This is a genomic window from Alteromonas sp. ABV2_168 (genome assembly GCF_056161165.1).
This window is the reverse complement of sequence record NZ_JBSWYQ010000009.1, coordinates 1-230686: the sequence shown is the minus strand read 5'-3', so window position 1 is coordinate 230686 and position 230686 is coordinate 1. Positions and strand designations below refer to the sequence as shown.

Annotated in this window: 198 protein-coding genes, 1 other RNA gene, 1 pseudogene and 1 riboswitch (1 of these 201 cut by a window edge); of the genes and pseudogenes, 113 read left to right on the top strand and 87 right to left on the bottom strand. The window is 49.0% G+C overall.

What is annotated here, in order from left to right; genetic code table 11:
• Positions 1–3889 carry the 5' portion of a glutamate synthase large subunit gene (gene gltB, locus ACXAH4_RS14750; RefSeq protein WP_474882431.1) on the bottom strand. It extends 578 nt beyond the left edge of the window, so the window shows 3889 of its 4467 coding nt (coding positions 1–3889); it begins with the start codon at positions 3887–3889; its stop codon lies off the left edge, out of view.
• A gap of 738 nt (positions 3890–4627) precedes the next feature.
• Between gltB and arcB the strand changes: the two genes are divergently transcribed.
• From arcB to ACXAH4_RS14735, 3 genes are read left to right on the top strand one after another with little or no spacing between them, the layout of a single operon-like run.
• Positions 4628–6988: an aerobic respiration two-component sensor histidine kinase ArcB gene (arcB, locus tag ACXAH4_RS14745; RefSeq protein ID WP_474882429.1), complete on the top strand. Its 2361-nt coding sequence runs from the start codon at positions 4628–4630 to the stop codon at positions 6986–6988.
• Positions 6989–6996: 8 nt separating this feature from the next.
• Positions 6997–7542 (top strand): PH domain-containing protein, encoded by a 546-nt coding sequence (locus tag ACXAH4_RS14740; protein ID WP_474882427.1) that lies wholly within the window; start codon positions 6997–6999, stop codon positions 7540–7542.
• Entirely contained in the window at positions 7542–9107 is a 1566-nt protein-coding gene (locus tag ACXAH4_RS14735; RefSeq protein WP_474882425.1) for a PH domain-containing protein, read from the top strand. The genes ACXAH4_RS14740 and ACXAH4_RS14735 overlap by 1 nt, the downstream gene beginning before the upstream one ends.
• Before the next feature lie 8 nt (positions 9108–9115).
• Here ACXAH4_RS14735 and ACXAH4_RS14730 read toward each other — a convergent pair whose 3' ends face one another.
• The 8 genes from ACXAH4_RS14730 to ACXAH4_RS14695 form a co-directional block, all read right to left on the bottom strand.
• Entirely contained in the window at positions 9116–9274 is a 159-nt protein-coding gene (locus ACXAH4_RS14730; protein WP_474882423.1) for a hypothetical protein, read from the bottom strand.
• The gene (locus ACXAH4_RS14725) at positions 9271–9672 is read right to left on the bottom strand and encodes a hypothetical protein (protein WP_474882421.1); all 402 of its coding nucleotides are present in this window, start codon (positions 9670–9672) and stop codon (positions 9271–9273) included. The genes ACXAH4_RS14730 and ACXAH4_RS14725 overlap by 4 nt, the downstream gene beginning before the upstream one ends.
• Before the next feature lie 140 nt (positions 9673–9812).
• Positions 9813–10373 carry an HD domain-containing protein gene (locus tag ACXAH4_RS14720; RefSeq protein WP_474882420.1) on the bottom strand — a complete coding sequence of 187 codons (561 nt, stop codon included), beginning with the start codon at positions 10371–10373 and terminating at the stop codon, positions 9813–9815.
• A gap of 127 nt (positions 10374–10500) precedes the next feature.
• A complete protein-coding gene (gene prpF, locus ACXAH4_RS14715) occupies positions 10501–11685 on the bottom strand; it encodes a 2-methylaconitate cis-trans isomerase PrpF (protein ID WP_474882418.1) in 1185 nt (394 codons plus the stop codon).
• Positions 11686–11761: 76 nt separating this feature from the next.
• Positions 11762–14353: a Fe/S-dependent 2-methylisocitrate dehydratase AcnD gene (acnD, locus tag ACXAH4_RS14710; RefSeq protein ID WP_474882416.1), complete on the bottom strand. Its 2592-nt coding sequence runs from the start codon at positions 14351–14353 to the stop codon at positions 11762–11764.
• 54 nt (positions 14354–14407) lie between these two features.
• Positions 14408–15529 carry a bifunctional 2-methylcitrate synthase/citrate synthase gene (gene prpC, locus ACXAH4_RS14705; protein ID WP_119502274.1) on the bottom strand — a complete coding sequence of 374 codons (1122 nt, stop codon included), beginning with the start codon at positions 15527–15529 and terminating at the stop codon, positions 14408–14410.
• 64 nt (positions 15530–15593) lie between these two features.
• Positions 15594–16472, bottom strand: coding sequence for a methylisocitrate lyase (prpB, locus tag ACXAH4_RS14700; RefSeq protein ID WP_119502273.1), 879 nt, complete (start codon positions 16470–16472; stop codon positions 15594–15596).
• Between the two features lie 14 nt (positions 16473–16486).
• Entirely contained in the window at positions 16487–17158 is a 672-nt protein-coding gene (locus ACXAH4_RS14695; protein ID WP_119502272.1) for a GntR family transcriptional regulator, read from the bottom strand.
• Positions 17159–17402: 244 nt separating this feature from the next.
• Here ACXAH4_RS14695 and ACXAH4_RS14690 point away from each other — a divergent pair, with 244 nt between their 5' ends.
• Positions 17403–17948 carry a hypothetical protein gene (locus ACXAH4_RS14690; protein ID WP_303572795.1) on the top strand — a complete coding sequence of 182 codons (546 nt, stop codon included), beginning with the start codon at positions 17403–17405 and terminating at the stop codon, positions 17946–17948.
• Positions 17949–18030: 82 nt separating this feature from the next.
• Here ACXAH4_RS14690 and ACXAH4_RS14685 read toward each other — a convergent pair whose 3' ends face one another.
• The gene (locus ACXAH4_RS14685) at positions 18031–19440 is read right to left on the bottom strand and encodes an MFS transporter (RefSeq protein ID WP_474882415.1); all 1410 of its coding nucleotides are present in this window, start codon (positions 19438–19440) and stop codon (positions 18031–18033) included.
• A gap of 21 nt (positions 19441–19461) precedes the next feature.
• A complete protein-coding gene (locus tag ACXAH4_RS14680; protein WP_474882413.1) occupies positions 19462–20235 on the bottom strand; it encodes an IclR family transcriptional regulator in 774 nt (257 codons plus the stop codon).
• Between the two features lie 260 nt (positions 20236–20495).
• Between ACXAH4_RS14680 and ACXAH4_RS14675 the strand changes: the two genes are divergently transcribed.
• Complete coding sequence (locus ACXAH4_RS14675; protein ID WP_119502269.1) at positions 20496–21134, top strand: RpiB/LacA/LacB family sugar-phosphate isomerase; 639 nt, start codon at positions 20496–20498, stop codon at positions 21132–21134.
• 163 nt (positions 21135–21297) lie between these two features.
• Here the strand turns inward: ACXAH4_RS14675 and ACXAH4_RS14670 are convergent, their stop codons facing one another.
• The 4 genes from ACXAH4_RS14670 to ACXAH4_RS14655 are packed head-to-tail and all read right to left on the bottom strand — an operon-like array spanning position 21298 to position 24897.
• Complete coding sequence (locus ACXAH4_RS14670; RefSeq protein WP_119502268.1) at positions 21298–21885, bottom strand: BON domain-containing protein; 588 nt, start codon at positions 21883–21885, stop codon at positions 21298–21300.
• The gene (locus ACXAH4_RS14665) at positions 21885–22484 is read right to left on the bottom strand and encodes a phosphoheptose isomerase (RefSeq protein ID WP_119502267.1); all 600 of its coding nucleotides are present in this window, start codon (positions 22482–22484) and stop codon (positions 21885–21887) included. The genes ACXAH4_RS14670 and ACXAH4_RS14665 overlap by 1 nt, the downstream gene beginning before the upstream one ends.
• Before the next feature lie 54 nt (positions 22485–22538).
• Entirely contained in the window at positions 22539–22883 is a 345-nt protein-coding gene (locus ACXAH4_RS14660; protein WP_349588611.1) for a YraN family protein, read from the bottom strand.
• Positions 22884–22887: 4 nt separating this feature from the next.
• Positions 22888–24897, bottom strand: a complete 2010-nt coding sequence (locus tag ACXAH4_RS14655) for a penicillin-binding protein activator (protein WP_474882411.1) — start codon at positions 24895–24897, stop codon at positions 22888–22890.
• A 212-nt stretch (positions 24898–25109) separates the two neighbouring features.
• Between ACXAH4_RS14655 and rsmI the strand changes: the two genes are divergently transcribed.
• Both rsmI and ACXAH4_RS14645 read left to right on the top strand, forming a co-directional pair.
• Positions 25110–25952, top strand: a complete 843-nt coding sequence (gene rsmI / locus ACXAH4_RS14650) for a 16S rRNA (cytidine(1402)-2'-O)-methyltransferase (RefSeq protein ID WP_474843100.1) — start codon at positions 25110–25112, stop codon at positions 25950–25952.
• 102 nt (positions 25953–26054) lie between these two features.
• Positions 26055–26321, top strand: a complete 267-nt coding sequence (locus ACXAH4_RS14645; RefSeq protein WP_303572802.1) for a hypothetical protein — start codon at positions 26055–26057, stop codon at positions 26319–26321.
• A 128-nt stretch (positions 26322–26449) separates the two neighbouring features.
• Here ACXAH4_RS14645 and nspC read toward each other — a convergent pair whose 3' ends face one another.
• The 4 genes from nspC to ACXAH4_RS14625 all read right to left on the bottom strand — a co-directional run bounded on the left by nspC (position 26450) and on the right by ACXAH4_RS14625 (position 30325).
• On the bottom strand, positions 26450–27580 hold the full coding sequence (gene nspC / locus ACXAH4_RS14640) for a carboxynorspermidine decarboxylase (RefSeq protein WP_474882410.1): 1131 nt from the start codon (positions 27578–27580) through the stop codon (positions 26450–26452).
• Positions 27581–27594: 14 nt separating this feature from the next.
• A complete protein-coding gene (locus ACXAH4_RS14635) occupies positions 27595–28797 on the bottom strand; it encodes a saccharopine dehydrogenase family protein (protein WP_119502261.1) in 1203 nt (400 codons plus the stop codon).
• A 94-nt stretch (positions 28798–28891) separates the two neighbouring features.
• Entirely contained in the window at positions 28892–29293 is a 402-nt protein-coding gene (locus ACXAH4_RS14630; protein ID WP_119502260.1) for a hypothetical protein, read from the bottom strand.
• Between the two features lie 129 nt (positions 29294–29422).
• Positions 29423–30325, bottom strand: coding sequence for a 1-aminocyclopropane-1-carboxylate deaminase/D-cysteine desulfhydrase (locus tag ACXAH4_RS14625; RefSeq protein ID WP_474882408.1), 903 nt, complete (start codon positions 30323–30325; stop codon positions 29423–29425).
• Positions 30326–30436: 111 nt separating this feature from the next.
• On the opposite strand from ACXAH4_RS14625, the gene ACXAH4_RS14620 reads away from it, so the two are divergent.
• The 3 genes from ACXAH4_RS14620 to ACXAH4_RS14610 all read left to right on the top strand — a co-directional run bounded on the left by ACXAH4_RS14620 (position 30437) and on the right by ACXAH4_RS14610 (position 32375).
• Positions 30437–30967, top strand: a complete 531-nt coding sequence (locus tag ACXAH4_RS14620; RefSeq protein WP_474882406.1) for a chalcone isomerase family protein — start codon at positions 30437–30439, stop codon at positions 30965–30967.
• Positions 30964–31503 (top strand): DUF3833 domain-containing protein, encoded by a 540-nt coding sequence (locus ACXAH4_RS14615; RefSeq protein ID WP_474882404.1) that lies wholly within the window; start codon positions 30964–30966, stop codon positions 31501–31503. The genes ACXAH4_RS14620 and ACXAH4_RS14615 overlap by 4 nt, the downstream gene beginning before the upstream one ends.
• Before the next feature lie 167 nt (positions 31504–31670).
• Positions 31671–32375, top strand: coding sequence for a GNAT family N-acetyltransferase (locus ACXAH4_RS14610; protein ID WP_474882403.1), 705 nt, complete (start codon positions 31671–31673; stop codon positions 32373–32375).
• A gap of 156 nt (positions 32376–32531) precedes the next feature.
• Here ACXAH4_RS14610 and ACXAH4_RS14605 read toward each other — a convergent pair whose 3' ends face one another.
• The gene (locus tag ACXAH4_RS14605; RefSeq protein WP_474882401.1) at positions 32532–35003 is read right to left on the bottom strand and encodes a membrane-bound PQQ-dependent dehydrogenase, glucose/quinate/shikimate family; all 2472 of its coding nucleotides are present in this window, start codon (positions 35001–35003) and stop codon (positions 32532–32534) included.
• 443 nt (positions 35004–35446) lie between these two features.
• Here ACXAH4_RS14605 and ACXAH4_RS14600 point away from each other — a divergent pair, with 443 nt between their 5' ends.
• Positions 35447–36946, top strand: a complete 1500-nt coding sequence (locus tag ACXAH4_RS14600; protein ID WP_474867112.1) for a DUF3360 family protein — start codon at positions 35447–35449, stop codon at positions 36944–36946.
• Here the strand turns inward: ACXAH4_RS14600 and ACXAH4_RS14595 are convergent, their stop codons facing one another.
• The 4 genes from ACXAH4_RS14595 to ACXAH4_RS14580 form a co-directional block, all read right to left on the bottom strand.
• Positions 36947–38356: a HAMP domain-containing sensor histidine kinase gene (locus ACXAH4_RS14595; protein WP_474882399.1), complete on the bottom strand. Its 1410-nt coding sequence runs from the start codon at positions 38354–38356 to the stop codon at positions 36947–36949.
• Positions 38353–39033, bottom strand: coding sequence for a response regulator transcription factor (locus ACXAH4_RS14590; RefSeq protein WP_119502252.1), 681 nt, complete (start codon positions 39031–39033; stop codon positions 38353–38355). The genes ACXAH4_RS14595 and ACXAH4_RS14590 overlap by 4 nt, the downstream gene beginning before the upstream one ends.
• A gap of 141 nt (positions 39034–39174) precedes the next feature.
• Positions 39175–40893 (bottom strand): bifunctional isocitrate dehydrogenase kinase/phosphatase, encoded by a 1719-nt coding sequence (gene aceK / locus ACXAH4_RS14585; protein ID WP_474882397.1) that lies wholly within the window; start codon positions 40891–40893, stop codon positions 39175–39177.
• A 127-nt stretch (positions 40894–41020) separates the two neighbouring features.
• Entirely contained in the window at positions 41021–41695 is a 675-nt protein-coding gene (locus ACXAH4_RS14580; RefSeq protein WP_474843061.1) for an SDR family oxidoreductase, read from the bottom strand.
• 199 nt (positions 41696–41894) lie between these two features.
• Between ACXAH4_RS14580 and ACXAH4_RS14575 the strand changes: the two genes are divergently transcribed.
• From ACXAH4_RS14575 to ACXAH4_RS14545, 7 genes are all read left to right on the top strand, one after another.
• Positions 41895–42476 (top strand): RNA polymerase sigma factor, encoded by a 582-nt coding sequence (locus ACXAH4_RS14575; RefSeq protein ID WP_474882395.1) that lies wholly within the window; start codon positions 41895–41897, stop codon positions 42474–42476.
• Entirely contained in the window at positions 42473–43534 is a 1062-nt protein-coding gene (locus ACXAH4_RS14570) for a FecR family protein (RefSeq protein ID WP_474843057.1), read from the top strand. Before ACXAH4_RS14575 ends, ACXAH4_RS14570 begins: the two co-directional genes overlap by 4 nt.
• Before the next feature lie 140 nt (positions 43535–43674).
• The gene (locus ACXAH4_RS14565; protein ID WP_474843055.1) at positions 43675–46470 is read left to right on the top strand and encodes a TonB-dependent receptor domain-containing protein; all 2796 of its coding nucleotides are present in this window, start codon (positions 43675–43677) and stop codon (positions 46468–46470) included.
• Between the two features lie 64 nt (positions 46471–46534).
• Entirely contained in the window at positions 46535–48025 is a 1491-nt protein-coding gene (locus ACXAH4_RS14560) for an FG-GAP repeat domain-containing protein (RefSeq protein ID WP_474843053.1), read from the top strand.
• Complete coding sequence (locus ACXAH4_RS14555; RefSeq protein ID WP_474882394.1) at positions 48026–49399, top strand: amidohydrolase; 1374 nt, start codon at positions 48026–48028, stop codon at positions 49397–49399. It begins immediately after the preceding gene.
• Between the two features lie 62 nt (positions 49400–49461).
• A complete protein-coding gene (locus tag ACXAH4_RS14550; protein ID WP_474843048.1) occupies positions 49462–50646 on the top strand; it encodes an amidohydrolase family protein in 1185 nt (394 codons plus the stop codon).
• On the top strand, positions 50643–52787 hold the full coding sequence (locus ACXAH4_RS14545; protein WP_474843046.1) for an acylase: 2145 nt from the start codon (positions 50643–50645) through the stop codon (positions 52785–52787). Before ACXAH4_RS14550 ends, ACXAH4_RS14545 begins: the two co-directional genes overlap by 4 nt.
• 130 nt (positions 52788–52917) lie before the next feature.
• On the opposite strand, the gene ACXAH4_RS14540 is transcribed toward ACXAH4_RS14545, so the two are convergent.
• Positions 52918–53211 carry a DUF2845 domain-containing protein gene (locus ACXAH4_RS14540; protein WP_474843044.1) on the bottom strand — a complete coding sequence of 98 codons (294 nt, stop codon included), beginning with the start codon at positions 53209–53211 and terminating at the stop codon, positions 52918–52920.
• Positions 53212–53339: 128 nt separating this feature from the next.
• Entirely contained in the window at positions 53340–53882 is a 543-nt protein-coding gene (locus tag ACXAH4_RS14535; RefSeq protein WP_474843042.1) for an NUDIX domain-containing protein, read from the bottom strand.
• A gap of 358 nt (positions 53883–54240) precedes the next feature.
• Between ACXAH4_RS14535 and ACXAH4_RS14530 the strand changes: the two genes are divergently transcribed.
• The gene (locus ACXAH4_RS14530) at positions 54241–56805 is read left to right on the top strand and encodes a TonB-dependent receptor plug domain-containing protein (protein WP_474843040.1); all 2565 of its coding nucleotides are present in this window, start codon (positions 54241–54243) and stop codon (positions 56803–56805) included.
• A 68-nt stretch (positions 56806–56873) separates the two neighbouring features.
• Here ACXAH4_RS14530 and ACXAH4_RS14525 read toward each other — a convergent pair whose 3' ends face one another.
• Entirely contained in the window at positions 56874–58607 is a 1734-nt protein-coding gene (locus ACXAH4_RS14525; protein WP_474882392.1) for an alpha-amylase family glycosyl hydrolase, read from the bottom strand.
• 567 nt (positions 58608–59174) lie between these two features.
• On the opposite strand from ACXAH4_RS14525, the gene thrA reads away from it, so the two are divergent.
• From thrA to ung, 4 genes are read left to right on the top strand one after another with little or no spacing between them, the layout of a single operon-like run.
• Positions 59175–61640 carry a bifunctional aspartate kinase/homoserine dehydrogenase I gene (thrA, locus tag ACXAH4_RS14520; RefSeq protein ID WP_474882390.1) on the top strand — a complete coding sequence of 822 codons (2466 nt, stop codon included), beginning with the start codon at positions 59175–59177 and terminating at the stop codon, positions 61638–61640.
• 16 nt (positions 61641–61656) lie between these two features.
• Positions 61657–62607 carry a homoserine kinase gene (gene thrB, locus ACXAH4_RS14515; RefSeq protein WP_119502242.1) on the top strand — a complete coding sequence of 317 codons (951 nt, stop codon included), beginning with the start codon at positions 61657–61659 and terminating at the stop codon, positions 62605–62607.
• Between the two features lie 18 nt (positions 62608–62625).
• Positions 62626–63909 (top strand): threonine synthase, encoded by a 1284-nt coding sequence (gene thrC, locus ACXAH4_RS14510; protein ID WP_474847614.1) that lies wholly within the window; start codon positions 62626–62628, stop codon positions 63907–63909.
• Positions 63906–64562 (top strand): uracil-DNA glycosylase, encoded by a 657-nt coding sequence (gene ung, locus ACXAH4_RS14505; RefSeq protein ID WP_474882388.1) that lies wholly within the window; start codon positions 63906–63908, stop codon positions 64560–64562. Before thrC ends, ung begins: the two co-directional genes overlap by 4 nt.
• A 59-nt stretch (positions 64563–64621) precedes the next feature.
• Here ung and ACXAH4_RS14500 read toward each other — a convergent pair whose 3' ends face one another.
• From ACXAH4_RS14500 to tal, 3 genes are all read right to left on the bottom strand, one after another.
• Positions 64622–64798, bottom strand: a complete 177-nt coding sequence (locus tag ACXAH4_RS14500; RefSeq protein ID WP_303572827.1) for a DUF3545 family protein — start codon at positions 64796–64798, stop codon at positions 64622–64624.
• Between the two features lie 230 nt (positions 64799–65028).
• On the bottom strand, positions 65029–66678 hold the full coding sequence (gene pgi / locus ACXAH4_RS14495) for a glucose-6-phosphate isomerase (RefSeq protein WP_474882386.1): 1650 nt from the start codon (positions 66676–66678) through the stop codon (positions 65029–65031).
• Positions 66679–66708: 30 nt separating this feature from the next.
• Entirely contained in the window at positions 66709–67668 is a 960-nt protein-coding gene (tal, locus tag ACXAH4_RS14490; protein WP_474882384.1) for a transaldolase, read from the bottom strand.
• Between the two features lie 351 nt (positions 67669–68019).
• On the opposite strand from tal, the gene yaaA reads away from it, so the two are divergent.
• The gene (yaaA, locus tag ACXAH4_RS14485; protein ID WP_474882382.1) at positions 68020–68796 is read left to right on the top strand and encodes a peroxide stress protein YaaA; all 777 of its coding nucleotides are present in this window, start codon (positions 68020–68022) and stop codon (positions 68794–68796) included.
• Between the two features lie 21 nt (positions 68797–68817).
• Here the strand turns inward: yaaA and ACXAH4_RS14480 are convergent, their stop codons facing one another.
• Together ACXAH4_RS14480 and ACXAH4_RS14475 are read right to left on the bottom strand one after the other, a co-directional pair.
• The gene (locus ACXAH4_RS14480) at positions 68818–70005 is read right to left on the bottom strand and encodes a pyridoxal phosphate-dependent aminotransferase (RefSeq protein WP_474847620.1); all 1188 of its coding nucleotides are present in this window, start codon (positions 70003–70005) and stop codon (positions 68818–68820) included.
• Positions 70006–70414: 409 nt separating this feature from the next.
• Positions 70415–71413, bottom strand: a complete 999-nt coding sequence (locus ACXAH4_RS14475) for an NADP-dependent oxidoreductase (protein WP_474882380.1) — start codon at positions 71411–71413, stop codon at positions 70415–70417.
• Positions 71414–71559: 146 nt separating this feature from the next.
• On the opposite strand from ACXAH4_RS14475, the gene ACXAH4_RS14470 reads away from it, so the two are divergent.
• Positions 71560–72195: a glutathione S-transferase family protein gene (locus ACXAH4_RS14470; RefSeq protein WP_474882378.1), complete on the top strand. Its 636-nt coding sequence runs from the start codon at positions 71560–71562 to the stop codon at positions 72193–72195.
• 28 nt (positions 72196–72223) lie between these two features.
• Here ACXAH4_RS14470 and ACXAH4_RS14465 read toward each other — a convergent pair whose 3' ends face one another.
• The 4 genes from ACXAH4_RS14465 to ACXAH4_RS14450 all read right to left on the bottom strand — a co-directional run bounded on the left by ACXAH4_RS14465 (position 72224) and on the right by ACXAH4_RS14450 (position 74875).
• Positions 72224–72628, bottom strand: a complete 405-nt coding sequence (locus ACXAH4_RS14465; RefSeq protein WP_474882443.1) for a DUF4426 domain-containing protein — start codon at positions 72626–72628, stop codon at positions 72224–72226.
• A 115-nt stretch (positions 72629–72743) separates the two neighbouring features.
• Positions 72744–73289 (bottom strand): YggT family protein, encoded by a 546-nt coding sequence (locus tag ACXAH4_RS14460; protein ID WP_474882376.1) that lies wholly within the window; start codon positions 73287–73289, stop codon positions 72744–72746.
• A gap of 27 nt (positions 73290–73316) precedes the next feature.
• Positions 73317–74138 carry a pyrroline-5-carboxylate reductase gene (gene proC, locus ACXAH4_RS14455; protein WP_474882374.1) on the bottom strand — a complete coding sequence of 274 codons (822 nt, stop codon included), beginning with the start codon at positions 74136–74138 and terminating at the stop codon, positions 73317–73319.
• 50 nt (positions 74139–74188) lie between these two features.
• Complete coding sequence (locus ACXAH4_RS14450; protein ID WP_474882372.1) at positions 74189–74875, bottom strand: YggS family pyridoxal phosphate-dependent enzyme; 687 nt, start codon at positions 74873–74875, stop codon at positions 74189–74191.
• Between the two features lie 28 nt (positions 74876–74903).
• Here ACXAH4_RS14450 and ACXAH4_RS14445 point away from each other — a divergent pair, with 28 nt between their 5' ends.
• Genes ACXAH4_RS14445 through ACXAH4_RS14435 form a run of 3 tightly spaced genes read left to right on the top strand, consistent with a single transcriptional unit; the run spans position 74904 to position 77396 of the window.
• Positions 74904–75941: a type IV pilus twitching motility protein PilT gene (locus ACXAH4_RS14445; protein ID WP_119503450.1), complete on the top strand. Its 1038-nt coding sequence runs from the start codon at positions 74904–74906 to the stop codon at positions 75939–75941.
• A 10-nt stretch (positions 75942–75951) separates the two neighbouring features.
• Positions 75952–77067 carry a PilT/PilU family type 4a pilus ATPase gene (locus ACXAH4_RS14440; RefSeq protein ID WP_474843004.1) on the top strand — a complete coding sequence of 372 codons (1116 nt, stop codon included), beginning with the start codon at positions 75952–75954 and terminating at the stop codon, positions 77065–77067.
• An 8-nt stretch (positions 77068–77075) separates the two neighbouring features.
• Positions 77076–77396 carry a putative signal transducing protein gene (locus tag ACXAH4_RS14435; protein ID WP_303572837.1) on the top strand — a complete coding sequence of 107 codons (321 nt, stop codon included), beginning with the start codon at positions 77076–77078 and terminating at the stop codon, positions 77394–77396.
• A 9-nt stretch (positions 77397–77405) separates the two neighbouring features.
• Here ACXAH4_RS14435 and ruvX read toward each other — a convergent pair whose 3' ends face one another.
• From ruvX to ACXAH4_RS14405, 6 genes are all read right to left on the bottom strand, one after another.
• Positions 77406–77822, bottom strand: coding sequence for a Holliday junction resolvase RuvX (gene ruvX, locus ACXAH4_RS14430; protein WP_474882370.1), 417 nt, complete (start codon positions 77820–77822; stop codon positions 77406–77408).
• A 1-nt stretch (position 77823) separates the two neighbouring features.
• Complete coding sequence (locus tag ACXAH4_RS14425; RefSeq protein ID WP_119502223.1) at positions 77824–78390, bottom strand: YqgE/AlgH family protein; 567 nt, start codon at positions 78388–78390, stop codon at positions 77824–77826.
• A 6-nt stretch (positions 78391–78396) separates the two neighbouring features.
• A complete protein-coding gene (gshB, locus tag ACXAH4_RS14420) occupies positions 78397–79353 on the bottom strand; it encodes a glutathione synthase (RefSeq protein ID WP_474847633.1) in 957 nt (318 codons plus the stop codon).
• A gap of 101 nt (positions 79354–79454) precedes the next feature.
• Positions 79455–80885 carry a sensor histidine kinase gene (locus ACXAH4_RS14415; RefSeq protein WP_474842997.1) on the bottom strand — a complete coding sequence of 477 codons (1431 nt, stop codon included), beginning with the start codon at positions 80883–80885 and terminating at the stop codon, positions 79455–79457.
• Between the two features lie 69 nt (positions 80886–80954).
• A complete protein-coding gene (locus tag ACXAH4_RS14410; RefSeq protein ID WP_474847637.1) occupies positions 80955–81683 on the bottom strand; it encodes a 16S rRNA (uracil(1498)-N(3))-methyltransferase in 729 nt (242 codons plus the stop codon).
• A 94-nt stretch (positions 81684–81777) separates the two neighbouring features.
• Complete coding sequence (locus tag ACXAH4_RS14405; RefSeq protein WP_474842994.1) at positions 81778–82047, bottom strand: hypothetical protein; 270 nt, start codon at positions 82045–82047, stop codon at positions 81778–81780.
• Between the two features lie 396 nt (positions 82048–82443).
• On the opposite strand from ACXAH4_RS14405, the gene ACXAH4_RS14400 reads away from it, so the two are divergent.
• Positions 82444–83310, top strand: a complete 867-nt coding sequence (locus ACXAH4_RS14400) for a mechanosensitive ion channel family protein (RefSeq protein ID WP_474847639.1) — start codon at positions 82444–82446, stop codon at positions 83308–83310.
• Positions 83311–83425: 115 nt separating this feature from the next.
• Here ACXAH4_RS14400 and ACXAH4_RS14395 read toward each other — a convergent pair whose 3' ends face one another.
• Positions 83426–84223, bottom strand: coding sequence for a M48 family metallopeptidase (locus ACXAH4_RS14395; protein ID WP_474882368.1), 798 nt, complete (start codon positions 84221–84223; stop codon positions 83426–83428).
• Positions 84224–84520: 297 nt separating this feature from the next.
• Here ACXAH4_RS14395 and ACXAH4_RS14390 point away from each other — a divergent pair, with 297 nt between their 5' ends.
• The 4 genes from ACXAH4_RS14390 (at position 84521) to prsR (ending at position 91012) form a co-directional block, all read left to right on the top strand.
• The gene (locus ACXAH4_RS14390; protein WP_474882366.1) at positions 84521–86299 is read left to right on the top strand and encodes a choice-of-anchor I family protein; all 1779 of its coding nucleotides are present in this window, start codon (positions 84521–84523) and stop codon (positions 86297–86299) included.
• Between the two features lie 128 nt (positions 86300–86427).
• Complete coding sequence (locus ACXAH4_RS14385; protein ID WP_119502215.1) at positions 86428–87552, top strand: beta-ketoacyl-ACP synthase III; 1125 nt, start codon at positions 86428–86430, stop codon at positions 87550–87552.
• Between the two features lie 21 nt (positions 87553–87573).
• Positions 87574–89604: an XrtA/PEP-CTERM system histidine kinase PrsK gene (gene prsK, locus ACXAH4_RS14380; protein WP_474842985.1), complete on the top strand. Its 2031-nt coding sequence runs from the start codon at positions 87574–87576 to the stop codon at positions 89602–89604.
• A 46-nt stretch (positions 89605–89650) separates the two neighbouring features.
• A complete protein-coding gene (gene prsR / locus ACXAH4_RS14375; RefSeq protein ID WP_474842983.1) occupies positions 89651–91012 on the top strand; it encodes a PEP-CTERM-box response regulator transcription factor in 1362 nt (453 codons plus the stop codon).
• 10 nt (positions 91013–91022) lie between these two features.
• On the opposite strand, the gene ACXAH4_RS14370 is transcribed toward prsR, so the two are convergent.
• From ACXAH4_RS14370 to ACXAH4_RS14360, 3 genes are all read right to left on the bottom strand, one after another.
• On the bottom strand, positions 91023–92240 hold the full coding sequence (locus ACXAH4_RS14370) for a GGDEF domain-containing protein (RefSeq protein WP_474842981.1): 1218 nt from the start codon (positions 92238–92240) through the stop codon (positions 91023–91025).
• Between the two features lie 126 nt (positions 92241–92366).
• Entirely contained in the window at positions 92367–92699 is a 333-nt protein-coding gene (locus tag ACXAH4_RS14365) for a replication protein RepA (RefSeq protein ID WP_474847647.1), read from the bottom strand.
• Positions 92659–93354, bottom strand: coding sequence for an AAA family ATPase (locus ACXAH4_RS14360; protein ID WP_119502210.1), 696 nt, complete (start codon positions 93352–93354; stop codon positions 92659–92661). Before ACXAH4_RS14360 ends, ACXAH4_RS14365 begins: the two co-directional genes overlap by 41 nt.
• A gap of 95 nt (positions 93355–93449) precedes the next feature.
• Positions 93450–93539: riboswitch (cyclic di-GMP riboswitch) on the bottom strand.
• Positions 93540–93805: 266 nt separating this feature from the next.
• Between ACXAH4_RS14360 and ACXAH4_RS14355 the strand changes: the two genes are divergently transcribed.
• The 5 genes from ACXAH4_RS14355 to ACXAH4_RS14335 all read left to right on the top strand — a co-directional run bounded on the left by ACXAH4_RS14355 (position 93806) and on the right by ACXAH4_RS14335 (position 100422).
• Complete coding sequence (locus ACXAH4_RS14355; RefSeq protein WP_474882365.1) at positions 93806–94852, top strand: alpha/beta hydrolase; 1047 nt, start codon at positions 93806–93808, stop codon at positions 94850–94852.
• 253 nt (positions 94853–95105) lie between these two features.
• Positions 95106–95486, top strand: coding sequence for a YybH family protein (locus ACXAH4_RS14350; RefSeq protein ID WP_474867041.1), 381 nt, complete (start codon positions 95106–95108; stop codon positions 95484–95486).
• A gap of 163 nt (positions 95487–95649) precedes the next feature.
• Positions 95650–96027: a hypothetical protein gene (locus ACXAH4_RS14345; protein ID WP_474867039.1), complete on the top strand. Its 378-nt coding sequence runs from the start codon at positions 95650–95652 to the stop codon at positions 96025–96027.
• 59 nt (positions 96028–96086) lie between these two features.
• Positions 96087–98618 (top strand): protein translocase subunit SecD, encoded by a 2532-nt coding sequence (gene secD, locus ACXAH4_RS14340; RefSeq protein ID WP_474882363.1) that lies wholly within the window; start codon positions 96087–96089, stop codon positions 98616–98618.
• Between the two features lie 82 nt (positions 98619–98700).
• Positions 98701–100422, top strand: a complete 1722-nt coding sequence (locus tag ACXAH4_RS14335; RefSeq protein ID WP_474882361.1) for a potassium/proton antiporter — start codon at positions 98701–98703, stop codon at positions 100420–100422.
• Between the two features lie 354 nt (positions 100423–100776).
• Here the strand turns inward: ACXAH4_RS14335 and ACXAH4_RS14330 are convergent, their stop codons facing one another.
• Entirely contained in the window at positions 100777–101991 is a 1215-nt protein-coding gene (locus ACXAH4_RS14330) for a dipeptidase (protein WP_474882360.1), read from the bottom strand.
• A 489-nt stretch (positions 101992–102480) separates the two neighbouring features.
• On the opposite strand from ACXAH4_RS14330, the gene ACXAH4_RS14325 reads away from it, so the two are divergent.
• On the top strand, positions 102481–103251 hold the full coding sequence (locus ACXAH4_RS14325) for a SapC family protein (protein WP_119503449.1): 771 nt from the start codon (positions 102481–102483) through the stop codon (positions 103249–103251).
• A 70-nt stretch (positions 103252–103321) separates the two neighbouring features.
• Here the strand turns inward: ACXAH4_RS14325 and ACXAH4_RS14320 are convergent, their stop codons facing one another.
• Positions 103322–103648 carry a YkgJ family cysteine cluster protein gene (locus ACXAH4_RS14320; protein ID WP_474882358.1) on the bottom strand — a complete coding sequence of 109 codons (327 nt, stop codon included), beginning with the start codon at positions 103646–103648 and terminating at the stop codon, positions 103322–103324.
• A gap of 237 nt (positions 103649–103885) precedes the next feature.
• On the opposite strand from ACXAH4_RS14320, the gene modF reads away from it, so the two are divergent.
• The 34 genes from modF (at position 103886) to ACXAH4_RS14150 (ending at position 145449) form a co-directional block, all read left to right on the top strand.
• On the top strand, positions 103886–105334 hold the full coding sequence (modF, locus tag ACXAH4_RS14315; protein WP_474882356.1) for a molybdate ABC transporter ATP-binding protein ModF: 1449 nt from the start codon (positions 103886–103888) through the stop codon (positions 105332–105334).
• 78 nt (positions 105335–105412) lie between these two features.
• Positions 105413–106216, top strand: a complete 804-nt coding sequence (locus ACXAH4_RS14310; RefSeq protein WP_474882355.1) for a putative porin — start codon at positions 105413–105415, stop codon at positions 106214–106216.
• A 247-nt stretch (positions 106217–106463) separates the two neighbouring features.
• Positions 106464–107417 (top strand): pectinesterase family protein, encoded by a 954-nt coding sequence (locus tag ACXAH4_RS14305; protein WP_474882353.1) that lies wholly within the window; start codon positions 106464–106466, stop codon positions 107415–107417.
• A 330-nt stretch (positions 107418–107747) separates the two neighbouring features.
• Entirely contained in the window at positions 107748–108206 is a 459-nt protein-coding gene (mraZ, locus tag ACXAH4_RS14300; protein WP_303572868.1) for a division/cell wall cluster transcriptional repressor MraZ, read from the top strand.
• Positions 108203–109141: a 16S rRNA (cytosine(1402)-N(4))-methyltransferase RsmH gene (gene rsmH, locus ACXAH4_RS14295; protein WP_349588445.1), complete on the top strand. Its 939-nt coding sequence runs from the start codon at positions 108203–108205 to the stop codon at positions 109139–109141. The genes mraZ and rsmH overlap by 4 nt, the downstream gene beginning before the upstream one ends.
• Positions 109138–109479 carry a cell division protein FtsL gene (gene ftsL / locus ACXAH4_RS14290; protein ID WP_119502195.1) on the top strand — a complete coding sequence of 114 codons (342 nt, stop codon included), beginning with the start codon at positions 109138–109140 and terminating at the stop codon, positions 109477–109479. Before rsmH ends, ftsL begins: the two co-directional genes overlap by 4 nt.
• The gene (locus ACXAH4_RS14285) at positions 109476–111251 is read left to right on the top strand and encodes a peptidoglycan D,D-transpeptidase FtsI family protein (RefSeq protein WP_474842954.1); all 1776 of its coding nucleotides are present in this window, start codon (positions 109476–109478) and stop codon (positions 111249–111251) included. The genes ftsL and ACXAH4_RS14285 overlap by 4 nt, the downstream gene beginning before the upstream one ends.
• On the top strand, positions 111241–112767 hold the full coding sequence (locus tag ACXAH4_RS14280) for a UDP-N-acetylmuramoyl-L-alanyl-D-glutamate--2,6-diaminopimelate ligase (RefSeq protein WP_474847668.1): 1527 nt from the start codon (positions 111241–111243) through the stop codon (positions 112765–112767). Before ACXAH4_RS14285 ends, ACXAH4_RS14280 begins: the two co-directional genes overlap by 11 nt.
• Positions 112767–114170: a UDP-N-acetylmuramoyl-tripeptide--D-alanyl-D-alanine ligase gene (locus ACXAH4_RS14275; protein ID WP_474847670.1), complete on the top strand. Its 1404-nt coding sequence runs from the start codon at positions 112767–112769 to the stop codon at positions 114168–114170. Before ACXAH4_RS14280 ends, ACXAH4_RS14275 begins: the two co-directional genes overlap by 1 nt.
• Positions 114164–115246: a phospho-N-acetylmuramoyl-pentapeptide-transferase gene (gene mraY, locus ACXAH4_RS14270; RefSeq protein ID WP_474842948.1), complete on the top strand. Its 1083-nt coding sequence runs from the start codon at positions 114164–114166 to the stop codon at positions 115244–115246. Before ACXAH4_RS14275 ends, mraY begins: the two co-directional genes overlap by 7 nt.
• Positions 115247–115249: 3 nt before the next feature.
• Positions 115250–116560, top strand: coding sequence for a UDP-N-acetylmuramoyl-L-alanine--D-glutamate ligase (gene murD, locus ACXAH4_RS14265; protein WP_474847672.1), 1311 nt, complete (start codon positions 115250–115252; stop codon positions 116558–116560).
• The gene (gene ftsW / locus ACXAH4_RS14260; protein WP_349588434.1) at positions 116557–117879 is read left to right on the top strand and encodes a cell division protein FtsW; all 1323 of its coding nucleotides are present in this window, start codon (positions 116557–116559) and stop codon (positions 117877–117879) included. The genes murD and ftsW overlap by 4 nt, the downstream gene beginning before the upstream one ends.
• Positions 117872–118945 (top strand): undecaprenyldiphospho-muramoylpentapeptide beta-N-acetylglucosaminyltransferase, encoded by a 1074-nt coding sequence (gene murG / locus ACXAH4_RS14255; RefSeq protein WP_474842943.1) that lies wholly within the window; start codon positions 117872–117874, stop codon positions 118943–118945. The genes ftsW and murG overlap by 8 nt, the downstream gene beginning before the upstream one ends.
• Complete coding sequence (gene murC, locus ACXAH4_RS14250; protein WP_474842941.1) at positions 118945–120390, top strand: UDP-N-acetylmuramate--L-alanine ligase; 1446 nt, start codon at positions 118945–118947, stop codon at positions 120388–120390. Before murG ends, murC begins: the two co-directional genes overlap by 1 nt.
• The gene (locus tag ACXAH4_RS14245; RefSeq protein WP_474867011.1) at positions 120390–121334 is read left to right on the top strand and encodes a D-alanine--D-alanine ligase; all 945 of its coding nucleotides are present in this window, start codon (positions 120390–120392) and stop codon (positions 121332–121334) included. Before murC ends, ACXAH4_RS14245 begins: the two co-directional genes overlap by 1 nt.
• An 11-nt stretch (positions 121335–121345) precedes the next feature.
• Positions 121346–122074: a cell division protein FtsQ/DivIB gene (locus tag ACXAH4_RS14240; protein ID WP_474882351.1), complete on the top strand. Its 729-nt coding sequence runs from the start codon at positions 121346–121348 to the stop codon at positions 122072–122074.
• A 20-nt stretch (positions 122075–122094) separates the two neighbouring features.
• Entirely contained in the window at positions 122095–123324 is a 1230-nt protein-coding gene (gene ftsA, locus ACXAH4_RS14235; protein WP_119502184.1) for a cell division protein FtsA, read from the top strand.
• A 110-nt stretch (positions 123325–123434) separates the two neighbouring features.
• On the top strand, positions 123435–124598 hold the full coding sequence (gene ftsZ, locus ACXAH4_RS14230) for a cell division protein FtsZ (protein ID WP_119502183.1): 1164 nt from the start codon (positions 123435–123437) through the stop codon (positions 124596–124598).
• Positions 124599–124748: 150 nt separating this feature from the next.
• Positions 124749–125660 (top strand): UDP-3-O-acyl-N-acetylglucosamine deacetylase, encoded by a 912-nt coding sequence (gene lpxC, locus ACXAH4_RS14225; RefSeq protein WP_474842934.1) that lies wholly within the window; start codon positions 124749–124751, stop codon positions 125658–125660.
• A 198-nt stretch (positions 125661–125858) separates the two neighbouring features.
• Entirely contained in the window at positions 125859–128990 is a 3132-nt protein-coding gene (locus tag ACXAH4_RS14220; protein ID WP_474882349.1) for a ligand-binding sensor domain-containing protein, read from the top strand.
• A 139-nt stretch (positions 128991–129129) separates the two neighbouring features.
• Positions 129130–130011, top strand: coding sequence for a M23 family metallopeptidase (locus ACXAH4_RS14215; RefSeq protein WP_474882347.1), 882 nt, complete (start codon positions 129130–129132; stop codon positions 130009–130011).
• A 150-nt stretch (positions 130012–130161) separates the two neighbouring features.
• Positions 130162–132876, top strand: coding sequence for a preprotein translocase subunit SecA (secA, locus tag ACXAH4_RS14210; protein WP_119502179.1), 2715 nt, complete (start codon positions 130162–130164; stop codon positions 132874–132876).
• Positions 132876–133259 carry an 8-oxo-dGTP diphosphatase MutT gene (gene mutT, locus ACXAH4_RS14205; RefSeq protein ID WP_474847685.1) on the top strand — a complete coding sequence of 128 codons (384 nt, stop codon included), beginning with the start codon at positions 132876–132878 and terminating at the stop codon, positions 133257–133259. Before secA ends, mutT begins: the two co-directional genes overlap by 1 nt.
• A 409-nt stretch (positions 133260–133668) precedes the next feature.
• Entirely contained in the window at positions 133669–135579 is a 1911-nt protein-coding gene (locus ACXAH4_RS14200) for a methyl-accepting chemotaxis protein (protein WP_474847687.1), read from the top strand.
• A 36-nt stretch (positions 135580–135615) separates the two neighbouring features.
• The gene (locus ACXAH4_RS14195; RefSeq protein ID WP_474882345.1) at positions 135616–137145 is read left to right on the top strand and encodes a chemotaxis protein CheW; all 1530 of its coding nucleotides are present in this window, start codon (positions 135616–135618) and stop codon (positions 137143–137145) included.
• Between the two features lie 7 nt (positions 137146–137152).
• Positions 137153–138208 carry a chemotaxis-specific protein-glutamate methyltransferase CheB gene (gene cheB, locus ACXAH4_RS14190; protein ID WP_474882344.1) on the top strand — a complete coding sequence of 352 codons (1056 nt, stop codon included), beginning with the start codon at positions 137153–137155 and terminating at the stop codon, positions 138206–138208.
• A 9-nt stretch (positions 138209–138217) separates the two neighbouring features.
• On the top strand, positions 138218–138847 hold the full coding sequence (locus ACXAH4_RS14185; RefSeq protein ID WP_474882342.1) for a HEAT repeat domain-containing protein: 630 nt from the start codon (positions 138218–138220) through the stop codon (positions 138845–138847).
• Entirely contained in the window at positions 138844–139716 is an 873-nt protein-coding gene (locus ACXAH4_RS14180; RefSeq protein WP_474847693.1) for a CheR family methyltransferase, read from the top strand. Before ACXAH4_RS14185 ends, ACXAH4_RS14180 begins: the two co-directional genes overlap by 4 nt.
• Positions 139713–140078, top strand: a complete 366-nt coding sequence (locus ACXAH4_RS14175) for a response regulator (protein ID WP_119502172.1) — start codon at positions 139713–139715, stop codon at positions 140076–140078. Before ACXAH4_RS14180 ends, ACXAH4_RS14175 begins: the two co-directional genes overlap by 4 nt.
• A gap of 5 nt (positions 140079–140083) precedes the next feature.
• Positions 140084–142786: a chemotaxis protein CheA gene (locus tag ACXAH4_RS14170; RefSeq protein WP_474882340.1), complete on the top strand. Its 2703-nt coding sequence runs from the start codon at positions 140084–140086 to the stop codon at positions 142784–142786.
• Positions 142777–143037 (top strand): hypothetical protein, encoded by a 261-nt coding sequence (locus tag ACXAH4_RS14165; RefSeq protein WP_474842911.1) that lies wholly within the window; start codon positions 142777–142779, stop codon positions 143035–143037. The genes ACXAH4_RS14170 and ACXAH4_RS14165 overlap by 10 nt, the downstream gene beginning before the upstream one ends.
• Positions 143034–143777: a ParA family protein gene (locus ACXAH4_RS14160; RefSeq protein ID WP_474842909.1), complete on the top strand. Its 744-nt coding sequence runs from the start codon at positions 143034–143036 to the stop codon at positions 143775–143777. Before ACXAH4_RS14165 ends, ACXAH4_RS14160 begins: the two co-directional genes overlap by 4 nt.
• Before the next feature lie 14 nt (positions 143778–143791).
• Positions 143792–144154 carry a response regulator gene (locus ACXAH4_RS14155; protein ID WP_119502168.1) on the top strand — a complete coding sequence of 121 codons (363 nt, stop codon included), beginning with the start codon at positions 143792–143794 and terminating at the stop codon, positions 144152–144154.
• A gap of 8 nt (positions 144155–144162) precedes the next feature.
• Positions 144163–145449: a methyl-accepting chemotaxis protein gene (locus tag ACXAH4_RS14150; RefSeq protein WP_474882338.1), complete on the top strand. Its 1287-nt coding sequence runs from the start codon at positions 144163–144165 to the stop codon at positions 145447–145449.
• Positions 145450–145553: 104 nt separating this feature from the next.
• Here the strand turns inward: ACXAH4_RS14150 and ACXAH4_RS14145 are convergent, their stop codons facing one another.
• The 10 genes from ACXAH4_RS14145 to ACXAH4_RS14100 all read right to left on the bottom strand — a co-directional run bounded on the left by ACXAH4_RS14145 (position 145554) and on the right by ACXAH4_RS14100 (position 153311).
• Entirely contained in the window at positions 145554–146426 is an 873-nt protein-coding gene (locus tag ACXAH4_RS14145; RefSeq protein ID WP_474842905.1) for an aspartoacylase, read from the bottom strand.
• 73 nt (positions 146427–146499) lie between these two features.
• Positions 146500–146730, bottom strand: coding sequence for a DNA gyrase inhibitor YacG (gene yacG, locus ACXAH4_RS14140; protein ID WP_119503448.1), 231 nt, complete (start codon positions 146728–146730; stop codon positions 146500–146502).
• A 39-nt stretch (positions 146731–146769) separates the two neighbouring features.
• Positions 146770–147522, bottom strand: coding sequence for a cell division protein ZapD (zapD, locus tag ACXAH4_RS14135; RefSeq protein WP_474842903.1), 753 nt, complete (start codon positions 147520–147522; stop codon positions 146770–146772).
• A gap of 81 nt (positions 147523–147603) precedes the next feature.
• Entirely contained in the window at positions 147604–148218 is a 615-nt protein-coding gene (gene coaE, locus ACXAH4_RS14130; RefSeq protein ID WP_474842902.1) for a dephospho-CoA kinase, read from the bottom strand.
• Positions 148215–149093, bottom strand: a complete 879-nt coding sequence (locus ACXAH4_RS14125) for a prepilin peptidase (RefSeq protein ID WP_474882337.1) — start codon at positions 149091–149093, stop codon at positions 148215–148217. Before ACXAH4_RS14125 ends, coaE begins: the two co-directional genes overlap by 4 nt.
• Before the next feature lie 101 nt (positions 149094–149194).
• Positions 149195–150403, bottom strand: a complete 1209-nt coding sequence (locus tag ACXAH4_RS14120; protein ID WP_474842898.1) for a type II secretion system F family protein — start codon at positions 150401–150403, stop codon at positions 149195–149197.
• Between the two features lie 59 nt (positions 150404–150462).
• The gene (locus tag ACXAH4_RS14115; RefSeq protein WP_474882335.1) at positions 150463–150879 is read right to left on the bottom strand and encodes a pilin; all 417 of its coding nucleotides are present in this window, start codon (positions 150877–150879) and stop codon (positions 150463–150465) included.
• 420 nt (positions 150880–151299) lie between these two features.
• On the bottom strand, positions 151300–151716 hold the full coding sequence (locus tag ACXAH4_RS14110; protein ID WP_474842894.1) for a pilin: 417 nt from the start codon (positions 151714–151716) through the stop codon (positions 151300–151302).
• A gap of 242 nt (positions 151717–151958) precedes the next feature.
• Entirely contained in the window at positions 151959–152816 is an 858-nt protein-coding gene (gene nadC / locus ACXAH4_RS14105; RefSeq protein WP_474882333.1) for a carboxylating nicotinate-nucleotide diphosphorylase, read from the bottom strand.
• Between the two features lie 18 nt (positions 152817–152834).
• Positions 152835–153311, bottom strand: a complete 477-nt coding sequence (locus tag ACXAH4_RS14100) for a retropepsin-like aspartic protease family protein (RefSeq protein ID WP_474882441.1) — start codon at positions 153309–153311, stop codon at positions 152835–152837.
• Positions 153312–153456: 145 nt separating this feature from the next.
• Here ACXAH4_RS14100 and ampD point away from each other — a divergent pair, with 145 nt between their 5' ends.
• The 6 genes from ampD (at position 153457) to lpdA (ending at position 162374) form a co-directional block, all read left to right on the top strand.
• Entirely contained in the window at positions 153457–154005 is a 549-nt protein-coding gene (gene ampD / locus ACXAH4_RS14095; protein WP_474882331.1) for a 1,6-anhydro-N-acetylmuramyl-L-alanine amidase AmpD, read from the top strand.
• Positions 154006–154070: 65 nt separating this feature from the next.
• Positions 154071–154937, top strand: coding sequence for a regulatory signaling modulator protein AmpE (gene ampE, locus ACXAH4_RS14090; protein ID WP_474882329.1), 867 nt, complete (start codon positions 154071–154073; stop codon positions 154935–154937).
• A gap of 271 nt (positions 154938–155208) precedes the next feature.
• Entirely contained in the window at positions 155209–155967 is a 759-nt protein-coding gene (locus ACXAH4_RS14085; RefSeq protein WP_119502156.1) for a GntR family transcriptional regulator, read from the top strand.
• 160 nt (positions 155968–156127) lie between these two features.
• The gene (aceE, locus tag ACXAH4_RS14080) at positions 156128–158794 is read left to right on the top strand and encodes a pyruvate dehydrogenase (acetyl-transferring), homodimeric type (protein WP_474882328.1); all 2667 of its coding nucleotides are present in this window, start codon (positions 156128–156130) and stop codon (positions 158792–158794) included.
• A 20-nt stretch (positions 158795–158814) separates the two neighbouring features.
• A complete protein-coding gene (aceF, locus tag ACXAH4_RS14075; protein WP_474882326.1) occupies positions 158815–160812 on the top strand; it encodes a pyruvate dehydrogenase complex dihydrolipoyllysine-residue acetyltransferase in 1998 nt (665 codons plus the stop codon).
• A 143-nt stretch (positions 160813–160955) separates the two neighbouring features.
• On the top strand, positions 160956–162374 hold the full coding sequence (gene lpdA / locus ACXAH4_RS14070; RefSeq protein ID WP_474842882.1) for a dihydrolipoyl dehydrogenase: 1419 nt from the start codon (positions 160956–160958) through the stop codon (positions 162372–162374).
• 77 nt (positions 162375–162451) lie between these two features.
• On the opposite strand, the gene ACXAH4_RS14065 is transcribed toward lpdA, so the two are convergent.
• Positions 162452–163519 (bottom strand): LysR family transcriptional regulator, encoded by a 1068-nt coding sequence (locus tag ACXAH4_RS14065; RefSeq protein ID WP_303572906.1) that lies wholly within the window; start codon positions 163517–163519, stop codon positions 162452–162454.
• A gap of 130 nt (positions 163520–163649) precedes the next feature.
• On the opposite strand from ACXAH4_RS14065, the gene ACXAH4_RS14060 reads away from it, so the two are divergent.
• The 7 genes from ACXAH4_RS14060 to ACXAH4_RS14030 all read left to right on the top strand — a co-directional run bounded on the left by ACXAH4_RS14060 (position 163650) and on the right by ACXAH4_RS14030 (position 172045).
• Positions 163650–164894 (top strand): efflux RND transporter periplasmic adaptor subunit, encoded by a 1245-nt coding sequence (locus ACXAH4_RS14060; RefSeq protein ID WP_474842880.1) that lies wholly within the window; start codon positions 163650–163652, stop codon positions 164892–164894.
• Positions 164894–168061: an efflux RND transporter permease subunit gene (locus tag ACXAH4_RS14055; RefSeq protein WP_474842878.1), complete on the top strand. Its 3168-nt coding sequence runs from the start codon at positions 164894–164896 to the stop codon at positions 168059–168061. The genes ACXAH4_RS14060 and ACXAH4_RS14055 overlap by 1 nt, the downstream gene beginning before the upstream one ends.
• A 150-nt stretch (positions 168062–168211) precedes the next feature.
• Complete coding sequence (locus ACXAH4_RS14050) at positions 168212–168922, top strand: SIMPL domain-containing protein (protein WP_474842876.1); 711 nt, start codon at positions 168212–168214, stop codon at positions 168920–168922.
• A 106-nt stretch (positions 168923–169028) separates the two neighbouring features.
• On the top strand, positions 169029–169319 hold the full coding sequence (locus ACXAH4_RS14045) for a DUF1289 domain-containing protein (protein WP_474842874.1): 291 nt from the start codon (positions 169029–169031) through the stop codon (positions 169317–169319).
• A gap of 98 nt (positions 169320–169417) precedes the next feature.
• Positions 169418–170242: an HDOD domain-containing protein gene (locus ACXAH4_RS14040; protein ID WP_474842872.1), complete on the top strand. Its 825-nt coding sequence runs from the start codon at positions 169418–169420 to the stop codon at positions 170240–170242.
• A 59-nt stretch (positions 170243–170301) separates the two neighbouring features.
• Positions 170302–171123: a DUF481 domain-containing protein gene (locus ACXAH4_RS14035; RefSeq protein ID WP_474842870.1), complete on the top strand. Its 822-nt coding sequence runs from the start codon at positions 170302–170304 to the stop codon at positions 171121–171123.
• A gap of 172 nt (positions 171124–171295) precedes the next feature.
• On the top strand, positions 171296–172045 hold the full coding sequence (locus ACXAH4_RS14030) for a DUF481 domain-containing protein (protein ID WP_119503446.1): 750 nt from the start codon (positions 171296–171298) through the stop codon (positions 172043–172045).
• Between the two features lie 76 nt (positions 172046–172121).
• On the opposite strand, the gene ACXAH4_RS14025 is transcribed toward ACXAH4_RS14030, so the two are convergent.
• From ACXAH4_RS14025 to ssrS, 9 genes are all read right to left on the bottom strand, one after another.
• On the bottom strand, positions 172122–172925 hold the full coding sequence (locus tag ACXAH4_RS14025; protein WP_474842866.1) for a substrate-binding periplasmic protein: 804 nt from the start codon (positions 172923–172925) through the stop codon (positions 172122–172124).
• Between the two features lies 1 nt (position 172926).
• Entirely contained in the window at positions 172927–174042 is a 1116-nt protein-coding gene (locus ACXAH4_RS14020; RefSeq protein ID WP_474842864.1) for a hypothetical protein, read from the bottom strand.
• Positions 174043–174251: 209 nt separating this feature from the next.
• Entirely contained in the window at positions 174252–175481 is a 1230-nt protein-coding gene (gene serA, locus ACXAH4_RS14015) for a phosphoglycerate dehydrogenase (protein ID WP_119502144.1), read from the bottom strand.
• Between the two features lie 138 nt (positions 175482–175619).
• Positions 175620–176279 carry a ribose-5-phosphate isomerase RpiA gene (gene rpiA / locus ACXAH4_RS14010; RefSeq protein ID WP_474842862.1) on the bottom strand — a complete coding sequence of 220 codons (660 nt, stop codon included), beginning with the start codon at positions 176277–176279 and terminating at the stop codon, positions 175620–175622.
• A gap of 59 nt (positions 176280–176338) precedes the next feature.
• Positions 176339–176959 carry a 5-formyltetrahydrofolate cyclo-ligase gene (locus tag ACXAH4_RS14005; protein ID WP_474842860.1) on the bottom strand — a complete coding sequence of 207 codons (621 nt, stop codon included), beginning with the start codon at positions 176957–176959 and terminating at the stop codon, positions 176339–176341.
• Entirely contained in the window at positions 176943–178553 is a 1611-nt protein-coding gene (locus ACXAH4_RS14000; RefSeq protein WP_474842858.1) for a GAF domain-containing sensor histidine kinase, read from the bottom strand. The genes ACXAH4_RS14005 and ACXAH4_RS14000 overlap by 17 nt, the downstream gene beginning before the upstream one ends.
• 77 nt (positions 178554–178630) lie before the next feature.
• The gene (locus ACXAH4_RS13995) at positions 178631–179572 is read right to left on the bottom strand and encodes a nucleoside hydrolase (protein ID WP_474882323.1); all 942 of its coding nucleotides are present in this window, start codon (positions 179570–179572) and stop codon (positions 178631–178633) included.
• 18 nt (positions 179573–179590) lie between these two features.
• Positions 179591–180487, bottom strand: coding sequence for a ribokinase (locus tag ACXAH4_RS13990; RefSeq protein ID WP_474882322.1), 897 nt, complete (start codon positions 180485–180487; stop codon positions 179591–179593).
• A 22-nt stretch (positions 180488–180509) separates the two neighbouring features.
• A non-coding RNA gene (gene ssrS, locus ACXAH4_RS13985) (6S RNA) lies at positions 180510–180692 on the bottom strand.
• Positions 180693–181021: 329 nt separating this feature from the next.
• Here ssrS and ACXAH4_RS13980 point away from each other — a divergent pair.
• The 4 genes from ACXAH4_RS13980 to ACXAH4_RS13965 are packed head-to-tail and all read left to right on the top strand — an operon-like array spanning position 181022 to position 185288.
• Positions 181022–181588 (top strand): UPF0149 family protein, encoded by a 567-nt coding sequence (locus ACXAH4_RS13980; protein WP_119502138.1) that lies wholly within the window; start codon positions 181022–181024, stop codon positions 181586–181588.
• A gap of 2 nt (positions 181589–181590) precedes the next feature.
• On the top strand, positions 181591–182898 hold the full coding sequence (gene pepP, locus ACXAH4_RS13975; RefSeq protein WP_474882320.1) for a Xaa-Pro aminopeptidase: 1308 nt from the start codon (positions 181591–181593) through the stop codon (positions 182896–182898).
• Between the two features lie 3 nt (positions 182899–182901).
• Positions 182902–184098: a 2-octaprenyl-6-methoxyphenyl hydroxylase gene (gene ubiH / locus ACXAH4_RS13970; RefSeq protein ID WP_474847741.1), complete on the top strand. Its 1197-nt coding sequence runs from the start codon at positions 182902–182904 to the stop codon at positions 184096–184098.
• A 17-nt stretch (positions 184099–184115) separates the two neighbouring features.
• Positions 184116–185288, top strand: coding sequence for an FAD-dependent monooxygenase (locus tag ACXAH4_RS13965; protein ID WP_474847743.1), 1173 nt, complete (start codon positions 184116–184118; stop codon positions 185286–185288).
• Here ACXAH4_RS13965 and ACXAH4_RS13960 read toward each other — a convergent pair.
• From ACXAH4_RS13960 to ACXAH4_RS13945, 4 genes are all read right to left on the bottom strand, one after another.
• Positions 185251–185547 carry a hypothetical protein gene (locus ACXAH4_RS13960; protein WP_474842844.1) on the bottom strand — a complete coding sequence of 99 codons (297 nt, stop codon included), beginning with the start codon at positions 185545–185547 and terminating at the stop codon, positions 185251–185253. The two genes, ACXAH4_RS13965 and ACXAH4_RS13960, sit on opposite strands and share 38 nt — an antisense overlap.
• Positions 185548–185756: 209 nt before the next feature.
• Complete coding sequence (locus tag ACXAH4_RS13955) at positions 185757–186950, bottom strand: porin (protein ID WP_474847745.1); 1194 nt, start codon at positions 186948–186950, stop codon at positions 185757–185759.
• A gap of 86 nt (positions 186951–187036) precedes the next feature.
• Entirely contained in the window at positions 187037–187165 is a 129-nt protein-coding gene (locus ACXAH4_RS13950; protein WP_269748645.1) for a hypothetical protein, read from the bottom strand.
• A gap of 108 nt (positions 187166–187273) precedes the next feature.
• Complete coding sequence (locus tag ACXAH4_RS13945; protein WP_303572928.1) at positions 187274–188122, bottom strand: LysR family transcriptional regulator; 849 nt, start codon at positions 188120–188122, stop codon at positions 187274–187276.
• A gap of 139 nt (positions 188123–188261) precedes the next feature.
• Between ACXAH4_RS13945 and gcvT the strand changes: the two genes are divergently transcribed.
• From gcvT to gcvP, 3 genes are all read left to right on the top strand, one after another.
• A complete protein-coding gene (gcvT, locus tag ACXAH4_RS13940; protein ID WP_474847747.1) occupies positions 188262–189341 on the top strand; it encodes a glycine cleavage system aminomethyltransferase GcvT in 1080 nt (359 codons plus the stop codon).
• 32 nt (positions 189342–189373) lie between these two features.
• On the top strand, positions 189374–189763 hold the full coding sequence (gcvH, locus tag ACXAH4_RS13935) for a glycine cleavage system protein GcvH (protein WP_119502131.1): 390 nt from the start codon (positions 189374–189376) through the stop codon (positions 189761–189763).
• 90 nt (positions 189764–189853) lie between these two features.
• Positions 189854–192751, top strand: coding sequence for an aminomethyl-transferring glycine dehydrogenase (gcvP, locus tag ACXAH4_RS13930; RefSeq protein ID WP_474882317.1), 2898 nt, complete (start codon positions 189854–189856; stop codon positions 192749–192751).
• A gap of 248 nt (positions 192752–192999) precedes the next feature.
• Here gcvP and ACXAH4_RS13925 read toward each other — a convergent pair whose 3' ends face one another.
• Positions 193000–194769, bottom strand: coding sequence for a restriction endonuclease (locus tag ACXAH4_RS13925; RefSeq protein ID WP_474882315.1), 1770 nt, complete (start codon positions 194767–194769; stop codon positions 193000–193002).
• 597 nt (positions 194770–195366) lie between these two features.
• On the opposite strand from ACXAH4_RS13925, the gene ACXAH4_RS13920 reads away from it, so the two are divergent.
• The 5 genes and pseudogenes from ACXAH4_RS13920 (at position 195367) to ACXAH4_RS13900 (ending at position 202040) form a co-directional block, all read left to right on the top strand.
• Positions 195367–196542: a hypothetical protein gene (locus tag ACXAH4_RS13920; RefSeq protein WP_474882313.1), complete on the top strand. Its 1176-nt coding sequence runs from the start codon at positions 195367–195369 to the stop codon at positions 196540–196542.
• A 370-nt stretch (positions 196543–196912) separates the two neighbouring features.
• Positions 196913–197758, top strand: coding sequence for a hypothetical protein (locus ACXAH4_RS13915; RefSeq protein ID WP_474882310.1), 846 nt, complete (start codon positions 196913–196915; stop codon positions 197756–197758).
• Positions 197755–199560 carry a hypothetical protein gene (locus ACXAH4_RS13910; RefSeq protein ID WP_474882308.1) on the top strand — a complete coding sequence of 602 codons (1806 nt, stop codon included), beginning with the start codon at positions 197755–197757 and terminating at the stop codon, positions 199558–199560. The genes ACXAH4_RS13915 and ACXAH4_RS13910 overlap by 4 nt, the downstream gene beginning before the upstream one ends.
• Positions 199561–199829: 269 nt before the next feature.
• Positions 199830–200350: pseudogene (locus ACXAH4_RS13905) on the top strand (site-specific integrase).
• A gap of 337 nt (positions 200351–200687) precedes the next feature.
• Positions 200688–202040, top strand: coding sequence for a RelA/SpoT domain-containing protein (locus ACXAH4_RS13900; RefSeq protein ID WP_474882306.1), 1353 nt, complete (start codon positions 200688–200690; stop codon positions 202038–202040).
• A 139-nt stretch (positions 202041–202179) separates the two neighbouring features.
• On the opposite strand, the gene ACXAH4_RS13895 is transcribed toward ACXAH4_RS13900, so the two are convergent.
• Complete coding sequence (locus ACXAH4_RS13895; protein ID WP_474882304.1) at positions 202180–202725, bottom strand: hypothetical protein; 546 nt, start codon at positions 202723–202725, stop codon at positions 202180–202182.
• A gap of 160 nt (positions 202726–202885) precedes the next feature.
• Here ACXAH4_RS13895 and ACXAH4_RS13890 point away from each other — a divergent pair, with 160 nt between their 5' ends.
• Positions 202886–203698 carry a GIY-YIG nuclease family protein gene (locus ACXAH4_RS13890; RefSeq protein ID WP_474882302.1) on the top strand — a complete coding sequence of 271 codons (813 nt, stop codon included), beginning with the start codon at positions 202886–202888 and terminating at the stop codon, positions 203696–203698.
• Positions 203699–203711: 13 nt separating this feature from the next.
• On the opposite strand, the gene ACXAH4_RS13885 is transcribed toward ACXAH4_RS13890, so the two are convergent.
• The 4 genes from ACXAH4_RS13885 to ACXAH4_RS13870 all read right to left on the bottom strand — a co-directional run bounded on the left by ACXAH4_RS13885 (position 203712) and on the right by ACXAH4_RS13870 (position 206995).
• On the bottom strand, positions 203712–204803 hold the full coding sequence (locus ACXAH4_RS13885; RefSeq protein ID WP_474842813.1) for an MBL fold metallo-hydrolase: 1092 nt from the start codon (positions 204801–204803) through the stop codon (positions 203712–203714).
• A 16-nt stretch (positions 204804–204819) separates the two neighbouring features.
• On the bottom strand, positions 204820–205686 hold the full coding sequence (locus ACXAH4_RS13880; protein WP_474842811.1) for a lysostaphin resistance A-like protein: 867 nt from the start codon (positions 205684–205686) through the stop codon (positions 204820–204822).
• A 5-nt stretch (positions 205687–205691) separates the two neighbouring features.
• Positions 205692–206270, bottom strand: coding sequence for a YceB family lipoprotein (locus ACXAH4_RS13875; RefSeq protein ID WP_474882300.1), 579 nt, complete (start codon positions 206268–206270; stop codon positions 205692–205694).
• An 80-nt stretch (positions 206271–206350) separates the two neighbouring features.
• A complete protein-coding gene (locus ACXAH4_RS13870; protein WP_474882298.1) occupies positions 206351–206995 on the bottom strand; it encodes an MBL fold metallo-hydrolase in 645 nt (214 codons plus the stop codon).
• Between the two features lie 128 nt (positions 206996–207123).
• Here ACXAH4_RS13870 and ACXAH4_RS13865 point away from each other — a divergent pair, with 128 nt between their 5' ends.
• Positions 207124–209214, top strand: a complete 2091-nt coding sequence (locus ACXAH4_RS13865; protein WP_474882440.1) for a UvrD-helicase domain-containing protein — start codon at positions 207124–207126, stop codon at positions 209212–209214.
• A gap of 56 nt (positions 209215–209270) precedes the next feature.
• Positions 209271–210524, top strand: coding sequence for a DEAD/DEAH box helicase (locus tag ACXAH4_RS13860; protein WP_474842805.1), 1254 nt, complete (start codon positions 209271–209273; stop codon positions 210522–210524).
• 9 nt (positions 210525–210533) lie between these two features.
• Here the strand turns inward: ACXAH4_RS13860 and ACXAH4_RS13855 are convergent, their stop codons facing one another.
• A complete protein-coding gene (locus tag ACXAH4_RS13855) occupies positions 210534–211682 on the bottom strand; it encodes an AI-2E family transporter (RefSeq protein ID WP_474842803.1) in 1149 nt (382 codons plus the stop codon).
• Between the two features lie 267 nt (positions 211683–211949).
• Between ACXAH4_RS13855 and ACXAH4_RS13850 the strand changes: the two genes are divergently transcribed.
• The 4 genes from ACXAH4_RS13850 to ACXAH4_RS13835 all read left to right on the top strand — a co-directional run bounded on the left by ACXAH4_RS13850 (position 211950) and on the right by ACXAH4_RS13835 (position 216022).
• Positions 211950–213572, top strand: coding sequence for a PAS domain-containing sensor histidine kinase (locus ACXAH4_RS13850; RefSeq protein WP_474882438.1), 1623 nt, complete (start codon positions 211950–211952; stop codon positions 213570–213572).
• A 96-nt stretch (positions 213573–213668) separates the two neighbouring features.
• Positions 213669–214484, top strand: a complete 816-nt coding sequence (locus tag ACXAH4_RS13845; protein ID WP_474842801.1) for a mechanosensitive ion channel family protein — start codon at positions 213669–213671, stop codon at positions 214482–214484.
• 364 nt (positions 214485–214848) lie between these two features.
• Complete coding sequence (locus ACXAH4_RS13840) at positions 214849–215841, top strand: mechanosensitive ion channel family protein (protein WP_474842799.1); 993 nt, start codon at positions 214849–214851, stop codon at positions 215839–215841.
• Positions 215842–215854: 13 nt separating this feature from the next.
• Positions 215855–216022 (top strand): entericidin A/B family lipoprotein, encoded by a 168-nt coding sequence (locus ACXAH4_RS13835; RefSeq protein ID WP_474882295.1) that lies wholly within the window; start codon positions 215855–215857, stop codon positions 216020–216022.
• A gap of 25 nt (positions 216023–216047) precedes the next feature.
• Here the strand turns inward: ACXAH4_RS13835 and ACXAH4_RS13830 are convergent, their stop codons facing one another.
• Both ACXAH4_RS13830 and ACXAH4_RS13825 read right to left on the bottom strand, forming a co-directional pair.
• Positions 216048–216401 carry a Fis family transcriptional regulator gene (locus ACXAH4_RS13830; RefSeq protein WP_474882294.1) on the bottom strand — a complete coding sequence of 118 codons (354 nt, stop codon included), beginning with the start codon at positions 216399–216401 and terminating at the stop codon, positions 216048–216050.
• A gap of 1 nt (position 216402) precedes the next feature.
• Positions 216403–217299, bottom strand: a complete 897-nt coding sequence (locus ACXAH4_RS13825; protein ID WP_474882292.1) for a DMT family transporter — start codon at positions 217297–217299, stop codon at positions 216403–216405.
• Positions 217300–217410: 111 nt separating this feature from the next.
• On the opposite strand from ACXAH4_RS13825, the gene acuR reads away from it, so the two are divergent.
• Together acuR and acuI are read left to right on the top strand one after the other, a co-directional pair.
• Entirely contained in the window at positions 217411–218040 is a 630-nt protein-coding gene (acuR, locus tag ACXAH4_RS13820) for an acrylate utilization transcriptional regulator AcuR (RefSeq protein ID WP_474842793.1), read from the top strand.
• A 65-nt stretch (positions 218041–218105) separates the two neighbouring features.
• A complete protein-coding gene (gene acuI / locus ACXAH4_RS13815; protein WP_474842791.1) occupies positions 218106–219086 on the top strand; it encodes an acrylyl-CoA reductase (NADPH) in 981 nt (326 codons plus the stop codon).
• Positions 219087–219155: 69 nt separating this feature from the next.
• On the opposite strand, the gene ACXAH4_RS13810 is transcribed toward acuI, so the two are convergent.
• The 3 genes from ACXAH4_RS13810 to ACXAH4_RS13800 all read right to left on the bottom strand — a co-directional run bounded on the left by ACXAH4_RS13810 (position 219156) and on the right by ACXAH4_RS13800 (position 223083).
• Positions 219156–220061 carry an alpha/beta fold hydrolase gene (locus tag ACXAH4_RS13810; RefSeq protein ID WP_474882290.1) on the bottom strand — a complete coding sequence of 302 codons (906 nt, stop codon included), beginning with the start codon at positions 220059–220061 and terminating at the stop codon, positions 219156–219158.
• A 153-nt stretch (positions 220062–220214) separates the two neighbouring features.
• Positions 220215–222485 carry an Lcl C-terminal domain-containing protein gene (locus tag ACXAH4_RS13805; RefSeq protein WP_474882289.1) on the bottom strand — a complete coding sequence of 757 codons (2271 nt, stop codon included), beginning with the start codon at positions 222483–222485 and terminating at the stop codon, positions 220215–220217.
• Between the two features lie 118 nt (positions 222486–222603).
• Entirely contained in the window at positions 222604–223083 is a 480-nt protein-coding gene (locus ACXAH4_RS13800; RefSeq protein ID WP_349588277.1) for a DUF411 domain-containing protein, read from the bottom strand.
• Positions 223084–223397: 314 nt separating this feature from the next.
• Here ACXAH4_RS13800 and ACXAH4_RS13795 point away from each other — a divergent pair, with 314 nt between their 5' ends.
• From ACXAH4_RS13795 to ACXAH4_RS13770, 6 genes are all read left to right on the top strand, one after another.
• Complete coding sequence (locus ACXAH4_RS13795) at positions 223398–225314, top strand: CHRD domain-containing protein (protein WP_474882288.1); 1917 nt, start codon at positions 223398–223400, stop codon at positions 225312–225314.
• Between the two features lie 155 nt (positions 225315–225469).
• Positions 225470–225604, top strand: a complete 135-nt coding sequence (locus ACXAH4_RS13790) for a class IIb bacteriocin, lactobin A/cerein 7B family (protein ID WP_474842781.1) — start codon at positions 225470–225472, stop codon at positions 225602–225604.
• Positions 225601–225759, top strand: coding sequence for a hypothetical protein (locus ACXAH4_RS13785; protein ID WP_474842779.1), 159 nt, complete (start codon positions 225601–225603; stop codon positions 225757–225759). Before ACXAH4_RS13790 ends, ACXAH4_RS13785 begins: the two co-directional genes overlap by 4 nt.
• A 46-nt stretch (positions 225760–225805) precedes the next feature.
• Positions 225806–225979 carry a hypothetical protein gene (locus ACXAH4_RS13780; RefSeq protein ID WP_474847771.1) on the top strand — a complete coding sequence of 58 codons (174 nt, stop codon included), beginning with the start codon at positions 225806–225808 and terminating at the stop codon, positions 225977–225979.
• 94 nt (positions 225980–226073) lie between these two features.
• Positions 226074–227315: a YjgN family protein gene (locus tag ACXAH4_RS13775; protein WP_474882286.1), complete on the top strand. Its 1242-nt coding sequence runs from the start codon at positions 226074–226076 to the stop codon at positions 227313–227315.
• 3 nt (positions 227316–227318) lie between these two features.
• Positions 227319–228335, top strand: coding sequence for a M48 family metallopeptidase (locus ACXAH4_RS13770; RefSeq protein WP_474882285.1), 1017 nt, complete (start codon positions 227319–227321; stop codon positions 228333–228335).
• A gap of 69 nt (positions 228336–228404) precedes the next feature.
• On the opposite strand, the gene ACXAH4_RS13765 is transcribed toward ACXAH4_RS13770, so the two are convergent.
• From ACXAH4_RS13765 to ACXAH4_RS13755, 3 genes are all read right to left on the bottom strand, one after another.
• Positions 228405–229595 carry a cytochrome b/b6 domain-containing protein gene (locus tag ACXAH4_RS13765; RefSeq protein ID WP_474847777.1) on the bottom strand — a complete coding sequence of 397 codons (1191 nt, stop codon included), beginning with the start codon at positions 229593–229595 and terminating at the stop codon, positions 228405–228407.
• Positions 229596–229722: 127 nt separating this feature from the next.
• Positions 229723–230178, bottom strand: coding sequence for a GNAT family N-acetyltransferase (locus tag ACXAH4_RS13760; RefSeq protein ID WP_474847779.1), 456 nt, complete (start codon positions 230176–230178; stop codon positions 229723–229725).
• A gap of 133 nt (positions 230179–230311) precedes the next feature.
• A partial coding sequence (locus tag ACXAH4_RS13755) for a TonB-dependent receptor domain-containing protein (RefSeq protein WP_474882283.1) occupies positions 230312–230686 on the bottom strand: 375 nt, incomplete at its 5' end.

Genomic DNA, 230686 nt, shown 5'->3' with positions numbered 1-230686 from the left:
TGGCATCACCTTCAATACGCATGTGCAGACCACCTGCGTTCCATACGCCGAAGCTCTGGCCCGCAGTACCGGTAAACTGTATTTCAACCGGCACATCTTCCATATCATGGTTTCCGTGATGTTTGGCGATTTCACCAGACAACATGGCACCCACTGAACGGTCAGTGTTGCGGATTGGGTAGCTTAAACGGATACCTTTGCCTTCACGCACAGCGTTACGGGCATCGTCCAGAATCTTCGCATTCAGCTCACCTTTATCCAACGGCTGGTTGGTGGTTTCTGAACAGAACAGACGGGTATGCTCGCCTTCAACCGGTGTTGCCAGCAGTGGTGACAGATCCAGTTTGTTTTGTTTCGCTGAAATGCCGTCGATAACTTTCAACAGATCAGTGCGGCCTACCAGTTCATCAAACTTACGTACGCCTATTGCGGCCATAATTTCCCGCACTTCCTGAGCAATGAACTTAAAGTAGTTCATTACCATCTCAGGCAAGCCGATGAAGTGTTCTTCACGCAGCTTTTGATCCTGAGTTGCAACACCTGTCGCACAGTTGTTCAGGTGACAAATTCGCAAGTATTTACAGCCTAACGCCACCATCGGGCCAGTACCGAAACCGAAGCTTTCAGCACCCATACAGGCTGCTTTGATAACGTCCAGACCGGTTTTCAGACCACCGTCGGTTTGTACACGTACTTTGTGACGCAGACCGTTTTCAATCAGTGCCTGTTGTGTTTCCGCCAGACCCAGCTCGAAGGGGCTGCCGGCGTACTTAACAGACGTCAGCGGGCTTGCACCTGTACCACCGTCGTAACCGGAAATGGTAATTAGGTCAGCATACGCTTTCGCTACACCGGTAGCGATAGTGCCTACGCCCGGCTCTGATACCAGTTTCACTGAAATCAGGGCGTTAGGGTTAACCTGCTTAAGGTCAAAAATAAGCTGAGCCAAATCTTCGATAGAGTAAATATCGTGATGAGGTGGTGGTGAAATCAGGGTTACACCAGGTACAGAGAAACGCAGTTGCGCAATGTACTTGTTAACCTTGTCACCCGGCAACTGACCACCTTCGCCCGGTTTTGCACCCTGTGCCACTTTGATCTGGATAACATTTGCGTTAACCAGATAGTGCGGGGTTACACCGAAGCGGCCGGAAGCCACCTGCTTAATTTTAGAGTTCTTTTCTGTACCGAAGCGGGAAGGGTGTTCGCCACCTTCACCAGAGTTCGACTGGCCACCTAAGCGGTTCATTGCAATGGCAAGCGCTTCGTGGGCTTCAGGGCTCAATGCACCGATAGACATCGCTGCGGTATCGAAACGGGGGAACAGTTTTTCCGCCCCTTCGACTTCGCTGATATCAATGGCTTCATTTGGCGAATTCAGTTTCAGCAAGTCACGGAAGTGCGCTGGTGCGCGCTCATTGACGTGTTTTGCATAAACCTGATAATCGCTGTATTCACCAGAAACCACTGCGGTTTGCAGTGATTTCACTACATCCGGGTTGTAGGCGTGATACTCGCCGCCGTGAACATATTTCAGCAGACCACCGTGAGACAGAGGCTTACGCTTCAGCCAGGCAATGCGGTTAAGGTTAATCGCATCCTGTTCGAAATCTTCAAAGCCGGCACCCTGAATACGTGAAGGTACGCCGTTAAAGCAAAGGTTAACCACATCTTTGTTGATACCGATGGCTTCAAACAGCTTGGAGCAGCGGTAGCTGGCCACGGTGCTGATACCCATCTTTGACATGATTTTATACAGGCCTTTATTGATACCTTTACGGTAATTCAATACTGCGTCTGTGACAGAGCAGGTCAGCTCGCCTTTTTCGCACAGTTGCTCAATGGTTTCATAGGCAAGGAACGGATAAACAGCCGTTGCACCCAGGCCAATGAGTACAGCAAAGTGATGCGGGTCACGGGCTGAAGCAGTTTCAACCACAACGTTTGCGTCGCAACGCAGTGCTTTTTCAACCAGACGACGATGCACCGCACCGGTCGCCATAGCGGCAGGAATGGTCAGTCTGTCTTTCTTGATGTTGCGGTCTGACAGAATAACGAATGCAGCACGCTTCTGTTTAACCAGATATTCCACTTCGTTACAGATACGTTCGATGGCCTTACGCAAGCCCTCTTCCTGCTTATATTGCAGGTCAACTTTCTCTGAATAGTAGTTATCAGGGTTAAATTCACGCAGCTGTTTCAAGTCGGTGTAAACCAGTACCGGAGATGAAAACAGTACGCGGTCAGCATAACCTGACGTTTCGCTGAATACGTTCTGCTCGCGGCCGATACACGTAGCCAGTGACATTACGTGATTTTCACGTAACGGGTCGATTGGCGGGTTTGTTACCTGGGCAAACTGCTGACGGAAGTAATCGTAAACAGTGCGGGATTTGGAAGATAATACGGCCATTGGCGTATCATCACCCATTGAACCTACAGCTTCCTGACCATCTTTCGCCAGAACCTTCACCACTTGCTGAATTTCTTCGTAGCTGTAGTTGAACAGCTTGTGGTAAACCTCAATGGTGTCGTCATCGAGGACGCGCTTACCTAATTCAGAAGAATCCATCTGCTCAATTGGCGTCAGGTGACGGATGTGTTTTTCCAGCCACTCTTTGTACGGGTGACGGTCTTTCAGCTCTGCGTCGATTTCATTGGAACGCCAGATCTTACCGTTGTAGGTATCAACGGCGAGCATTTCGCCCGGACCAACGCGGCCTTTTTCTACCACGTCAGCTTCGCTGTAATCCCAGATACCTACTTCTGAAGCCAGTGTGATGAAACCATTTTTGGTGATCACGTAGCGGGCAGGGCGCAGACCATTACGGTCAAGGTTACAGGCAACGTGGCGACCGTTTGTCAGTACGATACCGGCAGGACCGTCCCATGGTTCCATGTGCATTGAGTTAAACTCGTAGAATGCACGCAGGCTTTCGTCCATGGTCTTGTTATTTTGATACGCTGGTGGCACAAGCAGACGCATTGCACGGAATAAGTCCATGCCGCCCGCCAGGAATAATTCCAGCATGTTATCCAGAGAAGATGAGTCAGAACCTGTTGTATTTACATAAGGTGCAGCATCTTTCAGATCCGGAATCAAAGGCGTCGAGAACTTACCGGTACGGGCCATCGCCCAGTCACGGTTACCTTTGATCGTGTTAATTTCGCCATTGTGCGCGAGAAAACGGAAAGGCTGCGCAAGAGGCCATTTAGGTAATGTGTTGGTAGAGAAGCGCTGGTGGAATACACAAATCGCACTTTTCAGACGTTCGTCAGCCAAATCTGCATAGAAGGCAGGCAGATCTTTCGGCATCACCAGGCCTTTATAGATGGTGACTAAGCCGGATAAACAGGCTACATAGAAGTCTTTGTCTTTTTCCAGACGTTTCTCGGCACGGCGGCGAACCATAAACAAACGACGTTCTACGTCGCGTTTACGCCAGCCCGCAGGAGCATTCACAAAAACCTGCTCAATCTGCGGTACACCGGTCAGAGCCAGTTCACCTAATACATCGTGGTTTACCGGCACTTTGCGCCAGCCCACAACATTCAGTGTTTCTTTTTCCAGCTCTTCGTTAAGAATGTCTCTGGCAGCTTGTGCCAGTGTGTCGTCCTGACTCAAAAAAATCATGCCTACGGCATATTTCTTACTCAGCTTCCAGCCGTTCTCGTCGGCGATAGCCTGAAAAAAGGCATCCGGTTTTTGCAGTAGCAATCCGCAGCCGTCACCGGTTTTACCGTCGGCAGCAATACCGCCACGGTGCTGCATTCTGTCCAGGCCCTGGATTGCAGTCGTTACCAGTTTATGGCTGGCTTCCCCGTGAGTGTGGGCAATAAGACCAAAGCCACAGTTATCCCGGGAATCATTGGGATTATATAAACTCATCTTAAAAACTCCTTCAACCTTCGACTGGACAAGGCATGTGTTGGATCGTGTTCCGCGCAGGACACGCATCGCAACATTAGTGTAGACGTCTATTTACGAGCCAGTTTTCACCATACTCTAAGCGCCTTTTTATGTCGTTAATTATTATTAGTAGGACGCCAGTCGTTAACCGCATTTTTATGCACTATTGCCTAGCGGGCCGTACAAAATACATACATTGGCATATAAAATCAAATGATAAAAATGTGAAGACCTTATGTATTTTGAATAAGTTACATAAAGTCATTTTAAATCAACATCTTAATTTTAAATCGCCGCTGATTGGATTTTGAGCTGAACGCTCATTTTTTTATCAAATTAGTATGTTTATACTAAAGTTCAAAAAAGAATAAGAGGTTAATTGTGAATAATCATTCATAAAAAATGTTTATTTATATGGAAATGCAGGGTGTGGCTGAATGAATATCACTTTTACGGCAACCTGTCAGAACCCGCCAAGCCCGACCAGATAAAATCTAATATACCTCTGTGCCGGAGCATTAGCAAAGTCACCGGGCGTATCCATATAAATGAAGGGAATTATCGCTATGACGAATTTTGCCCGTCAGTGAATATGTCAGGATAGTCACCGCAGTGTCACAAATTAGTATAACGTGCAGGCAGATTTGTGGGTTTTCCAACGCGACCGTGTTATAAGTGCTGTAAGTTTAGTTATTTAGAAATTGCAGTACGTTCGTTATGCATCAAGATTCTCCAAATGATTCGTGGGCGATAAAATTTGCGCAGTTTATAAAGCGCTTTGGCACACTGAAACTAAGTTTGCTGTTTGTTGTTGTTACGCTGGTTTTCACCCTTGGCGGTTCATACGTCATCCGGGTGACCATGGGCAATGAGGTTCAACCTGACGATTTTATTATCGCTGTTGTGCTTACCATGATGTCAGCCCCCTGGGTGCTTTACTTCTTAAGTGAACTGGTTAAACAACTGGAAACTTCCCGCACTAATTTAAAAGAAGTGGTCAGCCAACTGGAACGTTTGCGTGAGGAAGATGTATTCCTTAACCGCGAACTGCAAAGCAATATCCGCCAGCTTAACCATGAGATGGAACAGCGCCGTAAAGCGCAGGACGACCGTGAAGCGGTGTTTAAAGATCTTGAAAAAGAGATTGAAGAGAAATCTTTTTCAGAACAGCAGGCACGACACTTATCTACCTTGCTGCGCTCTATCATTGATGCCTCACCGGATCTGATTTACTACCGTAATGAAGAAGGGCGTTTTGCCGGCTGTAACCGTATTGCGGAAATGCTCACCGGCAAATCCGAAGCTGAGCTGGTTGGTCTGACCTTACATGATGTGTTTGAAGAAGAACTGGCCCGCCAGATTGTTGCCTCTGATCATGAAGTGCTGGAAACCAATGCCAGCATGACCGAAGAGTTGTGGCTGCGCTTTGCTGACGGAAAACGCCGTTACTTCGAAATGAAGCGGGTACCGTTTTTTGATAACGAAGGCACACGTTTAGGTTTGCTGGCTTTTGGCCGGGATATGACAGAGCGCAAACAGGCCGAGAATGCCGCTGCGAAAGCCAGTACCGATAAAACTCGTTTCATTGCTACGATTTCTCACGAATTGCGAACGCCACTGAACGGCATTGTGGGTTTAAGCCGTATGCTGCGCGACACGGATTTGAGTGAAGAGCAGTTCAACTGGGTCAGTACTATTTATGCCAGCGCAATTACACTGGGCAATATATTCAACGACATCATCGATCTGGATAAGCTGGACCGGGATAAACTTGAGCTCAGCCTGAAAACGGTATCGCTGCGTGATTTCACCCAGGAGTTGTCCAGCATTATCCGTCTGTTAGCGGCAGACAAATCGCTGGAGCTGGTAACCGATATTCAGGAGCCGTTACCGCAACTGGTGGAGGTTGACGGTACCCGTCTGCGTCAGATCCTGTGGAACATTCTGTTTAATGCCGTGAAGTTTACGCAGAAAGGGAATGTGAAACTGAGTGTGTCGGCAACCCCGGCAAAAGACGATATGACGGTGGTGACCTACGTGGTAGAAGATACCGGTGTGGGGATCCCTGACAGCGAAATTGAGAAAATCTTCGCCATGTATTATCAGGTAGACCATCCGGATCATCAGTCTGCAACAGGTACCGGTATTGGTCTGGCAATCTGTAAGCAAATGGTCGACTTGATGAACGGCGATATCCGCGTGACGTCTGAAGTCGGCAAGGGCACACGCTTTGAAATTGAGCTGCCGTTACAGATTTCTAACCGTCCTATGCAGGTTTCTAAACTGCTGGTGACCGATCTTAACATTCTGCTGGTGGAAGACATTGAGCTGAATGTGATGGTGGCAAAAGCGCTGCTTGAAAAATTAGGTCAGACAGTCGATGTGGCCATGACCGGTCAGGAAGCGATCGATAAAGCCCGGGAAAATCACTACGACCTTATCCTGCTGGATATACAGTTGCCGGATATGACAGGGTTTGACGTGGCCAACACGCTGCGCGATGAAGATTTGGTTATGGGCACGCCGATGGTGGCATTAACGGCTAACGTGATTAAAAAGCGTGAAGAGTACCTGCAAAACGGTATGGATGACGTTATCGCCAAACCCATCAAGAAGAGCCGTGTGATTGAAGTGTTCAACAGTTTGTTTGCTGAACCGGCCGCACCGCTGCATACTGAAGTGGAAAACAAGCCTAAGAAAACTGACAACAGCAAAGCGCTGTCCAATATTCTGGATATTGAATTGCTGCAAATGCTGGTGGATACCATCGGTGAAGATATGGTCCGTGCCAGCGTAAAAGTGTTCCAGGATAAAATGCCGGAATACATGGAAATTCTGCAGTTAAGCCTGAGTGCTGACGAAAAGTCCGAAGTGTGTTCCCAGGCCCATAAAATAAAAGGTGCCGCCGGCTCTGTCGGTCTTGCCCGTGTGCAACGCATTGCCAATCAGATCCAGCAGGGGGATCACCCTGCATGGTGGCAAAATGTGCATGACTGGGTTGAGGAGCTTCAGATGGCAGTTGCTCACGACATGAAAGCACTGCAAGAGTGGCTTAACTCACAAATGATTGAGGACTGATACAAAGCATGACCACGGAAGGTGAAGCCTTTTCAAATACGGTTGTCTCTGCAGACCAGCTGCCGTCTCTGGACACGCTGGTTTATGAGCCTTTGTCGCCGCGTTACAGAACACTGAATCTTGCTATCGCGGCGGCAATCTTCATCACCCTTCTGGTGGTCGTAAACTTCATCCGCTTTCAGCCTTTTGTCACATTGCCGGAAGGACTGTTATTTGCCTGGCCATTCGTGACGGCGGGTCTTATAGCCTTATGGGGGCTGCTGAGTGTTTATCACTGGCTTGCTGATCCGTTGTTGCAATTCTCACTCAGAGAGCAGGATTTATCTGTTCACAAGGGGTTGATATTCCGCAGCATCACCAGCCAGCCGGTACTTCGCATACAGCATATTGAGCTCAAGCGCGGACCGCTGGAAAGGCTGGCCGGGCTGGCAACTTTGCAGGTTTTTTCTGCCGGAGGGGCAGGGCATACCTTTGAAATACCGGGCCTTCCCGTGGCTCAGGCACAGAAAATCCGCCAGTTCATTCTTGATCACAAGGATGTGGGAGCGCGCTGATGCGGTCACAACAGGAAGCCGCTGTCTCCACCGGCGTTAACTGGCGCAGACTGGCACCGGTTGCGGTGATCTATTTCATTGTCTCCAATGTCCTCAGTTTTATCCGCCAGTTTATTGTGGTGCTTTCTGTACTTGCCTGGTCTGCCAGCAGCTTTGACTATCAGCAGTCGTTCTGGTTTATACCCGTCATGGTGGCTATCTTTCTGGCAACGATTGTAAGTGGAGTAGTGAGTTACTGGTTTTATCAGTACCGCATCCGCAACGAACACATTGAAATACGTAGCGGACTGTTCAGGCGTCGTAATCTTAATCTGCCGTTCTGGCGCATTCAGAATGTAAAAATTGAACAACCGTTTTACTTTCGCTTTACCCATTACACCGTGGTGGTGCTGGATACAGCAGGTTCATCCGGAGAGGAAGCGAAAATTGTTGCTGTAGAACGGGATTATGCGCAGCAGCTCCGTCAGGCGGTGTTGATCTCCGGCAGACAGCATCAGGCCGGGACCACAGAGGACAACAAGCCAGAGGCAGTTGACACCGCGACGTCACCGCTAGCGGATGATGAGAAGGTGATTAACCGCCGCAGCCTTTCCGATCTCATCATTCACGGACTGACCAATAACCGTGTGTGGATCCTGCTTGGTGCACTGGCGCCTTTTTATGACGAGATTTCCGGTTTTATTTACGATTTTGTGGATGATCTCGGATTATCCATGGATGCACTGTTCGCTGACGAGCAAGTACTCTGGTGGCAGGTCGGTTTGTATGTCATTTCCACCATGCTGCTGATCCTCAGTGTGATGGCCATGGTGTCGGTAGCCGGCTCGGTGATCACGTATTATAACTACACGCTCACCCGCACATCGGACCGGTATATCCGTCGTTCAGGACTGTTCAGTTTGCAGGAAGTCAGTATGCGTGAGTCCCGTATACAGATGATTTCCGTCAGACAGGACTGGCTGGATTATCTGCTTAAGCGAGCTAATTTCTTTTTTGAGCAGAATAAGACCGGTGACAAACAGGAGCAGGAATTACATGCGACTCACAAGATGCTGGTGCCGTCCGTCACACTTGCTGAGGCGCAGGCTCTGGCTACAGATGCAATGCCGGATAACAAGGTGCATCACACCGGCTATAGCAGGATCAGCACCCGCTTTATCAGTCGCTGGATCCTGACACTGGCACTGCCTGCCTGTGCGCTGGTGTCGGCCATGGGCTATGCCCGTGAAGGCTGGCACATTTTCCTTGTCACCATTCCGGCTTTTATGCTCGCCTGTGCAAGTATTTATTTGCGCTGGCGGCGATGGGGATTCGCCTGCGATGATACTTACTGTTATATCAGAAAAGGTATGGCAGGGATTGACCGCTACAGTTTTACACTCTTTAAGGTTCAGCAGGTGGCACTGACTCAAAGTGTGCTGATGCAGCGAAGAGGGCTGGCCAACGTGCATTTTATTCTGGCCAGCGGCAGTATCACCATACCATATATTCCTTATGCGGTTGCCACAGAGCTGGCTGACAAAGCGCTGTGGCACGCCGAATCAGGCCGCCGCTCCTGGATGTAGCAACAGCCCTATTTCGTTTCCTCTTTCTCTGCTTGCTCTGCTTTCCACGCTTTAAAATCTTCATAACGTTGTTCGTAACGCAGCACTTTGCTGTGTGGATCGGCAACAACGGTATCTTTCGGTAGCGCCGGTACACGACGGGTTTTCACCATATCGATAGTTGTCACTTTTCCGTCGATACTGACGTCGAGAGGCATAGGAAAAGGTAAGCCATTTTCAGTTTTCCACGTAAAGGTGACGCCGTTGTCGTCGCGGGTAGTGTTTTTCCGTTTAACCACACCGAAGTGATGGTGAAACGGGTATCTAAATCCACAGAAAGATGTGTTTGCGGGCTGTCTGAGTTAAGCGTGAGTGTGGTATCACCAAATAACACTTCGTTCGTAAAGTCGAAGGAAAAATTGAGTCTGGCGTGGCTAACCGACAATCCCTTTTGATACGGGGCGATCTCACCGCCGCTTTTTAACGTGTACGGTGTTGATTCAGTATTGTTGTGAGAAGAGGACGTTGCAGCACAACCACTCAGCAGAGCGGCTGTCATTGCAATAGCAAGGGCATGTTTTTTCATTGTTCTTGTCCGGGTATCTGTGTGGTTTCCATTCTTCACAGATATCCCGAAAGGTACAAACAGAACAAGACAAATGTTGTGTAATACAAGTTATATACAGGAAATCAATAGGTTACCAGGTGATGTGCTGTTCAGACTGGCTAACTCACCTGATGCAATGCAACCGGAGAGGCAGGCTGGTTAACCAACCATCGTTCTACCATTTGTATTAATGCGCTACTGGCTTGCGGAAATAGTGGTAAATGCCGGGCAAGCCACTGGCTAAACCCGGGCAACATGCCGGATTCAAACTCGGTAACCGTTTGTGCCAGCACAAACACGTCAGCGAGTGCCATAGTTTGTAAAAGGGCAGGAGCGGCCTGAATCGCCGGGAAATTCGTTTGTGCCAGGGTTTCGGGCGCGCCGCTGTCCGGCAAATTGAAACTGCGCATGGCAGATACCATGTCAGCAACCTTCTGACCAAAACACATCTCAACTTCATCACTGTCTGCGTAGTCGTCCTGCATGGAGCGTGTCAGCCAGGCCGCAGCCAGCATTTCCCGGTTGTGGGGAAGCTTACTTAACAGTACCGCCAGTTCCCGCGGGTGGTGGATAAACGTTGCGCCATTGTGGCGGCGTAAATGACCGGCTAATGCATACTTGCGTGCGGTAAACAGTGCAGCTGATGATACGTAATCATCTTCAACGAGTAATGCCTGCATAAGGACCTCTTACCTTCAATGTGTTATTGACAGCGGACGCTCTGAACGGCGTCCTTTGAAGTCCTTATTACAAATAGTGTGCCTGTTTTTTCGCCGGTTTTTTGGCACCGTTTTTTTCACCCGGTTTTCAGGGCGTCAGAACATCAGCGGGAACCCGCACCCATCCTTCCATCAGCACCCTTGCGCTGCGGCTCATTATCACTTTCTTCACTTGCCACTGGCCGTGATGATATTCAGCCTGTGCGCCGACTTTCAGTGTGCCGGAGGGGTGGCCGAATACCACCTGACTGCGTTCCCCGCCACCGGCTGCTTCATTCACCAGTGTGCCGGGAATACAGGCGGCAGTAGCAATGGACACTGCAGCAGTACCCATCATGGCATGATGTAGCTTACCCATGGATAAGGCCCGGACATTCAGGTCAATATCCTGCTTCGCTATGTGCTTCCCGCTGGATGCAGTGTAATCTGCAGGTGGGCTGACAAACGCGACTTTCGGCGTGTGCTGGCGCGTGGCCGCTTCATCAATATGACCGATGAGGCCCATTTTCATTGCGCCGTGAGCCCGGATAGTTTCAAACATTGCCAGCGCTTTTTCATCACTGTTGATGGCATCCTGTAACTCTGTGCCGCTGTAGCCGCAACTTTCAGCATCAATGAAAATTGTCGGAATACCGGCATTGATCATCGTTGCTCTGAGCCTGCCAACACCCGGGACGTCGATATCATCGACCACATTACCGGTGGGAAACATCGCGCCATCATCATCCGCCGGGTCCACAAAAGCGATTTCTACTTCTGCCGCCGGAAAGGTAACGCCATCCAGTTCGAAATCACCGGTTTCCTGTACCTCACCATTGGTCACGGGCACCTTTGCAATAATGCTTTTGCCGATATTCACCTGCCAGATTTTCACGGTGACGATACCATTGTGTGGTATTGAGTCCTTATCAACCAACCCGTTGCTGATGGCAAATGCGCCCACCGCGGCGGTGAGGTTGCCGCAATTTCCTGACCAGTCTACAAAGGGTTTATCAATAGCCACTTGTCCGAACAGGTAGTCCACATCAAATCCTTCCCGTTCACTTTTCGACAGAATAACGGTCTTGCTGGTACTTGACGTTGCACCGCCCATGCCGTCAGTTTGTTTACCGTACGGATCAGGGCTGCCAATTACCCGCAGCAATAACGCGTCTCTTACCGGGCCGGGTTGCTGTGCGGCTTCGGGCAAATCGGTGAGTTTGAAAAACACGCCTTTGCTGGTACCGCCGCGAATGTAGGTTGCCGGAATTTTAATTTGTGGGGCGAAAGTCATGAGCACGTTCTCAGATGAATGATGTGAATGGGGTACAAGACCGGGCAGCATACCCAACCGGTCTTGCAGGTGATTGTCAGGCGTTTTCAGATTCCAGGAAATCCTGAGCAAAGCGCTGCAACACACCGCCAGCGGAATAAATGGAGACTTCCTCAGCGGTGTCTAAACGGCATTTCACTTCTGCTTTGTCCGTTTCGCCGCCGGTGCGATGGATGATTAGCGTCAAAGTGGCACCGGGTGAAATATCCCCCTTTACATCAAAGGTCTCTGTACCGTCGATATGCAGGGTTTTGCGTGTTGTGCCCGGCTGGAATTCCAGTGGCAATACACCCATACCAATCAGATTAGTGCGGTGAATGCGCTCAAAGCCTTCTGCCACAATCACTTCTACACCCGCCAGCCTTACGCCTTTTGCAGCCCAGTCACGTGATGATCCCTGACCGTAATCAGCACCCGCTACAATGATCAAAGGCTGCTTGCGGTTCATGTAGGTCTCAATGGCTTCCCACATGCGTACCACTTTGCCTTCCGGTTCAATGCGCGCCAGTGAGCCCTGAACCACTTCACCGTTTTCCGTTACCATTTCATTAAACAGCTTCGGGTTCGCTAACGTAGCGCGCTGGGCGGTTAAATGGTCACCCCGGTGGGTGGCGTAGGAATTGTAATCCTCTTCCGGTACGCCCATTTTTGACAAATATTCACCGGCGGCACTTGACGCCAGTATGGCGTTTGAAGGTGATAGGTGGTCAGTGGTTATGTTATCGCCCAGCACGGCAAGGGGGCGCATGTCTTTCATCGTACGCTCTGCTGCCAGCGCACCTTCCCAGTATGGGGGGCGGCGAATATAGGTGCTTTTCGGACGCCATTTATAAAGTGGCTCCAAGTCCTTGCCATAGTCGACTTTCAGATCGAACATGGGCTCGTAAACTTGTCTGAACTGCTCAGGCTTAACCGCGCTGGCGACAATGGCATCAATTTCTTCATCTGAAGGCCAGATATCTTTCAGCGTGACCGGGTTACCGTCACTGTCTGTACCCAGCACATCTTTTTCGATATCGAACCGCACTGTACCAGCAATGGCATAGGCCACAACCAGCGGCGGAGAGGCTAAAAAGGCTTGCTTGGCATAGGGATGAATACGGCCGTCAAAGTTACGGTTTCCTGACAAGACAGCAGTGGAATATAAATCACGCTTAATGATTTCTTCCTGAATCTTCGGATCGAGGGCACCGCTCATGCCGTTACAGGTGGTGCAGGCGAACGCGACAACACCAAAGCCCAACTGTTCCAGTTCAGATAACAGGCCGGCTTCTTCCAGGTAAAGTTTTACTGTTTTAGAGCCCGGCGCCAGTGAGCTTTTTACCCAGGGCTTTCTGATCAGTCCTCTGGCATTGGCATTGCGGGCCAGCAATCCGGCGGCAATAACATTGCGGGGGTTGCTGGTATTGGTACATGAAGTGATAGCCGCAATAATGACTGCGCCATCCGGCATTTTGCCATTTTCCTGTTCAACATGACCGGCAATGCCTTTACTTGCCAGGTCTGCCGTCGCCAGTCTTGCATGAGGATTAGACGGGCCGGCCATATTTCTGCCTACCTTAGACAAATCAAAGGTCAGTACCCGTTCATATTCCGCTGTCGTCAGGTCATCAGCCCAAAGGCCGGTGGCTTTCGCGTAAGACTCAACCAGCTCAACCTGTTTGTCTTCACGACCGGTAAGCTTCAGGTAGTCGATGGTTTGCTCATCAATATAAAACATGGCAGCAGTGGCACCGTATTCCGGCGTCATGTTTGAAATCGTTGCGCGGTCGCCCACGGTCAGCGCCGACGCGCCTTCGCCGTAGAATTCCAGATAAGCAGATACAACACGCTCTTTACGCAGGAATTCTGTCAGCGCCAGTACGATATCAGTGGCGGTAATACCGGGTTGTGGTTTGCCGGTTAATTCTACGCCGACAATGTCAGGCAGGCGCATATAGGAGGCGCGGCCCAGCATGACACTTTCTGCTTCCAGGCCGCCAACGCCCACGGCTATGACCCCAAGTGCGTCAACATGAGGGGTGTGACTGTCTGTACCGACCAGGGTATCAGGAAAGGCAACGCCGTCTCTGGCGTGGATCACAGGGGACATTTTTTCCAGGTTGATCTGGTGCATGATGCCGTTACCCGGGCCAATCACATCCACGTTTTTAAACGCCGTTTTGGTCCAGTTAATAAAGTGAAAGCGATCGTCGTTACGGCGGTCTTCCACTTCACGGTTTTTTTCAAAGGCTTCCGCTTCAAAGCCTGCATGTTCTACTGCCAGTGAATGGTCGACAATCAGTTGAGTCGGTACGACGGGGTTCACTTTAGACGGATCGCCGCCTTTCTCAGCGATAGCATCCCGCAATCCGGCTAAATCGACCAGTGCGGTCTGGCCCAGAATATCGTGGCAAACCACGCGGGAGGGGAACCAGGGAAAATCGAGGTCGCGCTTGCGATAAATTAACTGCTCCAGTGAAGCAGTGAGGTGTTCGGGCTGGCATTTTCTTACCAGGTTTTCCGCCAGCACTCTGGACGTGTACGGCAGCTTTTCATAAGCCCCCGCTTTAATGCTGTTTACGGCTTCACGGGTATCGTAGAAATCTAACCCGGTCTTTAAAAAGGGTTTGCGATAGTCCATATTCATAGTCGGTCTTCTCCGGCAGGCAAAGGCGGGCTGTGGCGGCCCGCCCGCAGCGCATCAGCGTTGTTCGATGGGGGTAACGGGACGTAATTCTTCGCCGGTATATTCGGCAGACGGACGGATGATGCGGTTATCCGCCCGTTGCTCCATCACGTGGGCAGCCCAGCCGGTGAGTCTGGACATAACAAAGATTGGTGTGAATAACTTCGTCGGGATCCCCATAAAGTTATAGGCAGAGGCATGGAAGAAATCGGCATTACAGAATAGTTTCTTTTCACGCCACATCACTTCTTCACAGCGCACAGATACCGGATAAAGCACTTTATCACCAACGTCTGCAGCCAGTTTTTCTGACCAGCCTTTGATGATTTCGTTGCGCGGATCGGATTCACGGTAAATGGCATGACCGAAGCCCATGATCTTCTCTTTGCGGGCAAGCTTACCCATCATCTGTTCTTCAGCATCGTCCGCCGAGGTGAAGCCTTCAATCATTTCCATGGCTGCTTCGTTTGCGCCGCCGTGCAACGGGCCGCGCAATGAACCGATTGCACCTGTAATGCAGGAATGCATGTCTGACAATGTGGAAGCACACACTCTGGCAGTAAAGGTGGAAGCGTTGAATTCATGTTCCGCGTAAAGGATCAGGGAAACATGCATAACCTGCTCGTGAAGTTCACGGGGCTTTTCACCATGCAGCATGTGTAAGAAGTGAGCGCCGATGGAGTCATCATCAAGTTCGGTATCAATGCGTACGCCATCGTGACTGAAGCGGTACCAGTAACAGATGATACTTGGGAAACAAGCCAGCATGCGGTCGGTGACTGCAGCCTGCTCAGAAAAATCCTGTTCCATTTCAAGGTTGCCCAGTACCGAGCAGCCGGTGCGCAACACATCCATCGGATGGGCATCTTTGGGGATGCGTTCGAGGACTTCTTTCAGCGCTTGTGGCAACCCGCGCTGGCTTTTCAATTTTGCTTTGTAAGCTGCCAGTTCGCCGGAGTCCGGTAATTTTCCTTTCAGAATAAGATGGGCGACTTCTTCAAACTGACAATGATTTGCCAGGTCTTTCACATCATATCCGCGATACGTCAGTCCTGAGCCTGACTGACCAACGGTGGAAAGTGCTGTTTTGCCTGCAACTTGTCCGCGAAGTCCGGCGCCGCTTAATTCTTTAGCCATGATCTTGTCTCCCGATTTTCATCGTGTGTAGGGTCAAATGTGGTGTGTTATTTATTTCGCCGTATTACGCCTTTGACTTTGAAAACAGCGCGTCGAGTTTTTGCTCGTAATCGTGATATCCCAGGTAGTCGTACAGCTCCATGCGGGTTTGCATGGTATCGACAACTGCCTTCTGGTCGCCGTCGGTGAGTATGCTTTGATAAACCCGTTCAGCGGCTTTATTCATTGCGCGGAAAGCACTTAAAGGATACAGCACCATGTCAGCACCCCATTCTCCGAGTTGCGCTTTGTTCCATAATTCGGTTTTGCCAAATTCGGTGATATTGGCAAGAATGGGCACATCCAGCGCCTCAGCAAACGCGCGGTAGTGGGCTTCGGTTTGAATGGCTTCTGCGAAAATACCGTCAGCACCTGCAGCAACATACGCTTTTGCCCGTTCAATGGCTTTTTCCAGCCCTTCCTGTGCGAAGGCGTCAGTGCGGGCCATAATGAAAAAGTCAGGATCGGTGCGGGCGTCAACCGCTGATTTGATCCGGTCGACCATTTCCTCTGTGGACACGATTTCTTTGTTAGGGCGGTGACCACAACGTTTCTGCGCCACCTGATCTTCCATATGTACCGCCGCTGCACCGGCCTTTTCCATATCACGAATGGTTTTAGCAATATTAAAAGCGCCGCCCCAACCGGTGTCGATATCTACCATCAGGGGTAAATCACAGGCTGAGGTAATGCGCTGCACATCAACGAGCACGTCGTTTAATGACGTCATACCGAGATCCGGCAAGCCGTATGAGGCATTGGCTACGCCGCCACCGGACAGATAAATTGCCTGATGACCAATTTGTTTTGCCATCATGGCGGTGTACGCGTTGATGGTACCGACAATTTGCAACGGCTTGTTGTCAGCTAACGCCTGACGGAATTTCTTACCTGCACTGTGCATGAACTGTTCTCCGGTTAACTCTGTGATGTGATAAGTAACTTGCGTTCGATATTGTTTTTCGAATACAAAATGTGTCTGCGCATGAGCATTTCAGCCAGCTCACCGTCACGGTTGGCAATGGCCTGAACAACGTGACGATGTTCGTCGTAAGCGGTGGTGACGCGGGGACCGGCCATACCAAACTGCACGCGGTACATGCGCACCAGATGATAAATACCGTCAATTAAAACGGTAATAAGATGGGTGTTTTTGCTGCCCAGAACAATGCGGTAATGAAAGTCCACATCGCCGGCTTCCTGATAATAAGACTCGCCGCCCTTTACCTCGTCAAAGTGATCGTTGAGCAGGCCTTGCAGCGCGTTAATGTCCTGATCTGACATATTTTGTGCTGCCAGCCGCGCCGCCATGCCTTCAAGTGCTTCCCGTACCTGGTATAGCTCAATTAAACCTTGCGGAGTGAGAGTAACGACCCGTGCGCCGACATTGGCTTTACGTTCTACCAGATGGCTGGCGGTGAGACGGTTTATTGCTTCACGGATAATGGCCCGGCTGACGTCGTATTTTGTCGACAATTCCGTTTCACTTAACTTGGAACCTGACGGAATGACCCCTTCAACAATGTCGTTGCGAAGCTTGATAAACGTGCGATCCGCCTGTGTAACGGGACTTTCAAAAGCGAGTTCCATAAACCTGTCAGTCACAATAAATATGCCTAAAGTGTCGACAATGTAGGCGGTTTTGGAGGGATAGTCAACCAAATGGCGGTGGATTGTCGACAATCCCTGATACTCGTTTAAGTCGGATTCTTGCGAGGACATGAGATAATGCGTATTCTGCCTTCGCCACAAAATGAAACTATGAAGGTGATCTCAATCTTCTGGCATTGCGGCAATAAATATAAAAAATTTAGTAGTTATAATAAGGATGTATATGTATAAAATTATTGGAATGGCTGCATTTTTGATGCTTACACTAAATCTTGCCGGATGCGCAGGTTTGGGCAATATGAAGGAAATTGAGTTTAGAGAAGCTCCGGAACAAAATCAGGCTACAGTAAACTTCGTTCGCCGTTCTATCTTCATGGCGGATGGGGCAAATAGTGAAGTGTGGGATGGTGATGAATTTGTTGGCACACTTAAAGCTGGCACGTTGATTCAGTATCAGACTACGCCGGGGAAACATACTTTTATGGTTAGTCTTCAAGGCCATTGGGCTGTTGCTGAAGGTGAACTGGAAGCAGGTAAGAGTTACTATCTTAAACTCAACCTCACAGGCTGGGGGCCGATCATATTGGGCGTGGCAGACTCTATGGATTCCAGAATTGAAGAGTGGAATACAATGAAAACTGTAGCCAGAGATGATGCAACTTCAAAACCTGTGCCGCCGAAATACATTGAGCAGGCGCGGGCAACGCTTAAACGTGTTGAAGATGGTAATGCGAACGTAACTCATATCACGAGTGAACATGCCAGATAGTTTACCCGGATAAGTTGTCGTTACTTGAGGCCTGCTTTTAAGCAGGCCTTTTTTAATTTATACTTTTAAGTGATACAGCGGTTCAGGACACCTTTGCGGCCCGCTTATTTAGAATAGCATCACCTGCATTAGCAGGTAGTTTTGCGCTGTCTATGAGCGCAAGTAAAGAGACTGCGGCCATCATGTAAAAGGTCAGGCTGAAATCAAATACTGACGGATTTTCCGTTGAGGAGCCGGTGATCACGGTGGCCAGCGCAAGGGCGAGGGCACCGGTGGTGATACCCAGACCACGTGTCATCTGCATGAGTACAGCACCTAAGGTATTGGCATCCCGCATTTCATGCTGCGGAATATCTGCGAAGCTGATGGTATTCAGAACGGTGAGGTGCATTGAGCGGTTCATACCGCTGATAAAGAGTACCAGCGCCATTAACCATGACGGAGTGGAAGCATCAAACTGGGCGATAGCGGCGAATCCGGCGGCAATAAATACAGTATTGGCCAACAGTACAGTGCGGAATCCGAATGTGTTCATGATCCAGGTTGTTGCCGGCTTGATGGCCAGGTTACCTGCAAATAACCAGAGCAACAGCGTACCGGCTTCTACCGGTGTGAATCCCAGCGCCAGTTGGAGCATCAGGGGAATAAGAAACGGTGCGCTGGATAAGCCTATCCGGATTGCTGAACCGCCGATAACGGTTATTCTGAATGTGGCTACAGACATCGCCTTCAGTGAAAAAAGCGGGCCGGGTGAAACAGCCATGTGTCTGAAGGTAAGAATTAACAGAACGAGTCCGCATGAGGTGAGAAGGCCGGGCACCAGCAGAGAGTCAGGCCGGCCGCTGAATGATTCCAGTCCCGCCATGAACAGGCCGAAACCAATCCCGCTTAAAAGAAATCCCGTGACATCGAAGCGCTGCGGCTCACTTTTATGATTTTCAATCAATACCATGCCTATGGCCAGAGCGATGATGCCAAGGGGGACATTCATCAAAAATATCCAGTGCCAGCTGAACGTCTGTGCGATCCATCCGCCCAGCACCGGGCCAATGAGCGGAGCAGCGAGGGCAGGCCAGGTAAGAATTGCCATGCCTCTTACAATCTGATTTTTCGGTAACGCCCGTAATACAACGAGCCGGCCTACGGGCACCATCATGGCTCCGCCGAGTCCCTGTAAAATTCGGGCTCCGGTGAAAGTATACAGGTTTGTACTGATGGCACAGAGTACCGAAGCAATCACGAATACACAGATTGCCGCACAAAAAACCGTTTTGGGACCCAGCCGGTCAGCCGCCCAGCCGCTGATGGGAATGAAAACCGTCACGGCTACCAGATAGGCTGATATGCCTACGGACAAATGGGCGGCAGCAACATTGAAGTCGGCAGCAATGATGGGCAGTGCTGTACTGATCACCGTTGCGTCAAGAATTTCCATAAACAGTGTGGCGGCAACCAGTAGTGCGGTTGCTGTTTTGCGGTCAAATTTACTCATTATTTCCGTTTAAATTTTTGGTCAGCCGTCGTTCTGACGACGCAATTGATAAGCATCTCTGTAGATACCACGGGCAGCTTCTTTCGCTAACTCTGCGACTTCAGGTACGGATGCCTGATTGAAAGTTACTGCCGGAGCTGTGATCCCCACTGCCGCCACGACAATACCGCGGTTGTCCCGCACCGGCACCGCCAGACAACGCACATCTTCATTCAGTTCCCGTTCGTCGACGGCGTAGCCGAGAGCCGTAATGCGCTGAAGTTCCGCTTCCAGGCTGGCTTTGTCTGTTATCGTGTAAGCGGTATGTCGTTCCAGCGGATGCTCTGCAATATATAAATCCAGATTCTCTCTGTACAAAAAGGCCAGAAAAACCTTACCGGTGGAGGAACAGTGCATCTGAGCCTGTCCGCCGGGACGTTTCGATACCATCAGCGGGTTCGGGCTGTCGACGACTTCCACGATCAGCACTTTCCCGTTATTGGGTACTGCAAGGTGTGCAGTATGACCACTTTTCAGTGCAAGCCGCTGAATGTGCGGGATTGCAAGCTGATGCATATGGTCTGCATTGATCATATGTAAACCAAGGCGTGTCAGTTCATTTCCGCAGCGGTAAATTTTTCCTTTTTTCACCAGCATCTGCTCATGGCAAAGGGTACGCAGCAACCGGAACAGTGTCGTGCGCGGTAAATCGAGCTTCTGCTCAATGTCGTGCATGGTCATGCCCTGTGAGGAAGCTGCAAGTATGCGAAAGATCTGGCAGGCGTGAGTTACGCTGGGGATCAGGTATTTATCCATTATTCACCTTTTGTGCGTCTGCGGCCATGTCAATTTCGCTCCGGTGCAATGACATTCAAAAGAACCGCCCCGAAGGCGCTCTGAATCCGCAGAAACACTATTGTACATGTTATTTCATAAGACGCCGACTTTGCTGATAGGATTACCTTTGAGAGGATTTTTCCATATATGAAACGAAACGGCGAAACACACCGCTTGGCGTTTACTTTGGCGGGAATTATCGCCACCATTTCCGCCATAATTTTGTTTGGAGATTTTCCATGCGTATTGCATTAATGAATGAATTTAGTCAGGCGTCCAAAAACGCCGTTGTACTTGAACAACTTGAGTCTGTGGCTGCTGAGCAGGGTCACGAAGTGTTCAATGTGGGAATGAAAGATGACAACGACCACCGTCTGACTTATATCCATCTGGGTATTATTTCCGCTTTATTGCTGAACAGCAAAGCGGTTGATTTTGTTATTTCAGGCTGCGGTACAGGGCAGGGCGCGCTGATGTCACTGAACGCCTGGCCGGGTGTTGTTTGTGGCTATTGTATCGATCCCGCTGATGCCTATCTGTTTGCTCAGATTAATAACGGTAACGCGCTGGCATTGCCTTTTGCTAAGGGTTTTGGCTGGGGTGCAGAACTGAATGTGCGCTATATGTTCGAAAAAGCGTTTACCGGTGAGACCGGGCTGGGTTATCCGCCGGAGCGTCGTGAATCACAGAATGCCAATGCCATCATTCTGAATGATGTGAAGGCGGCGACAAACAAGCCAATCCTTGAAGCACTGGCAGCCTTACCTGAAGACTTACTGAAAACGGCAACCGGCGGTGCGCAGTTCCAGGAATGTTTCTTCAGTAACAGTCAGGACGAAGCGCTGAGTGCCTTTGTTAAGGAAGTGGTAAACAGTTAATCCACGCAGCGGACAAAATAAGTTAAAAATTATCTGGCCCGGAAGTTAAAGCTGGGAATAAATAAACCGGATAATAAGTAACTTAAAAAACGACTACTCATAAAAAATGCTGGCACTGCCAGCATTTTTTATTTGTCTGTATCCGACCCGGATAAGCTGACGCTTACATGATCTCGAAGGCGCGGATGACTCGTGTAACACCATTTACGTTACGGGCAATGTCGACCGCGTAGGTGCCTTCCTGATTTGTAACTCTGCCCATTAAGAACACTTCGCTGTTCTGAACAATCACCCTGACCTGCAAAGAAGGAACCCGCTCGTCGGCAACCAGCTTGGTTTTTACTTTTGATGCCAGCCAGATATCGTTGGCCTGTGTCGAGGCGTCAATGGGCATTGCCTGGCGGATCTGGTTGTGTACTTTTTTAACGTACTCTACTTTCTCCACACCGGCTATGGCTTCATCGATGAGGATCTGACTGGGAGCCTGTCCTGTGATGAGGGCGACACCGTTGTAAATATCGACCTGAAGATTTGCCCCTTTCTTCAGCGCTTCACTTTTGGACCACTGATAGGACACCTGACCTTCTGCGGTCTGGTCGTCCAGCTGGGTACCTACTGTACGCCGGTCATTGGCGACTTTTGCTGTCAACGCGCCGGCTGCGCCAACGGCCACCACTGCGCAGCCCTGAACGCTGCTGAGCAGAGAAAATATAACCAGAGCGGATGCTGCCTTCCTTGTACTACACCACATTAATGTTCGTCTCCGTGATCTGCAGGGAATAATATATCATCTATACATTCACATAAATTGTGAATCACAAGTAGATGAACTTCCTGAATTCGCGCCGTTCTGTTAGACGGCACCCTGATTTCAACATCATGCTCACTGAGGAACCCGGCCATTTCACCGCCATCTTTTCCGGTCAGTGCGACGATAGTCATATCCCGGGAAAGTGCGGCTTCCACGGCTGCAATGATGTTTCTTGAATTGCCACTGCTGCTGATGGCCAGCAGGATATCACCCGGTTGACCGAGTGCACGTACCTGACGGGCAAACACTTCATCGTAACTGGCGTCATTAGCGATGGAGGTCATGGTTGAGGTATCGGTATTCAGTGCGATGGCCGGCAGGCTGGGACGATCCCTTTCAAACCGGTTAAGCATTTCCGATGAAAAGCGTTGCGCTTCGCTGGCCGAGCCGCCGTTACCACAACTCAGAATTTTATTTCCTCTGATCAGCGCATCAACCATCATATACGCGGCTTTACCAATAGCTTCCGGTAATACCTCGATAGCAGAAATCTTGGTTTGAATACTCTCGGTAAAATTTTCTTTTATTTTTTCTATCATAGTATTTCACTGATCGTCCGCGGGCGTTCACGTTCAGCGAACCACTCACGGTTTTCACACATTCTTAAGCCATTGTAACTTATCACCATCCAATGCTACCACATCCACTCTTGCGAGTGTGTGTATCGGGTTAAGACCACATGACAGTATATAATGTTCAAAGGTGCGTTTGACTTTTCTGAGCTTGGAAGGCGTAACAAACTCTGCAGCGCTTCCGTAGCCGTCGTCATCGCGATACTTTACTTCAATACAGACCAGGGTGTCATTTTCCCGCATCACCAGATCCAGTTCGCCGGTTTTCGCAGTGTAATTTGAGCACAAAAAAAGCAGGCCCTGTCCTTCGAGGTAGTGGCGGGCTGTTTGCTCAGCCCGTAAACCGGTATCTCTGGCAGTGGCCATAATGTCAGCGTCCCGGTGCGGCAGCCTTTCCGGAGGAGAGCATTTGAACCGCTTCGTTGCTGATCACTGCTTGGGGCAGGGTACGAACTACATCGCCCTGACTGTTAATGCTGAGTGTACCGGTTAATCCGGACAGTTGTGTTTGCGGTAAAGCCATCATGGATGGCATGTAAGGAAGCAGATTATAGGCGTCTACACCGAAGGCGAACAGCCTGGACATTTGCGTTGAACGCTGTGGCCAGAGGGTTTCTGAGCGGCTTTGCAAGGTTTGCCACTGATGCTGTGGCAACATCCAGGGCATGTCCAGGAAGCGCACATTCTGCAAATCACGCCACTGGTTTTTGGTGTCATCATACTCAATAGAACGGGAGGTGGCGAAAACCGGCACTGTCTGCCCGTTGAAAGGGCTCAGGCTGGCTTCTACCATGGGGTTCAGCAATTCAGTCTGCTCAGGCGATGCAAAAACAATGATGGCGTCTACGTCCCGGCGGTTGCGGGGCACGTTGTACAGTTTTTCGTTAACCATGTACTCAATCTGCTTAATTCTGTCGTGACTTTGAGCCACGTCCAGCGACTGAGTAATGCCTTCACGCAGGCTATTGCTGTCGGTAAATTGCACGGTGGTTAATTTAACCTGTTTTCCCTGTGCTTTATTGCCATTTAATTCCTGCCAGCGGGTAGTGAACGCAGTTTCCATACGTTGATTGATGCTGTTCCGGGCAGAAACGACGATTGGCGTTTTAAATCCGTTCTGGTAAATATAATCAGCAAGCTGGGTTGCTTCATCTTCCGGTGCAAGGGCAAAGAAAGCCTGCTGACTGTTGGCTGCGGGCTGAAGATCAAGGGCATTCCCGGCCTGTTCAGTGATGTCTGCCAGCGAAGGGACGTCGGACGTCAACGTATTACCTGTTACGCTTTGCTGGTTATCACCGGCTGCTACCGCGTCGGCGCGGTTAAGGGCTAGCAGGTGAGTGCCGGCAGGAATACGGTGCATAATGCCTTCGACATTTTCCTTCAGTAGCGGTCCAATCACCCATTTGTAGCCATGAATTGCGCTAAGCAATTCATCCGCTGTTTTGTTCTGTGTATCAATAAAGTTCAGTGATACCGGCTGTTCACCCGCGCGCAGAGCACTGGCCTGGTCGTAATAGGCAGAAAGCAAACCTTCTTTAATTGTTGTGCCCGTTGCGCCAAGTTTGCCGCTTAAAGGCAATAATACGGCAACTTCACGGGGTTGCTCTGTGCGTAATTCTGCACCGGCAACGACACTGGCTGGCATATACTCACTAACAGGATGTCCGCGATAAACCTGATTGAACTGAACCAGTGCGCGGCTCAAGCCTGCCGGAGACAAACCTTCCGTTGCTGCCAGGTCATACAGAGCAAGGTAAGGCCGGAGAGTGGCTGAGGAGGTCTGAGCCTGTTGTCGCTGAGACGATGTGGCACGGTTAACCAGTGTCCAGATTTTCTCCACACTTTCTGCAGAAGGCTCCAGTGATTCTGCATACGCTTCTGCTGCTCCCGTCCAGTCATGCTTACGCTCAAGTATCGTTGCACGCAGCGCCTGCTGACGGCGCTTCAGATCACCGGCTGTAGCAAGAGGAGACAGCAGTGACAGTAATTCGTCATCGCTGGCAGCGTCATCGCCGTTATACAAAGTTGCAATCAGGAAATTCAAACGAAGGCGGTTTTCTTCTGCTACGCCATCTTCTTTTAATGACAGCAGTATTGCCTGTGCTTTATTGCTTTCATATTCTTGCAGGTACAAGTCTGCGGCATCAAGCAGATAGCGGTTACGCTGAACGGCATCATGGTTGTCCTCCCATGCAGACCGCGCTTTCTTAATCAGCGACTCCGGAGAGTCGTCTATGTTTACTACAGGTAACTGAGTGTTTGATTCAACCGGCGTGCGGGATTGCACGGTTTTAGGTGTACTGCCACAACCGGCGAGTACTAACGCGCTGGCAATGAGAGTGAGTTGTGAGAAGCGGAGGCAACCTGCAGACAAATTCACCGAAAATTCCTTCTGATGAGAAACCACGTCAGTGTAACGAAAACACACAGAAAATCTATGTTTGCAGCGATAAACTGTCCCTTCGTCATGCTACAATCCGGATACAACAGCTCCTGCCAGGCTGCCCGACGGGCTATGCATCCGCTACGCCGGTTTCAGCGCCGCCGCTAATGTCAGTCACCTGCGCTTTTTATTTTGTATGAGATAACACTATGTCTGAATCTGCAACGCTTTATATTGTTCCCACTCCGATTGGCAACCTGGATGATATTTCACCCCGGGCATTAACCGTTTTGTCGGAAGTGGACTGGATTGCAGCAGAAGATACCCGGCATACTCATAAACTGTTACAGCACTTTTCCGTGAATACACGCACGCTGTCATTGCATGAGCATAATGAAGATAAACGCACTGCCATGTTATGCCAGCGTTTAAAAGACGGGGAAGCTGTTGCTCTGGTCAGTGATGCCGGTACGCCTCTTATCAGCGACCCGGGGTTTATACTGGTTCGCCGGTGCCGTGAAGAGGGGATCCCTGTTGTGGCATTACCCGGCCCTTGTGCCGCGATAACCGCGCTGAGTGCTTCCGGTTTGCCCACCGATAAATTTATGTTCGAAGGCTTTTTGCCACCCAAAACCGGACCGCGTAAACAGGTACTGGAAGGGTTGTGCGAACGGACATTCACAACGGTGTATTACGAGGCGCCAAGACGGGTACTGGATACTGTACAGGATGTTTGTGAGACCCTTGGCGAACACCGTCATATTGTGCTGGCTAAGGAGTTGACCAAAACCTTTGAGACTTACGTTGATGGTGCAGCTAAAGATGTGGCTGAGTGGTTGCAGGAAGATCCGGTGCGTCAGAAAGGGGAATTTGTACTGATGATCAGCCCGGCTGCTGCTCAACAAAAAGCGTTGCCGCCGGAAGCATTATCACTACTGGCGTCACTTAAGCCGTTGTTGCCTTTGAAAAAAGCGGCAGCCATTGTTGCGGAACACTATAACCTTAAAAAGAATGCGCTGTATCAGGCTGGTCTGGAGATGGATGGGGAATAACCGGAAAACGGAGAAACACCCATCACGGATGCAGATTATTGATCCGCAGTTCATGCATGTGGATACAAATCTGCATAGTAATCAAGGAAAACAGGAGCGACCATGATTGAAAAGACGTTGTCTATCGAAATCAACAAGGGAACATGGATGCTCGACGTAGTGGCCGAGCGTAACGATGATGGTGTCTATGATCTGATTTACCCGCATAAAGAAGCGAAGATCCATGTGCACGAAGAGCACATGTACGGGCTGGAGTACAGTATCAGTGCACCGGAAGGGACGGAGTTTAAGATTCTTCTGGACGGAGAATTGCTGCTGGATGACCGCGTCAGTCACACCGGTATCTGCCGCGGTAGCTGCGTTATCTAACCCTCGTTCTTTTTCACCAGGGCGTCACGGATTTCCTGCTGTGAGCCCGCCGGCGGAGTTCAGCTTGCAGGCATAAAAAAAGACTGCTGATTTCTCAAGGCAGTCTTTTCGTTTATTGCCGGCACGTTTTAAGACAAACGGCCTTTAAAATCTTCGTAGCTGAACTGACGGATCAGATCAAAGTTTCCGTCTGACCGCAGAATACCAATCCCCGGATGCTCAACGCCGTTGAAGAACGTGGTTTTCACCATGGTATAGTGGATCATGTCTTCAAACTGCAAACGGTCACCAATTTCCAGCGGTTTATCAAAGGAATAGGTGTCAATCACATCACCCGCCAGACAGGAGTTGCCGCCTAAACGGTAGTCGTGAGCTTTTTCGCCCGGTTCACCGGCACCCAAAATGGCAGGACGGTAAGGCATTTCCAGAACGTCCGGCATGTGTGCAGTGGCGGAAATATCAAGAATGGCAATTTTGCCTTCATTCTCAACAATATCGACTACTTCGGCGATCAATGGTCCGGTCTGCCAGGCAACGGCAGAACCGGGTTCCATAATTACATCGAGGTGAGGATAACGGGCTTTGAAGTCTTTCAGCGTTGCAATTAAATGCTCAACATCATAACCGGCACGGGTCATCAGGTGACCACCGCCCAGATTGAGCCATTTCAGCGACGGCAGCCATTTAGCGAACCGTGCCTCAATGGCCTTCAATGTGCGTTCAGTGGCGAAGGAATCACACTCACACAGGTTGTGACAATGAAAACCTTCAATACCTGTTAAATCCACACCTTCAAGCTCAGAAGCACGGATCCCCAGGCGGGAGCCGGGGGCAGCCGGGTCATATAACGGGGTATCAGCTTCCTGATGTTCAGGATTGATACGTAATCCCATGGATATGCCGCCCAGCGCTTCACGGTGGGTATGCCACTGATTGATGCTGTTAAACGAGATATGGTTGACCAGATTTTTCAGCTCAGCAATATCAGCCTGCTTGTAAGCCGGAGAGTATGCATGGACTTCTTTGCCCATCTCCGCGGCCAGTTTAGCTTCCCATACTGAGCTTGCTGTTGCACCGTGCAGGTAAGGTTTGATGATGTCAAAGCTGGACCACATAGAGAACCCTTTGAGCGCAAGAATAATACGCACGCCGGATTCGTCCTGAACACGCTTCATCAACGTCACATTACGAATTAACTTTTCCTCTTCCAGCACATAGCAGGGAGAAAGAATATCATTTCGCTGTGTTAAATCAGTCAACCTGTTGTCTCCAATTAACGTTTGAACGGACTTTCGTCACACTCAATAACATGCCACGGTAAACCGTGAATGTTCAGCTGCTCCATGAACGGATCCGGATCAAATTGCTCCATGTTCCATACGCCTGGCGCTTTCCACTTGTTCTGCAGCATCATCATTGCGCCAATCATGGCCGGAACACCGGTGGTGTACGATACAGCCTGTGCGCCCACTTCTTCATTACAGACTGCATGGTCACAGTTGTTGTAGATGAAGATAGTTTTCTCTTTGCCGTCTTTTACTCCGGTAATATAGGTACCGATACACGTTTGACCTGTGTAGCCTTCAGCCAGTGAACCCGGGTTAGGTAATACCGCTTTCAGGAACTCCAGAGGGACAATTTTCTGACCCTGGAAATCCACAGGCTCAATGCTGGTCATACCGATACCTTCAAGCACGCGCAGATGATTCAGGTAAGCATCACCGAACGTCATCCAGAAACGGGCACGTTTCAGGGTAGGGAAGTGCTTAACAATCGATTCCAGCTCTTCGTGGAACATGAGGTAAGACGCACGGACACCAATGTTCTGGTAATCCAGATCTTCACGCACGCTCAACGGATCAGTTTCTTTCCATTCGCCATTTTCCCAGAAACGGCCGCGCTGAGTGATTTCACGGATATTAATTTCAGGGTTAAAATTAGTCGCGAATGCCTGACCGTGGTCGCCGCCGTTACAGTCAACGATGTCCAGATAATGGATTTCGTCAAAGTAGTGCTTTGCAGCGTAAGCGGTGTATACGTTCGTTACGCCGGGATCAAACCCTGAGCCTAACAACGCCATAATGCCGGCATCTTTGAACTTATCCTGATAAGCCCATTGCCAGCTGTATTCGAATTTAGCTTCGTCTTTGGGTTCGTAGTTCGCAGTATCCAGGTAATCTGTTTTGGTTGCCAGACACGCGTCCATGATTGGCAGATCCTGGTACGGCAGTGCCAGATTGATCAGCAAGTCAGGCTTTACTTCGTTAATCAGTTTTTCAACTTCTGCAGCATTGTCTGCATCAACGGCATAAACCGCTTTTACGCGATCAGCACCGACTTCTTTTTGCAGGGCTTCACACTTGGATACAGTACGGCTGGCCAGATAAATTTCATCAAAATATTCTGGCAGGCGGGCACATTTTTTCACTGTTACAGCGGCAACACCGCCAGCACCAATAATTAAAACGCGAGACATATTTTTATTTCCCGTGACGTTAGGTAAATTTGCGCTGAATGCTAGCAGACATCAACTTTTTGGCAAGCAAAGTTAGCCGGTAACCAGCAATTTTTCAGCCCGGAATTGGCGGGGATACCACAATCTTTTTCCCGACCCGGAAGTAGGGATACAGTAGCATAGTTTCATCGCCGTTTGGATGACCGGCATTGATGGCAATGGCGTTGAGTTGTTTGTGTCTGTCTGTGGTAACGGTTGCGGCGTATACCAGCACACTGTAGCTGTCAGTATCAGTGGTGGTATCGATGATTCGCCATTGAAGCTGTTCGATAAGGTAACTTTCATTTTCGCCGTGGCAACGGTCGTCAGCAAACAGGCAGCCGACGCGGCCATCTTCATAAATTGCAGCAAAAGGATACAACGCGCTGCAGTGAGGAAGCATAAGTTCACAAAGATGAAGTGAGCGGTTAACCAGCAATTGCAGTGGTTCGGGCAATTGTTGCGGATTATTAATCAATCTGGTTCTCCTGATAAAACGTGTTGATTTTTAAGAGTAAAAATTCAACGAAAAAGATAACCCTGCACATAACCTTTCAGCAGACAGAATATGTGCATTCAAACGGGGAAAGTGCCCGTTCAGATCACATTACCGTGCGCCCTGAAGACCTCCAGTATGCACTAATAACACAGCAGAACCAGAGGAAAATTGACCGTTGGCAATCATATCTTTAACGGCAGCAAACATTTTCCCTGAATAGACCGGCTCAACAGGTACGTTGTAGCTGCGCTGCATATCGTAACAAAACGCTTTCAGTTCTTCCGGCGCTTTGCCGTAACCACCACAATGATACTGATGATTAATTTGCCATGCTGGCATCACGGTGTCCGGAGGAAGCAGGCTCTCTACCAGTGATTCAAGGTACGCTTCACCCTTAAGCACTGCAATGCCTGTTGCGCTCTGTGGTTTTTTTAGTGCGGTAATTAACCCTGCCAGAGTCGCGCCGCTGCCCACGGGAACGACGACATGATCAAATTTCACATCACATTCTTCAACTATTTCTGCCACGCCTTTCAGCGCGAGATGCTGACTGCCACCTTCCGGAATGGTTACTGAACGGGGATAACGTTGAGATAAAGACGAGAGCCAGTCAGGATCATCCCGTAGTTTGTAGGTTTTTTTATCAACGAAGTGGATGTCCGCCTGCCAGCGATACAAATCTTCCAGCATGGGAGTAAGGTTCGTTGAGTAATCTCCCCGCACAATCGCCGTGAATGGCAAACCAGACAATGCACATAAAAAGCCACAGGCATGAAGATGATTAGAAAAGCCGCCACCAAAACTGATAATACGTTCACAGCCGGCGGGCAGAGCATTGAAAGTATATTTCAGCTTCCGCCATTTATTACCGGATATGACCGGGTGGATGAGGTCATCCCGTTTTATATACAGATTCAGTTTATCCGCACCCGGCCAGTCAGGGTGGAATGGTTGCAACGGTGAAGGCAGCAATAGCTCTCCGGTATCGTGCAGAGAAATTGGTGAGGTCATTAATACAAATTGTTTTGAACAGCTACATTAACAGATGTTAATGAATGATCAGGCCGGGTGCAAAGCTTGTAATTACTATTAGTTACCTGTTCCGGATAACGGAGGTTTCCCATGTTTACGAAAACGGCCGGTGCGCTGGCATTGTCGGTATTTATGTATTCTGCCGCTGCAGATCCAGTTTCTGAGCCAGAGGGAGGCTTCTGGCCGGACAAAGCAAAACTGGCCGGAGAATCACGGCTCAGCTATTTGTTCTGGGACGTATACGACATCAGGTTGTTTACCGCTGATGGCAGTTGGCAGGACAAGCGACCGTTCGCCCTTGAGCTCACATACCTGCGTGATTTTAACGGCAAAGACATTGCAGAGCGGTCGGTGAAAGAAATGAAAGGGCAGGGGATCTCTGACAAAGCCGTTCTCGAACGCTGGGAAAAGGAAATGAAAGCGCTGTTTCCTGATGTTGAAGAGGGCGACCGCCTGACAGGGGTGGCTGACAGTCAGGGAAATACACAGTTTTATTATAACGACGAACCGCTGGGCAAAGTTGAGGAAGAAGCGTTTACTGACGCATTTTTTGCTATCTGGCTGGCGGAAAACACCTCAGAGCCTGCTGTTCGCAAAGCCCTGACCGGAGAGAGAAAATGAAATCAATTTTACGTATTTTACTTGCTGTTACCTTTGTTACAGGACTGGCAGGTTGCGCCGGCGCGCCTGAGGGCGATACCTACCGTCAGCAAACGCCTGCATTCGATTTGTATCAGTTTTTCAGCGGTGACGTTAAAGCCTGGGGCATTGTGCAGGACCGTTCTGGTGAAGTGGTGCAGCGCTTTATCGTCGACATAAACGCCCGTCAGGAAGGCGATACACTCATACTTGAAGAGGTCTTCACTTATCAGCTCGGTGACGGCGTGACAAACCGTACCTGGCGCATTACTCCGCAGGGAAATGGCCGGTACGCCGGTGAAGCGGGCGATATTCTGGGCACCGCAAAGGGCACCAGTTACGGCAATGCCTTCAACTTTACCTACAGCATGGATTTGCCTGTTGACGACACCACCTACGAAGTTGCCTTTGATGACTGGTTTTTTGGCATGTCTGAAGACACCATGATGAATCGTTCTTACATAAAGAAATTTGGCATCACCATGGCGGAAGTGACTATTTTTATGCAGAAGCAATAGAGTTTTATAACTGCAAAGTCCTGCATGCTGTTCTATGCCGGTAAGCGGCGACTGAAATTTCAGTCGTCGCCACCTTACGGCGCTTTAATGTGAAAGAATAGTGGCACTTACTACAGCTCCGGTGGTAGCGTACTTTCAGTTCAAATTAACCCCCGCAAAAGTATAAAATGAAACTGAATGAATACGGACAGCCTGTTGGCGATGCTTTGCCAGACTGGCGACCTGTGGAGCCGCCTGAAGCATTACGCATTGATGGCAAGTTTTGCTGTCTGGAACGTCTCGACGCACAACGTCATGCTGAAAGTCTCTTCCATGCTTTTCAGCAAAGTGATGACGGGCGGAGCTGGACCTATTTACCTTACGGACCGTTTGAGTCATTGCAGGAATACCGCGACTTTCTGCTTAGCATACAGGCTAAAAAAGACCCTTATCAGTTTGCCATAATCGATAACGTATCAGGTCGTGCAGCCGGTACCGTTTCTCTGATGAGAATCGATGTGACAAATGGCGTAATCGAAACCGGCCATCTGGTTTATTCATCTTTGATGCAGCGCACGGCGATTTCTACAGAAGTGATGTCGTTGCTGCTTGAATATGTGTTTACCACACTCGGATACCGCCGGCTGGAATGGAAATGCGATGCATTAAATGCCCCGTCCAGAGCAGCAGCGGAGCGTTTCGGCTTTACTTTTGAAGGCATTTTCCGGCAGATGCTGGTCACACAGGGGCGAAACCGTGATACCGCATGGTATGCGATCCTGGATTACGAGTATGCAAAAATGCGGGCCGGATATGCAGCCTGGCTTGCGTCTGATAACTTCGATGCAGCAGGGCGACAAAAGCAAAGATTAGCTGAGTTTCTTCAAAACTAAAGGCATGTGTTTGACGGCTGTTTAAGTTCCTCCGTTTGCCGGGATCGATCCCGTAAAACAGAGACCGGTACATAAACTGGCAAAAGCTTTCCCTCACCGGCATGCGGAGAAGGGAAGCTTTTGAGATTAGAGAGAAGACCCCTTTCTAAACAGCTATCACAGCTGCTCTGATATACTGCCTGCACCGGAAGCACTGCGGGCGATGTTATCGGGCAAGGCATAAGCTATGACATAGTCACCCACCGGCGTTTCCATAAAATGGTGGCCGCCGGCCATGATCACCAGATACTCTTTGCCGTCCTGTTCATACACCATCGGATTGGCCTGAGCGCTGGTGGGAAGTTCATCCTGCCATACCGTGTCACCGGTATTAATGTCGATAGCACGGATAAGCCCGTCAGTGGCTGCCGCAATGAAAATCAAATCACCGGCTGTCACCACTGCACCACCGTTGTTTGGTGTGCCGATATTGATTGGCAGGTGAGAGGCAATACCGAACGGACCATTGTTACGGGCGGTACCAAGAGGTCTGTCCCACAGGGTTTTGCCGGTGGCGATATCAATGGCACGTATCCCACCGTAAGGCGGTTCTTTACACAACAACCCGGTAAATGGCAGACGCCAGCCAGCATTCACATCAATACCGTAGGGCGTGCCTACCTGTGGATCGCCTGCACCTTCAGCGCCGCCAGCAGGACCACCGAACTTTTCATTCTCTTCTGCACGGGTCAGCCAGCCTTCTTTATCAACTATGTCGCGGGGAACCAGTTTGTTATACATGGGCATATCATTGTAATTGGCAATCATAACGCCGCGCTCAGGGTCGATAGCTACACTTCCCCAGTCAGAACCGCCATTGTAGCTGGGATACTGGATCCAGCGTTGATTGACAGTGGGAGGCGTATACATACCGTCATAAGCGGCTTCCTGAAACTGTATGCGGCATGCCAGTTGATCAAATGGAGTGATCCCCCACATATCCTGCGCTGTCAGCGGTGGTTTGCGCAAAGCGTGATATTCACTTACCGGCTGCGTGGCTGAGCGCTCTTCCGGCTCAACACCACCCTGAGCCACTGGTTTTTCAGTCACCCCGGTGAGAGGCTTGCCTGTTCTGCGGTCAAGCACATACAAATCGCCCTGTTTGGATGGCAGCATCAACGCAGGCACTGTACCGTTTTCAACAGGGAAGTCGAGCAGAGTGACCTGTGAACCTAAGTCATAATCCCACACATCGGCATGCACGGTCTGAAAATGCCAGACGGGCTTACCGGTGTTTACATCAATGGCAACCAGTGAGCTGGAATATTCATGTTCTTCTTTGCGACGCATGGAGCTGTAGTAATCAGCAGTTGAGTTACCCATAGGCAAATAAACCAGACCAAGTTCGTTGTCGCCCGTACCTGTAGTCCACATGTTCGGTGTACCTCGGGTGTAGGTTTCACCCTCAGGAGGAATGGTGTCTATGTCCGGGCGAACCATATCCCATGCCCATTTCAGTTCACCGGTCACTGCATCGTAGGCCTTAATGACGCCGGACGGCTCGTAGCGGGCTTGTCCGTCGATAACCTGATGGCCGGTGATAATCACTCCCTGAACAATGTTAGGTACACCGGTAATGGCTACATAACCGTCGGGAGTTTCTCCCATATGTTCCTTGATGCTTACCTGGCCGTGATCGCCAAAATCTTCGCAAGGTTTGCCGGTATCCGCATCCACTTCGATAATACGGCCGTCCAGGGTGCCTTCGACAATGCGGGCTTTACAGGTTGTCTGTCCTTCTGTCATCGCACTGGCCGGTGTTTCGTAGTACGCCACTCCGCGGCAAGCGGCAGTGTAAGGAATGTCTTTTTGATCCAGTCCGGCATCGTACTTCCAGATTTGCTTCCCGGTTTTACTATCCAGTGCAAACATATTGTTCAGGCCAGAGCACAGATAAAGCCGGTCGTTCACTTTGATAGGCGTGGTTTCCGCTCCCCAGCTTTTTACATCCATCTCGCCGGTTCTGAACTCCCAGGCACGGGTGAGTCCGGATACGTTACCTGTATTAATTTGTGTGAGGGGAGAGTACCGGGTAGCAGCATTATCGCGACCGTAGGCCGGCCAGTCTCCGCTGGCAGGTTGATCCGCTTTATCAAGCTGACCGGTGTAAGTTGAAAAAGAGGTTTTTGCCGTAGCGGGAACGGCATCGTATTGCTCAAAGCCGTAGGGAACAAAAGCGAGGGCAAAGGCTACAACAAAAATTGCCACAGATGCGCCGGCATACGTGTAAGACAACGTTTTACTGAATGGTTGTTTTAACCGGGGCATGGTTAAGGCGACCAGGAGCGCCAGCACCATCACCACATCAAGCCTTGGTACCCAGCGCCAGTAGTCCAGCCCGGATTCCCATGCGGACCATAAAACAGTGCCCAGCACAACCAGGCCATACATCCACACACCGGCACGTGATTGTCTGGCCAGAAGAAAAGCAGATATCAGCATGCCAATACCTGCAAGAAGATAGTACCAGCTGCCACCTGCGGCAGCGAGCCAGCCGCCGCCAACAAGCAATGGCAGACCGCATAAAACCAGCAGGGCAGACACAAATAATGTGTACTTGCTGGCAGAAGTCTGACTGGAAGTCGTCACAGTAAAATCCTTCTTAAAAATTGTAAGAAAAGGCCTCTGATGCAGAGGTCTGAAACAGGGCGCGCACAAAACGACGCGACGGGATGCGGGCATTGCATTCAGATGTTGCGGTTGCCCGTTACAATTTTCGTTACGGCATGACAGTGTTTTGGTTCAGCGGGCAGGTCAGAGATAGATGATCAGTCCGGTTATTACGCTTAACAGCATCTATACGACTAATAGCTTATATCGTGGTGTTACCTAAATGTTAACTAAAGGTTCTCGTTGTTACTTCTTTTCTGTGCTTTGTTAACGCAGGTTTCCCCGTTGCTCATTGTTCAGCGACGACCATTTATGTCCTCGAATGTTTATTTTGTGTTTATTTATTCAAGTTATATTAACAATTGGTGGGTGGTGTTTGCTCTAGGATGGCTTTTTTCTTAAGCCAGACATGCGGAGAAAGTATGGGATCAGGTAGCGGGTTTACAAACCCATCTTCAAATCATCAACAGCCTTCAACTTCAGATTACGCAGAACAACACAAGCCTTCTTCAGAGTTTTCAAGCCGGGATGAATACCTTGAGCATGAGTTACAAATCATGTCTCCCAAAAGGTGGCGGCCGAATTTGCCATTCAGGGATTATCGCTTTGAGTGGGAAGACACGATTCCGGCACTCGCCGGCACCATTGGTAAGGTGGTGATGGTAGGTGCCATTGCAGCCACGTTTGCCGGTCAGTTGGGGCTTGGTGATGCGTTTATCCTGGAGAACGTGCGTTACGAGCTGGTGATTGTGGCGTTCTTTATATTACTGTTTTCCGGCTTTTTACTGCCCACCGCAAATCTCGCCGGCACGCACGGCCCGCTTATACCGCTTATCCCTATTGTGGTTGCAGCCGGCGGACATCCCATGGCATTCGGACTGCTTATCGGGATCTTCGGCATGCTGCTGGCCATCAGTAAAGGCGGAAGTTTGCTGGCTAACCTGACCAGTAAAGGGGTGTGCGGGGGACTCCTGCTGTATCTGGGGTTCATCGGCACTACCTCGCAGGTGAAAAAGCTGTTTGCATGGGCGCAGGGCATAGACATGGCGCACATTGCCTTTGTGGTAATACTCAGCACAATTGTACTCTATGCTTTACTTGAGCACTGGAAGAAGCGTTGGCTGGCAGTGCCGCTCAGTTGTCTGCTTGGCGGCGGGCTGGCCTTTTTGCTGGGCGCACCGTTTGAGTTTCATACCTCTCCGGGGTTACCAAATATGAATCCGGCGTACTGGTGGGGAGAAAACACTGGCTGGATGCTGGGCTTGCCGGGTATTGAGCAGTTCATTGTGGTGCTGCCTTTCGCAGTACTGGCTGTGGCAATGTGGTCACCGGACTTTCTGGGACATCAGGTGTTTCAGAAAATCAGCTATCCGGCAAAAACTGAAAAAGTACAGATGAACATTGATGACACCATGGTGAGTGCAGCCACCCGTCAGGTAGCCGGTTCACTCATGGGAGGCGCTAACTTCACCTCTTCCTGGGGGACGTACATTGTTCCTGCTGCTATTGCTAAACGTCCGATTCCCGCCGGTGCTATCTTAACGGCGCTGTTCTGTGTTGCTGCAGGGCTTCTGGGTTATCCCATGGATCTTGCAATCTGGGAGCCTGTGCTTTGTGTAGCACTGATTGTGGGCGTATTTGTGCCGTTACTTGAAGCGGGCATGGAAATGACCAGAGAAGGCAAAACCACCCAGTCGGCAGCCATCGTGGTATTTGCCTCATCACTGGTGAACCCTGCATTCGGCTGGTCACTTACCATGTTACTGGACAATCTGGGCTTAATCGGATGTAAAGAACGCAGCGCGGAACTGTCAAAAATGAACCGCTGGATCATTCCCGGCATTATGTTCGTTGTTCTGACCGGTGTTATGGCGCTCGTTGGTTTGCTACCCGGCATTCCGGCTATTTTGAATCACGGCTGATTAATCTGCTGACGGTCGTTTTGCCCTTGTCTGCCGCAGGGGCAAACTCATCACAACACCGAACCCGCTGTGAGTACACAGCGGGTTATCGATGAACCAGAGCTTGCCATAGTGAAGGGATGTGACAGCACTGACCATGGATAAGCCCAGACCATTGCCGGGCGTTGTACGGCTTTGCTCTGCGCGGTAAAAGCGCCGGTCGAGGTTTTCAAATTCGCGGGGAGGAAGGCCTTTCCCGGAATCAAAAACAGCGATGATGATCCGGTGTGAGGTTTTCATCAGGTTAACTTCAATACGGCAGTTATTTTTGGCGTGTTTCAGACTGTTATCCAGCAAATTGCTCAATGCCTGAAACAGCAGGTGCATATCACCTTCAATTTCAACGGGCTCAATATTGCAGGTCAGAGATACCTGCTGATCTTCCACCAGAGGTTCGTATAAATCCACCACATCGGCAACAACAGTATGCAGGGCCACGTTGTCGAATCCGGCACGCTGCCGCTCGCTTTCCACGTCGGCAATACGCAGCAGACCGTTAAAAATAGCCAGAAGGTTGTCGGCTTCAGCCAGCGCCTCGTCCCGTAATTCCCCTTCATCCATGCGTTCCAGTTTGCTGCGTAAGCGGGAAAGCGGGGTGCGTAAATCGTGGGCGATATTGTCTGAAACCTGTTTGATATTTTTGACGGAGTTTTCAATCTTATCCAGAGTTTTGTTAAACACGATAGCCAGTTTGCTTAAATCATCCCAGTTGCTGTCGATTTCCATGCGGGCACTGAGATCGCCGGTATCCATAATGTCGCTGGCCGTGTGCGACATGCGGTTGATTCTGTTCACCACATACAGGGCAACACCGAAGCTGAGTGCTGCAATCATCACCAGCATGACGGCGAAGATCCAGCCAAGAGCACGTCCAATTTTCTGTTTGCTGTACAGCGCTTCAACGTTGCGGGCTATAAAGATCTTATGATTGCCCAGGGTCACTACATCGTACAACAGGTTACTGGCGTTCGGATTTTCTGTGCGCAGAGACATGTCTTCACGGAGATAATCAGGTAGCGACACCGGTACTATTGCAGGCATTGTGTCAGTGGTCAGCGGGGGAAGTTTCGACAGGTTTCCGGCCAGAATGGTGTTGTCCGGTCCGAGCAATGCAAGGAGTGAGTCGTTGTCAGAACTGGCGGCGCGGCCTTCAAGACTGGAGGTGAGTGCGGAAAGTCCGCCCCGTGCGTAAATTTCACCAAAAGCAAAACGTTCTGCGGCAAGGGCTGCGCGGGCTTCTGTAAGCAGTTTGTCGTCGTCCGACAACGACCAGAAATAAAGAATAAATAAAATGCCCGCAGAAGACAGGGCGGTAAATAATGCGCCTACCCTGAAGCTGGAACTGCGGGTAAACGCACCAATTGCTATCAAGCGATACCCTCTGAGATACGGTAACCGGTACCGCGAACAGTTTCGATGAGGGGTATATTAAACGTTTTATCTACTTTTTGTCGTAACCGGCTGATATGAACGTCAATTAAATTGGTTTGCGGATCGAAGTGATAATTCCATACCCGTTCCAGCAACATGCTGCGGGTCACCACCTTTCCGCGGTTTCTCAGCAAACATTCCAGCAGCTGGAATTCTTTGGCCTGCAAATCGATTTCCGTGTCGCCACGGGTCACTTTCCGGCGCAGCAAATCCAGGGTCAGGTCGCCCACCGATAATTCCGTTTCTTTCGCGCTGGTGGCAGTGCGGCCGGTTAAGCCTTCAGCCCGCGCCAGCAGCTCTTCAATGGCAAAGGGTTTGGTGAGGTAATCATTTGCGCCTGAGCGCAAGCCCCGCACCTTATCATCAACCTGACTCTTGGCACTTAAAAGCAGTACCGGTAAACCGGAAGACGAAGAACGGATGTTGTCCAACACCGTAAAGCCGTCCATCTCAGGTAACATGATATCTAAAATGACCAGATCGAATTGCTCATCAAGGGCACGGTTCAGTCCGCTTTTACCGTCACTTTGATGAAAGCATTCATGTCCGGCCGACTCAAGACCATTGCGGATGTGATCTGCAACGGTGTGATCATCTTCAATTATTAATGCTCTCATACGTGTGGTTCTACCATCGGAAATGTCAGTAACTAATACGCCATAAACGTACTTGCCTGATCACCAGAATAATCGATTTCCAGTTAAATTTAGTCTTTATGACAATCTTTTAATGATAGCAGACTGTGAGAAACTGATGGTTCAGGTGCGCCGGTTACTGAAGCGCATGGCCGGATTGTACGGGGTAAAATTCTGAACTTCACCGCGGGCCGTAATTGCCTGCACACTTTGCCAGTATTCGGGCGTCATCAGATCGCCGTGATATTCTTTGAGGATATCCTTGAACTGCTTTTTACCCACAATGAAGTGTTCGAACTGCTCGGGGAATACATCATCGGGCGCCACTGAAAGGGTATCCAGAGCATAAGGATCGTCGGACTTGGGCAGTGTTCTGAAATTACGATCTTTCATCAGGCAAATTTCGTCGTAATCATAGAATATTACCCGGCCGCCCTTGGTGATGCCGAAATTCTTGTGCAGCATATCGCCCGGGAAAATATTCGCCAGCGCAATTTGTTTTATGCACAAACCCAGTTCGTAGATAGCGTGACGCAGTTTGTCTTCATCGGTTTCCTGAAGCAGATACAGATTAAGCGGGGTCATCTTCCGTTCAATGTACAGGTGACGGATGATAAGTTCGTCACCGGTAAATTCCAGGCTGGATGCGCAGGTGTCTTTCAGTTCCTGAATCAGGTCCGGATGCATGCGTGACAGGGGGAAGCGAAAGTTCACATACTCATGGGTATCAGCCATTCTGCCCACACGGTCTGACATTTTTACCATCTTGTAGCAGTCTTTCACGTGCTGACGGGTAATCTTTTTGCTTTCTGCAAATTCATCTTTGATGATTTTGAACACCACGCCGTATGACGGCAGATGGAACACCATCATCACCAGACCGCGGGTTCCCGGTGCCCGCTCAAAAATGTCGTCGCTGTTATCCAGATGCTGCAGGTAATTGCGGTAAAACACGGTTTTGCCGTGTTTATGATGGCCCAGCGACATATACAATTCAAAATGCTTCTTGTGCGGCAGCAGCTCCTGCAAAAAGGCAGCGATTTCGGCGGGATACTGGGTATCCACCATAAAGTAGCTGCGGGCAAACCCGAAGATAACACTCAGATCCTGACGGTCGGTGAGCAGGGCGTCCACATAAATTTCCTGATTGTCATTGGTATGCATGGAGATGACAAAGGGCAGTGTTTCGCCGGGCATGCAGATACGACCGATAAGGTAAGCCGATTTACCACGATAAAATACCGGCTTAAGGATTTCCACCAGTTCCACGCTGGCCAGTTGTTCCTTGTTCAGACGCTTGCGCAGCGCTGTTTCAAGGTGAGCCATATCACGGGGATAATCTTCGAAGGCAAGGTTGAAGCGGTAGAGTTTATAAATAGATTCATACATTTGTGCCACGGTGGTCGTGGTGTCGAGGCTGTTAATCACCTGCGCCCTGTCGCGGCCCGGAAGAAAGCACCGGCTGGGCAGTACAAACATTACGTCATTATCGAAGCTCTGGTGACGGAACAGACGGCCGATGATGGAATTATAAAATGTTTCAGCCAGCTCAAACTGGGGATGGGTTTCAAGGTGACGGGTAAATGACTCTTTTAATTCCTGCCAGAAGCTGCGATCCCGCTGGTGGACTTCCACCAGGTGATAGATATCAGCTACCGCATCAGAAACACATTTCTCATAAATGTTCAGTCTGTCTCTGGACGCGGTTTGGGTGGCAGACCACTCGCCATTTTCAAAGCGCTCTTTTGCGCCACGGGTTATACGGGTGAACCACCGGTAACTTTTATCAAAGTGGGTAAGAATTTGAAATGCGATTTTTTTCGCCAGGCGGGTATCTGTCATGGCCGGTGCTCATTAAACTTTTACACCATAACCCTAGCACATGGCGTGTCAGGGCAGTAACACTCTGGTGAATAGTAATTATAAGTCTGTCAGCAATCAGACAGACTTATATTACTACCTGTGCCACTCAGTTGGCCGGCATCAGATAGATTTCCCGTACACTATTGCGCGGGTCTGCATTGATGGCAAAAGCAACAGCATCAGCCACATCTTCAGGTTGAAGTTTGTCTTCTTTGGGTTCGTCAAAGAACGGCGTATTGACCATGCCGGGGCATATTGTGGTACACCGGCCCTGCCATTCTTTCATTTCTTCTGCAAGGTTCATCCCGAAGCCATAGGCAAACCACTTAGTCGCTCCGTAGACTGACCCTTTAATTGACACTTTACCGGCCGCAGAACTGGTGAGCAGGAAATGGCCCTTTGTTTCTTTCAGATGTGGAAGCGTTAGCTTAGCTGTCCAGAGCAGCGCCTTAATATTGATATCAACCATGGTATCCCATTCCTCAGGATCTCCATTTTGAGTACCGGCGGCGTTTACACCCTTGCCGGCATTAGCGAAAACGGCATCCAGACGTCCGAAATGGTCAACGCCAGTTTTTACTACCTGTGAAAGAGCCTCAAAATCGGTGGCATCAGCAGCCACAGCAAGGACGTTTTGAGAGCCAAGTTCATCCGTCAACTTTTCGAGTTTATCGCTACTTCGTGCAGTGATAATCAATCTATGTCCACCGGCAACTAATTTTCTGGCTGTTGCTTCACCGATGCCACTGGATGCGCCGGTTATCAGTACCACTTTACTCATCGTCAACTCCTTCCTTTCGGGTGAATTTTTTCAAGTTAATGTTGGTACTTATGAGAGAGAAGGTTTGATCATGATTCAACTGACAGGGAAGCAGCATGCCCATTTTTTATTGCGAACCTGCTCTTAATAATGATAGTTTGGTTTCAAATAAGAAATACCTTGCCTTAATTATCATTGTCTTTTGCCGGCAGGGATTAGTGTGCCCCAAAAAAATAAAGAAAATACCGTATTCTCTTCCTTTCGCGATTGCAGGAAAGCATTGTTGCGCTTCGTATCCCGCAATACCCGCCATGAAAGTGATGTTGAAGACATTGTGCAGGAAACTTTCCTGCAGACTTTCGCTATGGATAAAAAGAGTAAAATCCAGTTCCCCAAGGTCTATCTGTTCAAAACTGCAAAGCACCTTACCCAACGGGAAGGGACGAAAGTCTCAACAAAATTGCTCGACTATGTAGAGGATTTTGACGACGCAGGTCTCTATAATGAGGAGGATAGTGTTTTCAGCTATCTGGATAAGTCTCAGGAACAGGAAATTCTGAACGAGGCGCTGGCTTCTCTTCCGGACAAATGCAGGCTGGTAACGGCTTTGCGCCTGCTCAACGGAATGAAGCTTAAAGACATTGCGGAAGAAGTAGGGATCAGTGTGAGCACGGCAGAAAAACATCTGGCAAAGGGCATTGAGCGATGTGATCATTTTGTGCAGGCTCGTCTTAATGAAAATAATAACATTGATTCTGTTAATGAATCTTCCGTTTCTGACAACGTGAGAGCATTCAAATGAGCGACGTCGTTAACTTCCCCGGCGAAGTCTCAAAGATCCGTGAGGAGGCTTCTGAGTGGATAGCGCGTATTGAAAGCAGAAAGCTTACCTCTGAAGAGCAGGCAAGCCTGAATCGCTGGGTAAAAACCAGTCCGGTACATCGCAAAGAACTTAAGCGAATGGCTGCGACCTGGGATACACTGTCTGCTGCAGGTGCTGAGCAGGCGAAACCTATTGATGGCGCATCACTGGAATCCATTCGACAATCACGTACCCGCAGCCCCTGGCTTGAGCTCTCTTTGAAAATCGCGGCTTGCATTGCTCTCGTGGTGCTAATCCCGCTGCTCATTCATATTCAAACTACTTCCCACTACACCTCCACAAATGGACTCTACACCACTCGTGTCGGCGAGCAGGAATCACTGAAGCTCAGTGATGGTTCACATGTCATGCTGAATACAGATTCCAGGTTGTTGGTAGAATTCGAGAGCGGACACCGCAATCTGATCCTCCAAAGGGGTGAAGCTAACTTCGAAGTAGCCCATGATGCCAGTGCGCCTTTCACCGTTATGGCCGGGGAAAGTGATGTACAGGCGTTGGGTACCAACTTCTCTGTCAGAATGAAAGACCAGAGTGTTAATGTTCTGGTGTCAGAAGGGCGCGTGAGGATCCGTGCTGACCGCACTATCGCCGGGCCAGATCTTGACCAGCTGCCTGATAATCTTACCGCAGGAGGTGACACAGTTGTGGTGGATGCAGGCAAGAATGTGGTCGTTGCAGACAAAAAAGTTGAGTCTGTCGAGCTAGAAGACAAGGAGACGCTGGCACAAAAACTCTACTGGCGTCAGGGCTTTCTGGCCTTTGAAAATCAGACTCTCTCTGAAGTCGTAGAAGAAATTTCCCGCTATTCCGATTTTCAGATCCATATTGTTGATGAAGAAGTGGCTCAGATGAAAGTCGGAGGGTATTATCCCATCGATAATCTTGAAGCCGTTTTTCACACCCTTGAAGCGGGCCTGGGGCTCAGTGTCAGGCAGGTTGGCGATAAGGTTTTCTACATCCGGAACGCCCGCTCGTAAAAAAATTAAAAATATTTGTATTTAGGGTAGTGGTTTTTTCTCTTTCGTTTCTCTCTGTAGGTAAGGCTGTGCAAAAGATAAACCCTGACAGGCAAAAAAAGATCAGGGGTATCCGCTCAGCTGATGCTCTGGGGAATACCTTGACTGCTAAGATATTGAATCATGTTGTTACTATCCTTCTGTTATGCCTTGTGCTGCCCACAACGGCATTCAGTGAAGATTTCGCTGAAGACAGAGTGGTTGCGTTCGATATCCCTCATCAACCTGCCGGAAAAAGTCTGAAGTCATTTGCACAACAGACTAACCTTGCAGTGATATTTCCCCAGAAACTTGTGGCCTCAATCAGCACACCCGAATTACGTGGCCACTTTACAGTCAGTGATGGACTGGAACAGTTGCTGGATGGAACAGATTTGAGCGGACAGATTACCGTTAAAGGTAGCATTCTCATTCAGTTGCGACCAGCCCATCAAAATATGACTGAAACGCAACAAGTGAATGAAATGGAAAAGAAAAAACAGAAAAATCTGATGTTATCCGGCACCGCAGCTGCCATAGTCGCAGCACTGTCTGCTACTCCTGCAATCGGGCAGGAACAAAGCGATGACGCGAACAAAGAAGCAGAGAAATACGAACAGGTAGTGGTTACCGGTGTACGTGGTACGCCAAGAACTGTTACCCAGAGCCCGACCCCTATCGATGTTATTCAGGGCGATAAGCTTGAAAATATGCTCGGGTCCGAACCTATGCGCGATGTGTTATCACGTCTGGTACCGTCATTTCAGGCGATGAACGTGGCCAGCTCAAGCTGGAACAGTATTGCCCGTCCGGCGTCTTTACGCGGCCTGAGCGGATCTCACATTCTTGTGTTGGTCAACGGTAAGCGTCGTCATAACAGCTCACTTATCGATTTTAACTCAGGTAGTGTAGGCCGCGGTGCGAACCCGGTGGATATGGACCTGATCCCTGCATCGGCCATCAAGCGCGTGGAAATTCTGCGTGACGGTGCTGCTGCACAGTATGGTTCAGATGCCGTTGCGGGTGTTATCAATATCATTCTCAAAGACAACGCTGAAGGTGGCAATATTAATGCCAGTGCAGGTCAGCGTGCTGACTATCGCGGTACGGTAGATGGTCAGGTAGTCACTTTTGGCGGCTCAACAGGATTCGGTATTGACGAGGACGGCAGCAGCACCTGGTCTTTCCAGACCAAGAACGCACAAAAAGCAGTGCGTAATGGACTGAACACTTATGTAAACGATTACGTGTATCAGGGCGGTCTGCCGGCGGTAAAATCTGTTTACATCAGCCAGAATACCGTGGTGCCACTGGAAAACGTAACGCTTTATTCAACAGGTACTTACGCACAGCGGGAGGCAGAAGTAGGTCAGAACTTCCGTAATGTGGGCCGTACTTCTGTTATCACCGAAATTTATCCTGATGGCTATGCGCCAAACTACGCCATGGACGAGACTGATTTTGAATTGTCAGCCGGTGTTAAGGGTATGTTTGCCAAAGAGTGGGACTGGGATCTCAGCAGCGTTTATGGCCACAACGAAGTGGACCATCAGTCAACCAACTCTCTGAATGCTTCACTGGGTACAGAAAGTCCTACTGAGTTCCGTACTTACACGTCTGAGTTTAATCAGTGGACATCAAACTTTGATGCTACCCGTGCTTACTATGTTGATGACAAAGCGGTGCAGCTGTCTTTTGGTTTTGAGCACCGTTTTGAAGAATTCAATACGTTTGCTGGCGACCCTGAAGCCTACGAAAATGGCGGTTATGTTTTCAGTGGCGGCACCCTTGATGGTCAGTTAGCGCCGGTTGGTGCACAGGCTGCAATCGTAGTCACTCCAGATGATGAGGCTGATGCAGACCGCAATGTTATGGCAGCCTATGCTGAGGCTTCTGCGGACCTGAGTGATGTCTGGTCTGTTACCGGTGCTGTGCGTTTTGAACACTATGATGACAGTGCTGGTAATGTCTTCAGTGGTAAGCTGAATACCCGATATGAAGTTAGTGACGATTTCGCATTGCGTGCAACTATAAGCAACGGTTTCCGTGCACCTTCATTGTCTCAGGCCAATTTTGGCCGCACTTCAACACAGTTCATTGAAGTTGAGGGCGAATATCAGGAAGTGAAATCACGTCTGGTAAAAGTTGATTCTGATGTTGGTCAGTCTCTGGGCTCGCAGGAACTGGATCCTGAAAAGTCTCTCGACCTTAGTGCAGGCTTTACCTGGTCTCCGGCAGAAGCGTGGGATATTACCGTTGATGGTTACAGAATCGCGATCGATGACCTGGTTCAGCTGACAGGCCTGATGAAAGGCGATGGTGTATCTGAAATCCTCAGCGCCAATGGCCTGGATTCAAACATGTACGTGCAGTACTTCGCTAATGCGATTGATATGACGACTACAGGTGTGGATGTTGTATCAACCTATAAACAGGATCTGGAAGAGTGGGGCGGCCTGAACTACACCGTTGCCGCTAACTACAATAAGAATGAGATTGACAGCATTGCTGAAACCCCGGCGGTTCTTGAAGGTCTTGGCTTAACTCTTTATGACCGCAAGTCCCAGGGTTATATCGAGAAGGGGACACCGAATGAGAAGATCATTCTCGGTCTGGAGTGGATGATGGATGCTCTTACCGTATCTGTACGTGAAACCTGGTATGGCGGCTACGATGTCTACAGTAACAGCGGAGAGGAGTATGACGAACACTACGGCGGCAAGTGGATCACTGACTTAACTGTGACCTATAAAGCTACCGATAGTCTGACTGTATCAGGTGGTGCTAACAACCTGTTTGATACATACCCTGATGCTAAGCAAGGTTCAAACCCTTACGGTTTTGCCCCATACGCTTCAAATTCACCTTTTGGCCACTACGGCGCATTCTATTTCGTCAGAGCTAACTACGCATTTTAAACCTTGCGCGCCGGTCTCTTTTTGAGACCGGCTTTGTCTTACTCCTGGCTCAGGCAGAATATAAATGAAATTCAGAACGCTAAGTATGGCGGTATCCGCCGCATTGTTATTAGGACAGACAGCGCTTGCAGCAAAGCAGTCTGTACCAGCATTTTCACTTTACGACAAAACAGAATTCTCGACGCCCGGCGCATTGTCTAATGCGTGGGCTGACTATGATCAGGACGGCGATCTTGATCTTGTGGTTACCTTCAAAAGCGGTGAAATCCGCCTTTACCGAAATGAAAACGGTAAACTGACTCAGGTCAGAGATGCACCCGGATTACCCTCTTCCGGTGTTGATGCACGGGGTGCATCCTGGGGCGATATCAATAACGACGGCTATCCCGATCTTTTCATTGGCTCATTCCATCGCCCATATCATAAATATAACCAGCTCTTTATTAATCACGGTGGCAAATCCTTCGAGGACGTAGCTGAAGCTTACGGTGTTTTGCTTCCCGGCGTGACAGCACGTCAGGGTAACCTGATTGATTATGATAATGATGGTGACCTTGACCTCTATCTCGCACAGAGAATGGGGGGGAATCACCTCTACAGCAACAATGGAAAAGGCTTTACTGACGTCAGTAAATCCGCGGGCTTATATGACCCACGCAGAAGTGTAGGGGTTTGCTGGTTTGATTACGACAAAGATGGCGACCTGGATATGTTCGTTGCCAACCAGAGTGGCGACAGAGACGGCTTCTACCGCAACGATGAAGGTAAATTTACCGATATTGCTGCCGAGCTGAATATGGATCATCCCCGCCGTCCCCTTGACGAGGGTGGTGTTGGCTGCACTGTTGGTGATTTCAATAACGACGGCAACTTTGATCTCTTCGTGGCAACCTACGGCGACGATTTGCTTTACATGAACGACGGTAAAGGCGGCTTTTCTGAAGTGGCTGCAAAATACGGTATCACCGGTAATCACCACCATGTATCAGCCACCTGGGGCGATATTAATAATGATGGTCTGCTGGACCTTTATGTTGTTGGTTTCAAAGGTACTGACCCAAGACAGCACGATTATCTCTATATCAATACGGGTAACGGCTTTGTGGACATGCTGCCGAAAAATATCGCTGCACAGGATGCCGACCACGGTATTCAACTTGTTGATTTTGATGGTGATGGCGATATAGACATTTCAACAACGCACAACGATCTCGAAGTGGGTCATGAGTTCGTTTATGTCAATAAGCTGGATCCGCAGGGCAATTATCTTACCGTTGCTCCCGTTCTCAAAGGCTCCCACATCCCGCTACCCGGCGCAGAAGTCAGAGTGTTTGCTGGTGACGAACTGCTTGGCAGTCGCATGGTAGATACCGGAGGCGGTTATAACGCCCAGAACAGTGCACCAGTGCTTATCGCAACACCCGTTGCTGACTCCGTTGATCTGCAGGTGACGTTCCTGACAGAGCAAGGCAGAAAAGAGGTGTTTGTACCTGATGTTTCAACAAAGACGTGGAAGGGCAAAACCCTTTATGTCAGTCAGGAAGGGATAGAATAAATGAGATGTAAAGAGCTGGTACTGCTGGTTTCAGCAGTCATTACCGGGCAGGTAAACGCCGCAATCAGCGAAGGGCTGGTTCCGGATGACTCAAAATTTGCGTCTACGTACAGTAGTCACCAGGACAAAGCTATAGCTATCACTAATGCTAATGTCCTGACGGGTACAGACGAGCAACTGAGTGGTGCCACTGTTTTGTTTAAAAACGGAAAAATTGTGGCGGTTGGCAATAATGTCCGCATTCCGGATGGTGCCGGGGTGATTGACGGAGCGGGCCGCTGGGTAACGCCGGGTATTGTGGATCCTCACTCTCACATTGGTATTTTCTCGGCACCAAGGGTGCCGGCCAATATGGATCTGAATGAGAAAACCTCACCTAACACCGCAGATAAATGGGTGGAACACTCAGTCTGGCCACAGGCGCCGGGCTTTGAACGCGCCAGAGAAGCGGGTGTCACGACGATGATGATATTGCCGGGCTCTGCGAATCTGTATGGCGGCAGAACGGTGACGCTGAAAAATGTGGAAGCCACCAACATTCAGGATATGAAATTTCCCCAGGCGCCCTATGGCCTGAAAATGGCCTGTGGCGAGAATCCGCTAAAAGTGTACGGCGGCAAAGGGGAGTCACCCATGACCCGTATGGGCCTGGTGGCCGATTTTCGCAGTGCCTGGCTGAAAGCGGTTGAGTACAAAGACACTTGGGATGCCTATTATTCTGACGAAGAAGCAGGCAAAGATGTGACTCCACCTGAACGAAATCTTCGTCTGGAGACCATGGCGGGCGCGCTCAGAGGCGACATTCTGACGCATCTGCACTGCTACCGTGTGGATGAGGTTACTGAACTTGTCAATATGTCAAAAGAGTTTGGTTTCCATATTGACGTGCTGCATCACGGCTCTGAAGGCTACAAGATGACGAAGCTGCTGAAAGACGAGAATATCGCCGTCTCTACCTGGTCAAACCGCTGGGGCTTCAAGCTTGAGATGTTTGACGGTATCGAGGAAAACGCGGCTATGCTGGAACAGGCAGGCGTGCTCACGTCGTTACATTCCGATGCGGCAGAACTGTCGCAGCGAATGAATGTGGAAGCGGCTATTGCTATGAGTGCCTCTCTGCGCGCGGGTATCCCTATCAGCAAGGCAGAAGCGATAAGCTGGATCACTGCTAACCCGGCAAAGCAAATCGGAATTTTTGATAAGACCGGCAGCCTGGAGAAGGGGAAAATGGCTGATATCGTGTTGTGGAGCGGCGACCCGTTCAGCATTTACACCAAACCGGACAGCGTGTTTATTGATGGCGTTGTGGTTTACAACAGAAGTCATCCGGCTGATAAACCGGCATCAGACTTTGAACTGGGGAACAAAAAATAATGAAATTCAGTAAGCTTTCTCGTTATTCTATATTTCTGTTTCTCATGTCCGGCTCATCTACTATGGCCGAAACCATTGCGCTGGTGAATGGCAAGGTGATGACGGCTGTGGATAACCAGGCACTCGCAAATGCCTCGGTAATTATCAAAGACGGTGTCATCTCTGAAGTGGGTAAGGGCGTTCGTATTCCTGATAATGCAAAAGTTATCGATGTGAAAGGTTCGGTACTCACGCCGGGATTTATTGCCACCGACAGCACACTGGCGGCCAGCGAGATTAATGGGCGTGCTAATGCCAATGATGATCGAACTCTGACACCAAAGCTCACAGCGGGTTTTGATATTCAGTATGGGGTGAACCCACGTTCGACACTTATTCCCATTGCCAGAATGGAGGGTGTGACCCGTGCTTTGGTGAGTCCGAAAACTAACAGAAGCATGGCCCAGCCTTTTGCCGGCCTGTCCGCGGCGATTTCACTCAGTGCAAAAGGGCCTACGATTGTCAGTGCCGGTGCTGCAGAAGTGCTGGATCTTAAAAGCTATCAGTCAAAGGTGAGCCGTGGCGCTGCCTATCCGCTGCTTAAAAAACAGCTGGCAGGTCTGCAGAAGCAGCTGTCCGACAAAGGCATTACTGCTGATAACTGGCGGGAAAAAGTTGAGCAACTGGATCCGGATACAGCAGCGCTGCTTCCTGTCATGCTAGGCGAACGTCCGCTTATTATCCGGGTGGATAAAGCCATTGATATTGAGAACCTGCTCAGGTTGCTGAAGCCGTTCCAAATCCGTGCAGTGCTTCAGGGCGCGGCCGAAGGCTGGCTGGTGGCTGACCAGATTGCTAAGCAGAATGTTCCCGTTATTGTCGATACCTATATGAGTCTGCCCATGGACTTCGACATGCTGAATACCCGCCTTGATAATGCAGCGCTGCTTGAAAAAGCCGGTGTAACGGTGATTATCCGCGCCGACAAGGATGGTCATTTTGCCCGCAATGCCCGATATTATGCTGGTATGGCTGTGGCCAACGGGATGGACAGGCACAAGGCTCTGCAGGCTATCACTTCTGTGCCTGCAAAGATATTCGGAATGAAATCCACTGGTGCACTTGCCAGCGGGATGACGGCAGATGTGGCTGTGTGGAGTGGGGACCCCTTTGAACCCCTTTCACAACTTCAATATCTGTTTATCGCAGGAGAAGCACAGCCGCTTTCCTCCAGACACACAGAACTCAGGGACAGATATCTGCCATGAAGCATTTAATTAAATTCTGGCTGGTCGCAGCCAGCTGTTATCTTCTTGGGTGCTCTCCAGCACCAAAAGAGACCGCCTCTGTCGAACAACCTGCCGAATCATCCGGTACCGAGATCCGCTGGGACGGGTACGGCGTGCCTCACGTTTATGGTGACAGCGCGGAATCGGTATTCTATGGCTTTGGCTGGGCGCAGGCAGAAAGTCAGGGAGATATCATTCTCCGGCTTTATGGTCAGGCGCGGGCGAAAGGTGCCGAGTACTGGGGCGCAGACTATGAGTCCACCGATAAATGGCTGATTGCCAACGGCGTTCCGGAAAGGGGCGGGCAGTGGTACCAGGCTCAGGAGCCGGATTTCAAAGCCAATCTAGATGCGTTTGCTCAAGGCATCAATGACTACGCTGAGGCGCATCCGGAAAAATTGGATCAGGACGTGCTGAAAGTGCTCCCAGTAAGCGGTGCGGATGTGGTGACTCACGCCCACAGGCTGATGAATTTTATCTACGTCGCTAACGAGAGCAAAATCATCGGCGACCGTGCGCCACCGGTGAAAAATGGTTCCAATACTTATGCGGTGATGCCGTCGAAGTCAAAGAGCGGTAATACCCTGTTGCTGCAGAATCCGCATCTGCCCTGGGCATCCGGTTTCTTTACTTATTATGAGTCACATCTGACCGGGCCAGACTTTGAAATGTACGGTGCTACTCAGGTAGGTCTGCCGGTTATCCGCTTTGCCTTCAACCAGAATATGGGCATTTCCAATACAGTGAACGGCATGCTGGGAGCAACCTCCTATCTGCTGACATTGAATGACGATGGCTATGTATATGACGGTGAAACGCTGCCGTTTAAAACGGAAACCAGGCACTATAAAGTGTTGCAGGAAGATGGTTCTTTTGACGATAAAACCCTTGAGCTGAGACAATCTGTGCATGGTCCTGTGTTTGTTCGTGATGACGGTGTGACAATTGCTCTGCGCGTTGCCGGCCTCGACCGCCCCTTCATGCTGCAGCAGTATTACGACATGCTGCAGGCAAAAAACTTTGATGAATTCCAGACCATCATGAAACGTCTGCAGGTCCCTACCTTCAACATCACTTATGCGGACAAAGCGGGGAATATTGAATATCTGGATAACGGCATTCTGCCGAAGCGTAAACAGGGCGATCTGGATTTCTGGAAAGGGCTGGTGCCGGGAGATAGTTCAGAGTATTTGTGGATTGAGGTTCACACCTACGAGGAACTGCCAAAAGTCATCAATCCTGACAGTGGTTTTGTACAGAACGCCAACGATCCACCCTGGCTGGCGACCTATCCTGTGGTATACAAACCTGAAGATTTCCCTGCTTATGTGGCAACCAAAGGCCCGATGTCTTACCGGGCTCAGGGTGCGGTTAAGCGAATGGCGGAATCCGGAAAGTTGTCTTTTGCTGAGTTTGAGGAAATGAAAACATCCACTTATTCACTGATGGCAGAGCGTCTGATGGATGAACTTCTGACAGAAGCCAGAAAGAGTAACGATGCGGAAATTCAGCAGGCAGTAGCGCTGTTTGAGAACTGGGATAAAACCTTCAGCGAAGACAGCCGCGCGGGATATCTGTTCGAAGAGTGGGCAGCACAGTTTGCCGGTCCCCGTCCACGATTCAGCAGCGAAGCGAATTATGTGGAAGGCTGGAGCATGGAAAAGCCACTGTCTACACCTTATGGCATCAAGGATCCTGCTCAGGCAGTCGAGATGCTGAAAACGGCTATTGACAATACCAAAGCCAAATACGGCAGAATGGACCCGGTATTCGGGGAAATTTCACGCTTCCGTATTCAGGATAAAGATGTTGCCGGTCACGGTGGCTACGGAAACCTGGGGGCGTTTAACGTAATCACCTGGGTCGATCCTGATGAGGATGGTATCCGTGAGCCCTATCACGGTGAAACCTGGATTTCGATGATTGAGTTCTCTACGCCGGTTAAAGCTAAAGGCCTTATGGCTTACGGTAACTCTCGCCAGAAAGGCTCTGAGCATTATTCTGATCAGCTTGAGCTGCTGAAAGATGAGCAGTACCGGCCGTTCCTGTTGCTACGGGATGAAATTGAAAAGAATACTGTTAACACAGAGCATATCGATGGTAATTTCGATAAATATTAGAAATCAGAGTTTCATGTTATGACATTCTGATTAATTACAGAAACGGGAGCAAAAGCTCCCGTTTTTTATAATTCCCGCTTACAGAGTGGCAATCTCAAGCATGCCGCTTCCCGTAAACCATTTCCTTTGACTACTGACGCGGCCCGTCAGCGATTTTGATTAATTTACCATTGTGAAAGTCGAGCAGACGCAGAAATTTACCGTTACCCATGTCATAAATGTAGCGGGTCACCTTGACGTAATCGTCCCGCTTGCGAATAAAACCGAGATCTTCCTGCGAATCCGGCTGGCCACACTTCTGAATGACGTCATAGGTGCTTTCTCCTTCCAGTACCAGCTTTGTTCCGCACCGCAAACCACTTGCGCTGGTCGCGGTTGAAAGCAGTAAAGTAATGGCCATAAAATGGCTCTTTCTTGTGCGCATGGTAGCTCCTTGCTGACAGTTTTTGAAAAAACACGCCTCCACTATAGCGTAGCGGCTACAGCAATGCCTGCCAGAACAGCCTGCTTCCGCTGAATAGAGCAACGGAAGTGTGACGCGCAGCAATAAAACTAAATAAGTCCTTTCAGACGCGCCAACCCCAGCGCATTGCAGGTGGTGGCATCAAGGATTTCACCCCTTTTAATCATCTCATCCAGATCAGATAAAGCAATGCGGTGGCAGGTCAGACCTTCTTCCTCAGGGTCGAGATTCTGTTCGGTCATGGTGAAATCTGTAGCAATCCAGATGTGATAACCCTGATTACAAAAACCGTAAGCTAAATACTGATAACCCACGTGAGTCCAGTTTTTTGCCAGCAAGCCTGTTTCTTCCTGTAGTTCGCCGGCAGCTAGTTCTGCCGGATCGGCTTGTCCATTCTCTTCCCAGGTGCCCTGGGGGAATTCCAGCTGACGCTTTTCAACCGGGTAGCGGTATTGTTCTACCATGTACACGTATCCGGCCTGCACGGGAATAACAACGGTGAAGTCCGGTTTTTCCATCACGCTGTAAATGCCTTGCTGGCCACTAGGACGTTCGATGGCATCTTCTCTTACCCGCATCCACTTATTTTCATACACCACTTTGCTCGTCAGGGTTGTGATTTCTGCTGACATCGGTTTTGGCTCCTGAATTGTTTCTTGTATTTGAACATCTTAGTTCCCGGGTTCCACAGAGATTCATCGGTTATTTTTGTTTGTCTGCCGAGGAATAAATTAATATTTCAAACTCCCGCTTCAGTTAACTCATGATTTATGATTTACTCCGCCCGCAGCACTACTGACCAGTTGTTCAGGTTTTGACCTGACCGTTCTTCATGCTGCCACGCATATAATTCTAAGAGTCTCATCAAGGCTCATCAAAGGGCTTTCGGGCCGTACCCTGACTTCAGAAACGGATGCCATGACATCCCGCTTATCAACTTCGATAAGGCGTATTTTCGATTCAATAATAAATTCTTAGGGAACACTTTTTATGTTACAGGACAAATCCCGGTCGTCTGCATTTCGACTATCTCTTCTTTCTGCCGCAATCATCGGATTACCGTTAGCCGTTTCTTCTCAGGCCGTCGCACAGGAGCAAACTGATCCGGCTGCAGATGCCAGTCTGGAAAAAATTCAGGTAGTGGGTTCACGCCGCGTGGGACGCACAGTGAATGATTCACCGGTACCTATCGATATCATTGATGCGTCTGCTATTGCTGCGACAGGTTTAACTGAAACCAACATGATTCTGAACAACCTGCTGCCCAGCTTTAACTTTCCGCAACCTTCTATGACCGATGGTACTGACCACGTGCGTCCGGCACAGCTGCGCGGTCTGGCTCCTGACCACACTCTCGTTTTAGTTAATGGCAAACGCCGGCATACCAGCGCACTGTTAAACCTGAACGGTTCTGTTGGCCGGGGTTCTTCTGCGGTGGATTTAAATGCGATTCCGGCTAACGCCATTAAACGTATCGAAGTTTTACGTGACGGTGCGGCTGCCCAGTACGGTTCTGACGCTATCGCAGGTGTGATTAACATCGTACTGAAAGATGCCAGCGAAGGTGGCGAAGTGTCTGCTACCTACGGTGCCAACGTGACAACTATGGATGGTGTGCCGGAGTTAACCGGAGTCAGTGTCGGTGATGATGGTGATCTTGCTTTCCAGACCGGCTCCGACCGCTCTTTAACGGATGGTCAGACAGCCACACTGCGCGGCAACATCGGCTTCGAATGGGGCAATGACGGTTTTGTAAATGTGTCTGCTGAATACCGTGACCGGGGCCAGGCCAACCGTGCCGATTACGATCCCCGTGAAAACTATGCCCGCGACGAAGAAGGAAATCTTGATCCCCGTGAGTTAACGGTGGACCGTTACAATCATGTTTTCGGTAACGGTGACGTGGAAGACTATGCGCTGTTTGTGAATGCCGGAAAAGCGATTAACGATAAGGTTGAGTTTTACGGTACAGCCGGTGCCAGCAAGCGTAATTCTGTCAGCGGCGGCTTCTACCGCAGAGCACAGGATTCACGGAACATTACATCCATTTATCCTGACGGTTTCCTGCCACAAATTACCACGGATATCAAAGATTCGTCTGTACTGGCCGGTATCAAAGGTTATGACGAAGTCTGGAATTACGATTTATCTGTCACTCATGGTGAAAACGAGCTGGAATACGGTGTAGCCAATTCCCTGAATACGTCTTTGGGCCCTGACAGCCAGACAAGTTTTGACGCCGGCTCTTTAGAGTATCAAACCACTGTAGTGAATGCAGATGCGTCACGCCTGGTTGATACCGGTGTATTCTACAGCGAAATGAACTTCGCAATGGGTGCTGAGTATCGTCATGAAAGCTATGAAATTACCGCAGGTGAGGAAAGCTCTTACATTCAGGGTACGTTCGGTCCCGGCGGTGCGGTTTCTGCAGATGGCTCCTTAGGCGCGGCCGGTTCCCAGGTATTTCCGGGTTTTACACCGGAATCAGCGGGCAAGAACAGCCGCCACAACTACAGCTTGTATGTCGATTTGGAAGCAGATGTACTTGAGCAGTGGAACGTTGCTGTTGCGGGCCGCTTTGAAGACTATTCCGATTTTGGCAGCACCTTTAACTGGAAGTTGTCTAACCGGGTAACTGTCACCGATGAGTTTGCTTTACGTGCATCGGTATCTACCGGTTTCCGCGCTCCGTCATTACAGCAACAACATTTCACTGCTATATCTACCGTTTTTGTAGACAGTGTTCCGGTAGAAACAGGTACCTTTGCACCGTCCAGTGATGTTGCGCAGGCGCTGGGCAGCCCCGGTCTGGATGCAGAAGAATCAGTTAACTACAGCGCAGGCTTTACCTGGTCACCGTCTGCAGACTTTAACCTGACAGTAGACTTCTACCGCATCGATATTGACGACCGCATTGTGTTGTCAAACAACCTGTCCGGCGACGCAATAGCGGCGTTACTTGAAGGCACCGGTGCGACCAGCGCGCGTTTCTTCTTAAATGCGATTGACTCCCGTACGCAGGGTGTCGATATTGTGTCAACGTATACGCTGGACACAGCAGAGTGGGGCGCATTTAACTTCAATGCCGGCATAAACTTTAACGACAATGAAGTCACCCGCGTTATCGATGCACCGGATGTGCTGCAGGGCGCCGGTTTTGACCAGAGTAACTTGTTCTCTGATGTTGAGTTGCGCCGGTTCGAAACGGCTTCGCCTGAAAGTAAAGTTAATTTAGGCGTCACCTGGTCGTTTGACCGCTACACCACAACGTTAAGAACAACCCGTTACGGTGAAGTGGAAGATCCGTCCTCCACCGCTGAGCTGAATGAAATCATTCCGGCGGAGTGGGTAACCGATCTGGACATTAATGTAGCGTTAACGGAAGGGTTGTCTGTGTCTGTGGGCGCAAACAACGTATTTGATGTGTATCCTGAGGCAAGCCGCTACACGGTAGAAGCGCCGACCACCTTTACTTACATCATGCCTTATTCAGGCTTTTCGCCTTACGGCTTTACCGGCCGCTATGTTTACGGAAAAATCACTTACCGTTTCTGATGATGTGAACCGGGTAATAACAACGTGATATACGCGGTGCACAATGCACCGCGTTTTTCGTTCCGGCCTCAGCTGCCGGAAAAAATCATCGCACTGTAAGCCGTAAGATGGATAAGATTGTCATTCAGTTGCACATCGTTTGTTGTAATACCGTCCTGCCAGGCAAACAGGCAGGCTGCATCCGGCGGTATGCCATTTAACCGGTACCCTTCCACATTTGCGCCTGAAAAATTAATCATGACATAAACGTGTTTGTCATCAAGGCCATTGCTTCGTTTGTAGATCAGCACTTTGTTGTCATCGTCCTTATGCACAATTTCTGTGGCACCGCCGGTCAATGCAGCACTGTTCCCGTTTTTATTAGTACGTAAACCGACCAGTTGCTTAAATGCTTCTGCATACTCAGCAAAGCGGGTTTTGCGTGCCCAGTCGATATCACTGGTATCATCGAACCAACCGGACTCTTTAAAATCCTGCCCCTGGAACAGCATGGGTATGCCCGCGGTTGTGAGGGTAAGGACACCGGCTAAAATGCCTTTCTGACGGGCAAAGTAGTTGTCATCCACACCGCCCGGCGCTACTTCCTCAACCAGTCTGGCCTGACCGTTAGCGACTTCATCATGGGATTCGGTATAGACCACACTGGCAAACGGGTTTCCGCTGACCACTCTGGTAATCGCGTTAACCACCGTGCTTAAATCGACATAACTGTCTTCGGTTTTTGTCAGTGTATCGCGGACAGGATGAACGAAACCTGCGGCCCACTGTGCCGTATAGCCACAACCGCCCTTGTCTAAAGGATCGGTAATGTACTCATGACTGTGAAGATCTTCTGCAATGGTCATTTTACCCGGGCAGGACGTCTGAATACGGTGATTGATGGTTTTAATCAGATCGTAGGCTTCAGGGATATCGTCATCGCCGGTATCCGCACCGGACACACTGCGCATATAAGGCACCATATCCATCCTCAATCCGTCAGCTTTAAATTCGTTCAGCCACATCAGTGCATTGTCGGTGAGATAGTCCCGCACCTCCTGACGGCCATAGTCAGGTCGTGTATCTCCCCATGGCGTGGCGCTGCGGAAATCATTGTAGAAATAAATGCCGCCTTTATCGTTCTCGTGCCAGCCGTCAAACTGCCAGATATCCAGGTCGCCCGGGCCTAAATGGTTGTAAACCACATCAAGGATCACACCGATCCCCATGCCGTGAGCAGCATCGATAAAGGCTTTTAATCCGTCAGGACCACCGTAGGCCTCCTCTACTGCAAAGGGATAGGCAGGGTTGTAGCCCCAGCTGATATCGCCGGCGAATTCATTCACAGGCATGAGTTCAACCATCGTCACGCCCAGCGCTTTCAGTTCAGGCAGCTTTTCTATGGCCGATGCAAATGTGCCGTGGCCATCTTCGGGCTTATTAAACGTACCAATATGCATTTCATAAATGACGCGCTCATGAAGGGGGGCGGAGTCAAATTCTGTGTGTTGCCACTGATATTCATCATCGTAAATAACACTGTTTCCCACACTGTTTGTGACCTTGCGGGCACGGGGATCGTTTTTCAGTAACAGCTCATCCTGCAAGGTGGTGATAGCAAACTTGTATTCATCACCGTTTTTCGCGTTGTCAGCAAAACCAACCCAGATTCCGCCTTCACGGGATTCCAGAGGATTTGCAGTCTCATCCCATTCATTAAATGTTCCGGTCACACATACAGATTTGGCGTTCGGCGCCCACACTGCAAACTGATAACCTGACTCTGCCTGGCTGACGCCTAAAACTCCGTTAAACGCTGACATAAGGACTTTCTCCGGGAAAAATAAAATCTGATAGGGATATGTAAGCTGAGATAGCAAAGACAGTGCCGCAACGCGCCGGACGTTGCACCGGAGAGTACGGCCCTTTTTATACACTAATGATATGAAAAATATAAAGTTATTCCCGGGCAGAATTTCATTGCCCTGGCCTGAGCGGGGTGTTCATTGAGCTCCGGAAGAAAAAATTACGGAATGCTCCGGCAAAATGTACGCAATAAAATTCCCGTTTTTCCTGTCAAAATATGATGAATCGCAATATGAAAAGGCAGAAAAAGGCTCTCTTTAGGAGTAAATTGTCTGTTCTGACGGTGTTTTACACAGAAAAAGCAAAATCGCGGTTGACAGATAGACGTCTATACGGCAAATTGTCCGTATGAAAACAATGATTAGCACCACCGGCACGATGATTATTACCACCTCTTCGAGGGCGGTCGCTGGCTAGTGCGCAACATTGCAACCAGACATCGAAAGCCCGCCCTCACCAGGAGCGGGTTTTTTTTTACGCAATTGAGCGTTGATGTAGCAAAATAAAACCGAAAGGAGCATTACATGAAAGTCTTAAAGTTTGGTGGATCTTCTCTGGCCGACGCACCCCGATACCTGCGTGTGACTGAGATTTGTATGACCACCCACCAAACCGATGGCGCAGCAGTAGTGCTTTCTGCGCCAAAGGGCGTGACCAACGCGCTTTCTTCTCTTTGTGAACAGGCTGCCGCAGGGGATGACTTCCAGCCTCTGTTCGAAAAGTTAGAGCAAACTGTTCAGGGTATTGCTGACGAATTAAACACCACCTTAGATAACTTCGCCCACGACCACGTTTCTTCATTTATCTCAGAGCGCTTGTCTGCGCTTAAGCAACAACTGGAAGGCATTAAGTTGCTTGGTTGTGCTCCGGATTCTGTGGCTGCCGGCATCTTAAGTATCGGCGAATACATCAGTGTGACGCTGTTCAGTGCGATTTTGCAAAGTAAAGGTGTGGTTAACAGTATCATCGACCCGGTCGAATACGTGCTGGCACACGGCGAATATCTCGACAGCATTGCTGATGTGGCAATGAGTAAAGCCCGTTTTAGTGACGTAAAGAACGACGGTTCAGTATTACTGGTTATGCCCGGCTTTGTTGCTGTTAATGAAGAGGGTGAGAAAGTCACGCTTGGCCGTAACGGTTCTGATTACTCTGCTGCCATCCTTTCGGCCTGTATCGATGCAGACTGTTGTGAAATCTGGACGGATGTAGACGGTGTTTATAACGCTGACCCGAATCAGGTTGAAGGGGCTGTATTACTTGATAAGCTGACTTATCAGGAAGCCATGGAGCTGTCTTACTTCGGTGCCAAAGTACTGCACCCGAAAACCATTGGTCCTATCGCTCAGCACCACATTCCCTGTCTGATCAAAAACACCCTGAATCCTTCTGCGCCCGGCACGCTAATCAGTAACGAAGCCAGCGAGAAATGGACGTCAGTGAAAGGTATTTCGCAGCTCGATAACATCACGATGTTTAATGTTGCAGGACCAGGTCTCAAAGGCATGGTAGGCATGGCAAGCCGTGTGTTTGAGGTGATGAGTAACGCCAATATTTCCATCAGCCTGATCACCCAGTCCAGCTCGGAGTACAGCATCAGCTTCTGTATACAGGAAAAAGATGCGGCCCGTGCACAGCAACTGCTGGAAGATGCTTTTGCTCTGGAACTGCAAAACCAGTTGCTTGATCAGATTGAAGTGCGTCACGATTTAGCCATTGTTACCCTGGTCGGCGATGGAATGCGTCATACGAAAGGCCTGGCAGCCCGTTTCTTTGCTGCGCTGGCGCAAGCCCGTGTGAATAACGTAGCCATTGCTCAGGGATCTTCAGAGCGTTCCATCTCTACGGTTATCGAAGCGAAAAAGGCGAAGAAGGCGGTACGGGTTATTCACCAGAATTTCTTCTCCGATCGCCACACCATTGACGTATTCCTGGTTGGCTGCGGTAACGTAGGTAAAGAGTTACTGGGTCAGATTTCCCGTCAGCAACCTGCACTGTTGAAGCGCAATATTCAGTTACGTGTATACGGTATTGCCAACAGCCGCAAACTGCTGCTTAACGCGCAGGGCATTGATGTGTCAGGCGACTGGCAGTCTGCACTGGCAGCTTCTGAGGAGTCGTTAAGTGTTGAGCGTTTGCACCAGTTTGTTAACAGCAACAGTCTGGTAAATCCGGTGATTGTTGATTGTACCAGTCACGAAGCAGTCGCTTCACAGTACGTGGATATGATGGAGCAGGGCTTCCACGTAGTGACGCCTAACAAAAAAGCCAACACCGACACCATGGCGTATTACCGCCAGCTGCGCAGAACCGCGCAGAATACAAATCGCCAGTATTTATATGAAACTACCGTAGGTGCGGGCTTGCCGGTTATCGATAACCTGCAGAAACTGTTCGCTGCTGGTGACGTGCTGCATCAGTTCGAAGGCATTTTATCCGGTAGCTTATCCTATGTGTTCGGTAAGCTTGAAGAAGGTATGAGCTTGTCTCAGGCTACCAGTGCAGCAAAAGAAAATGGCTATACCGAGCCGGATCCACGTGACGACTTAAGCGGCATGGACGTGGCCCGTAAACTCCTGATCATGGCACGTGAGGCCGGCCTGGTGCTTGAATTGTCTGATATTCAGATTGAATCTGTGTTACCGGAAGGTTTTGCAGAAGGTGCATCAATTAATGAGTTTATGCAGCAGTTACCTGAGCTGGATGCAGCATTTGGTCAGCGGGTGGAAGAAGCCAAAGCCAACGACAGTGTATTGCGTTATATCGGCAGTATCGATGGCGACAAGTGTAAGGTAAACATTCAGGCGGTGCCGCTTACGCATCCTCTTGCGGCGGTGAAAGACGGTGAGAACGCGCTGGCAATCAGCAGTGACTATTACCAGCCTATTCCTTACGTTATCCGCGGCTACGGAGCGGGTGGTACGGTAACCGCTGCCGGTGTGTTTGCTGATATTCTGCGTACCATGCCGTGGAAACAAATGGCGCTGTAATTGAAGGATGAGTAGTATGAAAACCACCCGCGCTTATGCGCCAGCCTCCATCGGCAATGTAAGTTTAGGTTTTGATGTGTTGGGTGCCGCACTGGCACCCGTTGACGGCACTGAGTTAGGCGATGTTGTTGAAGTTAAAGATGCGGATGCATTTTCTCTGACCGCCACCGGCCCGTTTGCCCACAAGTTACCGGCTGGTGCCGATAACAACATTGTTACCTTGTGCTATGCCCATTTCTTTGAAGAAATGGTAAAAGCCGGCAAGCCCACCCGTCATGTTGAACTGATTTTGCATAAGAACCTGCCTATTGGCAGCGGCCTTGGCTCCAGTGCCAGTTCTATCGTTGCAGCCTTTCATGCACTGAATGCACACTTTGATTATCCCTTTGATGAGAATGCGCTTCTGTTAATGATGGGCGAACTGGAAGGGCAGATTAGCGGCAGCATTCATTATGATAATGTTGCTCCCTGTTATCTTGGCGGATTAACCCTGATGACCGGCAATGATGCCGAAGTGACGGTGAAATTACCGGTTATCGGCAGCTGGTACTGGGTTGTGTGCTACTCTGGAATAAGTGTTTCCACATCGGCGGCCCGGAATATATTACCGAAAGAAGTGGCGATGGCAAATACGCTGACTTTTGGTCGTCAACTGGGCGTGTTCGTGCATGCGCTGCACGCGCAGAACGCGGGCCTGGCAGCCAGTGTGATGCAGGATGTAATAGCTGAACCTTATCGCAAGTCATTATTGCCCGGCTTCGACGAGGCCAGAGCGTTCAGTATGGAAAATGGTGGATTAGCATTCGGGATCTCCGGTTCTGGTCCGACAGTATTTGCTGTCTGTGACGATGCTGAAAAAGCCGAAGCGATTCGTGAATGGCTGCAGGCCAATTACGTACAAAATGAAGATGGCTTTAGCCACGTTTGCCGGATCCCTGATAAGGGTGCGGTAGAGCAGCAAGTGTAAAGATTAAAGGTATCCCAGGTGGAATTAGTAAATTTAAAAGTAGCATCAGACACCGCTTCCTTTTCAGAAGCAGTAAAGCGCGGTTTAGGTCAGGAGCAGGGCTTATATTTCCCTACTGACATTCCGAAATTAGACGACATCGACGGCTTGCTCAAAAAGCCTTTCGTTGAGCGCAGCACAGAAGTGCTTACCGCCTTAATCGGTGATGAGCTGGGCGAAGGTACCATTGGCAGTATTGTTGAAGAGGCGTTTACCTTTCCGGCTCCTGTGGTCAGTGTAAATGACAAAGTCGCCACACTGGAATTGTTCCACGGTCCTACACTGGCGTTCAAAGATTTTGGCGGCCGTTTTATGGCGCAGGTGCTTTCCCGCATCAGCAATGGCGAACCCATTACCATCCTTACCGCCACGTCCGGTGACACCGGTGCCGCTGTTGCCCATGCGTTCCACGGTATCCCGAACATCAATGTGGTGATTTTATTCCCGAAAGGAAAAATCAGTCAGCTGCAGGAAAAGCTGTTTACCACGTTGGGTGATAACATTCATACCGTTGCTGTCGAGAGTGATTTCGACGCCTGTCAGGCGATGGTTAAACATGCGTTTGACGATCCGGATGTACGTGAAGGTTTGCATCTGAATTCAGCAAATTCTATCAACATCAGCCGTTTGCTGGCGCAGGTTTGTTATTACTTTGAGGCGGTTAGTCAGCTTACGCCGGAACAGCGTGAAGAGCTGGTTATTTCGGTGCCGAGCGGTAACTTCGGTAATCTGACAGCAGGTATGATTGCCAAGTCTATGGGCTTGCCCATTAAGCGTTTTGTTGCGGCAACGAACCTGAACGATACAGTTCCCCGTTACCTGAAAACCGGCGAATGGGCACCCAATCCGACGGTTGCAACCATGTCTAATGCAATGGATGTCAGCCAGCCAAACAACTGGCCCCGCATCGAAGCGCTGATTGAGCGTGGTTACCTGGATAAGTCGTGCCTGCGCGGTGAATGTGTCGATGAAGAATATACACAAATCGCCATGCGTCAGCTTGCGCAACAGGGATACACCAGCGAACCTCATGCTGCCATCGCTTACCGTGCGGTAAGTCACGATCTGACGGATAATGAGTATGGCCTGTTCCTTGGTACTGCACATCCGGCTAAATTCCGCGAAACCGTTGAGAATGTTCTCGGACAGCCTCTGAGCCTGCCTCAGGCACTGGTAGAGTGTTCCAGCAAAGAAAGCCAGGCTGTGCCACTGCCAGCTGACTACGAAGCGCTAAAAGCGCACATGTTCTCTATATTGAAATGACAACATGGCAAGATGTGCTGGGACCTGAGAAGTCCCGGCCTTATTTTAAATCACTGATGGCCAGGGTTGATGAGGCCAGGGCTGCATCAGTGGTGTTTCCTCCTGAACCGGATGTATTCAATGCATTCGCTCTCACACCCCTGAATAAAGTGCGGGTTGTGATCCTGGGACAGGATCCCTACCACGGGCCGGGACAGGCGCACGGATTATCTTTTTCCGTACAGAAAGGTGTAAAGCTGCCCCCATCGCTGAAGAATATCTGCAAAGAACTGGAAACGGATATTGAAGGGTTTTCTATGCCTTCTGATGGTGATCTCACGTCGTGGGCTGAGCAGGGTGTATTGTTATTAAATACCGTGCTGACGGTGGAGCAGGGGAAGGCACACAGCCACGCAAAGTTTGGCTGGGAAACGTTTACCGATCACGTCATAGCCGCCATTAACGAACACACCAGCAATGTGGTGTTCCTGTTGTGGGGCATTCATGCGCAAAAGAAAGGCGCTAATATCGACAAACAGCGACATCTGGTACTGGAAGCACCACATCCGTCTCCGTTGTCGGCCTACAAAGGTTTTTTCGGGTGTCAGCATTTCAGTAAGACAAATGCCTGGCTGCGCAAACACGGGCAACCTGCCATTAACTGGCAGATATAAAAACCTGCAGGGTGATATAACGAAAAACGGCCACCTGATATCAGGTGGCCGTTTTCATTTTATCTTTCCATCGATTCCAGTTCGTACTCAAAACCGTAGTCGATTTCTGCCAGTTCTTTTTCCAGTTTGAACCTGTCCTGTAAGGCTTCGATCTCTCTCCACTTTCTTTTCTTGCTTTTAGTTTTAGCCGGAGTTTCTTCAATATTTAACATCGCAAACAGATCTGACTTATCCACTAGGATCTCCTTTTGTTTACCACTAACATCAGTGTCAGAGTTGAATGTTTTTTCATCCTTCTGACTACTTTTGTATCACAGTCGACACGATAATAAAATGATTAAATTTACCTTTTATTAACAAAATGTGACGATTGCATGACAGCGTGTGGTTTGCCCAATGAAAACGGCCAGTAAAAACCGGCCGTTTGTCAGATGCACTTATTTGGCGTGAACCAAATTAACTTTCCTTAAGTTGGTGCATTGGCGTTTCTGAAGCGATTAATGAGTTGCCGGGTAGAAGCGTCAAACGCATCGTCTTCTGCTTTACCCTGAATGCCGTCAAGAACCTGATTACCAAGTACTTTCCCTAACTCAACACCCCATTGATCAAAGGAGTTCACCTGCCAGATAACGCCCTGGACAAATACCTTATGTTCATACATTGCAACCAGCGCGCCAAGTGTTTGCGGATCCAGTTTTTCGAACAAAATTGTATTGCTGGGTTTATTACCTGGCATCGTTTTGTGCTGAGCCAGTGCTTTGCGCTCACTTTCATCAGACACCTTACCTTCAAGATCAGCGTAGCATTCTTCGAAGGTTTTTCCCTGCATAAGTGCCTGAGTCTGACCAAAGCAATTCGATGCCAGCATGGCGTGATGCGTGTCGTTCTGATTAGGCACATTCAGCGGCAGCATAAAGTCTGCGGGGATGATAGAGGTACCCTGGTGGATTAACTGATGGAAGCTGTGCTGACCATTTGTGCCTTCACTTCCCCAGATAACCGGGCCGGTTTCCCACTCAACCACATCGCCGTTCTGCGTGACCTGCTTACCGTTACTTTCCATATCAAGTTGCTGCACATAAGCTGGCAGTCCACGAAGATAATGATAGTAAGGCAACATGACGTGAGACTGTGCATCGAAGAAATTACGATACCAGACGCCGAGAACTGCAAGAATAACGGGCAGGTTGCTTTCAAATGGTGCATCACAGAAATGTTTGTCCATTTCATGGGCGCCTTCGAGCAAGCCTTTGTAGTTTTCAAAACCTAGTGCCAGTGCGATGGGTAAGCCAATCGCAGACCACAACGAGTAGCGTCCGCCAACCCAGTCCCACATGGGGAAAATGTTTTCTTCCGCAATTCCGAACTCAGTGGCTGCTTTGACGTTTGAGGATACGGCAACAAAGTGTTTTGCAATATCTTCCTGAGTGCCGCCCTGTTCCAGGAACCAGGCTTTCGCACTTAAGGTATTCTGCAACGTTTCCTGAGTGGAAAACGACTTGGAAGACATAACGATTAACGTTTCTTCGTGATCCAGAGACGTCAGCACATCATGAATGTGACAGCCGTCTACGTTTGCCACAAAGTGCACTTTAACGGCATCATGGGTGTACGGCTTCAGCGCTTCAGTCATGATTTTAGGGCCCAGGAATGAACCGCCGATACCAATGCTGACCACGTGTTTAACTGGCTTGCCGGTATAACCCTTGTGCTCACCGGAATGCACTGAAGCCGTAAAGGCTTCAATTTTGTCCAGCGTAACCAGCACTTCCGGCATCACATCTTCACCGTCAACCATAACAGGCTTGCCACTGAAGTTACGCAGCGCTGTATGCAGTACAGCACGTTTTTCAGTGTTGTTGATGGTGTCACCGTCAAACATGGCTTTACGGTGAGTGTCCACGCCCTGTGCTTTCGCCAGTGCAAACAAGTGTGCAAGCGCTTCTTCGTTAACACGGTTTTTTGAATAATCAATAAACAAACCACAGGCCTGCGCCTGCATGGTGTCTGCACGCTCAGGCTGCGCGTCAAACCAGTCACGCATGTGAGTCTTTTTGATGTCTTCTGCCAGCTTCGACAAATTAGCGAAAGCTGGCTGTTGGGTAAAATTTGTCATTGTCTGAATGTTTCCTGATACCAGCGAAGTTTATTGACCCAGTTTTTCTTTCAGCATGGTTTCCAGTTTTTCCTGGTCAGCTGCAAAGTTACGGATCCCCTCTGCCAGCTTTTGTGTCGCCATGGCATCTTCGTTCATGTCCCAGCGGAAACCTTTTTCGTCCAGTTTCGTGCCCGGTGTTGCTGTGGCGCCTTCGTCTTTCAGTTTCATAGGCAGCGCTTCGGTGCTGTTTTTGAGTTCTTCCAGCAGATTCGGGCTGATGGTCAGACGGTCGCAACCGGCCAGCGCCTGAATTTCACCAATGTTACGGAAGCTCGCGCCCATGACTACCGTGCTGTAACCATGCTCTTTGTAGTAGTTATAGATGCGGGTTACTGAAACCACACCCGGATCTTCTTCTGCGGTGTACTCTTTCTTATCTGTGTTTGCTTTATACCAGTCAAGAATACGGCCCACGAACGGGGAAATAAGATAGACACCGGCTTCCGCACAGGCACGTGCCTGAGCAAAGCTGAATAACAGTGTCAGGTTACACTGGATCCCTTCCTGTTCAAGAATTTCAGCAGCCTTGATGCCTTCCCAGGTTGAAGCGATTTTGATCAGAATACGTGACTTATCGATACCTTCATCGTTGTACAGTTCAACCAGACGTTTTGCTTTAGCAATAGTCGCGTCGGTGTCGAATGATAAACGGGCATCTACTTCTGTAGAAATACGACCCGGGATTACGCCGGAAATTTCTTTACCGATAGTAACAGCAAGCTTGTCAGAGGCATCTGTTAACTGCTGAGCCGGATCCTGTGACTGTAATTTGGCCCATGCCACTGCATCGTCAATGTAGCCCGCATATTCAGGGATACCTGCGGCTTTAAGTAAAAGAGACGGATTCGTCGTAGCGTCTACAGGCTCGTACTTTTTGATCGCTTCGATATCGCCGGTATCGGCAACGACGGTAGTGATTTCGCGCAACGCGTCTAATTGATTGCTCATCGTTTCTCTCTGAATGTGTGACCTAAATAAATGAACAGCCCGCCACCGGAAGGGGGCAGACTGATTGAATATGTTGGTTGTAAACAACTGAATCAACCACTATGTAGGGTTTGTATGTCCGGACGGTTAAACCAGATCGAATTTAGTAAATTTATAACAGACTGGCAGGTTAAATAACACAGCAAAGCGCTAAATTATCCCGCTATAGCGTATAAACATAACGGTTTGACCCCAATCTGGCAGGTAAAAGGGCAAAAACGCGGGGCAGACCGTGATATTCTTTGCGCCGGAGTTTGATAAGCCCGATGAATATGTTACTGCGGTGTCTGATAGTAAAGAGGAAATTGAATTATGTTAGTTGTTGTTTCACCGGCTAAGAATCTGGATTTTGAAACGCCGGTGCCGGTAGCGTCGTTCACGCGGCCTGCCATGTTGACATCTGCTGAAGCACTGGTAGAAACCTGCCGCAAACTGACGCCGGCAGACCTGTCTTCTTTGATGAAGATCAGCGATAAACTGGCGACACTGAACGCCAACCGTTTTGACTCTTTCACTACCCCGTTTACCAAAGACAATGCACGTCAGGCGCTTTACGCCTTTAACGGCGACGTGTATACGGGCTTAGATGCTTATTCATTGTCTGAGCAGGACGTGGAATATGCACAGCAACATTTAAGAATGCTTTCCGGCCTTTACGGTCTGTTGCGTCCGCTGGACTTAATGCAGCCTTACCGCCTGGAAATGGGTACCCGTCTTGAAAATCCTAAGGGTAAAAATCTGTATGAATTCTGGGGAGCAGATATCACCCTTGCGCTGAATAAGGCGCTGGAAGAGCAGGGCGATAATGTGCTGATTAATCTGGCTTCAAATGAGTACTTCAAGTCAGTTAAGGCGAAGTCGCTGGACGGCATGATCATTACGCCACACTTTAAAGATAAGAAAAACGGTCAGTATAAGGTGATTAGTTTCTTTGCTAAAAAGGCGCGGGGATTAATGGCCAGATATGTGATTCAGAAACGTATTGAAGACGTAGCGGGCTTAAAGGCGTTCAGCGAAGCGGGTTATGTCTTTTCGCCTGAACAGAGCACTGAGACGGATTTGGTTTTTTTACGGGATGAGGCTGAATAAGCCTCACCCCGCCACAGACACTTAAGCCAGTACTTTATTTAATGCGGCTACACAGGCATCGGTTTCTTCCGGTGTACCCACGCTGATGCGTGACCAGGAATCATAGCCTGGCCACGTACGGCCAACTACTTTGATACCTTCATCTTTCATCTTCGCAGCAAACTGGTCGTGGGGCATGCCGGTATCCACGTAGATGAAGTTGCCCTGCGGATTTTTCGCGTAAGGACGACCCAGTTCTTCAGCAACTTTCGTCAGTTTAGTACGCTCGGTTTTGATGCGATCGCGCATGGTGTTCAGGTTTGCATGGTCATCCATACTCGCCATTCCGGCCACCAGTGCCAGATAGTTAACACCACCCATACGCAGTTTTCCGCCCAGAGATTTAGCCTGATCTGCCGGCATAATGGCATAACCTAAACGTTGTCCTGCCATAGCATGAATTTTTGAAAACGTACGGCAGATAACCACATTATGACCTTCGGCAACCAGCTTAGACTGCACGTTTGCCGGATAGGCATCAGACATTTCAATGTAGGCTTCGTCGATGAACACCTGCGCTTTTTTCGATACCCGTTTGGCAAACGCTGTCAGTTTGGCAGGATCGACCATGCAGCCGGTGGGGTTGTTAGGGTTACATACGTACACAGCCGTGGTTTCGTCAGTAACTGCAGCTTCAATGGCATCTAAGTCGAAACCCATTTCTGAATCCAGAGGCACGTAGGTGACATTGGCACCCATGAACTCGGCGCCTCGGGGAATACCTTCATAAGTGGCCATTGAGGTAACGAGGTTATTACCGTTTTCAGTTATCCACTCTGCATAACCGAATAAAATAGGTGATGAACCATTCGTAACAACGATTTGGTCTTCAGAGACACCTTCCTGCGCGGCAATTTTCTTTTTCAGCACATCGACAGTAGCATCTGTGTAACGGGCGAGATTAAAAAGTTCACCCTGCATCGCTTCAACGGCCTTCTGTGAAGGACCAAAAGCATTTTCATTCGAAGACAGACGAACCAGACCGTCATTAACATTTGGCGTTGCAGACGGGAAATGTTCAGTTTTCATTCCCGCTGCCTGCAGTTCTTTTACACCGGTATCGAAACAACCCGTAAGGGCAACTGCACCCGCACCTAAACTAAATGTTTTTAACCATTTACGGCGCGAAGCACCTTCAGCAGAAATGTTCCCGGTTAATTCTTCAGACATGAGTTCCCTCTTATTTTGGGTAGTGGTAGTTGAATGACCAGTGTTTTCTTATTGTTATCACCTGGGTGTAAGTACTCATGTAATGCAACAGATATTCCAGAAACCTGTGAGGTATGCCGGTGGGCTGCTAATGGAGGATAAAGCGCTGTTTAATAGCGGTGAAGTGCCGGTTACAGCACAAAAGTCAGTGGCAGACGTGGGCCGGCAATGCAGGAAATGTTCTAATCTGATGCGGCACTTGAACCAAAATGGTGAAAGGCTTATCAGTAAAGGTAATAACGCTGGCTGTCTTTATATAAAGATGAAAGTGCGTACAGCGGAGAAGGGTTACTAAGAAAGATAATTGAAAGGGACTCAAAGGCAGTGAAGAGTTGCTTCACTGCCTGTGATAGTGCTCAGCTAACAGGGGTTATAATTTAACAATCATTTTCCCAGTGTTCTTGCCGTCGAACAACATGTTCAAGCCGCTCTGTGCATTTTCCAGCCCTTCAATGATATGTGCACGGTATTTAATTTTACCCTGCTGCACATAAGGCGTGAGCTTTTCAAGCAATTGCGGGATCTCGCCCCAGTGATCAGGCATAGCAAACCCCTGAATGGAGACACGTTTTTTGATAAGCGGGATCCAGTTGGGGCCGGGGGAAGGGTTGTCGGACTGGTAATCTGCAATCATTCCGCAAACGACAATGCGCCCGTGCTCGTTCATCCGGTTAACGATAAGTTGTTGTACAGGGCCGCCGGTGTTTTCAAAAAATACGTCAATACGGTTGGGGGTGAGGGCATCCAGCTGCGCCTTCAGGTTATCCGTCTTGTAATTAATGGCGCCGTCGAAACCTAACTCATTGACAATCCAGTCTGCTTTCTCATCGCTGCCCACAACGCCGATTACCCGTAAACCGTCAGCTTTAGCTAGCTGACCAACGATTGAGCCCACAGAACCGGCAGCGCCGGTTACAATCAGGGTTTCACCGGCCTCAGGTTTGCCGAACTTATATAACCCCGTGGTGGCTGTCAGACCGGGTAAGGCAAACACACACAGGGCCATCTCTTCGCTGATCCCGGGTTGTAATTTGTTGAAGCCCTTACCATCACTGACAAGGTATTCCCGCCAACCTGTCATACCCATCACTTTGTCGCCTTCAGAAAAATCGGGATGGTTAGATTTTATGACTTCACCTACGCCGCTGGAGCGCATTACCTCACCGAGTTCCACGGGCGGGATGTAACTTTCTCTGTCTTCACTCATCCAGCCCAGCATGGCGGGATCCAGCGACATATGTGTTTGTCTGATCAGTATTTCACCCTCACCGGGCATGGGAACCTGCTTTTGCTCTGTGCTGAACAGGGATGCGTCAATCTGACCTTTCACCGGACGTTTAACGAGTTTGATTTCTTTATATTCAGACATAATGCCTCCTTTAATCGAATAGAAATAGTGTGGGGATGAAGTTTGCGCTTGCAATAGTCACATGGAATAACGGAACAAATTGATGCGCTGAAGCCGGTGATTTGTGTATAGTTTCAAACAATCAAAATCACCGGACAGGAGAGGGTATGTATACATTATACGGATTTGCAAAAACGCGTTCAGTGCGTGTGGCATGGGCACTGGAAGAGTTAGGCCTGCCTTATGACTACACGTTTATTAACTTACGTAAGGGGGAGCATAAATCAGCAGATTTTCTCGCGCTTAATCCTGCGGGTAAAATTCCTGCGCTGATGACTGATTGCGGGCCAATGAGCGAATCTGCTGCCATCGTGACCTGGCTGATGGATAAGCATGGTTACGAAGAATTCATGCCGGTATTGGGTAGCAAGGCCCGTATGCTGTACGAACAGGCAATGGCATTTGTGATAACAGAACTGGAGCAACCGTTATGGAACATGGCAAAGCATGACTTTGCATTACCGGAAACACAGCGACTTGAAGGCATGAAAGATGTCAGTATTTACGAATTCGGTGTGGCACTGAAAGGGTTTTCTGCGTTGCTCGGAGACCAGGATTTCCTTACCGGACGCATGTTCAGCGGAGTAGATATTGTCGCCGGACATGTGCTGTCATGGGCAAAAGGGTCTGGTATGGATTTGACGTTTGATAATGTGAAACAGTATGCAGAGCGGGTACTTTCCAGGCCTGCTTATGAGAAGGCCTGGCGAAACGAAAAAGCGCATATGCCTGCATCGCTGTAACATCGCACTGACAGTTTGAAGCCGGAGATTACTCGACGAACATCTCCTGCTGAAACTTAAGTGTCTGAACTTCATTGCCCCGCTGAATATCGACGTTGAAGCGAAAGGTTTCTCTGTCATTAAAGGAAAGCGGGGCAAGATAGTAAATCGCTTCGCCTTCTTTTACCCGTTTGAAATTCAGTGTTTTGCTGTTACCTAAAAGGTTTCTCGCCTGACCCTTAACGGACACAACCTGAGCTTCTCCTGTTGTGCTGTCGAGCACCGAAATATTCACCAGCGCATTATATTTACTGCGCACAATGCCGTAATTCTGCGCGGTTTCCGGGGTGAAAAACGTGGTGTTCACTACGATGTAATGTACAACCCATTTTCCCAGCGTTTGTTTTTGTTCGGCTAATGCCGCAGGGACGGTAAACAGTAAAGATAAGAGCAGGCAGAGGGCCGGCAGACGGGCAAGGTAGTTCACAGTGTCTTCACCAAATTCAACTAATCACACAAAATCAGTACAGAAACAAAAAAGGGTAGCTAAACCGCTACCCTTTTAAAACTTAGTATAAACCAAACATATTTTGCAAAAGGATTTGCAGGAACTGTAATCCGATGATGGCTATCAATACCGATAAATCCAGACCACCAATGGGCGGAATAATACGGCGGATAGGTGACAGAAATGGCTCTGTCAGTTGATACATCACGTACTCAATAGGATTTTGTCCCTGCGATACCCAGCTGAGGATGGCGCGGATAATCAGGATCCAGAACATCAGCGAGAGGGTCTCTTTCACTACGGTTAAAAACGCCAGCAGGATAATAGATGCCGGATTGATGTTTCCACCGCCAAACAGCAAGACCAGCGTCACAAACTTCAGTGCCGCGACAAGCAGCGCTAGCACGAACGTTGCCGTATCAAAGTTACCGACAGACGGGATGATACGGCGAAGAGGCCCCACTATGGGGTGTGTTGCTTTAACGATAAACTGGCTGGCCGGGTTATAAAAATCTGCCCTGACCAGTTGTAACCACAATCGTAATATCACCACCATCAGATACAAATCAAACAAGGTACTGATAAGAAAGACCGACGCGTTGCTCATTAACTGTTTTTCCTGTGAAGCTTAAACTTAAAGTTGTTTCGCCATTTCTTCGGCTCTGTCGACTGCGGCACGCATGGCTGCGCTTACCGTGTCCTGCAAGCCTTTATCGATAAATGTATTGATAGCAGCAGCGGTCGTGCCGCCCTTAGAAGTAACCTGAGCTCTTAACTCGCTTAATTCAATATCCGGATTGTGACAAACCATTTCAGCCGCTCCCAACATGGCTTGCTGAACCATGTTTCTGGCGGTCTGCGCATCAAAACCCATTTTCATGGATTCTTCCTGCATGGCCTGCAAGAACAGGAAGAAATACGCAGGGCTGCTGCCTGCAGCGGCGATGACGCCGTTAATACCGTCTTCTTCCTTTACCCAAACCGTTTCACCCACTGCGCCCATGACGTCGTCAGCGTACTGGCGGTCTGCGCTGCTTACTGTGTTGTCAGCGTACAAGCCCGTCATACCTTTGCCGATAAGGCTTGGAGTATTGGGCATAATGCGCACCACCGGATAATCGCCGCCCAGCATTTCCTGCAGGCGTGATACCGGCAAACCGGCTGCAATGGATAAAAACAGTTTACCGGACAGGTCGTTTTTTTCCTGCAAGGCGGCAAGCATGTCGCCCATCATTTGTGGCTTTACCGCCAGCACAATAGCATCGGCAAACTCACAGGCTTCATCATTCGACTGCGTGATCCGGATGCCAAACTCTTCCTGTAGTTTTTCCAGCTTGGGGGTTGAGGGATTACTGGCAAGAATATTGTCTTTGTCGTAGCCTGACTGGATAAGTCCGCTGATGATGCTGCGACTCATGTTACCTGCGCCGATAAATGCCAATTTTTTCTGTTGCATGAAAACCCTTATGTATTGCGTTTAAAACTCGTGAATAGCGACCCGGTCAATCAGTTACGCGCACCAAAAATAGCGCTGCCTACTCTGACCATGGTAGAGCCGTGTTCAATGGCGGCTTCAAGATCGCTGCTCATTCCTACGGACAGGGTATCAAAATCGCTCAGCTTTTGTTGATATTCCGCGAATAAATCAGCCAGCGTGGTCAGGGTTTGCGCCTGTTCTTCCTCGTCCGGAGAGGCTTTTGGTATCGCCATCAGCCCCCGCAATTTCAGGTTAGGCAACCCGTTGATAGTATCAATCAGGGCTGGCAGTGCATTGATCTGAATGCCTGATTTACTGTCTTCATCATCAATATTAAGCTGTATGCACACATTCAGTGGCGGCATGTGAGAAGGTCGCTGGCCGTTCAGCCGCCGGGCAATCTTTTCTCTGTCTACAGACTGCACCCAGTCAAAATGCTCTGCAACGACTTTGGTTTTATTCGATTGCAGCGGGCCAATCATATGCCATTCAATATCAGTGAGGGCAGACAGATGCTGAATCTTTTCAACGCCTTCCTGTACGTAATTCTCACCAAACAAACGTTGTCCCGCTTCATACGCCAGGTTGATATCAGATACCGGTTTAGTCTTGCTGACCGCTAGTAATTGCACGGATTTTGGAGGACGATGCGCATTGGCAGTAGCTTGTTCGATTCGCGATTGGGCGGATTTCAGTCGTTCTGCTATTGTTTGCATTAATCATCTGGTGTTTGGAGACGTGGTTGTGGATATTACCGAACTTTTGGCTTTCAGTGTTAAAAATAAAGCTTCCGATTTGCACTTGTCGGCTGGGTTGCCGCCTATCATTCGTGTCGACGGGGAAATGCGCAGACTGAATATCCCTGAGCTTGATCACAAGCAGGTACATTCGCTCATTTATGAAATCATGAATGACAAACAGCGCAAGGAATATGAAGAGAATCTGGAAGTCGACTTTTCCTTTGAAGTAAAGGATTTATCCCGTTTCCGTGTTAACGCCTTTGTACAGAATCGTGGTGCTGCTGCGGTACTTCGTACTATCCCCAGTAAAGTATTATCACTGGATGATATTGCAGCCCCGCCCATTTTCCGTGACCTGATTGACCAGCCTACCGGCCTTGTTCTGGTGACCGGTGCGACAGGTTCGGGTAAAAGTACCACGCTGGCAGCCATGATTGATCACATCAATAACACCAAACGGGACCACATTCTTACCATTGAAGATCCCATTGAATTTGTTCATGAAAACAAGATGAGTGTTCTGAACCAGCGTGAAGTGCACCGCGATACACACAGCTTTTCTAACGCGTTACGTTCGGCGCTCCGTGAAGACCCTGATGTGGTGCTGGTGGGTGAGTTACGGGACCTGGAAACCATCCGTCTTGCGATGACCGCAGCGGAAACCGGTCACCTGGTATTTGGTACGTTGCATACCAACTCAGCGCCGAAAACCATCGACCGTATTATTGACGTTTTCCCGGCGGAAGAAAAAGCAATGATCCGCTCCATGTTGTCAGAATCATTACGGGCAGTTATTTCGCAAACCCTGATGAAAAAAGTCGGCGGTGGCCGGGTAGCGGCACATGAGATTATGGTGGGCATACCGGCAATCCGTAACCTTATCCGTGAAGACAAAGTGCCTCAAATGTACTCGGTTATCCAGACCGGTCAGGCGCATGGTATGCAAACCATGGATCAGGCACTGCAAAAACTGGTAGCATTAGGCGTTGTGAGCCATCAGGATGCAGCGGCAAAATCCACCGATAAAAACAAAATGATGTAGGAGATAAAGGGTGAAACTGCAGGGGTATTTTGAGAAAGCGACAGAACTCGGGGCTTCGGATATTTTTATTACCGTAGGTTTCCCTGTCAGTGCCAAAATAGACGGGCAGCTGACCCCGTTAGGTGATGAGCCGTTATCTCAGTTTCAGGCCAAGGAACTGGTTCAGAGTGTGATGGAAGAACGTTACATCCGTGAACTGAATGAACTGAAAGAAAGTAACTTTGCAGTTGGTATTACTAATGTAGGGCGTTTTCGTTGCAGCGCATTCTGGCAACGGGACTCCATTGGTATGGTTGCCCGCCGGATCGTCACAGAAATTCCTAAAGTGGATGAACTGGGACTGCCTGCGGTACTTAAAGACATTATCATGAGTAAACGTGGCCTGGTGCTGATGGTGGGAGCTACCGGTACCGGTAAGTCTACCTCGCTGGCGGCACTGATTGACCACCGCAATCACAATTCCAAAGGGCATATCCTTACTATTGAAGATCCCATCGAGTTTATTCACCGGCATGGTTCCTGTGTGGTAACACAACGTGAAGTGGGCATTGATACCATGAGCTTTGACGACGCATTGAAAAGCTCTCTGCGTCAGGCGCCCGATGTGATCCTGCTGGGCGAAATCCGCTCTATGGAAACCATGGAATATGCCATGTCATTTGCTGATACCGGCCACCTGTGTGTCGCGACTCTGCATGCTAATAATGCAAACCAGGCGATAGAGCGCATCATGCACCTTGCACCTAAGGAAATGCATAACAAGTTGCTGTTCGATTTGAGTTTGAACCTGAGGGCCATCGTTGCCCAGCAACTGGTGCCGAAAAAAGACGGCAAAGGCCGGGTAGCTGCTATTGAGATCCTGCTTAATTCCCCGTTTGTGGCTGATCTTATTCAGACAAACCGTACCGGTGAGTTAAAAGATGCCATGAAGAAAGGCAAAGAAATGGGCATGCAGACATTTGATATGGCGCTGTATGAATTGTTTAGAGAAGATCGGATCACCTATGACCAGGCCATTCATCATGCCGATTCACCGAATGATTTGCGTCTAATGATCAAACTAGACAGCAGTGAAGGCAATGAGTTGGGTTCTTTGTCCGGCGTGTCCATCGATATGGATGACTGACTCTTCCGATGCTGAAGTTATTTGGTCATGACGACCGTTTTCTGGTTCAGCAGGTTCGCTCTGAGCTGGATGTCGCCCGTATTCCGTACCTGGTAAAAAATGAATATGCCGGTGGTGCGGTGGGCGAACTTCCCTGGCAGGAAACACAAATGGAATTGTGGCTGCTTGATGAGCAGTGGTTCGGCAAAGCGAAGGGAATCGTTGATGCGCTTACCCCAAATAGTAATAAAGGGGAGAACTGGCAGTGTACCCATTGCGGGGAAGAGAACGAAGGGCACTTTTCACTGTGCTGGCAATGTCAGGCCGTGAAAGCAGAGCCGGCTTACTGACCGGCTTTCTCAGTACTGATTTTCTGCCCAACTGGTGAAAATCACGCAGGCAGAAACGCTGTCGACTTTATCTTTAGTCAGTTTCTTATAGCCACCTAATTCGAACAACATAGCTTTGGCATCCGCCGTAGACAACCGTTCATCCCAGGTCTCCACTTTTACGTTAAAGCGGCCGTGAAGGCGGTTTGCAAATCGTTTGGCCAGTTGCGTCACCGGTTGTTCAGTACCGTCCATATTCAACGGCAGCCCGACAATGACGAGATCCGGTTGCCACTCATCATAGATCTTCTTAACCTTTTCCCAGTCCGGCACACCATCCTGTGCTTTCAGGGCGGCAAGAGGAGAAGCTGTACCGGTTATCTCCTGACCAACAGCCACGCCAATACTTTTTGTGCCAAAATCGAAGCTTAAAACAGTCCGGCTCATATCAGGCGTGGCCAACCTGCGGCGTAAGCTGCCATACATCCACGCCCAGTTTCTTCACAGCAGACTGCCACTTCTTGTGTACGGGCGTATTGAACAGAATGTCTGTGTCGGCTTCCACCGTCAGCCAGGCATTTTCCTGCATTTCCTTCTCAAGCTGGCCGGCTTCCCATCCCGCATAGCCCAGCGCGATGATTGCATGCTCGGGGCCCTCGCTGTGACCGATGGCAGAGAGAATATCTTTTGAAGTGGTCACAACAACACCCGGTGCCATTTTCAAACTGGAACTCCAGTCACCGTCATCAGAGTGGAGCACGAAACCGCGCTCCTGACTGACCGGACCCCCGGCCAGCACAATATGCTCTGACGTACTGTCGGCAAACTCCGTGTCTTTATCAGTTTGCTCAAGCAGTTCTTTCAGATTCATGTTCGATGGCTGGTTGATCACAATACCCATTGCGCCTTCACTGTTATGTTCGCAAATGTATGTGATAGACCGCGAAAAGTAAGGGTCTTCCAGTGACGGCATTGCGATCAGAAAGTGATTTTGCAAGGACTTCAGTTCTGTCATTCAACGTTACCTCAAAGCTGCCAGTTTAGTTTCTATGGCATCAAACAATTTACCCATAATACTGAAATCGAAATGGGCTTCAATTTCACGGACACAGGTGGGGCTGGTGATATTTATCTCTGTAATACGATCGCCAATCACATCCAGACCAACAAACAAAATGCGGTGCTCTTTCAGTACGGGCGCAATCGCGTTCGCCAGTGCTCTATCAGACTCACTGACTGCCTGGGGACGCCCGGTACCGCCGGCTGCCAGATTACCACGGGTTTCTCCCTTCGTGGGTAAGCGCGCCAGACAATAGGGCATCACTTCACCGTCTACAATCAGAACCCGTTTGTCACCCTCTTTAATGGCCGGCAGATATTCCTGCACCATCATCTGTTGGGTCCCGTTTTTGGTCAGGGTCTCAATGATGACGCCCAGGTTATTACCATCGGGTTTTACCCTGAAAATCGATGCGCCGCCCATACCGTCCAGCGGCTTACAGATTATATCCTGATGTTCTGCGTGGAAATCTCTTACCAGCTGAGGATTGCGTGTTACCCGTGTAGCCGGAATTAAATCCGGGAACCAGGAAGTAAATAACTTTTCATTGTAATCCCGCAGCGCCTGAGGATTATTGACTACCAGCGCGCCTCCGGCTTCCGCTAAAGACAGCATTTGTGTGGCATACAGAAATTCACTGTCGAAAGGCGGGTCTTTTCTCATCAGCAGAACATTGATATCTGCCAGTGCCATGGTCTCGCGGGGCGACAATGAATAGAAATCCTGTGCCTGGTCCCGTACGGTAACTTTACGCACGGAGGCCATTGGCTTGCCGTTATCCAGATAAAGATCGCTCATTTCCATATACAACAGGGTCGCGCCGCGTTTCTGCGCTTCCAGCATCATGGCAAAGCTGGTGTCTTTATGGGGTTTGACAGACGAGATAGGGTCCATCACAAAGCCGACTGAATAGCTCATCGGGTGATTCTCTTTTATGTAAACGGGGTAATACCTCTACTATGGCGTTGATATTGCTAAAATCAACACCTTTTCGCAGGTAATCATCGTGCTACACCGCGTTAGCCGGCGGTTTGTTCCGGAAAAGTGAAGATTATCTTGTTGCCGCCCGACTGGCGCTGCACGATTTGCATGGTTCCGCCAAGACCCGCGGTAATTTGTTGATAGCACAATGCCAGACCACCCGGTGCCGAATGCCGTCTGAGCAGAGTGGCTGCTGCCGGCCGCATGGCATTGTGAATCGTAGTGCGCGGAATGGCCTGTCCTTCATCTTCAACAATGTACCTGATCATCGGGTAATTGCCATAGCTTGTTTTTGATGCGGAAAGCCAGATTTTTCCTTCGTTACGGTTAGGGTAGCTGTGATGGCACACGTTTAAAATCAGTTCGTTGAGTATTTGTGTAAACGTGCCGGCAGCAATGGTGGAAGTACAGTCCGGGTCTATGTCGATACAGGCTTTAATATCAATATGCTTCGCTGCGCTGGCTATGACAGAAAGCATGGTGCCGGTGGCTTTCGCCAGTGAAATCTGCTTTACCGGATTGTGAGTGATAAGGCTGATGTAACCGGATAATTCATCCAGTCTGCGAACCGCTTCGCCAAGCATGTCTGAACCGGCTCCGGTTGAGCGGTTTAATGCATTATAAAATTGATTCAGTTCTTTACGGGAGAGCTGTTTTAAACTCACATTTCTTTTGTTCTGAGCGGTAATCACTTTTTGAAAGGAAAAAGTCGTCTTTACCACAGCCAGTAACGCTTCTGTTTCTTTGATTAAACCCGATGCCATAGGGCGGAAGGTTTTAGGGAGCGGGCAACTGGCAAGAATATGTTCGGCCTCTGTCATTTTCAGGGCCAGTTTTTCAGCGGTTTCTTTTAAATACTTATTTTCTTCCTGCTGCTGAGAAACCTGCTTTTGTAAGATCCAGTTGGCGCTGTTTTTTCCTTGCTGATAATCACAGTAAGCAAAAATTTTACTCAGGTTTACCGCTACGGCCTGATAGTGGGCAATGGTGTGGGGATCCGGAGTTTGCTTCTGACCGCCGGTGACCGCCAGAGTCCCGATACATTTATTTTCACGGATCAGCGGGAATGACCAGCAACTGGTGATCCCGACTTCTGCCATTTCCGGTGAAAAGTCCTTCCAGTTCGGATGGGCTGCAATGTTATCGATGAAAAAGGGCTGGCCTGTTACGGCCGCCGGCCCGCAAGCGCCTTCCTTTTCACACAGTTTCATTTCGTGAATGGCGCGAATAAAATGCTCAGGCAGAGAAGGGGCGGCTAACAGGGATAAGCTGCCGGTTTGCGGTACAACCTGCATGACTGCAAAACGGAAACTGGTGGTGTGCTGTTCCAGAAATTGTAAGTAGAAGGTCACCACTTTTGCCAGAGGCTGACCGTCGAGAATACGTTCAAGACAGGCACTGTAGACCTGATCTAAATTCAACCTGCCGGAGGCGATGGCCGGATTACCGGCGGAATGTACGAGATACATAAGCTTTTTATTGTTTTTCTGGCTTAGTTATTTTTTAACCTGTTTTAGCATACAAAACAAGTATGACGTTTATAAGTCTCCATGCTGGGACTGTAGAATAGTAATGGCAGCAAGAGCTGCTGTTTCTGTTCTTAATATGCGCGGGCCCAGACTGACAGAGGTATAGCCGCTTTCATTTGCCTGATGAATTTCCTGCTCAGACAAACCACCTTCCGGTCCGATAAGCAAACGATAGCCTTTTGATGAATAGGGCGTTTTTACCAGTGGTGAATCTGCGCCCGGGGCTAATGTTAAACGAACAGCCTGAGTCGGACTCGCCAGCCATTGATTCAGTGTTACCGGCGCATTGAGTACCGGAACCACATTACGTCCGCATTGCTCACAAGCACCGGTGATGATTTTTTGCCATTGCTGAATTTTCTTTTCCCAGCGCTTTTCATCCAGCTTCACTGCACATCGTTGTGTCAGTACCGGTGTGATTTCAGTAACACCCAGCTCGACACTTTTCTGTAAAACAGTATCCATGCGGTCGCCTTTCGACACACCCTGACCCAGATGAATTGGAAGAGGTGACTCTTTACCGATGGTCAGGCAGGCGTCAGCTTCAATGACAACCTGTTTGCGGTTCACTGCGATAATCTGGGCACTGTACTCATTACCATCGCCGTTAAACAGCACAACGGGATGATTCGCTTTGAGTCGCAACACAGTGGCTACGTGGTGTGCAGCGTCATCATTAAGCAGGAACTCTTCGTCCAGAGGAATATTACCGGGGTGGTACAGGCGCGGGATTCGCATGGTGATATCACTATAACTTCAGTTTTATAAGCGTTATATGATAGCGAGTTTGCGGGTGCAGACGCAATGTCTGCACCGCAGTAAGCGGGGGAATTTAGTTAACCTGAACACTGTTCGGACGGGTTTCTTTGGAAATGTTACTTAAATCCGTCGCAGCACCGCTCTTTCGGGCGTGAACAGTATTTTTACCTTTGTCAGAGGTGAGGGCAAAACCCAGAATGAAGAGAACAATCACAAAAAGAACAGATAGAAAGAACATTTTAAAATCCCTTAGTTTAGCAAACCGGTACTTGGCGATAGCTAAATAACCAGATACGTCATTACGTCTTACATCCAACATCGGATCCTGATGTTGTAAATCCATACGAAAGAAGTCACTTTCTTCCGGTATTCTGGTTCGTATTTCCTGCCACTGAGCGGCTTGTAAGCCGAAAAGTGATGACTGAATATAGACTAAAATCTGCGAATTTCCAGCCTTTCCCGATGCCGGATTTATTCAATTTTGTTATTAGCACTAAAATCAGTTGGTTAAAGAAACACGTTGTCGAGCATTCATCGCGCTGTTTTTTTCACGCACTGCAAACTTTACGTTGATGCGATGACAGAAATATTATCGTCAGCTTATAAGTGTTTCATCATCTGAATTTATACCATTGTATAAGGCAGAAAGCAGACCAGGGGCATTGCGTGATCTACCGCAATATTGCTATCGTATCCCCCGCACTGTGCAACGATTCGCGCATTAACAAAGGAAACAGAAATGGAAGAAACTTTATCAATGTTTACTGCTTCAGATATTGAACGGTATATTAATACATACGCTATTCCCTGGGCGATCAACATCGCTATGGCAATTGCGATCTTCGTTATTGGACGAATCATTGTCGGTATACTGCTGTCTGTATTCCGTCGTGTGATGGCAAAATCCAAATACGACGAAATGCTAATCAATTTTGTAGAGTCGATTGTCTCTGCAATACTGATGTTGTTCGTTATTGTGGCATCACTTGACCAACTGGGCGTGGATACCACCTCTCTTGTTGCTATTGTGGGTGCAGCCGGTTTAGCGATCGGTTTATCTCTGCAGGATTCTCTGAAGAATTTCGCAGCCGGCGTTATGTTGCTGGTATTCAAGCCGTTCAAACAAGGCAACTATGTTGAAGCCGCAGGTACTGCCGGTGTCGTTCAGAAGATTGGTATTTTCCACACTGTGATGACGTCCCTGGATAACAAAGAAATCACTATTCCGAACGGTAAGATTTACAGCGACAACATCACTAACTACTCTGCAAAAGACACCCGTCGTTGTGATATGACGTTCGGCATCGGCTACGATGATGATCTGCTGAAAGCCAAGCGCATTTTGCAGGAACTGGTAGATGAAGAAACCCGTATTATGAAAGAACCAGCCTGCTTAATCGGCGTGGCTGAATTAGGTGACAGTTCCGTTAACTTTACTGTTCGTCCGTGGGTGGCTGCCGCCGATAACCTGGCCGTACGCCTGGACTTTACTGAAGCGGTGAAATTGCGTTTTGACGCGGAAGGTATTTCTATTCCTTATCCGCAAATGGATGTGCACTTTTTCAAAGAAGCTGACAAAACAGTATCTGCGAAAGAATCAGCATAATTCTGTTTAGTATCCTGAGTACTTAACACTGATACTAAAAACCCCCTTTTTCGAAAGGGGGTTTTTTATTAGTGCCAGTCGGGTCGACTCCTGACACCTTCACTGTGGTTGGCAGCTACTTACAGGAAGGGCGTTTAGCTGTTCCCTGATAATCCGCCATGGCAGCCTGCATATTGGCCTGCAAGTTTTCAATACGGCTTTGCGGGGCAGGGTGAGTGGAAAGAATTTCTACCGGACGCTGACCATTGCTGGCGGCATCCATGTTCTTCCATAACTCTACTGACTCCCTGGGATCGAAGCCCGCCTGCGCCATCAGTGCCAAGCCGATAAGATCGGCTTCAGACTCGTGGGCACGGGAGAAGGGCAGCGTAATCGCAACCTGTGAACCCATGCCAATAGCCGCCATAATCGCACCGCTGTATGCTACCTGTTTTGCTTCAATTGCCGTTGCTACGGCTTGTGTACCCAGGTTTGTCAGTGTGGAAGTCGACATACGCTCGTTACCATGGTGAGCAATAACATGGCCGATTTCGTGTCCGATAACGGCTGCTAACTGGGACTGGGTTTTCGCCACATTGAGCAAGCCGGTATAAACACCGATTTTACCACCGGGCAATGCAAAGGCGTTGACCTGGTCATCCTGAAAAACCACCACTTCCCATTCACCGTTAAACACCGAGTCCGGTACCAGCGGCGTCAGCGATTTTGCAACACACTGAACGTAGGTATTTTCTACCTGTTTACTGGAAACCTTCAGTTCCTCTTTCATACTTGAAAACGCCTGACCGCCCATTTCGGCCATTTGTGTTTCAGAGTACAACAACACCTGGTTGCGCCCGGTCGGGGATGTAGCACATGCGCTAAGCACACTTGCCAGTCCCGCCACTGCGAGCACCTTCATCCGTTGTTTCATTTGTGTCCCTCTTCTGCGTTTTTTCGTTGCTTAATACTAATTAAGTGCCTGTTAAAAAGCCACTGGCAAAGGTTAACTACGAAGCGGTAAGCGAAAGAGTTTTTATTGTTAAGCAACGGTTCAGCTTTGTTGTGGGAAAGTGTTCAGACAACAAATGAAGGGGAGATAAGATGACATAAATTCGTCATCTCCCTGACTTATTGCTGTCACACCGTTTCCTTAGGTTATTGAAATTTTGTTGTATGCACACGCAGCCGCATGCGACGTATTTCAATAATAACTTCTAAAGGAAACAGCATGTTGATGCAAAATAAATTCAAACTGGGATTACTGGCGTTGGTGGTATCTGCCGCTCTGACAGGGTGTAGTTTAGATGGCGATGACGGTGCCGACGGTGCACAGGGCCTTCAGGGTGAACAGGGCGAAACCGGGAGTGATGGTCAGGACGCCACAACAGGCGTCGCACTGGAAGTTGTGGGCCGTGCAGTTGTTGGCGGGGCCGGTGCTGCTGAAATTGTACAGTATCATGCGGGTACACAAACCGTTTATGCAACTAACGGTGAATCAGATACCATCTCTGTGATCAGCATTGCAGAACTCACCGGAGATGCCCTGGAAGCGCCGGTTACCTCTACCAACCTCACAAACACATCAATCGAATTACCTGTTGAAGCAGACGGTACTGCGCTGGCCGGCCTTACCAGTATTGCGGTGTCCGGCGATTTGCTGGCTGTCGCTATTCCCGCAGATGAAAAAGCTGAAAACGGCTTTGTACTTTTCTACAACGGCCTTGATGCCGGCGAGCCGGCTTTCCTTTCCGCTGTTGAAGTTGGCAACCTGCCTGATAATGTTGTTTTCACTCCGGATGGTACAAAGGTACTCACTGCGAACGAGGGCGAACCGTCAGATGATTACACCATTGACCCTGAAGGTTCTGTAAGTGTTATCACTGTCACAGACGGTGTCCCGGCAGACACTGCAACAACCCTTACATTTGAAAGCTTCAACGGCCAGCAGGCAGAGCTTGAAGCCATGGGCATGCAGTTCCCTAATCCGTCCGGCCGTACTATAAATGGTGTTGCCATTAACACCACAGTCGCTATGGATTTAGAGCCTGAGTACATCACAGCCACCGATTCTGTTGCTTACGTTACCTTGCAGGAAAATAACGGTGTCGCCGTGGTTGATCTGGAAGCCATGACTATCAGCATTATCGGACTGGGCGTCAAAGACTGGAGTCAGTACCAAATTGACGTGCAGGAAAATGGTGAAGTCAGCTTTGGTCAGTACGAAGGCCTGTATGGCGTTTATATGCCGGACACAATCACCAGAACTACGTGGAAGGGGGCAACTTTCCTGCTGACTGCAAACGAAGGTGATGCCCGTGAGTACATTTTCAGTGCAGATGATGAAGCATCCTGTCTGGCTGCCGGAGGTCTGGAGTTTGACGACGGTGACTGTCTGGCCTACACCGATGAAGTTAAAGTCGAAGATCTCACTGCCGCAACAAATTCAGAGCTGGCCATGTTGCAGGCAAACGGTGAAGCAGATGACCTGCGGGTGACGCTGGGTATGGGCGATGCCGATGGTGACGGTGAATATGATGCAGCATATACGTATGGCGCACGTTCTTTCACTATCTGGGATCAGAACGGTCAGGTTGTATTTGATTCAGGTGATGATTTTGAACGTATCACCGCCTCTGTACACGGTGCGGCGTTTAATAACGGCGATGATGAAAATGAAGGCGACAGCCGCTCCGAAAATAAAGGGCCTGAGCCGGAAGCCATTACCACCGGTTCACTGGGCGATCGCACTTATGCCTTTATCGGTACTGAGCGCATGGGTGGCATTTTTGTTTACGACATCACGAACCCGTACGATGTCAGCTTCTCTGAATACGTGATAAACCGTGATTTGACGGAAGGGCTGACGGCTGATGACAGTATTGGTGATCTGGCGCCGGAAAGTCTGGTATTTATCAGTCCGGAAGACAGCCCTACCGGTGAAGCTTTACTTGTAGTGGGTAACGAAGTCAGTGGCTCAGTCTCACTGTGGCAGGTAACTGCTAAATAAAACTTCTGCCTCTTTATACCTCTTCAGAAAGCCTGAATGCATTAGCATTCAGGCTTTTTTGTTTGTCAGAAGTCCGATGACTTTTGGGTCTCAAACGGCTAAGCTACGAAAAAACGAGAGAGTTATTCATGACTAAAAAAGTTGTTATCAGTGGTGTCGGCCTGTGGACACCTGAACACGTAATCACTAACGAAGAACTCGTCGCCAGCTACAACGCCTACGCAGACAAGTTTAATGCAGAAAACGCGGCACAAATTGATGCCGGCACTGTTGCTGCCAAACCTCATTCCAGTGCAGAGTTCATTGAAAAAGCGTCCGGTATAAAGCAACGCTACATCTACCGTAAAGAAGGCGCGCTGGATGTTGAACGCATGCGCCCGGTCATTCCTGAGCGACAGGACGAAGAGTTGTCCCATCAGGGGGAAATTGCCCTGGAGGCAGCGAAGAAGGCGCTGGCAGCGGCGAATAAATCACCGGAAGACATCGATGCGGTGATCGTATCATGTGCTTATACACAACGGGCTTATCCTGCCATTGCTATCGAAGTGCAAAACCAGCTGGGTATTAAAGGTTTCGGTTTTGATATGCTGGTTGCCTGCTCAGCGGCCACATTTGGCATGCACCGCGCATGGGAAATGGTGGCATCCGGCAACGCCCGTGCCGTGCTGGTTATCAATCCTGAACTGGTGTCACCTCAGGTAAATTACACCGACCGTGACAGTCACTTTATTTTTGGTGATGTGGCAACGGCCACGGTGGTAGAAAGCGAAGACACCGCGAACAGCGACCATGTATTTTCGGTGCTGAGCACAAAAGCGGTGACGTCGTTTTCAAATAACATCCGTTCGAACTTTGGCTACATCAGCCGCGCTCACGATGTTGACCCCTACGGTGAAGACAAATTATTTCACCAGGCCGGCCGTAAAGTATTTAAAGAAGTATGCCCGATGGCTGCTGACCATATTGAGGCACACCTTGCCAGTCACAGTTTTACGCCGGCAGATGTACGCCGCTGGTGGTTGCACCAGGCCAATATCAACATGAACCTGCTAATTGCTAAGCGTCTGTTAGGGCGGGATGCTACGGCAGATGAAGCGCCAATCGTACTCGACCGTTACGCGAATACGGCATCAGCGGGCTCAGTCATCGCATTTGCACTGCATCATCAGGATCTTCAGTCCGGTGATGTGGGCGTACTGTGTTCTTTCGGTGCCGGATACTCCATCGGAAGTTTAGTCATCCAAAAGCAATAAGTTGCCGGAAATAGGGAAGTTATGATTTCAGATATTGGTTACGGCCTGAATGCAGCAGGCTATCTGGTTCTGCTGCTGTTGTTATTCACAGTCCGTAAATCAGGTCTGGCGAAGCACTTGCTGGTGCTTGCCACGATGGCAACCATGGTGTGGTCACTCAGTTTCGTCACCAGGCTTACCGGTCCGGTTTCCGGCCCGCATTTGCTGATAGCAGACACCCTCAAGCAAATGGTGTGGTTGTTATTCATTGCCGGCTGTCTGCAGGATAACTTCAATAATCTCTGGCAGGTGCTGCGCAGGCCGGCGACGATGGTGATCCTCACGCCGCCGGTGCTGGCGTTATTTCTTCCCTTTATTTCTACAATTCCTCACTCCTGGCAGTTTCTCTTTCTTACCGTGTTATCACTGGAAGTACTTATTCTGCTTGAAGTTTTATTCAGGCAGGCAGGTGAGAATCAGTGGGCGTATAAACCGCTGGTGCTCTACCTTGGCGCCATGCACCTGTTCGAATTTGTGATGTACGCCAATGCCACTATGGTCACAAAAATCGAGTTGGTCTACGTGGTATCAAGAGGGTATATCTATTTACTGATGATGCCGCTACTGGTGGTAGCTATCCGCCGTATCAAGCATTGGGGCGTCGATATCTTTATCTCCCGTGAAGTGGTGCTGCACAGCTCCTTGCTGCTGGTGGCCGGTATCTATTTGCTGGTAATGGCACTGGCCGGGTATGTGGTGAATTACATCGGCGGTAACTGGAGTTCCACGATTCAGACCGTGCTGGTGGTACTGTCTCTGGCACTGCTCATCACAATGGTCCTGTCTAACAGTTTCCGTACGCGGATAAAAGTATTCATCACCAAGCACTTCTTTGCCAACCAGTTTGATTACCGGGTTGAGTGGGTGAAGCTGACTCAGGCTCTGTCTTCGTCAGAAGCCGGTGCAGCGCCGGATGTTTATGGCAATGCATTGCGGGGGGTGCTGGGTGCCATCAACTATGAAAACGGCACACTGGTGAAAGCCACGGGTATCGATTTTGACGTGGTGGCCAGTGTAAACAGCGAAGGAATATCGGCAGACGAAATTAAGATCCTCAAGCAACTTATGCCATTCTGTCAGCAAACCAACTGGCTGGTTGATGTGGATGAGTATGCATCAAAGCCCTTTGAGTACAATGGCTTGCTGCTGGACAGAGAGGCGCTGAAAGGTTGTCGCTTTCAACTGGCACTGCCACTGTTAAATTCAGAACAAATATGGGGCTTTGCCCTGCTAAAAACAAAAGACAGTGAGGCACTGACACTGAACTGGGAAGTCCGCGATTATCTTAACGCTGTGACTGAACAGGTTGGTACATACTTACTACACCATGAAGCCGCCAATGCCGTGGCAGAGAACGCACAATTTGCTGCTTTCAACCGGATGTCAGCGTTTGTACTTCACGATTTAAAAAATGTGATGGCGCAAATCGACCTCATTTTGTGTAATGCCGAACAACACAAACATAACCCTGAGTTTATTGAAGATACCTTTGAAACCCTGCATTATACTAAAGCGCGCATGGATAAAATGCTGCGTCAGCTCACCGAGAAAAAGGTCGATGAGCCCGGCGTGTTCTCAGCGCACACACTCTCTGATTTAACCGGTAAGCTGATAGAAACCCGTTGTCAGTCACTTAAACCAGTACCTGAACTGGTGGTGGAAAGTGAAGAAAAGGTAGTGGTCGATCCTGAGAAATTCAGTAATGTGATGTACCATCTAATCAGTAATGCACAGCAAGCCACCGGCGATGACGGTTTTGTCCGTATAACGCTGGAAAGTGACCTGGCCGGTCAGCGCCAGATTGTGCGGATTGAAGACAATGGCTGTGGCATGGATGAAGCATTTATTGAACAACGGTTGTTTAAGCCGTTTGATACCACAAAAGGTAACGCGGGCATGGGTATCGGTGCCTATGACGCAAAAAATTATATGCAGTCTATTGGCGGCAAATTGTCGGTAGAAAGCGAAACAGGAAAGGGAAGTTGTTTTACCCTGGTGTTCCCGCTGGATTAACAGATTTCATTTCCCATAATTCATATTTACTAATGGAAACGTGCGAATGACGGATACGATTCTTGTTGTCGATGACGATCTCGGCATCCAGAAACAGTTAAAATGGAGCTTTACTGACTACAACGTGGTATTTGCAGATGACAGAACCTCTGCGATTGCCCAGTTACGTCGTCATGAGCCCAAAGTAGTGACTCTGGACCTGGGTCTGCCACCTGATCCTGCTAATGCCTCTGAGGGGCTGAAAACCCTTGAAGAAATCATGGCTCTGGCACCGCGGACCAAAGTGATTGTTGTCACCGGCAATAACGATAAAGAGAATGCACTGAAAGCGATTGATCTCGGGGCTTACGATTTTTATCAGAAGCCAATTGATTCCGATACTATCAAGCTGCTGGTCAACCGCGCCCTGAATCTGGCTAATCTGGAACATCAGAACCGCATTCTGGCGAAAGCCCGTCCTGCCATGGGACGTATTATCGGTAATTCTGAGGCAATTCAGGTTGTTATGCGCAAGGCCGAGAAAATTGCCGGCACCGATATCAGTACGTTATTACAGGGCGAAAGTGGTACCGGTAAAGAAGTGTTTGCCAGAAGTATTCACGAACACAGCCCCCGTAAAGACAAGCCTTTTGTCGCGATTAACTGTGCGTCGATTCCTGAAAACTTGCTGGAAAGTGAATTATTCGGCTACGAAAAAGGTGCATTTACCGGGGCTAATAAAACGACTCTGGGTAAAATCGAAACGGCTCAGGGCGGTACACTGTTTCTTGATGAAATCGGTGATATGCCTATTGGCCTGCAAGCTAAAATGCTTCGTTTCCTGCAGGAGCGGGTGATTGAACGGGTTGGCGGGCGAACAGAAATTCCGGTGGATATCCGCGTGATCTGTGCAACCCACCGGGATTTGCAACAGATGGTGGCAGACGAAACCTTCCGTGAGGATTTATATTATCGTGTGGGCGAGATCCCTATCTTTATTCCGCCACTGCGTGAGCGCGACCAGGACATCATTCTGCTGGCCCGTACATTCCTGAATACATACCGGGAAGAGTTCGGTGCTAAAGCCAAGAGCTTCTCTGATACCGCCATCCAGGCCATGTTGAATCATAAATGGCCCGGCAATATCCGTGAAATGCAGAATAAGCTGAAATCTGCCGTCATTATGGCTGAAGGCTCTGTGGTGCAGGCTGAAGATTTGGGCCTTATGGCACCACGGGGAGACAACGAGCCGGAAACGCTGAATTTACGGGAAGTCCGTGAGATGGCGGAAAGCCGTGCTATCAGACGGGCCTATCAGACAGCCGATAAAAATATGTCAAAGACTGCAGAGTTACTGGGTGTGACCAGGCCGACCCTGTATTCTCTTATCGACAAATACCATATGGAAGACATTAAAACCGGCGTGTAACTCCCGCCGGTTATTCCATTGGCCACTCAATACTGGCCAGGTTGTTCAGGGACGTTTTTATCTGCACATCAGTGAGTGAGAACTTCCCTTCCAGCGGAGAGGGCGGCAGAACATTGTCGCTTTCTTTGCAGGCTTCAATGGCGCCCACCCAACAGTCTCTTTGGGATATTTTTGCTGCGTACAGACAATAATCCATCACCGCGAAGGTTTTTACCCAGTCCATTTCATAAGGATTTCTGGGACACAGAGGCATTGCACAAAACCCCACGCTGCAAGTGGCGTTGATCACCACATCATCTGGTAAGTGAAAACGCTTCTGACGCACCGCCTCAATAAGTCTGTCAGCCAGTTCCACCATATCATTACGGTTAGCGTTGCGGCACACCGCCAGAAATTCTTCGCCACCCCAGCGGATAAGCAAATCTGTCTGCCTGAACACTTCTTTTAATATACCGGTGAATTGCACCAGGAAGCGGTCACCGGCAAGGTGACCGTACTCATCATTGATTTGCTTAAAGTGGTCTATATCAATTAAAAAGCAGAGTAAGTCATGATTTGGCGGAAAGGTCTCATCATTAAGACTGGCGTAGTGATGTTGCACCCGGCTGATCTCACCCGGCAATTGAGCTGAGAGGAAGTTGCGGTTATACAAGCCTGTGAGTGCATCACGCATGCTGACCTGCTCCAGCGCATGATAAGCTTCTTCCAGCTGTTGATTTTTCTGCTCCAGCTCAGTGGTCCGGTTGCGGACTTCCAGTGCCAGCCGCTGATTTTGCCGGTACTGGTTATAACGGCTCCACAGCAAAAAAAGAAATAGTAACAGGGACACCAGGCTACCCAGCGATAACATACTTTCCAGGTTATGCTGACGCACCTGAGCCAGTTCAACAGTGCGGTTTTTCTCCTGAATCTCGAAATCCCTTGCCTGACGTTCCATCTCCACTTTGGCTTTCAGCTTCTCAAAGTAGATCGCCTGCTCCGTGTCCATCTGGTGTTCCAGTCTGGCGATGGTTTCGTCAACAGAGTTGAAAAAGGCCGGAGGCAGCACGTCCAGACGGGGGGCGATGTCATTATCGGCAGTCTGGTGAGCAATAAACCGGGCGACGGTGGTTTCCCGGCTGGGGGGGGCAGCCTGCAAATCTTCCTGTCTGACCGTACCCTGGGCACTAAGCAGCGAGGGAAATAATCCAAGCAGTGTAATCAAACTGCCTGACAGATAACTTTTCATCTTCATCCTGTTCAGAAAAAGTAAAACCGGGGAGCACAGTGACACCGTGCTCCCGTTGTTGCGTATTGGCGCGCTTTGCATTCCATGCAAACGCCTGCGCCCGGCCGCCACCTTGTGGTATGTCTGTCAGGGTGTTTTATTTGTCAGTAAAGGCCTGATGTCTTCACTGCTTTGATTTTCTATCCATATTCTGATGAGTCTGGAACGGCAGATCCCTGTTTCTGCCGACAACTTTCCAAGTTTCTCAATTGCGTCTTCAGATAATGTAAATGTAGCACGTCGCATGGGACCGCAAGGCGTAATGTTGTCTTTGTTAGCAGAGTCCGTTGCCGGATAGACCTGCCTGATAACATGGTTACCTGCTGCGTAGGCCAGTGCGTCGTCAATAAATTCATCAACGCTCACCGGCTCAACAGGTTTAGCTGACGGCGTGGATTTTTTGAGGCTGCACAGACTCATAAGATTTCCCCTCTCTCCGCGACAGAAGTTCTTCAATGATATTGCGAATTTCTGCTGATGCTTTTCCGTCCGGCTCACTTTCCATGACTGACTGTCCAGACTCTTCAGAATCGTCATACATATTGCGGCTGTATGTCACTGAGTCCAGTACCGGTACTTCAAATGAACGACAGACATCTTTTGCTTCCAGGATCCTGCTGCCCAGCGAAGGCAGAGAAGGGCACTGGGTAATTACAAAAGCAGCATTCATGTCGGGATTCACCATTTTGCAGGTTGAAAGAATATCTTCCATATGGGGAACCGTTTTCAGATCCCGCCGTTTGGGACGTAACGGAATAAGAATGTGGTCAGCCACTGCCATCGAGGAGCGCAGCGCAAGGTTATCCTGTCCGCCACAGTCAATGACTACGTAATCGTAGTGCTCGCGCAGGCTCAGTAATTCGTTGCGGATCTTGCCGTACAACTGCACGCAGTTAATCGACGGCAATTTATCATTAGCTTTGCGTTCCTGAATCCAGTCTGAAGTAGTGCGCTGCGGATCGCAGTCGACCATCAGTACACTGGCATTTTTTTCAGTTCTCAGATAAACAGCGATATTTTGTGCAAGGCAGCTTTTGCCACTGCCGCCTTTCTCGCCACCAACCAAAACGATCATCGTTCGTTCCTCAACTTTTGATCCGTCATCACGGATAAACGGTTAACGAATGTGACTGAAAAAGTGAACATGAGCCGGATTAAGGACTATGCTTGTTCGGTAACCCCGCTATCATTATCTGTAATCAGATGGCAGACCGGAGGCTTTGCGTCACGGGCTTTCGCACCGCTTTGCCTTTTTCAACAGTACATTTTCGGGTAAGCGGCGGAGATGCCATGGCTTACCGGTAATCAGGATACTAGTCAAAACAAACGGTGTGCGCCGCATGCCTCACGATATTTAAGAATAAAAAAATATACCTGTCAGACCAGGTGGCCGGTGGCGACAAACGGGCTGCAGGACTTGGAAATCCGCGGTTCGCCCGTGTAAATCATTCTAATTAAAGTTATATCTGTTAATATGCCAACACATGGTGTTATTGAAAACTATACCCGCAAATAAGGAGAAGGGAGTGGTAAAAACATCCCTGTTGAGTTTGTTTCTGCTGGCATTCAGCACAGTCAGTTTCGGGCAGAATAATGCAATGGATGAAGCGTTTGATTCATTCAGTCATCTCTATGAAGAACGTTTCGGCCAGATCAGGGCATGCATGAACCCCACATTTCAGCGTTTCAGTGTGTGTTCTCCTGCTCTTCGCAACGATGGTAATGCGCCGTATATTCTGCATCACGGTAAACCTGTCGATACAGTGGTTGTTCTGCTTCACGGATTGAGCGATTCGCCGTTTTATATGTCTGGCATTGCACGGGCGCTGCACGACAAAGGTTACAACGTTATTGTGCCTTTAAACGTAGGACACGGCCAACTGGATGCCAGCGATGAAATGAGCGACAGCAATCTGGCAGAACGCTGGGGTGCACACCTGAGTGATGTCATGGCGCTGGCACCGCAACTTGGTAAGCACGTTTATCTGGGCGGCTTTTCCACCGGCGGCGCGCTCTCTGTTCAGCATTATTTGCATCACCCTGACAACATTGACGGCCTGATGTTATTTTCCGGTGCTCTGGCACTCGACAGCGGCGTAGAGCGGTTATCCGGGATATGGGGAATTCAGTGGGTCGCCAGGTTTCTTGACGGTCACTATGAAACAAAGGGGCCGAATCCGTATAAATATCCCACCATTGCCAGTTTTTCCGGACTTGAACTGATGGAAGTGATTGATGATGTGAGAGACCTGTTTGAACAGGGGAAAACTATAGACGTACCGGTATTTGCCGCACATTCTCAGGCAGACACCACTACGCCTATTACCGGTATTGAAGATTTAATGTCGCGGGCAACCACGAAAACCAATACCTTTTTTATCATCGATGAGAGTTATAAATTATGCCATGCCGATGTGGTGGTGAATAGGAAAATGCTCAGTGATATGCATTTCGATAAATCCGGTGTGGATTTACGTGATCCCTGTGCGGCTCCCGGCGCTAATCCGCTTTTTCGCCAGATGATTATGATGCTGGGCAGCTTTATGGATGAAGCGGCACAGAAAGCCGGTTAATTGATTGACACAGTGCCCGGGATTGATTAATTTAACTCCATTATCGCTACGAACTAACATTGCAAACTGGTCAACATGATTTTTCAAACTTTGTCACAATCAGGCAAGCCACAATCTGCACTCATTATTCTACTCGCTATTCTCAGCAATTGGCGGGTTCGTTAGTACGTAAATGAACTGAAGAAAACCCGCCGCGAAGGCGGGTTTTTTGTTTTCGTCTTCGTGGTTTTAACAAAATACGGAGACGACAGCCATGACTCACCCGGTAACCCGGCAATTACATGCCATGCACGATGCAGTTAATAATAACGACTTAACTGCATTACAAACCCTGTATTGTGAAGACGCCTTTCTGGTTGATAAACCTCGGGTATCCTCACGCTCTGATCTGCAGCGTGCCCTCAGAGCTTTTAAACAACGGTATATGCCTGAACATATCGTCTCGCAGGGCGACGAGGTTGTCATTGAAGCCGGTGACACTGCGCTGGTCATAAGCAAGCTGTACCTGAATGCAACCGGCTCGGTGGACTGCAATGTGAAAAAAGCCATTTATGTATTCAGAAAAAATGCAGAAGGTAAGTGGCAATGCGCCATCGATAACTTCTTCGGCGTTGATCTGATAGATTATGTGTAGGTGGTTTTGCTTACTATCCGTTTTTTTAGTGGCCGGCTAATGGCAATTTAGTGGCCGGCTAATGGCAATGCGGCCATTGAAAATACGGATATCGCCACCATATCGGGTGAACCGCAAAGACAGACCGGCATTAAGGTTTGTCCGCTAACCGGAAGCTATATCCTTGTTGACGCAGGAAATTGAAACAGACAATAACGACAGAGGACCTTCAGTGAAACTGGTCTTCTTTTTGTTGTGGCTGTTGATTGCGTTTACCTCGGGGAACGGTGCAGAGCGGCAGGCCCATGCCCAGTCAGACAGCCTGCAAAGCTCTGAACACGCCGCACTAGCATCAGGCCGTTCAGAAGGTCTGATCACGCGATATCTGCAGCCCCAATCTCATTCCGGCGATCGTCCGGAACCGCTGCTGTTTACCGGCGCTGAACTGAAACTCGCCGGCGTTTACCGGGTGCTGCATAGTGTCGCCACCGGTTTTTCTGAGCTGGCTGCCCGGCCTGCACAGCCTGTTTTTTCGCGCCCTCCAGCCAGGGCGTCTCCTTAATCCTTCATTTTTGATATTTACGGGCCTCTGGCCCTGTTTACAATTTTTGAAGGACAATTATGAAACCATTTTCTGCACGGGGCGTGATGACCGCACTCGTGATTGTGCTCGGCCTTTTGAGCGCAATGCCCAATATTTTACCGCCGTCATGGCAACAACAATTACCCGGCTGGTATACCCAAAATCAGTTATCTTTAGGTCTTGATTTACAGGGCGGTTCCCATTTATTGCTGGCCGCTGATACACAGCCACTGTTTGATAAAGCCTTTACCGGCATGAAAGAAAGTCTCACTAAGGATTTACGGGAAGCGGGGATCCGCTATCAGGTTCTGTCTGCTTCTGACAATACCCTGCGATTATCGATATCAGGGGCCGGCGGGCAATTTCAGCAGGCCCGTGAGCTTGCCTTTGCTTACCGTACAACGGGGCAGGGCGAGCCGCAGCTCACCATTGAGCAAAACGATAACCTGCTCACAGTCAGTCTGTCAGAGTCGTTTAAGGAGAGCCTGGTCAGTGATGCGCTGGAGCGCAGCGTGGAAGTGGTACGCCGCCGTATGGATGAGACCGGATTGGTCGACCCCGGCATTTCACGGCAGGGTAACGATGGCGTGCTGGTACAGATGCCGGGCGTTACAGACCCGTCACGTATCAGGGAGTTACTTGGAACAACCGCGCAAATGGAATTTCACTGGGTAGTCACGGATAGCAGTCGTGGCAGTACCGTGATAATGCAGGATATGGACGGTCAGCAATACCGCCTGGAAAAGCGGGTTGCGATGGAAGGTGAGCACATAACTGATGCAAGGCTAGCTTTCGATCCTGACACAGGAAACCCAGTGGTGACTTTTAAGCTCGACAGTACCGGCGGCAATATTTTTGCTGCTATGACCCGCACGCATATTGGTGAGCCGCTGGCAGTCGTTCTGGATGGCAAAGTGATCACCGCACCGGTAATACGGGCAGTGATTGGCGCATCGGGCGGCCAGATTAGTGGTAATTTCACACCGGATGAAGCTAAAGATCTGGCACTGATGTTACGTGCCGGTGCGCTGCCTGTGCCCCTGACTGTGATTGAAGAGCGGACGGTTGGTCCTGATCTCGGTAGTGATGCTATTAAGATGGGTCTGAGTACAGGACTTGCCGGTGCTGCACTGGTACTGGTGTTCATGACGGCACTCTACCGGCGCTGGGGGGCGATTGCCTGTGTAAGCCTGATGATTAACATGGGGCTGCTTTTTGGCGTGCTGAGTTTATTCAGGGCCACACTTACGTTACCCGGAATCGCGGGCATCATTCTTACTCTGGGTATGGCAGTAGATGCCAATATTCTGATAAACGAACGTATCAAAGAAGAGTCTTTGAAAGGGCGTGTCGCCGGGGCGGCAATCCGCGCCGGTTTTGACAAAGCCTGGTCAACCATTCTTGATTCCAGCCTGACAACCCTGATTGCCGTGAGTCTGCTATTTATGTTTGGCAGCGGGCCGGTAAAAGGTTTTGCGATTACTATCGGAATTGGCCTGTTTACGTCCATGTTCACGGCCATTGCGGTAACCCGCCTGTTAATGTTGTTTGCTATCAGACGCCGTGAAAGAGACATACTCCATTTCCCGGGATTCCGCTGGTTGTCGCGGACAGATAAGAGGCCGCTGAACTTCCTGAAAGGCCGTGTGGCAGGCTTAATTACGTCTGCTGTATTGTCGGTGGCTTCCGTGGTGCTGTTTTTCAGCCCGGGATTACATTATGGCGTTGATTTCACCGGTGGCACACTGGTGGAAGTGAAAAGCCATAACGTGCAGGTGGAACAACTGCGCAATGCTCTGACAGACGGCAACATTGAAGGCGCCAGCATTCAGGAGTTTGGCAGAGAAGGTGATTATCTTATCCGCGTCCCTCAGGCAACAGCGGACACTCCGGTTGAACAGGCTGCATTGCAAAGTCAGCAGGTTTATCAGGTGAAATCTGCAGTAACCACACTGGATGACCAGGCAACCTTCCCCCGTGTGGACATGGTTGGTGCGAAGGTCAGCGGCGGTTTTGCTGATGCTTCTGTGCTGGCTGTGCTAATTGCCGGAGGGGGAATTCTGCTGTATTTGTGGTTGCGGTTTGAATCACATTTTGCACTGGCAGCAACGGCGACGATTGCGCTTGATCTGACAAAGACCATCGGTTTCTTTGCGCTCACCGGACTGGAATTTAACCTCACGGCAGTAGCAGCATTGCTGGCCCTCATCGGCTATTCTATCAATGATAAGGTCGTGGTGTTCGACCGCATCCGGGAAGGATTCCGGGCTACACCGGATAAACCCATTATTGAAGTACTTAACCGCAGTATCTCTGCGACCTTGTCCAGAACATTGTTCACATCAATGACTACATTTCTGGCTTTATTGCCTATGGGGCTGGCCGGCGGGGCGTCTGTCGCGAGTTTTGCGCTACCCATGCTTTTTGGCATCGTAATTGGTACCAGTTCCTCTATTTTTATAGCATCGCCTATTTTGTATTACCTTGGAAAGCGGCGTGAAAAGAAAGGGTTAAAGCAACTGCGCCCCACCGCAGAGGAGGTGAGAGAATCACTGGCGCACATACCCTGAGCGTCGCCACGAACAGAGTCTGCAACTTCAGGTAACTTGCAGACTCTTACTGAAACGGAAATAACCTGTAAAAAGGAAACCTATGTTCGCCATCGATTACCAGATCCTTATAGCGGCTGTATTGCTGTTTGTCGGTATTCTGTCCAGCAAACTGTCCCCAAGGCTGGGTTTACCTCTGCTGGTACTGTTCTTACTGGTAGGCATGCTGGCAGGAGAAGACGGACTGGGACTGGCATTCGATGATGCCAGCACAGCACATGCGCTGGGTACACTGGCGCTGGCTATGATCCTCTTCGATGGCGGGCTGCAAACTTCTTTTTCTTCTATCAAGCTGGTGTGGAAACCGGCTTCATTTCTGGCCACCTTCGGAGTAGCCATAACGGCTGGGATAACCGGTTACGCAGCAGCCTTTATTCTGGGTGTACCACCTATGGTGGGATTGCTTATCGGGGCTATCGTCGGTTCTACCGATGCTGCCGCAGTATTCTCTATTTTGCGGAACGCCGGTGTGCATATCAGTCCGCGCCTGAAAGCTACGCTGGAAATTGAAAGTGCTTCCAACGATCCCATGGCGATTTTCCTTACCGTGGGCATACTTGAGCTGCTCACCAGTCAGATGAAGCCGGGGTGGGATCTGGCGCAGCTGTTTATTCAGCAAATGGGCATTGGTACCTTTGTCGGGCTTGGCGTAGGCTGGGCTGCAGTAAAACTCATCAACCGTATCACACTGAGTGCAGCAGGGCTTTATCCTGTTCTTGTCGCAATATGCGGTTTTCTTACGTTTGGTATATCTGCCAGTCTGGGCGGGAGTGGGTTTCTGGCAACTTTCATCGCCGGAGTCTTTATCGGTAATAGCCGGTTTGTACTAAAACGGGCTACCTTTATGTTTCACGACGGTCTGGCCTGGCTCAGCCAAATCGGCATGTTTGTTATGTTGGGATTGCTCGTGAATCCTGCATCGCTCCTCAAGGTCTGGCTGGAAGGACTACTCATTGCAGCTGTTCTTATCTTCGTCGCCCGTCCGCTGGCGGTTGCTCCGTTTCTGGCCTTTGCTGGGTTCAACAAGCGGGAAATCGGGTTGGTATCATGGGTGGGGCTTCGCGGATCGGTGCCGATTATTCTGGCTATTTTTCCGTTGTTGTTCGAAATTCCCCAGGCCTATCTCATTTTCAATGTGGTGTTCTTCGTTGTATTGATTTCGGCTACCTTGCAGGGTTCAACATTGCCGTGGATGGCAAAGAAACTGAAGCTGATTGAAAAGGCACCGGTAACACCGGCTGCCACCCTGGAAATCAGTGCTCTGGGCGAAGTTAACGCTGACATTGTTCAGTACACGCTGGGAGATTCCGCCAAAGCTGTTAACCGGACGCTGGCTGAACTGGCACTGCCTGAAGGTGCGGTGGTGGCAATGATAACCCGTGGTGATGCGGTTTTTCCGCCAAGGGGATCAACGTTGTTACTGCCGGGGGATTATATCTTTATTCTTATCCGTCCGGGACTACGGCCCTTCATCGATTGTATTTTCTCCCACACTTCGCAGTTGGAACCGTCGGCTTTTAAATCCGGAGAGTTAGTGCTGAAAGGCGCGGCAAGAGTGCATGAGATAAGCCATGCATATGGTCTGGACCTGGGAGAAACAAAAAACATCACACTGGATGCCTTTATCAGAAAGCATCTGAGCGACGATGTGGCAGAAGGGCTCACTTTGCATCATGCTGCCGGGCGATTTGAAGTTAAAGCGGTAAGAAATGGTCTGGCTGTAGCAGTGCAGTTTACCGCAGACTGCCGCCTGTCAGAGTTGTGATTTTTGCTTTAATAAATGGCCAGTGAGATACTGAAATATCAGGCCTGAAATGGCAGTGATGAAAAAACTAAGGTTTCTGCCGTACTCTGTATCAAGGGGGAAAAGTATCGGGCTGATACTGGCTGTTATGAACAATGCGCAGGTAAGGTAAAAGTCCGATTGTGTCACGAGTCTTACCGGGATAAGAAGCAAGCCTGTCAGCGCAGATAATATAAAGTTTAAAATGATATCGTCCATGACATCAGTTCCGTTTTATCTGATGTTTGAGATAATCAGAGATTACGCCGTCTGTTTTATTATGGCAAGGGAGACAGTGCCACAGAACGTGGCACTGTGATGAGTTGCAATCAGAACTTAGTGTGCTGCAGCGTATTTTTCGACTTCAGACCATACCCGAAGCAGGTTGCCGCTGAGTACTTTTTCGATATCTTTGCGGCTGTAGCCACGATCCAGCATACCCTGAACCAGATTCGGGTAGGTGGAAACATCTTTCAGACCGGTTGGCAGAGAATCACCCACACCATCAAAATCTGAGCCGATACCCACATGGTCAATACCAATCAATTCTACGACATGGTCAATGTGGTCCAGCACCTGACTCAGCGTAGAATACGGATAGGGGTTTTCCTTGCGGTACTTTTCATCAAAAGCAGCGACTTCTGCACTGTCTTCACCCATTTCTTTGATAAGTTTGTTTTTCTGCTTAGTCAGATTATTCCGCCAGTCCTGGGTTTCTTTTGAAACAAAGCTGGAACCAAAGTTAATCATGATCACGCCGCCATTTTCACCCAGCTTTTTCACCATATCGTCGTTCATATTACGCTCAAATCCCGGCGTGTATTTACGCAGAGAAGAGTGTGAAGCGATCACCGGTACCTTGCTGATTTCAATTGCCTGATAAAAAGCATCATCGGAGACATGAGAGATATCCACCATGATCCCCAAGTTGTTCATTTCAGCTACCAGTTCCTTACCGAACGGGCTCAGGCCATGCCATTGACGGCGCAGGTCATAGGATGAGTCAGATATATGGTTAGACAGCGAGTGGGCCAGCGTAATGTAGCGGATACCGCGCTCATAAAACGTTTTCAGATTTTCCAGGCTTCCCTGAACCGGTGAACCGTTTTCCATACCCATGGGCAAAGAAATGAGTCCTTTCTTAAACTGGGCTTTTACATCCGCCACGGATTTTGCGATGGCAAATTTCTCCGGTGAACGGTAGACCATGGCTTCAACCAGATCGATAAGCTGGTGGGCAACTGCTGTAGACTCGTCGGAATTATCCAGGCTGGCCGGCACATAAATAGACATGAACGGTGCTGTCAGACCACCTTTTTTCGCGCGGGGATAATCAAAGTCGCCGCCTTCTGTCGCAACGCTCACGTCTTCCCATTTTGCGTGTACGCGGTAAGGAACATCAATGTGACCATCCACAATGATGGTTTCCTGTGCGATAGCCTCAGCTTCTGCAGAAACCGGGGGAATGGATTCTGCCTGTGCAGCATAGCTGCCGGTCAGTAACAGTGCCGGTATGAGAAGCGACAATGGCTTTTTAGTTAAACGTCCCATGGATTTTCCTTCGTTCATTATTATCTGTGTTGTGTGTGTTCGTGAATTGCAAGCGTTCCGGCAACGGGTAACTTAAGCAATCGTGATCATGTAGCCTACGAAATATTTAAATTGCCTACAATCATCACACCCGTTGCGCCAGCTAAATGCACTGAAATAACAGGTAAAATGAAATGCTTATCCCGGGTTGTTACGTCAACGAAAGAAGCTTGTAATAAAAGTTTAAATTTTGATATGGTTTTCAGGGCGTGACTTCCCGCTTTAAATACGGGATACTGCCTGTCGACCTGTTACCGGCAATTGAATGCGGTGGCAGGCTACAAGAATAATCTTCGTGGTAATCCTCTCCTAATCTGTGTTTGGTGAGTCCATTGACCAGAGTTGTTAGTGGTCGCGTACGCAGGGACTGCAGGCTTTCACCAATAGGGCAATTCCCCTGGCGAATTCCATTTGTTGATTACCACCAATAAACGTAATGAGAACAGAATTATGGCGATTAACTACACCCCGCTGAATAAAGAAAAACATAAAGATGTAAAAATAGCGGTGAACAACGCGTTTGCTTTCGCAAAAAATACACACTTATCTGCAGCGTCTATCCGCGAATACGCGCAACTGGCGTCTACTATGCCAATCGTATTTATTCAGGATCCTAACAGCGACCGTTATCACACTGTTGCCATGCTGGGTATGGAACAAAATCAGAACCTTTTCCTGGCGACAGACAAGTGGAAAGGTCCTCACGTACCAATGAACATTCTGCGTTATCCTTTCGATGTTCGTCCTGAAGGTGAAAAGCTGGGCGTTTACATTGATGAAGAAAGTGAACTGGTAGGTAAAGAAGAAGGTCAGCCGTTATTTAAAGAAGACGGTTCTCCTTCTGAGTTTCTTGATAACCGTCAGAAATTCTTAGGTGACCTGGCAAACAGTGAAATGCTGACTCAACGCTTCATTCAGAAAGTGGTTGAACTGGAATTACTGGACGCCATTCAAATTCGCCTGACTTACAAAGACGGTCAGCAGCGCAACGTGACCGGTATGTACAGCATCAACGAAAAACGTCTGATGGAACTGCCGGAAGAGAAAGTACTGGAATTGCATAAGCAAGGTTTCCTGGGTGCACTGTATGCAGTGATGATGTCACTGGGTCAGCTGAACCGTCTGGTTGAACTGTCTAACGACACGGCGAATCCGATTGCCAGCATGCAAATTACCGGTGAAGCAGCACAGGCGGCCGCACAGCCAGCTGAAAATGCATAAATAATTTGTTCAGAAAACTAAAAAGCGGGCATTGCCCGCTTTTTTTGTATCTTTTTTGCGGTGTGAATTCTCAGGCCGCAACAAAGGGGATAATATCGCCGGTGATACCGTGTTTCATCCTGGCTTTCATACAGTCTACGGTGCCGTAATCAAACTCTCTGCAGGTGGACGAGCGTTTTTCATAAATAGAGCAGCCGATATTGCCACCTATGTCACCTTCCAGGGCCACACACCGCGGAGATGGTTGGTTTGTGCCCTTCATTGCGACCAGGGAAGGGGAGATCTTTTCAGTCAGTTCCGGCGGTACGCTACCACCGGTAAACGGGTCAGATTCTGCCCAGTAAAACGATACACGAAACGTGGCGCAGCAGGCACCACATTGTATACAGGGATTCATTACTATTCTTGCTCCACACTACGTGCACAACAACCAGCAAATTCCGGGTTGGCCATCACATTGTTACAATGATTTTGATGTCTTTCAGGCAACAAACAGAGTGTGTCAGAACGATCATGTTGCCGGGACGGCGCATTATTCCAGAGTGCCGGAAAAACGCAATAAAACAATGCACTGTCGCACTATTCTTTTTTTATCCGGGGTGTTTGATTACCATCAGTCGCCTGAGGAGGGATCATGATTGAATTACAACACTGTGCGGTGTCACTGGCACCGGATTTTACCTTTGGCCCGGTAAATGCGGCACTGACTGAAGGCCGGCATCTTGCCATAACCGGCAAAAACGGCAGTGGTAAATCGGCACTGGCGGCCATGCTGGCCGGAGAGGGCGAGGTGGTCAGTGGTGAAAGACGCCTGACCTGTAAGACTGGGTGGGTCAGTACTGCACAGCAGCAGGCATTGATTGCTCAGGAAAAGAAAAAGGATGACGCGGACATTCTTGATGTCATTCCTGTGCCCAGCACAGCCAGGGAAGTTATTTTACGCCAGATCAATATGGCTGATTGCGGGGAGGCATTCACTCTGCTGACGAACGGCCTGCGGATGACCCATTTTCTTGATAACGCCTTTTTGGGGTTATCCACCGGTGAAACCCGGAAAGTACTGCTGGTTCGCACCCTGTTAGCTTCACCTGATGTGCTGGTGCTTGATGAACCTATGGATGGCCTTGATACCGCATCCTGCGAGTTTTTGCAGCAGCACCTGCAAAGTATTCAACACCGCTGCACCATCGTGATGGCGCTGAACAGGCTCAGTGAGATCCCGTCTTTCGTCAGACAACTCTGGCTGATGCAGCAAGGGCAGTTGTCCTGGCAGTCAGAGGGCGGCGGAGTTGAGCAAAGCGATTTAGCTCACCTTAAACAATTGCTGCACATGGAGAATACATCTCTCACCTTGCCGGAAAAAGACGATACACGGTATTCGCCGCAAATGGCTGAAGCTGATAATGTGCTGGTGAAGCTGGTTAACGGCAAAGTGAGTTACGACAACCGCGTTATTTTCTCGGGTCTGAACTGGCAGATTTACCGCGGGGAGCACTGGCAGGTTACAGGCCCTAACGGTTCAGGTAAAACCTGTCTGCTAAACATGATTACCGGCGACGATCCTCACTGTTACACCAATGAACTGACAGTATTCGGTTACAAGCGGGGCAGTGGTGAAAGCATCTGGGATATCAAGCAGCATATCGGGTTAGTGTCTAACAGTTTTCATCTTCAGTACCGTGTCAATTGCAGTGTATTACATGTGGTATTGTCCGGCTTTTACGACAGTATCGGGCTATACGAACAACCCGATATCAGACAAAAACAACTGGCCCGTGAATGGCTCGCACTGGCTGGTATGGCACACAGAGCTAATGAACCTTTCCAGTCTTTGTCTTTCGGTGATCAACGGCTTTTACTTATTCTGCGGGCGATGGTGAAACATCCCACACTGTTAATTCTTGATGAGCCATGTAACGGCCTGGATGAAATTAACCGACTGAAAGTACTGGCACTGCTTGGCATTATCGCCGCAGGCAAGGAAAGTACATTATTGTATGTGAATCACCACAGCGAGGACAAAATCAACGGAGTTGAACTGGTGCTTGCCATGGGACGCCACAATCAGGAAGCACAGGCTTAAGGAACGGTTCATCCGGCGTTCAGTTTCAATATCTATACTGAGCGTCGGAAATGAGGTAAACAACGATAAGGATTCGTCATGCAATTCAAATTTTCTTCTCTAATCATCGCCACTCTGGCACTTCCGTTTTCCGCGATGGCTGCACAAAATGAAATCTCAGCCGGTTATGCTGATACCAACCTGTATGGTGGCGATATCTTCGGTGTGCAGTACTCCCGCTATCTGGATAATATTGATACCCGTAGTGACCCCTTGCAGATAGCGCCTTATTTGCAACGTATTAATACTATAAGAGCCGGATATGCAAATACTGATGCGTTCCATTTGTACAGTATTGGCGGTGATTATTACACCGGTGACTGGGTATTCTCTGCTGACTTAAATTACGATAAGTCACGTGGTTATTCTTCCGAAGTCAGCCAGCTGGTAACGCAAGCCGGTTACTTTATTAATGATAAATGGCAGGCAGGTGTGTCGCTGACATATTATCACGCAGAAGGCCGCGTCTTTGTGCCAGTCGACGTGAATGGCGTAATCCAGCTTCAGGGTGTGACGAACACCGAAACTGACTTTACCGGAGGGCTCTACACCCGTTATACAGATATTACTGACGGGGCAGGGTGGGATTTCGATCTGGCATGGTATATCGACAGCAATGATTTAATAGAAGCCGGAGCCCAGTACTTCTTCAGTCCGCAACTGAGCCTGGAACTGGATTATACCCACCGGGATTTAGGGTACAGGAGCTATGATTTCGCCGGTCTTTCAGTTAACTACTGGTTTAGCGATGCATTAGCTGTCAGCTTGGGAGCCGGGACAGATCTGTCTACCGGAGATTCCTTCACCGATACTATAACGGCATCGGCCAGTTGGCGCTTCTGATCTATCAATAATTTTTTCCTGCTTAAACCGGGGCGTGCAGCGTTCCGGTTTTTTTGTTTAAACAGATTAACACCGTTTTGCTACCGGTGGCATTCGTTGTCTCATTGTTTTATAAAAGTGAGTAATCAAGCGGCATTGATAAATAATGGAATGCCGGAGCCTGAACGTTGTTCAGACGGAAAGGTCAATGTTTAAACATGCTCCGCACATTCTGAGGTTGCCTGCTTTTATTATTTAAGGAGCAAACATGCGATTTATCAGTCTTATCTTATTTGTTATCAGCATTTCAGCGTCTGCACAGTCTTATGAAACGAGACTGACCGTTGCCGCTGACGGTTCCGGTAATTATACCTCCGTTCAGGATGCCATCTACGCTGCCAAAGCCTTTCCCTGGACAGACGTCACCGTGTTTATTAAAAACGGGGTTTATAAAGAGAAGGTCAACGTATTTGCCTGGAACACCCGTATCAAAATGATTGGCGAAAGCAGGGAAGGCACAATTATCACTATGGATGACCATTTTGATAAACTGGCGAAAGGCAGAAACAGCACCTTCCATACCTACACGGTACGCGTGGCCGGCAACGACTTTACCGCTGCCAACCTGACTATCCGTAACACTGCCGGGCCGGTGGGGCAGGCCGTTGCCCTGCATGTAGAGGCTGACAGGGCGGCGTTTTATAACGTCAGTATTGAAGGTTACCAGGATACCCTTTATGTCGCCGGTGAGGGCCACAGAAGCTACTTTGAAAACAGTATGATAAGCGGCTCAGTGGATTTTATCTTTGGTGAAGGAACGGCATTGTTCAGTGGTTGTGAAATCCGCTCGCTGATAAGCAATACCTATGTGACCGCTGCGTCCACACCACAGGAGCAGCCTTTCGGACTGGTGTTTGATAACAGCCACTTTACTGCACCTGAGGGTGTTGAAAACGTGTATCTGGGACGGCCCTGGCGGCAGTTTGCGGCAACGGCTGTGATGAACAGTCATCTGGACGGGCATATCCATCCGGCCGGCTGGCACAACTGGGGGGATCCGTCGAAGGAACAAACCAGCCGTTATGAAACCGGCGGGAATACGGGAGAGGGTGCTGCCGGCTCAGACAGAGTGAACTGGCAACACGCACTCAGTGAACAGCAACGTCAATCCTACAATAAGGCCACCGTATTACGGGGCTGGTCACCGGAAAAACCGATCTAAATCCTGCCTTTTGATCGCTTTCAAGCCCCCGTCCTGCGGGGCTTTTTTCGTTGCCGGTAATTTTTTTTAAAAACTTTTCACGTATCCATTCTGATTCTTTTTTAATCTTTTCATGGGCTTTACATAAACAACTGTATATAAAAACAGGCTTCAGCCCAGTGTTTACGTGGGTTTTAGCCCTGTTTTTCCTTGACAGTGGGGAAAGTAGAGACCAAACTGTCTAGCAAGTGGGTAAATGTGGCGAATTGTGGATCGAGTCATCAACGAATTGCAGATTGGTACTCAGAAAACAAGAACAACAAGAGCACAAAAATATAAAAGGCTAGGGGAATGTTCCGCGGCGCTAATGCAATCAATCTGGATCCCAAAGGTAGACTGGCTATACCAACAAAATACCGTCAGTCACTTCTGGATGATTGTAACGGACAACTGGTCTGCACAATCGATACACAGCAAAGCTGTTTGCTACTTTACCCACTTCCCGAATGGGAGGAGATCGAACTCAAACTGAGTAAGTTCTCCAGTATGGTTCCGGCTGAACGCCGGATGCAGCGGCTGCTACTTGGTTATGCCACCGAAGGTGACATGGACAAGAGCGGCCGTTTTCTCTTATCCGCGCCTTTGCGCCAACACGCCAATCTCTCCAAAGAAGTCATGCTCGTCGGACAGCTTAACAAATTTGAAATATGGGATGCTGATATTTGGGCTAAACAAATTGATGCAGACATGGAAACCGAGCGTGATGGTGCATTTGAGCTTACTGACCGCCTGCAGGAATTTTCACTATGAGCAACACCCCATTCAGTCATGTTTCGGTGTTGCTTAATGAATGTATTGACGCACTGGCGATTAAACCGGACGGCATTTATATTGATGCCACATTCGGTCGCGGCGGACATTCCGGCAAAATCCTCGAAAACCTTGGTGCTGAAGGCCGCCTGATCGCGTTTGACCGTGATCCTCAGGCGATTGAAGCTGCACAGCGTTTTGCAGATGACAAACGCTTTACCATTGTTCATGAACCCTTTGGCGAGATGGCCCGTGTTATCAGCGAAATGTCTCTGACGGGCAAGATCGACGGTGTGCTGATGGATCTGGGTGTTTCTTCTCCACAGCTCGATGATGCTGAGCGTGGTTTCAGCTTTATGAAAGATGGTCCGCTGGATATGCGCATGGACACCAGCCGTGGCCAGAGTGCTGCCCAGTGGCTGGCAGAAGCTGATGAGCAGGATATCACCCAAGTAATAAAAGAATTCGGCGAAGAGAAGTTTGGCAAACGTATCGCCCATGCCATCGTGGAAACCCGTCAAACAACGCCTCTTACACGTACCGCTCAACTGGCTGAGCTTATTGATAAAGCGGTGCCGGTAAAAGACAAATTCAAGCATCCTGCTACACGCGCTTTCCAGGGGATCCGTATTTACATTAATGCGGAGCTGGAACAACTGCGGGTGGGGTTAAAAGCGGCTGTGGATGTACTGGCGAAAGATGGCCGTCTGGCTGTGATTTCTTTCCATTCTCTGGAAGATCGCCTGGTTAAACGTTTCATTAAAGATCAGAGTCGCGGAAAAGTAGTACCGGCTAACTTACCGGTAACACAAGCTGAGATTGATGCCGACAAAGTTCTCAGGGCGCTGAGCAAGGCGATCAAGCCGACCAAAGAGGAGATTGCACAGAATGTGCGCTCCCGGAGTTCTGTATTACGGGTGGCCGAAAAACTATGACGGACCGGCAGAATTCACGGACGACGTCTCCGACAAACTTCAGTTTAATACTGATTCTGGTCTCAGATTTGACCCGCAACAAGTTGCGGGTTTTGTTGTATTTAATGGTTGTAACCAGTGCCATGGCTGTGGTGCTCGGCAGTCACCTGAACCGTCAGCAAAATATCGCCATGGAAACACTCATGCAGCAGAAAGATGATCTCGATGTGGAGTGGCGAAATTTAGTGCTGGAACAACGGGCACTGACAGAACACAACCGCATTGAAAACGAAGTGGAAAAGCAATTAGATATGTACCGGCCAACCGCCGATCAGGAAGTGGTGGTAAGACTGAAATGAGCATATTTGCACTCCCTGCCAAAAAAGTGAAACGTGGTGCCAGACAGAATGTGACCCCGTCACCGGTGCAATGGCGCTTTGTACTGGTCATTGCCATTGTCATGCTGGTGTTCGCCGGGCTTGGCGTCCGCGCCGCCTACATTCAGGTCATTGCTCCGGATAACCTGATTGCTCAGGGCGATAACCGTACCATGCGTACCAAAGATATGCCGGCATACCGCGGAATCATTACCGATCGCAATGGCGTAGAACTGGCTGTCAGTGTGCCGGTGCGTGCTATTTATGCCGACCCGAAAATTATCCACGAACAGGGCGGACTGGAGCAGTTTGAACGCTGGGAAGCGCTTGCCGATGTGCTGGGCCGCGATGTAGAGGACTTACGCAGCAAAGTACAAAATCCCAAACGCCGGTTTGTTTATCTGCAACGTCAGGTGTCTCCGGCCATGGCGGATTATGTTGCCAAACTGGATATCCCCGGTATTTATCTGCGCCGTGAAAGCCGTCGTTACTATCCTAATGGCGAAGTGACAGCGCAACTGATTGGTATCACCGATGTGGACGACTCCGGTCTGGAAGGTCTGGAACGGCTTTATGATGACTGGTTAACCGGCACACCGGGCTCAAAGGTTATCCGCCGTGATGCCAAGGGCCGCCAGGTGGAAATTCTGAAATCCACTGACGGAGAGGAAGCGGGGAATCTGAAGCTGACAATCGATCAGCGGATTCAGGCACTGGCCTACCGTGAAATCAAAGAAGCGATGCTTTACTACCAGGCTGCTTCTGCTTCCGCTATTGTGCTCGATGCCCACACCGGTGATGTGCTGGCCATGGTCAATGCCCCTTCTTTTAACCCCAACGATCGCAGCGATGTGTCTCCCCACCGGATGCGTAACCGTGTGCTGACCGATGCCTTTGAACCCGGTTCATCGCTGAAGCCGCTGGCAGTGCTGTCAGCGCTGGAATTCGGCAGTGTAAAAGTGGGTGATATTGTAAATACCAACCCGGGCTGGATGCGTCTGGGCGGCAGTCTGGTAAAAGATGCCCGTAACTACGGCAAACTCACCTTAGAAGAAATTATTCAGCATTCGTCAAATATGGGGACCTCCCGTCTGGCACTGGGTGTACCGAAACCATTTTTGCTCGATACCTATTACAACATGGGACTGATGAGTGATACCGGTACCAACATGCCGGGTGAAAGTAACGGTCTTTTCCATGAGCGCAGCCGTTGGTCTGATTTCGAACTGGCTACCTTATCCTTCGGTTACGGTATATCTGTAACTACCGCACAGCTTGCGCGGATGTATGCCACTCTGGCCAACGGCGGTGTCAGCATGCCGCTGAATATTGTTAAGCAGCCTCAGTCTACCGGATACAAACCGGAACCTCAGCGGGTGGTGTCTGAAAAGAATGCCCGTGCCGTGCTTGAAATGATGGAGAGCGTTGTGCAGCGTGGCGGTACAGCCACAAAAGCCGCAGTGCCGGGTTATCGTGTGGGCGGAAAAACCGGTACGAGCCGTAAAGCTGTCGCCGGTGGTTACGGCGACGAGTACGTGAATATTTTCGCCGGTGTGGCCCCTTTATCTGACCCGCAAATCGTTACGGTTGTACTGATCAATGAACCCGGTGGTGATCTTTACCATGCCGGAGATACAGCGGCGCCGGTGTTTTCTGAAATTATGGGCGGTGCCCTGCAACTGCTGAATATTGCCCCGGACGACAAACAGGTCACGTCTACGAAGTGGCTGAACGGAGGGCGCAATGGTAGTTAATGCATTTGAACAAAGTTTAAGCGTGTTGCTGGCAAAGTTCGGTATTACAGCGCCGGATGTCCGCATTCAGGGGCTGACGCTGGATAGCCGTCGGGTTACCCCGAAACTGGCCTTTGTAGCAGTAAAGGGACATAGCATGGATGGCCGTGAATTTATTCCGCAGGCTATCAGTCTCGGTGCCAAAGCCATTCTTGCGCAAACCGAAAAAGTGCGGGAGCACGGCCGCATGGAAATGCGTGGCACCACTATTATTGTTCATCTGTATGAATTAACAGACATCCTGTCATCACTGGCCGGGGCGTTTTACGACTATCCCGCCACCAAAATGCAATCTGTTGCTGTCACCGGTACCAACGGAAAAACCTCCGTCGTGCAAATGTTATCCCAACTTACTACCGCCGGCGGAACACGCTGTGCAGCAGTAGGGACGCTGGGTGCAGGGCTGTTTCAGGGGGCAGATACAGAGTGGGAACCCACACCTGCCGGCAATACCACCCCTGACGCTATCCGCATGCAGTATTTATTGGCAGAGTTTGTGCAACAAAACGCGCGGCAAGTGGCATTTGAAGCGTCTTCTCATGCCCTGGTGCAGGGAAGGCTCAGTCAAATCAAAACGGATATTGTGGTGTTTACCAACCTGTCGAGAGACCATCTTGACTATCACGGCACCATGGAAGATTACGGTGCGGCCAAGCGTCTGGCTATGCAACTGCCGGGCGTCAGCACAGTAGTACTGAATGCCGATGATCCTGAAAGCGACCGCTGGCATACCAACAAGCCCTCCTGTGTTACCACTGTGTGGTACGGCATGTCGGAATTGGCAGCGCAAAAGTCAGAAGATCGCCATTGTTTGGCCACAAATGTGAAATATCATCCGGACGGGTGTCAGTTCAGACTGGTATCAAGCTGGGGAAGCCGGGATATTCAGGTGCCGCTTCTGGGAGCGTTCAACGTGCACAACCTGCTGGCTGTGATTTCAGTGATGCTGGTGCAGGGGCTTCGTTTTGAAGAAGTGGTGGCGTTGTTACCACAGGTTTCTCCGGTAGCCGGAAGAATGGAAGTATTTCCTTTTACCGCGCATGCGAATGTCATTGTGGACTATGCCCATACTCCGGATGCGCTGGAAAAGGCGTTACAAAGCACAAGAGCGCATACCCCGGGGGATGTGTGGTGTGTTTTCGGATGTGGCGGCGACCGTGATAAAGGCAAGCGTCCTCTTATGGGACAGGCCGCTGAGGCTGTAGCCGATCATCTTGTCATCACTACCGATAACAGCCGTTCAGAAGCGCCGGAAGATATCGCCCGTGATATCCGTGAAGGACTGACACAGCCACAACGTGCGGTGGATGAGCCGGACAGAGAAAAGGCCATTCGCCACTGCCTGGAAAAGGCAGCACCGGAGGATTTGATCCTCGTGGCGGGTAAAGGCCATGAAGATTATCAGATCATCGGTGAACAAAAGAAAAATTATAACGAGCGGGCCGTGGTAGCGCGGCTGCAAAGGGAGTACAGCTAATGATTCTGACCACGCTGTCCTGGATTGCCGGTAAAGTGAAAGGCACCCTTACAGGGGAAGACCGGGACGTAAACGGGGTAAGTACAGATACCCGTACGCTGAAAGAAGGTGATGTGTACATTGCCTTAAGCGGCGAAAATTTTAATGGTCACCGTTTTATTGCTTCGGCGGAACAGGCCGGTGCCAGTGCAATAATAGCCAGCGAACCGGTGAATACTGCTTTGCCTGTCATTCAGGTAGAAGACACGAAACTTGCTCTGGGTTTACTGGGTGCTGCGGTAAAAGCGCAGGTCGCACCAAAAACTATTGCCGTGACAGGCAGCAGCGGCAAAACCACCGTAAAAGAGATGACTGCGGCAATTCTGGCACGCCGCGGCAATGTGCTGGCAACAGCGGGTAACTTCAATAATGACATCGGTGTGCCGCTGACATTATTACGTCTGGAAGAAGGCCATGATTACGCAGTAATGGAACTGGGTGCTAATCACCTTGGGGAAATTGCGTACACCACCGAACTGGTGAAGCCGGATGTGGCGACCATTGTCAATGCCGCCGCTTCTCATCTGGAAGGATTTGGCAGTCTGTTAGGTGTTGCCCGTGCAAAAAGCGAAATTTTTAAAGGGCTGAACGAACAGGGCGTGGCTATCGTCAATGCTGACAGTCAGTTCGCAGAGTTCTGGTTGGGCAAACTGAAGTACAACAATGTACTTACTTTCTCACCCCAACAGCAAAATCAGTCGGATTATACAGCAGAAGACATCACCGTCGGACTCGACGGCTGTGCTGAATTCAACATGGTCACCCCGCAGGGGCAAACCGGCATCCAATTACGCATCCCCGGTATTCATAATGTGGGTAACGCACTCGTAGCGGCCGCGCTGGCCATGCAGGTGGGAGCGACCCTGGAAGACGTACGTACCGGACTGCTGAACATGGCGCAGGTGAAAGGGCGTCTTAATGTAAAAGCGCTGTCTGACCATTTCCGCTTGCTGGATGATACTTATAACGCCAATGTGGCGTCGGTGAATGCGGCTATTGATACGCTGTCCACATTCTCCGGTTTACGGGTTCTGATCCTTGGTGACATGGCGGAGCTGGGTGAAAAAGCCCGCTTTTACCATGAGCAGGTAGGTGAGTACGCACAGCAAAAGGGCATTGATTACCTCTTCACTCTGGGTGTACTGAGCCAGAGCGCCAGTGCTGTATATGGTAAGCAGGGATTTCATTTCACCAGTGTGGAAGCGCTGATGGAAACATTGAGCAGTGTGCTGATGGCCGATCAACGGGATATTTCCGTGCTGGTTAAAGGTTCGCGCAGCTCGCGGATGGAACGGGTAGTGGAGGCCATTGAGGTATCCCGCCTGGGAAAGTTTGAACGCCGTCGGGAGCGCATTGCATGTTGATATGGCTGGCCGACTGGCTTAAACAGTTTGAACCGGGATTCTTCGTATTTTCCTATCTGACGCTCAGGGCAATTTTAAGTACCCTGACGGCACTGGTGATTGCGATTGTTATCGGACCGAAAATGATTCGGTGGTTGCAGCGTCTGCAAATCGGTCAGACCGTACGTGACGACGGGCCGCAAAGTCACCTTTCAAAAGCGGGCACGCCGACTATGGGCGGACTGCTCATCTTATCGGCGATTGTGGTCAGCGTATTGTTATGGGCAGATTTAACCAACCGTTATGTGCTGGTAACTCTGGCCGTAGTGATTGGCTACGGCATCATCGGCTTTGTTGATGATTACCGCAAAGTGGTGCGTAAAGACTCCAAAGGGTTAATTGCCCGCTGGAAATACTTCTGGCAGTCAGTCATTGCACTGGGTGTGGCGTTTTACCTGTACAGCAGTGCAAACCTCGCCGCTGAAACCTCTTTGCTGGTGCCTTTTTTCAAAGAAGTTATGCCGCAACTGGGTCTGTTTTATCTGGTGGTCGTGTATTTTGCGCTCGTAGGCACATCGAATGCTGTCAACCTCACGGACGGGCTGGACGGACTGGCTATTGTACCCACCATATTGGTTGCCGGTGCACTCTCCATTTTTGCCTACGTCACCGGTAATGTGAACTTCGCGACTTATCTGAACATTCCTCACATCCCGCTGACCAGCGAGCTGGTTATTGTATGTACCGCGATAGTGGGCGCCGGTCTGGGCTTTTTATGGTTTAACACTTATCCGGCTCAGGTATTTATGGGCGATGTGGGTTCACTGGCTCTCGGCGGCACGCTGGGTATTCTGGCAGTCCTGGTACGTCAGGAAATCGTGCTCATCATCATGGGCGGTGTTTTTGTGATGGAGACCGTATCGGTGATCCTCCAGGTCGGCTCATTTAAGTTACGTGGAAAACGTATTTTCCGCATGGCACCCATCCACCATCATTTCGAACTCAAAGGCTGGCCGGAACCCCGCGTGATTGTGCGGTTCTGGATCATTTCTCTGATTCTGGTGCTGGTGGGACTGGCTACACTGAAGCTGCGCTGATTTATGAACGAATTGCTGGCATCACAACATGTTGTCGTGGCCGGTCTGGGAATGACCGGTCAGTCTGTTGTGCGCTTTTTAACAGAAACCGGTGCGTCGGTGAAAGTCTGGGATACCAGACCGGACGCCAGAGTACCTGACAATATCTCTGTTCCTGTCACCGCCGGTGAAGTGCCGCCGGGATACTGGGAAAATGTCGATACCCTCGTGCTCAGTCCGGGGATTTCGCCGTCCCATCCGTCGGTGAAAAGTGCTGCGCTGTCCGGTGTGGAAGTCATTGGTGATATCGAGCTGTTTGCACGATTGTCGCGCACGCCGGCTTTCGGCATTACCGGTTCAAACGGAAAAACCACCGTCACGCTTCTGCTTACACATATTCTTCATCAGGCCGGACTGAAGGCCTGTGCTGCCGGCAATGTTGGCCGTCCGGTACTGGACACCATTGGTGAAGGATTTGATTATATGGTGCTGGAGTTGTCCAGCTTCCAGCTTGAAACCACATCATCTTTAAATTTACTCGCCGCCACGATTCTGAACGTGAGTGATGACCACCTTGACCGGCATGGCACCATGGCAGCATATGCAAACGCGAAGCAGCGTATTTTTGCGCATTGTCAGCATGCTGTTATCTGGCAGGGACATCCGGAAACCATTCCTCAGTCTCACGTTGCTGAAACGACACTCTACCAGGCCAGCGAATGTAAAACCGGCTTCGGCTTTGTTAATCAGGCGATTACATGGCAGGGCAAAGCTGTTTTGCCTATGAGTGAAGTAAAGCTGGTAGGTACACACAACGTGCTGAATATTCAGGCCGCACTGGCAATGGCGCTTGTTGCCGGCGTGAGTATTGAAACCGCCTGCGACGGAGTAAAGACCTTTGAGCCGGCTCCCCACCGCTGTGTGGAAATCGCCAATACACAAGGCGTACGCTGGATTGACGACTCTAAAGCGACAAATGCCGGCGCCACGCTGGCGGCTCTGGAAGGACTGGGCCGGGATAAAACCGGAAAACTGATTTTAATTGCCGGCGGAGATGGCAAAGGGGCTGATTTGTCCGTACTCAGGGAACCCTTGCTGCAGTATGTGGATTTGGTGCTTACCATCGGAAAAGATGGCAGACAAATCAGCGACCTGATCCCGGGGGCACATTATTTACCCGATTTACCTTCTGCGGTTCAACTGGCAGCTCAACAGGCTGAGCCCGGCGATATGGTGCTGTTGTCTCCGGCCTGTGCCAGTATCGATATGTTTGATAATTATGCTCACCGGGCACGGGTTTTTGCTGAAGCGGTTCACGGAGTATCCGGTAAATGAGTACAGCAGCGTCTGAGCAAACAGGCACTAAATTATCTGAGATTTTCTCTCAGCGTCACGGTGCGGCAAAGTCCGCGTCACCTTATGATGCCGGTCTGATTCTGGTGGCACTGGCGCTGGCAACACTGGGGCTGGTGATTGTGACCTCCGCTTCCATGCCCGTGGCTGACCGTTTGTACGGTAATCCCTTTTATTTTTCCATCCGTCACGGCATTTATCTTCTTGTCGCCATCTTGTCTGCCGGTGTGGTGCTGCAGGTGCCCATGAGTTTCTGGCGTGTGATCAATCCCTGGTTATTGCTGGCTGCCATTGTGATGCTGCTGGCGGTGCTGGTGATGGGGCGCTCTATTAACGGTAGTACCCGCTGGATTGTAATAGGGCCGCTGACCTTACAACCGGCGGAACCTGCCAAGCTGTTCTTCTTTACTTATCTGGCCGGTTATCTGGTGCGCCGTTATGAAGAAGTGACAGAAAATATCAAAGGCTTTATTAAGCCGCTGGTGGTGTTCTTTGTACTCGCCTGCTTACTGCTGCTACAGCCTGATTTCGGTACTGCGGTGGTGATGTTCACCACCACAATGGGACTGTTATTTTTGGTGGGCGCACGGCTCTGGCAGTTCTTTGCCATTGTGTTTGTTGGCTTACTGGCCATCGTGTTCCTGATCGTGTTCGAAGAATACCGCATGCGGCGGGTCACGTCTTTTCTTGACCCCTGGGCAGACCCCTTTGGCAGCGGCTATCAGCTTACTCAGTCGTTAATGGCCTATGGCCGGGGCAGCTGGTTCGGACAGGGGCTGGGCAACAGTTATCAGAAGCTGGAGTTTCTGACTCAGGCTCACTCCGATTTTATTATGGCAATATTGGCCGAAGAACTGGGCTTCACCGGTGTGCTGATTGTGCTGGGACTCATTCTTTTCCTCGTTGTCCGTGCCCTGAAAATCGGTAATCACGCGCTGGCTAAGCAACGGCCTTTCGAAGGATATCTGGCTTACAGCATCGGGATCTGGCTGAGCTTCCAGACCGCCGTAAACGTTGGTGCCAGTGCCGGCATTTTGCCCACGAAAGGTTTAACACTGCCACTTATCAGTTATGGCGGTACCAGCCTGATAGTGATGATGGTGTCGGTGGCCATGTTGCTGCGGATAGATTTTGAATTGCGGGTCGACGGTGTTCAGGCTATCGGCCGGAAAGATAAACGTAAGAAGAAGCCGGCTCCGGTTTCCTCTGCAGCTGAAGACGGTGAACAACCGGAACAAAAGAGTAAAGAAGATATCAGAGCCATGTTAGAAGAAGTAGAAAAGGGGGCGTTGAATGACTAAGCGCTGTCTTATCATGGCTGGCGGTACCGGCGGACACGTGTTTCCCGGACTTGCCGTTGCACATGCGCTGAAAGCAGATGGCTGGGATGTGCACTGGCTGGGCACCGCAGAACGGATGGAAGCGCAGGTTGTGCCTGAAAACGGATTCCCCATCCATTTTATCCACGTGAAAGGGTTACGGGGTAAAGGGTTATCAGCCAGAGCCAGCGGATTTATGGCGCTGATGAAAGGCATGGCAGAAGCCGGAAAACTGATTTCCTCACTCAAGCCTGATGTGGTCATTGGCTTTGGCGGTTATGCCAGCGGACCGGGTGGTGTTGCTGCGTGGTTACGGGGAATTCCTTTAATCGTGCATGAGCAGAATGCGGCCGCAGGTATGACGAACCGTATGCTGGGTAAACTGGCAAAGCGCATTTTACTGGGCTTCGATAATGCCAGAGGTGGGTTTGGCAGTGCAGCGAGCAAATGCATGACGGTGGGTAATCCGGTGCGCCGGGATATTGTGGCAATCGCGCCGAAAAAAGAAACCCATTCGCCGTTGCGTATGCTGGTGATTGGTGGCAGCCTGGGCGCTAAAGCGCTCAATGAGGCTGTGCCTGCTGTATGCAAGAATCTCTATGGGTTAACTATCCGTCACCAGGCCGGGAAAGGTAATGCAGAAGTGGTTCGAAGTGCTTATGCCAGTGGCAGTGTGGATGTGCAGGTCAGTGAATTTATTAAAGATATGGCGGCAGCCTATGACTGGGCTGACTTTATCGTTTGCCGTGCCGGCGCACTGACTGTAGCTGAAGTGGCAGCGGCGGGTTTACCGGCGGTGTTTGTGCCACTGCCTCATGCTGTTGATGATCATCAGACAAAGAATGCCCTGTCTCTGGTAGAGGCCGGGGCTGCGGTGTTATTACCGCAAACAGAATTACAAAGCGGGCTGGGCAAAGTGCTGGAAAACTGGCTGCGTCATCCCCAATCCTGTCTGGCCGCTGGCAGAAAAGCCCGTCAGGCAGCGATAACCAATGCAACACAGCGGGTCGCAGAACAGTGTGCCCTGCTGACAGGAGACAAAGCGTAATGGTAGGTGAAAAACCATTCCAAAACCCGCAGATGCGTAAAGTGAAGCGCATTTTCTTCATCGGTATCGGTGGCGCGGGCATGGGCGGTATTGCAGAAGTACTACTGAACGAAGGCTATGATATCGCCGGCTCAGATATACAGGCCGGTGCGATGACAGCACGGCTGGAAGAGCTGGGTGCTGAAATCTTTATTGGCCATCATGAAGACAATGTTACAGCGTCTGATGTGGTGGTGGTCTCCAGCGCCATCAACGAGTCAAATCCGGAAATCCGCTATGCCCGTGAACATCGCATTCCTATTATCCGCCGGGCCGAAATGCTGGCTGAACTTATGCGTTTCCGTCATGGTATTGCCATTGCGGGTACCCACGGAAAAACTACCACGACCAGCCTGATTTCCACTATTTTTGCCGAAGCCGGCTGGGATCCCACATTTGTTATCGGTGGTCTGCTTAACAGTGCGGGCACAAACGCACGTTTGGGTAAGAGCCGCTATCTGATTGCTGAAGCAGACGAAAGCGATGCGTCGTTTCTGCATCTTCAGCCTATGGTGTCCGTGGTGACCAATATTGAGCCGGACCACATGGGTACCTATGAAGGTGATTTCAACAAAATGAAAGACACCTATCTGGAGTTTCTGCATAACCTGCCATTCTACGGACAGGCCATTTTGTGTGGTGATGATGAAGTGATCCGTTCTCTGCGGCCGAAAATTGGCCGCAACATCCTTACTTACGGTATTGAGCCGGGTAACGATGTGCGCGCAGAAAATATTGAACTCAGGTTCGGTCAGGCGCAGTTTGACGTGATCCGTCCTGACAGGCCGGTACTGAATGTCACGCTGAATCTCACCGGCATGCATAATGTGCTCAATGCCCTTGCTGCCATTGCTGTCGCCACAGATGAAGGGGTCGGTGACGACGCTATCGTGACGGCACTGAAATCCTTTGGCGGTATCGGACGACGGTTTGAAGTACTGGGCGAGTTTACGACCAGCAAAGGCGATGTGTGTCTGGTTGATGATTACGGCCATCATCCGACTGAAGTCAGGGCCACCATCGCGGCGGCCCGCACTAACTGGCCGGATAAGCGGCTGGTCATGGTGTATCAGCCACACCGTTACACGCGTACCCGCGACTTATATGAAGATTTTGTTGAAGTGCTCTCACAAGTGGATGTGCTGTTATTGCTGGATGTGTATGCCGCCAGTGAACAGCCCATTGAGGGTGCTGACAGTAAAGCACTCTGCCGGTCCATCCGTTTAAGAGGCCAGGTGGAACCTGTTTACGTGGGTGAACCGGATTCTCTGGCAGAAATTCTTGCCAGTGTGATGCAGGAAAACGACGTGATCATGACTCAGGGAGCCGGTAATATCGGCCAGATTGCTAAAAAACTGGCAAAATCTGAATTGGAACCAAAAAAATTTCAACGTGAGTGGCAGTGATGGCTGAACAGGTAAATCCACAAAAATTTGGTCGTGTAGCAGTAATGTTTGGTGGTGATTCTGCTGAGCGTGCAGTATCGCTGAACTCGGGGAAAGCGGTACTGAATGCCCTGCTGAGGCAGGGCGTAGATGCCTTCGCATTTGACCCTGCTGAGCGTCAACTTACTGAATTGGTTGATGAAAAAGCTGATCGTGTGTTAATCATGTTGCACGGACGTGGTGGCGAAGACGGTGCGATGCAGGGCGCATTACAGCACCTGAAAATCCCCTATACCGGCAGTGGCGTGCTGGGGTCTGCGCTGGCGATGGATAAGATCCATACCAAACAAATCTGGCAATGTCTTGGTTTATCTACCGCAAAATATCAAATTGCTGACAAAAGTGACTTTGAAGCTGGATCATGCGGGGCTATAATGATGGAATTGGGGAATGAAGTCATGGTCAAACCAGCCCGCGAAGGTTCTAGTATCGGGATGGCGAGAGTGACAAGCGCTAAACAACTAGAAACTGCCGTTCAGGACGCCTTTCAATATGATAATCAGGTCCTGTTAGAGCAGTACATCGATGGCCCCGAGTTCACTGTCTCTGTTTTGCAGGGCAGGGCATTGCCGTCGATCCGCATGTCTACCCCCCATACTTTTTACGATTACGCGGCCAAGTATCAGGACGATACAACCGTGTATCAATGCCCCGGTGGTTTGTCGGAAGACAAAGAAGCTGAACTGGCAGCATTGTCGCTTCGTGCGTTCAATGCATTGTCTTGCAGCGGCTGGGGCCGCATTGACGTAATGCAGGCTGCTGATGGCACGTTCTACTTGCTTGAAGCGAATACCGTACCCGGCATGACTGAAAAAAGTCTGGTGCCGAAAGCGGCGAAAGTGGCCGGTTTGAGTTTTGATGAATTGACGCTGGAAATTCTGGCGACCAGTCTTTCATCAGACTAAACGGAGCTTGCATGACAAAGGCGAAGCACAAGAAGATTCAATTCTGGTCCGGCGTGGTATTTCTGCTCGCGGTCATTGGTGGTCTGATTGTGGGCGGCATTAAAATTCAGGATTACCTGCAGGATGCCCAGAGAGCACCGGTACAGGTGGTGGATTTTTCCGGCGAGTTCAGCCATGTGGATGTAACCAGGCTGGAGCGTCTGATCCGCAAGTCACAACCGGGAAGTTTTTTCTCGCTGGACGTCAATGAAGTTTACAAGCTGGTGGAAGCCCAGCCATGGATTTATCGCGCATCGGTACGTAAGCAATGGCCAAATACGTTAAAGATTTATCTGGTCGAGCAAAAGCCGGTGGCGCAGTGGAACGATGACTTTTTGCTGAATCCCTACGGGGATACCTTCAGCGCCAGTGTGGACGACATGACGCTGCCCAGACTTTTCGGGCCGGGCGGCAGTGAAAAAACCGCGCTGGAGGGCTACAACGCCATGCAGTCATTGTTGGCTACCACTGCCATGCCTATCGCAGAGCTGACGTTAAGCGAGCGGTTTGCCTGGCAGATTCAGCTGGCCAATGGCATTGAGCTGAATCTGGGCAGACAGGAATTTATAGATCGGTTGCAACGGTTCATCGATGTGTATCCGTTGCTGACGAAGCAACCTAAAGCGGTGAAGTATGTGGATTTACGCTACGACACCGGGCTGGCAGTCGGCTGGCAGGATGCACAAGACGAAAAAAGTTAATGAGAGAGTTTAGGAATACCATGTCAAAACCTGCTGAACGCAACCTGATTGTCGGACTGGATATCGGTACCAGCCAGGTGAAAGCCGTTGTCGGCGAATTACTGGCCGATGACCAGATCAGCATTGTTGGTGTAGGCACGCATGCTGCGCAGGGTATGGATAAAGGTGGCGTAAACGATCTCAACCTTGTAGTGAAATCTGTACAACGAGCAGTCAGTGAAATGGAACTGATGGCCGATTGTCAGGTTTCATCCGTATTCATGTCCATTTCCGGCCGTCATGTGAAGTGCCAGAACGAAAGTGGCATGGTACCGATCAACAACCAGGAAGTGACACAGGAAGACGTGGATAACGTGATTCATGCAGCGCGCTCGGTGCCTATTGCGTCAGAACGCCGCCTGCTTCATGTGCTGCCGCAGGAATTTACGATTGATGTGCAGGAAGGGATTAAGAATCCCGTTGGCATGTCCGGCGTCCGTATGGAAGCTGAAGCCCATATCATCACCTGTGCCGATGATATGGCAAAAAATCTGGTTAAGTGTATCGAGCGTTGTGATTTGAGCTCAGATCAGCTTATTTTCTCTGCTCTGGCATCCAGTTATGCTGTATTAACTGATGACGAACGTGAATTAGGCGTTTGTGTGGTGGATATCGGTGGTGGCACCATGGATATCGTTATTTACACCGACGGCGCAATTCGTCACACTGCTGTGATCCCTGTGGCGGGGAACCAGATAACCAGTGATATTGCCAAGATTTTCCGCACTCCTATCAGTAATGCGGAAGAGATCAAGGTGAATTATGCCTGTGCGCTGAAAGACATGGTCAGTATGGAAGAGAATATCGAGGTGCCCAGTGTGGGCGGTCGTCCTGCCAGAGCCATGTCCAGACACACCCTGGCAGAGGTGATTGAACCTCGTTATCAGGAATTATTTGAGCTGGTGCATAAAGAGATCCGTGCCAGCGGTTTTGAAGAACAAATTGCAGCAGGCCTGGTTCTGACCGGCGGTACCGCCAAGATGGAAGGGGCTGTTGAATTTGCGGAAGAAATCTTCCAGATGCCTGTGAGAGTGGGCAAACCAATAAATATGCGCGGGTTATCGGAATATACCGATGACGCAAGTTTTGCAACTGTGGTGGGCTTGCTCCACTACGGCAAAATGCAAAGTGATAATAAAAAATCCAGTAAGCAGAAGTCCGGCGAAAGTTTCTTTCAACGGGTGCAAAGCTGGTTTAAAGGTGAATTTTAATTTTATTTTGGGGGCGCTAAGACTACGGCATACGGTCGCACGGAGGCATCCGACCGGCGTAACTATGACCTGGCTTAGTGTTGTAAGACGTACCAATCCGGAGAGTAAGTATGTTTGAGTTAATGGATAGCCACGGCGAAGAAGCCGTAATCAAAGTTATCGGCGTCGGTGGTGGCGGTGGTAATGCTGTAGAACACATGGTGGCACAGAATATTGAAGGCGTAGAGTTCATCGCGGTGAACACTGACGCTCAGGTATTGCGCAGCTCTAGCGCAGACGTGACACTGCAAATCGGTTCATCGCTGACGAAAGGTCTCGGTGCCGGAGCTGATCCGAATATCGGCCGTGAAGCCGCTCAGGAAGATCGCGAAACCATCCGTCAGGCTTTAGACGGCGCTGACATGGTGTTTATCACTGCCGGTATGGGCGGTGGTACAGGTACAGGTGCTGCGCCTGAAGTTGCCAGAATTGCCCGCGAAATGGGAATCCTGACGGTTGCTGTAGTGACCAAGCCTTTCCCGTTTGAAGGTAAAAAGCGTACTGCTTTTGCTGAACAGGGTATCGTTGAGTTAGCGAAAAACGTTGATTCACTGATCACCATTCCAAACGAAAAGTTGCTTAAAGTGATGGGCCCGGGCACGCCGCTTCTGCAAGCTTTCAGCGAAGCCAACAACGTACTCAATGGTGCGGTGCAGGGTATTGCTGAACTGATCACCCGTCCAGGTCTGATCAACGTTGACTTCGCTGACGTGAAAACCGTGATGTCTGAAATGGGTACTGCGATGATGGGTAACGGTGTTGCATCCGGTGCAGACCGTGCTGAAGAAGCTGCAGAAGCAGCTATCGCCTGTCCGCTGCTTGAAGACATCGATCTGTCCGGTGCACGGGGTATTCTGGTGAATATCACTGCCGGCCCTGATTTCTCCATCGACGAATTCGAAACTGTGGGTAACGCCGTTAAAGCGTTTGCATCTGAAAATGCTACCGTGGTTGTGGGTACGGTTATCGATATGGAAATGGCCGACGAACTGCGTGTAACGGTTGTTGCAACCGGTATCGGCGCAGAGCGTAAGCCTGACATTTCACTGGTAAGTTCTGAAGGTTCCCGTTTATCCGGTGCTGCCCGCGAGTTCGGTACTTCAAGTACCAGCGAAGCCCGCGCTGTAGGCTCTACCGATGGTAACCAGGCACTGAAAGTAGAAAGTGAAGCACAGCCAAACAACGATTTAGAATATCTGGATATTCCGGCATTCTTGCGTAAACAGGCAGACTAAGCTGTTCATTTCGGGGAATTTTTCTCCGGAATTGTTGTCAATGTATAAGAAGTTGGTGTTTAACCAAGGTCGAGTGTGACAGAAATTTGACAAAATAAACTTTTGTCTATATACTACGCGACCGCTTTTTGAACAGGTAAAAGCAACGAAATGATTAGACAACGTACAATCAAACAATCGGTACAAGAGACCGGTATTGGTTTACATAAAGGGGAAAAGGTCACCATGACTCTCCGGCCTGCGCCTGCGAACACAGGAATTGTGTTCCGACGCATTGACCTGGAACCCTATGTGGATATCCATGCGCGTGCAAACGCGGTGGGTAACACCATGCTGTGTACGTGTGTAAACAATGAAGATGGTGTCAGTATCCACACTGTGGAACACCTTGCTTCAGCGTTAGCTGGTCTGGGCATTGACAACATTATTGTTGAAGTAGACAGCAACGAACTGCCGATTATGGATGGCAGCGCCAGCCCGTTCGTTTTCTTACTGCAATCTGCAGGTATTGAAGAGCTGAATGCGCCTAAGCGTTTTATCCGTATCACGAAGACAGTGCGGGTTGAAGACGGAGACAAGTGGGCCGAGTTACGTCCTTACGATGGTTTCCGCGTGGATTTCCGTATCGATTTCGATCATCCTGTGATTAGTCAGACTAATCAGCATATGGTGATGGATTTTGACAGTTGTTCGTATGTAAAAGAAGTCAGCCGTGCGCGGACATTCGGTTTCATGCGCGACCTTGAGTACATGAACGCGAACAATCTGGCACTGGGTGGCAGCATGGAAAATGCTGTTGCTCTGGACGAGTTCCGTATTCTGAACCCTGAAGGTTTGCGTTATGATGACGAATTCCTGAAGCATAAGGTTCTGGACGCAGTGGGCGACCTTTATATGGGTGGCCACAGCATCATTGGTGAACTGGCAGCCTATAAAACCGGTCATGGTCTTAACAACAAACTGTTGAATGCTGTGCTGGAGCAGAAAGATTGCTGGGAATACATCACTTATGAAAACCAGGATGAGATGCCCATCCGGTATGCAGAGCCCGTCATAGCATAGAAAAATCTTGTTTGAAAACCGCCTTTTACAGGCGGTTTTTTTGTACCTGATGTAAATTTTTAATACCAAAACTGTCCAAAAGATTAATCACTTCAAAGGGAAGTGAACTATCCTTAGTGGTAAACTCTCCATATAAACAGGCAACGATCTGTTGTACGCGCAATTCATGTTTTTACTTTCGGGGAATGAACACTGTCTATGAGCACTCAGGGTTGTCCCGCTATTCTTTCAACGCATCAAGGCCGGATTGAGCCGGTATTTGTCCGCTGCCTGCCAGATTTACTGTTTTTTTATGCATTGGTATTCCTGTTTCTTTTCCCTGCGGACGTAATTGCAGCTCCCGTCGCTAACGAAACGCCGGCGACTATTCCTTACAGTCAGTATCATCAGCGTATCTGGGATACCCGTAACAATATGCCTCAGGTCTCTGCCATCAGTATTGCTGAAGACAATACCGGCTTTATATGGGTAGCCACAGAGGGAGGACTGGCGAGGTTTGATGGCAACCGGTTCCGTATCTTTGATGGCAGAACATCTCCACTGTTTTCCGATCCTATCCTGCGAAAAGTCTTTGTGACACCGGATGACAGGTTGTTTGTCGGTACATCAAATCACTTGCTCAAAATGGAAGACGGGCAAATAGAAGAAGTGCTGCTTGACGGGAAGTCTCTGGGAGCAATTAACGATATTATCTGGTTTAACGGATATCTTTACGCTGCCGGAGAGGGTCTTTTCCGGGTCTCAGCAAATGGTGACCATGTAAACCGCCTGGCAGGGGAAGCAGGGCATATCCGAACTCTCGCCACGGATCAACATCGCCTCTGGATTGGCTCAAGTACCGGACTGAGTTATCTGGATGGGGAACACATCAGCCAGTCAGTGCCCGCAAGCGGGCTGCCATCCGGCGCGCACATTATTCACCTTGCGCAGTATCGCGAGCAGCTTCTGGTGGGGACGTCTGAAGGTCTTTTCATTGCCAGCGACAGTGACAAACTCAGGACGTATGAAACCACGTCCGGCGTAATTAACGATCCTATTGAGATGTTATTTGCTGACAGTAAGGGCAACCTCTGGATAGGCGGTAAGCAACGTCTTCTTCAACTTACCGGCCATACTCTGGTAGAAGAAGTTACCGAAATTAAAGGCAGAACGTCTCCCTGGTTTGTGTCTGCCTTCGAAGACAGAGCGGGCAACCTTTGGTTTGGAAGCCGCACTCACGGTCTGCAGCGTTTGCGCTATGACGGAACATCCAGTCTGGGTAAAAAAGCCGGGCTAGATGAACCCTATGTCTGGACTTTTGGCAAGCAGAGGGACGGGATTCTTACCGGCACGAATGCCGGGCTCTATTTGCTGAAAAATCATCAATTCACGCCTTTAATACAGGATGCCAGGTTGCCTAATCATGTGGTCTATTCAATATTAACGGCCACAGACAATACGCTATGGCTGGGAACACGCAGTGGTCTTGTGCATCTTGATGAAAACTACCAGGTGTTACAGCGGTTCCCGCAACTTGATGGCATGCAAATTAACGGCATTGAAGAGTTTCCTGGCGGCGATGTGCTGGTGGCCTCTACAGGCGGATTGTTTCGCTGGGATCAGGAAACGCTGCAAAAAGTTTCGTTTAGTAACGGTGAAGAGATTGGTAATACCCGCTTTGTGTTTGCAGACAACACAGGCGATATCTGGGCGGGCACCACCGGCGGCCTTATCCACCTGAACGGCAAGGGTGAGCGGATACCTGTCAATGATGACATTCTCAACACAGTGTCAATTGCCTATATCGGACAACTCAAAGACGGCCGTATGCTGGTCGGGACTTTTCAGTCCGGCTTTGCGGTTCAGCAGCAGTCTGGCTGGTACTGGCCGGATGAACGTCAGCTACCGGCATCCGGCGTGATGTTTATGGCTGAACAAGACGACAATCTGGTCATTTCCAGCCTGAAAGGTGTGTATCAGATAAGTAAGCATTCACTTGAAGCCGGAGCGCCGGTGGAGGTGTCTATGCTTGTGGACGATTATGGCCCGGAGTCCGACACTGACGGGATCCGCTGCTGTAACGGGGCGGGGAATGCGAAAGGTCTTGTTGAAGGCAATATACTTTATCTGCCCACACTCAACGGAGTGGCAACCATTGATTTAACTCTGAGTGCGATTAACCGCAGAGGACTGGTGCCGGAAGTCGATGAAATCATTGTGCAGGGTGAATCCGTGACAAAGTCGGGGGCTTTACTCCCTGAGGGGGAGCGGAATCTTCAGATCAATTACACCAGCCCCCGATTTTACCGTAACAGTGCACTGGAATTCCGTTACCGCCTGAACGGGTACGACCGTGACTGGATCAACGCCGGAAACAGGCGGGAAGCGTTTTACACGAATTTACCCCCGGGCGATTATACATTTGAAGTGGAAGCCCGCCTGAAAGAGTGGAATGCCTGGGGAGAGCCTGCCTTTTTCCGTTTTTCCATGCCGCCCTTCTGGTACGAACAACAATGGATGCGACTGGTATTTGTGTTGCTCGCTGTCCTCGCTTTCTGGGCGGTATACCACATCAGAACCCGCCGGCTGGAGCGCGCCAGACTGCAATTGGAGGCAATGGTAACTGCGCGCACCGCGGAGCTTGATAAAGCAAACAAGCAGTTGGCTGAAGCCAACGAACAATTGCAGCAGGCAAGCCTGACCGACTCCCTGACCCGGCTTAACAACCGTCGCTATCTCGATACCTTTATCGATAAAATCCTTGCGAAGGCTGCCCGCCAGCAACGGGGGGTATTTTGTATCATTCTCGATATCGATAATTTCAAAGTCCTGAACGACGAATTAGGCCATGCTGTCGGAGACGATATTCTGGTTAAATTCGCAGATATTTTGCGCAGGGAAGTGCGCAGTGCCGATCACGTTATCCGCTGGGGCGGCGAAGAGTTTTTGATTGTGCTGGATGCAGGCATTTCCGTAAGTGAATTTATCGGACGCCTGATGTGTTCTATGGAGCTGACGCGCTGGCCTCACCAACAAAGGCTCAGTTCGCCGCCTACCTGCTCTGTTGGCGTATGTTACCATCCGCCCGGCGGGGAGGCTGGCTGGACATGGTCTCACACCCTTATCCTGGCTGATAAAGCAATGTACATGGTTAAGCGGTGCGGGAAAGAAGGCTGGCTTCAGTTACAGCCGCAGCAACCAGTGGCAGAAGATTTACCGGAAAAAGTCACTAAACAAAAGCCGGAGATGCTGGTTAACAGTAACCGTTTCCACATGGAAGGTTCACCGCATATTCTCGCGGCGCTGAGTAGCCTGAAGAATAATATTTTTCCGTTACGGGAGAGAAAGTAGTCATCCTCCGTGTATTTTGTCGTCAATTCTGCTTACCTTGTCTTACGGGGTATGAAAAAAACGCACTGAGTATCTGATTGTGGTTTGTTCATTTGCATTAACAGCGGTAAACTAGTCCGGATTTTATTAAGAGTGCCCGATGAAACTAACGATAACCTTTATTGGTAAGCAGAAGCGATACAGGAAAAGCATCAGTGTGAGAACACTGGTGAGTTTTACCGTACTCTCGTCGTTATTCATGTTAGTTTCCAGCCGTTCCACTGATTCCGTTTCCGAAGATATTGCCAGAATTAAGCTTGCTCAGGTCGCTAATGAAGCCGGAGGTGCAGAAGTTGATGCACTGGCTGCCAGCACACGTCAGCAATTACAAATTCTGGCAGAGCGTCTTGCTGAAATGGATGCGACGGTGTCGCAACTTGATGAAAAAGGCAAATTAATTGCCGCTGAATTTGGGATGAAGGCAGAAGATTTAGACGCCTTTGACCCCGGCTCTTCGCCAAAAGACGTGGATAATGAACCCCTGATGGAACAAATCGCCGCTTTACAGCAGACTGTGTCTGCGAAAAAACAGCAGCTGGCGATGCTTGAAAGTCTTGTCCGGGGGCATCATATCCATGAACAGAGTCAATTATCTGGCCGGCCAATAGCGTCGGGATGGTTGTCTTCTTATTACGGCATGCGCGCAGATCCTTTTACCGGCAATCCAGCAATGCACAAAGGGCTGGACTTTGCGGGTAAATCTGGTGATGACGTTGTTTCCACTGCTGCAGGCATCGTGACCTGGGCAGGAGAACGTCACGGTTATGGCTTACTGATAGAAATCGATCATGGTGATGGAATGGTGACCCGGTACGGGCACAATCAGGCACTATCGGTTGCTATCGGTGACGTTGTAACAAAAGGTCAGACTATCGCAGTGATGGGTAGTACCGGCCGCTCCACAGGTGCTCATGTTCACTACGAAGTAATAAGAAACGGGCAACAAATCGATCCTCTGCCGTACGTTACCAAAAGACGTTAAGCAGCAGCCAGAAAAGGTTTACTCCGGTAAACCAGCACAAACAGATAGGGTGACAACCATGCACATGATGTGCGCGGCGTCATTTATTTTAAATCTACGAGCCCACCGGGATGCCGGAACTCGTAAAAAAGTAGTGGAATCATCAACCAAATGTTTGCAAGCATCCTGAGGAAAGTATTCGGTAGCCGTAACGACCGTCTCATAAAAAAACTAAAAAAGAACGTCGATGCCATCAACGCATTGGAAAAGGAATACGAAGCGTTAAGCGATGAGCAGCTAAAGGCGAAAACTGCCGAACTCAGAGCTCGTTTGGAAAAAGGTGAAACCCCGGAAGATATCCTTAACGATGCCTTTGCCACCGTACGTGAAGCCAGTAAGCGCGTTTACGGTATGCGTCACTTCGACGTACAGATGATTGGTGGTATGGTACTGCACACAGGTAAAATTGCAGAAATGCGTACCGGTGAAGGTAAAACCCTTACCGCGACCTTACCTACTTACCTGAATGCACTGACCGCTAAAGGTGTCCACGTTATTACCGTGAACGATTACCTGGCCCGCCGTGATGCCGACTGGTCCCGCGAATTGTTTGAATTCTTAGGCATGACAGTAGGGTGTAATGTGCCCGGCATGTCACCGGATATGAAGCGTGAGGCCTACAACGCCGACGTTACTTACGGAACGAACAACGAATTTGGTTTTGATTACCTCCGTGACAATATGGCCTTCAGCCCGCAGGATCGCGTTCAGCGCCCGTTGCACTACGCGGTAGTGGATGAGGTTGACTCTATTCTTATTGATGAGGCAAGAACGCCGCTTATTATTTCCGGTGCAGCCGAGGACAGCTCTCACCTGTACAGAGCGATCAATACGGTGATACCTGAGCTGGTTCAGCAGGAAAAAGAAGACGAAGAAGGGCAGGAAGGCGACGGCGATTACACCGTTGATGAGAAAGCCCGTCAGATTCACCTGACCGAACGGGGTCAAATCCACGTTGAAGAAATTCTGCAACGTAACGGTATTTTGCCGGAAGGAGAATCACTGTTTGCTGCCGGTAATATTTCTCTGCTTCACCATATTAATGCGGCATTGCGTGCCCACAAATTATTCCAGAAAGATGTGGATTACATCGTAAAAGACGATCAAATCGTTATTGTTGATGAGCACACGGGCCGCACAATGGAGGGCCGTCGCTGGTCTGAGGGCCTGCACCAGGCGGTAGAAGCCAAAGAAGGCGTAAAGATCCAGAACGAGAACCAGACTCTGGCATCGATTACCTTCCAGAACTATTTCCGTTTATACGATAAACTTGCCGGTATGACTGGTACTGCCGATACCGAAGCATTTGAATTCCAGTCTATTTACGGACTGGAAACCGTGGTTATTCCGACTAACCGTCCAATGGCCCGTAAAGATATGGCCGACCTGATTTATCTGACTGCACAGGAAAAATACGACGCCATTGTGGCTGACATCCGTGTTGCAGTGAAAAAAGGTCAGCCGGTACTGGTCGGTACGGTGTCTATCGAAAACTCTGAACTGCTGTCCCGCTTTCTGAAGAAAGAAAAAGTGCCGCATAAAGTGCTGAACGCCAAGTTCCACGAACAGGAAGCGGATATTATCGCTCAGGCCGGCCGTCCCGGCGCTGTTACCATCGCGACTAACATGGCCGGTCGTGGTACAGATATTGTGCTTGGCGGTAACTGGAAAGCCGAAGCTGAGAAACTGGAAAACCCTACTGAAGCGCAACTTAAGAAACTGAAAGATGAATGGGAAGCGCTGCATCAGCAAGTACTCGATGCCGGTGGTTTGCATATCATTGGTACCGAGCGTCACGAATCACGCCGTATTGACAACCAGTTACGTGGTCGTGCCGGCCGTCAGGGCGATCCCGGTTCCAGCCGTTTCTACCTGTCGCTGGATGATGCACTGATGCGTATCTTCGCGTCTGAGAAAATGGCTGGCATGATGAAGCGCCTGGGCATGGAGCATGGCGAAGCCATTGAGCACCCGTGGGTAACCCGCGCAATTGAAAACGCCCAGCGTAAAGTGGAAGGCCGTAACTTCGATATCCGTAAGCAGTTGCTGGAATACGATGACGTGGCTAATGATCAACGTAAGGTCATTTACGAGCAGCGTAATGAACTGCTGGACGAAGGCGATATCAGCGAAACGATTAAAGCTATCCGTGTAGACGTGGTGAATGGCGTAGTTGATGAGTACATTCCTCCCCAGTCACTAGAAGAAATGTGGGATGTGCCGGGCCTGGAAGAGCGACTTAAAGCAGACTTTAAAGTCGACCTGCCTGTGCAGAAATGGCTTGATAGCGATGATAAGCTGTACGAAGAAAAACTCCGTGAGCGTGTTCTGACAGAAATCGAAGGCGCTTATCAGGAAAAAGAAAATGCAGTAGGCCCGGATGTACTGCGTCAGTTTGAAAAAGCGATCATGCTACAGAACCTCGACAGTCACTGGAAAGAGCATCTGGCCGCTATGGACCACCTTCGTCAGGGTATTCACCTGCGTGGTTACGCCCAGAAGAATCCTAAGCAGGAATATAAGCGTGAATCCTTTGAACTCTTCTCGGGTATGCTTGAAGCATTGAAAGTGGAAGTTATCACCATCTTGAGCCGTGTGCAGGTAAAAGCTGAATCTGACGTGGAAAAGGTGGAAGAGCAGCGTCGTCAGGCTGACGATGTGCCTAAGAACTTTAATCATGAAGAGGCACCTGAACAGGCACCGGAGGCCGATGGCCAGTCAGGTATCCGTTCTGAAATGCGCCAGGGGCCTAAAGTAGGCCGTAACGACCCGTGCCCTTGCGGTTCTGGCAAAAAATACAAACAGTGCCACGGTAAACTGTCTTAATGAAAGAAGTGCATGTAGCCGTAGGTGTAGTACTTCGTGACGGGCTCGTTTATATCTGTAAGCGGCCCGACGACAAACATCAGGGCGGAAAGTGGGAGTTTCCCGGTGGTAAAGTGGATGCCGGCGAAACGGTGACTCAGGCACTGGCCCGCGAGCTTAAGGAAGAGATTGGTATTGATATACAAACCAGTCAGCCACTGACTGTTATCGGTCACGATTACGGAGATAAGCGGGTACTGCTTGATGTTCATACAGTCACGGACTTCGCCGGTGAACCTGCCGGTCTGGAAGGACAACAGGGCAAGTGGCTTAAGCTTTGTGCACTGGAGCCTGAAGATTTTCCCGCGGCGAATGTAGCGATCATAGAAAAGCTACAGGGCTGAACTCAGTCAACGTATTATTTAAAATCAGAAACCCCGGCCATGAAAAGCCGGGGTTTCTTACATTTATAATCTGCTATTTCATTACAACCATGTAATGTTTGAAATAAATACAAAAAAAGTCCGGTATTATTATCTGACTACGCCAAAAGGCTAGATTGACAGATATCCAGCAGCGCCCGGCCTTTTTAGTTACATCCTAAGTTATTGAGATCTTATACCTAAATGTATTTATTGTGACATTTGTGTATAAGGCGACAAAGATGCACTTATGGGGAGATCCCCCCACAACCAGATTCCCTCCCATACCAAGGTATCCTGTTTTATACCTAAATTTTTTCTGCCTGCTCTAAACATTTACTAAACGCGCTGTTAAGCAATCGTTCATTCATAGTAAATTCCGAGGTTTTCCATGGCACTGAAAAAAAGTACTGAGGCCAGCCCGGCCACACCGGCCGTAAGAGTAGACGCGAAACTACGCAGAGAAGCAGAAGAGCAGCGAAAAAAAGCCCGCACGCTCGCCAGACAACAACAAGCTGCCGAACGGGTAGCGACCGCGACGGCTGAACTGGCCAGTGGCATCAGTCAGTCTGCCAGCGCGACGGACCAGCTTGGTACTGCCATCAATGAAATTGCTGCCGGTGCAGAAGAGTCTAGTAGTGCGAGTCAGGAGAGTCTGGCGGCGATCACCCAGATATCTTCATCACTTAAATCTCAGCTCACCTTATCCGGTCAGACCCTGGACAAAACCAATCTGTTACAGACCTTTGTAGACCGTGTAATGGGTAACCTCGGCAATATGATGGACAGTGTAAAGACTGCGTCCGAGCACCAGTCGCGCTCTGTAGTCATGATGAGCGAACTGGAACAGCAAGCGTCTAATATTGGTGAGGCTGTTAAGCAGGTAACCCGCATTGCCGACCAGACCAACTTACTTGCATTAAATGCAGCAATCGAAGCCGGACGCGCCGGTAAACACGGTAAAGGCTTTGCCGTTGTGGCTGATACAGTACGTGCTCTGGCTGAAGTATCGGACAAGAGCGCTGCCGACATCGCCATGCAAATCGAGCAAATTCAGCAGCAGTCAAATCAGGTTTCTGACGCAGTAAAACAATCATCGCAAGCCGCGTTGGAAGAAGTGACAAAAGGCGAAGCGGTAACCAGTCAACTGGCCAAAATCAAAGAAGATATGCAGATCATTGCTAACGGCTCTGAATCATTGCAGACCAAAATCCGCGAAATGGATAATGCCGCAAAAGAAATCCAGGCAGGGTCTGAAGCCATTTCCTGTGCTGCTGACGAACAGTCTTCTGCTGCCCAGGAAGTGTCCAGTAACATTTCAGAGCAAAGTAGCGCTCTGTCACAAGCTGAGCAGGCTGCCCAGTCTCTGGAAATTATTACTGAAGAGCTTAAAAATAGCACCGACATCAATAAAAGCGCGGAAGAAGTAGCGTCCTCGGCAGAAGAGTTATCTGCAAGCATGGAGGAAATCAGCCGCTCAACCACAGAAATATCCACGGCTCTGAATCAGATTAACAACGGTGCGCAACAGGCAGCATCAGCGGTTGATCAGGCGGTGAGTAATATTGACACCCTCCGCGATGGTGTGGCGGAAGCCTCTGCTCAGTCTGAAAACGCGCTTACCCGTGGAGAGGCAATAACAGAACTGCTGAAAGAGAACCGCGCACTTATTGAAGAAATGGTGGAAGGTATCAATACCGCACTGGAAACCAGCAAATTAAACGTATCAGCCATTACTGATATGGAATCAATGACCCGCACTATCGACAAAGTTATCGATACCATCACCACCGTGTCAGTGAAAACCAGCATGCTTGCCGTTAACGGTGCTGTGGAAGCAGCACGGGCGGGTGAATATGGAAAAGGATTTGCCGTGGTATCTGCCGATATTCAAAGCCTTGCCGATGAGGCCGCTGAGAATGTTGAACAAATCAAAGATCTCATCAAAGCCATTCAGGATCAGACACAGAACGTAAAAACTGACCTGACCAACGTGGCAGAAAGTGCCTACCGTGAAGTGCAAAAAGCAAAGCAAACCACTGAAGACATCGCCGGTATAGCAACCGATATGGCAGAAGTGCTTTCTTACAACAAGGAAATGCAGCAAGCCGGCGAAGAAATTGCAGCCGCTGTAGCCCAGGCGCAGAAGGGCCTGGAGCAAATTGCCGCAGCGAATGAGCAGGCCAGCAGTAACTGTCAGCAGGCATTGTCTGCCGCAGAACAGCAGAGCAAAGGTGTGGAAATTCTTGCCCGCTCTATTGAGGAAATTTCCTCTGTCGCTGATGAAATGCAAAACAGCTAAGGCCGGTTGATTCAGAGTTAAAGGTGAGGTGAGACCATGCAAGAAATGGAAACTCAGGAAATTACCGCAACAGACACCGAGCTGCAGTTTGTTTCTTTCCAGATTGGAAAAGAGAAATTTGCATTTCCCATGCAGTCTGTTGGCGAAATTATACGTGTACCTGTGATGGTAGGTGTCCCGCTGGGGCCCCACCAGATGATGGGGCTGGCAAACCTGCGGGGTAATGTACTGCCGGTTTACGATTTACGGGCTATTTTGCTGTCGTGTACAGCAGAGCAAACAGAAACGTCCCGTGTTGTCGTTGTGGAGTCAACGTTAGGTATGACGGGCTTTTTGGTCGACAAAGTAAACCGTGTTTACAGCGTACCGAAAGACACCGTGGTAAATGACAAGCAAGGCGATTCGTCAATTTCTTACGACTACCTGCAAGGGTTAATTAAGCAAAAGAACGAACCGCTGGAGCAGATCCTCAATGTTGAAAATCTGGTGCAGTCACAGTTAACCGTCAGCCATAAAAAAGACGGTTCCGGCCTGCAACTCCAGCAAAACCGCACTGGCTCGCAAGACAACAACAATGAAGCCGAAGATGATTTGCAACAACTGGTGTGCTTCTCCATAGCCGGACAAGAATTTGCTTTTTATCTCCATGATGTGGGCGAGATTGTGCGGGTGCCCGACGACATATCCGCCTTACCTGACAGCAATCCTTCGGTACTGGGGCTGGTAAATCTGCGGGGACGGATTATTCCCATCGTGGATCTGGCCATGAATCTTGGTATGCAGCCCTGCGAAATGAACGATGCTACCCGCATCATCATTGTTAACTGCAGCGACAGCAGTCAGTCCGCTGTGGGCTTTGTGGTCGCGAAAGTCAGCAATGTGGTGAGTATATCGCCGACTGCGCTGGAGCCTGTGCCGTCTGTGTGTAACGACGGCTATACCGATGGCGCGCTGGAAGCAGTGTACCGTGTGGAAGGCACAAAGCGACTCATTTCTATCGTTAACTTGCACAGCGTTTTCCAACGCTCCCTAAGCCAGGCGCTGAGCCAGGTTGATTTACAAGATGAGGTTTCTGATATGGCTAATCAGGACGAAGGGGTGCTGACCGAAGAAGACTATGCCCAATACGTGATCTTCTCCATTGCCGGTCAGGAGTACGGGGTAAGCATCGAAGATACCCAGGAAATAACACGCATTCCCGACAAGTTGGAAAGCGTGCCCAATACACCGGACTACCTGCAAGGCATTGTCAATCTGCGGGGCACGGTACTGCCTGTGATTGATTTGCGTACCCGGCTTGGATTACCCAAAGCGGAAGCCACTGACCGGCAGCGTATTGTGGTGCTTACCCGCAATAAGCAAAAAACCGGCTTTATTGTGGATGGCGTTGCAGAAGTTAAAACCGTCATTAGCGATTCTATCGAAGATGCGCCTTCACTGTCTGATGAGCAAACCGAGCTGTTAAACAAGCTCATCAAGCTCAACAAAGAGCAGCGCATCATTCAGCTCATCGAGCCGTCGGTACTGCTGAACGACAACGATATTGCAAAAGTAAACGGGGGTTAACGGGAAGATGGCAGTCAAAGTATTAGTGGTAGATGACTCTGCCTTGATGCGGAAACTGTTCACACAGGTTTTCACTGCACGGGGCTATCAGGTTGATTCAGCCCGCGATGGCGAGGAAGCACTGACGAAATCAGCAGCTTTTAAACCTGATGTGATTACTTTAGATATCAACATGCCTGTAATGGACGGTCTGACCTGTCTCAGTCTGCTAAGAAAGTTTCACCAGTGTCCGGTGCTGATGCTGTCATCGCTGACACAGAAAGGTGCGCTGGTGACACTGGAAGCGCTGGCACTGGGAGCGGCGGACTTTGTCCTGAAGCCCGGCGGAACGGTAAGTGCGGATATCAGCGACATTGAAGATGAGCTGATTTCCAAAATTGAAGCCCTTACCGCAAACGTCAGGCGAACGGCAGCACCGTCAAAGCCCGTGCACACGCAACAGCAAACGGCAGCGGTAAAAGCAACGGCAGCGCCGGTAAAAAGCAGCAAGGTTCAGGTGGTGATGATTGGTGTATCCACCGGTGGCCCGCGCAAACTTGAGCAGATTTTGTCTCAGTTGCCGGCCAGCTTTCCCTGCCCGGTAGTCGTGGCGCAGCATATGCCAAAAGCGTTTACCGCCGCACTGGCGAAAAGGTTGAATGATTTGTGCCCTCTTGAAGTGGTGGAAGTCAGCAGCCGTATGCCGGTGGAGACCGGCAAAGTATATATCGCAAAAGGGGATGCAGACCTGTCGTTCGTTAAAAACCAGAACACGGTGTTTGTCAGGCCCATACCGGCCAGCCCTAACTTCCTCTGGCACCCCAGCGTAGATCGTATGGTGGAGTCGGCACTGGGGTGTTTTGAGCCCAGACACATGCTGTGTGTCCAGCTTACCGGTATGGGGTGCGATGGCGTGGCTGCCATGTCGAAAGCCTACAGCAGAGGTGCTGTAACCATTGCGGAGAGTGAAGCAACCGCAACCGTATTTGGTATGCCGAAAGAACTTATTCAGGCGGGGAGCGCCAGTCACGTGCTTGACAGTCACGCCATCGCTCAACGTATTAATCATTTGTGCAAGCAATAGGAGTACGCCATGGGACTGAGAAAAAGCCGCGGAGAGTCTGCCAGCCAGGCTGACCGCAGACTAAATAGCAGAGACCTGGCGTCCCTTATTGACGATTTACAGGCGAGTTGTGCCGATGTCAGACGCTGGGCGGCAAGAGATCTGACGAACAATCTGGCAGCCCGGACTGCTTTGCTGGAGCAAATTGACATTGAGCACGAGCCCACCGTACTGGAGGCGTTATTCAGCGCTGTTGAAGGCATGTGTGACGAAGACATGGCCGGTGCGCTGCTTGAAAAGCTGAAGTCGGAAGATGCGCAGGTACGTAACGGGGCAATTGAGTTGCTGCAAAGCCAGCCGGTACTGTTCGCAGCCCATGTAAACGAACTTTTATGTGATGAAGACAGTGATGTACGGATTTTTGCCGTGGACGTTATCGGCGCTATTCGTCATCCGGATGCTGCAACGTGGTTGCACAACGTCGTGTTGAACGATAACAACATCAATGTGGTGGGTACCGCAGTAGATAAACTGTCAGAAATTGGCGATAGCGGAACGCTGGAGGTACTCGAAAAAGTATCTGCCCGTTTTCCCGGTGAAGCTTATATCCAGTTCGCGATTCAGTGTGTTCGGGATTCTGTTGCAGGAGAGGGTGTATGACCAGCATCCGGACAACGTCGCCGGCAGAGGATATCTCTGACGCTGACTTCGACCGGTTCCGCTCAATGTTCTACCGGAAAACCGGCATTTACTTCGAAGATTCCAAACGATACTTCGTTGATAAACGGTTGAAAGAGCGCATGAAGCAAACCGGCCATAATCTGTTTAAGAGTTACTTTACCTTCATGCGTTTTCAGGCGTCCGGAGAAGAGCTTCAAAGTCTTGTTAATGCCATGACGGTGAACGAAACCTACTTCTTCCGCGAGGAATACCAGTTCGAAACCATGTGCCGTCATTTAATGGATGATTTAGACAGCATGCGCCTGGCGGGTGAGGATCTAAGGATCTGGTCAGTACCCTCAAGCACAGGTGAAGAGCCTTATTCCATAGCAATTTACCTGCTTGAGTACTGGAAAGGACTGGATCACCGCGACGTGGAGATTGTGTCGTCTGATATCGATACCAGTGTACTTGAACATGCTAAACGAGGCATTTATTCCAAGCGGTCTGTTCAAAATATTCCGCTGACAGTCCGGCAGCGTTATTTCACTCAGAAGGGCAATGAGTTCCATTTGAGTCCCGACATTAAAGAGTCCGTGACTTTATGTCTGGCGAACATTCTTGGCGCTGAAGTGCCCGGCCGTTTCCGTTCATTCGACCTGATTTATTGTCGCAACCTGCTGATTTATTTTGACGACGATTCACGTCGTAAGGCAGCGCAGGTGTTATATGACGCACTCAAGCCCGGAGGATACATTTTCTTAGGCCATAGTGAGTCCATGAGCCGCATTTGCTCATTATTCAAAATTAAAAAGTTCGGTGACGTTATTGTTTACCAGAAGCCCGGGTTCGAGGGAGTCAGCAGATGAAAACTATCATGATTGTGGATGATGCCAATACTGTCCGCACCTACCACCGGATGATTGTTGCCAGCGCGCAACGCCATGTGGAAGAAGCAGAAAATGGCGTAGAAGCGCTCGAAAAGGCAATGGGTAAACAAATCGATCTGTTCATGGTTGATGTCAATATGCCGAAAATGGATGGCTACCGTCTGTGTCAGGAAATTCGCCGGGATGCAGGATTGAATCAGGTGCCTATTATTATGATAAGCACAGAATCTCAGGCTGCAGACGCGACCCGGGCATTCGACTGTGGTGCAAACTTCTATATGACCAAACCCGTGGACGGCACCACGTTAAATGACATGGTGTCACTGATGCTGGGAGAATAATCATTATGAGTGAGCTGTTAGATACATTCATCGGTGAATCCAGGGAAAATCTGGAATCTGCCAGCCAGGAGCTGCTGACCCTGCAAAACAGTGGCTATGACGCTAAAGCGGTCGATACGATTTTCCGTGATATTCACACTATCAAAGGTTCATCGGATCTGTTCGATATCAAGCCGCTGACCCGCCTTGCTCATGCCTCTGAAGATTTACTGGATTGTATGCGTGCCGGCGAAGTGTCTTTTACCGATGAACTTGGTGATGTGCTGTTAGAAGCATTCGATCAAATCAGTACATTTTTTGATGAGCTTGAGTCGGGAACCCATCAATTATCTCAGTGGGAAGAAACGTCCACCGGGCTTGCTGCCAGATTGCGTAGCTTTATGGAGCCGGCATCCGGCGGGACCAGTTCAGACACTGAACAAGGAGATAGCCATCTCAATGATAGCAGCGCATCTGATTCTCCGGCTACTGTTGCTCCTGTACCTGACAAAGCGGCTGCCTGGCTAAATGAGCTAAACGAAAAGTGCCGTATCAGCGCGTTTTTCAGTGCACTGGAAAGCGATGAAATGGTTCATGTTATCCGCTATACACCGGATGCAGACTGTTTCTTTCGTGGTGAAGATCCGTTTAACGTCAGTCTGGCAACCCCGGGGCTTATCTTTCACACTTTGTCCCGTAAAAATCATGTAGAAGGTCCTGAAGATGTTTTCCTTTGCCACCTGGACATTACAATCCTCTGTGTGGCCAGTTCAGCTTCACTGGCCGGGCACTTTGCGTATTACGAAGGCCAGTATGAACATGATGCCATTTCCGCAGCCAGCTTTTACTCATTATGTGAGCCGCTGCTGACCGGCTTCTTACAAAGTGATGATGCTGATGGTATCACCGAAGCGGCAGCGCTGGCAGACAACGAGCAAGTGGCCCGCATATGCAGCTTCCTGTGTGCTTCGCTGAATCCGGACTCCGTACACTGGCAAATCAGTGAAGGGCTTGAAAAACTCGCAGCAGGTGAGGCCCTGTCACGCTTCTGTGATATTGCCACTTCAGCCGGAGATGCTGCTTCTTTCGAAGAGCAGGCGCAGGCTGAAGCCAGTGATGCTTCAGGTAATGAGTCTGTCACTGTTGAAAATAACGCTGAGGCACCAGACTTAACGACAGATGACTCCGGTTGCGGAAATGGCGATGGATTATCGCCAAGTGCCCTTGCCATGCTTGAGCAGCAACAAGCCTTACTGGAACGCCTGGCGGCAGGGGAAGGCAATCCTGCATCGCTGGCGTCAGTGAACCTGGTTGTCAGCCGTGTACTGGGTGCAGATGTGATTGAACGGTCTGTTGAAGACTTGCTGTCTCTCATTGCCGGTGGACAGGTTGAAGTACCTCAGGCCGACACAGGCGAAGAAGAGGCTGACGCTGTAATGCCTGAGGCAACTGCTGCTAAGAAAACTGAACAAAACGTTCCTGTCGCTCCGGAGCCTGCTGCGGAAGAGGCGGCGCAGAGTACCGCTCCGGCTAAAACGGCAGAGCGTCAGGTACCACGTACGTTAAAAGTTAATCAGGAGAAAATTGATTACCTGATGGACTTGGTGGGCGAGCTGACAGTAGCGAAGAATTCTCTGCCTTATCTTGCCCGGCAGGCAGAAGAAGAAGGCGGCAGCAGAAAACTCAGCAAACAGATTAAGTCACACTTCACTATCGTGAACCGTCTTACCGAAGAGCTTCAAAGTGCTGTTCTGCAAATTCGTATGGTTCCGGTATCTCACGTGTTTCAGCGTTATCCCCGTCTGGTACGGGATCTGGCCCGCAAGCTTGATAAGAAGATTGAGCTTGAAATGCAGGGGGAAGACACGGAATTTGATAAGAATCTGATTGAGTCTTTGTCTGAGCCTTTAATCCACTTACTGAGAAACAGCATCGATCACGGTATCGAGTCCCCGGCTGACCGTCTCAGTGCGGGTAAAAGTGAAACCGGAAAAATTGAGCTCATTGCCACTCCCCAAGATGACAACGTGGTGATAGAAATCCGCGATGACGGTAAGGGCATTGATCCGGCGAAGATAAAAATGCTGGCTTACCAGAAAGGTGTAATCACTGAAGCGCAACTGGAATCGATAAACGATGACGAAGCACTGCAACTGATATTTGCACCCGGCTTTTCCACTTCCGAGCAGGTGTCTGATTTATCCGGTCGCGGTGTGGGAATGGATGCCGTGAAAACCATGGTTACTCAGGCTGGCGGTCATATTGAAATGCAGTCTGAAGTGGGTACCGGCACACGGTTCCGTCTTGTGTTGCCGCAAACCATGTCGGTTAACCGTGTGATGATGTTTGAAGTCAGCGACCAGATGTTCGGCGTCAGTATGGACAGCGTGGTGGAAACCGTAAAAGTGCGCCCTGAGGAAATCCAGCAAATCAAGAATCATCAGGTGCTGGTTATCCGCGACAAGCTGGTACCGCTTCATTGCCTGCGTGACTATCTGGGTTTTGCACCGGAAACGCAAAATACAGAAGAACAGTCTATTCTTGTAGTAAACACAGGCAATGGGGATATCGGTTTGGTTATCGATAAATTCCATGAGGGTATTGATGTTATCCAGAAGCCTCTTGAAGGTGTGATGGCGGGCTACGCCCACTTCAGCGGCACAGCCTTACTGGGTGACGGAAGGGTTCTGCTCATTATCAACATTCCGGAGTTACTGTCATGCCGATAATTTTCAAGCAAAAAGTTGCAGCACTCGACGGCAACTGTGAAATCGATTTAGCGGAAGAACTGGATCTCTGGCTGGCAGAGAATCCGAAAAGGCAGGTTAATCTGAAAAAGCTCACCCACGCCCATACCGCCCTGTATCAGGTTTTAATTAAACATCGGACCGGTATTTCTGTATGGCCTGAAGCGGGAGAGTGGGGCTGGCTTAAACGTGCCATTGATGCCGGTTTATATAACGCGGAGTCTCAGGCATGACAAAAGTGCTTGTGGTTGCAAACCGTAAAGGTGGTACAGCCAAAACAACGACAGTAGTGAATCTGGCTTACGCACTGAGCGAGAAAGGGGCGAAAGTGCTGGTGATTGACCTTGATAATCAGGGTCACATCGAACTGGGTTTCACTGCACAACCGGACTTACTCTCTGCACTTTCTCAACCGGCGTGGATGAGCGAATTCGAAGAGTTCAAAGGCGTGCTGGCATACAGCGACAGGATCCATCTGGCGCTGGCACATACCGACAGCGCCTTTGATGAATCCGCATATACCCTGAACCGGTTCAGTCAGTTGTTTGATGACGCAGGCGACGCCGGGCACTACGACATAATTCTGGTTGATACGCCGCCTACACTGGGGCCCCGGTTGTTATCAGCTCTTGCCGGCGCGCACCGCATTGTTATTCCGGCCGAGCCGACGCCACTGGCTTCTGATGGCGTAAACAAGCTGCTGAATGCGTGTATGAAAGCTATCAGAAATAAGCACTTCCGTGCCAGTGGCATTGATATTCTGCCTGTGATGGTGGATGGCAAATTACGCATACATCGTCAGACACTGGGTCTCTGGCAGGAGAAATTCGGAGCGGGCAGAATTTTGCCTGCTATTCGTCGCAACGTGAAACTGGCGGAAGCATTCGCAGTACATCAGCCAGTCAGCGAATATGCGCCACTTTCCGCAGGAGCGAAAGACTATCGCTCTTTATGCGACAGTCTTTTCTCATAGAAACGAGGTGATCAATGAAGACCATCCATTTAGTTGACGATTCGGCGACCATGCTGATGAGTATGGAAATGCTGTTAAAACGTGCAGGCTACGACATCATTAAATCGGAAAATGCTGAAGCTGCGCTGACAACACTGCAAAGCGCGTCACCAAAACTCATCATCACCGATTTGAACATGCCGGGAATGAACGGCATCGAACTGATTAAAGAAATAAAGAAAAATACGAAATTCAGATTCACACCTATTTTGATGCTGACCACTGAATCCCAACAAACTAAAAGGGAAGAAGCAAAGCGTGCTGGCGCCACAGGATGGCTGGTAAAACCTGTCGAACCTGATCAATTGATCGCAGTAGTAAAACAATTGGTGCCGTAGGAGGCTTTATGGTGAATTTACGAGAAATATTTCTGACTGCTGTTGCACGCCTGAAGCAGGCTCAGTGGTACGCCAGTCCGTCTGTACAAGCGGCGGTACTGTGTATTACCGGAACAGGTATCGCGCTGGTAAGCGTGCTGCTTATAAACCAGTTTGCCGGAACGCAGTTGTCATGGTGGGGAGCAATTATTTGTAGTCTCGTAACCAGCGCTCTCTGGGTTGTACGTCAGACCGTGGCTGAAACCCGGTACATTGATGAACTTGAAACAGCACTGGCGGAAGCAAATGCTTATCTGGACAAAACTTCAGAACAGTTGCATACCACTCACCAGCAGGTAGATGAGTATGCAAGTATTTTGAACGGACAGATTGATGGTATTTCTAACATTACCGAAGAAGCTTCCGTCGACTTGATGAGTGCCTTGTATCAAATTGAAGAAGTCATTCAAAACGGTATCGACAGTATTGAGCTCTCCCAGCGGAATACTGCTGAATTCAAGGAAGAAAGTGCAGCGGAAATTGACCAGGCAAACCACCGTCTGGAAGAAATTACCCAGTTAATAAATACCCAGCATGAACACGACAAAGCGCACACTGCGGCGATTCAGGAGGTCCTGCAGGAAATTGATAAGCTCAAAGAGCTCACTGAGCTGGTAAAAAACATCGCGTTTCAAACCAACTTGCTGGCACTGAATGCAGCGATTGAAGCAGCCCGGGCCGGAGAATACGGGCGAGGATTCGCTGTGGTGGCAGAGCAGGTAAGAACCTTATCTTCCCAGTCGTCAGAGGCCGCGGAGAAAATTGAATCCGGGATCCGTTCCGCCATGGAAACGGCAAAAATCCACGGTGAAAAATTGCTCTCCACGAATCAGAGTGACGAAACCTGTGAGTTACTGACGTCGTTCTCCGGCTCTCTGGCCAGCATGACAGCCCATTACCGCCGGCTCGAGGAATTCAGCCCGCGGATGCTCAATTGCTTCAGCGGCGTAGCAAAAGACATCGCCGGTAAAGTCAGCGGGGCAATCGGTAAGATCCAGTTCCAGGATATTATCCGCCAGCGCGCCGAGAACGTAAAACTGGAACATGAAGCCCTGGTAAGCCTGTTCGGCCAGTTCTCTGACTACATTGACGGACGCAAGGCTTTCGACGATTCATTCAATTTAAGTACGGCGGAAATGTTTGAAAAATATGTCATGGAAGATCAGCGCCGTATTCACTTCGACCTGACCACCTCTACCGGTGAAAAGCGGGTAGCGCCGGAAGAAACCCGGGAACCGAAAATCGAGTTGTTCTGATCTGCATAGTTTCAGAAATGAAACAGGCCGCTCTGTAATAAGAGCGGCCTGTTTTTTATCGTCTCACACTAACCGGTACTTGGTGGCAGCACAAACCTTCAGGATCAGAACTCAATCCGGTCGGCGGTGGCGAAGGCCACGTCTAATTTGAAATATGCTGCTTCATTTATAAAGTGCGGATAGGTTTCTTTGTCACCTTCCCAGACATAATCTGAACCGTCAAAACCCCGGAATACAGGCGCACCCGGAAGCAGTGGCGTAAAATCCTGATCCTGAATGCTGTGATGGATCATGGCCTTACGTACGCCGTTCTCATCCAGCGGGAATTTTACCTCATAACCCAATCTGAAAGCCTCGCAGGCAGGCAGCGAATTCATTGAGCTGCTATCTGTATTCCAGGCGACACAAAAATCCAGAATCGCTTCCGCCATCGTTTGCGTTAACTGGTAAACATCTTCCCGTAATACGCCCTGTGGCTGAGCGCCGACTTCAATCATCACACCTTTTTTACCCACGGTGCATAAATAGCCATGAGATGCGTAGTCTTTTTCATCTTCCACCAGAATATTGGCTTCCGGCATGACGTCTTTAACAAACCGGGCGAGTTTGGTATTGAACTCGTCGGTTTCCAGCACAATAAGGGTAGCGCCCATGTGGCTGGTGGTATTGTGAATGTCGATGAAAAAATCTGTTGCAGCATTACCCTTCGGGCCAAAGCGTTCATTCAGCGATTTTGCCAGAATAGCCTCTCTGGCCGGGTTGTCTGCCGCAAGACGTTCAGCAGTAAACTGCCGGTTTAAATCTTCATCCAGAAAACGGACATTAGCGTTCATAGCCGCCGAATTGGCAAAATCACAGGTGACATTCAGAGACGAGAAGCGCTCAGGCAAACCAGACTTCTGCCAGTTGCGGATAAGTTGAATACCACTGGTCTCGTTGCCGTGAGTACCGCCAATAAGTGCAATTGAATTTAACATAAGAGAAAAGCCTTATCTGAATTCGGGCTGAGTGCCCGGATACATTCACACAAAACGCTCAACGGGGAAGGGTTTAGTGTTTAAAAAAATCGTCCTGCTGCTGACTGAGCATTGCTTCAATGTCCTCGATATCAGGCATTCCGGGCGGTGTATCAGAATGTTGCTTTGGCCCGGGAATCGCGCGCTCTTCACCAGCCCATTCTCCCAGATCGATAAGCTGGCATTTCTTGGAACAAAAAGGACGATGTTTATTTTCTGCAGACCACTCGACAGATGTGCTGCATACAGGACAGTTAACCTTCACTGAATTCACTCTCTTTCAGGTAAAAAGTATGGCGGCAGTCTAGCAGGCTGCCATAGCAAAAGACACTGTATTCTCCACAGAGGGAGACTGTCCGGCTTCGTTTTCAAACAGCATAAAGCGAATGGCGAAGCGGTATTTATTGCCGCTGAGAGTAGGGTAATACCCCTGATTGGCATCACAGCGAACGCGGATTAATCCGCATTTGTCATCAGCTACACCCTGATAAAAGCCGTTTGTGGCTTCCATGGGTTTAAACGGACCTCTTTCCCGCAGGAACGACAACAGTACCGAAACTGTTTCTTCCAGCAATGCCAGGGATAAAAGCCATTCCTTCATCGATTCCTGAATGTCTTCTTTGGAACGGTTAAGCCAGTAGTGCAAATTGGGTAAGTCAAAACTGCAGGTGCCGCCGGGTATGGAAAATCGCTGCCGGATACCGTTAAGAAATTTATCATCTTTCAGCGCTGTGCCGAATTTGCGTTCCGCTTTTAGCTTTCCTTTCAGGCGTACAATCACTTTTAAGGACTGTTCAAGCGCGTCTGTATCAATATTCGGATATTGGGACCAGTGCACCAGATTGCGTTCATGCACATCAAGATCTTTAATCAGATCCGTACGCAGATCAATCCGGTCCAGCAGATCCATAAGGGTGAATAATTGCTCGAAGAAGTACACATGCAGGGCTTTATTCTGCACTGAGGCACCGGTCTTCAACTGCGCAAGCAGATGCTCGATGCGCAGGTAATTCCTCACTTTTTCTTTAAGCGGAAATTCGTATGTGGTGCTGGTCATGTGGGCCTCTCTGATAAACTGTTAGCACTACAGCGCAAAAGTGCCAAAATATCAAGCCCTAAGGAAAAAACAGCCGTTCAGCTACCGGGGGGATTTCTCTGCTGCTTTCAGTAATATTTGATGTAATTGTTCAACCTGAGCGGGTAAAAGTTCAAGCGCACCGTTGTTATCTATAATATGACTGGCCTTAGCCAGCCGGTCATGACGGCTGGCCTGAGATGCCATGATCCCGCGGATAGTTGTCTCGTCACTGCCATCCCGCTTAAGTGCCCGCGTAAGTTGAGTGTCTTCCTCACAGTCAACCACAATCACAGTATCTGCCATTGCATCAAGTCCGTTTTCTATGAGCAGAGGCACCGAAAAAATCACGTAGGGGCTGGTGGCTGCTTCCAGCTGCTTTCGCATTTCTTCCCTGATTGCCGGATGGAGCAGGGCGTTAAGCCACTGTTTTGCCGTTTCATCAGCGAATACCTGTTTACGCAACGCGGCGCGGTTCAAACTGCCGTCTTTTTGTAAAATGTCACGGCCAAAATGACCGGCGATTTTCGCAAGCGCCGGCGTACCGGGTTCAACCACCTGACGGGCAACTACGTCAGCATCGACAATGGTTATGCCGAGCTGCGCAAATAAATCACTGACGGCAGACTTGCCGCTGCCGATCCCGCCGGTTAACCCTGCTACATAAGGATGGCTCATGCACCCGTCACCCAGGCAAGATAACCGTCTATGATCTCTGCCTTGTACAATAATGTGAGATAACCGGCGACGGCGAGATACGGACCAAAGGGGATCGCAAGAGATTTACCGGAGCGCTGAACGATCATCAGTGTGATACCTGCCGCGGCTCCCACCACGGAGGAAAGCAGGATAATAATGGGCAGACCCTGCCATCCGGTAAAGGCACCTAATGCGGCAAGCAATTTAAAATCGCCGTACCCCATTCCTTCCTTCCCGGTGAGCAATTTAAACAGCCAGTAGACAGACCATAAACTTAAATAGCCAGCAGCAGCACCAATAATGGCATCCACCGGACCGGCAAAAACAGATTGAGTACTTAAGATCAGGCCCAGCCAAAGCAATGGCAGTGTTAGTTGATCCGGCAGCAGCATTTTATCAAGGTCGATAAAGAGCAGCGCAATAAGAATAAATACTACCAATACCGCCCAGATGCCCTGCGCTGTGGCACCGAAATGCCAGGCTGTAAAAGTACACACTAGCGCGGTGAACAGTTCTACCAGCGGATAACGGATTGAAATACCAGACTTACACCCGGCACATTTACCGCCCAGCATCAGATAGCTGATCACAGGAATGTTTTCCCATGCCCGGATTTTGTGATGACAGTGCGGGCAGGTGCTGTCCGGTTTTACCAGATTAAAAGGTTCCGGCTGTTGGACTTGCTCGTTTTCGTGAAAGTAACTTTGGTATTCCGCTTTCCAGCTTCGCTCCATCATGATAGGAAGACGGTAGATGACAACGTTTAAAAAACTGCCAACCAGCAAACTGAAAATAAAGATTGTGGTGAGAAACACCGGCAGACTCTGCTGCATTAATGAAATGATGGCGTCCATATAAGCGCTTTATTTTTATCGTGTTCTGATACAACAAGACTGCCCGAAAAGCAGTCCTGTCTCAATGAATAATTAGGGCTAACTATATCAATAGCTGGGTTTTATACTACCTGACCCATCTGGAAGATAGGCAGATACATGGCCACAATCAAACCACCGATGATGACACCCAATACAGCCATAATGATAGGCTCCAACAGGCTGGTTAAACCATCAACCATGTCATCCACTTCTGCTTCATAAATCGAAGCAACTTTTGATAGCATTTCATCTACTGCTCCCGATTCTTCGCCGATAGCAACCATTTGGGTAACCATATCTGGAAATACATTGGTGGCCCGCATGGCAGTATTCATTTGCAACCCTCCCGCTACTTCTTTCTTAATGAATAGAATCGCTTCACGATAGATGGCGTTACCCGAAGCGCCTGCGGCAGAATCAAGGGCACCTATTAAGGGAACACCTGCAGAAAAGGTAGTTGATAAAGTTCGTGCAAATCTTGCCACAGCCGCTTTTTTCAGTATTTCTCCAACCACAGGAGTTTTTAAGATTAGCGCATCCACCTTATCTCGCAAAACGGGCGATTTGCGATGAGCCCTTATGAATAGGAAAACTCCGGCAGCTATACCTGCACCGATAAATATGCCGTAATCCTGAACAAAACGGGAAATAGCAAGGACAAACAAAGTAAACGCCGGGAGCTCAGCTCCGAAACCGTTGAAAATCTCTTCAAACTGGGGGACAACAAATACCAGCAAAATTGTAGTAACGATGAAAGCTACTACAACCACAGCAATAGGATAAAACATAGCCTTTTTGATTTTTGATTTGAGCGCTTCTGCTTTTTCTTTATATGTCGCGATTCGATCGTAGATAGTTTCCAGTGCACCGGATTGCTCACCAGTCTTCACCAGATCACAGTATAAATCATCGAAATAAAGAGGGTGTTTTCTTAAGGCAACTGACAAAGGATTACCGGCTTTAACTTCATCGGTAATTTTACTCAGCATTTTACGCATGGCAGGTTTATCATGGCCATTAGCAATCATTTCCAGTGATTGTATTAAAGTTACACCGGCACTTAACATTGTTGCTATTTGGCGAGATATTACGCAGATGTCTTTAGCATCTATTTTCTTTTCACCACTGAATAGTGGCTTGCTCATCTTCTTAACTTTGTAAGCAGAAATTCCCTGACGTCGTAATAAATTCTTAGCTTCAGCCAATGTTACAGCGCTGATTTCACCTTTGCGATTACTGCCCTGTCGATCTTTTCCTTGCCAAACAAAGGTTTCAGCTGTTTTTGCCATGATCTATTCCTGAAAGTAACTTAATTGGAGCTATACAAAAGTTAGATAGCTGAGCTTTATTAGCAGAGACCTGTTGTCTTACACGTACCAGTTATTGTCCATTGAATTGGGGCACTGATACCGTTTGGAGTCATTATATAAGTAGCACCGTCTACTTCCGCTGTACCAGTTGCGGTAATAACTCCATCGGTGATAGACACAGATGAGATTACACCTGATGCGCCTACTGCTGCTGGTAAGCCGTTTGAACCTGCATCGGCATCGCCAATTGCAGTTATTCCACCACTTTGGACTGCAACTTCATATGCGTTTTTAAATGATGTAGTTGCCATCATCACTTCTGAGAATTTGGCTTTTTTGGTGTAGGTTTGGTATGCAGGTAAGGCTACTGCGGCAAGAATTCCGATAATAGCAACAACAATCATCAACTCAATTAGAGTAAAGCCTTTCTGTTTTTTCGTTTGAAGTATCATCATATTGTATCTCCGGAATTGCGTGTATCCTGTGAACTTGATTCTGGTTTCAATGAGTAAAGTTTATAATTAAAATTTTTACTTATTTCTCGAGATATCTAAGGCTCAGTATAGAACGCGAGACATCGCTTACAAGTATCTGGAACTATACATATGAATAGCTAGGTTATGCTGAGAAATGCCTCTTAAATCCTCGTTCTTCATCTAACAAATCCCCAAGGATAATGTGAGAACTACTAATGTCGACTGTTCTTGTGCCCGGACTTTTTAATCATCTGCCGGATAAATCTCGACTGAGAAATATGAGTTATCTACTTATTGTTCAAGGGGAGAGGGAACTTAGATACTGAATCAAAAATACCGTGGCTGTTGAGTTGAACGAAAAGAGCCCGGTAAAACCGGGCTCGTCATATTATGAAATGATTAACACAGACCCGCTGCTTTGCAAGTGCCGCTGATGTCCCACTGAACGGGAGCTGTCACGCCGTTAGGAGTCAGAATGTAGGTCACGCTGTCTACTTCTGCTGTGCCTGTTGCAGTGATTACACCGTCAGTAATAGATACTGATGTAATGACGCCTGAAGCACCTACAGCCGCAGGAAGGCCATTTGAACCTGCATCAGCATCACCGATGGCTGTAATATCACCACTTTGGACTGCAACTTCGTACGCAGTTTTAAAGGCGGTGGTCGCCATCATCACTTCAGAAAACTTCGCTTTCTTGGTGTATGTCTGATACGCCGGCAAAGCAACTGCTGCCAGGATACCGATGATAGCAACAACGATCATCAGTTCGATAAGAGTGAAACCTTTTTGGTTTTGAGCGTTAACATTTTTCATGGTATATCTCCGGGTTTGCGTATAATGCGCTAAATTAAATCTTTCATTCAAAGTTACGATTTATACCCGAGTCGTCCTTTTCAACGTCCCCGGTACTTGATGCTCAGTATAGGCGGAGCAAGCCAACTGACAAGTATTCAGAAATATACATATGAATAGGTTCTACAGCAGTGAGGGGATAAGAGTGAATACCTTTAGGGGATAACAGGAATGTATCCACTCTTTTGATTTGTAAGTGAATTTTATCCTTTCATAGCGACACGAAGCGACAGATCGATAGCCTGAACGTGTTTCGTTAATGCCCCTGAAGATATGAAGTCAACCCCTAATTTTCCTAAAGATTGCAATCTTTCTTCCGTAATATTGCCAGACACTTCGAGTTTACTACGGCCTTTTGTGATGTCGACTGCGCTTTGGATCTGATCGTTTGTAAAGTTATCCAGCATGATGATATCTGCACCTGCATCCAGCGCCTGCTCAAGCTCATCAAGGCTTTCCACTTCCACTTCCACCGGTTTGTCCGGATGATTTTGCTTTGCGATCTGTACAGCCTTCGTAATCGATCCACAGGCAAAAATATGATTCTCTTTGATCAGAAAGGCATCGAATAATCCGATCCGGTGATTCTGACCACCACCACAGGCGACGGCATATTTTTGGGCAAGGCGTAGTCCGGGCAGCGTTTTACGGGTATCCAGTATCTTCGTCGGATAGCCGTCAAGCAGCGATGCATAGTGATGTGCAACGGTTGCAGTACCGGAAAGGGTTTGCAGAAAATTCAGCGCAGTGCGCTCGGCAGTGAGAATGCCTCTGGCAGGACCGGACAATGAAACCAGCACGTCATTAGCTTTGGCTGCACGCCCGTCTTGTGTATGGATCGTGATATCTATTTGTGGATCGATCAAGTTGAATGCCGCTTCAACCCAGGCCATACCACAAACAATACAATCTTCACGGGTAATAATGGTGGCTGTGGCCTGCGTGGATGCATCAATCAGGTTTGCGGTGATATCTGCACCGGCGTCGGCGCTGCCGCCCAGATCTTCAGCCAGTGCTTCTGAGACTTGCTGGCGGATCGCGGCTTGAGAAGGAATAGTCATGCTTACGCTCTGCTTATATTAAAGTGTACGCAATATTAACCATTCTCCGCGCTGAGTAAACTCAAGCTGCTTTAAAACGCTCATTCCGAGTAAAATTTGTTCACCATTCATACCGGGGTTGAGATTCGCACGTACGTTATAAACAGTAATATCGCCAATAGACACACTGTTTAACTCAGTTCTTGCAACGCGAACCACACCGTTGGCGGTTTGTGCCAGTGCACTGCCCGTAGGAATTAAGCCAAGTCTTTCCTGCAGATGTGCGGGAATGGCAACATCCGTTGCGCCGGTATCGATCATAAACTCAACCGGTACGCCGTTTATCGTGCCCGCCGTGACGTAATGACCGGCGCGGTTTTGTTTCAGCCGTACTTCCGTCTGATTATCAATGCGTACAGATTCCGGTTCACGATTCGGGTTTTCCTGCCGGTCAAGCAAGTCGCCAAAAACAAATGTCAGCAAGCCCAGCCCGCAAATCCAGGCCAGTATGTACATCCACTTTCCGGCATTATGTTCACTGCTCACCGTTCCCCCGGCTATATATACGTGTCTAACTTTGAAAGTTATATGTAGGGTTATTCTTGAGTATGGCAATAGCAGATGTCAAACTTAGGCATGACCTGAGATTTTCTGTGCGACCATGGATTTTATCCCCGACAGTCAGTACACACCGTCACCGTTCTATGATGAGCGGCCGGAAGATGCCTGCATTTCATTGCTTGTCATCCATAATATTTCATTACCTGCCGGACAGTACGGTACAGGTGACATCCGCCGGTTGTTCACCGGTACCATTGATATCAATGCACATCCTTCATATAGCGATCTTAAAAACGTAAAGGTATCTGCTCATTGTGTGATTTACCGTGACGGGCAGGTTGAACAGTTTGTGCCGCTGTCGGCAAGAGCCTGGCATGCCGGGCTTTCTGTTTTTCAGGGGCGTAATAAATGTAACGACTACGCCATCGGTATTGAAATGGAAGGTTGCGATTACAAACCTTTCACTGCAGAGCAATATCAGGCCTTACAACGGGTGACACAGTTTATTATCGACACCCATCCGGCCATCACCATTGGCAGAATTACCGGACACAGTGATATTGCACCCGGCCGTAAAACCGATCCCGGTGAGTATTTTGACTGGTGCCGGTTGCGTACAGGCTTGTCGTTTGAAGCGACAAAGCAATAGTAACGTTAGTTAGTATTGTTTAAGTGATAACGGGTCACCGGACCCGGGCATAAAGGAATAATGACGTGATTTTGATAAGTCTTCTACTGGCGCTGGCGTTTGACAGAATGTTCTTGCGGAACCGCTACTGGCAGTCACCGGTCTTTGTTAACTTCTGTTTGCGAAAAATGGGGATAAGCAGCGACGATACACAAGCATCCCGCAAAATCTGGCTGTACCTGCTTATACCGGCGGTGCTTTTAGGGCTGACAGAAACTTACATATTCGGTGGCTTTCTGACATTTATCGTTCAGACGGCGGTGCTGTTCCTCGCATTAGGGTGTACGAATTTTCGCCGGATTTATAAGTCCTGGCTTCAGGCTGCCCAGCGGGAAGACAGAGAAGCCTTTGATTTGTATGAAAAAGAACTACATCTCGGGTTGCTGGGTAAAGAAGACAATGAACCGGAGCCGGACGACGGCACACGCATGCAGCAGTTACTTTTGCTGGCAAACTTCCGCTATTACGGCGCGGTAATGTTGTTCTTCATATTCTTCGGCGCACCGGGCGCATTGTTCTATATGCTTGTCCGTGAAGCTCACCATTATTACCGCGGTAATCACATGGAGGCAGCGCTGACCACAGGACAGTTGCTGTTCGCACTGGAATGGTTACCAGCCCGTGCGGTGACATTGGGATTTTTGGTGGTGGGGCATTTCTCCCGCGCCACATCCGTCTGGCTTGAGAAACTGACAAATGTGTCTGAAGGCACGCCTGCTGTACTCTGGTCTGTAGCCCGTCAGGCTGAAATTATTGAAGCCGGAGACAGTGCTACATGTAGCAGAATGGCTGCGTGTGCGCACGTTCAGGCAGGCGTAAAACTGGCAAAAAGGAATATCATTTTTATTCTGGTGATCACATCTGTGCTCACCATTACCGGATGGGTTGCCTGAAGCTTAAAGCACGTTAAATCAACCGGATTTGAACAGAAAAACAACATATTTCGCTCATCAGACCAGATGATGTTGTAAAAAAATTTCAACAATTTCAATATCTAGCTCGTCTAAAAGGTTAAATGTAAGTTACTTTCGATGGGTGACTATTTACCTCCATTTCGATCTGCCCTAAACTAGATAGGTAAAATGGTATGACCAATGAGTGGGTGGCAAGTAACTTTGTTTACATTATGGCCGCCCCTTTTCATAAGCGAGGAACCGCACAGGTATGCGCCACGGTCGGAAAAAATTATCAGATGTCATCACTGAACAGCTCGAATCAATGATTCTTGATGGCACACTGCTGGCCGGACAACAGTTACCTCCTGAACGCGAACTGGCAACCCAGTTTGATGTTTCCCGTCCTTCGCTCCGTGAAGCAATTGGCAACCTGCAGGCCCGTGGTCTGGTTGAGCGCAAGCAGGGAGGCGGCACCTTTGTCAGCCGTAACCTCAATGCGGCAATGACCGACCCGTTAATGGCGCTTATCAGTCGTCGTCCGGAAACGCAGTTCGATTTACTTGAATTTCGTCATGCGCTGGAAGGTATGGCTGCCTATTACGCAGCGCTGCGGGGCCAGCCTGAAGATTATCAGGCACTGCAGGCCGCGCTGGACAACTTGCCGGTACCCGCTCCGGGGGAAAGTAAACGTGCTCTGGCAGAAGCGGTCGGTGAATTTTATATGGTGATGGCGCGCGCCTCCCATAACATGGTGTTGTTACATGTAATGAGCACCATGCAGACCATGCTGGTCGAGAATATTGAACGTAACTTCGAAATGTTTGCCTTACATCAGAATGATGAAATAGACATTAACGCCGAAGTCAGACGTCAGCGTAAGGAAATTCTGGCTGCTATCGCATCCCGCGACCCGGAAGCAGCTAGACAGGCGTGTAACGCCCACCTTGCGTTAATTGAGAAAACGCTTCTGGCGATTAACCAGCGTGACAGCCGAGTGCAACGCGCGTTAAGACGCCTGGAGATTTAAGGCACTGCCTTAGTAATACCTTGCCGGTTTGTAACAGGTAAGAAAAGAAAAACAGTAAGCCGGTAAGGCCTACGTAACGTACAACCTGGTTTTAGTCTTTCCATCCTCCGGTTTTGCCGGCAAGGATGGTTTTCAATATCAGCAACAATAGGATGGCACCATGACTGAAATGATGCACCAAGATGTGGATCCGCAAGAAACACAAGAATGGCTGGAGTCGTTAGAGTCAGTTTTAGAAGAAGATGGCGTTGAAAGAGCCCACTTTTTATTAGAATCACTGATTGAGAAAGCACGCAGAAATGGTGCCCACTTGCCGTACGATGCAACGACGGCATATATCAACACCATTCCTCCCGGACAAGAACCCACCATGCCGGGTGACCAGACTATTGAAGGCAAAATCCGTAACGCGTTGCGTTGGAATGCCCTGATGATGGTTCTGCGCGGTTCTAAGAAAGACTTAGAGCTGGGTGGTCACATTTCAAGCTTTGCATCTTCTGCAATGCTTTACGATGTGGGTTTCAACCACTTCTACCGCGCACCAAATGAAAAAGACGGCGGCGACTTCGTATTCTATCAGGGCCACGTGGCTCCCGGTATCTACAGCCGTGCATACATTGAAGGTCGTCTGACCGAAGAACAACTGGACGGTTTCCGTCAGGAAGTAGACGGCAAAGGTCTGTCTTCTTACCCGCACCCTAAATTAATGCCTGACTTCTGGCAGTTCCCCACTGTATCTATGGGCTTAGGTCCGATGCAGGCCATCTATCTGGCACGTTTCCTCAAGTATCTTACTGACCGTGGTATCAAAGACTGTTCAGAACAGCGCGTATGGTGCTACATGGGTGATGGTGAGTGTGATGAGCCGGAAAGCCTGGGTGCTATCGGTCTGGCTGCCCGCGAAGGCCTGGATAACCTGACTTTCGTTATCAACTGTAACCTGCAGCGTCTTGACGGCCCTGTACGTGGTAACGCAAAAATTATTCAGGAACTGGAAGGTACATTCCGCGGCGCAGGCTGGGAAGTGATCAAAGTTATCTGGGGGCGCTACTGGGATCCACTGTTAGCCCGCGATACTTCAGGCAAGCTGCTTGACCTGATGAACGAAACTATCGACGGTGAATACCAGAACTGTAAAGCCAAAGGCGGCGCGTACACCCGTGAGAAGTTCTTCGGTAAGTACCCTGAACTGAAAGAAATGGTTTCTAACATGTCAGATGAAGATATCTGGCGTCTGAACCGTGGTGGTCACGATCCGGTTAAAGTATATGCGGCATACGATCGCGCAACTAAGACTAAAGGTCGTCCACAGGTAATCCTTGCTAAAACCGTTAAAGGTTACGGCATGGGCGCATCCGGTGAAGGTAAGAACATTGCCCACCAGGTTAAGAAAATGGACAAAGAAGCGGTTAAGCAGTATCGCGATCGTTTCAACATCCCTGTATCTGACGAAGCATTAGCTGATCTGCCTTACTACAAGTTTGACGAAGACAGCGAAGAGATGAAGTATCTGCGCGCCCGTCGTGAAGCCCTGCATGGTTACATGCCGGTTCGTCGTGCTAAAGCAACTGAAGATCTGCCAGCGCCTGCTTTGAAAGCGTTCGACGCTATCACTAAAGGTTCCGGTGATCGTGAAATCTCTACCACTATGGCGTTTGTACGTGTCCTGACTGCGCTGCTTAAAGACAAACAAATCGGTAAGCGTATCGTACCTATCATCCCTGATGAAGCCCGTACGTTTGGTATGGAAGGTCTTTTCCGTCAGGTAGGTATCTACTCTTCACAAGGTCAGAAATACGAGCCACAGGATTCTGATCAGGTTGCTTACTACCGTGAAGACAAGAAAGGTCAGGTACTGCAGGAAGGTATCAATGAACTGGGTGCAATGGCATCGTGGTTAGCAGCAGGTACGTCTTACAGCACCAACGACCTGCCAATGGTTCCGTTCTACATCTACTACTCAATGTTTGGTTTCCAACGTGTTGGTGACCTGGCATGGGCAGCCGGTGATTCACGTACCCGTGGTTTCCTTGTTGGTGGTACTGCTGGTCGTACAACGCTGAACGGCGAAGGTCTGCAGCACCAGGACGGTCACTCTCATACCCAGGCGGCATTGATCCCGAACTGTGTGAGCTACGACCCGACTTACGGTTACGAAGTTGCTGTTATCGTACAAGACGGTTTACGTCGCATGCTGGAAGATCAGGAAGACGTGTTCTACTACCTGACAGTCATGAACGAAAACTACAAGCAGCCTGAAATGCCTAAGGGCATTGAAGAAGGTATCGTTAAAGGTATCTACAAGCTGGATACTGTGGGCAGCAGCGATAAGAAAGTGAAACTGCTGAGCTCCGGTACCATCCTTGAGCAAGTGCGTGAAGCTGCTGCGAAACTGGCAACTGACTACGGCGTAGAAGCAGAAGTTTACAGCGTAACGTCGTTCAACGAACTGGCCCGCGATGGTCAGGATTGTGACCGACACAACATGCTGCACCCTGAAGCGACAGCGAAAGTACCTTACATCACTGAAGTACTCAGCGAAGGTAACGATGGCCCGACTATCACTGCAACTGACTACATCAAGAACTACGGCGAGCAGGTACGTGATTTCGTACCGGGCGCATACCGTGTACTGGGTACTGATGGTTTCGGTCGTTCTGACAGCCGCGCGAACCTGCGTCGTCACTTCGAAGTTGACGCTGCATACGTGACTTACGCTGCGCTGTACGAACTGTACAAGGCAGGTTCTGTTGATGCCAAGACGCTGTCTAAAGCAATGACGGATCTGGGTATTGATGCTGAGAAAGTTAACCCACTTTACGCATAAGCTAAGGGAGACTAACGAACATGGCAGATATTAAAGACGTACTGGTACCGGATCTGGGTGAAGATTCGGTAGAAGTAATCGAAATTTGCGTAGCAGTGGGTGACTCCGTAGAAGCGGAAGATGCACTGGTTACGGTAGAAAGCGACAAAGCCAGCATGGATATCCCTGTACCGTTTGCCGGTAAGGTATCTGAGCTGACTGTAAAAGTTGGCGATAAAATTTCTGAAGGCGATTTGCTGGCGAAACTGGAAGTGGCGGGTGACGCAGATAGCGCACCTGCGGCTGAAGAAAAGCCTGCTGAAGCGCCGAAAGCTGAAGCACCAAAGGAAGAAGCGCCTGAGCAGGAAGCAGCGCCGGCTGCTTCTGGCAGCACGTCTGTGATTGAAGTAACGGTACCGGATATCGGTGACGCTGCTGACGTAGACGTAATCGAAATTCTGGTAGCTGAAGGCGATACCGTGGAAGCGGAAGACGGCCTGATCACCCTTGAAACTGACAAAGCAACCATGGACGTACCTTCGCCGCAGGCGGGTAAAGTGGTTAGCCTGAAAGTAAAAGAAGGTGACAAGGTGTCTGAAGGTTCTCTGGTTCTGACTCTGGAAGTAGGTGGTGGCGAAGCTGCTGCGCCTGCACAGGAATCAGCACCGGCGGAAGCGCCGGCACCAGCAGCAGAATCTGCGCCGGCCGCTGAAGAAGCGCCTGCAGAAGAAGCTGCGGAAGAAGAAATTGAAGTTCAGGTGCCTGATATCGGTGGCGATACTGACGTAGACGTTATCGAAATTCTGGTTGCTGAAGGCGATACCGTGGAAGCGGAAGACGGCCTGATCACGCTGGAAACTGACAAAGCGACCATGGATGTACCTGCACCTAAAGCCGGTACAGTTACCAAACTGCTTATCAAGCAGGGTGACAAAGCGTCTCAGGGTACACCGGTTATTATGTTGAAAGTGAAGGGCGCGGCGAAACCTGCTGCACCTAAAGCGGAAAGCAAGCCTGCAGCAGCGCCGGCTCCTGCCTCGCAAGCGCCTCAGCAGAAAGCGCCGCCGGTTCCGCACCATCCGTCTGCAGGCAACAAGCCTAAGACCGGTAAAGTGCATGCGTCTCCTTCTGTACGTCGTCTGGCCCGTGAATTTGGTGTTGATCTGACGCAGGTTGACGCAACAGGGCGTAAAGGCCGTATTCTGAAAGAAGACATCCAGTCTTACGTGAAGCATGAACTGGCCCGTCCGAAAGCGACAGCCGGTGCCGTAGCGTCTGGCAACACAGGTGGTGGCTTACAGGTTATCGCACAGCCTAAAGTTGATTTCTCCAAGTTTGGTGAAATTGAAGAGAAGCCGTTAACCCGTATTCAGAAAATCTCCGGTCCGAACCTGCACCGTAACTGGGTAACCATCCCACACGTTACGCAGTTCGAAGAAGCGGATATTACTGATCTGGAAGATTTCCGTAAGCAGCAGAACGTTATCGCTGACAAGCGCAAGCTGGGTGTGAAAATTACGCCGCTTGTGTTCATGATGAAAGCGGTAGCCGACGCACTGAAAGCGTATCCTGTATTTAATACTTCACTTTCTGCGGACGGTGAGTCTTTAATTCAGAAAAAATACTACCATATCGGTATAGCAGTAGACACGCCGGGAGGCCTGGTTGTGCCGGTTGTCCGTGATGTTGACAAGAAAGGCATCATGGAGATTTCCAAAGAGTTGATGGAAATCAGTGTGAAAGCCCGTGACGGTAAGCTGAAAGCTGCTGACATGCAAGGTAGCTGCTTCACCATTTCAAGCCTTGGTGGCATTGGTGGTACAGCATTCACGCCAATCGTTAATGCACCTGACGTAGCCATCCTTGGCGTATCGAAGAGTGATATTAAACCGAAGTGGAATGGTAAAGAGTTTGAGCCTCGTCTGATGGTGCCGCTGTCATTGTCATACGACCATCGTGTTATTGACGGCGCGGTGGCAGCACGCTTTGCTGTACACTTAAAAGCAGTTCTGGAAGACATGCGCCAGATGTTGCTTTAGAAAATGAGTGAAGGGGAGGGTTGATTACCTCCCCTTTGTGATTTTTATGATCATAAAGCCAAGTTGGCTTTACAGGGCTCGCAAGCCCTAGTTACAATCCGTAACGCATATTTATCAAATATTTGGACAGATTTGAGGTCACAATGAGCGAAATTAAAACGCAATTAGTCGTATTGGGTGCAGGCCCCGGCGGTTACTCAGCCGCTTTCCGCGCAGCCGATTTAGGTATCGAAACCGTCATCGTAGACGCCCGTGAAACACTGGGTGGGGTATGTTTGAACGTAGGCTGTATCCCTTCAAAAGCCCTGCTGCACGTCGCTAAAGTGATCAAAGAAGCCAAGCATTTGTCTGCGCACGGCGTAACCTTTGGTGAGCCAAAAATCGATTTAGACAAAATCCGTGAGTACAAAGACGGTGTTGTTGGTCAGCTGACAAAAGGTCTGGCTGGTATGTCTAAAATGCGTAAAGTTAAACACGTTCAGGGTTACGGTAAGTTTACCGGTGCGAACACCCTGGAAGTAGAAGGCAAAGACGGCAAAACGACTATCTCTTTTGAGAAAGCGATCATCGCTGCCGGTTCAGAGCCGGTATCTCTGCCTTTCATCCCTGAAGACGATCGCGTAATCGACTCAACCGGCGCACTGGAAATGAAAGATATTCCGGAAAAAATGCTGGTACTGGGCGGTGGTATCATCGGTCTGGAAATGGGTACAGTTTACGAAGCACTGGGTGCGAAAATTGACGTGGTTGAATTCCTTGACCAGTTAATCCCTGCTGCTGACAAAGACATCATGAAAGTCTTCATGAAAGACTATAAAGACAAGTTCAACATCATGCTGGAAACCAAAGTGACCGCGGTTGAAGCAAAAGATGACGGCTTGTATGTAACGTTTGAAGGTAAGAATGCACCTTCAGAAGCAGTTCGCTACGACAAAGTGCTGGTAGCGGTTGGCCGTCGTCCTAACGGTAAACTGATCGGTGCTGATGCGGCTGGCGTTACTGTTGATGAGCGTGGTTTCATCAACGTAGACAAGCAAATGAAAACTAACGTTGACCATATCTTCGCAATCGGTGACCTCGTTGGTCAGCCTATGTTGGCGCACAAAGCGGTTCATGAAGGTCATGTTGCTGCTGAAGTTATTGCAGGTAAGAAGCATTACTTCGACCCACGTTGCATTCCTTCAGTTGCTTACACTGAGCCGGAAGTTGCCTGGGTTGGTCTGACTGAGAAAGAAGCGAAAGAACAGGGCATTAACTACGAAACTGCAACATTCCCGTGGGCAGCTTCTGGTCGTGCAATCGCGTCTGACGCAACTAACGGTATGACCAAGATGATTTTCGATAAAGACACTGCACGTGTTATCGGTGGTGCAATGGTTGGTACCAACGCCGGTGAAATGCTGGGCGAAATCGGTCTGGCTATCGAAATGGGTGCTGATGCAGAAGACGTAGGTCTGACTATCCACGCTCACCCGACGCTGAACGAGTCAATCGGTCTGGCGTGTGAAATCTTCGAAGGCAGCATCACTGACCTGCCTAACCCTAAGGCGAAGAAAAAGTAAGTTGTTTAACAGCTGAATAAAAAAACGAGGCAACTGCCTCGTTTTTTGTTTTTACGACTGACGTTTTAAGTCCCGAACTATTTGCTCATGGTGGCTTTGGAAGGTGAGCCCACTGATTTTACCGGTTTAGGTGTCACTGTTAATCCGCCTTCACACTGCTTGTCTGACTGACGGGCTTTCATCGATTTTACTGTCTCCGGGCAATATCCTTTGCGGCAACACTGGCTCAATCTGGCTTCATGTTGTGCACAGCGTTCGTGGATAATACGGACAACATGACGACGCAACCATTGCAGACCCTGGTCCACGTCCTGACGTTTATGCCATAACAAAGACACAGGCGTTGGCATAATTTCCACCGGTGTTTCGAATACGGCCAGGCGGCCGGCAAAAATATCGTGCTCTACCACTAATGACGGCGCCACACAGATAAGATCGGACTGCTCAAGTAACGGCGGCACATTGTGAAAATCGTTCACCGTCATGGCGATCCGGCGGCTCAACCCTAAATTATTCAGTACCTGGTCTGTGGGACCGGTGGTATCGCCGGTAATAGACACTAACAAGTGTTGTGCATTGACAAATTCTTCCAGCGTTAACCGTTCTTTCGCCAGCGGGTGCTCAGGGCGCATAACAACCACATATTTAGGCTCAAACAGAAACTCTGAACGGATAACTGAATTCGGTGCTGTGTACTTACACACAGAGAGTTCGGCCTCTGCGTCAGTTAATATTTTCTCACTGTCACTGTTCGGGTTCGGAATCGCGAAAATATTAATACCCGGCGCTTCCCGCTCGATGATTTGGCGGAGCGGACCCCATATCATTTTTACCAATGTATCAGTGGCAGCAATACGAAACGTACGTTGCGATGTGGCCGGATCAAACACGGTAGGGTTCACGGCGGTTTCAAGCTGACTCAGCGGCCCCTGAATCTGTGTCCATAAGTTGCGGGCAAAAGAAGTCGGCTGTATACCTCTGCCATCTTTAACAAATAACTCATCACCCCAGGCCGAACGCATACGGGACAGGGCATTGGAGACAGCGGGCTGTGTCATTGCCAGTCTGTCAGCGGCGCGGGTGATAGCGCCTTCAGTCATGATGGCATCGAAAATCATCAGTAAATTTAAGTCTTGTGTTCGCATAGCAGCACTCCGGTGAACCTTCGATAAATATATTACAGGTAATGATGTGTTGTATATAAAAAGATAATTATTTTTATTGATTGGCGGTGTGCATAATGCGCAGCATCCTCACTCAACGAGATCGCCAACCATGTCTGCATTAATAAAATTCTCTTTAGCATTATGGGTCACCATTCTGTTAACCGCCTGCGGCGGAGAAGAAACAAACCCGGCTAATCAGGCTGCTGCCAGCACAGCAGCGCCTGCCATTCCTGTTGATATTGCGCCTGTTATCCATCAGGAAATCGCTCAATGGGATACTTTTACCGGTCGCCTTGAATCGCCGCAAACAGTTTCTCTGCGCCCGCGGGTGTCAGGCTACATTGACTTCGTTGCCTTTGAAGAAGGTGAATGGGTTGAGCAGGGACAAACCCTGTTTCTTATTGATAACCGCGCGTTCAAAGCTGAAGTCGACCGCTTATCTGCCCAGCTTGAAGATGCGCAAAGCCGCTTACGTTTAGCTCAGCAGGATTTAGAGCGGGCTGCGTCATTGCGCCGCACCAATGCAATTTCGAAAGAAATTGCTGATGCCCGTCAGGCTGCAGTTGAACAGGCTGAAGCCAGCGTGTCTTCAACCCGTGCTGCATTAGATTTAGCGCAGTTAAACCGGGGTTTTGCCCGTGTTGAAGCGCCTATTTCAGGTCGTGTTTCCCGCGCAAATATTACTGCCGGTAACTATGTCACCGCCGGTCAAAGCGTACTGACCAGCATTGTTTCAGTCGACCGCCTTTACGCCTACTTTGATGTTGATGAAAGTACTTATCTTGCATATACCTCTGCGCCTTCTGAAGTGTCTCAGCCACTTGATCAACTGACCGTGGCTATGCAACTAAGTAACTCTGAGAAATTTGAGCATTGGGGCCAACTGGACTTTGTTGATAACCAGGTCAACCCGAATACCGGCACAATCAAAGTGCGGGCGGTGTTTGATAATACTGACGGCCGGCTGGTACCGGGATTATTTGCTCACCTGCGTCTTGCCAGCGGTGAATCCCGCGATCGTATTTTAATTGATGAAACGGCCATCGGTACCGATCTCAACAACAAGTTTGTTCTGGTTGTCGATGAAAACAATGTTCTGGCTTACCGCGCTGTGACGCTAGGCGACAAAGTCGGTGCGCTCCGCTTTATCGATGACGGGTTATTCCCTTCAGACAAAATTGTCGTGAACGGCCTGCAGCGCGTCCGCCCCGGTGCCACTATTGCTCCTACGGAAGTATCTATGCACAGCAGCGAAGCCTTCGAGCAGTTGCAGGTTTGGCAGCAAAATATAAATCAGAACAGTGACCTGGCCGCAAATGCATCACCTGCGAATGCGCCTGAAGGAAGTCGTTAATGAATCTGTCTACGTTTTTTATACACAGGCCTATATTTGCCGGGGTGTTGTCACTGCTGATCTTTATCGGCGGTGCCATTGCCGTGTGGCAATTGCCCATAACGGAATATCCCGAAGTGGTGCCGCCTACCGTGGTGGTCACTGCTAATTACCCGGGGGCCAACCCTAAAATCATTGCAGAAACCGTAGCCAGTCCGTTAGAACAGGAAATCAACGGGGTAGAGGATATGCTGTATATGTCTTCTCAGGCTAACTCTGATGGCAGAATGACACTGACCATTACTTTTGCAATCGGTACCGATCCCGATGCTGCTACAACACTGGTGCAAAACCGGGTTAACCGCGCTTTGCCACGTTTGCCGCAGGAAGTGCAGAGACTGGGTGTGGTGACCGAGAAGTCTTCGCCGAACCTGACCATGGTTGTGCATTTAACATCGCCGGATAGCCGTTATGACATGCTGTATTTGTCGAACTATGCTGAGCAAAATGTCAAAGATGAACTGAACCGTATTAATGGTGTGGGCGAAGTGCGCTTATTCGGTGCCGGGGAATACTCCATGAGAGTCTGGCTGGATCCGAATAAAGTGGCCGCCCTTGGCATGAATGCCGGTGATGTGATTTCCGCTATTCAGGCACAAAACCAGCAGGCAGCCGCAGGTAGTCTTGGTGCCCAGCCGGCCGGTGGCAGCGAGTTTCAGTTACTCATCAACGTTCGCGGTCGTTTACTGGATGAACGTGAATTTGGTGACATCATCATTAAAACCGGCGACGCCGGTGAGATTTCACGGTTAAAAGATGTGGCCCGTATTGAACTGGGTGCGGATTACTACACCTTACGTTCGTTACTGAATAATCGTCCGGCCGCTGCGTTACCTATTTTCCAGGCGCCCGGTTCCAATGCGATACAAATCAGTGATGATGTGCGCGCTACCATGGCTGATTTGTCTGAAGCCTTTCCGGAAGGCCTGGACTACGACATTGTGTATGACCCCACAGTCTTTGTGCGCGGTTCCATTAAAGCCGTAGTGAATACTCTGTTCGAAGCCGTATTACTGGTTGTATTAGTTGTTGTGCTGTTCCTGCAAACCTGGCGTGCATCCATTATCCCTCTGGTTGCTGTACCTGTGTCTCTGGTAGGTACGTTTGCATTTATGCAACTCATGGGCTTTTCATTAAATGCGTTATCCCTGTTCGGGCTGGTGTTAGCTATTGGTATCGTGGTGGATGATGCCATCGTTGTGGTTGAAAACGTCGAGCGGAATATCGCTGCCGGGCATTCGCCTGTAGAAGCCACAACCATCGCCATGAAAGAAGTGACAGGGCCTATTATTGCCACCACCATGGTACTGGCAGCGGTGTTCATTCCTACGGCATTTATGTCCGGACTCACCGGCCAGTTTTATCGTCAGTTCGCCCTGACAATTACCATTTCAACGGTGATTTCAGCCATCAACTCGCTGACGCTGAGCCCTGCATTATCGGCCTTGTTGTTAAAGTCTCATGATGCACCCAAAGACTGGCTCACCAGAGGCATGGATAAGGCGCTGGGCGGATGGTTGTTTAATCCGTTTAACCGGTTCTTTGACCGTGGCGCTAAAGCGTACACTGCCGGTGTGGGTTCTCTCATTCGTAAATCCGGCATCATCATGGTGCTGTATGCAGGATTACTGGCACTCACATGGCAGCAGTTCAGTAGTACGCCTACCGGTTATGTGCCGGCTCAGGACAAAATGTATCTGGTTGCGTTTGCCCAGTTGCCTGACGCGTCTTCACTGGACAGAACGGAAGACGTGGTACGTCAGATGTCCGCGATTGCGTTGCAGCAGGACGGCGTGTCTGATGTCGTGGCATTCCCGGGGTTGAATATTAACGGGTTTACCAACAGCCCCAGTTCCGGTGTAGTGTTCTTCCCGTTAAAGCCTTTCGCTGACAGAGAAGGGAAGGGGCTCACTGCCGGTGCAATTGCCGGGCAGTTAAACCAGAAGTTTGCAGCAATTAAAGAAGCGTATGTCGCCGTGTTTCCGCCTCCGCCTGTGCTGGGCTTAGGCACAATCGGCGGTTTCCGTCTGCAGTTGCAGGATCGCGGTAATCTGGGTTTTGAAACCTTAAATGAAGTCACGCAGCAAGTGGTGCAGAAAGCCTGGGCAGACCCGGTACTCACCGACACATTCAGCAGTTACCGCGTGAGCGTGCCGCAACTGGATGTGGACGTGGACCGCACCAAAGCCATAGGAATGGGCGTGAACATTGATACATTGTTTGACACCTTACAAGCCTATTTAGGATCGGTGTATGTGAATGATTTCAACCTGTTCGGACGCACCTATCAGGTGAATGTGCAGGCTGACTCTCAGTTCCGTCAGGATGCAGAACAGATCCGTCAGTTTAAAGTGCGCAATGCACAGGGCGAAATGATTCCGTTAGGCGCGTTTTTAGACATCAATCATACCGCGGGACCGGACCGGGTTATGCACTACAACGGCTACGTTACCGCTGAAATCAACGGTGCTCCTATGCCCGGTTTCAGCAGTGATGAGGCGAAGGTTGCTATCGAGAAAATACTCGATGAAACCCTGCCAATTGGCATGATGTACGAGTGGACAGAATTAACCTATCAGCAAATTCTGGCCGGTGATGCATCCATGTATGTGTTCCCGCTGGTGGTGTTGCTGGTGTTTCTGGTACTGGCTGCACAATATGAAAGTTTGTCATTACCACTGGCCATAATCCTTATCGTGCCTATGACTTTGCTCAGCGCGTTAATCGGTGTGGGCATTTACGGCGGAGATAACAATATCTTCACCCAGATCGGGCTCATTGTGTTGTTTGGTCTGGCCACGAAGAATGCCATTCTGATTGTTGAATTTGCTAAAGAACTGGAAGAGGAAGGGCACACTGCGCTGGAAGCAGTAAAAGAGGCATGTCGCCTGCGTTTGCGCCCCATTCTGATGACATCCATTGCTTTTATTATGGGTGTGTTGCCCATGGTAATTTCGACCGGAGCCGGTGCAGAAATGCGTCAGGCCATGGGCGTAGCGGTATTCTCAGGCATGATTGGCGTGACTTTCTTTGGCCTGGTACTGACCCCCGTGTTTTATTACCTGCTACGCCGGAACCGTAAACCGGCACCCGCCTTAACGTCTCAGGCGCAGTCCCACACAGCTTAGACCCGACGTGGGACTCCTTTTGCCGCCCTCCCCGGGCGGCTTTTTTATGTCAAAGACACAATTCATCACAATTTGATCGTAGTAATGCCTTTTTCATTACGTATCCTCAGAGCATTGATGAATCAACGCCAGACAAGAAAAAGGAAAACTATGAGTAAAGCAGCTGCCGCTATTATTGGCACAGGACTGGTTATCGCATTTGCCGTGCTGGGAGGCCAGCTGGCAACGGCGCTGGTGGATTTTAAAACCTGGGACAGAGTTGTAACTGTGAAGGGGTTGTCAGAACGGGAATATCCGGCAGACCAGGTGATCTGGCCGATACAGTTTACTGAAGCCGGCAATGATCTCTCAGCACTCTATGACACGCTGGAAAGCCATTCAGATAAAATTACCGCATTCCTTACAACCAGCGGCATAAGCGCTGACGACATCAGCTTTAATCAGCCGGTGATCACCGATAAGCTTGCGCAACAGTACGGCGGCGATAACAGGGTGGAATTCAGGTACAGTGCCAGCCAGACAGTAACCGTGTACTCAACCGATGTAGAAGTGGTAAGAAAAGCCATGGCCGATATTTCTGATCTCGTTAAACAAGGTATCGTGTTTTCTAATCAGCAGTGGGATGCTCAGCCTCAATATGGTTTCAGCCGGTTGAATGAGGTGAAGCCTGACATGATTGAAGAGGCAACAGTAAATGCCAGGGAAGTGGCTGAGAAGTTCGCCCGGGATTCTCAAAGCCGGATAGGTAAAATTAAGCGGGCTAATCAGGGGCAGTTCACCATTACGCCACGGGATGCACATCAACCGCACATCAAAAAAGTCAGGGTTGTTTCAACCATAGAATATACCTTAACCGACTAACTGATACGATGTTCAGATTGCGGTGCATACGGCATAGCGTCTACACTAACTGCCTGGAATAATGGTGCGGCCGTATGGGGTTGCACACCTGGCAAACGGGGGCTTCATGGCAGTAAAAGCAAACCATCCTGATCAGATGGAAATTTTTGCTGTACCCAGTCCCTGTATTGGTGTTTGTCAGGCCGGTCCGAAAGGCTATTGTCTGGGGTGTTACCGTACCCGTGACGAGCGTTTTCACTGGTTGCAGATAAACGATGCCGCCAGACGAACCGTGATTAAAGCCTGCCAGAAACGTAAAGCCATGGCTTTGCGGCAACAACAGTCCGACGATGGCGGGCAGGCAACGGTTGAAGAACCTCAGCAACAATCTTTATTTTCCGACAACGGGAAGCAATGACGTGGCCACAGCAATCAAGCTGTTATCAGTATTTCGTTTTCTCCCGTATTTACAATAAGTTGCTATACTCAAAATCAAGAAATAAACAAGGTTTACTTATGTCGATGGAAAAGTACGTCAGTTACGCCACACAATCTTTTACGTTCCCGAATATTTGTCTGAAAATCCGGGATGTACTGGATGATCACCGCAGCGACATGGATGATGTGGCGAAGCTTATTGCCGTTGATCCCTCGCTGACGGTAAAAATTCTCCGTCTGGCTAACAGCGCTTTATTCCGCTTTCCTTCCCAGATTGATTCCATCGCCAAAGCGGTCAGTGTTATCGGAGGCGAGGCGCTGTACAACCTTGTGGTAGCAGAAACAGCGAATACAGCGTTCAAGCACTTCAACAGTGCTCATATCCGGCTGGACAAGCACTGGTATAAGTCAGTGTATAACGGGTTACTGGCCAAAACGCTGGCCAAACAGTCAAATATCCGTGGCAGTGAACGGTTCTTCGTGATGGGTATTCTCTGCCATTTCAGCGAACTGGTGGTGGCCAAAGAAGACCCTGAACTTTATCTGGCGTATCTTGAAGATAGGTCCGGTGACTTACCATGGGAAAAGCAGGAGAAGCACTTCGGGTTTACCTTTGCAGCCTGTTCCGGGGAAATTATGGAGCAATGGCGCTTGCCCCTTCCTCTGTTTTTCCCGGTAAAATATGTTCACAATATAAGGAAACACGCTGAAGAGGCGGATATAGGTTTGTTGGCGTGTTCAATGCGGGTTACAATTCGGGAAATCATGAAACCGGAGTACGGCGATATTGAACTTTTCACGCCGGAAATGGCCAATACGTTGTTGGTTGAAGGAGAAACGATGGATAACGCGATAGCCTGGACAAATGCTGAGGCTGAAAAGGTATCTGCGCTAATCCTGTAGAAAAACAAGGTCGCCACGGACGGTTCATAACAGTGCGCTAAATAAAAATATTAAAATCCATGTTAAATCCGTTTACTGCGAGATTACTGGTCGTTGTTGTCTTATTTTCCGGCAGCATCACCGGCGCCATGGCCGCCGACCGGAATCTTATACAAACTTTATATCATTCTGACTTCGACGAAGTGGGTGATGGCGGGCAGCCCCGCTTTACCCTGGACGGAGAAGTTGGTCTGTTGTCTGCGTCAGGGAATACCAATGCTAATTCCCTGAAAGCGGCCTTACATTCTGAACATGAAACTGCGAAATGGAATAATAACTACTTCGCAGAAATGCTGTACAAGCAAAGCAAAACAGAAAACGATGACGGTGAAACCACCAGTGAAGTTACCGCTCAGCGTTTTTTTGGTTATGCGCAATTTGATTATAAACTTATGACGCCCGGACAACGTACTTTCATGTACGCTGATTATGAGAATGACCGGTTTAACGGTTATAAGTACCGGTCCTCACTGGCAGCAGGTTGGTCTCAGCGATTGTGGAACGAGGATGAAAGTTCATTTCGTTACAGCGTAGGCCCAGGTTATGCTTTCGTCGGGGTGGAAGAGGGTACTGAAACCAATGTGAATAATGGCCTGATTGCAAGAGCGTCAGGTGAGTATCAGTATCAGTGGAACACGGGGGCACAGCTTCGTCAGTTTATGAGTGCAGAGATCGGAGCTGATAATATTAAAACCAAATCAGTCACCGCTTTATCAGCCAATTTATTTGATTCGCTAGCCATGAAACTTGCATTCAATCTGGCTTATGAAACCGAACCTCTCGAAGATGTAAAAAGTGTAAATACGGAAACCACAGTCTCTGTGGTTTACCGTTTTTTCTGAAGAATAATAAAGCGACGACGCTGAAGACAGCGCGCATCTGGCCGGGCCATCAGGATGGCTACCGGGCTTTTGGATGGGGAACAATCACTATCATGGATGATATACGCTTTGCCGGCCTGAACGGAGTCTGTTCAATACCGGTATCATGGAAACACATATTTTAGGAATGCAAATGAAAAAGCAACTTTTAGCTGTCGCTGTGCTCAGCGCAATGGGTACCACTTCTGCACTGGCACAAGATGATGCTAAACCGTTTACTCTGGAAGGTGGATTAGGTTTCATCTTCACCTCCGGTAACACGGAAACCACGTCTATTAACGCGTCTTTAGAAGGCCATCAGGAACTGGAAAAGTGGAGTAACGACTACACAGTTGAAGGTCTGTACAAGAAAGAAACGGTAACTGACGACGACACTGGCGAAGACGTAGAACGTACTTCTGCGCAGAAATTCTTTGCTTCAGGTCAGGGTAACTACAAGCTGGAAAATCCTGATTACCGTTTATTCGGCTTCGCCTCGTACGAAGATGACCGTTTCAGCAGCTATAACTACCAGTCTACTGTCGCTGCCGGTTGGAACCAGAAGGTGTGGCAAAACGACACAACGTCTTTAGAGTATTCAATCGGTCCTGGTTACTCCTGGGCAGAAACGCAAGAAGACGTTGAGCAAAACAGTTTTATCGTTCGTGCTTCCGGTGCATTCGAATGGCTGATTTCTGATACAGCGAAATTTTCTCAGACAGTGAGTACGGAAGTGGGTGATGAAAACACCAAGTCACGTGCAGAGTCTGCACTGACCGCCACCATCAGCGGCAACCTGTCGATGAAGCTGTCAGTTAAACTGGACCACAACTCCCGTGTAAACGAAGGCGTTGAAAAGCTTGATACTGCCACAGCGGTAACACTGGTATACAGCTTCTTCTAAGCCTTATCCGTTGTGAATGAATATAAAAGCCCTGATTTACAGGGCTTTTTTGTGGGAGTTACTCAATACCTTCAGGTTATCTTCTGTCAAAGTTCACCGGCTTCTCCGGTGTCTGATAGTACCCTTCTCTGAGCAGGCGTTTGAAACGGTCCAGTTCACCTTTTTCTTTCAGGTTATTCAGGCCTCTGTTAAACAGCTCCAGCACCAGTCGCTTTTCTTTGTTTTTAGGTATCAGCAGGTGAGTGGTGACAGTAGAAACCAGCGGACTTATCTGGTGAATTTCATCCCGGTCTGCTTCGCTGAAATCACGTTGCAGAAGATACCAGCCGGTTAATTCATCGATAGGGAAAATATCTATGTCGCCGTCGATCAACTGGTTGAAGTTTTCATCGTCAGTGTCTGCCGTGCTGATGTTTTTGCCTTCTTTAATGTATCGGGACAGCTCATTGTTATAAAGATAGTCTTTCGTAACCCCCATGGTGTAGTCGTTCAAATCATTCAGACCTGACCACATATCGGGACCGGATTCATTGTTGACGTAGAAAACCAGGTTTTCTGATGTGACTGGCTCGCTGTGCCAGAAGGTCTTTTCCCGATCCCGCACATAGTTGCCGTATGAAATGGCGTCATATTCGCCATTCTCTGCACCTTCCAGTGCGTCTTCCCAGGAAACGTAAATAAACTCAGCCCGTACACCGGTCTCCAGAAACACTTCGCTGATGATGTGATTCATGTAGCCGTTGTGTTCCATCTCTTCAGAGGTATACGGTGCGTATTCTGTGGTGGCAATTTTCACCGTCATCCAGGTGTGAGCCATGGCTGCGGCGGGTAACAACGCGGCGGTCAGCAGCGCTGTTTTTATAAGTCGTAGTGATAACATATCAGAAATATACTCCCAGGCTGATGTTCAGGCGGTGTGTGGATTGCGGATCATCGTTGAAGTTTAACCCCATGCCGGACCCGCCGGAAAACCAAATGTTTTTGCCCTGAATACTGTCGACATATACGAATAATTTAGACCAGCCGAAGCTGCATCCGTTTACCCACTGGGTACTGTCGCTGCCGGCTTCTGAGTCTCCTTCCACGCGGGAATATTCACTGTAGCAGGTAATATCCTCTAAAGAAGCGACAGTGAAAGGTAAGCTGTAAGCCAGGTTAGCCATATACGACTGACCTTCGCTGGCCATCAGGAATGGCGCTTCAAACGAAGACAGGGCCAGCCGGTCCTGAAGTTGTCCTTCCGGGGCGGCCAGGTCGTAGCGGTAATCCAGATATTGCAGCTCTACTTTCCAGGGTTTCTGGTTATGGCGCAGGTGTACAGCATAAGCGGTCATGTCTCCGCTATCCTGTGTATCAAAATTAAATATGTCACCCTGTTGAAATGAAACGCCGATGTCGGTGGTGGAGCGGGGAAGCAGTCTGGCTTCGTAGTTTACCCGCAAGTTGTACTGGCCATCTTCCTGATTACGGTATTCGCCGTCATCAGCGACGTCAAAGGAATAGCGGCCAAAGCGGGCGGCATTATTGTATTCATCATTCAGAAAATAGCCGGCGTGAACCGTAAACGGACCCCGTTCATAGCGGGCAACAACTCCTGCATCATAATCATCTTCAAAACCAATATAGTAATTGGCGGAGAACCAGAAGCTGTTTGAAGCGAAAGGTAACAGGCCGAAGGGGACTTTAGTGATACCGCCGGTGACATCCAGGTATTCGTCGTAGTGCCAGGTCAGATCTGCATAGCGGACCGTATCGAAATCAGTATTTTCATACCACCGGTAGTCAGCTTTATAGGAAAAATCATCGAATTTTCCATCGACGGTGAGTTTGATTGATTCAAATTCCAGTCCGTCCCGTATTGCCGGTGCCTGCCAGTCACGGTGACCGTAATTGACTCTCACATGACCGCCAAGGTTAAAGTTATCTTCTTCTGCAGTGACGGGACCACACAAGGCGGTTATCCCTAACGTCATGCACAGTGCGTTTCTTCTCATCATGCTTAAAAGCCCTGAGGTTGAATACGTGCGCCATCATGGCTCAACGTAGCAGGTGTTAAATTTTTGTGTCACAGAAAAGATACACGGCAGCACAATGCTGAGATCAAACAGAGCAGGATTTAACTGAGGAAGGCGTGATCAGAAGAGATAAAAAAATCCGGTGTACAGAGACACCGGATTTGATTTTGAACATAATCCTTTTTAAGGGATCAGTGCAGAAGACGGGTTTTAATTGTGCCTTTAATGTTTTGAAGCTGGGCCAGACCTTCATCGGCCTTGTTTGCTTCCACATCAACAACTACGTAACCGATATCAGCAACGGTTTGCAGGTACTGAGCTTCAATGTTGATACCTTTTTCTGCGAATGTCTGGTTAATCTGGTTCAGAACACCCGGACGGTTTTCGTGGATGTGCAGTAAGCGTGAACGGCCGGGGTGATCCGGTAAGGATACTTCAGGGAAGTTCACAGCAGACAGAGTTGAACCGTTGTCAGAGTATTTCGCCAGTTTACCGGCTACTTCAATACCGATATTTTCCTGCGCTTCCTGTGTGCTGCCTCCCACGTGTGGGGTAAGGATCACGTTATCAAACTGACGCAGCGGCGATTCGAATTCTTCAGTATTCGATTTCGGCTCAACCGGGAATACATCGATAGCGGCACCGGCAAGGTGTTCGCTTTCCATGGCTTCAACCAGTGCATCAATATCAACAACGGTACCACGGGACGCATTGATAAGAATGGCGCCTTTTTTCATTTTCGACAGTTCTGCTTTGCCAATCATGTCTTTAGTAGACAGGGTTTCAGGAACATGCAGAGAAACAACGTCAGATGTCGCCAGAAGGGTATCCAGTGATTTCACCTGCACAGAGTTACCCAGTACCAGCTTGTCTTCAATGTCGTAGAACTGAACGCGCATACCCAGGTGCTCAGCAAGAATGCTCAGCTGTGTACCAATGTGGCCGTAACCAATAATACCCAGCGTTTTACCACGGGCTTCGTACGAGCCGACAGCACTCTTTTCCCACTCACCGCGATGGGCTTTGGCATTCTTTGACGGTACGCCGCGAAGAAGAAGAATTAACTGGCCCAGCACCAGTTCTGCTACAGAACGGGTGTTAGAAAATGGTGCATTGAATACAGGAATGCCTTTAAACTGAGTGGCTTTTAAATCTACCTGATTGGTACCGATACAGAAGCAACCTACAGCAACCAGCTTTTCAGCGGCCTGAACCACGGCCTCAGTGATCTGAGTTCGTGAACGGATTCCGATAAAGTGAACATCTTTCACTTTTTCGATGAGATCTTCTTCTGACAGGGAGGTCTTCAGATACTCAACATTGGTGTAACCGTTACTGTTTAAGGTTTCAACGGCACTTTGGTGAACGCCTTCCAGTAGCAATATACGGATCTTGTCCTTGGGTAGGGATACTTTACTCATTGCCTCACATCTCGAATAGTTGGTTGCAAAAAGACATCTGGACGTCTATATGGGCAAAATAACAGATATCGTTGTTGGTTAAAAGCGCTATTTCATTCAGCAAGCCTTATATCCGGCTTGCTGATAGGGTGGTTAAGTTTAGTCGCTGACCGTAATTACGCCCGAACCGGTTGCTACCAGCACAATATCTGCGCCACGGTTAGCAAAAATACCGTTAGTGACTACGCCCGCCAGACTGTTAATAGCATCTTCCATTTCCCGGGGATTGATTATGTTCAGGTTGTGAACATCCAGTATCACGTTGCCATTGTCAGTCACCACGCCTTCACGGTAAACCGGATCGCCTCCCAGTTTTACCAGCTCTCTGGCTACGTAAGAGCGCGCCATGGGAATGACTTCAACAGGAAGCGGAAATTTGCCCAGTACCGGTACCTGTTTGGTGTCGTCTACAATACACACGAAGGTTTTCGCTACCGCTGCGACGATTTTTTCACGCGTCAGGGCTGCGCCGCCGCCTTTGATCATGTGCTTGTGTTCTGTCACTTCGTCAGCGCCGTCAACATACACAGAAAGGCTGTCTACTTCATTCAGCGAAAATACTTCAATGCCGTGGGCTTTAAGTTTTTCTGTTGATGCGTCAGAGCTGGATACTGCACCAACAATCTTGTGTTTAATTTCTGCCAGCGCATCAATAAAAAAATTAACCGTTGAGCCTGTGCCCACACCAACAATGGTGTCCGGCTCTACATATTTTATGGCTGCTTCGGCTACAGCTTTCTTCTTCGCGTTCTGATCCATAGGGGTTCTCCAAAGTTTTGCAGAAGTTTAACTGAAAACTGCAGGAATGGGAGACGAAATTAAGGGCAATTAGTCTTATCCGGCCGTATTACGCCGGAAGGTGTGATGATGAGATCCAGGGGGAAATCCCAGGGTTCAACCGGCAGTGCATCAACCTGCTGGCAATCATGCGCGATACCGGCAAGCTGGGGACGGGAAGCTGCGTTGCGATAAGGAGCCAGCGTACGATCGTAAAATCCGCCACCCATGCCCAGCCGGTTTCCTTTTTCGTCGAAACCGGTGAGCGGCATCAGGATTAAATCATGACGGGAAAAAGGTATGACATCAGGGCAGCGTAACTGAGGCTCAGCAATATTGAAGCGGTTACTCACCAGTACGGTGTTGTCATGATAGTGCAAAAATAGCAGATGCTGACGGTTAAACGGGTGCAGTACCGGCAGGCTGACGGTTTTATTCTGGGCTGCGGCGGTGGTAATGGTGTCCGAAAGGCTGACTTCTCCGTCGTTTGCCAGATATGCCGCAACATGTGTGGCGTGTTGCCATTCCGGCAGTGTCGTCAAGACACGGCTCAGGCGCTCAGGAGCCTGAGCCTGCGTCTCTTCAGACAGGTTGTTGCGGCGTAACCGCAGTACTTTGCGTAACTCCTGACGTGTTAATCCTGCGCTACTGATTTTTTCCATCGGGTAATAAGAAGAAACTTAAGGTGTCGTAAAGTGTATCATTATTCACAGGGAGTGTGAGGGCGGCATCAATGCCGGTTTGCCGCAATTGTTTGTCTTCAGTGAATAAATCTTCTGTTAAAGCCACTATAGCTAAACAGGGGTCCTGTTGTCTGAACTGAGTGATTTCTTCATTGGTCACCGCTTTCGCTGACAGCAATAACAGGTCATATTGCCGCGCCTGTAATTTTCGGGCGGCTTCCTTCACATCACTTTCCGTTTCGGCATCAATCTTCAGGCGGTTGAGTATGACGGTGATTGTTGAAACATCTTCCTGTGCTGACAAAATCAGTATTGCCGGGTTGTCTTTGATAAACGGAGCGACAAATCTCTTGCCCGCAGCATCCTCCTGATTCCCGCCAGTCTTCTCTCCGGCCGTGTCCGCCGGCACTGCAAACGTCACACAGGTACCACGGCCCTGCCAACTGCGCACTTTAATCTGGCCTTTCACATTATCAGCCAGACGGCGCAAGCCGGATATGGCAACCACCTCGCCATGCTCGCCGTCAGGGGTTGCATAGAGTTCCATTAACTGGTCCCGGTTCATACCACGGCCATGGTCCTGCACTGAAATAATAAGCTCGGAAGGACGGTAGTAGATTTGCAGATGTACTGATGTGTCTTTTGATGAATAACGGATTGCATTCCCGGTAATTTTTAGCAGAAGCAAACCCAGTCCTGCTTCGTCAAGTATCAAATGTTCCGGCACCGATGCATCCAACTGACCGGTCAAAATAATACGCCCCCTGCGTGCTTTACCGGCCATCGTATGAAAGATGTGATTGAAGAACGATTTCGTTTCGATGATGGTGCGGCCCTGAGAGTCTGCCTTGATATCAGTTTTACCTGTGGCAAGCACACTTTCTACTGCCCGCATCAGATTCTGACTGCTTTCGTGAATAAGCCCCAGTGAATCCTTAAATACGGCAGATACCGGCGTCGTTTTCGTTTCTTCTTCCAGCAGACGGCTGAAGGTACAAATGGATTGCAGCGGGGTTTGAAAGCGGCGGCTGATATCTGTGAGATATTTAGATTTCAGGGTATTCATTTGCCGTAATACCAGGTTTTGCTTTCGCAATTCCAGATGTGCCATCACACTTTTCCCCAGTGTAGTTAATGCAGATTTTTGCATTTTGCTCAGGCGTTTAGGCTCGCTGTCTATGGCGCAAAGGGTGCCCAGGGCATAACCTTCCGGAGTGATAAGCGGTGTACCGGCATAAAAACGGATATTTGGCGGGCCGGTGACCAGCGGGTTATCGTGAAAACGTTCGTCACGGTGTGTGTCGTTAATCTCCATTAATTCATTATCGAGAATCGCGTGGCCGCAAAAAGAGATATTCCGGTGCGTTTCTGAGGCATCCAGTCCTACTTTGGATTTGAACCACTGACGGTCAGGATCCACCAGACTGATAAGGGCTATAGGGGTGTCACAAATCTCCGAAGCCAGAGATGTGATGTCATCAAATAAGGTTTCACTTTCTGTATCCAGGATGCCGTAACTGAGCAGTTCGGCCAGACGTGCTTCTTCATTTTCCGGTAATGGCGGTTGAATCATGATTCCCCCGGGGCTGTCCTTAAGTCATAAAAAAAGCGCCCGGAGGCGCTTTTAGCAGGGAAGTACTCCTCCGGACTTTATAAAGCGTAGGTGTCGATGAACAATTGTTCCAGTTTTTCGTGATTAACATCGGTTGCGACATCAATCATTTGCGCTTCAGTCCATAGCGGGCTTGGTGTTGATCCTGACGGAGCAACGACCGTTTGTCCTCTGTCCAGTTCACCGGTGCCCACACGGGCGTGGCCACGGGTGATGGTAAACAGTTCAGGGTTAACCAGCCAGGCCAGCGGGTACGCGTCGTGGAAGAAACACACCCGCTCTTCACGGTTTTGCGAATAAAAGTCGATATAAAACTGTGATGCACGCTTAACGAAGCCGCCCAGTTTTTCATTCCCCGTTTCCAGTGTATCCAGGAAAGACGGTGCGAAAGGTGCTTTCAGCGTGACATCAAGACCAAACATGGTAACAGGCCAGTCTGCAGCGAATACAATGGCGGCGGCGTGGGCGTCGTTCCAGATATTGGCTTCAGCCACCGGCGTTACGTTACCGGGTACAAATGCCGCGCCGCCCATAATAGCGACACCTTTTATAAGCTTGGGTAATTCCGGCTCAAGGCGCAATGCCAGCGCCAGGTTGCCTAGCGGGCCAATAGCAACCAGGGTGATTTCACCGGGATGTTTGCGGGCCATATCTACGATGTACTGTGCTGAACTGCGGGGATCGAGCTCCCGCTCAGAGGCTTCCGGAAACGTATTGCCGAAGCCGTCATCACCATGCACGAAATGGGCATAACCCGACTCAGGGCCAACCCAGGGCATGCCCACACCTTGGGTGACAGGAATGTCCTGACCGGCGTATTCACACAGGGTCAGCGCGTTTCTGGCAGACATGGTGACCGGTACATTACCGAAAACGGTAGTCAGGCCCAGCACTTCAATTTCAGGATGTTGAAAAGCAAAAAAGATCGCCATTGCATCATCGATGCCCGGATCGGTATCAAGAATAATTTTGTGTGTCATAGTTGTCCTTTTGAACTATCAGACATGTTTCGCGAGGAAGCGGTCTACTTCCTTCTGCTGCGGTATAGATTGTGCGGCACCTTCACGGGTAACGGCGATGGCAGAGGCGGCACAGCCACGGATAAGTGCTTGTCTGGCGTCTGTGTGATTGCTGTAGGCCGATAAAAAATAACCGATAAAACAGTCACCGGCGGCGGTGGTATCAACAGCATCCACCGTAAATGCGTCTACTTTGATCACATCGCCACTTTTACGCAGCATCATCACGCCGTCTTTACCCAGTGTAAGAATCACTTCGCCATGTTGCCAGTTAGCTTTAAACCAGGTGACGATATCTTCAACATTGTCCTGACCGGTAATCGCTGCAGCTTCGGTTTCATTTACAATGAGCAGATCAACACATTCCAGCGGTAAAGACTTAACTGATTCGCTCATCGGCGCAGGGTTAAAGGCAACTTTCAGTTGCTTCTCTTTTGCCTGCTTCAACATATCAGCAATGCTGCTGGTCTCATTCTGGGTAAGTATCCAGTCAACTGAACTGGTGTCACTGAGGGCTTTTCTGACTGTCGCTTCATTGATTGTCTGATTTGCACCGCCGAACAGCACGATGGCGTTCTCGCCGTCAGGGGTTACCTGAATAATGGCATGGCCGGAGGCCGTTTCGGTACAGGCAACATACTGACAATCAACGCCATGGCGAATTAGTGTTTGTTTGAATGCCGCATCAGACTGATGAATTGCGCCCACGTGCTTAACATCAGCACCGGCCTGTGCCAGTGCAATCGACTGGTTTGCGCCTTTGCCACCAAGCAACTGAGTGTATTTTGTTGATGCCAGTGTTTCACCCGGCTTTACGAAATGATCTACGTGGTAGACGTGATCGATATTTATCGAACCAAAATTAATGACTGCCATTTCTACTTTCCGTCGAAAGAGGGCGCCTTCCGAAATGCCGCTGTTCATCGTTCGCCCGTGAACCGAAATGTTCAGGGCGGAAGAATCTTCATAGCCGTAGGCTTCCCGGTACGCGCCGGGCTTGCACAATAGCTACGCGGTCATCTTCCTTGGTTTAAAGCATCGGCCAGGGACATGAATGAACTGGCAAACATTCCAGAAGACAGTGTAATTAAAAAACAGCGCAACAGAGTATATCAAACGACACGGTTCGTGAAGCAGATCACCCTTAAAGTTTTGAGAACTTTTCAAAAAAGGCTGTTTTATTGGCTCTAAGCCTGCTGTAGCAACGTATTACATGCCTGACCATTTGGTTAAGCTTGTTGCTTTATTGAGCAGGTTTTATCGATAACAGTGTTGATCCTAAAGCATTATGAGGAACGTGAAAAGGGGAGAAAGACTGACTGCTCAAACACTGTTCATGAAATTGGTTTAAACTGGGTTTTAAGCAGTCTTTTTGGTAGCATGACCGCAATTAACTGATGGAAAGAATACGTGGATAAACAACTCGATTACGACCGTGTCACTAATGTGTTGTCACAATACGATGTCATCGCAGACGGTGCTGAGATTCAGGGCACATTGTGCGGTATGTTGTGTGGCGGTATGGCGGTATCAGAACGGAAGTGGATGGATGTACTGAAAGACACCATGAATGAGGGCGCAGCGTTTGCCCCGGAACTGACCGTGGTGCTTACCGATGTATTCAATGAATTATGTCAGCAACTGATTGAAGCGGAATTTTCCCTCAATCTGATGTTGCCGGATGATAAAGCACCGATTAATGACCGTGGTCTGGGTCTGATTAACTGGGTGCAGGGCTTTATGCTTGGCTTCGGGTTGTATCAGCAAAACCTGATGCAATGTTCTGAAGACGTCAAAGAAGCGTTGCAGGATTTCGCCGATATCTCCCGCATGGAAGAACCTATGACCGAAGATGAAGAATCTGAGCGGGCGCTGTTTGAAGTGGTGGAGTACGTCAAAATTTCTGCACTGCTTTGCTTCAACGAACTGGGCGAGTCGCTGCTCGACGATCAAAAAGATAAACCTTCCGTACACTGATCATGATAAGCAAACAGGAATTTATTGCGCGCCAGCACCGCTTGCTGGCCTTGTGTGAACCGGAAAGCGTGGTAGTGATCCCTGCTGCTTCGCTGATAACACGCAGCCGCGATACAGAATATCCTTTCCGCCAGAACAGTGACTTCTGGTATCTAACCGGTTTTGACGAGCCGGATACCGTGTTGTTGCTGTCGAACCACAGCCAGTTTTCCGACCCTTACCGTGCAATGGCGTTTCGTCCGAAGGACAAAACAGCCGAAATCTGGCAGGGCAGGCGTTTAGGCGCTGATGCCGGTTTGTCAGAGTTTGCTCTGGATGAAGCGTTTGAGCTGAGCGAACTGGAGGATGTGCTTTCAGAATGGCTTGGCGGACACGATAATGTGTATTTTCCGTTTCAAAGTCCGCTGCGGGAAACCCTGTTTGCAGTACATAATAAGCTGGCGGCAGCGCCGAAAGAAAATATTTCTCCGGCGGCACTCTGTGATGTGTCACCGCTTATTCATGAAATGCGGTTATTTAAATCTTCCTGTGAAATCGCGCTGATGCAGGCTGCCGGAAAAATCTCCGCGCAGGGACATATCCGCGCCATGAAATTTGCTCATCCCGGCTGTTACGAATATCAGCTTGAAGCAGAGCTGCATCACGAATTTGCTATGTCCGGTGCCAGACATCCTGCCTACGGCACCATTGTGGGCAGCGGTGATAACGCCTGTATTTTGCATTACACCGAAAACAACGCACAGGTTTGTGACGGTGATTTGATCCTGATCGATGCCGGCGCAGAATATGCGGGTTATGCTGGTGACATCACCCGGACGTTTCCGGCAAATGGAAAATTCAGTGCGCCACAGCGCAGTATCTATCAGTTAGTACTTGATGCTCAGCTTGCCGTACTCGACAGGATCGGGCCCGGTATGACACTGAACGAAGCCGGTTTAATTGCTGCTGAAGTGCTTACCGCCGGTCTGGTCGAACTGGGCCTGCTGAAAGGCACTGTGGCAGAAAACCTTGAAGGATTGCATTACCGGCAGTTCTTTATGCACGGCATAGGGCATTATTTAGGGTTAGACGTACATGATGTGGGTGACTACCGTCAGGAAGGTGAAGATCGCCCGCTGCAACCGGGTATGGTGATCACTATCGAACCCGGACTTTATATTGCGCCGGACGCAGATGTGCCGGAAGCATATCGCGGTATTGGTGTGCGTATTGAAGATAATCTGGTGATCACGGCCACCGGTGCTGACGTAATAACTGCAGATGTACCGAAAGAAATCAGTGAAATCGAAGCGTTAATGAGGAAGTCATAACCGGTGTCTGAATTTGATGTCGTGATTATCGGAGGCGGAGCAACAGGTAACGTTATTGCCCGCGGATTGCTGAAACACACCGGCTTTTCTGTTGCGCTGGTCGAACCCAACGCTTATACCTCAGACGGTTCTCATCCCGGGTTTGATGCCAGAGTGATTGCACTGGCAAAACGCACCGTGGATGAGCTGGCCGCGCTGGATATCGACGCAGGGTCTGCCGGCGCTGTGCCCATCAAGCATATTCAGGTTTCAGACAAAGGAGCCGCCGGGCTGTGTCAGCTCAATGCCGATGACTTCCACGTCAGCCATTTCGGGCAAGTAATAGCATTGAAGCACCTTGGTGAAGCCCTGCAAATTCCTCCTGAGACCCCGGGATTCAGTTTGTTTTGTCCGTTGCATGTGAGTTCAGTAAGCCGCACTCAGGATGCCACGGAATTTACCCTCAGCAACGGTGAAACTCTGCGTGCCAGGCTGGTTGTTCTGGCAGATGGTGGCCGTTCGCCACTGCATGAAGAGCTCGGGTTTGAGCGTACTGCAGAGGATTACCAGCAAACCGCCATTGTGGTGAATGTCATCACGCAAAGGCCTCACGAACATCGTGCTTACGAGCGTTTTACCGCGGAAGGGCCGGTGGCTTTTTTACCTTATGATCCGGGCTTTGCCACCGGACACCGAAATGCCTGCGGCTTTTCCGTTGTCTGGACAGTGTCGCCTGAACGTGCGGAAACTCTGATGCAGTCCGGTGATAAAACTTTTATTCAGGCGCTGCAAAAAGATTTCGGCTGGCGGCAGGGCGCAATTCTGCATGCCGGTGAGCGCACTGCGTACCCTCTTACACTGCAGCGTACGGTGAATACCACCACGCACCGCGCAGTCGTGTGTGGTAATGCCTCGCAAACACTTCACCCCATTGCCGGACAGGGTTTTAACCTTGGCTTACGAGACGCCAGTGCGCTGGTGGCTCAACTGGCTGATGCTGATGATCCCGGTGCTTTTCATGTGTTGCGCCAATATGCGCTGAACCGTGAGCAGGACAAAAAGGCAACCATCACGCTGACCGATGGCCTGGTCAGATTGTTTTCCACTGATAACCGGGGGTTGCTGGCAGCCAGAAATGCCGGCCTGATGGCGATGGATAACTGTCCGTCGCTGAAATCATTTTTTGTCAGACAAACCACCGGATTTGCCCCGGGCGCATAATATTCAGGAGAAAGAGCATGGATACAGTGGATATTGCAATTGCGGGTGGCGGCATGGTGGGATTAAGCCTTGCAGCAGCCTTGCATGACAGCGGGATATCTGTGGCCGTGATCAGCGACCAGCCATTTTCCCGTGAGATGCCGGCAGAACCTGCGTTACGGGTCAGTGCAATTAACGGGGCTAATTATTCAACATTGTCAGACCTTGGCGTATGGCAGCGCATGCCGCAAGAGCGGGTAAGTGCCTATCACACGATGTCCGTCTGGGATAAAGACAGCTTCGGAAAAATTCACTTTTCCAAGGAAGATTTACCCGCGTCGCAGCTGGGTCATATTATTGAGAACCAGTTGCTGACCAATGCGCTGGCTGACACGGTAGCGCAGCAGTCTTACGTAAAATTAATTGAAACCCGTATTCAGAAGGTACTTAGCGGTCAACGGGAAACCATGCTGATGCTGGAGAACGATCAGGTTCTGGCCTGCCGGTTACTGGTCGGTGCCGACGGTGCGAATTCCTTTGTGCGCCGGCAAGCCCAATTTCCTCTTACCTTCAAGGATTACGGTCATACGGCAATCGTCGCTACAGTGAGAACCTCCGTACCTCACGAACAGTGCGCGAGACAAGTATTTACCCCGGACGGACCGTTAGCGCTGCTACCTTTATCTGAGCCGGATCTGGTGTCTATAGTATGGTCTCAGACCAACGAAGTGGCATCGTCTTTAACCGGGTTGAGTGATGAAGCCTTTAATCATGCCCTCAGTGCAACCAGTGACGGTGTTCTGGGTGTGTTAACGGTAGAAAGTGAAAGACACAGCTTCCCGCTTACCATGCGTTATGCCAGACAGTGGGCAAAGAATGGCATGGTTATTATCGGTGATGCGGCACATACCATTCACCCGCTGGCGGGGCAGGGAGCGAACTTAGGGATGCGTGACGCTTTTGCGCTGGCAGAAACCCTTAAAACCTGTATTCAGGATGATAAAGATTTTGCATCCCTTGAAAATTTACGGGCGTTCGAGCGGGCGAGAAAGGCTGACGCAATGGCGGTGGTCGCTGCAATGGACGGGTTTAAAACGTTGTTCGCCGGAAACCATCCCCTGAAGAAATTTGTGCGCGGGGCCGGGCTGGTAATGACTGACGCCATTCCCGCTATCAAGCGTCAGTGGCTGGCTCAGGCGATGGGGTGGTAGCGCGCAGCAGTGCATTCAACGATTCCCGAGTGAAGCGGGATTCACCATTCCGGAAGTTCTGCGTCTCTATTTCTACTTCCCCTTCAGCCAGCAGTTTCATCGTCAGCACATCTTCATTATAAAGCTCTGCAACAATCTTCAGATCGTTAGCATTTTCGATACTTCTGACTCTGTAGTGACAGCGTTGACAATAGCTTGACAACGCTGTCAGCAAAAGAGAGTTTACTTGACGTAAAGTGACCTCAATTTCGTTTTTCATGGTATTTCCCGATTAACTGTGTAAAGGGGCAGGAAGACAAGTTGCCACATGAAAGCTTTTACACATACCGGATGGCGACTATCCGGCAACTATTTTTGGAATCATAGTTTTTATTAGTATACTCTTCAGTGTAGTCAGGTAATTTAGACAAAAGTAGTAATTTTTATTGGTGAGTATTAAAAAGATGTAATGCTAATCCACGGCAGCGGCTAAAAACTGACATCCCATTGTAAGCGCCAGGTTATCCGGTCTCCCACCTCTTCACTCTGTTGTTCCATGCTGATATGACTGACTTCCGCGGTCACTTTATTGTTATGACCGTTGATAAACCAGTTAAATGCCAGTGTGCGTTCGTAAAACCTGTCGCCGTCATCACCGGTTTTCGGATCGTACGTGGCATATCTTGCTGCCACTTCAAGCGGGGCAGGCCACCAGGCGAACTGTTCATTTAAGAAGTATCCGGCCTGCACGTAATAACCACGCAGGGTTGTTTGCCGGTTCCCGTTAATTCTGTCGGTAACCTTTTTTTCGTGATATTCGCCCTGAGCATTAAATCCCTGATAGAAAAATGCGCCGTCCACGAGATATTGTTTTACGTCGTATTGGTCAGGGGTTTCACCAATATCGATATTATCCAGTGCGCCCGGACCCGACGAGGAAAAGCGGGTGTAAATACTGCGGTATTTTGCGCCGGCTACAGCAACAGCGGCTGCAGGTTCTGATGTGCGTTTGATATCACTGTTTTTAAATCCGGTCTCCTTACCCAGAAAGTTCCACTGGAAGCGTCCGGCATACATGGGGTTGCCATCGTGATTGTGGTATTCACCGCGACCGGAACCAGTTAACAGAGCAGTCCAGTAATTAAAGTTTGCCGCGCCGCCTTCATCAATATGACCATAAACCGACATCCCCTGCTGGCGATCCAGAGTAAAAACACGGTTGATGATTGAGCGGTCCATCATTTGCTGTCCGCCGCTGCTCACACTACGCTCACGTGAGTATTCTACTTTCCACTGACCAAACTTCACCTTTAGCCCGTCATATTTTTCCAGCGCGATGGTAGCGTTTAATGTGCGGGAATCTGCTGCATCATACTCCCAGTAGTACTTTATCCACTCACGAACAGCGTGGCCCCCAACCTTTAGCCGGGCACGGTTAATATCGAATTGATTACCACTTTCAGCAATGAAATCGCCGATATCGTTAGGTTGCCCGGCGCCCGGGCTGGCAAAGCGAAACTGTGCTCTGCCACGGATTTGCACCGAATACTGATTATCCGCTGTAGAATAAGTCAGGCCTTTACCCTCGTAGTCTGAGAATAAAGACGTGGCATTGCTGTTAAATGCAGAAAGAACGCTGAATGTAATGAAAAGAAAGCGAAGAGAAGAACAAGTAAAAGACACATTTCACCTTGCAGCCGGTAAGAATGGCAGCGGAGTGTATAGTCTTTAGTCGTATATTCAAAGGTGATTGTCACAAAACTGACATATTAAACGACCCATGACATACCAATAGCCGCACCCGCTCCCATGCCCAGAGTAAAAAGCAGTACACCGGCGAGCAGATTTTCTGCCGGAAACCTTGTAGTTGATACTGGCGGCGTATGTTCGTGGTTCACAGTGGCATCCTTATCTATGGTTGATTAATAACGTTAAGTTTTAACCACTTCATACTAAGCATGCTGCCAGTCCGGAACCACTGAACTCAGGAACTGATCTCAAACAAATTAACGCTGTAACCGGCTCTTTATAAACTCAGCCAGCGTGCGGCTGACCACCGGATGCTGGGTATCCTGATTGAACAGGCAAATATTGACTTTACCCAGGCGGGGCAGGCGGCTGTCTTTTAAGATAGTTAAATTCTCCGGCATACTGGAGCGTGCGAGGGCGGTGATCCCCAAACCCTGCTGAATAGCGGCAACCAGACCGCCCAAATCAGCATTGGTATAGGTAATTTTCCATACCCGTGTTTGCTGCTTTAATTCATCAATTACCCGGCTGCGGTACATACAACCGTCGGGGGCGAGCACTAAGGAAATATGGTCACTCACCAGCGGTCTCGCCGCATCACCCACCCACACCATATCGTCTTCCAGCACCAGTTCACCGCCGGCTTCCGTATCAGGATTCACCAGAGCCAGAATTAAATCGAACTGGCTGCGCCTTGAAGCATGGAGTAAGTCGCGGCTTAACGATGAGGTGACTTCCAGAGAAACGTCAGGGTAGCGCTTGGAAAACTCACCAATCAAACCCGGTAACAGTGTTGATGCGAATTCATTAGGAATGCCAAGACGCAGGCGGCCACTTAACGGAGCGGGAGTTAACGAGCGGAAAATGGCATCGTTCATCTCAAGCAGTTCTTTTGCTTTAGGATAAAGCCAGTTGCCATCGTTACTGGGCAGGTGCCGCTGACCGACTTTGGTAAACAATTTCCGGTCTAACTGTTCTTCCAGTTTTTTGATTTGTAAGCTGATAGCAGGCTGGGAACGGCCCAGCCATTCACCTGCTTTAGCATATCCACCTTGCTCTATAACACTCACGAAAGTACGTAAGTTATCTAACGACAACTGCTTCATAATGATTTGAAATGCTGATGATATAAGTTTCTTATATTATATTTGCAAATGTAAGGATAAGAAATTCCAATTTGATTGGTCTTTTGCCGTAACCCTATACTTTGTGCTGTTTTTATCACATCGAAACGGACAAAGTCGCATGACGAATACCACCGCATTACACGCTAAGCACCTTGAAGCTGGCGCAAAAATGGTCGATTTCTTCGGCTGGGATATGCCAATTAATTACGGTTCACAAATCGAAGAGCATCACGCGGTGCGTAAAGACGCCGGTATGTTCGATGTGTCTCACATGACCATTGTTGATGTCACAGGCGCGCAGGCAAAAGATTATCTGCGCTACCTGCTGGCTAACGACGTGGCCAAGTTACAGGTTAAAGGTAAGGCGCTTTACAGCGGCATGCTGAATGAAGAAGGCGGTGTGGTTGATGATCTTATCGTGTATTTCTTCGATGAAACTAACTATCGCCTGGTGGTGAACTCTGCCACCCGCGAAAAAGACATGAACTGGCTGAAAGACAAAGCCAGCGGTTTTGATGTCACCATCACTGAAAAGCCGGACTTCGCGATGATTGCCGTTCAGGGCCCGAACGCGAAAGAAAAAGCCGCTACGCTGTTCAGCGCTGCTCAGAAAGAGGCGGTGGCCGGCATGAAGCCGTTCTTCGGCGTTCAGGCGGAAGATTTATTCATTGCTACCACGGGCTACACCGGTGAAGCAGGCTACGAAATTATGGTTCCTGCCACGCAGGCAGGCCAGTTCTGGCAGGACTTACTGGATGCAGGCGTTAAACCGTGTGGTCTAGGTGCACGTGACACGCTGCGTTTAGAAGCAGGTATGAACCTGTACGGTCAGGATATGGATGAAACCGTTTCTCCGCTGGCTGCCAACATGGGTTGGACCATCACATGGGAACCGGCAGACCGTGATTTCGTCGGCCGCAAAGCATTAGAAGCACAAAAAGAAGCCGGTACTGACAAACTTGTCGGTCTGGTAATGACCGAGAAAGGCGTGTTACGTCACGGTTTAAAAGTGCGTTCAGAATCAGGAGAGGGTGTGATCACTTCAGGCACCTTCTCACCAACATTAGGGCATTCCGTTGCACTGGCCCGGGTACCTGCCAATACAGGTGAAACTGTAGAGGTGGAAATGCGTAAAAAGTGGGTTACAGTAAATGTGGTTAAGCCCAGCTTTGTACGCAATGGTAAAAGTGTATTGTAATCCCAACATCAAGGAATAATCAGGAACTTATTATGAGCAATATCCCAACCGATTTACGTTATGCATCAACTCACGAGTGGGTTCGTCCTGAAGGCGATGGTGTTTTCACTGTAGGTATTTCTGAGCACGCTCAGGATTTACTGGGTGACATGGTATTTGTTGATTTGCCTGATGTGGGCGACGCGGTAAGTACCGGCGACGACGTATGTGTCGCTGAGTCTGTTAAAGCTGCATCTGATGTATACGCGCCAATCAGCGGCGAAATCGTTGCGATTAACGATGCGCTGGAAGACTCTCCTGAGCTGGTAAACAGCGACCCGTACGGAGACGGCTGGTTATTCAAGATTAAAGCGGATGATCCTGCTGAAGCAGAAGGTCTGCTGGACGCAGAAGGCTACGAAAACAGCATCGACGAAGACTAATTCGTTACAGAGCCAACATCCAAAAAGGCTTAAAGGGGCAATTTAAGCCCCTTTTGTTTTTATAACCCATTGCAAGTGCTTAACAAAACTATGTCGAATTCATCCCTTACTTTGGCTCAGTTAGAGCAAAAAAATGCCTTTATCCGCCGCCACGTCGGCCCGGGTGAAGAAGAAATTCAAGCCATGCTGGCATCTGTGGGCGCTGACTCACTGGATGATCTGATGGCACAAACTGTACCGGCAGCTATTCAACTGGATAAGCCCATTGAAGTAGGTGGTGGCGAGACAGAAGTTGATGCACTGGCTGCACTGAAAGCCGTGGCTTCTAAAAACAAAATCAACCGCTCTTTTATCGGTATGGGTTATTACGACACCCACGTACCGAACGTTATTCTGCGTAATGTGCTGGAAAATCCGGGCTGGTACACGGCATATACGCCGTATCAACCTGAAATTGCCCAGGGCCGTCTTGAAGCCATTCTGAACTTCCAGCAGGTTACTATTGATTTGACCGGTCTGGAACTGGCCTCAGCCTCATTGCTGGACGAAGGCACTGCAGCCGCAGAAGCGATGGCACTTGCCAAGCGTGTTTCGAAAAACAAAAAAGCGAACCTGTTCTTCATCGCTGATGATGTGCACCCGCAAACCAAAGACGTGGTAGAAACCCGCGCTGAAATGTTTGGTTTCGGTATCGTTACCGGTCCTGCAGAAGAAGCCGCAGAACACGATGTGTTCGGTGCGCTGCTGCAATACCCGACTACCACCGGTGAAGTAAAAGATATCACTGACATCATTGCAGCGGTACAAGCCAAAAAAGGTATTGTTGCCGTAGCGGCAGATCTGATGAGCCTTGTTATGCTTAAATCGCCGGGCGAACTGGGTGCTGACGTGGCACTGGGCAGTGCACAGCGTTTCGGTGTACCGATGGGCTACGGTGGTCCTCACGCTGCGTTTTTTGCTACCCGTGATGCCTACAAGCGTTCGTTACCAGGCCGTATCATCGGTGTAAGTAAAGACACCCGTGGTCGTCCTGCACTGCGCATGGCGCTGCAAACCCGCGAACAGCATATCCGTCGTGAAAAGGCCAACTCTAACATCTGTACTGCACAGGTGCTGCTGGCCAACATGGCGTCTTTCTACGCCGTTTATCATGGTCCTGAAGGCCTGAAAACCATCGCTAACCGCATTCACCGTTTTGCCGATATTCTGGCAACCGGCTTAACGCAAAAAGGCGTTGCGCTGAAGCACAGCACCTTCTTCGATACGTTAACCGTGATGGTGAATAACAAAGCTGAAGTACTCGAAGCCGCTTACGCCCGCGGACTGAACCTGCGAGCTGACCTTGAAGGCGCTGTAGGTGTGTCGTTAGATGAAACCACCGCCCGTGCGGATATTGCCGGCCTGTTCGATGTACTGCTGGGTGGCGATCACGGTTTAACCGTGGATGGTCTGGACGCTGAAGTTACCACACAGGGCAGCCAGTCAATTCCTGCTGATCTGGTACGTACGTCTGATTTCCTGACTCATGAAGTATTTAATTCGTATCACTCAGAAACTGAGATGCTGCGTTACATCAAGTCACTGGAAAACAAAGATTTAGCACTGAACCACTCAATGATTTCATTGGGTTCATGCACCATGAAACTGAATGCGACAGCCGAAATGATTCCGGTCACGTGGCCTGAGTTCGGTCAGCTTCACCCGTTCGCGCCTGTAGACCAGGCTTCCGGTTATCAGGAAATGATTGGTGAGCTGAGCGAGTGGCTGATCAACATCACCGGTTACGACGCATTATCCATGCAGCCTAACTCCGGTGCACAGGGTGAATATGCCGGTCTGCTGGCGATTCAGCGCTACCACGAAAGCCGTGGCGAAGGTCACCGTAATGTGTGTCTGATCCCAAGTTCAGCGCACGGTACAAACCCGGCGTCTGCGCAAATGGTCAGCCTGAACGTGGTTGTTGTGGCGTGTGATAAGAACGGTAACGTTGATTTAGCCGACTTGCGAAAGAAAGCAGAAGAAGTGGGTGATAACCTGTCTTGTGCCATGATCACCTATCCGTCTACCCACGGTGTTTACGAAGAAACTATCCGTGAAATCTGCGACATCGTGCACCAGTACGGCGGTCAGGTTTACATGGACGGTGCCAACATGAACGCGCAGGTAGGCGTTACGTCACCGGGCTTCATCGGCTCTGATGTATCGCACCTGAATCTGCATAAAACCTTCTGTATTCCTCACGGTGGCGGCGGCCCGGGTATGGGACCAATTGGTGTGAAATCACACCTTGCGCCTTTCCTGCCAAACCACGCAGTGGTGAACATTGAAGGTACAGGTAAAGATTGTGGTGCAGTATCAGCCGCGCCATGGGGCAGTGCATCTATCCTGCCTATCAGCTATATGTACATCAAAATGATGGGCTCGGAAGGTTTACGTAAGGCGACTGAAGTTGCCATCTTAAATGCTAACTACGTGGCGAAAGCGCTGGAAGGACATTATCCGGTACTGTACAAAGGCCGTAACGGTCGTGTTGCTCACGAATGTATTATCGACCTGCGTCAGCTTAAAGAAGCGTCTGGTGTTACAGAAATGGACATCGCCAAGCGTCTGAACGACTACGGTTTCCACGCGCCGACAATGAGCTTCCCGGTAGCCGGCACGCTGATGATCGAGCCTACGGAATCTGAAGCTAAATACGAGCTGGACCGCTTTATTGAAGCCATGGTCAGCATTCGCAACGAAATCGCCAAAGTGGAAAGCGGCGAGTGGGATGCCACAGACAACCCGCTGCACAACGCACCACACACATTGGCCGACATTTGCGACAGCGACTGGACCCGCAGCTACGACCGTCAGGTCGCCGCTTACCCGGTTGAGTCTGTTGCCCGCAATAAGTTTTGGCCAAGCGTAAACCGTATCGACGACGTATACGGCGACCGCAACCTGATTTGCTCTTGTCCAAGTATTGAGAGCTATATTGAGGAGTGAGGTTTCACTGCTTAGCGTTGATTCTCTGTAATTGAAGTTTTAGATTGATGAAAGGCGAACCGGTTGGTTCGCCTTTTTTGTTTATGAGTGCTTGAAATATAAGAGGGTTCTATATCGCTACGCTAGTAATTCCTTGGTCGAGGGTGGGCAGTGCCGAAAACTTTCCAATGGCTGTTTTGTACGTTTAGCCGACATTGCTAAGACACAATCAGATTGGGTTACCTATCATAATATTTCTTTATCTCATTTCATATTGGACTCAGAAGCTTCTTAGCTTCCGCAATATTGATGGTGGCTTTTTGTCCGTGTTTTTCAAGTAATGCAAGCAGATTACTACCATTCAGCAAGGATAACGGCTTCCCTTCAGCGAACTTGTATGAATCGCTACCATAATTGGAAGTGGTGACTAATATACCCTTTGTTGCACCTTCGTTCATCATCGTCCCGTATAGATCCCGAACGGCAGAGACACCTACTACGTTTGTGTAACGTTTAGCCTGGATAACTATCTTCCCACCGCGAATAGGATCAGGATCAAATGCTATTGCATCCACTCCTCCATCAGATGAAGCTTGAGTAATTTTTACTTCACCGCCGTTTGATGAAAATTCTTTCTCAAACAGTTCTCGAATTAAATGCTCGAAAGTTTGCCAGTCCATAGCCGCAAGATTAGTTGTTTCATCTAGTTCAACAGACTCTTCCAAGCTCTCGATAAACCGCTTATCTGTAGTTTCAATTTTGATTATCGGTGGTACAGGAGTGATATTTAATAATGTAGTAGCTGCTATCCCTTTTAGATGTTTAAACGTTGCTGCTGGATCAATCTTAGTAAGATCAAAGGCCATAAACTCGTCTTTTTCGGCACTCACTGACATGATTGTTTTTGTTTCTTCTATACCTGTCGCTTCGTTCAGTTTGGTTACCTTTCCGTTTATAACCAATGCATCGAATGCGCCTGCTTCATCAGCTTCGAATAATTCATGAATAGTACGAATTACCATTTGATAACAAACACTATCGTATAGTTTCTTTTTAGCGGCTTTGGTAAATTGTTTCTCTGTTACTTCATTCCTTGCTTTCACAAAGCGGAATGCTTCTATTTGTGGCATGTCATCGGGGGAGGGAAGTGATAGATCAACAACAAGTATTTGTGATTCTGGTTGATATTCGGTAACCCAGTTTTTTGGGATTACGTCGGGATATTCAGAGTTTTCTAGAACCATGTCACAATACTCTTCAACTGCACCTTTCTCGTTATCCATGTAAGCAGATTGCAAGCTTTCTATGGTTTTGATTGCTTCTTTTTGCTCTCTAACGAATTGTTTTTTAGCAGCTTGGTAAGCCGAAAGTGCTTCATCAAAGGCTTTGGCTTTCTTTTCATACGTCGCTTTCCTTGTGTTATTTTCATGTTTCGCATTTGCAGTTAGCGTTTTATTTTTGGCAAGGGCCTCGTCGATTTCTCGTTGTATTTTTCCTTTCAGAAACGTTTTAGTGAACCAGCCATATCTCCGTTGCTGAGCATCAACATCTACTGGAGTTGGAATCTCAACCCTTGAATAATTTATTGGGCGACCGTCTTCGTCATAATGCAAAAATGAAAGTGGTGAAGTTTTCTCAAGAAAGTCAGTCAATTTCTTATTAAAGGTACCTCGATATACCAAGCTATCCCAGTCAATAGCGTCGTCGATATCAACGGTATGGATTAAGATAGCTTCGAGTTTGGCCAGTTGCTCTTTGATCTTCGCATTTCGTAAATCGACTTCTTCTTGAGTATTCGCTTTTTCAACATTTAATAAGTAGGTTTCATATTTTTTTGCCCATTGCTCAAATGTATTATTTACCTTCTTAACGAGAACATATTCGTCTGTAGACTTAATTGTCTTATGTAAAAATAAAGGAGGGAGCTCTATATCCACAGCGTAGCTGCTGAAGTTTCCTCGAGTCGTATAGTTGATATAAGGCGTACCTATCACAACCACAGACTCAAGTATTTCTGGACAATTAAAAGTGATACGCATAAATGAACTCCATTTCAACTTACTGTTAATTTAACTAAATTTATTATTGTTGTGTGTTACAAAATTTAATTAAACGGTATATGAACACTTGCTTCCACACAATACTAAGTCATTTAATTTTGTATTATCGTTCGGCGAAACAGCCTTTACTAGTTTAGAAAAAAGAGGAAGGTACCCCAGCCGAACCCGAATGTTGCGGCTGAGGCTTAATAGGTGGTCATAGGATTAGACTTTACAACGCGGCAATGTCCGCTTTTTGTCTTTTGATGCCCGTCAATGCTTTCTGTGAGGCTGAAAAGTATTGATTTCAGACCATCGCAGATGACACCTTGAGCAGGTACTATGGGAAGAAAGGAGGTAGTCAGTTACATTGTCTTGCAGTCGTGTCGATAAAATCACCCTGATAGTTGGTACAAGTAGTTATTAATAAAAAAGATTGATCTTAAAAGGTAAGATTTTAAATACCTGTGCCTTTCTAGTATAACAGGACCATTGACGGCAACACTTGAGTGTCCAAAGAGCACTTATTCACTGTAGCCTTTAGTAAATAGAGCCTGCTAATCAGTGGTGTTTAGCTATATCGCAAGGATTAGGAAAATGGAAGAGAACGAACCAACACCCGATGCTGATAAAAACACGCCGCCGTGGGCGCTGCGGATCATCAACCTGCTGCAAGACCAAAACGCACGTCTTGAGACTATTGCAGAGAAAAGTAATGAAATTGCTGATGTGTCAAATAGTATCTCTGCGAAAACAAATATACTGACCATCGTTACAGTGATAATCACACTTGTCGCCGTTGTTGTCTCCTACATGGCTTACTATCAAACAGAAGAACACTTCTCTCGGTCGCTTGAAACACAAAAACGCAATGCATTGATGACAGAAATACTCACTCGCCAAAAGCTAAACCTAGAGTGGATCTCTGAAGCTCAAGCGCTAGATACCCCAATTGATTTTTTGTGTTGGGATTTACCCAATACCAATAAGCTTGCCTCTAAATACAGTGAGATACAAATTGCAGAGGAGATATTCAAAAGTATTGTCACTGCGAATGTAGGTCAGGAAAATCGAACTAGGCTACAGTATCTCGTGAGTCAGACCGCCACGCTATTCCCCAACGCAGATTTTATATACGACGACTTCTATGTTAAAGACTCATACTACAAAAAAGTAAACACCAATTTTGAAAAGCCGATTGAGTTAAATCACATTATTTACGCAAAGAGCTTGAAGATGTTTATTGAGGCATTCCATGAGGTGTTGTTCCTGCCTGAATTTAAACACTGGCATGACTGGGTAAGGGAAAAGATTGAAAATCCACCTAACGCAGCCTACTTAGGTAGGTACGAGATTGACCTAAATCTTTTAGTGATATTCGAAAAAGACTATCAGCACAACGAATTTTTCAGGTTCTTTAAAAAATACTACCGAAATAGAACTAGCCTTATGAAGCTAGAACAAGTGTTCTCAAACATTGATTATTATGTATATGATGAAACCTTCCAAAGTTATTATGAGCTAAACAGTATCGATGGAGGCGAATTCGATCCCAGATTCAACTTTCGCGGACAGCTCAATAAAATAAGCAATGTCAATAAGGCATGTTACAAGAGCAAACTGTATGCTTTCTATGACGCATTTGAAAAACAAAGTGATGAGCACGATCCTAACTTAAGTTTGAATGAAAACTTTAAAAGATGGTATCAATCGCCGCCTGATAGCTTTACTTCCTTCTTAAGGGAAATGACAGAGAAGCTACCCGAGGATTAACGTTCAATTTTCTTTAGTACAGCAACGATAGGCAAAGTGTATTTCTACTCAGTTTTCACTGACAGTTTAATAAAAAAGGTAAACTTACTATCTAGAACGGCAAGTCCATACGTCCGCTTATTGTCTCAAGGTGCCAATTGACTCTTAGGGACTGAAACATCGTGTTGCGGTCATTCAGAATGAATAATATCAAACCACAGGGATGCGCGATACACAGATGAGCCTACGCGAATAAACGAACCCACTATAAGAGCATGAGGTCTGAGAAGTATATGAAGCCGTACAAATGAAACTATGAATAAGTCCCAGTAAAAAGTAAAATACATGTTAAAATAGACGAGATCATGATTCGCCTGAAGGGAATTAAAATATGAGTTATGACTATGATGTTTCTGAAAGTTATTTAAGCGATGGTGTATGTGCAAACTGGTGGAACTGGGAGACTGATGAACAAATAGAAGCAAAGGAACGCGAGAGTCAAGAACATGCATATATGGTTGAACAATTAACGCTTCAGTGGCTTCAGTCCCTTGATAATTCAAACTATACAGCAGGCGACTTATTAAACTCAATGTTTAAAGATACAGTACAAAAAGGAGGGCTGCTAGCCACGAGACGTTATTGCCGAGTTGAATCAATAAAACTGAAATATGCCGATGTGATATATAAAGGGTGTAAGCCAGCGGATTTAATAGTATCAAAGTTAAAGATATATAACCTGTTCAAAAGCGTTGAAGATGTTAAACGCCTTGATTTTCTTATAGATGAATTAAAAGAACATAGAAATGATTTGACAGCCTACTTAAAGGTGCATGAACTTCAATGTTTATTACATAGGGAAATGCAATTAAGAAATGGTGATAATTCTCATCTGACTATGGATAAGTCAGTCATGAGGGAACTATTGTCTATCCTCCGGTTGTTCTTTTTGACAGATGAAACAAAAAGAATGGATCTTAATGGTTTTATCAACTTCTCAACTCAATACAAAAAAATAATTAACCACGCGAAGTCATTCATTCCAAAATACTCACTCGAATCCTCAAAATACATTGAAAACTGGAGTTTAAAACATCAGCATTCACTACTATATTATTTTCCAATCGAAATGAGGGGGTTCATAAAAAAGCTAGTACAATTACGACTTGAAAAATCTAAGAAAAAAATTCATGAGGAAGTCAAAAGTAAAATTACGAGATACCATATACAAATATGAATAAGTTAGTATGTTCACGCTTCGACAGAAAAATCCCCAATGCCTTCGATATAAATAAGAAGCTGATAAATTTTAGCGCAAACGGAAAAAAAGAATGCAAAGAATATTATTGCATAGCAACGAATGGGCATGAAATATTCGATGGAGAAAGATATACTCTAGATGATTTTTTTAAGAATTATTTTTTCAAAAAAACACTACTTGTATTAACAGATAAAGAAGCGTTTCGTCTAACGCGATGGTGTCAAAATTTTGGCCTGAAAGTATTATCTTTCGAAAGCGAATTTCCAATATTTGATAACGTAAAGTTCACCTCCAACCTCAAGGAAAATTATAGTTTTCTGAAGTATCGCTTAGCCTATGTCAGGAAAATAGGACTTACGCATGATTCTTTAACTTCAACGTTGAGCAGAAGAATAGAAAAAATCATAAGAAGAAAAGTTAAACATAAAACTACCTACGACGAAATATTCGCGCACGCATATATCCCACCTTATCAAGAAGTATTCAGACTTTTTGATTTCAGGGAAAAAAGAACTATTATATCACTCGATTTCAACTCAATGTTCGCTGACTGCATGACTGGTGATTTTTTAGCTCCTGAATCGATGTATCTTGAAAAAATTGATGCCTGTCTATATAAGAGCAATGATTTAATAAAAACCGGCCTTTATCACGTTATTTTAAAACGTCCAAATTCAAATTTTTTTCAAAATTACCATCCTTTTAAATATACTCAGCTTGGTCTTTCATTGAAATTCAAAATGGAAAATAAAAGTGAGATTGAGGCTCAATTATTTGATTTTGAGTTAGACTACTATAAAAATTTCTTTGAGGAAGTTCATGTGTTATCCGCTTTACGATCCCACAAAGTCACCGGCCATCCACTTTACAGCGAGTCTAAAAGGCTTTATCGACTACGGATTAAAGCAAAAAAAGCAAATAAACGACCTTTAGAAAAATTATACAAACTTCAATTAGCTATGTTGCATAGTGCAACCAATAGAAGAAAAGAAAAAAAATTTAGATTCGAGTCTTTTCACGACTTTCTATCCAATTTAAACAAAGAGCTACACCTCACTATTGATGAAGGCGTCCCATATTTAATTAAGTCATCGCCTTTGCTTAAAAATTTCAAAATGACCGATAATAATAAAGAAATAGTAGCATCACAATATGATATGAATAGTTCAGAATCAATATATAGCTTTTCTAGCCAAGTAGTCGCAAAGTCTAGGCTAAAAATATTCCAAACTTTAAAAGTGCTCAATAATTTTGAAGGCTTAGATATATGCTATGTAAATACAGACTCCGTACACGTATCTATCCCCGTTAACCGTCAACAAGATTTTTTCAAAACGTACGACGATCTAATAGGCTCAGGTATTGGCAAGTTAAAAGTTCAGTGCGTGGCAGATACAGCTGCTTGGTTTGATGTAGGGCATTACTTTTTATTTAAGGACGGCGAAGTAATTCAGTGGTCAAATGTTGGTCTGAATCACAAAGGTAATAGCAGCCCTTTTTTAAACTACCGTGAAAGGTACAATGGCGTACGAATCGATGATGGTATAGCATTGACGAAATGTAAGATTACCTTCATGTCTAGTTTATCTTATAAAAAGCGTTTATTACGACATGAAATAGGAGATTCAAAAATTGATTATCAACGCTTTTCTGTTGATGAGATTAAAGGTTTTGATAACGCTTTGTTGAGTATCCTAAAGGAAAAGCAAGCCTCATACTCAATAAAGAGAGAACTTTACGATTTGCTTCGTCTCAAGCCTAAAAGTTCAAGACTTTAAAGTTTTCTAGAGCCGTAGTAAGCTAAGCCAGCAGATGGGGGCGCTGGTTTGCTTTTTGAGCTTATCACGTATTGCTATGTGAGTGTTTCGCACGCTTCGCGCGTAAGATCTGGAGAATGTACTTACATTCCTGATAAATGAGCTAGCCCCATCAGCTCTCAGCATTAACGGTGCACCACTCATCTAGAAACGACTGTCCGCCTCTTCTCTGAGTGCGCCTGTCAATCAGACTGCCATACTTAAGTCTCCTATTATATAGGAGACAACTCATGGCAATTAAAACCCATACACCTTGGAATAAAAACCGTATTATCGGTCAGAAAAAGCCTCTTCAGATATCACATATATGGGGTATCCGGATTCGTTTAGAGCTTGAAGGGCGGACTCGTGATCTCGCACTGTTCAACCTTGGGCTTGATAGCAAACTACGAAGTTGTGATCTCGTTAAACTCAAGGTTTCAGATGTTGTTTGCGGACGTTCAGTTCTGAGGCGCACGCATGTCGTTCAACAAAAAACAGGTAGTCCTGTCCAATTTGAAATAACACCAAACACCGGAGAGTCGATCATGGCTTGGGTAAATAAAGCCGGATTGAAAAACTTGGTCTAGATACATCGCTTTACAGCACCCATTCAATGCGCAGAACCAAGCCCTATCTGATTTACAAGAAGACTAAAAACCTTCGGGTTGTACAACTCTTGATGGGCCATAAAAAGTTAGAGAGCACTGTCCGCTACTTGGGCATTGAGGTAGACGACGCTTTGGAAATATCGGAATCTATTGAAGTTTAGGCTGTATGGGGCTACTTGTGAGCCCCTTTGTGCGTAAAGGGGACATTGGTTTATTGAGGAGCGTGCAACGGTCATGATAATAATCAAGACACTTATTTATCCAAATAAGCTGCGCCGCTCCCTTATTCAGGAAAACGACTCAATCGCTCGTTTTTACTATTTAACACTTTATCCAGATCGCCATTTTTCCTTTATATAGTAATATGATAGCTAGTTTTCTATTAATAGAAAAAGTATAAAAGTGAGCGATGCGATGGTATAAAACGCGCAAATCGCGCACTATTAAATCGTTAGTTTCTTTTGAGTTCGAATCTCGAATAAGGTACTTGAGGCAATAATGGAAATAGACATAGACGATCTAGAGATTTTTCTGAAAAGGAATCGAATTTCAAAGGATGACTGGAATAAAGCAGAGGTAAGCGTAGAGGAGTTAAAATCTATTGCGACTGACTACGTTAAATATATTCCTCATCTTAATGAATCAGCTGATTTCTTGGCTAAAGTTCTACAAAAGTGCCCACAAGTTCACTCTGTAAGATGGCGAGTAAAGGAGCCTGAACATTTGCTGGAAAAAATAATCCGAAAGCGAGCGTTAGGTTCCGAAAAGTATCTGAAAATCAACGCACAGAACTATTCTCAAATAGTCACTGACTTGGTTGGAGTGCGAGTTTTACACCTTTTTAAGTATGAATGGCTTGATATACATTCTTACATTTTAGGTTGCTGGGAGCCGGTGGAGAATGTAAAAGCCTATATTCGCGAGGGAGACGAGGGAGGGGTTGTCGATAGTTACAGTGACAACGGGTGCGATGTTGAGCCTCACCATTCAGGCTATAGGTCCATTCATTACATAATATCGACTCAGCCAACTCTTAAAAAAGTGTTCTCTGAAGTACAAGTTAGGACTATCTTTGAAGAAGGGTGGAGTGAGATTGACCATAAAATTAGATATCCCAATTTCTCTGATAATAAGTTGATTGCATACTTCCTAACTATTTTTAATAGGATGGCTGGAAGTGCAGATGAAATGGGTACGTTTGTGAAAGATCTAACCGCTGAAATAGCCTTACAGGAGCTTAAATATGCAGAAGTTCAGAAAAAGCATGAAGAGCATCTTTCAAAGATAGAGGCGTTAGCATCAGAATTAAGCAAAGAGAAAAAGCAAAATAAGAATAAGGCTGAGAATCTTGAGAAGCTCAACGCCGAAATACATGAACTCAGAGAAAGCTCTAAGTTATCAGGTAACTACGTAAGTCCGGATATATCAGGGATGTCTGGGCTTGACAGGGCAAGCTTGCTGGGAACAAGGGTCTCAGCGTTAGCAGGTCTTGATGCCGCGAGCTTGCTTGGCTCTAAGGCATCCGCGCTAGCAGGTCTTGATGCCTCGAGCTTGCTTGGTTCCAAGGCCTCTGTGCTAGCAGGTCTTGATGCCTCGAGCTTGCTTGGTTCCAAGGCCTCTGTGCTAGCAGGTCTTGATGCCTCGAGCTTGCTTGGTTCCAAGGCCTCTGTACTAGCAGGTCTTGATGCAGCAAAGTTTCTTGGCTCAACCAGCTCAGCGCCAGTAGGTCATGATAAGGCAAGTTTGCTCTGCGCCTCCCCTTCAGTAAAGTCAGCCCCTAAGGCGGAGTCTCACTCTATTGATGAATCAAATGTGAGAAATACAGACAGCGGGCGCGTTGATGACAATTGAAACTGACAAAGCGCTGTTGTCGGACTATTTTCCCGTTTCGCAGAAAAATATCCGCAAAGCGCGACATTGAATGTCCGCAACTTGTCTGAAGCGGACTCTTTATATAATCGCTCTTACCGGATAGTTATCGGCAAAGAAACTAAGAAACACTCAACCATTGCCAAAATAACACAGGCATTTCCTCTTCAACGGTCTCCATCGTCTTAATGTCGACCGTTGAGTTACATCCCATAAGAGGGACTTCAATGACTTCATTTTGAGATGACCAGGCCATTTCAAAATAGCGAATGTCGTCATTGTCGTGAGCAATTTTCTTGATACGGCCGTGACCATAAATTTTCATGGTTTTGCCAATTTTTTCCCGCTTCTTGAGTACAACGAGATCGCCAGCACAGAGCGTATTCCATCTGTCTACTTGTGGCTTGCTAATAAGAAAATCAAACCGGCAGATCCCTTCTTGTTTCCACTTGAGGTCAAGGCGCTGGTTAAAATCAGCATCGGGGCAGAAACCCATGAAGAGTATCCGGCTATCGGTAGGTTTACTGGAATTGATATTGTCCAGGATGATCAACGCATCTTTATCGCCCCTGGCGACTAAGGCTTCTGCATTGGCTTTTAGTTTGGTGATATCGGCTCGGCTCATTGCACCTGAGCAAAGTTTATCTAGTTGTTTCTGATACTTCACGATTCATTTCCTTATGACTACAACCGTCAATATTGAAGTTGGGATACGCCAGCACGATATCATGAGGTAAGCAGATAAGTGGATCGTTTTCATTCGATGTATATACTGCGGACTCAGCAAATCATGTTATCCCCTAAGTCGCAATCATAAGAGGTTTTAAATGGACTTATTCTCTTTCCTGAAAGTCAGCATGCCTGAACTTACACCCGAAGATACAGAAATTCACTTTGCCGCCCACAACGGAACAGAGAATCCGCTGGATGTTTTTCTGGCGGGTGAGTTTGACCTTTGGCAGCAATATCAAACTCGCAGAAACTTTAACCGGCCATACGTGATTGGTTTGATCCCGTTAGCGGCGGAAGACCGGTATTTATTTACCGGCGTTTATCATGTGAAAGGTATGCGGGATCAGGAGGAGGGTGTTGGCTATTTCTACGACCTCAAACCGGAAGAACGAGTTCTTGAATACGCAGGCAGATTAGTCATCGATATTGTTTTTCGGGACCGTGCCCGTTACCGTTACGCTGAATCTTTATCAGATCGTCTGAAAATAGCGGAATTCAAAGAAGAGAAGTTTTCACTGTCGGATTTTCCCGGCTATCACAATGTGGATATTTCAAAGAGTGAACTCGATATGATTATCCGCCAGAACATTCCAACCTGGCGCGGTGCACTGGAAAGTGTTGCAGGTATTTACTTGATTTCAGATACTCAGAATGGACAGCTTTACGTGGGCAGTGCGACAGGCCTGGGTGGCATTTATAGTCGCTGGGCTACTTACGCTGCAACCGGCCACGGCGGCAATGTGTTGCTTAAGGCGTTGTTAGATAAAGAGGAAACATCTGCTAGTGCTTTCCGCTATTCGATTCTGGAAATCGCTGATACTCATGCAAGTCATGACGACATCCTGAAACGAGAAAGTCACTGGAAGCGTATATTGCTTTCCCGATCCCACGGTCTCAACGCGAACTAAGTGCAGGCGATATTCACAGCGCCACACTCTCCCCTTCATTCAGGATCACTAATGGCAGCTTTGCATTAACCTCCTGATGCATTTTCAATAAACGCTTTAGCGGAGAATGGGAAGAATGGTCGCCCATTTGCCAGCTGGCATTTCCGTAGCCCCACGGAATCATCACTTTGCAGCCAAGGTCCTTAGCGGCAACAAGTGCGTCTTCAGGTGTGAGATGAACGTACCGGTACCATTTTGCATATTCCGGATGATAGTAGGATGCAATGGGCAGCAAGCAAACATCTATGCTGCCATATCGTTGCTTTATGTCTTTAAAGTGGGATGAGTATCCGGTGTCGCCTGCAAAGAATAGCTTTTTACCTTGGTGCTCTACAAGCCAGCCTCCCCACAGCGCTTTTTCGTTATCTTCGTAAATGAGAGGCACCCAGAAGCGGCTGTTGAAATGATGTGCCGGAACTGCACTTATGGTTGCTGTTCCTGTCTTGTAATCACTGAACCAGCTCATTTCTTTGATGGATAGTCCGTTCTCTGGCAGGTAACTGGCGGTATCCTGATGTACCAAATATGTGGGTTCACTTCCAAGTTTTTTAATGTCCGCTTTGTTAAAGTGATCGTAGTGCAAATGTGAGTACAGCACTGCGTCGATACCTGATGTAGCTGTATCTGGCCAATCGGGTGGCTGACGGATCATGCCGCCGCTTAATGCATGCAGCCAGTCTATGGGCCAGTCAAATTGTTCACTAACAGGGTCGAAAAGTAACGTTGTGGAATCTGGCAGTGTAACCAGAAAGCTGGCATGACCAAGCCAGGTTATATTGAAACCATACTCCTCTTCATTTTCCGGATTCTCACCAATGAAGATGCAAAGGCTATTGTCTTCGTCACACTTCAATTGTGGTGTATCGGGGTAACAGTTTTCTTCACAGGTTACCGGATATTCCTTTTCTCCCGGATAGCTATTTTGATATCTGCCGTCACTTGCTTTGGCAACCGGACCGGATTCAGAAAGTATCTTTTCTATCGAGTTTGGTTTTGAAAATACGCTGCAGCCGCTTAATGAAATAGCGACGAAAAGGCACGTGACAAGGTGGACTGTAGTTCTCATTTTTCTGTTCTTCAATTCATACATCCGTCATAGGATAAGTCAGCAAAAACATATGCGTCACGTTCAACAACCAGTGCGTTAGTACGGCAAAAACAATCCGTCCGGTTAGCATATATACGGTACCGTAAAGTAAACCCGCCACTGTAGCGACAATCATGTAACTGGTGCCGCCTGCAAAATGGGCGAGACCAAATACTGCGCTGGTTATAGTCAGTACCATTAAATTACGGGCGGTTGATGAAAGCGTGGCGGGCAGTTTATTGGTTACAAACTTAAATAACAGGCCGCGGAATAACAACTCTTCTGCTACACAGGTGTTGATGAGGTTAGAAAGTGCGAGCAGCGGAAACCATGCCGGTACTGCCACTTGCCAGGTGACGATGCCTGTATTTACCGCAACTATTACAACGGCACTGATACCACATGGCACTAACAAAGCCGGCATCCACCATCTAACCCGGGGGTTTGAAGGGAAGCTACGTTTAATAAGGGGAACAAAGCACAGTGCTGACCAGCTGAACAAAGCTTTGTCCACATTCAAATAAAAGCTGGCGGGTAAACTGCCGGCTTTCAGGGCAATGTTCTCTGCAATCAAAAGCCCCTGGTAACCGGGCAGTTTATGGATGATGAGTCCTGCACTCAGCACGAACCACATTAATTGAAAGAGTCTGGTTATCCACGGGTTAGCCTGTTTATTCTGATGCGCACTCAGGCTCCGGGTGACATAAATATATAAGGCAACAAAAATCAGAAATACGGGAGACAGGGTAACGAAGCAGAGCGCTGACAGCAGCAGAAAAGGCAGGCCAAACTTTACCCATTGAGAAGCACTAAAGGCACTGGCAATGAGTAAAGTGGATACAACCAGATAATATTCTGCCACCCGTGTTAATCCGCGCTTTGCGGACGGAACACAATCTTTCCGGACTCAACGGTCATCGACAGCGGCATGTTTGTCAGCCACGCATAACCGGAGGGTACGTTCTTCACTTCATAGACCGGCTGATCCATTAAAAACTGGTTTAACAAACCCATCACTTTACTGCTTACAGGCGCGAGATTGCCGCGATAGCCCATGGCATCCACGGTGGTGTCGTTGAGCACCAGTGAGCGGATGAATACCGCTTTTTTGCTTGAGTCGTAGTAGGGCATACCTTCGACATCCAGCTTTACTTTGGCGGGGTAGGTGAGTCCCAGAACCGACAACGTGGCAGTGGCATCAGCAATGAGCTGAATGGTCTGACGGTTGTCCGGCCCCACATTTACCTGCATGTCGTTGACTTCCAACAGAATGGGAATACCGACGATAGAAGCCTGTTCCTGCAGGCTGGTAACCTGTTTATCCAGTTCCCGTTGCAGGTCCGCGCTGGTTACGCTGTAAGACGCAAGAGAAGCCAGCGTGCTGCAACCGGCGATGATGATACATACTAAAACCACTAATAGGCGGCTGGCTGATATTTTATTCATAAAGACTCCGGATTAGATACAGAAAGCCGGCTTACCAGCGCGGTTTGCGCTAAATGTGTTTTGCCGGCGGGACGGTCACATCAACCAAATTTACTGTCTGCCACAAATGGATTCGTTTTGCGCTCATGCCCGATGGTGCTGGTCGGGCCGTGGCCGGGATACACTTTCATTTCATCAGGCAGAGTAAACAGTTTGCTGCGGATACTGTCGATGAGTTGCTGATGATTACCCTGCGGAAAATCCGTACGGCCAATGGAACCGGCGAACAGGATATCGCCCACTATGACCGTATTCGTGGTTCTTTCCACCAGTGCCACATGACCGGGTGTATGGCCGGGACAGTGCAGCACCTCAAGTGTAAGGTTGCCCACTTTTATTGTGTCGTTGTCGTTCAGCCACTGGTCCGGCGCAAACGGTGTTGCAGGCGGAAAGCCAAACATCTGGCTCTGCATTGGCAGGCCGTCGAGCCAGAATTTATCGCCGGTATGCGGGCCGATAACCGGCACATTGTAATGTGATGCCACTTCAGTCGTCGCGCCTACGTGATCAAGGTGTCCGTGGGTGAGGATAACTTTTTCTATGGTTACACCATTTTGCGTTACCGCATCGTACAGTTTGCTGCTATCGCCACCGGGATCGACAAGTGCCCCTTTCATGGTGTCAGGATCCCAGATGAGGGAGCAATTTTGTGCAAAGGGAGTAACAGGAATAACGCGTATGTTCACAGGATGGTCCGGCAAAAGTGTTTCCCGCATTCTAGCAACAGCACAGCAAGAACTGAAGATAGTGTAGAATACCGGTTTTCATTCCTGCACAGTGATGCACAAAAGAAAGGACGTTGTTGTTGTCAGACATGGCTGTCCGGCCTAATTTTGCCGGCAAATTATTTGGTAAACCTACACTCACCCTCACTAACGAACAACTGGTTTTTACTCATCGCGGCAGAAAAGACAAATATCTTCCGTTGGCCTCAGTCCGCACGTTATTTAAGTTAAAGAAACGGTTTTTGGGTGATGAACTGCGACTGGAAGGTGCAAAGACGACAGTCCGCTACCGGTTTCTTAAGTCTGAAAACGTGGAGGCGTTACAGGCAGCAGCGAATAAAATCATCCGCAGGCATTTAAAGGCCTATTTGCAGGCTGTCTTTACTGAGTTTAATGACATCGTAAAGCTGCAATACCCTAAAGACTCGCAGGAAGAAGCACTGCGTTCACTTATTGATTCCCTGTACAGAGATTACAGTAATTATCAGGCTGACTGGCAAACCATGCTTTCGGCAGATGCTATTGCTGCGGTGGAAGATATTCTGAGTCTGTATCCCTTCGATATGGCAAAGTTGCGGTCGTATCACGAGCAATTGCAATTGAAAGCCCGCTGTGGATTTTTTGATACGGTTGAGTCGAACCCCTTAACCACTGAACAGCGTCTGGCGGTGCTGCGTTCCAACGACAGAAACATGGTACTGGCGGCTGCCGGAACAGGGAAAACTTCGGTCATGGTGGCAAAAACGCTGGACCTGATTGACCGTGATCTTGCAAAGCCGCAGGACATTCTGTTGCTCGCCTATAACCGTTCTGCGTCCCTGGAGCTGAAAGCGCGTTTGCTGGATAAAGCGCAGACACACGCTATTAAACTGGATGCTGAACCGCAAGTTGGGACGTTTCATGCACTTGGCCGGCAGATTTTGCAGGAGGCAGGGCGTTCCACACAAATCAGTGTATTTGCTGAAAACAGCGTGGAATTAAAGACGTGGATAGCGCAATGGGTAAAGGAGTACACCGCAGAAGACGCTGCCCGCGAACAGCTTTTAATTACTATGCTTTCTGTGCAGGAAGGTCGGGAGACGCAACTTAGCGGGCAGGTGCTGATAACTGCCGCGACAGAACTGCTTACTAAAGCTTTGCAGGCGATGCGGGTAGAGGGATTAAACAGATCAGGTGTCAGCAAACGGCTGACGGAGGCGGGTATAAAACCGGCAGGGAAAATTGCAGGTTTACTCTGTGTGCTTCATAAAGACTACGTGAACGAACTTAAGCGGCAGGATTGCATCGATTTTGATGATTTGATCACCCGGGCGACAGAGTTAGTTGAAAAAGGGACGTTTATCCCGCGCTGGAAATACATTCTGGTAGATGAATTTCAGGATATCTCTGCGTCAAGGATGGCGCTGATAACAGCGTTGGTAGATAAAGCAAAGGCAAACGGTGTGGCAACATCGCTTACAGTGGTGGGAGATGACTGGCAGTCTGTTTACCGGTTCTCCGGCGGCAAGCTTTCACTGACTACACGCTTCGGGGAAGTAGCCGGCAGTTATACCGAAACCAAACTGCAAAAAACGTTTCGCTACAATAACAGCATCGCTGACACCGCCGGTCAATTTATCATGGAAAATCCGGAGCAGTTCAGGAAGTCCATCGACACGCATACCAAAACGAATACGCCGCAGATCTTTCTGCTGGATGATAAACCGGGTAATGAAAACGGGGTAGTCGAGCGCGTAGCGGAAGTCGTCAGCAAAATCCGCAGCAATGAACCTGCAAGTACAGTGGCTGTGATTGCCCGCTATAACTTTCTGCTGGATGAAGCAAAACACGCACTGAGCAAACAAAACCTGAACAACAATGTGCATTTCTGGAGTTTTCATAAATCTAAGGGGCTGGAAACAGATCATTGTATTCTGATTGGATTTTCCGGGGGCAAGAACGGATTTCCGGGCGCTGCCAGGGAAGATGCGCTTATCGAAGCACTGTTGCCCTCGTCTGATACTTATCCCCACGCCGAAGAAAGGCGGCTGATGTATGTGGGACTCACCCGCGCAAAGCACAAGTGTTACATCATTGCTGATCCCGTTTCGCCGTCAGAATTTGTCACTGAACTGCTTAGTCCGAAATACAACGTCAGCGTGGCATCTGCGGAGTTGCAGGCACATTCCCGTTCACATTAATCAACCGAACCGGGTTAGAATAGTCCGGTTCCTGTTTATACTCAGCGGTATCTTTAATGCGTTTTTCCGATTCAGATCTTCATCCGTCTCTTTTATCTGTGCTCGATGCACTGGGCTACCACACTCCCACACCCGTGCAACAGGCGGCTATCCCTCATGTGCTGGCTGGACGGGACGTGATGGCAGGTGCACAAACCGGTACGGGAAAAACGGCTGCTTTTGCGTTGCCGCTTATCCAGCGTTTACTGGAGCAGGAGACCTGTGAAAAAGCGCTTCGTGTGCTGGTGCTCACGCCTACCCGTGAACTGGCCCAGCAGGTTTATCAGAGCTTTGTGAAATACAGTGATGGCCTGGGGATCAATACCGTAGTCGCTTATGGCGGCGTCAGTATTAATCCGCAAATAGAAGCTTTGAGTGCGGGGTGCGATGTGCTGGTGGCAACGCCGGGACGCTTGCTGGAACTGGCTATCAAAGAACTGATTGATTTGAGCACGCTGCAGACCTTTGTGCTTGATGAGGCCGACCGCATGCTGGATATGGGTTTTATTACTGATATTAAGCGGATATTAAAGCGCTTGCCTGAACAGCGTCAGACCCTGTTCTTTTCTGCCACATTTAATGATGAAGTGTATGCACTGAAAGACTCGCTGCTGACCGCGCCTGAACTGATTGAAGTTGCGCCGCGCAACGCCACGGCAGATAAAGTGGAGCAACGCTTTTACGAAGTGGATAAAAAGCGTAAAGCCGGCCTGATAGCCTACATGATTGGTGCTAAAAACTGGCAGCAGGTGCTTATATTTACCCGTACAAAGCAGGCGGTGGACGAACTGGTCACTGAGCTGGAAAAAGACGGGATCAGTGCCGCCGGTGTACATGGTGATAAGTCTCAGGGCGCGAGAGAACGGGGACTTGATGCATTCAAAGCCGGACAGGTGCGGGCGCTGGTAGCTACAGATGTTGCAGCCCGGGGGCTGGATATTCAGTCTTTGCAGTATGTCATTAACTATGAGTTACCTTATAACGCTGAAGACTACATTCATCGTATTGGTCGCACGGGACGTGCCGGTCAGGCTGGTATCGCCGTATCGCTGCTTTGTGGCAAAGAAAAGTATCTGCTTGAAGAGATTGAAAAGCTCACCGGCGACAGCGCAGTATTACAGTGGGAGCCGGGTTTTGAGCCTGATCCGTCGGGACAGGAAGACGCCACCGGCAGCCAGCGGGCGTTATCGAAAAAGGCCCTCAGAGCGAGAGCTTTGGGTCAGGATAATAAAGGCAAGCGTAAATCTGGCAAGCCCCGCCGCCGGCGATGAACCGGCTGGCTATTTCGACTCAATCAGCTTGACCCAGTGGGGCAGACTGCCAATATTTTCGAGGATAATTTTAAAACTCATCAAAATAGGCACAGCAAGCAATACACCCACAACGCCCCACAGCCAGCCGGCCACTGACAGCCACAGAATGATGATAAGCGGATTCAACCGCATACTTCTTCCCAGTACGGTAGGCGTGACAAGCTGAGACTCCACAACATTAATGCACATAAAAGCAAACGCCGGTAACAGTGCTGATGCAACCAGTCCGAACTGCACCACGCCGGCAACCAGCAATATGCTGCAACTTACCAGACCGCCAAGATAAGGGACGAAATTCAGCAGCGCCACCAGAGACCCCCATAAAATCGCATCTTCAACGCCTATGTAGGTGAGGGCTATAGCTGTGGCGACGCCGAGCAGACCGTTGATCATACTCACCGTTATTATGTAAGCAGACAGTTCCCGCTGTATGTGGTTTACCAGAACCAGCGCACGGCGCTTGTTGGTGACGACCGGAAAGTCGCGGATGAACACATTAAATAACGCAGGGCCATACACCAGCAGGAAAAAGATAAGGATCATACAGCCAAAAATTTGTGCCAGCAGCAGGGGAGCTGTACTCATTATGGTGATAGCGACTTCCATGCCGCTTTGCTTCAGTTTGCCGGTAACGATGTTTTCCTGCGGTTGTTCCGGCTTAACTTCTTCATCATCACCGAACCAGTCAAAAAAGGATTTCTCTTCTTTTTCGGCAGGCGGAGCGGGCTCCTGGATAGTGAGGCTGTCGCTTAATTCTTCCATTTCTGTAACCACTTCACCGGCAATCTTAGGCAGCGAGTGCATCCACCGCCCGGCAGGTTCTGCCAGTTCTAACCCCAAAAAGGTGAAAGGCGCGACCAGCAATACCATGAGTACCGAGGCGGACAGGGACGGCGGAACATAGAATTTTCTGCCAATGCGGACCAGCGGGCTGAGCAGCAGCGCAATAAATGCGGAAAAGAACAAAGGAATGAGCAGCGATTTGGCAAGATACAGGGTGTAGATCACCGCCAGCATCAGCAGGGTTTTTAGCAACCGTGTTTGTCTTGCTTCACGTAAATAGGGAACAGAACGACTGTCGCTGATTGTCCTTTTCTTTATTGTCTTGCTTTCCATTATCCGGTCCTGGCCTGTGCCCACTTTGTTACAAAATTGTCATGCAATGATTACGCTAACGGAATCGTTCGGTTCACCTGACAATGAAATGATTCGACATGGTAAAACCTGCGGTATTAGACGAATTACCCGGGGCTGGCAGTGGCAAACTGCCGTTTCTTTGCTAACTTTAAACAATATTTTTAACCGATATGTAATTTCAATTCTGTTGCAGCCCAGAGCTTTATTTTTACTGCGCCGGAGCTTTATTTTGCAGGTATTGCCGTGATGAATGACGTTAACGATCGTGAGAACGGATTCGAAACCGTTTTCAGAAATTCAAAAGATGGTCTGGCAATTTTTAAGAATGAAGTCTTTGTAGATTGCAATGATTCCATGCTGGCACTGGCAGGTGTTGAGCAGAGAGATGATTTTATCGGTAAAACCCCTTTAGATTTTTCCCCTGAAACGCAATACGACGGCATGTCTTCGGTAAAGAAGGGGCAGACACTGGTGGCCAAATGCCAGCAAGAGGGGAGTGTGCGCTTTGAATGGATTGTAAAGCGTGCGGGCGGCGATACCCTGCGGGTGGAAATCATTCTGACCAAAATGGTCATGAACGGCGAGGATGTGATTTATGCCAACTGGCGGGATATTTCTGAAAAGAAAGCCCTGGAGCTGGAACTGGCAGAGCAGAAAAATACCTTTGAAACGCTGTTTAATGATTCCAAAGATGGTCTGAGCCTGTTGGTTAATGACAAGTTTATTGATTGCAATAAAGCTCTGCTGGATATGTTCGGTTATACCTCAAAAGAGAAGATACTTGGCCTTACGCCTATGGACCTCTCACCGGAGTATCAAGGCGATGGTCGCCGCTCTGTGGATGTGGTAGCCGACAATGCCAGACAAGTTGCCGGATACGGCAACAAAACGCTGGAGTGGCTGCACCAGCGGGAGGACGGTTCACTTTTCTGGACTGAGATCATCGTCATTGAAATTAAATTGAATGGCGGGCCGGCTATTTATGCTATCACCCGCGATATTTCCGAAAAGAAAGCCCTGCAGGAAAAAATCATCAGCAGAAATGAAGCGCTGAATGCAACAAACCGCAGTTTGTCGGAAACCATTGAAAGCCTGAAACAGGCACAAAGCAAGCTGGTGGAGTCAGAAAAAATGGCCAGCCTCGGGTCGCTGGTTGCCGGCGTTGCTCATGAGATTAATACGCCGGTGGGTATAGGTCTTACCGGTATTACCCAACTGATGGAAGAGTGCCGCGATATCCATGCCCGTTACGAACAGGGAAACCTGACAGAAAACGATTTTGAAGATTATCTCAACAGCGCCAGTGAACTGGCCGGCATGATAAAGAAGAATATCGACAGAACGGCCCAGCTGGTGCGCAGCTTTAAGCAGGTGGCTGTTGATCAAACCAGTGAAGAAGATCGCGAAGTCAACCTCAGTCAGTACGTGGATGAAATCCTGTTCAGCCTGGGGTCTGTGTTACGTAAGGCGAACGTGGTTGTGACGACCGAATGCCGCGACGACATGAACGTGATTACTAACCCCGGCCTGCTTTCACAGGTCATCACCAATCTGATTGTAAACTCTGTCAATCACGGCTTTAAGGATCGTGAGTCAGGTAATATCTCCATTGCAATCAGTGAACAGGAAGATGATATGTATCTGCTGCAATACCGGGATAACGGCAAGGGGATCAGTAAGGAAAATCTGAGCCGGATTTTCGACCCGTTTTTCACCACTAACCGGGGGCATGGCGGCACAGGTCTGGGGCTGAATATTACTTACAATATTGTGACTAACGCCCTGGGCGGTTCAATTGCGTGTAACAGCACAGAGAATGAAGGCGTTGAATTTATCATCAGGTTTAAAGTGAAGGCCCGCCTCAATTAATACACAACCGTTTTAAAAAGCACGGGCTGTAAGTTGTGAAACTTTTCGTTGTTGTTTATTCTTTAAGACAATAAAAAACTTAGATAATAAGCGGTTATGGAAGAAGAATTACAGCAGGCGCAGGCCATATACGATACCCTCATTGAGTTCGCGGTGACATACAGTTTTCAGATCCTCGGCGCACTGGTTATTTTGTTCGTCGGCTGGTGGATGGCGGCGAAGATAGGCGATATGGTCGAGAACCTGATGACCGGCCGCAATATCGATATTACCCTCAGCCGGTTCACCGGCGGGGCCTGTAAGATTCTCGTGCTGGCGCTGGTGATTATCATTGCTCTGGGCAATATCGGAATCAGCGTAACACCGTTAATTGCTGCTGTCGGTGCCATTGGCCTTGGTGCAGGCCTGGCGATTCAGGGCATGCTGGCAAACTATGCTGCGGGCTTTACCATCATCATCACCCGGCCCTTTGTTCTCGGTGATACTATTCAGGTCAGAGGCGTCTCCGGTGTGGTCGATAAAGTGATGCTGCCTTACACCATTCTGATTGACGAAGATAACGTACACATTCAGATCCCTAACAAACTGATTGTAGGTGAAATTCTGCATAACTCAGCCGAACAGATGCTTATTGAACTGGAAGTCGGTGTTGCCTATTCCAGTGATGTGGATGCTGTTATTGATGTGCTGCAGCAGGCAGTGAAAACTGTGGAAGGGATCAGCGATGAGAAAGCGCCGGCAATCGGCGTTGACAACTTCGGTGACAGCAGCATAAATTTTGGTGTCCGTGTCTGGGCACTTACTACCCGTCACTTTGAAATCAAATATGCACTGAATAAAGCCATCTATGATGCGCTGAAACATGCTGAAGTTGAGATCCCGTTCCCGCAACGGGAAGTCAGAATGCTGTAAAAAGCGCCTGTTTTTTCTTTATCAAAACGAACCGCGAGGTTCGTTTTTTTTCATACCAATTTTCTATTCTCCGGCGTCAATGCCCAAACCATTTATCAATTTGCAGTGGATAACACCTGTACTGAGTTATGTGCCTGAAACTACTGTGTGACATTTTCACACCCGGGTATCTATTTCTTTCCCATTCTCTGTTCATCATCGAAGTATCTTGTACCAAATTCTGTCGGGAAGGCTTCTATCTTTATGATTAGCTTAATGTTTTTTGTTATTTGTCCTTTGCGTCTCTACACGGAACGATATTTGTAAGTTTTATGCCCGTAAAAGCACTGAAGTAAAATGGCATCAACAAGACCCCGGGAGAAACATGGAATTTCCGCAAATCGATAAAGCCTACGAATTAATTAACGAAAAGCTGCAGGTGTGGCTGGAAGGGGGCATTAAGCTACTCCCCAATATCGTAGTCGCTTTTTTTATTGCCTTTGCATTCGGTTTGCTGGCTAAGGTTGCCGGTAAGGTTCTCAATAATGTATTGCGAAGGGCGTTTGAGTCCCGCCAGATTGCCGATTTACTTACATCCATCGCCAAGGCATTTATTGCTTGCGCAGGAATATTTATCGCGCTGGACTTTGTCGGACTGCAGGGCACCGTTACTTCCTTGCTCGCCGGTGCAGGTATCGTTGGTCTGGCTATTGGTTTTGCTTTTCAGGATATTACTGAGAACTTTATCGCCGGTATCGCCATGGGGATCCGCAAGCCTTTTCAAATTGGCGATGTCATTCAGGCAGACGGCGTGTTCGGTAATGTGGAAGAAATTAATCTCAGGAATACGCTGGTTACCACTTTCTACGGGCAGCGGGTAATCATCCCCAACAAAATTCTTTTCAGGAATATTCTCACCAATTACTCCGTGATGGGACACCGCCGGATTGAAGTACCTGTAGGCATTTCCTATGCAGATGATCCGCAAAAGGCCCGCGAAGTGATTGTGGATGCGATCAACGAAAAAGACTACGTCATCAATAAAGATGAAACCAACGTTTATGCAGAGTCATTCGGTGACAGCAGCGTGAACTTACTGGTGTGGTTCTGGATCCGCTATCCGGGTGAACCTGATTACATGGAGGTCAGACACGATGCGATTGTCACCGTGCAGCGTGCACTGAATGAGGCTGACATTCTGATCCCGTTCCCTATTCGTACACTGGACTTCGGTGCCAAAGGTGGTGAGAAGCTCGATACGATGATGCGCTCCTCGGGCTTTTCTGAGAAAAGTCAGGGGCAGGAGAGTGGCGTAAGCCAGCCAACCAATGAGAGTGCTGCCAGGGCTGATACCAGCGACGCGGCCGCAGAAGATTAATCCGGAGAGAAACATGAAATCACTACATTTATCGAAAGAAATTCGGGCCAGATATTTTGCCATTCTGGCGGGCTTCCCGGGAAGCTTACTGACAGGCTGTGCCACCGTAGAAGGATTGGGACAGGATATTCAGTCAGCGGGAGAAGAACTGGAAGAAGCCTCTGAAGATGCACAAAACTAATTCACCTGCTTGAGGGTAAATAGTTTTAACAGCTCCAGCGGGCAAGGCGTGCTGGCCAGTCGCCGCCGTCTTCCCGCAGGCAGCTTTCTTCACTATCGAGGCGAACGTGCCTGCGAATATCCTTCACTTTAATACCGGCTTTTAAAAGTTGGGACTGAATAAGCTGTCTGAGTTTCTTGTCATAGTCCTGTGCTGTAACAAGCTCTATTTCTGCGTCTAAACTGAACACGCAGGTCACCATCAGGCTGCCCGGAAAATTGTCATATTTTGCGGTGTGAGTCAGCCATTCAAATCCGGTATCCCATTCTTTTATAGTTTCACACGCCATTGTCAGCGCTTTCACCACATTATTGTCGAGCTTCCTGATGGTTTTCTTCATATTATTTCTCCGAATTTTTAAATTGCTTGTTGTTGTAATCTCTTTGCCAGAATGCGCTCCAGCGGTGATTAATATACAGAGAAGCGACAATGATTCCCCCTCCGGCAGTCAGACGGATAAGATCGGCATCCCGGTTCCAGATAAGCACATTAATGATTAAACCTACCGGGATCAGAGCATTGTTCATGATGCCTAACGTACCGCCGTCTACTTTTACAGCTCCCAGGTTCCAGAAATAAAAGCCGAGTCCTGATGCCACCAGTCCCAGCCAGCCAAGGACACCCCACTGAACCGTTGTTGAAGGGAGTTTACCTGCATCCCCGAACAGTAAATACGCAGGCAATACCACCACCAGGGCACCGGCGAAGAATAAGGCGAAGCTGCGCCAGGGCGGGGAAGCAGGCTTAAAATGACGGATTAACTGCGCGTATCCCACCTGACCTGTGGCAAAAGTCAGGTTCGCCAGTTGCAGAATTAAAAAGCCGGTAATGTAGTCATTGCTGATTTCGTCATAACGGATGACCGCCGCTCCGGCTACCGCAATACCTGTACATACCAGGCCGGGCAAGGAAAATCTCCGTTCGATTATATCGTTAAATAAAGACACATACAGTGGCGTGAAGATTGTGAACAGCAGAACTTCGGGTACGGTCAGGTATTCGAAGGAACGGTAAAGGCATACGTAGGTAATACCAAACTGGAATGCGCCTGTCACGATAAGACCGGCGATGAATTTACGTGGTAAACCGGCTAAGCGCAAAAATGGCAAAAACAATGCCCCCGCCAGCACGATGCGGGTGAGTACGGCGAAGTAGCTGTCTACATGACCGGAAAGATACACCCCGATAAGACTGAATGATAACGCCCAGAGAACTGTTACAGCACTAAGGTAAAACACGATACAAATTCCTGACTGAAATACGACAAGTAAAAACGGTGGTTAGTGTAACTGAACAACCGGTGAAGCAAAGGTTGTAATTTAATAGACGATCGGTCTATTATGTTTGTGATGACAAATACAACTACCAAACCCCGTCGCGGACGACCACCGAAAGCGGCTGGCAGTTCAAGAGACACCAGAGCGGAACTCATCCGCAGCGGGCTCGTGCATTTAACGGAAAACGGCTTTGCTGCTTCCGGCATCGATACGATCTTAAAAAAAGCAGGCGTGCCCAAAGGCTCGTTTTACTTCTACTTCGCCAGCAAAGAGGCCTTCGGTCATGCTGTACTAAACAGCTACGCGGAGTATTTTGCCGGTAAGCTGAAAAATGCCCTCACTAATGCAAATTTGCCTGCTCTGGAGCGCATCGCTGCCTTTGTTGATTCTGCCAAAGAGGGGATGGCAAAACATGATTTCAAACGGGGTTGTCTGGTGGGTAATCTGGGGCAGGAAGTCGACGGACTACCGGAAAGCTTCCGCAGCCGGCTGATTGACATTTTTCAGAGCTGGCAGGATCAACTGGCGGTATGTCTTGAAGAAGCTAAAGCATCCGGTGACATTCCGGCGACAACTAACTGTGCCGCCACCGCCGAATATTTCTGGACTGGTTGGGAAGGGGCGGTTAGCCGGGCGAAACTGGAGCGATCTGCACGCCCGTTAGATAACTATCTGACGTGTTTTATGAATGGTTTGCGGTAAGGAAAAAATTTTTTACGTGTTAATAGACGATCGGTCTATATTAATTCGAGTCAACCGGAGGAGCTATGTTTAAAGGTATTCTGATCGAAAAAGACGACCAGTACAAAGCGTCATTACAAACCATCGACGAGAGCACATTACCGGAAGGTGATGTGTCGGTGGCGGTTTCACACAGCACACTGAACTATAAAGATGCGCTGGCGATTACCGGCAAAGCACCGGTAGTCCGGCATTTCCCCATGGTCCCTGGCATTGATCTGGCCGGCGTGGTGGAAAGCAGCAGCGCCGAAAGGTTTAAACCGGGTGACAAGGTATTGCTCAATGGTTTCGGCGTGGGAGAGACCCACTGTGGTGGTCTGGCACAGAAAGCTGTTTTGAAAAGTGACTGGTTAATTCCTTTGCCGGAAGCCTTTTCCCCCGCACAGGCGATGGCAATTGGCACCGCCGGATACACGGCGATGCTATGTGTACTGGCGCTGGAAAAACACGGTGTCACACCGGATAAAGGAGACATACTGGTGACCGGCGCCAATGGCGGAGTCGGCAGTTTTGCCATCGCATTACTGGCAAAACTGGGCTACACCGTTGTGGCCTCTACGGGCCGGGCCAATGAGGCTGATTATCTTAAAAAACTCGGTGCCAGTGACATTATCGACCGTCAGTCATTGTCTGAACCCGGCAAACCGTTAGGCAAAGAGCGCTGGGCTGGGGCGGTTGATTCAGTGGGCAGTCATACCCTTGCCAATGTGTGTGCGGGAATGAAGTATGGCGGTGTGGTAGCAGCCTGTGGTCTGGCTCAGGGCATGGATTTTCCTGCGACAGTTGCCCCCTTTATTCTGCGCGGTGTTACGCTTGCCGGCATCGACAGTGTGATGCGTCCCCTTGAAGACCGGATTGAAGCCTGGGAGCGGCTGGCTGTATTAATCAACCATGATATGCTGTCAGAAATTTCAGAAGAAATTGGACTCTCTGATGTGGTCAGCACTGCCGGAGAATTATTGAAAGGAAACGTGCGGGGCAGAGTGGTCGTGGATGTAAACCAGTAACTTGCCATCGGATTTATATTGCAAAGACTGGCGGGCACCACGCCCGCCTTTTTAAATGCCTGCACCGGCTCAGTGATTTTTCAGCCACGCCACCACATCAGGGAAATGATCTTCTCTGGCAGCGGGATGGGTAAGCATGTTGATATGGTCGTAATCCATGGCGTTACCGTTTTGTTTCGCCAGTACGGTGAAGAGCACATTGGTGTCGCCGGTTTCGGCAATGAAACGCTGAATATCAACCGGATGGCCGAGTGCATAATCATTGATGGCAGCAATGTGCCAGGTAGGTGGCCAGTTCGTTTTGGTGGCGGCAGCCGCGTAATCAAAACCGTCTTTTAAGTCAGTCCAGGGCGTGTGTTTTACCCAGTGAACGCTTTGCGTCAATGAGCCGGAAGTTTCGTCATCCGAGCCTATTTTATACTGCCTGCCGGGCAAATAGCCTTTGCGCTTTGCGATAAAGGGAGAAAACCGCTTCCATACGAGCTCAACCTTAAACAACCGCTCAAAGTTCTTAGCGCTCACTGTACGCTTTGTGCCAAAGCACACCTGGCTGCGTACCTTTTCTGTGATTTCAGGATAGCGGGCCAGTACAGATGCGGTAAGCACGCCGCCCCAGGAATGACAAATCACATGTACTTTTTTGCCGGTACGTTGTGCGATGAAGTTAATCATCATAGGGATGTCGCGGGTTATCTGGTCGTTTTGATCATGGTTTGGATCTTCAGCAATAGGAGGCGTACTTTTTCCGCGGCCACGCATGTCGGCAACATACACATCAAACCCCTGTTCAGCTAAAAAACAACCCAGTCCTTTTCCCGATTCGGTATAGAAGATTTTCCCATTTTCAATGGCTCCGTGGATCATCAGTACCGGCTCGCCGTCCTGCGTGGCATGAATGTGACGCAGATGCAATTGATGATGACCGTCGGGAATAAAAAGGGATACCTGAGAAAGAGGGGATTGGCTTGCTGTCATAGCTCGTAACGTTAATGATTTGTTATTGAAGCATGCCACTACTTTTGGATAAGGTCAACTGGACAAACCAGTTGAGGCAGTCATCTTTCAATCTTTGAGAGCACAAAAAAAGGCCGGCATATTCGCCGGCCTCTGCTAAAGATGAAAGTTCCATTACTGTGTGCGGGTGCACACCACGTGCCTGACGGCGCTGCGAGGAGAATTCGCCATACTGTAACTGTCGTTGATGACCGCCAGCGTCGACATAGATAAGTCGGCTTCTACTGATTTTGACCAGAAATAACGATCATAAGTTGCAGAAGTCAAATCAACTGGCGGTGTTGCAGAACCGGTGAAGGCTGCATTTAACTCTTCCACGGAAGGTACGCGCCAGTCTGTGTTGCCGTTGTCTTCACCTGCTTCGCAAAATGCCACCGCTTCAAACAATGACATACGGGGATAGTCGCTCAGTGTCATCCACTCTAGTGCAGCAGCGCTGTCATAGGGGTCATTAATGGCAATGGCTTCAATTTCAGCTTGTTGTACCTGATCAGCGTTACCGGCAAACCTCAAAGTGGCAAATGCCGGACTGGTAGAAGTACGCGCCACGACTACCTGACAGCTTGCATTCGCAGCCAGTGACGAGCCTGCGCAGGTAGAAGACTGCACCGTAAAGTGAGACGGGTTTAACCCTGCCAAACTATCAGTAATGCCGGAAATTGCGGATGCCGAAGTATTTTTAAGCGTCACTGTGGTTGTTTCTGCTGTGCTGTCGCCTGTAAGGACAGACAGCGCAGGCTGAGGTAACATCACAGGTGGTGTAATGTCCAGATCGACAGTCAATGTTTCACCACTGCCCTGTGTACCGGCTATACGCACAGACATGCCACGGAATGTATCTAAATAATCCTCGTTGATACCAATTTCATCGTCATCGTCAGGCATCAAATATAAGGCATCTAACGGACTACTCACCGCGGAGGTTGTGCGGGTTTGCGGAATAGATACTAATAATTGCCAGTTATCTTCAACACCTTTAGCAGTGAAAAGGCTGGCATCCAGTCCGGTGCTGGTTTTCAGCTCGAAATTCACGTACACCGCATCACCATTGGCATCAAGTGCATAGGGTATGCGGACTAACTGAACACCACCATCAGGGGAAGATGACTGAGACAATGTCACATTGGCCGGCGTTGTGACAATAGCCTGACGGCTGTCATCAATCCATCCTGCCAGGTTACGCATGGTCGCAGTATACGTAGCATCATGATCAGACAATTCTCCCATGGGGAAGGGACTGGCTTCACCGTCAGTTTCACAATCTTCAGTACTGCGGTAAGCAAAAGTCTCTGCCGGCAGATTTTCGCACTGGCTGGCTGTTGTATGGCGCATACCGAAGGTGTGACCGAGTTGATGAACAAAGGTCGCCTTTGAGGCACATGCACTGGCCGTGTGAGCCACATAGTGATCCCAGCTTTCAATTTCTGCACTGTGATTTAAAGACGCATAGCATACGTAAGGCTGGTTCGGATTGTCATTGATGACTGTGATAAGACGGTCATAGCTGGTGTAGTCTTCCACATTGGCAGCAATGTAACTGTAAATCTCCTGACGCTGAGCGTCACCAATTAATACCTCTGCGTCTGTGTAAGTGAAGCCTGAGGTGCTGCCGTTTGATGTCGTGTTGGTACTGGTTAACGTGTAGTAGGGCAGGATATGAGGCTCAAGCCAGGCACTACCTTCAGAAGCGTCCACCACATACTGGTTTACGGAAGCATCACTACTTATAAACATCGTGGTCAGGTCGTCAACAGAGAGATTATCTATCGCATCTCGGCCGGCAAAGGCTACCGGCAATACCAGTGTTTTCTGAGCGCCGGTGTTATTGCGGGTTGTGGTATCTGACTGTGCAGTAAAACTGGCTGAAATTTCACAACTTGCTGAGGCGGTGAAAGCGTAAATATTACCTTTTAGTTCACCGTCACACCCTGACACCGTTTCAACCATATTGGTGACATCCGGAACGAGTGTAAATTGTACTGTATCGCCTTGCTCTGCAGTTAAGCTGGCAGGATATATCATGCCGCCGGTCATGGTTGCACTGGTAATATTGACGGTGGTATCAACAGCGGCAAACTCACCATTTACGGTGCAGCCCGCAGTAATCGCGCCTGTCGTATATGTATTACCTTCCAGTGTTCCATCGCAACCTTCAACGCCGGTTAACGTGTAACCACTATCAGCTGTGAATGTAATCGCCAGAGTATTTTCTTCAGTCACCGTGCGGCTGGTTACCGACGCACTGCCACCTGCAGAGGTTGTAACCTCAACAGTATAAGAAGCGGGAGCGGGTGTGGAAGGGGTATTATCTGAACTGTCTGAGCCTCCGCCGCCACAGGCAGCCAGAGATAAACTTAACGCAACTAAAGAGAGTGACCTTGTCATGCATCATCCTTAAAAAACGGGCCGGTTTGGTTGATGTGATTACGCCGGCGACGTTTTTTAAGTTCAGACACAGTTACAACATATTTTTTAATCCAGACGACAAAATTTTAGATTTTGATCAGAACTGTTCGTTGTAACCTTTGATGCTGGCATACACCCGGTCTGAGCCGTCTTTCATCAACACTAAAACATCGTAAGGCATAAAGCGGTCGCCCATTTCCATACCCGGCGTACCAACGGGCATGGCAGGAACCGAGAGCCCGATGGCATTCTCTACCGGCTGTTCCAGAAACTGTTCGATAAATTTGGCAGGTACATGACCTTCAAACACGTATCCGTCAATAATGCCGGTGTGACACGACTGGTATTCAGGCTGGATGCCTGCATTCATTTTCAGTGTATATAAATCTGAATGGTCCACAGGATTGACTGCAAAACCCGCTTTTTCTATGTGAGAAATCCACTTTTTACAACAGCCGCAAGTCGGGCTTTTATACACATCCATTTTTGCCGCTTCCGGATCAACAGTTTCTGCCGTCGCGGGTAAAGTTGCCGGCAAAATCAGCAAGAGTGCTGTGAGTGCTATTTTTATGTTCATTAGGAGTCTTCCGGTTGTTCAGTTTTGGCTATCTAAACCTATTTATTCCCTGTACGTCAATACACACGCAGGATTCAGCTGATCACACGCAAACATTTCCCATAGCTTAAATATCGAGTTTTGCTATGAGGTGATCCCCCCGGATTTCACGAGTAATTCGACCCGCGCCTAACTACTGGAGCAATTTCAGTGAGTTATGAAACTATTAATAAATATTAATCCGATAATTGACTTTATTTAGCAGAATAAATGAACCAAGTTGTGCACACTCCGTTAAAACAGTGTTAATTATTTTTTCACCGGCGGAGAGAAACATGAAATTTTATAAGTTAGCAGTAATCGGAGCGGCAGTTGCATTAAGTGCATGCTCCAGTGATGACGATGATGATGAGGTTGTTGTTGTCGAACCGGAAGAACCCACCTTCTCAGCATCTGCCACCTACGATGTTGAGCTTAATGGTATGCAGCAAGTCCCTATGAACATGTCGACGCAAATGGCGATGGCCACCGTCGAAGTTGATGAAGAGCTTATGCTTCTGCGGGCGACGGTGGACGTAAGCGGTGTTGAAGGTGTGTCAGCTGTTCACATTCATGACGGCGATATAGGTCGCAATGGTGATGTGGCATTCGGGTTGGAGATGACATCAGACGGCACTTACACGCTGGCCGAAACCAGTATCACAAGCGATTTGATTGCTGATCTGGAAGACGGTGACTGGTACATCAATGTGCACACTGAAAGTTTCGGGGATGGCGAAGTTCGCGGTCAGATTGTTTCAGATGACATGGCCATCGTGACGTTTATGCTGGACGGTACTCAGGAGGTGCCTGCGGTATCGACCATGGCTGACGGTTACGGCTACGCGCTGGTATCGACAGCGACCTACGACCTTGATTTAGTGATTTACACAGAAGATTTGGACAATGCCAGTGCTGCACATATTCATACAGGCCGTGCAGGCATGAATGGTGATGTTCTGGTTGCACTGGAACAGTCCATGGACGACATGACGATGTGGATGACACCCGACGGCACAATGATTGACGAAGACACACTGGCGGTGCTTGTCTCCGGCGGCCACTATGTCAACGTTCATTCTCCGGATTTCCCCGGCGGTGAAATTCGCGGACAAATCCTGACAGATAATTTCGCCCTCGCTACATTTATGCTCTCCGGTGCGCAGGAAGTTCCGGCGGTAACTACCGAAGCATTTGGTAGCGGCTATGCGCTGGTGAACACTGATGACTATGCACTGGAACTGACGGTAGTCACAGAAGGCGTTGATGACGCGACCATGGCACATATCCACACCGGAAGAGTCGGCATGAATGGCGACGTGCTTGTTGCACTGGAGCAATCAGCCGGTGACGCTGGTACCTGGATGGCGCCGGAAGGGACGATGATTGATGCTGATATCTTTGGCGTACTGGCATCGGGTGGTCACTATGTAAATGTGCATACACCTGCTAACGGCGGAGGTGAACTGCGTGGTCAGATCCTCACAAACGAGTATGCGATTGCGACCTTTATGCTTGACGGTGAGCAGGAAGTGCCTGCTGTTGATACCATGGCTATGGGTCACGGTTATGCGCTGGTAAACACGTCTACCTACGCTCTTGAGCTGGTTATCGATACTGAAGGGGTTGATGATGCGACAGGTGCTCATATTCATACCGGCCGTATCGGCATGAACGGAGATGTACTGGTGGCCCTTGAGCAATCGGCTGATGATATGGGAATGTGGATGACACCGGAAAATACCATGATCGATGCTGACATCCTTGAAGTACTTGCCTCGGGCGGTCACTACGTCAATGTACATACGCCGGCAAACATGGGCGGTGAAATCCGCGGTCAGATCATAACGTCTGATTACACGGTGGTTACCTTCCCACTGAGCGGCGATCAGCAGGTGCCCGTCGTTACCACAACGGCAACGGGTAATGGTTATGCACTGGTGAACTCAATGACTTATGCACTGGAGTTAGTCGTTAACACGGAAGGTGTTGATGACGCCACGGCAGCTCATATCCATACAGGCGCAGCCGGTGAAAACGGTGATGTTCTGGTAGGTCTGGAGCAGTCTGCGGATGACATGGGCATGTGGATGACCCCCGCAGATACGATGATCGATATGGATATCTATGATGTCCTGATTTCAGGTGGTCATTACGTGAATATCCACACACCGGCCAACCCCGACGGTGAATTACGCGGACAAATTGAATAACCGTTCCGGAATGTAAAACGTTAAAACAGGCCAGCTTTTAAAGCTGGCCTTTCTTTTTACGGGAAACTTCAGGCATTAAGTACAGTTTTCAGCGAATAGCGATTTGTTAGGATGTTCCCGATTCAATTGGAATCATTCACAGAAAGGAATCAACTATGAAAGAGTTAACTGAAAATCAAGTTAATCAGGTGGCCGGAGGGATCTGGGCACACATTGCAACGGCTATTGCCATTGCAGATGCCGGGTATGATTTTTGGCAGGGATACTCTGATGCGAGGAACAAAGCATGAGAATGGCAGAGTTAAGCACTGAAGAAATTAACAGCATTTCCGGTGCCGGTTTGTTTTACGACCTGGGCGCTTTTTTTGGCACAGTAGCGAACGCTAACGATGCCATTTACGCGCAATACGGTAATACCAATCAAAACCACTGGTATCGCTATTAAAATATGAGGCTACTCCGGTAGCCTTTCTTTTTCCGGAATTCCAGTAATGAACAGACTTTTAGATGTGGCGTATTACACCGGCGCAGGCCTTTTCTTCGCTCAGGCGGTTTGGGAAAGGTTTGTTTATGACAGTCGCGATTTGTTTATAGAGCATTTTCAGACGGGGTTGCTATTTTTGATTCTGGCGAGTCTCAGCAGGCTCGTCTCAAAGGCAAAGTAAGAGGTTTCATACTTGCTGAATGACAGTGTTTTCAGTATGTTCTTAAACGTGATATGTCGTCACAAAATGGACAAAAATATAAAAAAGAGTGCATATGGAAAATGAAATCGATTATTCAGGCTATACCTTGTCTGAGCTTAAAGAAGCACGTTCAACCATAGACGAACAAGCCTGGCCTGACAGAGCCCGGATGCTCGATCAACTGATTGCCGCCAGGGAATCTGCCAGCATGTCTTCTCCGGAACCGGCTGCAGGTATCAACCTGTCAGGTCAGGATGATGCCGGGAAGGCTGTTCAACCGTTACGCACAGTGCCTGTAAAATTTCATGGTACAACAGGCGAGTTTTTCTCAATCTGGATCGTCAATCTGGCCCTTACCATCGCTACACTGGGTATTTATTCTGCCTGGGCAAAGGTTAGAACTAACCGTTATTTTTATGGCAATACCGACATCGACGGTCACCGTTTTGCTTATCTGGCTGAACCCCTGCAAATCCTCAAAGGGCGCGCCATCGCCGTGGTACTTTTTGGCGGCTATTTCCTTGCCAGTTACTTTAACCCGCTTGCCGGCGTCATCGTGGCCATATGCCTCGGTTTGCTCACACCCGTACTGGTGATTCTCAGTTACCGTTTCAAAATGCGTATGACGTCTTACCGCAATGTCCGATTTAATTTTAAAGGTCGTTTCGGCAGGGCGTTTGTTGTCTTTGTACTTTGGCCGGTAGCCAGTTTATTTACTCTTTATCTCATATTGCCACTGGCCCTGAAAAAGATAGACCAGTTCTTGCTGGAGTCATCCGGTTACGGTGATAAGTCATTTAAAACCCGTTTAAATACCGGTGAATATTTCGGCACAGGGATCGCCGCCGGCGCCATCGCGTTTGGTATTTTCCTGATTGGCGGGATCTTTATGGCAGTGGCTATGTTTTCCACTTCATCAGGTGAAGAGTTTTCTTCATCGGGTTCTCTGGTATTCACTTTCGGCACATTTGCTATGTATTTTCTGGCCTATGTGATTGCGTCAGGCTTTTATTCAGCACGCATCCGGAATCATCTTTTTGCGGTTACAGAGCTTGACGGTATTGCGAGATTCTCATCAGACGTGGGGGTGGGTGAGCTTATCAGCCTGCGCGGCACGAACATTCTGGCCATCATTTTCACACTGGGCTTTGCCTTCCCGTGGACCAAAGTCCGCACCGCTAATTTCTATGCAGAGCGTACGCAGGTAGCGATACTGTCTGATGTCGATAAGGTCATGGAAGGCTACACCAGTGATGTTGGTGCGGCGGGTGAAGAAGCTGCCGGATTGTTCGATGTGGATATTGCTCTGGGGTAAATTGTGGCAAAAGGACAGTTGTATCCCCGTGCCGGCGCTGCGGCATACCAGGTTGACTGTGATGTGAACGGTGAAGCACTGATTGTCGGCAGCTTTGAAGGCAGTGGTGAGCAAACGTATCTGCGTAGTGAGGTGACCTGCAAACCTAAATTGGGTCGCCTTCCCCGTGAAATCACCTTGCCCGGTAATGTATTACTGGTGTGCGACAGTTCCGCGCCTCTGGATGCCTGGCTGGATGGAAAAGGCGGAGACGCCATCAATAAACTGGAATCAAAACGACACTGGGTAATTGCCAGTGTCGTGATGGTGCCGGTTTTATTGTATCTGGTCTTTGCTTTTATCATGCCCTGGATAGCGGTGCGATTTGCTGATGTGATCCCGCAAGAAGCAAAGTTTGTTGCCTCACAACACACGCTGAGTGCCATGGATGCCACCATCCTGGAGCCAAGCGGCTTGCCGGTTACGCAACAATCATCGTTACAGGCTCATTTTCATAAAGTGATCAACGATATCCGTGTTAATCATGAATACTTTAATATTCAGTTCCGTAAATCCTCTTTTACCGGGCCAAACGCATTTGCCTTACCCGATGGCACCATTGTTTATACTGATGACATGATCGCCCTTGCCGGGGAGGATTTAGCAATACTCGATGCCATTTTGCTCCACGAAGTGGGTCACGTTGAGCAGAATCACTCCATGCAGATGATTGCCGAATCGTTATTTACGACATTGGCGGTTTCTTACTTTTTCGGCGATCTCACCGGTGCCATTGAAGCTTTCTTCGGTGTCGGTTCCAACGTGCTGCATAATAAGTTCTCGCAGGCTCACGAACGTGCAGCCGATGATTTTGCGTTACATCAGCTTTCCGTCACCGGCCGCAATCCGGAAGATTTCGCCAGAGCGATGGAAAAACTGAGTGAATCATTGCCTGAGGCCAGTGAAACCGTAGAGAACTGGTTGTCAACACATCCGGTTATGAAGGAGCGGATTGAAAAGGCGAGGGCGTTTAATCAATAACCGCGCAGACTTTTAGCCGGAGGCCAGAATGAGAGAGTACTCATTCTGACCTCCGCTATTTGAAGCGTCTCAGTTCGTCTGTTTCATCAATTTCAAATCGATGGCCAGTTCAACCTCATAAGCAACGCTGGCATTTGTAGCCCAACTGCCGCTGCCGATTTCAAAATCCCGTCTGTCGATGGTCGCAGAGCCAATGAACCTCGCCTCACCGTTACTTTCCTGCCAGCTGAACGTCACAGAAATTGGTTTTGTCATTCCCTTTAAGGTGAGTTCGCCGTCAGCAATAAATTTACCATTTTCTTTTCTGATATCGCGACTCAGATAGTGCGCCTCAGGGTGGGCTTCAGTTGCGAACCATTGACTACCTTTAATGGTGCCATCCCAATCTTTGTTGTTAGTCGTAATGCTTTGGGTGTTGATTGTGACGTCAATGATCCCGTTAGCAGGATCTGCAGGGTCGAAATAGATTGCCGGCGTAAACTGACGGATTGCGCCGGTAAAAGGTTGGCCTGCGTAGCTGTTGGTAAATTTAAAATTATCAGGCGTTGCGACCATTTCCCATCGCGTGCTGTCAGACTGATTCACTTTCTGTTGTGCTGCAGGGATCGTCGGAAGCTGGGATGCAACCGGCACATCTGAGGCGTCCGGGGATGTTTCTTCAGCCTTATAGAAGGTAAAGCCTATTAATACAACAAGTACTAAAGACAGCGCACCTGCACTGACAAGCGACTTGCCGGGTAACATTCGCGGTAACAGGCTGATCCCATCCAGCAGCTTATGCAAAACCAGCATGGCAATATGACCTGCTACCATCAGTGCGATAATATAAAACAAATACTCATGCAAAGACGAGAAGAAGTCACGGCTTCCGTTATCCAGTCCCGGAATATGAGGAACTGAAATTAAATTAAACCAGGCAAAAGGATAGCCCGCAGTGGAATTTAACAGCCAGCCACTCAACGGAACCGCCAGCATGAGCAGGTACAGCCCCCAGTGACCGGCTGACGCCAGCTTTTCCTTCAGGGGAGGAAGCCCAGGCGGGGCGGGAGGATGCGCCAAGCGCCAGAACAAGCGCACAACAGCCAGTATAAGGACTGTAAATCCCGCAGACTTATGCAGCACAAACAGTTCAATTTTATCCGGAGAGTTTGGCATTCCCTCAGCAACCAGGCCAAGAGCGATTGCCCAGAATATTAATAGTGCAATTGCCCAGTGCAGCATGCGGGCAACCAGATTATAAGGTTTTGAAATGGTATTCATGGTTGATAAATCCGGTTTGAAATTGCAATTAGATTACAGACGTTCCGGCAAACCTGCGACTGCAAGGCATCTCTATTTTGAGAACAATTTAACCTGATTTATCGAATTCAATGGCAGTCCGGTAGTGTCAAAGCGCCAGTGTCATAAAATGACTGTTCGGATCGGGCTGATAAGATGCAAAAGGTCCGCAGTCTTTAAAACCATTGCGGTAGTAGAGTTTTCTTGCGGCTTCGAAGTAAGGCTGGGTGCCCGTTTCCAGACTGAGGGTGGTAAATCCCTTTTCGCGACAAAAGGAGATGGCGTGAAGGAGCAAGGCATATCCGGCGCCGGTTCCCCGGGCCGCTCTGGTAGTGCGCATGGATTTGAGTTCTGCTACAGCATCGCTGTGCTGCTTTACAGCAACACAGCCCATCAATTTGCCGTCTTTTCTGGCCGAGAAAAAATGGATGTCCGGCGCTTTCAGCGCGTTCAAATCCAGAGCATGCACGCTTTCTGCCGGTGATGTCGCGAACATATCTGCAAGGTGCTCTTCCAGCAGTGCAATAATGTCGTTGCCTTGCAGGTTGTCGTACTGAATGTGCATGCTACTGTCTCTGTTTAAATTGCAGATAAATGAGAATACAAAATCCAGCTGCCGATGCCAATTTCAGAATGAGCAGAGGCCCGTTGACGGGATAGAATACACCGGCAACGGGCTTTACAGGATTAGTTTGTCATCAGAAGTCGTAGCTGAGCTGTACAACTATCTCCCTTGGCTCGCCGGGGAAGTGGCCATTACGTTCGCTGAATCCGCTGACTGCGTAGACTTTATCAAACAGGTTCCGCACGTTTACGCTTAACAGCAGATCATCCCACGACGTTGTCCAGCTGGCATCAAACACAGTGTAGGGTTTCACTTTCTGACCGTCCAGGCTTCGTTGCTCACTGACGTAGTCAACCCCGAGTGCCACGGAAGAATCAATACTGTCGATAGCATAGCGTGTCCAGAGTCCTGCCTGATGGCGGGGTGTATTGGCCAGGCGGGTACCGTCATAAGTGTTGGCGGTCTCACCTGATGCAATCCGCGTATCGTTATAGGCATAGTTGGCAGT

Bases quoted from the DNA above. Each gene is read 5' to 3' on its own strand.
- ACXAH4_RS14670 (WP_119502268.1), bottom strand. From the start codon at position 21,885: ATGTGGTGTAGTACAAGGAAGGCAGCATCCGCTCTGGTTATATTTTCT.
- ACXAH4_RS14180 (WP_474847693.1), top strand. From the start codon at position 138,844: ATGACCAGCATCCGGACAACGTCGCCGGCAGAGGATATCTCTGACGCT.
- ACXAH4_RS13965 (WP_474847743.1), top strand. From the start codon at position 184,116: ATGGATACAGTGGATATTGCAATTGCGGGTGGCGGCATGGTGGGATTA.
- ACXAH4_RS13875 (WP_474882300.1), bottom strand. From the start codon at position 206,270: ATGAATAAAATATCAGCCAGCCGCCTATTAGTGGTTTTAGTATGTATC.
- ACXAH4_RS14085 (WP_119502156.1), top strand. From the start codon at position 155,209: ATGCGCCACGGTCGGAAAAAATTATCAGATGTCATCACTGAACAGCTC.
- ACXAH4_RS13775 (WP_474882286.1), top strand. From the start codon at position 226,074: ATGGAAAATGAAATCGATTATTCAGGCTATACCTTGTCTGAGCTTAAA.
- ACXAH4_RS14220 (WP_474882349.1), top strand. From the start codon at position 125,859: ATGAGCACTCAGGGTTGTCCCGCTATTCTTTCAACGCATCAAGGCCGG.
- secA (WP_119502179.1), top strand. From the start codon at position 130,162: ATGTTTGCAAGCATCCTGAGGAAAGTATTCGGTAGCCGTAACGACCGT.
- ACXAH4_RS13945 (WP_303572928.1), bottom strand. From the start codon at position 188,122: ATGAAGCAGTTGTCGTTAGATAACTTACGTACTTTCGTGAGTGTTATA.
- ACXAH4_RS13800 (WP_349588277.1), bottom strand. From the start codon at position 223,083: ATGAACATAAAAATAGCACTCACAGCACTCTTGCTGATTTTGCCGGCA.
- ACXAH4_RS14545 (WP_474843046.1), top strand. From the start codon at position 50,643: ATGAAGCATTTAATTAAATTCTGGCTGGTCGCAGCCAGCTGTTATCTT.
- ACXAH4_RS13785 (WP_474842779.1), top strand. From the start codon at position 225,601: ATGAGAATGGCAGAGTTAAGCACTGAAGAAATTAACAGCATTTCCGGT.
- ACXAH4_RS13890 (WP_474882302.1), top strand. From the start codon at position 202,886: ATGGACTTATTCTCTTTCCTGAAAGTCAGCATGCCTGAACTTACACCC.
- ACXAH4_RS13860 (WP_474842805.1), top strand. From the start codon at position 209,271: ATGCGTTTTTCCGATTCAGATCTTCATCCGTCTCTTTTATCTGTGCTC.
- ACXAH4_RS14410 (WP_474847637.1), bottom strand. From the start codon at position 81,683: ATGCGAATCCCGCGCCTGTACCACCCCGGTAATATTCCTCTGGACGAA.
- ACXAH4_RS14600 (WP_474867112.1), top strand. From the start codon at position 35,447: ATGGGATCAGGTAGCGGGTTTACAAACCCATCTTCAAATCATCAACAG.
- ACXAH4_RS14005 (WP_474842860.1), bottom strand. From the start codon at position 176,959: ATGGAAAAAATCAGTAGCGCAGGATTAACACGTCAGGAGTTACGCAAA.
- nadC (WP_474882333.1), bottom strand. From the start codon at position 152,816: ATGACTATTCCTTCTCAAGCCGCGATCCGCCAGCAAGTCTCAGAAGCA.
- ACXAH4_RS14050 (WP_474842876.1), top strand. From the start codon at position 168,212: ATGAGTAAAGCAGCTGCCGCTATTATTGGCACAGGACTGGTTATCGCA.
- ACXAH4_RS14120 (WP_474842898.1), bottom strand. From the start codon at position 150,403: ATGGCAAAAACAGCTGAAACCTTTGTTTGGCAAGGAAAAGATCGACAG.
- ACXAH4_RS14535 (WP_474843042.1), bottom strand. From the start codon at position 53,882: ATGTCAGCAGAAATCACAACCCTGACGAGCAAAGTGGTGTATGAAAAT.
- prpC (WP_119502274.1), bottom strand. From the start codon at position 15,529: ATGGCTAAAGAATTAAGCGGCGCCGGACTTCGCGGACAAGTTGCAGGC.
- lpdA (WP_474842882.1), top strand. From the start codon at position 160,956: ATGAGCGAAATTAAAACGCAATTAGTCGTATTGGGTGCAGGCCCCGGC.
- ACXAH4_RS14360 (WP_119502210.1), bottom strand. From the start codon at position 93,354: ATGATCGTTTTGGTTGGTGGCGAGAAAGGCGGCAGTGGCAAAAGCTGC.
- ACXAH4_RS14310 (WP_474882355.1), top strand. From the start codon at position 105,413: ATGCAATTCAAATTTTCTTCTCTAATCATCGCCACTCTGGCACTTCCG.
- ACXAH4_RS14350 (WP_474867041.1), top strand. From the start codon at position 95,106: ATGACTCACCCGGTAACCCGGCAATTACATGCCATGCACGATGCAGTT.
- ACXAH4_RS13840 (WP_474842799.1), top strand. From the start codon at position 214,849: ATGGAATTTCCGCAAATCGATAAAGCCTACGAATTAATTAACGAAAAG.
- modF (WP_474882356.1), top strand. From the start codon at position 103,886: ATGATTGAATTACAACACTGTGCGGTGTCACTGGCACCGGATTTTACC.
- ACXAH4_RS14680 (WP_474882413.1), bottom strand. From the start codon at position 20,235: ATGGATAAATACCTGATCCCCAGCGTAACTCACGCCTGCCAGATCTTT.
- ACXAH4_RS14065 (WP_303572906.1), bottom strand. From the start codon at position 163,519: ATGCGAACACAAGACTTAAATTTACTGATGATTTTCGATGCCATCATG.
- ACXAH4_RS14035 (WP_474842870.1), top strand. From the start codon at position 170,302: ATGTTAAATCCGTTTACTGCGAGATTACTGGTCGTTGTTGTCTTATTT.
- ACXAH4_RS14725 (WP_474882421.1), bottom strand. From the start codon at position 9,672: ATGAAAAAACATGCCCTTGCTATTGCAATGACAGCCGCTCTGCTGAGT.
- ACXAH4_RS14030 (WP_119503446.1), top strand. From the start codon at position 171,296: ATGAAAAAGCAACTTTTAGCTGTCGCTGTGCTCAGCGCAATGGGTACC.
- ACXAH4_RS14610 (WP_474882403.1), top strand. From the start codon at position 31,671: ATGAAACTGAATGAATACGGACAGCCTGTTGGCGATGCTTTGCCAGAC.
- prpB (WP_119502273.1), bottom strand. From the start codon at position 16,472: ATGCACAGTGCAGGTAAGAAATTCCGTCAGGCGTTAGCTGACAACAAG.
- mraZ (WP_303572868.1), top strand. From the start codon at position 107,748: ATGTTCCGCGGCGCTAATGCAATCAATCTGGATCCCAAAGGTAGACTG.
- ACXAH4_RS14320 (WP_474882358.1), bottom strand. From the start codon at position 103,648: ATGAATCCCTGTATACAATGTGGTGCCTGCTGCGCCACGTTTCGTGTA.
- ACXAH4_RS13995 (WP_474882323.1), bottom strand. From the start codon at position 179,572: ATGACACACAAAATTATTCTTGATACCGATCCGGGCATCGATGATGCA.
- ACXAH4_RS14530 (WP_474843040.1), top strand. From the start codon at position 54,241: ATGTTACAGGACAAATCCCGGTCGTCTGCATTTCGACTATCTCTTCTT.
- ACXAH4_RS14740 (WP_474882427.1), top strand. From the start codon at position 6,997: ATGACCACGGAAGGTGAAGCCTTTTCAAATACGGTTGTCTCTGCAGAC.
- aceE (WP_474882328.1), top strand. From the start codon at position 156,128: ATGACTGAAATGATGCACCAAGATGTGGATCCGCAAGAAACACAAGAA.
- murG (WP_474842943.1), top strand. From the start codon at position 117,872: ATGACTAAGCGCTGTCTTATCATGGCTGGCGGTACCGGCGGACACGTG.
- ACXAH4_RS14365 (WP_474847647.1), bottom strand. From the start codon at position 92,699: ATGAGTCTGTGCAGCCTCAAAAAATCCACGCCGTCAGCTAAACCTGTT.
- ACXAH4_RS14555 (WP_474882394.1), top strand. From the start codon at position 48,026: ATGAGATGTAAAGAGCTGGTACTGCTGGTTTCAGCAGTCATTACCGGG.
- prpF (WP_474882418.1), bottom strand. From the start codon at position 11,685: ATGACTTTCGCCCCACAAATTAAAATTCCGGCAACCTACATTCGCGGC.
- ACXAH4_RS14115 (WP_474882335.1), bottom strand. From the start codon at position 150,879: ATGATGATACTTCAAACGAAAAAACAGAAAGGCTTTACTCTAATTGAG.
- ACXAH4_RS14175 (WP_119502172.1), top strand. From the start codon at position 139,713: ATGAAAACTATCATGATTGTGGATGATGCCAATACTGTCCGCACCTAC.
- acuR (WP_474842793.1), top strand. From the start codon at position 217,411: ATGACAAATACAACTACCAAACCCCGTCGCGGACGACCACCGAAAGCG.
- ACXAH4_RS13900 (WP_474882306.1), top strand. From the start codon at position 200,688: ATGGAAATAGACATAGACGATCTAGAGATTTTTCTGAAAAGGAATCGA.
- ACXAH4_RS14325 (WP_119503449.1), top strand. From the start codon at position 102,481: ATGGCGATTAACTACACCCCGCTGAATAAAGAAAAACATAAAGATGTA.
- pgi (WP_474882386.1), bottom strand. From the start codon at position 66,678: ATGACAAATTTTACCCAACAGCCAGCTTTCGCTAATTTGTCGAAGCTG.
- ACXAH4_RS13915 (WP_474882310.1), top strand. From the start codon at position 196,913: ATGAGTTATGACTATGATGTTTCTGAAAGTTATTTAAGCGATGGTGTA.
- ACXAH4_RS13920 (WP_474882313.1), top strand. From the start codon at position 195,367: ATGGAAGAGAACGAACCAACACCCGATGCTGATAAAAACACGCCGCCG.
- cheB (WP_474882344.1), top strand. From the start codon at position 137,153: ATGGCAGTCAAAGTATTAGTGGTAGATGACTCTGCCTTGATGCGGAAA.
- ACXAH4_RS14475 (WP_474882380.1), bottom strand. From the start codon at position 71,413: ATGTCTGAATATAAAGAAATCAAACTCGTTAAACGTCCGGTGAAAGGT.
- ftsA (WP_119502184.1), top strand. From the start codon at position 122,095: ATGTCAAAACCTGCTGAACGCAACCTGATTGTCGGACTGGATATCGGT.
- ACXAH4_RS14675 (WP_119502269.1), top strand. From the start codon at position 20,496: ATGCGTATTGCATTAATGAATGAATTTAGTCAGGCGTCCAAAAACGCC.
- ACXAH4_RS14100 (WP_474882441.1), bottom strand. From the start codon at position 153,311: ATGTACATACTGGCCTGGATTTGCGGGCTGGGCTTGCTGACATTTGTT.
- prsR (WP_474842983.1), top strand. From the start codon at position 89,651: ATGACGGATACGATTCTTGTTGTCGATGACGATCTCGGCATCCAGAAA.
- ACXAH4_RS13990 (WP_474882322.1), bottom strand. From the start codon at position 180,487: ATGGCAGTCATTAATTTTGGTTCGATAAATATCGATCACGTCTACCAC.
- ACXAH4_RS13810 (WP_474882290.1), bottom strand. From the start codon at position 220,061: ATGACAGCAAGCCAATCCCCTCTTTCTCAGGTATCCCTTTTTATTCCC.
- ACXAH4_RS14435 (WP_303572837.1), top strand. From the start codon at position 77,076: ATGCTGAAGTTATTTGGTCATGACGACCGTTTTCTGGTTCAGCAGGTT.
- ACXAH4_RS13830 (WP_474882294.1), bottom strand. From the start codon at position 216,401: ATGAAGAAAACCATCAGGAAGCTCGACAATAATGTGGTGAAAGCGCTG.
- mutT (WP_474847685.1), top strand. From the start codon at position 132,876: ATGAAAGAAGTGCATGTAGCCGTAGGTGTAGTACTTCGTGACGGGCTC.
- ftsZ (WP_119502183.1), top strand. From the start codon at position 123,435: ATGTTTGAGTTAATGGATAGCCACGGCGAAGAAGCCGTAATCAAAGTT.
- ACXAH4_RS13780 (WP_474847771.1), top strand. From the start codon at position 225,806: ATGAACAGACTTTTAGATGTGGCGTATTACACCGGCGCAGGCCTTTTC.
- ACXAH4_RS14245 (WP_474867011.1), top strand. From the start codon at position 120,390: ATGGCTGAACAGGTAAATCCACAAAAATTTGGTCGTGTAGCAGTAATG.
- ACXAH4_RS13925 (WP_474882315.1), bottom strand. From the start codon at position 194,769: ATGCGTATCACTTTTAATTGTCCAGAAATACTTGAGTCTGTGGTTGTG.
- ACXAH4_RS14025 (WP_474842866.1), bottom strand. From the start codon at position 172,925: ATGTTATCACTACGACTTATAAAAACAGCGCTGCTGACCGCCGCGTTG.
- gcvT (WP_474847747.1), top strand. From the start codon at position 188,262: ATGACGAATACCACCGCATTACACGCTAAGCACCTTGAAGCTGGCGCA.
- ACXAH4_RS14570 (WP_474843057.1), top strand. From the start codon at position 42,473: ATGAGCGACGTCGTTAACTTCCCCGGCGAAGTCTCAAAGATCCGTGAG.
- ACXAH4_RS14720 (WP_474882420.1), bottom strand. From the start codon at position 10,373: ATGCAGGCATTACTCGTTGAAGATGATTACGTATCATCAGCTGCACTG.
- ACXAH4_RS14690 (WP_303572795.1), top strand. From the start codon at position 17,403: ATGTATAAAATTATTGGAATGGCTGCATTTTTGATGCTTACACTAAAT.
- yaaA (WP_474882382.1), top strand. From the start codon at position 68,020: ATGTTAGTTGTTGTTTCACCGGCTAAGAATCTGGATTTTGAAACGCCG.
- ACXAH4_RS14165 (WP_474842911.1), top strand. From the start codon at position 142,777: ATGCCGATAATTTTCAAGCAAAAAGTTGCAGCACTCGACGGCAACTGT.
- ACXAH4_RS14125 (WP_474882337.1), bottom strand. From the start codon at position 149,093: ATGGACGCCATCATTTCATTAATGCAGCAGAGTCTGCCGGTGTTTCTC.
- ACXAH4_RS14525 (WP_474882392.1), bottom strand. From the start codon at position 58,607: ATGTCAGCGTTTAACGGAGTTTTAGGCGTCAGCCAGGCAGAGTCAGGT.
- ACXAH4_RS14060 (WP_474842880.1), top strand. From the start codon at position 163,650: ATGTCTGCATTAATAAAATTCTCTTTAGCATTATGGGTCACCATTCTG.
- ACXAH4_RS14405 (WP_474842994.1), bottom strand. From the start codon at position 82,047: ATGGATTTACAACATCAGGATCCGATGTTGGATGTAAGACGTAATGAC.
- ACXAH4_RS14735 (WP_474882425.1), top strand. From the start codon at position 7,542: ATGCGGTCACAACAGGAAGCCGCTGTCTCCACCGGCGTTAACTGGCGC.
- ACXAH4_RS14660 (WP_349588611.1), bottom strand. From the start codon at position 22,883: ATGGCCACTGCCAGAGATACCGGTTTACGGGCTGAGCAAACAGCCCGC.
- ACXAH4_RS14370 (WP_474842981.1), bottom strand. From the start codon at position 92,240: ATGAAAAGTTATCTGTCAGGCAGTTTGATTACACTGCTTGGATTATTT.
- lpxC (WP_474842934.1), top strand. From the start codon at position 124,749: ATGATTAGACAACGTACAATCAAACAATCGGTACAAGAGACCGGTATT.
- pepP (WP_474882320.1), top strand. From the start codon at position 181,591: ATGATAAGCAAACAGGAATTTATTGCGCGCCAGCACCGCTTGCTGGCC.
- ACXAH4_RS14580 (WP_474843061.1), bottom strand. From the start codon at position 41,695: ATGAGTAAAGTGGTACTGATAACCGGCGCATCCAGTGGCATCGGTGAA.
- acnD (WP_474882416.1), bottom strand. From the start codon at position 14,353: ATGAATATGGACTATCGCAAACCCTTTTTAAAGACCGGGTTAGATTTC.
- ACXAH4_RS13835 (WP_474882295.1), top strand. From the start codon at position 215,855: ATGAAATCACTACATTTATCGAAAGAAATTCGGGCCAGATATTTTGCC.
- ACXAH4_RS14425 (WP_119502223.1), bottom strand. From the start codon at position 78,390: ATGACAGAACTGAAGTCCTTGCAAAATCACTTTCTGATCGCAATGCCG.
- ACXAH4_RS14695 (WP_119502272.1), bottom strand. From the start codon at position 17,158: ATGGAACTCGCTTTTGAAAGTCCCGTTACACAGGCGGATCGCACGTTT.
- ACXAH4_RS13960 (WP_474842844.1), bottom strand. From the start codon at position 185,547: ATGAAAAACGAAATTGAGGTCACTTTACGTCAAGTAAACTCTCTTTTG.
- ACXAH4_RS14020 (WP_474842864.1), bottom strand. From the start codon at position 174,042: ATGATGAGAAGAAACGCACTGTGCATGACGTTAGGGATAACCGCCTTG.
- ung (WP_474882388.1), top strand. From the start codon at position 63,906: ATGACAACATGGCAAGATGTGCTGGGACCTGAGAAGTCCCGGCCTTAT.
- rpiA (WP_474842862.1), bottom strand. From the start codon at position 176,279: ATGGATCAGAACGCGAAGAAGAAAGCTGTAGCCGAAGCAGCCATAAAA.
- ACXAH4_RS13885 (WP_474842813.1), bottom strand. From the start codon at position 204,803: ATGAGAACTACAGTCCACCTTGTCACGTGCCTTTTCGTCGCTATTTCA.
- ACXAH4_RS13790 (WP_474842781.1), top strand. From the start codon at position 225,470: ATGAAAGAGTTAACTGAAAATCAAGTTAATCAGGTGGCCGGAGGGATC.
- ACXAH4_RS14665 (WP_119502267.1), bottom strand. From the start codon at position 22,484: ATGATAGAAAAAATAAAAGAAAATTTTACCGAGAGTATTCAAACCAAG.
- ACXAH4_RS13760 (WP_474847779.1), bottom strand. From the start codon at position 230,178: ATGCACATTCAGTACGACAACCTGCAAGGCAACGACATTATTGCACTG.
- rsmH (WP_349588445.1), top strand. From the start codon at position 108,203: ATGAGCAACACCCCATTCAGTCATGTTTCGGTGTTGCTTAATGAATGT.
- ACXAH4_RS14460 (WP_474882376.1), bottom strand. From the start codon at position 73,289: ATGAGCAACGCGTCGGTCTTTCTTATCAGTACCTTGTTTGATTTGTAT.
- ACXAH4_RS14400 (WP_474847639.1), top strand. From the start codon at position 82,444: ATGGAAGAAACTTTATCAATGTTTACTGCTTCAGATATTGAACGGTAT.
- ACXAH4_RS14395 (WP_474882368.1), bottom strand. From the start codon at position 84,223: ATGAAACAACGGATGAAGGTGCTCGCAGTGGCGGGACTGGCAAGTGTG.
- ACXAH4_RS14540 (WP_474843044.1), bottom strand. From the start codon at position 53,211: ATGCGCACAAGAAAGAGCCATTTTATGGCCATTACTTTACTGCTTTCA.
- ACXAH4_RS13795 (WP_474882288.1), top strand. From the start codon at position 223,398: ATGAAATTTTATAAGTTAGCAGTAATCGGAGCGGCAGTTGCATTAAGT.
- ACXAH4_RS14045 (WP_474842874.1), top strand. From the start codon at position 169,029: ATGGCAGTAAAAGCAAACCATCCTGATCAGATGGAAATTTTTGCTGTA.
- ACXAH4_RS13850 (WP_474882438.1), top strand. From the start codon at position 211,950: ATGAATGACGTTAACGATCGTGAGAACGGATTCGAAACCGTTTTCAGA.
- ACXAH4_RS14280 (WP_474847668.1), top strand. From the start codon at position 111,241: ATGGTAGTTAATGCATTTGAACAAAGTTTAAGCGTGTTGCTGGCAAAG.
- ACXAH4_RS14110 (WP_474842894.1), bottom strand. From the start codon at position 151,716: ATGAAAAATGTTAACGCTCAAAACCAAAAAGGTTTCACTCTTATCGAA.
- ACXAH4_RS14155 (WP_119502168.1), top strand. From the start codon at position 143,792: ATGAAGACCATCCATTTAGTTGACGATTCGGCGACCATGCTGATGAGT.
- ACXAH4_RS14620 (WP_474882406.1), top strand. From the start codon at position 30,437: ATGTTTACGAAAACGGCCGGTGCGCTGGCATTGTCGGTATTTATGTAT.
- ACXAH4_RS14590 (WP_119502252.1), bottom strand. From the start codon at position 39,033: ATGAGAGCATTAATAATTGAAGATGATCACACCGTTGCAGATCACATC.
- ACXAH4_RS14040 (WP_474842872.1), top strand. From the start codon at position 169,418: ATGTCGATGGAAAAGTACGTCAGTTACGCCACACAATCTTTTACGTTC.
- murD (WP_474847672.1), top strand. From the start codon at position 115,250: ATGAACGAATTGCTGGCATCACAACATGTTGTCGTGGCCGGTCTGGGA.
- ACXAH4_RS14685 (WP_474882415.1), bottom strand. From the start codon at position 19,440: ATGAGTAAATTTGACCGCAAAACAGCAACCGCACTACTGGTTGCCGCC.
- proC (WP_474882374.1), bottom strand. From the start codon at position 74,138: ATGCAACAGAAAAAATTGGCATTTATCGGCGCAGGTAACATGAGTCGC.
- ACXAH4_RS14415 (WP_474842997.1), bottom strand. From the start codon at position 80,885: ATGTATCTCGTACATTCCGCCGGTAATCCGGCCATCGCCTCCGGCAGG.
- ACXAH4_RS14215 (WP_474882347.1), top strand. From the start codon at position 129,130: ATGAAACTAACGATAACCTTTATTGGTAAGCAGAAGCGATACAGGAAA.
- aceK (WP_474882397.1), bottom strand. From the start codon at position 40,893: ATGACAGATACCCGCCTGGCGAAAAAAATCGCATTTCAAATTCTTACC.
- ACXAH4_RS13845 (WP_474842801.1), top strand. From the start codon at position 213,669: ATGGAAGAAGAATTACAGCAGGCGCAGGCCATATACGATACCCTCATT.
- ACXAH4_RS14560 (WP_474843053.1), top strand. From the start codon at position 46,535: ATGAAATTCAGAACGCTAAGTATGGCGGTATCCGCCGCATTGTTATTA.
- ACXAH4_RS13805 (WP_474882289.1), bottom strand. From the start codon at position 222,485: ATGACAAGGTCACTCTCTTTAGTTGCGTTAAGTTTATCTCTGGCTGCC.
- ampD (WP_474882331.1), top strand. From the start codon at position 153,457: ATGGATTTTATCCCCGACAGTCAGTACACACCGTCACCGTTCTATGAT.
- acuI (WP_474842791.1), top strand. From the start codon at position 218,106: ATGTTTAAAGGTATTCTGATCGAAAAAGACGACCAGTACAAAGCGTCA.
- serA (WP_119502144.1), bottom strand. From the start codon at position 175,481: ATGAGTAAAGTATCCCTACCCAAGGACAAGATCCGTATATTGCTACTG.
- arcB (WP_474882429.1), top strand. From the start codon at position 4,628: ATGCATCAAGATTCTCCAAATGATTCGTGGGCGATAAAATTTGCGCAG.
- gcvP (WP_474882317.1), top strand. From the start codon at position 189,854: ATGTCGAATTCATCCCTTACTTTGGCTCAGTTAGAGCAAAAAAATGCC.
- secD (WP_474882363.1), top strand. From the start codon at position 96,087: ATGAAACCATTTTCTGCACGGGGCGTGATGACCGCACTCGTGATTGTG.
- thrA (WP_474882390.1), top strand. From the start codon at position 59,175: ATGAAAGTCTTAAAGTTTGGTGGATCTTCTCTGGCCGACGCACCCCGA.
- ftsW (WP_349588434.1), top strand. From the start codon at position 116,557: ATGAGTACAGCAGCGTCTGAGCAAACAGGCACTAAATTATCTGAGATT.
- ACXAH4_RS14000 (WP_474842858.1), bottom strand. From the start codon at position 178,553: ATGATTCAACCGCCATTACCGGAAAATGAAGAAGCACGTCTGGCCGAA.
- ACXAH4_RS14645 (WP_303572802.1), top strand. From the start codon at position 26,055: ATGATTGAAAAGACGTTGTCTATCGAAATCAACAAGGGAACATGGATG.
- ACXAH4_RS14185 (WP_474882342.1), top strand. From the start codon at position 138,218: ATGGGACTGAGAAAAAGCCGCGGAGAGTCTGCCAGCCAGGCTGACCGC.
- ACXAH4_RS14170 (WP_474882340.1), top strand. From the start codon at position 140,084: ATGAGTGAGCTGTTAGATACATTCATCGGTGAATCCAGGGAAAATCTG.
- ACXAH4_RS14145 (WP_474842905.1), bottom strand. From the start codon at position 146,426: ATGTTAAATTCAATTGCACTTATTGGCGGTACTCACGGCAACGAGACC.
- rsmI (WP_474843100.1), top strand. From the start codon at position 25,110: ATGTCTGAATCTGCAACGCTTTATATTGTTCCCACTCCGATTGGCAAC.
- ACXAH4_RS13855 (WP_474842803.1), bottom strand. From the start codon at position 211,682: ATGGAAAGCAAGACAATAAAGAAAAGGACAATCAGCGACAGTCGTTCT.
- ACXAH4_RS14335 (WP_474882361.1), top strand. From the start codon at position 98,701: ATGTTCGCCATCGATTACCAGATCCTTATAGCGGCTGTATTGCTGTTT.
- ACXAH4_RS13865 (WP_474882440.1), top strand. From the start codon at position 207,124: ATGGCTGTCCGGCCTAATTTTGCCGGCAAATTATTTGGTAAACCTACA.
- thrB (WP_119502242.1), top strand. From the start codon at position 61,657: ATGAAAACCACCCGCGCTTATGCGCCAGCCTCCATCGGCAATGTAAGT.
- ACXAH4_RS14450 (WP_474882372.1), bottom strand. From the start codon at position 74,875: ATGCAAACAATAGCAGAACGACTGAAATCCGCCCAATCGCGAATCGAA.
- ACXAH4_RS14055 (WP_474842878.1), top strand. From the start codon at position 164,894: ATGAATCTGTCTACGTTTTTTATACACAGGCCTATATTTGCCGGGGTG.
- ACXAH4_RS14240 (WP_474882351.1), top strand. From the start codon at position 121,346: ATGACAAAGGCGAAGCACAAGAAGATTCAATTCTGGTCCGGCGTGGTA.
- gcvH (WP_119502131.1), top strand. From the start codon at position 189,374: ATGAGCAATATCCCAACCGATTTACGTTATGCATCAACTCACGAGTGG.
- ACXAH4_RS14625 (WP_474882408.1), bottom strand. From the start codon at position 30,325: ATGACCTCACCAATTTCTCTGCACGATACCGGAGAGCTATTGCTGCCT.
- ftsL (WP_119502195.1), top strand. From the start codon at position 109,138: ATGACGGACCGGCAGAATTCACGGACGACGTCTCCGACAAACTTCAGT.
- ACXAH4_RS14200 (WP_474847687.1), top strand. From the start codon at position 133,669: ATGGCACTGAAAAAAAGTACTGAGGCCAGCCCGGCCACACCGGCCGTA.
- ACXAH4_RS14470 (WP_474882378.1), top strand. From the start codon at position 71,560: ATGTATACATTATACGGATTTGCAAAAACGCGTTCAGTGCGTGTGGCA.
- ACXAH4_RS14195 (WP_474882345.1), top strand. From the start codon at position 135,616: ATGCAAGAAATGGAAACTCAGGAAATTACCGCAACAGACACCGAGCTG.
- ACXAH4_RS14330 (WP_474882360.1), bottom strand. From the start codon at position 101,991: ATGGGACGTTTAACTAAAAAGCCATTGTCGCTTCTCATACCGGCACTG.
- coaE (WP_474842902.1), bottom strand. From the start codon at position 148,218: ATGAGCCATCCTTATGTAGCAGGGTTAACCGGCGGGATCGGCAGCGGC.
- ACXAH4_RS14160 (WP_474842909.1), top strand. From the start codon at position 143,034: ATGACAAAAGTGCTTGTGGTTGCAAACCGTAAAGGTGGTACAGCCAAA.
- ACXAH4_RS14480 (WP_474847620.1), bottom strand. From the start codon at position 70,005: ATGTCTGAAGAATTAACCGGGAACATTTCTGCTGAAGGTGCTTCGCGC.
- gshB (WP_474847633.1), bottom strand. From the start codon at position 79,353: ATGAGCTATTCAGTCGGCTTTGTGATGGACCCTATCTCGTCTGTCAAA.
- ruvX (WP_474882370.1), bottom strand. From the start codon at position 77,822: ATGAGCCGGACTGTTTTAAGCTTCGATTTTGGCACAAAAAGTATTGGC.
- ACXAH4_RS13910 (WP_474882308.1), top strand. From the start codon at position 197,755: ATGAATAAGTTAGTATGTTCACGCTTCGACAGAAAAATCCCCAATGCC.
- mraY (WP_474842948.1), top strand. From the start codon at position 114,164: ATGTTGATATGGCTGGCCGACTGGCTTAAACAGTTTGAACCGGGATTC.
- ACXAH4_RS14275 (WP_474847670.1), top strand. From the start codon at position 112,767: ATGATTCTGACCACGCTGTCCTGGATTGCCGGTAAAGTGAAAGGCACC.
- ACXAH4_RS14615 (WP_474882404.1), top strand. From the start codon at position 30,964: ATGAAATCAATTTTACGTATTTTACTTGCTGTTACCTTTGTTACAGGA.
- ACXAH4_RS14385 (WP_119502215.1), top strand. From the start codon at position 86,428: ATGACTAAAAAAGTTGTTATCAGTGGTGTCGGCCTGTGGACACCTGAA.
- zapD (WP_474842903.1), bottom strand. From the start codon at position 147,522: ATGACCAGCACCACATACGAATTTCCGCTTAAAGAAAAAGTGAGGAAT.
- tal (WP_474882384.1), bottom strand. From the start codon at position 67,668: ATGAGCAATCAATTAGACGCGTTGCGCGAAATCACTACCGTCGTTGCC.
- ACXAH4_RS14305 (WP_474882353.1), top strand. From the start codon at position 106,464: ATGCGATTTATCAGTCTTATCTTATTTGTTATCAGCATTTCAGCGTCT.
- ACXAH4_RS13765 (WP_474847777.1), bottom strand. From the start codon at position 229,595: ATGAATACCATTTCAAAACCTTATAATCTGGTTGCCCGCATGCTGCAC.
- aceF (WP_474882326.1), top strand. From the start codon at position 158,815: ATGGCAGATATTAAAGACGTACTGGTACCGGATCTGGGTGAAGATTCG.
- ACXAH4_RS14390 (WP_474882366.1), top strand. From the start codon at position 84,521: ATGTTGATGCAAAATAAATTCAAACTGGGATTACTGGCGTTGGTGGTA.
- ACXAH4_RS14635 (WP_119502261.1), bottom strand. From the start codon at position 28,797: ATGTCTCGCGTTTTAATTATTGGTGCTGGCGGTGTTGCCGCTGTAACA.
- murC (WP_474842941.1), top strand. From the start codon at position 118,945: ATGGTAGGTGAAAAACCATTCCAAAACCCGCAGATGCGTAAAGTGAAG.
- prsK (WP_474842985.1), top strand. From the start codon at position 87,574: ATGATTTCAGATATTGGTTACGGCCTGAATGCAGCAGGCTATCTGGTT.
- ACXAH4_RS14550 (WP_474843048.1), top strand. From the start codon at position 49,462: ATGGCCGAAACCATTGCGCTGGTGAATGGCAAGGTGATGACGGCTGTG.
- ACXAH4_RS14285 (WP_474842954.1), top strand. From the start codon at position 109,476: ATGAGCATATTTGCACTCCCTGCCAAAAAAGTGAAACGTGGTGCCAGA.
- ACXAH4_RS14150 (WP_474882338.1), top strand. From the start codon at position 144,163: ATGGTGAATTTACGAGAAATATTTCTGACTGCTGTTGCACGCCTGAAG.